This is a genomic window from Afipia sp. GW822-FHT03D08 (assembly GCF_058801645.1).
This window is the reverse complement of sequence record NZ_JBXANK010000003.1, coordinates 1-226,527: the sequence shown is the minus strand read 5'-3', so window position 1 is coordinate 226,527 and position 226,527 is coordinate 1. Positions and strand designations below refer to the sequence as shown.

Annotated in this window: 212 protein-coding genes, 4 tRNA genes, 2 pseudogenes and 1 riboswitch (1 of these 219 only partly in view); of the genes and pseudogenes, 85 read left to right on the top strand and 133 right to left on the bottom strand. The window is 62.3% G+C overall.

The window, feature by feature from the left end; translation table 11 throughout:
- Both rcdA and AC1RM7_RS20240 read right to left on the bottom strand, forming a co-directional pair.
- Positions 1-388: the 5' portion of a protease adaptor protein RcdA gene (rcdA, locus tag AC1RM7_RS20245; RefSeq protein ID WP_006022811.1), read on the bottom strand. Its footprint begins 122 nt before the window's first position; only the first 388 of its 510 coding nucleotides appear in the window; its start codon is at positions 386-388; its stop codon lies beyond the left edge, outside the window.
- Positions 389-743: 355 nt separating this feature from the next.
- A complete protein-coding gene (locus AC1RM7_RS20240; protein WP_024919658.1) occupies positions 744-935 on the bottom strand; it encodes a DUF1192 domain-containing protein in 192 nt (63 codons plus the stop codon).
- A gap of 73 nt (positions 936-1,008) precedes the next feature.
- On the opposite strand from AC1RM7_RS20240, the gene AC1RM7_RS20235 reads away from it, so the two are divergent.
- Together AC1RM7_RS20235 and AC1RM7_RS20230 are read left to right on the top strand one after the other, a co-directional pair.
- Positions 1,009-2,007, top strand: a complete 999-nt coding sequence (locus tag AC1RM7_RS20235) for an NAD(P)H-quinone oxidoreductase (protein WP_006022813.1) — start codon at positions 1,009-1,011, stop codon at positions 2,005-2,007.
- A gap of 142 nt (positions 2,008-2,149) precedes the next feature.
- The gene (locus AC1RM7_RS20230; protein ID WP_161638783.1) at positions 2,150-5,134 is read left to right on the top strand and encodes a sensor domain-containing phosphodiesterase; all 2,985 of its coding nucleotides are present in this window, start codon (positions 2,150-2,152) and stop codon (positions 5,132-5,134) included.
- 14 nt (positions 5,135-5,148) lie between these two features.
- On the opposite strand, the gene AC1RM7_RS20225 is transcribed toward AC1RM7_RS20230, so the two are convergent.
- On the bottom strand, positions 5,149-5,799 hold the full coding sequence (locus AC1RM7_RS20225) for a YqgE/AlgH family protein (protein ID WP_024577327.1): 651 nt from the start codon (positions 5,797-5,799) through the stop codon (positions 5,149-5,151).
- A 160-nt stretch (positions 5,800-5,959) separates the two neighbouring features.
- Here AC1RM7_RS20225 and AC1RM7_RS20220 point away from each other — a divergent pair, with 160 nt between their 5' ends.
- Positions 5,960-6,826 (top strand): protein-disulfide reductase DsbD domain-containing protein, encoded by an 867-nt coding sequence (locus AC1RM7_RS20220; RefSeq protein ID WP_024919660.1) that lies wholly within the window; start codon positions 5,960-5,962, stop codon positions 6,824-6,826.
- A 116-nt stretch (positions 6,827-6,942) separates the two neighbouring features.
- Entirely contained in the window at positions 6,943-7,428 is a 486-nt protein-coding gene (locus AC1RM7_RS20215) for a peroxiredoxin (protein ID WP_006022817.1), read from the top strand.
- Between the two features lie 170 nt (positions 7,429-7,598).
- Here AC1RM7_RS20215 and rnhA read toward each other — a convergent pair whose 3' ends face one another.
- The 3 genes from rnhA to ispH form a co-directional block, all read right to left on the bottom strand.
- Positions 7,599-8,048, bottom strand: coding sequence for a ribonuclease HI (gene rnhA, locus AC1RM7_RS20210; protein WP_006022818.1), 450 nt, complete (start codon positions 8,046-8,048; stop codon positions 7,599-7,601).
- A complete protein-coding gene (locus AC1RM7_RS20205; RefSeq protein ID WP_024919661.1) occupies positions 8,045-9,025 on the bottom strand; it encodes a homoserine kinase in 981 nt (326 codons plus the stop codon). The genes rnhA and AC1RM7_RS20205 overlap by 4 nt, the downstream gene beginning before the upstream one ends.
- A 170-nt stretch (positions 9,026-9,195) precedes the next feature.
- Entirely contained in the window at positions 9,196-10,167 is a 972-nt protein-coding gene (gene ispH, locus AC1RM7_RS20200) for a 4-hydroxy-3-methylbut-2-enyl diphosphate reductase (RefSeq protein WP_006022820.1), read from the bottom strand.
- A 197-nt stretch (positions 10,168-10,364) separates the two neighbouring features.
- On the opposite strand from ispH, the gene AC1RM7_RS20195 reads away from it, so the two are divergent.
- The 3 genes from AC1RM7_RS20195 to AC1RM7_RS20185 all read left to right on the top strand — a co-directional run bounded on the left by AC1RM7_RS20195 (position 10,365) and on the right by AC1RM7_RS20185 (position 13,013).
- Positions 10,365-11,066 (top strand): DUF1013 domain-containing protein, encoded by a 702-nt coding sequence (locus tag AC1RM7_RS20195; RefSeq protein WP_006022821.1) that lies wholly within the window; start codon positions 10,365-10,367, stop codon positions 11,064-11,066.
- Positions 11,067-11,188: 122 nt separating this feature from the next.
- Positions 11,189-11,452, top strand: a complete 264-nt coding sequence (locus AC1RM7_RS20190) for a hypothetical protein (protein WP_024919662.1) — start codon at positions 11,189-11,191, stop codon at positions 11,450-11,452.
- 601 nt (positions 11,453-12,053) lie between these two features.
- A complete protein-coding gene (locus AC1RM7_RS20185) occupies positions 12,054-13,013 on the top strand; it encodes a radical SAM protein (RefSeq protein ID WP_024919663.1) in 960 nt (319 codons plus the stop codon).
- A gap of 35 nt (positions 13,014-13,048) precedes the next feature.
- Here the strand turns inward: AC1RM7_RS20185 and AC1RM7_RS20180 are convergent, their stop codons facing one another.
- The 8 genes from AC1RM7_RS20180 to AC1RM7_RS20145 all read right to left on the bottom strand — a co-directional run bounded on the left by AC1RM7_RS20180 (position 13,049) and on the right by AC1RM7_RS20145 (position 20,664).
- Positions 13,049-13,717 carry a DsbA family protein gene (locus AC1RM7_RS20180; protein ID WP_024919664.1) on the bottom strand — a complete coding sequence of 223 codons (669 nt, stop codon included), beginning with the start codon at positions 13,715-13,717 and terminating at the stop codon, positions 13,049-13,051.
- A 26-nt stretch (positions 13,718-13,743) separates the two neighbouring features.
- Positions 13,744-13,956, bottom strand: coding sequence for an alkylphosphonate utilization protein (locus AC1RM7_RS20175; RefSeq protein WP_024919665.1), 213 nt, complete (start codon positions 13,954-13,956; stop codon positions 13,744-13,746).
- Positions 13,957-14,046: 90 nt separating this feature from the next.
- On the bottom strand, positions 14,047-14,313 hold the full coding sequence (locus tag AC1RM7_RS20170; protein WP_006022826.1) for a hypothetical protein: 267 nt from the start codon (positions 14,311-14,313) through the stop codon (positions 14,047-14,049).
- Between the two features lie 115 nt (positions 14,314-14,428).
- Positions 14,429-14,635, bottom strand: a complete 207-nt coding sequence (locus AC1RM7_RS20165) for a DUF6494 family protein (protein ID WP_006022827.1) — start codon at positions 14,633-14,635, stop codon at positions 14,429-14,431.
- Between the two features lie 12 nt (positions 14,636-14,647).
- Entirely contained in the window at positions 14,648-16,558 is a 1,911-nt protein-coding gene (locus AC1RM7_RS20160; protein WP_024919666.1) for a propionyl-CoA synthetase, read from the bottom strand.
- Positions 16,559-16,685: 127 nt separating this feature from the next.
- The gene (locus tag AC1RM7_RS20155; protein ID WP_024919667.1) at positions 16,686-17,375 is read right to left on the bottom strand and encodes a DUF1850 domain-containing protein; all 690 of its coding nucleotides are present in this window, start codon (positions 17,373-17,375) and stop codon (positions 16,686-16,688) included.
- A gap of 22 nt (positions 17,376-17,397) precedes the next feature.
- Positions 17,398-19,512 carry a TRAP transporter permease gene (locus AC1RM7_RS20150; RefSeq protein ID WP_006022830.1) on the bottom strand — a complete coding sequence of 705 codons (2,115 nt, stop codon included), beginning with the start codon at positions 19,510-19,512 and terminating at the stop codon, positions 17,398-17,400.
- A gap of 204 nt (positions 19,513-19,716) precedes the next feature.
- Positions 19,717-20,664 carry a TAXI family TRAP transporter solute-binding subunit gene (locus AC1RM7_RS20145; protein WP_006022831.1) on the bottom strand — a complete coding sequence of 316 codons (948 nt, stop codon included), beginning with the start codon at positions 20,662-20,664 and terminating at the stop codon, positions 19,717-19,719.
- A gap of 319 nt (positions 20,665-20,983) precedes the next feature.
- Between AC1RM7_RS20145 and AC1RM7_RS20140 the strand changes: the two genes are divergently transcribed.
- The 3 genes from AC1RM7_RS20140 to AC1RM7_RS20130 all read left to right on the top strand — a co-directional run bounded on the left by AC1RM7_RS20140 (position 20,984) and on the right by AC1RM7_RS20130 (position 24,463).
- Positions 20,984-21,985 carry a Bug family tripartite tricarboxylate transporter substrate binding protein gene (locus AC1RM7_RS20140; protein ID WP_024919668.1) on the top strand — a complete coding sequence of 334 codons (1,002 nt, stop codon included), beginning with the start codon at positions 20,984-20,986 and terminating at the stop codon, positions 21,983-21,985.
- 243 nt (positions 21,986-22,228) lie between these two features.
- Positions 22,229-22,663: a hypothetical protein gene (locus AC1RM7_RS20135; RefSeq protein ID WP_006022833.1), complete on the top strand. Its 435-nt coding sequence runs from the start codon at positions 22,229-22,231 to the stop codon at positions 22,661-22,663.
- A gap of 99 nt (positions 22,664-22,762) precedes the next feature.
- Positions 22,763-24,463, top strand: coding sequence for an MFS transporter (locus AC1RM7_RS20130; protein ID WP_024919669.1), 1,701 nt, complete (start codon positions 22,763-22,765; stop codon positions 24,461-24,463).
- Positions 24,464-24,598: 135 nt separating this feature from the next.
- On the opposite strand, the gene AC1RM7_RS20125 is transcribed toward AC1RM7_RS20130, so the two are convergent.
- A complete protein-coding gene (locus AC1RM7_RS20125) occupies positions 24,599-24,820 on the bottom strand; it encodes a hypothetical protein (RefSeq protein ID WP_081758561.1) in 222 nt (73 codons plus the stop codon).
- A 263-nt stretch (positions 24,821-25,083) separates the two neighbouring features.
- On the opposite strand from AC1RM7_RS20125, the gene AC1RM7_RS20120 reads away from it, so the two are divergent.
- From AC1RM7_RS20120 to AC1RM7_RS20110, 3 genes are all read left to right on the top strand, one after another.
- Entirely contained in the window at positions 25,084-25,872 is a 789-nt protein-coding gene (locus tag AC1RM7_RS20120; protein ID WP_006022836.1) for a thioesterase family protein, read from the top strand.
- A gap of 17 nt (positions 25,873-25,889) precedes the next feature.
- Positions 25,890-27,014, top strand: coding sequence for a hypothetical protein (locus AC1RM7_RS20115; RefSeq protein ID WP_024919671.1), 1,125 nt, complete (start codon positions 25,890-25,892; stop codon positions 27,012-27,014).
- A 265-nt stretch (positions 27,015-27,279) separates the two neighbouring features.
- On the top strand, positions 27,280-28,362 hold the full coding sequence (locus AC1RM7_RS20110) for a DUF2336 domain-containing protein (protein ID WP_024919672.1): 1,083 nt from the start codon (positions 27,280-27,282) through the stop codon (positions 28,360-28,362).
- Between the two features lie 27 nt (positions 28,363-28,389).
- Here AC1RM7_RS20110 and AC1RM7_RS20105 read toward each other — a convergent pair whose 3' ends face one another.
- Positions 28,390-29,211 carry an MBL fold metallo-hydrolase gene (locus tag AC1RM7_RS20105; RefSeq protein ID WP_024919673.1) on the bottom strand — a complete coding sequence of 274 codons (822 nt, stop codon included), beginning with the start codon at positions 29,209-29,211 and terminating at the stop codon, positions 28,390-28,392.
- A 192-nt stretch (positions 29,212-29,403) separates the two neighbouring features.
- Here AC1RM7_RS20105 and AC1RM7_RS20100 point away from each other — a divergent pair, with 192 nt between their 5' ends.
- Positions 29,404-30,684 carry an acyl-CoA dehydrogenase family protein gene (locus AC1RM7_RS20100; RefSeq protein ID WP_024919674.1) on the top strand — a complete coding sequence of 427 codons (1,281 nt, stop codon included), beginning with the start codon at positions 29,404-29,406 and terminating at the stop codon, positions 30,682-30,684.
- A 137-nt stretch (positions 30,685-30,821) separates the two neighbouring features.
- Here AC1RM7_RS20100 and AC1RM7_RS20095 read toward each other — a convergent pair whose 3' ends face one another.
- Entirely contained in the window at positions 30,822-31,787 is a 966-nt protein-coding gene (locus tag AC1RM7_RS20095; RefSeq protein WP_006022841.1) for a Bug family tripartite tricarboxylate transporter substrate binding protein, read from the bottom strand.
- A gap of 272 nt (positions 31,788-32,059) precedes the next feature.
- Between AC1RM7_RS20095 and AC1RM7_RS20090 the strand changes: the two genes are divergently transcribed.
- The 3 genes from AC1RM7_RS20090 (at position 32,060) to AC1RM7_RS20080 (ending at position 34,317) form a co-directional block, all read left to right on the top strand.
- The gene (locus AC1RM7_RS20090; protein ID WP_024919675.1) at positions 32,060-32,413 is read left to right on the top strand and encodes a hypothetical protein; all 354 of its coding nucleotides are present in this window, start codon (positions 32,060-32,062) and stop codon (positions 32,411-32,413) included.
- Between the two features lie 17 nt (positions 32,414-32,430).
- A complete protein-coding gene (amaB, locus tag AC1RM7_RS20085) occupies positions 32,431-33,948 on the top strand; it encodes an L-piperidine-6-carboxylate dehydrogenase (protein WP_024919676.1) in 1,518 nt (505 codons plus the stop codon).
- A 102-nt stretch (positions 33,949-34,050) separates the two neighbouring features.
- Positions 34,051-34,317 (top strand): hypothetical protein, encoded by a 267-nt coding sequence (locus AC1RM7_RS20080; protein WP_024919677.1) that lies wholly within the window; start codon positions 34,051-34,053, stop codon positions 34,315-34,317.
- Positions 34,318-34,383: 66 nt separating this feature from the next.
- Here the strand turns inward: AC1RM7_RS20080 and AC1RM7_RS20075 are convergent.
- From AC1RM7_RS20075 to AC1RM7_RS20010, 14 genes are all read right to left on the bottom strand, one after another.
- Positions 34,384-34,459 (bottom strand) — tRNA-Phe (locus tag AC1RM7_RS20075).
- Between the two features lie 175 nt (positions 34,460-34,634).
- Positions 34,635-34,829, bottom strand: a complete 195-nt coding sequence (yacG, locus tag AC1RM7_RS20070) for a DNA gyrase inhibitor YacG (protein WP_024919678.1) — start codon at positions 34,827-34,829, stop codon at positions 34,635-34,637.
- Positions 34,819-35,442 carry a Maf-like protein gene (locus AC1RM7_RS20065; RefSeq protein ID WP_006022857.1) on the bottom strand — a complete coding sequence of 208 codons (624 nt, stop codon included), beginning with the start codon at positions 35,440-35,442 and terminating at the stop codon, positions 34,819-34,821. Before AC1RM7_RS20065 ends, yacG begins: the two co-directional genes overlap by 11 nt.
- A 109-nt stretch (positions 35,443-35,551) precedes the next feature.
- Positions 35,552-36,007, bottom strand: a complete 456-nt coding sequence (locus tag AC1RM7_RS20060) for an arsenate-mycothiol transferase ArsC (RefSeq protein WP_024919679.1) — start codon at positions 36,005-36,007, stop codon at positions 35,552-35,554.
- Between the two features lie 44 nt (positions 36,008-36,051).
- Positions 36,052-36,558 carry a UPF0262 family protein gene (locus tag AC1RM7_RS20055; RefSeq protein ID WP_006022859.1) on the bottom strand — a complete coding sequence of 169 codons (507 nt, stop codon included), beginning with the start codon at positions 36,556-36,558 and terminating at the stop codon, positions 36,052-36,054.
- Positions 36,555-37,850: a histidinol dehydrogenase gene (gene hisD / locus AC1RM7_RS20050; protein WP_024919680.1), complete on the bottom strand. Its 1,296-nt coding sequence runs from the start codon at positions 37,848-37,850 to the stop codon at positions 36,555-36,557. The genes AC1RM7_RS20055 and hisD overlap by 4 nt, the downstream gene beginning before the upstream one ends.
- Positions 37,851-38,149: 299 nt before the next feature.
- Positions 38,150-38,617: a DUF2948 family protein gene (locus AC1RM7_RS20045; protein WP_024919681.1), complete on the bottom strand. Its 468-nt coding sequence runs from the start codon at positions 38,615-38,617 to the stop codon at positions 38,150-38,152.
- Positions 38,618-38,635: 18 nt separating this feature from the next.
- Positions 38,636-39,925, bottom strand: a complete 1,290-nt coding sequence (gene murA, locus AC1RM7_RS20040; protein WP_024919682.1) for a UDP-N-acetylglucosamine 1-carboxyvinyltransferase — start codon at positions 39,923-39,925, stop codon at positions 38,636-38,638.
- A gap of 172 nt (positions 39,926-40,097) precedes the next feature.
- Positions 40,098-40,763, bottom strand: coding sequence for a Rossmann-fold NAD(P)-binding domain-containing protein (locus tag AC1RM7_RS20035; protein WP_024919683.1), 666 nt, complete (start codon positions 40,761-40,763; stop codon positions 40,098-40,100).
- 188 nt (positions 40,764-40,951) lie between these two features.
- Entirely contained in the window at positions 40,952-41,437 is a 486-nt protein-coding gene (locus tag AC1RM7_RS20030) for a hypothetical protein (protein WP_006022864.1), read from the bottom strand.
- Positions 41,438-41,555: 118 nt separating this feature from the next.
- Entirely contained in the window at positions 41,556-42,485 is a 930-nt protein-coding gene (locus tag AC1RM7_RS20025; protein ID WP_024919684.1) for an alpha/beta fold hydrolase, read from the bottom strand.
- 81 nt (positions 42,486-42,566) lie between these two features.
- Positions 42,567-42,869, bottom strand: coding sequence for a UBP-type zinc finger domain-containing protein (locus AC1RM7_RS20020; RefSeq protein WP_024919685.1), 303 nt, complete (start codon positions 42,867-42,869; stop codon positions 42,567-42,569).
- 41 nt (positions 42,870-42,910) lie between these two features.
- Complete coding sequence (locus AC1RM7_RS20015) at positions 42,911-44,623, bottom strand: FAD-dependent oxidoreductase (protein ID WP_024919686.1); 1,713 nt, start codon at positions 44,621-44,623, stop codon at positions 42,911-42,913.
- A 114-nt stretch (positions 44,624-44,737) separates the two neighbouring features.
- On the bottom strand, positions 44,738-44,941 hold the full coding sequence (locus AC1RM7_RS20010) for a hypothetical protein (RefSeq protein ID WP_024919687.1): 204 nt from the start codon (positions 44,939-44,941) through the stop codon (positions 44,738-44,740).
- A 95-nt stretch (positions 44,942-45,036) separates the two neighbouring features.
- On the opposite strand from AC1RM7_RS20010, the gene AC1RM7_RS20005 reads away from it, so the two are divergent.
- The 6 genes from AC1RM7_RS20005 to hemA all read left to right on the top strand — a co-directional run bounded on the left by AC1RM7_RS20005 (position 45,037) and on the right by hemA (position 51,882).
- Positions 45,037-45,486 carry a hypothetical protein gene (locus AC1RM7_RS20005; RefSeq protein ID WP_024919688.1) on the top strand — a complete coding sequence of 150 codons (450 nt, stop codon included), beginning with the start codon at positions 45,037-45,039 and terminating at the stop codon, positions 45,484-45,486.
- Between the two features lie 139 nt (positions 45,487-45,625).
- Positions 45,626-45,700, top strand: a tRNA-Thr gene (locus AC1RM7_RS20000).
- Between the two features lie 136 nt (positions 45,701-45,836).
- Positions 45,837-47,984, top strand: coding sequence for a methyl-accepting chemotaxis protein (locus AC1RM7_RS19995; protein ID WP_006022871.1), 2,148 nt, complete (start codon positions 45,837-45,839; stop codon positions 47,982-47,984).
- Between the two features lie 191 nt (positions 47,985-48,175).
- Entirely contained in the window at positions 48,176-49,255 is a 1,080-nt protein-coding gene (gene bioB, locus AC1RM7_RS19990; protein ID WP_081758575.1) for a biotin synthase BioB, read from the top strand.
- Positions 49,256-49,399: 144 nt separating this feature from the next.
- Positions 49,400-50,464 carry an MBL fold metallo-hydrolase gene (locus AC1RM7_RS19985; RefSeq protein WP_024919689.1) on the top strand — a complete coding sequence of 355 codons (1,065 nt, stop codon included), beginning with the start codon at positions 49,400-49,402 and terminating at the stop codon, positions 50,462-50,464.
- A gap of 191 nt (positions 50,465-50,655) precedes the next feature.
- On the top strand, positions 50,656-51,882 hold the full coding sequence (hemA, locus tag AC1RM7_RS19980; protein ID WP_024919690.1) for a 5-aminolevulinate synthase: 1,227 nt from the start codon (positions 50,656-50,658) through the stop codon (positions 51,880-51,882).
- A gap of 13 nt (positions 51,883-51,895) precedes the next feature.
- On the opposite strand, the gene AC1RM7_RS19975 is transcribed toward hemA, so the two are convergent.
- Positions 51,896-52,555, bottom strand: coding sequence for a response regulator transcription factor (locus AC1RM7_RS19975; protein ID WP_024919691.1), 660 nt, complete (start codon positions 52,553-52,555; stop codon positions 51,896-51,898).
- A gap of 226 nt (positions 52,556-52,781) precedes the next feature.
- Here AC1RM7_RS19975 and AC1RM7_RS19970 point away from each other — a divergent pair, with 226 nt between their 5' ends.
- A complete protein-coding gene (locus AC1RM7_RS19970; RefSeq protein WP_006022876.1) occupies positions 52,782-56,288 on the top strand; it encodes a PAS domain-containing hybrid sensor histidine kinase/response regulator in 3,507 nt (1,168 codons plus the stop codon).
- A 6-nt stretch (positions 56,289-56,294) separates the two neighbouring features.
- Here AC1RM7_RS19970 and AC1RM7_RS19965 read toward each other — a convergent pair whose 3' ends face one another.
- The gene (locus AC1RM7_RS19965) at positions 56,295-56,942 is read right to left on the bottom strand and encodes an HAD-IA family hydrolase (RefSeq protein ID WP_024919692.1); all 648 of its coding nucleotides are present in this window, start codon (positions 56,940-56,942) and stop codon (positions 56,295-56,297) included.
- Between the two features lie 48 nt (positions 56,943-56,990).
- Positions 56,991-57,665 (bottom strand): response regulator, encoded by a 675-nt coding sequence (locus tag AC1RM7_RS19960; RefSeq protein ID WP_024919693.1) that lies wholly within the window; start codon positions 57,663-57,665, stop codon positions 56,991-56,993.
- A gap of 292 nt (positions 57,666-57,957) precedes the next feature.
- Between AC1RM7_RS19960 and AC1RM7_RS19955 the strand changes: the two genes are divergently transcribed.
- Positions 57,958-59,625 (top strand): MFS transporter, encoded by a 1,668-nt coding sequence (locus tag AC1RM7_RS19955; RefSeq protein ID WP_006022879.1) that lies wholly within the window; start codon positions 57,958-57,960, stop codon positions 59,623-59,625.
- 105 nt (positions 59,626-59,730) lie between these two features.
- Here AC1RM7_RS19955 and AC1RM7_RS19950 read toward each other — a convergent pair whose 3' ends face one another.
- Both AC1RM7_RS19950 and AC1RM7_RS19945 read right to left on the bottom strand, forming a co-directional pair.
- Positions 59,731-60,234 (bottom strand): hypothetical protein, encoded by a 504-nt coding sequence (locus tag AC1RM7_RS19950; protein ID WP_006022880.1) that lies wholly within the window; start codon positions 60,232-60,234, stop codon positions 59,731-59,733.
- Between the two features lie 43 nt (positions 60,235-60,277).
- The gene (locus AC1RM7_RS19945; protein ID WP_006022881.1) at positions 60,278-60,901 is read right to left on the bottom strand and encodes a 2-hydroxychromene-2-carboxylate isomerase; all 624 of its coding nucleotides are present in this window, start codon (positions 60,899-60,901) and stop codon (positions 60,278-60,280) included.
- A 280-nt stretch (positions 60,902-61,181) separates the two neighbouring features.
- On the opposite strand from AC1RM7_RS19945, the gene AC1RM7_RS19940 reads away from it, so the two are divergent.
- The 5 genes from AC1RM7_RS19940 (at position 61,182) to AC1RM7_RS19920 (ending at position 63,812) form a co-directional block, all read left to right on the top strand.
- Positions 61,182-61,565: an AtpZ/AtpI family protein gene (locus tag AC1RM7_RS19940; RefSeq protein WP_006022882.1), complete on the top strand. Its 384-nt coding sequence runs from the start codon at positions 61,182-61,184 to the stop codon at positions 61,563-61,565.
- 93 nt (positions 61,566-61,658) lie between these two features.
- On the top strand, positions 61,659-62,408 hold the full coding sequence (locus tag AC1RM7_RS19935; protein WP_006022883.1) for a F0F1 ATP synthase subunit A: 750 nt from the start codon (positions 61,659-61,661) through the stop codon (positions 62,406-62,408).
- A 63-nt stretch (positions 62,409-62,471) separates the two neighbouring features.
- The gene (locus AC1RM7_RS19930; RefSeq protein ID WP_006022884.1) at positions 62,472-62,699 is read left to right on the top strand and encodes a F0F1 ATP synthase subunit C; all 228 of its coding nucleotides are present in this window, start codon (positions 62,472-62,474) and stop codon (positions 62,697-62,699) included.
- Between the two features lie 67 nt (positions 62,700-62,766).
- A complete protein-coding gene (locus AC1RM7_RS19925) occupies positions 62,767-63,324 on the top strand; it encodes a F0F1 ATP synthase subunit B family protein (RefSeq protein WP_006022885.1) in 558 nt (185 codons plus the stop codon).
- A gap of 5 nt (positions 63,325-63,329) precedes the next feature.
- Entirely contained in the window at positions 63,330-63,812 is a 483-nt protein-coding gene (locus AC1RM7_RS19920; protein WP_024919694.1) for a F0F1 ATP synthase subunit B family protein, read from the top strand.
- A 75-nt stretch (positions 63,813-63,887) separates the two neighbouring features.
- Here AC1RM7_RS19920 and AC1RM7_RS19915 read toward each other — a convergent pair whose 3' ends face one another.
- From AC1RM7_RS19915 to coxB, 13 genes are all read right to left on the bottom strand, one after another.
- Positions 63,888-64,559 (bottom strand): hypothetical protein, encoded by a 672-nt coding sequence (locus AC1RM7_RS19915; RefSeq protein WP_024919695.1) that lies wholly within the window; start codon positions 64,557-64,559, stop codon positions 63,888-63,890.
- Between the two features lie 113 nt (positions 64,560-64,672).
- Entirely contained in the window at positions 64,673-65,260 is a 588-nt protein-coding gene (locus AC1RM7_RS19910) for a GNAT family N-acetyltransferase (RefSeq protein ID WP_024919696.1), read from the bottom strand.
- Positions 65,261-65,349: 89 nt separating this feature from the next.
- On the bottom strand, positions 65,350-65,745 hold the full coding sequence (locus AC1RM7_RS19905; RefSeq protein WP_051472488.1) for a YbaN family protein: 396 nt from the start codon (positions 65,743-65,745) through the stop codon (positions 65,350-65,352).
- A gap of 23 nt (positions 65,746-65,768) precedes the next feature.
- On the bottom strand, positions 65,769-67,058 hold the full coding sequence (locus AC1RM7_RS19900; protein WP_024919698.1) for a M16 family metallopeptidase: 1,290 nt from the start codon (positions 67,056-67,058) through the stop codon (positions 65,769-65,771).
- Positions 67,055-68,473 (bottom strand): threonine synthase, encoded by a 1,419-nt coding sequence (gene thrC, locus AC1RM7_RS19895; RefSeq protein ID WP_024919699.1) that lies wholly within the window; start codon positions 68,471-68,473, stop codon positions 67,055-67,057. The genes AC1RM7_RS19900 and thrC overlap by 4 nt, the downstream gene beginning before the upstream one ends.
- Positions 68,474-68,604: 131 nt before the next feature.
- On the bottom strand, positions 68,605-69,369 hold the full coding sequence (locus AC1RM7_RS19890) for an SURF1 family protein (RefSeq protein ID WP_024919700.1): 765 nt from the start codon (positions 69,367-69,369) through the stop codon (positions 68,605-68,607).
- Positions 69,366-69,758 (bottom strand): DUF983 domain-containing protein, encoded by a 393-nt coding sequence (locus tag AC1RM7_RS19885; RefSeq protein WP_024919701.1) that lies wholly within the window; start codon positions 69,756-69,758, stop codon positions 69,366-69,368. Before AC1RM7_RS19885 ends, AC1RM7_RS19890 begins: the two co-directional genes overlap by 4 nt.
- Before the next feature lie 112 nt (positions 69,759-69,870).
- Positions 69,871-70,767, bottom strand: coding sequence for a cytochrome c oxidase subunit 3 (locus AC1RM7_RS19880; RefSeq protein ID WP_006022894.1), 897 nt, complete (start codon positions 70,765-70,767; stop codon positions 69,871-69,873).
- 56 nt (positions 70,768-70,823) lie between these two features.
- Positions 70,824-71,432, bottom strand: a complete 609-nt coding sequence (locus AC1RM7_RS19875; RefSeq protein WP_024919702.1) for a cytochrome c oxidase assembly protein — start codon at positions 71,430-71,432, stop codon at positions 70,824-70,826.
- A 16-nt stretch (positions 71,433-71,448) separates the two neighbouring features.
- Positions 71,449-71,634, bottom strand: a complete 186-nt coding sequence (locus AC1RM7_RS19870; RefSeq protein ID WP_006022896.1) for a cytochrome c oxidase system small membrane protein — start codon at positions 71,632-71,634, stop codon at positions 71,449-71,451.
- Positions 71,631-72,572, bottom strand: a complete 942-nt coding sequence (locus AC1RM7_RS19865; protein WP_024919703.1) for a heme o synthase — start codon at positions 72,570-72,572, stop codon at positions 71,631-71,633. Before AC1RM7_RS19865 ends, AC1RM7_RS19870 begins: the two co-directional genes overlap by 4 nt.
- Before the next feature lie 70 nt (positions 72,573-72,642).
- Positions 72,643-74,259 carry a cytochrome c oxidase subunit I gene (gene ctaD / locus AC1RM7_RS19860; RefSeq protein ID WP_006022898.1) on the bottom strand — a complete coding sequence of 539 codons (1,617 nt, stop codon included), beginning with the start codon at positions 74,257-74,259 and terminating at the stop codon, positions 72,643-72,645.
- A gap of 84 nt (positions 74,260-74,343) precedes the next feature.
- Positions 74,344-75,192 carry a cytochrome c oxidase subunit II gene (gene coxB / locus AC1RM7_RS19855; RefSeq protein WP_024919704.1) on the bottom strand — a complete coding sequence of 283 codons (849 nt, stop codon included), beginning with the start codon at positions 75,190-75,192 and terminating at the stop codon, positions 74,344-74,346.
- Positions 75,193-75,696: 504 nt separating this feature from the next.
- Here coxB and AC1RM7_RS19850 point away from each other — a divergent pair.
- The 3 genes from AC1RM7_RS19850 to lepB all read left to right on the top strand — a co-directional run bounded on the left by AC1RM7_RS19850 (position 75,697) and on the right by lepB (position 78,550).
- Complete coding sequence (locus AC1RM7_RS19850) at positions 75,697-76,194, top strand: invasion associated locus B family protein (RefSeq protein WP_051055054.1); 498 nt, start codon at positions 75,697-75,699, stop codon at positions 76,192-76,194.
- Positions 76,195-76,292: 98 nt separating this feature from the next.
- On the top strand, positions 76,293-77,732 hold the full coding sequence (gene tldD / locus AC1RM7_RS19845; RefSeq protein ID WP_006022901.1) for a metalloprotease TldD: 1,440 nt from the start codon (positions 76,293-76,295) through the stop codon (positions 77,730-77,732).
- A 38-nt stretch (positions 77,733-77,770) separates the two neighbouring features.
- The gene (gene lepB / locus AC1RM7_RS19840) at positions 77,771-78,550 is read left to right on the top strand and encodes a signal peptidase I (protein WP_024919705.1); all 780 of its coding nucleotides are present in this window, start codon (positions 77,771-77,773) and stop codon (positions 78,548-78,550) included.
- Between the two features lie 59 nt (positions 78,551-78,609).
- Here lepB and AC1RM7_RS19835 read toward each other — a convergent pair whose 3' ends face one another.
- The 4 genes from AC1RM7_RS19835 to AC1RM7_RS19820 all read right to left on the bottom strand — a co-directional run bounded on the left by AC1RM7_RS19835 (position 78,610) and on the right by AC1RM7_RS19820 (position 81,728).
- Positions 78,610-78,966, bottom strand: coding sequence for a hypothetical protein (locus tag AC1RM7_RS19835; protein WP_051472489.1), 357 nt, complete (start codon positions 78,964-78,966; stop codon positions 78,610-78,612).
- 72 nt (positions 78,967-79,038) lie between these two features.
- Positions 79,039-79,611, bottom strand: coding sequence for a PAN domain-containing protein (locus AC1RM7_RS19830; RefSeq protein WP_024919707.1), 573 nt, complete (start codon positions 79,609-79,611; stop codon positions 79,039-79,041).
- Between the two features lie 131 nt (positions 79,612-79,742).
- Entirely contained in the window at positions 79,743-81,113 is a 1,371-nt protein-coding gene (locus AC1RM7_RS19825; RefSeq protein WP_006022905.1) for a glutamate--cysteine ligase, read from the bottom strand.
- A gap of 99 nt (positions 81,114-81,212) precedes the next feature.
- Positions 81,213-81,728: a MarR family winged helix-turn-helix transcriptional regulator gene (locus AC1RM7_RS19820; RefSeq protein WP_006022907.1), complete on the bottom strand. Its 516-nt coding sequence runs from the start codon at positions 81,726-81,728 to the stop codon at positions 81,213-81,215.
- Positions 81,729-81,868: 140 nt separating this feature from the next.
- Here AC1RM7_RS19820 and gstA point away from each other — a divergent pair, with 140 nt between their 5' ends.
- Complete coding sequence (gene gstA / locus AC1RM7_RS19815) at positions 81,869-82,483, top strand: glutathione transferase GstA (protein ID WP_024919708.1); 615 nt, start codon at positions 81,869-81,871, stop codon at positions 82,481-82,483.
- Positions 82,484-82,604: 121 nt separating this feature from the next.
- On the opposite strand, the gene AC1RM7_RS19810 is transcribed toward gstA, so the two are convergent.
- The 3 genes from AC1RM7_RS19810 to AC1RM7_RS19800 all read right to left on the bottom strand — a co-directional run bounded on the left by AC1RM7_RS19810 (position 82,605) and on the right by AC1RM7_RS19800 (position 87,913).
- Positions 82,605-84,818 carry a 3-hydroxyacyl-CoA dehydrogenase NAD-binding domain-containing protein gene (locus AC1RM7_RS19810; protein WP_024919709.1) on the bottom strand — a complete coding sequence of 738 codons (2,214 nt, stop codon included), beginning with the start codon at positions 84,816-84,818 and terminating at the stop codon, positions 82,605-82,607.
- Between the two features lie 11 nt (positions 84,819-84,829).
- Positions 84,830-86,038, bottom strand: a complete 1,209-nt coding sequence (locus AC1RM7_RS19805) for an acetyl-CoA C-acetyltransferase (protein ID WP_006022910.1) — start codon at positions 86,036-86,038, stop codon at positions 84,830-84,832.
- Between the two features lie 81 nt (positions 86,039-86,119).
- Positions 86,120-87,913, bottom strand: coding sequence for an acyl-CoA dehydrogenase C-terminal domain-containing protein (locus AC1RM7_RS19800; RefSeq protein ID WP_024919710.1), 1,794 nt, complete (start codon positions 87,911-87,913; stop codon positions 86,120-86,122).
- A gap of 241 nt (positions 87,914-88,154) precedes the next feature.
- Between AC1RM7_RS19800 and AC1RM7_RS19795 the strand changes: the two genes are divergently transcribed.
- From AC1RM7_RS19795 to AC1RM7_RS19780, 4 genes are all read left to right on the top strand, one after another.
- Positions 88,155-88,730 carry a TetR/AcrR family transcriptional regulator gene (locus AC1RM7_RS19795; protein ID WP_492837468.1) on the top strand — a complete coding sequence of 192 codons (576 nt, stop codon included), beginning with the start codon at positions 88,155-88,157 and terminating at the stop codon, positions 88,728-88,730.
- Positions 88,731-88,925: 195 nt separating this feature from the next.
- A complete protein-coding gene (locus AC1RM7_RS19790) occupies positions 88,926-92,222 on the top strand; it encodes a tetratricopeptide repeat protein (protein WP_024919712.1) in 3,297 nt (1,098 codons plus the stop codon).
- Between the two features lie 215 nt (positions 92,223-92,437).
- Positions 92,438-93,364 carry a sulfite exporter TauE/SafE family protein gene (locus tag AC1RM7_RS19785; RefSeq protein WP_006022914.1) on the top strand — a complete coding sequence of 309 codons (927 nt, stop codon included), beginning with the start codon at positions 92,438-92,440 and terminating at the stop codon, positions 93,362-93,364.
- Complete coding sequence (locus AC1RM7_RS19780) at positions 93,361-94,143, top strand: TIGR02186 family protein (RefSeq protein WP_024919713.1); 783 nt, start codon at positions 93,361-93,363, stop codon at positions 94,141-94,143. Before AC1RM7_RS19785 ends, AC1RM7_RS19780 begins: the two co-directional genes overlap by 4 nt.
- Here AC1RM7_RS19780 and AC1RM7_RS19775 read toward each other — a convergent pair.
- From AC1RM7_RS19775 to AC1RM7_RS19755, 5 genes and pseudogenes are all read right to left on the bottom strand, one after another.
- Positions 94,140-95,474 (bottom strand): NRAMP family divalent metal transporter, encoded by a 1,335-nt coding sequence (locus tag AC1RM7_RS19775; RefSeq protein WP_024919714.1) that lies wholly within the window; start codon positions 95,472-95,474, stop codon positions 94,140-94,142. The two genes, AC1RM7_RS19780 and AC1RM7_RS19775, sit on opposite strands and share 4 nt — an antisense overlap.
- Before the next feature lie 95 nt (positions 95,475-95,569).
- Positions 95,570-95,698 (bottom strand): annotated as a pseudogene (locus AC1RM7_RS19770) (EamA/RhaT family transporter); the annotation flags it as partial.
- Between the two features lie 33 nt (positions 95,699-95,731).
- On the bottom strand, positions 95,732-96,424 hold the full coding sequence (gene pdeM, locus AC1RM7_RS19765) for a ligase-associated DNA damage response endonuclease PdeM (RefSeq protein ID WP_024919715.1): 693 nt from the start codon (positions 96,422-96,424) through the stop codon (positions 95,732-95,734).
- Positions 96,425-96,430: 6 nt separating this feature from the next.
- Positions 96,431-98,992, bottom strand: coding sequence for a ligase-associated DNA damage response DEXH box helicase (locus AC1RM7_RS19760; RefSeq protein WP_024927746.1), 2,562 nt, complete (start codon positions 98,990-98,992; stop codon positions 96,431-96,433).
- Positions 98,993-99,069: 77 nt separating this feature from the next.
- Positions 99,070-100,287 (bottom strand): ABC transporter substrate-binding protein, encoded by a 1,218-nt coding sequence (locus AC1RM7_RS19755; RefSeq protein WP_024920330.1) that lies wholly within the window; start codon positions 100,285-100,287, stop codon positions 99,070-99,072.
- A gap of 298 nt (positions 100,288-100,585) precedes the next feature.
- Between AC1RM7_RS19755 and AC1RM7_RS19750 the strand changes: the two genes are divergently transcribed.
- Positions 100,586-102,016: an outer membrane protein gene (locus tag AC1RM7_RS19750; RefSeq protein ID WP_024920329.1), complete on the top strand. Its 1,431-nt coding sequence runs from the start codon at positions 100,586-100,588 to the stop codon at positions 102,014-102,016.
- 9 nt (positions 102,017-102,025) lie between these two features.
- Here AC1RM7_RS19750 and AC1RM7_RS19745 read toward each other — a convergent pair whose 3' ends face one another.
- Positions 102,026-102,952 carry a class I SAM-dependent DNA methyltransferase gene (locus tag AC1RM7_RS19745; protein WP_024920328.1) on the bottom strand — a complete coding sequence of 309 codons (927 nt, stop codon included), beginning with the start codon at positions 102,950-102,952 and terminating at the stop codon, positions 102,026-102,028.
- Positions 102,953-103,197: 245 nt separating this feature from the next.
- On the opposite strand from AC1RM7_RS19745, the gene AC1RM7_RS19740 reads away from it, so the two are divergent.
- From AC1RM7_RS19740 to AC1RM7_RS19725, 4 genes are all read left to right on the top strand, one after another.
- The gene (locus AC1RM7_RS19740) at positions 103,198-104,229 is read left to right on the top strand and encodes a ligase-associated DNA damage response exonuclease (RefSeq protein ID WP_024920327.1); all 1,032 of its coding nucleotides are present in this window, start codon (positions 103,198-103,200) and stop codon (positions 104,227-104,229) included.
- Positions 104,226-105,902, top strand: coding sequence for a cisplatin damage response ATP-dependent DNA ligase (locus AC1RM7_RS19735; RefSeq protein WP_024920326.1), 1,677 nt, complete (start codon positions 104,226-104,228; stop codon positions 105,900-105,902). Before AC1RM7_RS19740 ends, AC1RM7_RS19735 begins: the two co-directional genes overlap by 4 nt.
- A gap of 66 nt (positions 105,903-105,968) precedes the next feature.
- Complete coding sequence (locus tag AC1RM7_RS19730; protein WP_024920325.1) at positions 105,969-106,274, top strand: DUF6460 domain-containing protein; 306 nt, start codon at positions 105,969-105,971, stop codon at positions 106,272-106,274.
- Between the two features lie 57 nt (positions 106,275-106,331).
- Positions 106,332-107,621 (top strand): MATE family efflux transporter, encoded by a 1,290-nt coding sequence (locus AC1RM7_RS19725; protein ID WP_024920324.1) that lies wholly within the window; start codon positions 106,332-106,334, stop codon positions 107,619-107,621.
- Here the strand turns inward: AC1RM7_RS19725 and AC1RM7_RS19720 are convergent.
- Both AC1RM7_RS19720 and AC1RM7_RS19715 read right to left on the bottom strand, forming a co-directional pair.
- Complete coding sequence (locus AC1RM7_RS19720) at positions 107,596-108,690, bottom strand: quinone-dependent dihydroorotate dehydrogenase (protein WP_006022926.1); 1,095 nt, start codon at positions 108,688-108,690, stop codon at positions 107,596-107,598. The two genes, AC1RM7_RS19725 and AC1RM7_RS19720, sit on opposite strands and share 26 nt — an antisense overlap.
- Complete coding sequence (locus tag AC1RM7_RS19715) at positions 108,687-109,031, bottom strand: DUF952 domain-containing protein (RefSeq protein WP_024920323.1); 345 nt, start codon at positions 109,029-109,031, stop codon at positions 108,687-108,689. The genes AC1RM7_RS19720 and AC1RM7_RS19715 overlap by 4 nt, the downstream gene beginning before the upstream one ends.
- A 218-nt stretch (positions 109,032-109,249) precedes the next feature.
- Between AC1RM7_RS19715 and AC1RM7_RS19710 the strand changes: the two genes are divergently transcribed.
- Entirely contained in the window at positions 109,250-109,876 is a 627-nt protein-coding gene (locus AC1RM7_RS19710) for a S24 family peptidase (protein ID WP_006022928.1), read from the top strand.
- 9 nt (positions 109,877-109,885) lie between these two features.
- Here the strand turns inward: AC1RM7_RS19710 and ybaK are convergent, their stop codons facing one another.
- Genes ybaK through AC1RM7_RS19690 form a run of 4 tightly spaced genes read right to left on the bottom strand, consistent with a single transcriptional unit; the run spans position 109,886 to position 113,646 of the window.
- Entirely contained in the window at positions 109,886-110,359 is a 474-nt protein-coding gene (gene ybaK / locus AC1RM7_RS19705; RefSeq protein WP_024920322.1) for a Cys-tRNA(Pro) deacylase, read from the bottom strand.
- A 20-nt stretch (positions 110,360-110,379) separates the two neighbouring features.
- Positions 110,380-112,020, bottom strand: coding sequence for a lysine--tRNA ligase (locus AC1RM7_RS19700; protein ID WP_024920321.1), 1,641 nt, complete (start codon positions 112,018-112,020; stop codon positions 110,380-110,382).
- A gap of 20 nt (positions 112,021-112,040) precedes the next feature.
- Positions 112,041-112,691, bottom strand: a complete 651-nt coding sequence (locus AC1RM7_RS19695; protein ID WP_024920320.1) for a Pr6Pr family membrane protein — start codon at positions 112,689-112,691, stop codon at positions 112,041-112,043.
- Between the two features lie 16 nt (positions 112,692-112,707).
- Positions 112,708-113,646: a transporter substrate-binding domain-containing protein gene (locus AC1RM7_RS19690; RefSeq protein ID WP_024920319.1), complete on the bottom strand. Its 939-nt coding sequence runs from the start codon at positions 113,644-113,646 to the stop codon at positions 112,708-112,710.
- A gap of 82 nt (positions 113,647-113,728) precedes the next feature.
- Between AC1RM7_RS19690 and AC1RM7_RS19685 the strand changes: the two genes are divergently transcribed.
- Positions 113,729-115,756, top strand: coding sequence for a glycosyltransferase family 2 protein (locus AC1RM7_RS19685; protein WP_024920318.1), 2,028 nt, complete (start codon positions 113,729-113,731; stop codon positions 115,754-115,756).
- Between the two features lie 6 nt (positions 115,757-115,762).
- Here the strand turns inward: AC1RM7_RS19685 and AC1RM7_RS19680 are convergent, their stop codons facing one another.
- On the bottom strand, positions 115,763-116,353 hold the full coding sequence (locus AC1RM7_RS19680; protein ID WP_006022961.1) for an SCO family protein: 591 nt from the start codon (positions 116,351-116,353) through the stop codon (positions 115,763-115,765).
- 160 nt (positions 116,354-116,513) lie between these two features.
- On the bottom strand, positions 116,514-116,975 hold the full coding sequence (locus AC1RM7_RS19675; protein WP_006022962.1) for a Clp protease/crotonase-like domain-containing protein: 462 nt from the start codon (positions 116,973-116,975) through the stop codon (positions 116,514-116,516).
- Between the two features lie 272 nt (positions 116,976-117,247).
- On the opposite strand from AC1RM7_RS19675, the gene AC1RM7_RS19670 reads away from it, so the two are divergent.
- Positions 117,248-118,906, top strand: a complete 1,659-nt coding sequence (locus tag AC1RM7_RS19670) for an FAD-binding dehydrogenase (RefSeq protein WP_024920317.1) — start codon at positions 117,248-117,250, stop codon at positions 118,904-118,906.
- Positions 118,907-119,002: 96 nt separating this feature from the next.
- On the opposite strand, the gene AC1RM7_RS19665 is transcribed toward AC1RM7_RS19670, so the two are convergent.
- The 4 genes from AC1RM7_RS19665 to AC1RM7_RS19650 form a co-directional block, all read right to left on the bottom strand.
- Positions 119,003-119,365: a PRC-barrel domain-containing protein gene (locus AC1RM7_RS19665; protein WP_024920316.1), complete on the bottom strand. Its 363-nt coding sequence runs from the start codon at positions 119,363-119,365 to the stop codon at positions 119,003-119,005.
- 208 nt (positions 119,366-119,573) lie between these two features.
- The gene (locus AC1RM7_RS19660; RefSeq protein ID WP_024920315.1) at positions 119,574-120,590 is read right to left on the bottom strand and encodes a 2-dehydropantoate 2-reductase; all 1,017 of its coding nucleotides are present in this window, start codon (positions 120,588-120,590) and stop codon (positions 119,574-119,576) included.
- 38 nt (positions 120,591-120,628) lie between these two features.
- Complete coding sequence (locus AC1RM7_RS19655; protein ID WP_024920314.1) at positions 120,629-121,807, bottom strand: NADH:flavin oxidoreductase/NADH oxidase; 1,179 nt, start codon at positions 121,805-121,807, stop codon at positions 120,629-120,631.
- A 39-nt stretch (positions 121,808-121,846) separates the two neighbouring features.
- A tRNA-Gly gene (locus AC1RM7_RS19650) sits at positions 121,847-121,920 on the bottom strand.
- A 135-nt stretch (positions 121,921-122,055) separates the two neighbouring features.
- Between AC1RM7_RS19650 and AC1RM7_RS19645 the strand changes: the two genes are divergently transcribed.
- The 5 genes from AC1RM7_RS19645 to AC1RM7_RS19625 all read left to right on the top strand — a co-directional run bounded on the left by AC1RM7_RS19645 (position 122,056) and on the right by AC1RM7_RS19625 (position 125,775).
- Positions 122,056-122,646, top strand: a complete 591-nt coding sequence (locus tag AC1RM7_RS19645) for a methylated-DNA--[protein]-cysteine S-methyltransferase (RefSeq protein WP_492838056.1) — start codon at positions 122,056-122,058, stop codon at positions 122,644-122,646.
- Between the two features lie 9 nt (positions 122,647-122,655).
- Positions 122,656-123,504 (top strand): helix-turn-helix transcriptional regulator, encoded by an 849-nt coding sequence (locus tag AC1RM7_RS19640; RefSeq protein WP_024920312.1) that lies wholly within the window; start codon positions 122,656-122,658, stop codon positions 123,502-123,504.
- A 22-nt stretch (positions 123,505-123,526) separates the two neighbouring features.
- Positions 123,527-123,886, top strand: coding sequence for a VOC family protein (locus AC1RM7_RS19635; protein ID WP_024920311.1), 360 nt, complete (start codon positions 123,527-123,529; stop codon positions 123,884-123,886).
- Positions 123,887-123,910: 24 nt separating this feature from the next.
- Positions 123,911-124,306 carry an SRPBCC family protein gene (locus tag AC1RM7_RS19630; RefSeq protein ID WP_024920310.1) on the top strand — a complete coding sequence of 132 codons (396 nt, stop codon included), beginning with the start codon at positions 123,911-123,913 and terminating at the stop codon, positions 124,304-124,306.
- 260 nt (positions 124,307-124,566) lie between these two features.
- The gene (locus tag AC1RM7_RS19625) at positions 124,567-125,775 is read left to right on the top strand and encodes an EAL domain-containing response regulator (protein ID WP_024920309.1); all 1,209 of its coding nucleotides are present in this window, start codon (positions 124,567-124,569) and stop codon (positions 125,773-125,775) included.
- Positions 125,776-125,781: 6 nt separating this feature from the next.
- On the opposite strand, the gene AC1RM7_RS19620 is transcribed toward AC1RM7_RS19625, so the two are convergent.
- From AC1RM7_RS19620 to AC1RM7_RS19610, 3 genes are all read right to left on the bottom strand, one after another.
- Positions 125,782-127,215 (bottom strand): MATE family efflux transporter, encoded by a 1,434-nt coding sequence (locus tag AC1RM7_RS19620; RefSeq protein WP_024920308.1) that lies wholly within the window; start codon positions 127,213-127,215, stop codon positions 125,782-125,784.
- Positions 127,216-127,344: 129 nt separating this feature from the next.
- A complete protein-coding gene (locus AC1RM7_RS19615) occupies positions 127,345-129,135 on the bottom strand; it encodes an acyl-CoA dehydrogenase family protein (protein ID WP_024920307.1) in 1,791 nt (596 codons plus the stop codon).
- Positions 129,136-129,282: 147 nt separating this feature from the next.
- Positions 129,283-130,431 carry a 2'-deoxycytidine 5'-triphosphate deaminase gene (locus tag AC1RM7_RS19610; RefSeq protein WP_492837480.1) on the bottom strand — a complete coding sequence of 383 codons (1,149 nt, stop codon included), beginning with the start codon at positions 130,429-130,431 and terminating at the stop codon, positions 129,283-129,285.
- Between the two features lie 56 nt (positions 130,432-130,487).
- Positions 130,488-130,567: riboswitch (SAM riboswitch) on the top strand.
- Positions 130,568-130,638: 71 nt separating this feature from the next.
- Between AC1RM7_RS19610 and AC1RM7_RS19605 the strand changes: the two genes are divergently transcribed.
- Complete coding sequence (locus AC1RM7_RS19605) at positions 130,639-131,871, top strand: O-succinylhomoserine sulfhydrylase (protein WP_024920305.1); 1,233 nt, start codon at positions 130,639-130,641, stop codon at positions 131,869-131,871.
- Between the two features lie 23 nt (positions 131,872-131,894).
- Positions 131,895-132,734 carry a PhzF family phenazine biosynthesis protein gene (locus tag AC1RM7_RS19600; protein WP_492837482.1) on the top strand — a complete coding sequence of 280 codons (840 nt, stop codon included), beginning with the start codon at positions 131,895-131,897 and terminating at the stop codon, positions 132,732-132,734.
- A gap of 3 nt (positions 132,735-132,737) precedes the next feature.
- Here the strand turns inward: AC1RM7_RS19600 and AC1RM7_RS19595 are convergent, their stop codons facing one another.
- Genes AC1RM7_RS19595 through AC1RM7_RS19585 form a run of 3 tightly spaced genes read right to left on the bottom strand, consistent with a single transcriptional unit; the run spans position 132,738 to position 135,639 of the window.
- Positions 132,738-133,595 (bottom strand): SGNH/GDSL hydrolase family protein, encoded by an 858-nt coding sequence (locus tag AC1RM7_RS19595; RefSeq protein WP_051055056.1) that lies wholly within the window; start codon positions 133,593-133,595, stop codon positions 132,738-132,740.
- 44 nt (positions 133,596-133,639) lie between these two features.
- A complete protein-coding gene (locus tag AC1RM7_RS19590; protein WP_024920302.1) occupies positions 133,640-134,410 on the bottom strand; it encodes an SGNH/GDSL hydrolase family protein in 771 nt (256 codons plus the stop codon).
- Positions 134,407-135,639, bottom strand: a complete 1,233-nt coding sequence (locus AC1RM7_RS19585) for an OpgC domain-containing protein (protein ID WP_006022979.1) — start codon at positions 135,637-135,639, stop codon at positions 134,407-134,409. Before AC1RM7_RS19585 ends, AC1RM7_RS19590 begins: the two co-directional genes overlap by 4 nt.
- Positions 135,640-135,893: 254 nt before the next feature.
- Here AC1RM7_RS19585 and apaG point away from each other — a divergent pair, with 254 nt between their 5' ends.
- On the top strand, positions 135,894-136,286 hold the full coding sequence (gene apaG, locus AC1RM7_RS19580; protein ID WP_024920301.1) for a Co2+/Mg2+ efflux protein ApaG: 393 nt from the start codon (positions 135,894-135,896) through the stop codon (positions 136,284-136,286).
- Positions 136,287-136,332: 46 nt separating this feature from the next.
- Here apaG and AC1RM7_RS19575 read toward each other — a convergent pair whose 3' ends face one another.
- From AC1RM7_RS19575 to AC1RM7_RS19565, 3 genes are all read right to left on the bottom strand, one after another.
- Positions 136,333-137,334 (bottom strand): Hsp33 family molecular chaperone, encoded by a 1,002-nt coding sequence (locus AC1RM7_RS19575; RefSeq protein ID WP_024920300.1) that lies wholly within the window; start codon positions 137,332-137,334, stop codon positions 136,333-136,335.
- Positions 137,335-137,578: 244 nt separating this feature from the next.
- Positions 137,579-138,505 carry an ornithine carbamoyltransferase gene (gene argF / locus AC1RM7_RS19570; RefSeq protein WP_006022982.1) on the bottom strand — a complete coding sequence of 309 codons (927 nt, stop codon included), beginning with the start codon at positions 138,503-138,505 and terminating at the stop codon, positions 137,579-137,581.
- Entirely contained in the window at positions 138,505-139,725 is a 1,221-nt protein-coding gene (locus tag AC1RM7_RS19565; protein WP_006022983.1) for an aspartate aminotransferase family protein, read from the bottom strand. The genes argF and AC1RM7_RS19565 overlap by 1 nt, the downstream gene beginning before the upstream one ends.
- On the opposite strand from AC1RM7_RS19565, the gene AC1RM7_RS19560 reads away from it, so the two are divergent.
- A complete protein-coding gene (locus AC1RM7_RS19560; RefSeq protein WP_160166471.1) occupies positions 139,702-139,962 on the top strand; it encodes a hypothetical protein in 261 nt (86 codons plus the stop codon). The two genes, AC1RM7_RS19565 and AC1RM7_RS19560, sit on opposite strands and share 24 nt — an antisense overlap.
- A gap of 321 nt (positions 139,963-140,283) precedes the next feature.
- Complete coding sequence (locus AC1RM7_RS19555; protein ID WP_006022984.1) at positions 140,284-140,793, top strand: GcrA family cell cycle regulator; 510 nt, start codon at positions 140,284-140,286, stop codon at positions 140,791-140,793.
- Positions 140,794-140,929: 136 nt separating this feature from the next.
- On the opposite strand, the gene AC1RM7_RS19550 is transcribed toward AC1RM7_RS19555, so the two are convergent.
- The 5 genes from AC1RM7_RS19550 to AC1RM7_RS19530 all read right to left on the bottom strand — a co-directional run bounded on the left by AC1RM7_RS19550 (position 140,930) and on the right by AC1RM7_RS19530 (position 145,748).
- Positions 140,930-142,240: an ATP-binding protein gene (locus tag AC1RM7_RS19550; RefSeq protein WP_024920299.1), complete on the bottom strand. Its 1,311-nt coding sequence runs from the start codon at positions 142,238-142,240 to the stop codon at positions 140,930-140,932.
- Positions 142,241-142,285: 45 nt separating this feature from the next.
- Entirely contained in the window at positions 142,286-143,347 is a 1,062-nt protein-coding gene (locus AC1RM7_RS19545; RefSeq protein ID WP_024920298.1) for a putative bifunctional lysylphosphatidylglycerol flippase/synthetase, read from the bottom strand.
- A gap of 173 nt (positions 143,348-143,520) precedes the next feature.
- Entirely contained in the window at positions 143,521-144,048 is a 528-nt protein-coding gene (locus AC1RM7_RS19540; protein ID WP_034459533.1) for a DinB family protein, read from the bottom strand.
- 6 nt (positions 144,049-144,054) lie between these two features.
- Positions 144,055-144,351, bottom strand: a complete 297-nt coding sequence (locus AC1RM7_RS19535; RefSeq protein WP_024920296.1) for a hypothetical protein — start codon at positions 144,349-144,351, stop codon at positions 144,055-144,057.
- Positions 144,352-144,353: 2 nt separating this feature from the next.
- Entirely contained in the window at positions 144,354-145,748 is a 1,395-nt protein-coding gene (locus AC1RM7_RS19530; protein WP_024920295.1) for an OmpA family protein, read from the bottom strand.
- Between the two features lie 206 nt (positions 145,749-145,954).
- Here AC1RM7_RS19530 and AC1RM7_RS19525 point away from each other — a divergent pair, with 206 nt between their 5' ends.
- The 3 genes from AC1RM7_RS19525 (at position 145,955) to AC1RM7_RS19515 (ending at position 148,326) form a co-directional block, all read left to right on the top strand.
- Positions 145,955-147,013 (top strand): polysaccharide deacetylase family protein, encoded by a 1,059-nt coding sequence (locus tag AC1RM7_RS19525; protein WP_024920294.1) that lies wholly within the window; start codon positions 145,955-145,957, stop codon positions 147,011-147,013.
- Between the two features lie 93 nt (positions 147,014-147,106).
- Positions 147,107-147,910: an SDR family NAD(P)-dependent oxidoreductase gene (locus AC1RM7_RS19520; RefSeq protein ID WP_024920293.1), complete on the top strand. Its 804-nt coding sequence runs from the start codon at positions 147,107-147,109 to the stop codon at positions 147,908-147,910.
- 11 nt (positions 147,911-147,921) lie between these two features.
- Complete coding sequence (locus AC1RM7_RS19515; RefSeq protein ID WP_024920292.1) at positions 147,922-148,326, top strand: GFA family protein; 405 nt, start codon at positions 147,922-147,924, stop codon at positions 148,324-148,326.
- A gap of 92 nt (positions 148,327-148,418) precedes the next feature.
- Here the strand turns inward: AC1RM7_RS19515 and boxA are convergent, their stop codons facing one another.
- The 5 genes from boxA to AC1RM7_RS19490 all read right to left on the bottom strand — a co-directional run bounded on the left by boxA (position 148,419) and on the right by AC1RM7_RS19490 (position 155,632).
- Positions 148,419-149,627 (bottom strand): benzoyl-CoA 2,3-epoxidase subunit BoxA, encoded by a 1,209-nt coding sequence (boxA, locus tag AC1RM7_RS19510; RefSeq protein ID WP_024920291.1) that lies wholly within the window; start codon positions 149,625-149,627, stop codon positions 148,419-148,421.
- 162 nt (positions 149,628-149,789) lie between these two features.
- Positions 149,790-151,235, bottom strand: coding sequence for a benzoyl-CoA 2,3-epoxidase subunit BoxB (gene boxB, locus AC1RM7_RS19505; protein WP_024920290.1), 1,446 nt, complete (start codon positions 151,233-151,235; stop codon positions 149,790-149,792).
- Between the two features lie 118 nt (positions 151,236-151,353).
- On the bottom strand, positions 151,354-153,042 hold the full coding sequence (gene boxC / locus AC1RM7_RS19500) for a 2,3-epoxybenzoyl-CoA dihydrolase (RefSeq protein WP_024920289.1): 1,689 nt from the start codon (positions 153,040-153,042) through the stop codon (positions 151,354-151,356).
- A 104-nt stretch (positions 153,043-153,146) separates the two neighbouring features.
- Positions 153,147-153,968 (bottom strand): alpha/beta fold hydrolase, encoded by an 822-nt coding sequence (locus AC1RM7_RS19495; RefSeq protein ID WP_024920288.1) that lies wholly within the window; start codon positions 153,966-153,968, stop codon positions 153,147-153,149.
- A 113-nt stretch (positions 153,969-154,081) separates the two neighbouring features.
- A complete protein-coding gene (locus AC1RM7_RS19490; RefSeq protein ID WP_024920287.1) occupies positions 154,082-155,632 on the bottom strand; it encodes a benzoate-CoA ligase family protein in 1,551 nt (516 codons plus the stop codon).
- A gap of 160 nt (positions 155,633-155,792) precedes the next feature.
- Here AC1RM7_RS19490 and AC1RM7_RS19485 point away from each other — a divergent pair, with 160 nt between their 5' ends.
- Positions 155,793-156,698: a helix-turn-helix transcriptional regulator gene (locus tag AC1RM7_RS19485; protein WP_024920286.1), complete on the top strand. Its 906-nt coding sequence runs from the start codon at positions 155,793-155,795 to the stop codon at positions 156,696-156,698.
- Entirely contained in the window at positions 156,695-157,219 is a 525-nt protein-coding gene (locus AC1RM7_RS19480) for a hypothetical protein (RefSeq protein WP_024920285.1), read from the top strand. The genes AC1RM7_RS19485 and AC1RM7_RS19480 overlap by 4 nt, the downstream gene beginning before the upstream one ends.
- Positions 157,220-157,308: 89 nt before the next feature.
- Here the strand turns inward: AC1RM7_RS19480 and AC1RM7_RS19475 are convergent, their stop codons facing one another.
- From AC1RM7_RS19475 to AC1RM7_RS19450, 6 genes are all read right to left on the bottom strand, one after another.
- Positions 157,309-158,019, bottom strand: coding sequence for an ABC transporter ATP-binding protein (locus tag AC1RM7_RS19475; RefSeq protein WP_492837491.1), 711 nt, complete (start codon positions 158,017-158,019; stop codon positions 157,309-157,311).
- The gene (locus AC1RM7_RS19470) at positions 158,016-158,780 is read right to left on the bottom strand and encodes an ABC transporter ATP-binding protein (protein WP_024920283.1); all 765 of its coding nucleotides are present in this window, start codon (positions 158,778-158,780) and stop codon (positions 158,016-158,018) included. Before AC1RM7_RS19470 ends, AC1RM7_RS19475 begins: the two co-directional genes overlap by 4 nt.
- Complete coding sequence (locus AC1RM7_RS19465; protein WP_024920282.1) at positions 158,773-159,864, bottom strand: branched-chain amino acid ABC transporter permease; 1,092 nt, start codon at positions 159,862-159,864, stop codon at positions 158,773-158,775. Before AC1RM7_RS19465 ends, AC1RM7_RS19470 begins: the two co-directional genes overlap by 8 nt.
- Position 159,865: 1 nt before the next feature.
- Positions 159,866-160,738, bottom strand: coding sequence for a branched-chain amino acid ABC transporter permease (locus AC1RM7_RS19460; protein WP_024920281.1), 873 nt, complete (start codon positions 160,736-160,738; stop codon positions 159,866-159,868).
- Between the two features lie 184 nt (positions 160,739-160,922).
- Complete coding sequence (locus tag AC1RM7_RS19455; RefSeq protein WP_006023004.1) at positions 160,923-162,122, bottom strand: ABC transporter substrate-binding protein; 1,200 nt, start codon at positions 162,120-162,122, stop codon at positions 160,923-160,925.
- 85 nt (positions 162,123-162,207) lie between these two features.
- Complete coding sequence (locus tag AC1RM7_RS19450; protein WP_034459541.1) at positions 162,208-164,067, bottom strand: feruloyl-CoA synthase; 1,860 nt, start codon at positions 164,065-164,067, stop codon at positions 162,208-162,210.
- Positions 164,068-164,451: 384 nt separating this feature from the next.
- Here AC1RM7_RS19450 and AC1RM7_RS19445 point away from each other — a divergent pair, with 384 nt between their 5' ends.
- The 3 genes from AC1RM7_RS19445 to atzF are packed head-to-tail and all read left to right on the top strand — an operon-like array spanning position 164,452 to position 168,574.
- A complete protein-coding gene (locus tag AC1RM7_RS19445; protein ID WP_024920279.1) occupies positions 164,452-165,150 on the top strand; it encodes a cysteine hydrolase family protein in 699 nt (232 codons plus the stop codon).
- 9 nt (positions 165,151-165,159) lie between these two features.
- Positions 165,160-166,740, top strand: coding sequence for a hypothetical protein (locus AC1RM7_RS19440; RefSeq protein ID WP_024920278.1), 1,581 nt, complete (start codon positions 165,160-165,162; stop codon positions 166,738-166,740).
- Between the two features lie 31 nt (positions 166,741-166,771).
- A complete protein-coding gene (atzF, locus tag AC1RM7_RS19435) occupies positions 166,772-168,574 on the top strand; it encodes an allophanate hydrolase (RefSeq protein ID WP_024920277.1) in 1,803 nt (600 codons plus the stop codon).
- 117 nt (positions 168,575-168,691) lie between these two features.
- Here the strand turns inward: atzF and AC1RM7_RS19430 are convergent, their stop codons facing one another.
- Positions 168,692-169,372, bottom strand: a complete 681-nt coding sequence (locus AC1RM7_RS19430) for a Fe2+-dependent dioxygenase (protein WP_006023010.1) — start codon at positions 169,370-169,372, stop codon at positions 168,692-168,694.
- 140 nt (positions 169,373-169,512) lie between these two features.
- Positions 169,513-171,900, bottom strand: coding sequence for a TonB-dependent receptor (locus AC1RM7_RS19425; RefSeq protein WP_024920276.1), 2,388 nt, complete (start codon positions 171,898-171,900; stop codon positions 169,513-169,515).
- A gap of 247 nt (positions 171,901-172,147) precedes the next feature.
- Between AC1RM7_RS19425 and AC1RM7_RS19420 the strand changes: the two genes are divergently transcribed.
- The 12 genes from AC1RM7_RS19420 to AC1RM7_RS19365 all read left to right on the top strand — a co-directional run bounded on the left by AC1RM7_RS19420 (position 172,148) and on the right by AC1RM7_RS19365 (position 183,944).
- Positions 172,148-173,320: a PepSY-associated TM helix domain-containing protein gene (locus AC1RM7_RS19420; protein ID WP_024920275.1), complete on the top strand. Its 1,173-nt coding sequence runs from the start codon at positions 172,148-172,150 to the stop codon at positions 173,318-173,320.
- 180 nt (positions 173,321-173,500) lie between these two features.
- Positions 173,501-175,612 (top strand): TonB-dependent receptor, encoded by a 2,112-nt coding sequence (locus AC1RM7_RS19415; RefSeq protein ID WP_024920274.1) that lies wholly within the window; start codon positions 173,501-173,503, stop codon positions 175,610-175,612.
- Positions 175,613-175,866: 254 nt separating this feature from the next.
- A complete protein-coding gene (gene exbB / locus AC1RM7_RS19410; protein WP_024920273.1) occupies positions 175,867-176,790 on the top strand; it encodes a tonB-system energizer ExbB in 924 nt (307 codons plus the stop codon).
- Between the two features lie 4 nt (positions 176,791-176,794).
- Positions 176,795-177,226, top strand: coding sequence for a TonB system transport protein ExbD (exbD, locus tag AC1RM7_RS19405; protein ID WP_006023015.1), 432 nt, complete (start codon positions 176,795-176,797; stop codon positions 177,224-177,226).
- A 20-nt stretch (positions 177,227-177,246) separates the two neighbouring features.
- Positions 177,247-177,999 carry an energy transducer TonB family protein gene (locus AC1RM7_RS19400; protein ID WP_006023016.1) on the top strand — a complete coding sequence of 251 codons (753 nt, stop codon included), beginning with the start codon at positions 177,247-177,249 and terminating at the stop codon, positions 177,997-177,999.
- Between the two features lie 161 nt (positions 178,000-178,160).
- Entirely contained in the window at positions 178,161-178,856 is a 696-nt protein-coding gene (locus AC1RM7_RS19395) for a cytochrome c biogenesis CcdA family protein (RefSeq protein ID WP_024920272.1), read from the top strand.
- A gap of 15 nt (positions 178,857-178,871) precedes the next feature.
- Positions 178,872-179,429 carry a thioredoxin family protein gene (locus AC1RM7_RS19390; protein ID WP_006023018.1) on the top strand — a complete coding sequence of 186 codons (558 nt, stop codon included), beginning with the start codon at positions 178,872-178,874 and terminating at the stop codon, positions 179,427-179,429.
- 113 nt (positions 179,430-179,542) lie between these two features.
- Positions 179,543-180,946, top strand: a complete 1,404-nt coding sequence (locus AC1RM7_RS19385) for a cytochrome ubiquinol oxidase subunit I (RefSeq protein WP_006023019.1) — start codon at positions 179,543-179,545, stop codon at positions 180,944-180,946.
- 5 nt (positions 180,947-180,951) lie between these two features.
- On the top strand, positions 180,952-181,965 hold the full coding sequence (gene cydB, locus AC1RM7_RS19380) for a cytochrome d ubiquinol oxidase subunit II (protein ID WP_024920271.1): 1,014 nt from the start codon (positions 180,952-180,954) through the stop codon (positions 181,963-181,965).
- 7 nt (positions 181,966-181,972) lie between these two features.
- Entirely contained in the window at positions 181,973-182,104 is a 132-nt protein-coding gene (locus AC1RM7_RS19375) for a hypothetical protein (RefSeq protein WP_006023021.1), read from the top strand.
- A gap of 141 nt (positions 182,105-182,245) precedes the next feature.
- Positions 182,246-182,839: a L,D-transpeptidase gene (locus tag AC1RM7_RS19370; protein WP_006023022.1), complete on the top strand. Its 594-nt coding sequence runs from the start codon at positions 182,246-182,248 to the stop codon at positions 182,837-182,839.
- A 55-nt stretch (positions 182,840-182,894) separates the two neighbouring features.
- Positions 182,895-183,944 carry an amino acid ABC transporter substrate-binding protein gene (locus AC1RM7_RS19365; protein WP_006023023.1) on the top strand — a complete coding sequence of 350 codons (1,050 nt, stop codon included), beginning with the start codon at positions 182,895-182,897 and terminating at the stop codon, positions 183,942-183,944.
- A gap of 68 nt (positions 183,945-184,012) precedes the next feature.
- Here the strand turns inward: AC1RM7_RS19365 and AC1RM7_RS19360 are convergent, their stop codons facing one another.
- On the bottom strand, positions 184,013-185,152 hold the full coding sequence (locus AC1RM7_RS19360) for an acyl-CoA dehydrogenase family protein (RefSeq protein WP_024920270.1): 1,140 nt from the start codon (positions 185,150-185,152) through the stop codon (positions 184,013-184,015).
- 127 nt (positions 185,153-185,279) lie between these two features.
- Positions 185,280-186,464 carry an acyl-CoA dehydrogenase family protein gene (locus AC1RM7_RS19355; RefSeq protein ID WP_024920269.1) on the bottom strand — a complete coding sequence of 395 codons (1,185 nt, stop codon included), beginning with the start codon at positions 186,462-186,464 and terminating at the stop codon, positions 185,280-185,282.
- Positions 186,465-186,660: 196 nt separating this feature from the next.
- Here AC1RM7_RS19355 and AC1RM7_RS19350 point away from each other — a divergent pair, with 196 nt between their 5' ends.
- Positions 186,661-187,209 (top strand): carboxymuconolactone decarboxylase family protein, encoded by a 549-nt coding sequence (locus tag AC1RM7_RS19350; RefSeq protein ID WP_024920268.1) that lies wholly within the window; start codon positions 186,661-186,663, stop codon positions 187,207-187,209.
- Between the two features lie 57 nt (positions 187,210-187,266).
- Positions 187,267-187,785 (top strand): VOC family protein, encoded by a 519-nt coding sequence (locus tag AC1RM7_RS19345; protein ID WP_024920267.1) that lies wholly within the window; start codon positions 187,267-187,269, stop codon positions 187,783-187,785.
- Here AC1RM7_RS19345 and AC1RM7_RS19340 read toward each other — a convergent pair whose 3' ends face one another.
- The 5 genes from AC1RM7_RS19340 to AC1RM7_RS19320 form a co-directional block, all read right to left on the bottom strand.
- The gene (locus tag AC1RM7_RS19340) at positions 187,786-189,048 is read right to left on the bottom strand and encodes an MFS transporter (RefSeq protein WP_024920266.1); all 1,263 of its coding nucleotides are present in this window, start codon (positions 189,046-189,048) and stop codon (positions 187,786-187,788) included.
- Positions 189,045-189,179, bottom strand: coding sequence for a hypothetical protein (locus AC1RM7_RS19335; RefSeq protein WP_492943915.1), 135 nt, complete (start codon positions 189,177-189,179; stop codon positions 189,045-189,047). Before AC1RM7_RS19335 ends, AC1RM7_RS19340 begins: the two co-directional genes overlap by 4 nt.
- Before the next feature lie 13 nt (positions 189,180-189,192).
- Entirely contained in the window at positions 189,193-189,549 is a 357-nt protein-coding gene (locus AC1RM7_RS19330) for a nuclear transport factor 2 family protein (protein WP_024920265.1), read from the bottom strand.
- Between the two features lie 143 nt (positions 189,550-189,692).
- Positions 189,693-190,844 carry a hypothetical protein gene (locus AC1RM7_RS19325; protein ID WP_024920264.1) on the bottom strand — a complete coding sequence of 384 codons (1,152 nt, stop codon included), beginning with the start codon at positions 190,842-190,844 and terminating at the stop codon, positions 189,693-189,695.
- 278 nt (positions 190,845-191,122) lie between these two features.
- Positions 191,123-191,776 carry a glutathione S-transferase family protein gene (locus AC1RM7_RS19320; RefSeq protein ID WP_006023031.1) on the bottom strand — a complete coding sequence of 218 codons (654 nt, stop codon included), beginning with the start codon at positions 191,774-191,776 and terminating at the stop codon, positions 191,123-191,125.
- A gap of 187 nt (positions 191,777-191,963) precedes the next feature.
- Here AC1RM7_RS19320 and AC1RM7_RS19315 point away from each other — a divergent pair, with 187 nt between their 5' ends.
- Complete coding sequence (locus AC1RM7_RS19315) at positions 191,964-193,187, top strand: polyhydroxyalkanoate depolymerase (RefSeq protein WP_024920263.1); 1,224 nt, start codon at positions 191,964-191,966, stop codon at positions 193,185-193,187.
- A gap of 27 nt (positions 193,188-193,214) precedes the next feature.
- On the opposite strand, the gene AC1RM7_RS19310 is transcribed toward AC1RM7_RS19315, so the two are convergent.
- The 4 genes from AC1RM7_RS19310 to AC1RM7_RS19295 form a co-directional block, all read right to left on the bottom strand.
- Positions 193,215-194,384 (bottom strand): mandelate racemase/muconate lactonizing enzyme family protein, encoded by a 1,170-nt coding sequence (locus tag AC1RM7_RS19310; protein ID WP_024920262.1) that lies wholly within the window; start codon positions 194,382-194,384, stop codon positions 193,215-193,217.
- A gap of 311 nt (positions 194,385-194,695) precedes the next feature.
- Positions 194,696-195,115 (bottom strand): DUF1496 domain-containing protein, encoded by a 420-nt coding sequence (locus tag AC1RM7_RS19305; protein WP_024920261.1) that lies wholly within the window; start codon positions 195,113-195,115, stop codon positions 194,696-194,698.
- A 137-nt stretch (positions 195,116-195,252) separates the two neighbouring features.
- Positions 195,253-196,452: an ABC transporter substrate-binding protein gene (locus AC1RM7_RS19300; RefSeq protein WP_006023036.1), complete on the bottom strand. Its 1,200-nt coding sequence runs from the start codon at positions 196,450-196,452 to the stop codon at positions 195,253-195,255.
- 140 nt (positions 196,453-196,592) lie between these two features.
- Entirely contained in the window at positions 196,593-196,859 is a 267-nt protein-coding gene (locus AC1RM7_RS19295; protein ID WP_006023037.1) for a DUF7662 domain-containing protein, read from the bottom strand.
- A 76-nt stretch (positions 196,860-196,935) separates the two neighbouring features.
- On the opposite strand from AC1RM7_RS19295, the gene AC1RM7_RS19290 reads away from it, so the two are divergent.
- Positions 196,936-197,811, top strand: coding sequence for an SDR family oxidoreductase (locus tag AC1RM7_RS19290; RefSeq protein ID WP_024920260.1), 876 nt, complete (start codon positions 196,936-196,938; stop codon positions 197,809-197,811).
- A gap of 175 nt (positions 197,812-197,986) precedes the next feature.
- Here the strand turns inward: AC1RM7_RS19290 and AC1RM7_RS19285 are convergent, their stop codons facing one another.
- On the bottom strand, positions 197,987-200,317 hold the full coding sequence (locus AC1RM7_RS19285) for a xanthine dehydrogenase family protein molybdopterin-binding subunit (RefSeq protein ID WP_024920259.1): 2,331 nt from the start codon (positions 200,315-200,317) through the stop codon (positions 197,987-197,989).
- Positions 200,318-200,524: 207 nt separating this feature from the next.
- Here AC1RM7_RS19285 and AC1RM7_RS19280 point away from each other — a divergent pair, with 207 nt between their 5' ends.
- The gene (locus tag AC1RM7_RS19280) at positions 200,525-202,645 is read left to right on the top strand and encodes a molybdopterin-containing oxidoreductase family protein (RefSeq protein ID WP_024920258.1); all 2,121 of its coding nucleotides are present in this window, start codon (positions 200,525-200,527) and stop codon (positions 202,643-202,645) included.
- Positions 202,646-202,657: 12 nt separating this feature from the next.
- Here AC1RM7_RS19280 and AC1RM7_RS19275 read toward each other — a convergent pair whose 3' ends face one another.
- From AC1RM7_RS19275 to AC1RM7_RS19260, 4 genes are all read right to left on the bottom strand, one after another.
- Positions 202,658-203,431: a sulfite exporter TauE/SafE family protein gene (locus AC1RM7_RS19275; protein WP_024920257.1), complete on the bottom strand. Its 774-nt coding sequence runs from the start codon at positions 203,429-203,431 to the stop codon at positions 202,658-202,660.
- A gap of 144 nt (positions 203,432-203,575) precedes the next feature.
- Positions 203,576-205,096 carry an acyl-CoA synthetase gene (locus tag AC1RM7_RS19270; protein WP_024920256.1) on the bottom strand — a complete coding sequence of 507 codons (1,521 nt, stop codon included), beginning with the start codon at positions 205,094-205,096 and terminating at the stop codon, positions 203,576-203,578.
- 65 nt (positions 205,097-205,161) lie between these two features.
- Entirely contained in the window at positions 205,162-206,352 is a 1,191-nt protein-coding gene (locus AC1RM7_RS19265) for an ABC transporter substrate-binding protein (RefSeq protein ID WP_024920255.1), read from the bottom strand.
- A gap of 71 nt (positions 206,353-206,423) precedes the next feature.
- On the bottom strand, positions 206,424-207,398 hold the full coding sequence (locus AC1RM7_RS19260; RefSeq protein WP_024920254.1) for an NAD(P)H-dependent flavin oxidoreductase: 975 nt from the start codon (positions 207,396-207,398) through the stop codon (positions 206,424-206,426).
- Positions 207,399-207,492: 94 nt separating this feature from the next.
- Between AC1RM7_RS19260 and AC1RM7_RS19255 the strand changes: the two genes are divergently transcribed.
- Complete coding sequence (locus AC1RM7_RS19255) at positions 207,493-208,392, top strand: LysR family transcriptional regulator (RefSeq protein ID WP_024920253.1); 900 nt, start codon at positions 207,493-207,495, stop codon at positions 208,390-208,392.
- 30 nt (positions 208,393-208,422) lie between these two features.
- On the opposite strand, the gene AC1RM7_RS19250 is transcribed toward AC1RM7_RS19255, so the two are convergent.
- The 7 genes from AC1RM7_RS19250 to AC1RM7_RS19220 all read right to left on the bottom strand — a co-directional run bounded on the left by AC1RM7_RS19250 (position 208,423) and on the right by AC1RM7_RS19220 (position 214,221).
- Positions 208,423-209,220 carry an ABC transporter ATP-binding protein gene (locus AC1RM7_RS19250; protein ID WP_006023046.1) on the bottom strand — a complete coding sequence of 266 codons (798 nt, stop codon included), beginning with the start codon at positions 209,218-209,220 and terminating at the stop codon, positions 208,423-208,425.
- Positions 209,220-210,062, bottom strand: a complete 843-nt coding sequence (locus tag AC1RM7_RS19245) for an alpha/beta fold hydrolase (protein ID WP_024920252.1) — start codon at positions 210,060-210,062, stop codon at positions 209,220-209,222. Before AC1RM7_RS19245 ends, AC1RM7_RS19250 begins: the two co-directional genes overlap by 1 nt.
- A 46-nt stretch (positions 210,063-210,108) precedes the next feature.
- Positions 210,109-210,888 carry an ABC transporter permease gene (locus AC1RM7_RS19240; RefSeq protein WP_024920251.1) on the bottom strand — a complete coding sequence of 260 codons (780 nt, stop codon included), beginning with the start codon at positions 210,886-210,888 and terminating at the stop codon, positions 210,109-210,111.
- Between the two features lie 2 nt (positions 210,889-210,890).
- Positions 210,891-211,283, bottom strand: coding sequence for a pyrimidine utilization protein C (gene rutC, locus AC1RM7_RS19235; protein WP_006023049.1), 393 nt, complete (start codon positions 211,281-211,283; stop codon positions 210,891-210,893).
- Between the two features lie 53 nt (positions 211,284-211,336).
- The gene (locus tag AC1RM7_RS19230; protein ID WP_006023050.1) at positions 211,337-212,044 is read right to left on the bottom strand and encodes an isochorismatase family protein; all 708 of its coding nucleotides are present in this window, start codon (positions 212,042-212,044) and stop codon (positions 211,337-211,339) included.
- Between the two features lie 20 nt (positions 212,045-212,064).
- The gene (locus tag AC1RM7_RS19225; protein WP_024920250.1) at positions 212,065-213,111 is read right to left on the bottom strand and encodes an ABC transporter substrate-binding protein; all 1,047 of its coding nucleotides are present in this window, start codon (positions 213,109-213,111) and stop codon (positions 212,065-212,067) included.
- Positions 213,112-213,309: 198 nt separating this feature from the next.
- Entirely contained in the window at positions 213,310-214,221 is a 912-nt protein-coding gene (locus AC1RM7_RS19220; protein WP_006023052.1) for a LysR family transcriptional regulator, read from the bottom strand.
- A gap of 159 nt (positions 214,222-214,380) precedes the next feature.
- On the opposite strand from AC1RM7_RS19220, the gene AC1RM7_RS19215 reads away from it, so the two are divergent.
- Positions 214,381-215,511, top strand: coding sequence for a zinc-binding dehydrogenase (locus tag AC1RM7_RS19215; RefSeq protein ID WP_034459549.1), 1,131 nt, complete (start codon positions 214,381-214,383; stop codon positions 215,509-215,511).
- Positions 215,512-215,619: 108 nt separating this feature from the next.
- Here AC1RM7_RS19215 and AC1RM7_RS19210 read toward each other — a convergent pair whose 3' ends face one another.
- A complete protein-coding gene (locus tag AC1RM7_RS19210; protein WP_006023054.1) occupies positions 215,620-216,348 on the bottom strand; it encodes an outer membrane protein in 729 nt (242 codons plus the stop codon).
- A 235-nt stretch (positions 216,349-216,583) separates the two neighbouring features.
- Positions 216,584-216,970: a hypothetical protein gene (locus AC1RM7_RS19205; RefSeq protein ID WP_492943914.1), complete on the bottom strand. Its 387-nt coding sequence runs from the start codon at positions 216,968-216,970 to the stop codon at positions 216,584-216,586.
- A 91-nt stretch (positions 216,971-217,061) separates the two neighbouring features.
- Here AC1RM7_RS19205 and AC1RM7_RS19200 point away from each other — a divergent pair, with 91 nt between their 5' ends.
- Entirely contained in the window at positions 217,062-218,084 is a 1,023-nt protein-coding gene (locus AC1RM7_RS19200; RefSeq protein ID WP_024920248.1) for a YheT family hydrolase, read from the top strand.
- Between the two features lie 41 nt (positions 218,085-218,125).
- Here AC1RM7_RS19200 and AC1RM7_RS19195 read toward each other — a convergent pair whose 3' ends face one another.
- Positions 218,126-219,157, bottom strand: a complete 1,032-nt coding sequence (locus AC1RM7_RS19195; RefSeq protein WP_024920247.1) for a sensor domain-containing diguanylate cyclase — start codon at positions 219,155-219,157, stop codon at positions 218,126-218,128.
- A gap of 533 nt (positions 219,158-219,690) precedes the next feature.
- On the opposite strand from AC1RM7_RS19195, the pseudogene AC1RM7_RS19190 reads away from it, so the two are divergent.
- Positions 219,691-219,915: pseudogene (locus tag AC1RM7_RS19190) on the top strand (recombinase family protein); the annotation flags it as partial.
- Between the two features lie 4 nt (positions 219,916-219,919).
- Here AC1RM7_RS19190 and AC1RM7_RS19185 read toward each other — a convergent pair.
- The 6 genes from AC1RM7_RS19185 to AC1RM7_RS19160 all read right to left on the bottom strand — a co-directional run.
- Positions 219,920-220,009, bottom strand: a tRNA-Ser gene (locus AC1RM7_RS19185).
- An 89-nt stretch (positions 220,010-220,098) separates the two neighbouring features.
- On the bottom strand, positions 220,099-221,595 hold the full coding sequence (locus AC1RM7_RS19180) for an alpha,alpha-trehalose-phosphate synthase (UDP-forming) (RefSeq protein ID WP_024920236.1): 1,497 nt from the start codon (positions 221,593-221,595) through the stop codon (positions 220,099-220,101).
- A 268-nt stretch (positions 221,596-221,863) separates the two neighbouring features.
- Entirely contained in the window at positions 221,864-223,702 is a 1,839-nt protein-coding gene (locus AC1RM7_RS19175) for a glycoside hydrolase family 15 protein (protein WP_024920235.1), read from the bottom strand.
- Entirely contained in the window at positions 223,699-224,463 is a 765-nt protein-coding gene (otsB, locus tag AC1RM7_RS19170) for a trehalose-phosphatase (protein ID WP_244434402.1), read from the bottom strand. Before otsB ends, AC1RM7_RS19175 begins: the two co-directional genes overlap by 4 nt.
- 47 nt (positions 224,464-224,510) lie before the next feature.
- Entirely contained in the window at positions 224,511-226,013 is a 1,503-nt protein-coding gene (locus AC1RM7_RS19165; RefSeq protein WP_492837510.1) for an MFS transporter, read from the bottom strand.
- Positions 226,014-226,316: 303 nt separating this feature from the next.
- Positions 226,317-226,527: hypothetical protein (locus tag AC1RM7_RS19160; RefSeq protein ID WP_492943913.1), on the bottom strand; the 211-nt coding region annotated here is incomplete at its 5' end.

The following is a 226,527-nucleotide window of genomic DNA, read 5'->3' as shown; positions in this document are numbered from 1 at the left end:
GCGCCATCGAGCGCGTGACGAGTTCCTGCAGGCGTGCCGGCAGCTTGGAAACGATATCTTCCGGACCGGGATCGGCAGCGGTCAGCTTGACCTTGGTCTTCTCCCGATTGGCCTGGTGCAGCGTCATCTCGCCTTCCTTGACTGCGCGATGCAGCAACAGCCAGGACGCCAACTGCATGAGCCGCGTGGTCAGGCGCATACTTTCGGTGGCGTAGCTCAGGCTCACGGAGCGCTCGAGCGCCTTCGCCTCGGTACGGCCCGGTCCGTCCAGATAGGCCGCGGTCTCCTCGACGAGATCCATGCCTTCCCTGAACAAGGTCCCGAAGGCTGGTGAATTTGTGATCCGCTCGCTCAAGAGAACGAGATCGGCTTCGCCCTGGTCGGACATGGTTAACGCCTCACGCTGCTGGTTCGCTGATTTTTTTATGATGAACAAATCATTGCGCGCCCGGGACGGAGAGTCCAGCCACGCTGCGTAACAATGAGGAGATATGGTTTCCAGCGGGATGCCGGGCGCAGGAAAAGGGCCCCGGCCAAAGTATAGAAAGCCCGGCAAAAAAAGAGCCGCCGTTTCCGGCGGCTTTTGAAAGTTGATAACAGGGAGGCGTCAAACAGAGTGACAGGAGCCACTCGGTGTCCAAACAAGGACAATTGCAGTCATAATCCCGAAAGCTTAATACGTCGTAAATGAACGGTTCTTTTTACGGTTCCTTTGCAATTGTCCCGGAACTGCGTTCACGAATTCACGACTTGAAGAAGGCGTTGGCGGCGTCGCGGCTGGCGCGTTTCTTCGCGGCATCGGCTTTCAGCCGCTCGATTTCGGCGGTGAGTGCCGCGATGCGATCTTCGATGTCCTCGAACGACAACAGCGACAGATCCTGCCCCAGGTCGTGGGTGACTTTCTTCCTCGGCTCGTCGTCGTCATCGCTGGCCATGCTTCCCTCCTCACGTTCACCCGATTATAGCTGACATCTTTCCTTCCCCGCCCATCCGCCGCAAGGACACATCATGGACAAGCTGCCCGCACAAATGACCGCCATCGCGATTTCCAAACCCGGCGGACCCGAGGTGCTCGTGCCTGAACAGCGGCCGGTGCCGAAGCCGGGACCGAATGAAATTCTCATCAAGGTTGAAGCGGCGGGCGTCAATCGTCCCGACGTGTTGCAGCGCATGGGACTGTATCCCGTGCCTCCCGGCGCGAGCGATCTTCCGGGCCTCGAAGTCGCAGGCGAAGTGGTCGCGCTCGGCGAGGGCGTCACCAAGCGCAAGATCGGCGACAAGGTGATGTCGCTGGTCGCAGGCGGCGGTTACGCCGAATACTGCCTCACCCATGAGAGCCACGCGATGTCGGTGCCGAAAGGGTTTTCGATGACCGAGGCCGGCGCAGTCGCCGAGACGCTGATGACGGTCTGGCACAATGTGTTCGAGCGCGGCGGATTGAAGCCGGGCGAAACGCTGCTGATCCACGGCGGCTCATCCGGCATCGGCACCATGGCAATCCAGATGGCGAAGGCGCACGGCGCGAAAGTGTTCGTCACCGTCGGCGGACAGGACAAGGTCGATGCGTGCCTCAAGCTCGGCGCGGATGCCGCGATCAACTACAAGACCGAGGATTTCGTCGCCAGGACGAAGGCGCTGACCGACGGCGTCGGCGTCGACGTCATCCTCGACATGGTCGGCGGCGATTACATCGACCGCAACTATGAAGCCGCGGCCGTCGAAGGCCGGATTGTCCAGATCGCATTCCTCGGCGGCTCGAAGGCGACGCCGAACTTCGCCAAGCTGATGATGAAGCGGCTGCACCATACGGGCTCGACGCTGCGCCCGCGCACTGTCGCGGACAAGGCGGCGATGGTCAGTGCAATTGAGGCCAAGGCGATGCCCTGGCTCGCCAGCGGCCGCGTCAAACCCCTGATGGACAGCACATTCCCGCTGAAAGAGGCCTCAAAAGCCCATGCGCGGATGGAATCCAGCCAACATATTGGCAAAATTGTGCTGACGGTTTAAGGCCGGGGAACCCATCGAAACCCTTTGATTTGCTTCATATTCGTGGCATTTATCGCGTTCCTACCGGCGGGTCTCGTGAGCCCGCTGGTCCCCACGCGGAGAGCTGACTTTGCGCTCGATCAGAGGCTTCGCGCTGCTGCAAGTGTTCCACAATCGAAGTTCGCTTCGGGCCGCAGCGCTCTCATTTTTGCTGAGCTTGATCCTGTTCGCCGCCGTTCAGCCGGCGCATGCGCTCGACGCGATCAGCGTCCGCAGCGACGCGCCGGCGATCGACCTGACCGGCGTGCTTGAATTCCAGCGCAGCGACACCGACCGTATCCAGGTTTCCACCGCGCCCGGCACCGACGGCATCGTCCGCCGCATCGAGGTGCGTGCGCGCGAAGGCGGCCAGAACTGGATTGTGTTCGCACTGACCAACAACACCGACGATCAGCTCGATCGTCTGATCGTCGTGCCGCACTACCGTATCGTGTCGTCGGGATTGCTCTGGCCCGATCTCGGCCTGTCGCGCATCGCCTCGATCACGCCGTCGACCGGCGACCGCCCCGAGCGTCAGGAGAACCCGACCGCGGACGTCTTCCGCATCACCCTCGACCCCGGCGCGGTCATCACCTTCGTCGCCGAACTGCGCACCGACAAGATTCCGCAGCTCTATCTGTGGGAGCCGGAAGCCTACAAGGACAAGGTCAACTCGTTCACCCTCTATCAGGGCATCGTCATCGGCATCTCGGGCCTGCTGGCGCTGGTGCTGACCATCCTGTTCGTGGTCAAGGGCAGCATCATGTTCCCCGCCGCGGCGGCGCTGGCTTGGGCGGTTCTCGTTTACATCGGCGTCGACTTCGGGTTCTGGGGCAAGGTGTTCGACATGTCGGCCGGCGCGGAGCGCGTGTGGCGCGCGTCCGGCGAGGCCATGCTGGCGGCGACGCTGCTGGTGTTCCTGTTCGCCTATCTCAACCTCTCGCGATGGCATGTGCGCTATTCGCACATCACCATGGGCTGGCTGCTGTTCCTCGGCGCACTGGTCGCGCTCGCACTGTTCGATCCCGCCGTCGCATCCGGCATTGCGCGCATCTCGCTGGCGCTGATCGCGGTGTTTGGCTTTGCGCTGATCGTCTATCTCTCGACCCACGGCTTCGACCGCGCGGTGCTGCTGATTCCAACCTGGTTCCTGCTGATGGTCTGGGTCGCCGCCGCCGGCATGACCATCGCCGGCGCGGTCACCAACGACATTGTCGGACCCGCGCTGCTCGGCGGTCTTGTGCTGATCGTGATGCTGATCGGCTTCACGGTGATGCAGCATGCCTTCGCAGGCGGCGGCGCGACCAGCGGCGTCGTCTCCGACGTGGAGCGCCGCGCGCTGGCACTGACCGGCTCCGGCGACCTGATCTGGGACTGGGACGTGTCGGCGGACAAGGTCTTCACCAGCCCCGAAACCGAAGTGCTGCTCGGTCTCAAACGTGGCACGCTGGAAGGCCCAGCCGCCAAATGGCTCGAGGTGCTGCATCCGCTCGATCAGGATCGCTTCCGTGCCGCACTGGACAGCGTGCTTGATCAGCGCCGCGGCCGTCTGGTGCAGGACTTCCGGCTGCGCACGCCCGACGGACACTTCATGTGGTTCGCGCTCAAGGCGCGCCCGGTGGTCGGCTCGGACGGCGAAGTTTCGCGCGTGGTCGGCACGCTGACCGACGTCACCGACATCAAGAATTCGGAAGAACGGCTGCTTCACGATTCGGTGCACGACAATCTCACCGGCCTGCCGAACCGGCAGCTCTTCATCGATCGCCTCGGCGCGGTGTCGATGTTCGCCAAGACCACGCCGAACCTGCGCCCCACCGTGATGGTGATCGATCTCGACCGCTTCAAGCAGGTCAACGATTCCGTCGGCATCGCGGTCGGCGACTCGATCCTGCTGACATTGGCGCGGCGTCTCACGCGCATTCTCAAGCCGCAGGATACGCTGGCGCGTCTGGCCGGTGACCAGTTCGGCCTGATCCTGACCTCGGAGCACGAGCCCACGCGGATCACCGCGTTTGCCGAAACCATCCGCAAGACGATCCGGGCCCCGATCGCATTCGACGGCCGCGAGATTTTCCTTACCGCATCGATCGGCCTCGCGCTGAGCGATCCGCAGGTCCCGCTGACCGAGGAGATCATCAAGGACGCCGAGCTGGCGATGTATCATTCCAAGCGCATCGGCGGCGACCGCATCGACGTCTACAAGCCCGCCATGCGCGCCCGCAAGACCGACCGTCTCGCGCTGGAATCCGAACTGCGCCGCGCCATCGAGCGCCAGGAAATCACCATTCTCTATCAGCCCATCGTGCGGCTGGAAGACCGCAGCATCGCGGGCTTCGAGGCGCTGGCGCGCTGGGATCATCCCAAACTCGGCCGGATGTCGCCGTCGGAGTTCATTTCGATCGCGGAAGAAATCGGCCTGATCGTCGAGCTCGGTCTGTTCGTGATGGACACGACGGCGAAGCAGCTTGCCATCTGGCAGCGCACCGTGCGCTCGCGCCAGCCGATCTTCGCCAGCGTCAATGTCTCGTCTCGGCAACTGCTCCGTCACGATCTGATCCATGACGTGCGCGGCGTGATGTCACGCTCCGCCGTGGCGCGCGGCTCGCTCAAGCTGGAATTGACCGAGTCGCTGGTGATGGAAAATCCCGAGCACGCCGCGCAGATGCTGCACCGGATCAAGGAACTCGGCGTCGGCCTGTCGCTGGACGACTTCGGCACCGGTCACTCGTCGCTGGCCTATCTGCAACGCTTCCCGTTCGACACCATCAAGATCGACCAGTCGTTCGTGCGCACCTCCAGCCGCGGCGCGCGGCCGGTGCTGCTCAAGTCGATCATTGCGCTGGCGCACGATCTCGACATGGAAGTCGTGGCCGAGGGTGCGGAAACGGACTCGGATGCGGTGGAGCTGTTCCAGCTCGGCTGCGAATACGCGCAGGGCTTTGCCTTCGGCGAGCCGATGGACGCCGACGCCAGCCTCCGCCTGCTGACCGGCGAAAAGGTTCAGCAGCCACGCAACCGCCGGCAAAGCATCCGCAACATCACGACGCCGACACCGCCACCCGCGGCAACGACAGCGCCTGCTGCCATGCCCGGACCCGAAACGGCGTAAAAGGGTTTTTGCGCTTAGGCGTGTCCGGCTTCGTTCGACAACATCGCCAGATCGATGCCGATCTTTTCGAGCGCGCGCTGATACTTGTCCTCGGCGTCGGGCCCGAAAATCAGATCGGGATCGGCGGGACAATGCAGCCAGCCGTTGTGCTGGATCTCGTTCTCTAACTGGCCGGGCGCCCAGCCGGCATAGCCCAGCGCCAGAATGGCATGCTTGGGTCCGGCGCCGGCCGCGATGGCTTTCAGGATGTCGAGGGTGGCCGTGAGGCAGATTCCGTCGTCGATCGGCAGCGTCGCATCCTTGATGAAGAAGTCGCTCGAATGAAGCACGAAGCCGCGGCCGGTATCGACCGGCCCGCCTTTCAGCACCTTCATCTCCTCGGCGCTGCCGGGCAGCTTGATCTGATCGGCCTTGTTGATGATGTCGAGCTGCACCAGCAGTTGCGGGAAGTCGATGCTGCCGGCCGGGCGGTTGACGATGATGCCCATGGCGCCTTCAGATGAATGGGCGCACAGGTAGATGACCGAGCGGGCAAAGCGCTCATCGTCCATTACTGGCATGGCGATCAGCAACTGACCGTCGAGATAGCCGGCGCCCGACATCTCACCTTCGGCCAGGATCTGGCCACCGGCAGTCTTTTCGGTCTTCTTGCGCGTGGCCTTCATCGCAACGACTCTCGTACTGTTCAACCATCCTGATATTGGGTGCCAGTTCTGTCAATCAAGCGGCGCAGCGCGGTTGCAGCATGCTGCATTTGGTCGCGAAAAAGACCGGATCACAGGCAATTCAATGGTTCACAGGGATACCACCCTGTAAGGACGTCCGATGACACTCTTGGTTCCCGTTCGTACAGTCTCTAGCATTGCCTTCGCCGCAATTGCCTGCCTCGCTCCGGTGCACGCGCGCGCCGATGACGCCTCACCCTGGATCAAGGACACCTACTCGGCGGTCCGGCTGATTGCCGGTTCGCGCAGCGGCAACGTGCTGCTCGGCGGCATCGGCTTCCAGCTGCAACCGGGATGGAAAACCTACTGGCGCACGCCGGGAGATTCCGGCGTGCCGCCGCGGATCGATTTTTCGAAGTCCGACAACATCGACTCCGTCAAAATTCTCTGGCCGGTACCGATGAAATTCCCCGACGGCGCCGGAGGAATCTCATTCGGCTATCATAACCAGTTGCTGCTGCCGCTGCGGATCATTGCAAAGAGTCCTGACAAGCCGGTGACGCTGCGTGCGTCGATCAGCTACGCGGTGTGCGAAAAAATCTGCATCCCGGTCGAGGCAAATGCCGAGCTTGCATTTGTCAGCGTCGCCAGCACCGAAGACAGCGCCATCGCCGCGGCGCTCGAAACCGTCCCGAAGCCAGCCAAGATCGGCGACGCGACGCCGATCGCGATCCGCGGCGTCCGGCGCGACGGCAAGCTGGTGCTGGTCGACGTGGCTCTGGACGAGAAGAATGCAACCCATAAGGACAAAGAGGTCCAGCTCTTTGCCGAAGGCCCGACCCCGGACTGGGCGTTGCCGGTCCCCAAGCTCATCCAGCGCGAGGCGGACGGCGTCCTGCGCTTCGCCTTCGAACTCGACGGGCTTCCTCCGGGCGCGACTGCCGACGGCGCGATCCTGAAGCTCACGGTCGCCGGACCTGGCGGCGCCTATGAGGTGAACGCCGCCGTGCCGCCCAAGACGGATTGAGATCGCACCGCAGCAAGCCGCCGGCCGGCAAATTGCGCGTCTCCCATTCGCAAAACCGGTTCACACCTTTGCGGAAACCGCGCTATGACACTGCACCGATTTCACGGAGAGCACCGATGACCATTAAAGTTGGCGACAAGCTGCCCGAGTCCAAGTTTCGCGTCATGACTGCTGAAGGTCCGCAGGTCAAAACCACCGATGACATTTTCAAGGGCAAGAAGGTCGCACTGTTCGCCGTCCCCGGCGCCTACACCGGCACCTGCCACAAGATGCACATGCCAAGCATTTTCCTGAACGCCTATGCCCTGAAGGCCAAGGGCGTCGACACCATCGCCGTCGTGTCGGTCAACGACGCCTTCGTCATGAGCGCCTGGAAGCGCGACACCGACCAGCGCGACGAGGCGACTTTTCTTGCGGACGGCAACGCCGACTTCACCAAGGCGATCGGAATGGAGCTCGACGCTTCCGGCAACGGACTCGGCATCCGCTCCAAGCGCTATTCGATGCTGGTGGAAGACGGCACGGTGAAGATTTTCAATCTCGAGACCAACCCCGGCAAGGTGGAAGTATCCGGCGGCGACACCCTGCTGTCGCAGCTTTGAGACAAGCGTCTTTCCGCGAGAGCCGAAACACACGAGATGTCGTCCCCGCGAAGCGGGGACCCATGCGCCCTAAGCGGGCTATCAGGATCCTGTCTTCGATAACCTTCGGTGGTTATGGGTCCCCGCTTTCGCGGGGACGACGCCGGGAAAAATTACACTTCCCTTGACCCTCAACGATTTTCCGCCAGCCCGTCGCGCGCGAGCTGATCGGCACGCTCGTTCTCGGCGTGACCGGCATGGCCCTTGATCCAGTGCCAGCGAACCGTGTGAGCCTTCAGCGCCGCATCGAGCCGCTGCCACAGATCTGCATTCTTGACCGGCTTCTTGTCCGCGGTCTTCCAGCCGTTGCGCTTCCAGTTGTGAATCCACTGCGTGATGCCCTGACGGACATACTGGCTGTCGGTGGTGAGATCGACCAGCGCCGGCTTCTTCAGCGCTTCAAGCGCCGAGATCGCCGCCATCAACTCCATGCGGTTGTTGGTGGATGGATTTTCGCCGCCCTTCAATTCCTTTTCGACATCGCCAAAACGGAGGATCGCGCCCCAGCCGCCCGGCCCCGGATTCCCGGAGCATGCGCCGTCGGTGAAGATCGTGACATGCGGAAGTTTTGCGTCGCTCACGCCACCATCCCGGACTGCTCGACGCCGTAGTCGCGCATGCTCTTCACGCTCTGGTGGAAGCGCAGCTTGCGGACATATTCCAGCGGGTCCTTCGGCCTGACCAGCGCGCCGGGCGGCACGTTGAGCCAGTCCACCAGCCGCGTCAGCAGGAAGCGCATCGCGGCGCCCCGCGCCAGCAGCGGCAGCGCGTCCTGCTCTTCGGCGGAGAGCTTGCGCTCGCGGGCATAGGCATTGAGGAACGCCCGCGCCTTGGTGACGTTGAACGAGTGATCGGGCTCGAAACACCACGCATTCACGCAAATCGCAACATCGTAGGCGAGCATGTCGTTGCAGGCAAAGTAGAAGTCGATCAGTCCCGACAGCTTGTCGCCGAGGAAAAACACGTTGTCGGGAAACAGATCGGCGTGGATCACGCCGCGCGGCAACGCACTCGGCCACGCGCTTTCAAGAAAATCCAGTTCGGCGCGCAGAAAATCGCGCAGCCCGCTTTGCACGCTGTCGGCGCGTTCGGCCGCCTGATCGAACAGCGGACGCCAGCCGGACACCGACAGGGAATTGCCGCGCGACATTTTGAAATCCGCGCCGGCCAGATGCATCTTCGCCAGCGCCGCACCCACACCCGCGCAATGCGTTGCATTCGGCCTGCGTGGCCACACGCCTTCCAGAAAGGTGATGATCGCAGCCGGGCGACCGGCGAGCATGCCCAGCGCTTCACCCTGCTGATTCACGACAGGCTGCGGGCAAGTGATGTTGTGGGACGCAAGATGGCCCATCAGCCCGAGAAAGAACGGCAGATCGCCCTTGGCGACCCGCTTCTCGTACAGCGTCAGAATGAAAGAGCCGCCACTGGTGTGCAGAAGATAGTTGGAATTCTCCACGCCCTCGGCGATGCCCTTGTAGGAGAGCAGGTCGCCTATTCCGTAAGGGACGAGAAAATCCGCAAGCTCTTCGGCGGTGACGTCGGTGTAAACCGCCATCTAGTGTCCCGATTCCGAAGTTCGCATGTGTTTGCAGTACCCCTTAATGCGAACTTCGGAATCAAAGGGACACTAGGATGATCATGATTCCGGTGCGGCTTTGGATTTGAAGTTCCTAAACGGACTCGCGGCCAATTGATAGGAACTTCAAATCCGCCACACCGAGAGGTTTACTCCGCCGCGTCGTTCCGCAGCGGGCGCGGCAGCGGGAAGAATTCGTTCTCCATCGCCGCCGACACGGTTTCCACCTTCAGATGATAGTGGGCCGCGAACGCATCCATGATTTCCTCGACGATCACTTCCGGCGCCGAGGCGCCTGCGGTGATGCCGAGGGTCTTGATGCCTTCGAATTTCGACCAGTCGAGTTCGGACGCGCGCTGCACCAGCACGGAGACCTTGCAGCCTTCGCGCTCGGCGACTTCGCGCAGCCGCTGCGAGTTCGAGGAATTCGGCGAGCCGACCACGATCATGGCTTCGACCTGCGGCGCGACCTTCTTCACCGCGAGCTGGCGGTTGGTGGTGGCGTAGCAGATGTCTTCCTTGTGCGGTCCGTCGATGTCCGGGAATCGTTCCTTGAGCACGGCAACGATTTCCGCGGTGTCGTCGATCGACAGCGTCGTCTGCGTCACGAAGGCGAGCTTGGAAGCATCCTTCGGCTGGAAGGTGCGCGCCGCGTCCATGGTCTCGATCAGGACGACCGCGCCCTTCGGCAACTGGCCCAGCGTGCCGACCACTTCCGGATGACCGGCATGGCCGATCAGGATGATTTCACGGCCGCGCTTGAAATGGATGGCCGCCTCGCGATGAACCTTGGTCACCAGCGGGCAGGTCGCATCAAGGGTGAAGAAATTGCGCTTGTCGGCCTCGTTCGGAATGGCCTTCGGCACACCATGGGCGGAAAACACCACCGGGGCATTGGTCTGCGGAATCTCGTCCAGTTCCGCGACAAAAATCGCGCCCTTTTCGCGCAGGCTTTCCACCACATAGCGGTTATGCACGATTTCGTGACGGACATAGACCGGCGCGCCATAGAGCTTCAGCGCGCGTTCCACCGTATCGATGGCCCGGACCACCCCGGCGCAAAAGCCTCGGGGGGAACAAAGCACGACTGAAAGCTGCGGTTTTTGAGCGTCAGGGGTCATTTTAAGCCGGAATCAAGGGTTTTCGGAACCAATAAAGGGGACTTGGGGCTGCCTTCCCCGTTCTGTCAAGGGCGATCAAAACCATTGAATGGTCCGCCCTCGGCAGACTATATAGGGACGAATTCCCGTCATCACCGATGACCAGACGGCTTTACCCCCCAAAAAATCTGGCGGGCGAAGCGTAAAGGAGATTTGCCATGAGCAATGCACCGCTGATGCCGAAGGCGACTGCCGTGTGGCTGGTTGATAACACCGCGCTGACGTTCGACCAGGTGGCCGAGTTCACCAAGATGCATCCGCTCGAAATCCGCGCTATCGCCGACGGCGACGCGGCGCAGGGCATCAAGGGCATGGACCCGATTTCGACCGGCCAGCTCTCCCGCGAGGAGATCGAGCGCGGCGAAGCCGACCCGGACTATCGGCTGAAACTCGGCGAGTCCAAGGTGATCCTGCCTGAGGCCAAGAAGAAGAAGGGCCCGCGCTACACGCCGGTCTCGCGCCGCCACGAACGGCCGAGCGCGATCCTGTGGCTGGTGCGCAATCATCCCGAACTCAAAGACAGCCAGATCATGCGCCTCGTCGGCACCACCAAGACGACGATCGCCAGCGTTCGCGACCGCACCCACTGGAACGCCTCGACTCTGACGCCGATGGACCCTGTGACCCTCGGCCTGTGCTCGCAGATCGAACTCGATTTCGAGGTGCAGCGCGCGGCCAAGGAAAAGCCCGCAGCCACGCAGTACGGCGGCGCGACCCTGCTGCCGGCCTCCGAAACCACCCGCAAGGACGCCGAGCACGAGGCTGCCACCACCACCGAGAAGCAGCGCGACGACATGAATGTCGACGCCGTGTTCGCCAAGCTGAAGACCATCGGCGGCAAGAAGGCCGAAGACGAATAAGTTTTTCGGGATCATGCCTCTATTAAATGGGCATGATCTTTCCGAAAACCGGCTTCCACTTTTCGGGATCATGCCCCAGACGGGGCATGTCCTAACCGCCGGATGAGTGGTATAGGAGTGTGATGCGCAACCGTGTCACGCTCCTTTTTCTTGTCGCGGCCCTGACCGCCCTCGTCTCCGCTATCAGCGGCGCACCGGCGCGCGCCGAGAAGGTTGTCGATCCCAGCACGGTTGCGCCGGAGTTTCGCGAGGCTGCCGAAAAGCGCCGTGCCGAGCAGGTCAAACTGATCGAATGCAACAACGCCGCGAAGATCGCGAAAATTCAGAAGCGCGAACTGCCGCAATTTGTCGCCGAGTGCTTCGACAAGCCCGCTGACAAGCCGTAACCGGCTCGCACCCCACGAGCACATTCGTCGTCCCCGCGAGCAATTTCGCGAAAGCGGGGACCCAGACTCTTCGTTCCATCGATGCCGACGAGAGCGTCGTTGCGGCATCGCGTCGAATCCGAAAATTCAGGACTATGGATCCCCGCCTTCGCGGGCATGACATCGAATGTTTCGCCGCATTCAATCTTCAGATGCCAACAACTTTACATGCCGACACGATCTCGCGGCGCGATTCAACGCGTCCGAGATGTGACGTGCTCCGCGCAAATGCGCGAAGGCGATGGAGCCTCGGGAGGCGCCGGGGTGCTTGCGAGACACCCGTAAGGCGAACCTTGCGATCGGCCCGCCTGCGCGGTCTTGCGAGGACCGCGCGCGCCAAATGACTTTGGCGCTGCGCCTCCCGGCGCTCCACCGTCGTCAGTTCGCGAGCCGTTCCGAATGGCGATCAATCAGCCGGAACAGTGATAGGATTATATTCCGTATATCGTGATATAGTCAAGCCGGGGCCACCTGCGTCTTTGACTATCGTCATCCGCCTTCAGCAGGTAGGTTTCGATATTCAGACAAGACCCGTTTTTCGCGCCGCACGGCAAGGCATTTGATGCAATACGATATCGAGGCCGACTGGCATTTGCTGTACACCTGCAACTACCGTTGCGGTTACTGCTTTTTTTCATCTGACGTGCTCGGCCAGAAATTACAGACTTACGCATCGCCGCAGCAATGGCAGTCGGCTTTCGATGCCACGGGTTATACCTGGCTGCTGCACCTCACCGGGGGTGAACCGAGCATCTATCCTTCGTTCACCGACTTATGCGAAGCGCTGACCAAACGGCATTTCATTTCGCTCAATTCCAATCTCAGCCGGCCATTTCAATCTTTCGCAGAGCGTATCGATCCGGCCCGCGTCAGCTTCATCAATTCGGGATTTCATTTCGAGGAGCGCGAGCACAGGTCCGACAATTCCGCCTTTTTCCGGAACGTGGAGTTGCTTCGATCAAGAGGCTTCCCGGTTCTGGTGTCGATCGTCGCCAGCCCAAGCACACTCGCGCGCTTTCAGGAAGCGAGCGACCTTCTCGCGCAGATCGGGATTGTCCCCATCCCCAAAGTGATGCGAGGAGCCTACAACGGTCAGGTTTTCCCCGAAGCATACACAGAGCCCGATCGGGAAAGGTTTCGCAGGTTCGCGGCACTGGCGCGCGACTTTTATGAGCCCTCGCTGGCGAACGCAGCGGAGCGGCCGAGTATCGACATGTTCAGGGATGACGATCTGCTTTATGGCGAGCCATCGTTCGCCGGGCAGTCCTGCGAAGCGGGACGCCGGTTCGTGAAACTGGAACCGACGGGAGAGGTCATCCGCTGCGGCGGGCCGACGGTCTATGGAAATGTTCTCGCCGGCACATTCAAACGCGCGCGCGGGCCGAAACCCTGCAACACGCAGGCTTGCGTCTATTTCTGCCAGAAATATGCAAAACCGGCTGCGCCGCGCCCACGCAGCTTCGCTCCCGAATTTCTCACCCGGTTTTCGGATTTTATCGGCGCGACCGGAAAACCAAATTAAGTTCGGCTTTGTAAAGCTGCTTCAGGAGCAAATCCCTACTTCCCCGCTCCGTCCTTCGCAGCCTTGCGCGCGTCCGCGATCGCGAGCTTGAACTGCTCCGCGGTCAGGCCGCCGGGGATGCGGAACGTCCCGACAATGAAGACGGGCGTGCCGCGGAAGCCGAACGCCTGGGCCTGCTCGCTGTTGCGCTTGAGCAGCGCATCGATCGAAGCCTTGTTGGTTGCGAGATCAGCCTTGGCCTTCGCCACATCGACGCCGGCCTGTGTCAGCGTTTCGTCGATGGCGGCTTCGGTCAGGCGGCCGACCTTGACGATCAGCGCGCGGTGCGCGGCCTCATACTTGTTCTGATACTTCGCAGCGAGCACCAGACGCGCGGCATATCCCGACGGATCGCCGAGAATCGGCCAGTCCTTCAGCACCAGCCGCACATTCTTGTCGTCGCTGATCACCTGATCGAGCACCGGCGAAATCTTCTTGCAGTAGGGGCACTGGTAATCGAAATACTCGACGATGGTGATGTCGCCCTTCGGATTTCCGAGCACCGGATTGTCGGCATCGCGCAGCACCGCATCCTTGCTCAGCACATCGGAGGCAGCGCCCTGCTCCTGCGCCGGCGCGGTTTGCGCGGACTCGAAGGCCAGGAACGTCAACACGAGCATTGCGGCGGCGAGGCCGGGAATATATCGCTTTGCGAAACTCTTCATGTTCAACTTTCAAAACGCGCGCAGGATCACGCCTTCTTGAGGAATTCCGTGCGCAGCACGAGGCCCTTGATCCTGTCGGTGCGGCCTTCGATCTCGCCGTCATTGTCGGTGAGATGAATGTTCTTCACCACGGTGCCGCGCTTGACGCCGCTGGATGAGCCTTTCACCTTCAGATCCTTGATGACGACGACAGTGTCGCCCTCTTTCAGTTCGTTGCCGTTGCTGTCCCTGACCGCCATGACTTTTCCCTGGTGAAGCGCGGCATCATGCGGCGCGGCTGGTGTCCCATATCCGGCGTTTGCTTCTCAGAACTGGATCGCCGTGCAGCCTTAGCGCGGATTGTTGAGCATGTCTTCCGCGAGATTGCGATGGGAACGCTCGATCCGCGAATTGCCCGACGCGCGGCTGCTCTGGACGTCGCGGTTCTTGCGGCAGGCCACATAGGCCGGCGATCCCGGCTCCCCTTCTGCCCGGCAGAGCGCGTCATCATCCACGGTGGCCTGTGGCGCGGTATTGCGCTCGAACTGGGCGCAACCTCCCAGCAGAAACGCGGCGGCGGCGAAAGCGAGTAGATAAGCTGGTTTTGTTGCGGGCATCCGCGATCCTGTTGTTGCCGGCGCAGCCGGATTTGGCCGCGACCTTCGGTCCGGAATGCGCGGTTTACAAGCCCACAATGGCGCCCTCGCGGCAGAACGGCACATCAGACCGGAATTATCCGAGTTCGATGTCGCCATCGACCGTAAAGGAGAGCGCGACCCCGCCCACCGTAAGCACCATTTTGGCGGGCAGCTTTTCATCGCCCTTCAGGCGGCCGGCGGCGACCGCATCGCGGACCGCCTTTTCGATCTCACGCTGCGAGGTGACGCCGACCTGCTTGAGAAACTTACGCACACTGGTGTTGAAGACGTCTTCGTTCATTGTCGTCTCCTGTTACGTTCGGCCCTGCAGCGCCGACTTGATTTCGTCCAGCACCGCCGGGTCTTCGATGGTCGCGGGCATGGTCCACGGTTCGTGATCGGCGATCTTCTTGATGGTGCCGCGCAGGATTTTTCCCGAGCGGGTTTTCGGCAGCCGCGCCACAGTGATCGCGAGTTTGAATGCTGCGACGGGACCGATCTTCTCACGCACCAGCGCAACGATTTCCTTCTCGATCTCGGCGACGGGGCGCGTCACACCGGCCTTGAGCACGAGGAAGCCGCACGGCACCTCGCCCTTCACCGAGTCCTTGATTCCAAGCACGGCGCATTCGGCGACATCGGGATGCGAGGCCAGCACCTCTTCCATGCCGCCGGTGGAGAGACGATGTCCCGCGACATTGATGATGTCGTCGGTGCGGCCCATCACGAAGATATAGCCGTCCTCGTCCTTGTATCCGGCGTCGGAGGTTTTGTAGTAGCCGGGGAATTCCGTGAAATAGGCTTCCTTGCAGCGCTCGTCCTGCTGCCACAGCGTCGGCAGGTTGCCGGGCGGCAGCGGCAGCTTGATCACGATCGAGCCCATGGTGTTCGGCGGCAGCGGCTTCGCGGCCTCGTCCACGACATCGACCTGATAGCCCGGCATCGGCACCGTCGGCGAACCATGCTTCACCGGCAGCGTGCCGAGGCCGACGGGATTGCCGGCGATGCACCAGCCGGTTTCCGTCTGCCACCAGTGATCGATCACCGGCACCTTCAACTGCTGCTCGGCCCACTCGACCGTCGGCGGATCGGCGCGCTCGCCGGCCAGAAACAGCGTGCGGAATTTCGACAGGTCATATTTGCGGATGAAATCGCCGTTCGGATCGTCCTTCTTGATGGCGCGGAATGCCGTCGGTGCGGTAAAGAACGCAACCGCATTTTGCTGCGAGATCACGCGCCAGAATGCGCCGGCATCCGGCGTGCCGACAGGCTTTCCCTCGTACATGATCGAGGTCGCGCCATGAAACAGCGGTGCGTAGATGATGTAGCTGTGTCCGACCACCCAGCCGATGTCGGAGCCGCACCACCAGACCTCGCCCGGCTTCACGCCGTAGAGATTGAACATCGACCATTTCAGCGCGACCAGATGGCCGCCATTGTCGCGCACAACGCCTTTCGGCTTTCCGGTCGTGCCCGATGTGTAGAGAATGTACAGCGGATCGGTCGCCAGCACCGAGACACAGGGAGCGGCCTTCTTCGCCTTGATCGCAGCCTCGCGCAGTTCGTTCCAGTCATGATCGCGGCCGGGGATCAGATCGCAGGTTTGCTGCGGACGTTGCAGGATGATGCAGGCCTGCGGCTTCACGCTTGAGAGGCTAATCGCCTCATCGAGCAGCGGCTTGTATTTGACGATGCGGCCCGGCTCGAGGCCGCAGCTTGCGGAGAGAATGAGCTTCGGCTCGGCATCCTCGATGCGGGTGGCGAGTTCTTTCGCCGCGAACCCGCCGAACACCACGGAGTGAATCGCGCCGATGCGCGCGCAGGCCAGCATCGCCACCATCGCCTGCGGCACCATCGGCATGTAGAGAATGACGCGGTCGCCCTTGACGACGCCGAAATCCTGCATCACGGCGGCGAGCGTCTGCACTTCATGCAGCAGCTCCGCGTAGGTGAATTTGGTGACGGTGTCGGTCAGCGGCGAGTCGTGAATCAGCGCAAGCTGATTGGCGCGCCCGCCCGCGACATGACGATCCAGCGCGTTGTAGCAGGTGTTGACCACGCCGCCCGCGAACCAGCGGCCGTAAAGCCCCATCGAAGGATCGAAGACCTTTTTCGCCGGCTCGATCCAGTCGATCTCGCGCGCTGCCTCGGCCCAGAAGCCTTCCGGATCGCGCAGCGAACGCGCATGAACTTCAGCGTAGCGGCTGTTGGATATGGCACTCATTTACGATCACTCCTGGACGCCAAATTGTAGCGGACTTTTCTTGTTGTCGGCACCAGCATTGTCAGCCTGATGCCACAAGTTCAAGCGGCAACGGCTGCGACATTGTGCTGAGGGCCTTGCAGAAAACCTACTTCCTGGCGGGCTCCTTCAGCGGCATCTGCGCGCCGAGGCGCTCGATCTCGCTAAACAGGCTTTTCCGGTTGGCCCGCGCGGCCTGATAGTCCGGCTTGAGCTTGAGCGCGGCATCGAAATCCGACAGCGCGCGGCGGCGGTCGCCCTTGGCGCGCCAGGCCATGCCGCGGCTGTTGAGCGCCTCGGCAAACGCCGGATCGGCCTTCAGCGCCGCATCGTAGTCGGCGATGGCGCGCTCAAACTCGCCCTTGATGTTGAAATCGTCGCCGCGCGCGAGAAGCGTCTTTGCATCCAGCGCGTTCGTGACCTGATCCGGCTTGCACACGCTCATGGTCGTAACGGCAGTGCCGATCGGACGGCCGAGAATGGCGGACAGATCCTGACAAGCCCCGTCGCGGCATACCCGCCACTCGCCCGCCAGTCCGGAATTTCCCAGCGCGACTTCAGGCAGGATCGGAAGCTGCGGCTTCCAGCGAAACCAGCCATCGGCCAGCCGCGCCTCGGGCGGCGGCTCCATGCCCGCACCCGAGCCCTTGACGCGGGCCTCGACGATTTCGAGTCCCTGCGGCGTGACGCGCCAGTCCTCCTGCCAGTCGATCTTTTCGACCGAATGGGTCCACGACAGTGTGAACGCCGCAACCGCCAGCGACTTCACGACGCCCGCGGTGGCAAGACACAGACTCACATCATCACCTCAGAGGTGGTTCTCAAGCAGCTATCGGGGCCGGCACAGGCTTCTTGCGCCACTGCCAGATCACCGCGCCGATCGCGATCGCAAAGCCGACCCAGTCACTGTACTGGAATTCACCCAGCAGACACAGAGCCGCGATGAACGACACCACGCGCTCGGCCACCGTCATCCGCGTGAACAGGAAGCCGATGGCGACCATCCCGAACAGACCGATGGCGACAACCGCCTTGACGAAGGCATAGGCCACCGCGCCGTAGAAACCGAGCTGCGCCTGCATCGGATCGCCGTTCTGCAACATCAGCGCGGGCGAATAGACCGCAATGAACGGGATCACGTAGCCGGCGAGCGCGATGCGCATCGCTTCCCAGCCGATCTTGTCGGGATTCTCTTTCGCAATCGGCGCAGCAGCCAGCGCCGCAAGCGCAACCGGCGGCGAGAGATCCGCCATGATGCCGTAGTAGAACGCGAACATGTGGCTGATGATCAGCGGCACGCCAAGCTTGGCGAGCGCAGGCGCCGCCAATGCTGCGACGATGATGTAGGTCGGGATCGTCGGAATGCCGGTGCCGAGCAGGATCGACAGCAGCATGGTCATGATCAGCGCGAGGAACAGGCTTTTCTCGCCGAGACCGATCACCCAGCTTCCGAAGATGGTACCGACGCCGGTCTGGGTCATCATGCCGATGATAGTGCCGACGATGGCGCAGGCCATGCCGACCGTGAGCGCCGACTTGGCGCTGTCCGCCAGCGAGTCCCGGCAGGCTGCGAGCGTCGCACGGCCGCCCTGCGTGAGTGCGGCGATGAGAACAAGCACGCCGACGATGCCCGCGACATAACGGATATCGACCGAGCTGCCGTTCCGGAACAGCGATCCCGCGACCAATGCAAGGCCGATCCAGAAGACATAGCGCAGCGCGATGTTGGAAAAGCCGAGCACAATGCTGGCGCCAAGGATCAGCGCCACCGTCAGCGCGAGGCCCATGCTGCCTGCGTACAGCGGCGTGAAGCCCTCGAACAGCATGAACACCAGAGCAGCCAGCGGCAACACCAGGAACCAGCCATTGGTCAGCGCCTTGATCGCGCTCGGGATCTCGTCCTTCTTCATGCCGGTGAGGCCGTACTTGCCGGCCTCGAGATGCACCATCCAGAACGCCGAGGCGAAGTAGAGAATCGCCGGAATGACGGCGGCCTTCACGATCACCGAGTAGTCGACGCCCAGCGTTTCCGCCATGATGAAGGCGACCGCGCCCATCACCGGCGGCATGATCTGGCCGCCCATCGATGCGGTGGCTTCGACGCCCGCCGCGAACGCGCGGCGATAGCCGAACTTGATCATCAGCGGAATTGTGAACTGGCCGACGGTGACCACGTTGGCGACACCGGAGCCGGAGATCGTGCCCATCATGCCGGAGGCGACGACGGCCACCTTCGCCGGGCCGCCGCGCGTGCCGCCGAACATGCCAAGCGACACGTCGGTGAACAGCTTGATCATTCCGGCGCGCTCGAGGAACGAGCCGAACAGGATGAAGAGGAAGATGTAGGTCGCCGACACATAGATCGGCACGCCGTAGAAGCCTTCGGTGCCGTAGGACAGATGAGTGACGACCTGGTCGAAATCGTAGCCGCGGTGATTGAGCGGCGCGGGCAGATACTGCCCGAAGAACCAGTAGAGCAGACACGCGCCGCACATCAGCGGCAGCGCCAGACCCATCATGCGCCGCACGCCCTCGAAGATCAGGACAGCGAGCACGGTGCCGACCACGAGATCGAGCCGGGTCGGATCGCCGTCGCGCTGGATCAGTTCGGCGTAGAACAGATACTGATAGAGGCCGCAGAAAAATCCGACGCCGCCGATGATCCATCCCACGGCGCGCTGGAAATTCGTCCTGGCGGTGAAGTTGGCGATCAGACCGAATGTCAGCAGCAGCAGGAAGCCGACATGGATTCCGCGCACCGCCTGGCTGGGCAGGAAATTCCACGCCGCGATGATGAGCTGGAACACCGCGAACGCAATTCCGATCACGTAGGCCAGATGGCCCCACATCCCCGGACCGAAGCCTTCGGGAAATCCATGCTCGAAATTGTCGAGTTCGACTTTGACTTTTTCTTCGGTGCCGTGCTCGTGCAACATCTTGAATCCCCGCGCCTTACAGCGTCTCGGCCCATATATCCCAACTCGTCATTGCGAGCGAAGCGAAGCAATCCATTCGAGGTAAAAGCTGGATTGCTTCGTCGCTCACGCTCCTCGCAATGACGAAAACACGGATTGCCGGGTCAAGCCCGGCAATGACATCTTTTGAATAACCGCGAGCAACAGTCGTTGCCGGACCAGACCCTACTTGATCAGGCCCTTTTCCTTGTAATAGCGGATCGCGCCCGGATGCAGCGGCGCCGGGCTGCCAGTCGCCGCGGTCTCCAGCTTGATGTCCTTGCCGGCGACATGCGAGTTCGCCAGTTCCGGCAGCGACTCGAAGATCAGCTTGGTCATCTGGTAGGCGAGATCGTCTGACACGGCCGAGCTGGTGACGAGATAGTTCACCACGGCTGCCGTCGGCACGTCTTCCTTCTGGCCGGTATAGGTTCCGGCCGGAATGACGACGGAGACGAACGGAGGCCCGATCTTGTCGACAACGGCCTTCGGCACCGAAACCACGTTGATTTCGGTCGAGCTCGACAGATCTTTCAGCGATGCGACGCCAAGGCCCGCCGACTGCAGCGTGGCGTTGAGCTGACGATTCTTCATCAGGTCGACGGATTCAGCGAACGGCAGATACTCGACCTTGCCGAGATCCTTGTAGCTCAGGTCCGCCGCCTTCAGGATAGCGCGCGCGTTGAGTTCCGTGCCGGATTTCGGCGCGCCGACCGACAGCGTCTTGCCCTTGAGGTCGGCGAGCGTCTTGATGCCGCTGTCAGCGGTCGCGACAATCTGGATGTAGTTCGGATAGATCGCGCCGATGGTGCGCAGCTTCTCCAGCTTCTTCTTGAAGCCGGCCTCCTCGTCACCGTCGACCGCCGCCTTCAGCGAGTCGCCGAGGGTGAACGCGAGTTCGCCGCGGCCCTGCTCGATCAGGTTGAGATTCTCGACCGACGCCTTGGTGGCCTGCACCTGCGTCTTCACGCCGGAAATCTTGTCGCCATAGATTTTTCCGATGGCGACGCCGAGCGGATAATAAACGCCGGAGGTGCCGCCGGTCAGAATGTTGATGAATTGCTGGGCATGAGCGGCAGGAGCGGACAGCGCGGTTACTGAAAGAACAGCGGCCGCAAGAACAGTCTTTTTCATTCCATCTTCCTTTTTGAATTTCGCGGGAAAGTGGACGGATGAGCGGTCGCGGTCAACCCGCTGAAGAGCGGAAGTGGCGCGTTCTGCCTCGCAGTTAGACGTAGGTATGAGGAACCGGCTGGGTGGCCGTTCGTGCGCCTGAACAACCGTCACATAAATTTGCTGCATTGCGAAAAATCGCAACGCTCGCAGACTCCTCTCCAACCGTCGCACAATAGGCAACGCGCCGAGCTTGCTCTAGAACCTTGTGCGTTGGCCGGCCAGCGGCGATCAAAGAACAAGACCCGCGCAGCGGGTTAAATCGGGAGACTTTATTGATATGACGAAACGACCTGCTTCCGCGCACCTCACCCGCCGCACGGTTCTTGCCGGCGCCGCAGCGCTGGGCGCGACACCGTTCCTGAGCCGCGCCTCGAAGGCCGCCGCCTGGCCGGACCGCCCGGTCAAGTTCGTCGTGCCGTTCGCCGCCGGCGGCACCACCGACATTCTGGGACGTCTCGTTGCGCAGAAGCTTTCGGAAGACTACGGCCAGCAGTTCATCGTCGAGAACAAGCCAGGCGCGGGCGGCAACATTGCAGCCGATTTCGTCGCGAAGGCCGAGCCCGATGGCTACACCTTCATTGTCGGCACGCCCGGCACCCACGCGATCAACAAGTATGTTCAGAAGAACATGCCCTACGATCCGATCAAGGACATCCAGCCGGTCACCATCATCGCCCGCGTTCCGAATCTGATGTCGGTCAATCCGGAGGTGCCTGCGAAAACGGTCGCGGAATTCATCGCGCTTGCGAAATCGAAGCCGGGGCAGTTGTTCTACGGCACCCCCGGTCTTGGCAGCACAGCGCATCTTGCCACCGAACTGTTCAAGTCGATGACCGGCATCGACATCGTGCATGTCCCTTATAAGGGCAGCGCACCGGCGCTCACCGATCTGGTGGCCGGCCGCGTCCATGTCATGATCGACAACCTGCCGGCGGTTCTGCCCTTCGCAGAAAACAACAATGTGCGCGCGCTGGCCATCAGCACCGCGGAACGCTGGCCGCTGCTCCCCAACATCCCCTCGATCGGCGAAACCGTGAAGGGCTATGACGCGGCCGCCTGGTTCACCGTGGCCGCCCCGGCGAAGGTGTCGAAGGACGTCGTGATGAAGCTCAACGCGAGCATCATCAAGTACATCAAGTCGCCCGACGGCATCGACCGTATCCGCAAGCTCGGCGGCGAACCGATCGGCAACACGCCCGAGGAAATGCAGGCGTTCGTCATCGCGGAGACAGAGAAGTGGGGCAAGGTCGCCGAGTTCGCGAAGATCAAACCTGAGTAATCGCTATGCACTGACGCCGTGGCAGGTTTTGATCCGCTGCGGCGTCGGGGAACATTCCCGCCGGCAACACCAGTGATCCGGTTCTGACATTCGTTTCACATCTTTCGCAGACACATTTACGAATGTCAGAACCAAAGGATCACTGGAATCATCATTTGCTAGTGTCCTTTCGTATCCGACGTTTGCACGGAAGGCGCCGCAAAATGAGGCAAACGTCGGATACGGGACACTAGCGTCGAGTTCATGCCGCAACCGAACCAAGCAGAAGCTGTCAGGCGTCCCCGGCTCATCTGGCCGGTGTTAAGCGGCGTTGCCCTTGCCGCACTGCTCGCCGCGGCCGCGTTTCTGATGTCCTATAAAGTCGAGCAGCCGCCCGATAACGCCAAGGTCATCGCCGACGATCTGCGGATGACTTACGCCAGCACGCCATGCGTGGTGTTCAACACGCTGGACCGGGAACTGATCGCCAACCGCGCCGAGATCAGCGACTCATCGAAACCGCTGCAGCTCTACTCCTATGCGAGCGAGAAGACCTTTGCCGATGTCAGGGCCGACGCGAAGTGGAAGCGCGACAAGGCCTGCGATTATGTGACCGGGTTCGACCAGATCGTCACCCGCTGGATGCGTCTTGTCGGCCACCGCTCCCGCTGGACGGCCGACGGCCAGTGGCGCTGGTAGCAAATCCCTGTTCAAGCCGCTTTCATTGGACCACATTCCGGCTTCATATCGCGTGGCTGCCGGTCCATTAATGATCCAGCTCTTTCGGGGATTTCTGTTTTGAATACGACGACCGACAAGCCCGCCAAACGATCCCTGCTGTCGGCCGACGGTATTGCAGCCCCCCTGCGCCACGCGGTGTTCCGGCGGATCTGGCTGGCCAGCCTGCTGACCAATCTCGGCCTGATGATCAACGGCGTCGGCGCCGCCTGGTCCATGACCCAGATGACGTCGTCCGCCAGCATGGTGGCGCTGGTCCAGACCGCGCTGATGCTGCCGATCATGCTGCTGTCGCTGGCGGCGGGCGCCATCGCCGACATGTACGACCGCCGCATCGTCGGCCTCACCGCGCTGTCGCTCGGGTTGCTGGGCGGCGTGACGCTGGCCGGGCTCGCCTATCTCAACGCGATCACGCCCCACAGTCTGCTGCTGTTCTGTTTCCTGATCGGCAGCAGCATGGCGCTGTTCGGCCCGGCGTGGCAGGCCTCGGTCAGTGAGCAGGTGCCCGCCGAAACGCTGCCCTCGGCGGTCGCGCTGAACGGCATCAGCTACAACATCGCGCGCAGTTTCGGCCCGGCGCTGGGCGGCATCATCGTCGCGGCGGCGGGCGCGGTGGCCGCGTTCATCTGCAACGTGCTGCTTTATGTTCCACTCATCGTGGTGCTCTACTTCTGGCAGCGCACGCTGGAACCATCGCGATTGCCGCCGGAGCGGCTGCGCCGCGCGGTCGTGTCGGGCGTGCGCTATATCATTCACTCTCCGCCGATCCGTATCGTGCTCTACCGGACACTTGTGACCGGCATCGCGGGCGGTTCAGTGCTGGCACTGCTGCCGCTGGTGGCACGCGACATCCTGCACGGCAGCGCCCAGACCTACGGCATCATGCTGGGCTGTTTCGGCATGGGCGGCGTGCTCGGCGCCCTCAACATATCGAGTGTGCGCGCGCATCTGAGCGGTGAATACGCGGTTCGCCTGTGCGCGCTGACCATGGGCCTTGCGATCGGGGTCCTCGCGCTCAGCCGGTGGCCAGCGCTGACCGGCGCGGCGCTGGTTGTAGCCGGCGCGTCATGGATGATTGCGGTCACGCTGTTCAACATCGGCGTGCAGCTTTCGACACCGCGCTGGGTCGCGGGCCGCGCGCTGGCCGCGTATCAGGCTGCGATCGCGGGCGGCGTCGCGATCGGTAGCTGGCTGTGGGGATATGTCGCCAACGGCGTCGGCGTGGACAAGGCGCTCATGATTGCCGGTGCGGTGATGTTCGTCTCGCCGATCCTTGCGATCTGGCTGCGCATGCCGTCGACCGAAGGCGCCAACAACGACGCGGTGGATGCGCTGGCCGAGCCGGAGGTGAATTTGTCGATCACACCGCGCAGCGGACCGATCGTCATCGAGGTCGAGTATCGCGTGGCCACCGAACGGGCACGTGAATTCTACGACGTCATGCTGAAAGTCCAGGCGACCCGCCAGCGCAACGGGGCCTACGACTGGTCCATTTCCCGCGACATCGCCGATCCCGAGCTATGGACCGAGCGATACCACTGCCCGACCTGGCTCGACTATCTGCGCCAGCGCAACCGCTCGACCCAGTCCGAGCGCGATCTGCATCTGCGCGCGATCGAATTTCACACCGGGCCGGAGCCGATCAAGGTTCATCGCATGCTGGAACGGCCGCTGGGATCGGTGCGGTGGAAGGACGAGACGCCGGATCGCACCCGTACGAACGATGTGCCGATCGAGACGCCAGCCAGCAGCGGCGTGTGAGCGCGGCTGCTCCGAGATCGCCGCGCCGGCAGGGACTTGAACAACGTCATTGCGGGCGAAGCGAAGCAACCAGCTTTCAGAAGCAAGGATTGGATTGCGTCGTCGCTTCGCTGCTCGCAATGACGAGCAGAAACATCAGTCCTTCGAGGAGGACGACTTGCTCTCGTGCCAGCGGTTGGCGCGCTCGAACATGCGCCAGTGAATGACTTCGGTCTCTGCGAATTTTTCCGGGCTGAGCCACGGCTTGAGCGCCTTGAGTGTCTTCTCCCACTCGGCGCGGTCCGGCTTCGGTACGTCGCCGAACAACTTCGACAACTCGTTCGAAACAAAACCCTTCGGCGAAACAATTTTGTTCATGATCGTCGCCCCGCACACGAACGCTACAGTCACGCAAGCGTCACATCTGAAACCATCTCCTATCGCGAAGCGAGAATGATTCGAAAGAGTCGCTCAAACGCCTGTTGATAACTTGATTCGGTCAGCTTTACTGACCGATTGAGTCTGCGGTGAGTCCAAGCAACATTGCGCGAGAAGTTCTGCTGCGCGATTCGCAAGATTGAGCGATCATGGCAGCCATGCCCGCGGCTCGCGGCGCGATTTTGAGGAGCAGGCGCAGCACGATGATCGATTTCACCGCACTGATGGACACCATAACGGTCAGCGGCGAGACCTGTTCAGTCACGGCGACAGAGGACTGGCTTCAGGGCCGCACCATCTATGGCGGTCTGTCCGCGGCCTTCTGCCTTGAGAGCGTGGCGCGCCAGTTCGGGGAACTGCCGCCGTTGCGCTCTGCACAATTCGGGTTCGTCGGCCCGGCAACCGGCACGGTCACGATCAAGCCGGCCGTTCTGCGCAAGGGCAAGTCGACGATCTTCGTCGGCGTCGATCTGTTCGGCGAAGCCGGCCTCGCAACGCGGGCCACGCTTTGCTACGCCACCGCCCGTCCGTCGGCCGCGGCATACAGCAGCCTGGCAGCGCCTGCGGTGCCGGAACCGGACACGTGTCCGCCGTTCTTCCGCAAGATTCCCGGATTGAACTTCATCCAGCACTTCGAGGGACGTTTCGCGGGAGGCAGCCCTCCGTTCAGCCAGAGCCAGCAGCCGAACTTTTCGATCTGGCTGCGGCATCAGGATGAAGCGAAACCGGCGTCGATCGCGGCTCTGGTCGCGCTCACCGATGCGCCGCCGCCCGCGGCGCTGGTGCTGTTCGAGCGGCCAGGACCGATGAGCACCATGACCTGGACCATCGATCTGCTGACCGACAGGCCGGAGACCAGAGACGGCTGGTGGTTGCTCCAGACCAAGGCCGAAAACGTAGTCGGCGGATATTCCAGTCAATCCACGACCCTGTGGAATGCGGATCGACAGCCGGTGCTGGTCAGCCGGCAGAACGTCGCGGTGTTTATGTGAGACCTCTCCGGCGGACGATGTCATGGATTTCCATCGCCCTGCTCGCGGCGACGCTGTCGTCCGGTTCCGTCGCACAGACGCCGCAGGCGATGGCGGAGTACCGCCGCAAGCTTGCCGAATACAACGCCGTGCGCCAGCCGTTCGATGAAAAGGCGTCCGCCTACTGGACATCGATCAGCGACAAGCGGCGAGCGCGGAACGCCAAGCGGCGCAGCGGCGAGACCATCGTCGCCGAGGACTATGTGCTCACCCAGCCGCCGGTCTATAGCGGGCCGCCAAAGCCAATCGATCCCTCGGCACCGGCCAGGCCGCCGTCGGAGCGCAAGCCGCTTCCCGTCGTCGCGGATTTCCTGAGCAACGCGCAGGAGCATTTCCAGTTCGCGCCCCGCAAGCCCGCCTCCGAGATCGAATACAAGCGCGCCTACGCGCAGGTGGCGTCGAGCTTCGGCCTGACCAAAGATCAGGCTGTGCGGATCTACAGCTTCGAGTCCGGCGGCAACGGTAAGTACGACGTGCAGGCCGGACTGGAGAGCCCTCGCCCGGGCGCCCGCGCGATCTCCACCGCACTCGGCTACAACCAGTTGCTCACAACCAACACCATCGACCTGCTCGCAGAACATGGCGGCCTGATCCTTAAATCGCTCGGGGAAAAGATCCGCCAGGCATCGGGCCCGCAGAAGGCCGCGCTTGAGCGCAAGGCTGCGATCGTCCAGCAGATGATCGCCTTCTGCAAAACCGTGCCCAATGAATGGAGCGCCCACGAAAAACTCGGCGTCACGCCGCGCGGCATCGCGGTCCATGCGCTCAATCTCGATGTCGATGTCGGGCCGCTGTTGCAGACGCTGAAACTGATGGACTCGGTCAATTTCGCCAGGCGCAAGGGCTACACCGCGCCGCTCACCGCCGCCGAACTCGAGATGATGAACCTGACCGGCGACGGCAACGGGTTCGACATGGTGTCGATGCCGCAGGCGATGCGCACTATCGTCCCGACGTCGAATTTCTTCCAGCGCAACGGCTATGAGCGCAATCCGGTGGCGATCCGCAACAACACCGTCGCCAAGCTGCTGGCGGCGACGGATGCGCGGATGGACAACCAGGTCAACCTTCAGGGCGCCAAGGATCTGGCCGCGGCGTTCTGACCATCGATTGCACGGTTTCCAATCACCTGACTCTTGAAACCGCGTACGAATGCGTACCCCAAATGGGGTACGTGAATCGGAAATAGCATTTCAAGATCATCGCGTTGGTCGAGCGCGCATTAATCGAAAAGTACCATTTTGCCGGTAACGTGGTCCGCATCATTTAAGTGCATATACGCTTCGGCATTCACGGACCGATTTCAAAGTCAGTCACTGTTTTTTAAGATTCACCGTCCGCGCAATGCCGGCCAAGAGATTGCCGGTCATGCAAAGCCCCGCGTCATCCTTGTTTGATGAACTCGACGCCGCATTGCAAAGCGGATCGTCGGAAAAGCGCATCGCTATCCTTCGGCGCGTCACCGACCTTTTTCTCTACGACGCAAATCGCCTTAATGAGGACCAGATCCGCGTATTCGACGATGTACTCGGGCATCTGATCCTGAAGGTCGAAACCAGAGCGCTGGCGCAACTCAGCACACGCCTTGCTCCGGTCGACAACTCTCCGCGCGAGATCACCCTGAAGCTGGCGCATCATGATGAAATTGCGGTCGCCGGTCCCATTCTCACAAACTCCACGCGCCTGACCACGCATGACCTTGTTGAAATCGCGAAAACGAAAAGTCAGGGCCACCTGTTCGCGATTTCGGAACGCGCCAATGTCGAGCCTGCAATTACCGATATCCTGCTCGATCGCGGCAACCGGGCAGTCAGGCACAGCGTCGTTAACAACGCAGGCGCACAAATATCAGAGCATGGCTTTGCGACGCTGCTGAAAGCAGCGGAAACCGATGACGCGCTGGCCGAGAAAACCGGCCTGCGTCTCGATTTGCCGTTGCAGCTCCTGCGCGAACTCCTGCTGCGGGCCACCGAAACCGTTCGCGCGCGGCTGATGGCCAAAATGCCGCCCGAGCTTCAGGACGAGGTCGACCGCACGCTCAAGGAAGTCGCCGAAAAGGTCGCGCGTGACTCCAACAAGATTCATAACTTCGATACTGCTCTGCGCCTGACGAAACTTCTGAAAGAGCGCGGCGAACTGACCGACGGCAAGCTGCGGGCATTTGCAGCGGACCGTCAATACGAAGAGGTTGTGGCTGGCCTTTCAGTTCTGTGCGCGGCGTCCATCGAAATCATCAAACCCCTCATGGAAAGCCCGCGCGACGAGGGACTTCTGATTGCGTGCAAGGGAGCGGGTCTCAGCTGGCAAACGACCCACGCGGTTCTGGCGTGCAAATATCCGCCCGAATCCATGCCGCTAAACCTGACGGATAAACTGGAAACCGAATTTGCAAAATTGACCAGACCGAATGCGGAACGACTGCTTCGATTCTGGCAGATCAGGCAATCCTGAAAGCACCTTCCGGATATCGAAGACCTGTTACACGCCATCCAGAATGATGACCGTCGGCTTCTTCGGCAGCGTGTCGCGCGAGACAGACAGCGAGCGCTCCGGCCGGATGTCCATTTCGAACTGCCCGTTCATCCGCGAGATGAAATCGCTCAGCGGCGTCGAGAAGCGATGCATCGGCAACACGATGGAGGATCGCAGACGCCGCGTGATCTCCGACATGCCGTCGAGCGATAGGGTGTAGGTGCCGTCAATCGGTACCATCACGATGTCGAGGCGGCCGATCGCGGCATAATGCGTCTCGTCGAGCGGATGATGCAGATGGCCGAGATGGCCGATGCACAGGCCTGCCACCTCGAAAATGAAAATCGAGTTGCCGTCCTTCTGCATCACCGTGTCAGGTCCGGAACGCCAGCCGCCGCGAATGTCGGTCGGCACATTGCGGATCAGGGTGTCTCCGACGATCAGTGCGTGACGGGCCGGACCTTCGCCGTCGTTCCAGCCGCGCAGCACATGGGCGATGCGCGGATCGGGATTGAGGGTGTAGTGCGTCGAATGCGCCCGGTTCATCGTCACCACATTGGGTGACTTTCCCGCAGTGTAGGCGCCGCTGAAATCGGTGGCGATGGTGACGTTGCCCGGCGTCTCGATGATGTAGGTCGAGTGACCGGCGTAGGTGATCGTCACCTCACCCTTCTCCGCCGCGACGGTGGACAGGCTCGCGAACATGACACGGGGAATGGACTTCGCGATCGCGAGACACTCGCTCGGCGGCGTCTTGACCTGCGCGACGCCGGTATCGATCGGCAGGACGATGCCAATCAACGCGAGGATCAGGCGCAATCGAACCATCGAAAGACTCCCGGCAAGGCTCAGGATTTCGCCGATCTTTTCAGGAAGCTGCGGCAATCGCAATACGTTGCGATGCGGCACATCCGCCGTGCGATGAGTGACGCTCGCCGCGCAACGCTGCTCGTCCCTATCAAGGAGCGCGTTCGTGCTTTATGAACTTCAGCAAGGAAACACCCATGGGAGAAACTTTGTATGAAACAGGCTCACGTCTACGTCCCGCGAACCACCAACTACAGCCTCAACCCGGGCGATGAACTGAACGATCTGCGCATGTCGGATCAGGTCCGGCCGCTGTTTGAACACGTCAAGAAGTTCATCCGCGAGACCGTCGATCCGATGCTGGTCGAATACACCCGGCACGGCGAGGGCAAGACCGACCGCTGGAGCTTCACACCCGGACAGATCGAGGTGCTGGAAAAAGCGAAGGCGAAGGCCAAGCAGGAAGGCCTCTGGAACTTCTTCCTGCCGGACAGCGAAACCGGCGAAGGCCTGAAGAATCTCGATTACGCCTATATCGCGGTCGAGCTCGCGAAAAATCCGCTGGCGTCCGAAACCATGAACTGCTCCGCGCCGGACACCGGCAACATGGAAGTGCTGGAACGGGTCGGCACCAAGGAGCAGAAGGAAAAGTGGCTGAAGCCGCTCCTGAACGGCGAAATCCGTTCGGCCTATGCCATGACCGAACCGGGCGTTGCATCCTCCGACGCCAAGAACATCACGACCACCGCAAAGCTCGAGGGCAACGAGTGGGTGATCAACGGCGAGAAGTATTACATCTCCGGCCTCGGCGATCCGCGCTGCAAGATCATGATCGCGATGGTGCAGACCAATCCCGATGCACCGCGGGGCAAGCAGCAATCCCAGATTCTGGTGCCGGTCGACACACCCGGCGTTGAAATCATCGGGCCGATGCATGTGTTCGGCGCCGACCACGCACCGCGCGGGCATATGCATATGCGGTTCAACAACGTCCGCGTGCCGAAAGAGAATATCCTGCTCGGCGAAGGCCGCGGCTTCGAAATCTCACAGGTCCGTCTCGGACCGGGCCGAATCCATCACTGCATGCGCACGATCGGCAAGGCTGAAAAGGCGCTCGACCTGATGGTGTCGCGCGGCCTGACGCGGGAAGCCTTCGGCAAGCCGATCGCGCATCTCGGCGGCAACATGCAGATCATCGCGCAGGCGCGCTGCGAGATCGAGGCGATGCGGCTGATGGTGCTGAAGGCCGCCAAGGCGATGGACGTGCTCGGCAACAAGGAGGCCCGCGTCTGGGTCAGCATGGTCAAGGCCATGGTGCCCGAGCGCACCTGCAAGATTATCGACCAAGCGATCCAGATCCACGGCGCGACCGGCATTTCGGAATGGACGCCGCTCGCCGACATGTACGCCGACGTTCGGCATCTGCGATTCGCCGACGGCCCCGATGAAGTGCACTGGATGGTTGTCGGCCGCCACGAACTGAGCATGGCGTAAGCCGGGATCGGAGCGCGGTAATTTACCGTTATCGCGCTCCGCGCTTGCGGCGTTTGCGCAGAAGCGCAAATGCCGTTCTTCCGATCGGCGGACAGGACCGCTCAATCCCGGTCGGGACGGGACCAAGCGTCGATCAATCAGCTGATCTTCGAAGCCAGATCGATCCAGACCGGCGATTCCCGTGCATACAGCGCACGGGTGGCCGCAAGGTCCATCGCGCCTTCATCGATGCCAAACATCTTGAACATCTCGAGAGCCTTCTCGCTCTTTCCGCCCTGAACGAGAATCTGGGACAGGCGCTCAATGACCTCTTGCGGCGTTCCCTTGGGAACGGCGCAGCACTGATACGTCGTGAGATCGAACAGCGGAGCGGTCGCCCCCTGCTCCTTGAATGTCTTGACGTCGGGAAGAACAGTCAGCCGCTTGCGCGGCACCGCGATCGCAACTCCCGCGCCGCTCTGAAGAACTGATTGGGCGCCGATATAACTTCCGATGCCGCCGTCGATGACCTGCCCGACGATATCGGTAAACATCGGAGCTTCGCCGCGATAGTGAACCGGCTCGATTTTAAGATCGTACTGCTTGTTGAGTTCGATGATCGTCAGGTGTCCCGGAGATCCGACGCCGAACGTGCCAAGGCTGACGCGGGGCGCGGACTTCGCATACTGAACAAACTCACCGAGTGTTTTGACCCCGAGCTTGCTGCTCGCGAACATTGGAAGACCACCGGTCGGCATTGCGGCCACCAGTTCGAAATCGCGGTCCGTATCGTAGGCAAGGTCCTTGATCAGAACCCGGTTCACCGTCATCGCGCCGGAGGTATTGAAGAGCAGCGTGTATCCATCCGCCGCGGAGCGCTTGACCTCCGTTGCAGCCAGCGCGCCCAAGGCTCCGGTTTTATTTTCGACAACGACCGACGCGCCGGTCTGCTTGCCGATGAATTCGCCGTAGGTTCTCGCGAAAATGTCGGTCTGTCCTCCCGGAGCAAACCCGACAACGATCCGGATGGCCCGCTCAGGCCATTGAGGCGCCGCATACGCAGCAGCCGGCAGCAGAACGGAGGCTGCGCCAGCGCGCAGGATTTGACGGCGATTGAACTGCAAGACGCATCTCCGTGAAAACGCATTATCGTTAAGTTCTTTAATAGAACTACATGGTGCTGCACAACAACCGCTGCGGCTACAAACGCCTGATGCAATATGTCGCATGCATCGAGGCCATTCGTCACGAGCGAGTATTGAAAAGGAATGGTTGCAGGCTATCCGCTGCGGCGGCGGGATGACGGCTTATTGTGTTGATGATCCGGAACGGAAGCGGGATGCTCCTCACGGAAGTCACCTGAGCAGCGGTCGCACATGTCCCGACGGAGGTCCGCATGCGAACATTCCTGACGCAGGCAATCGCGATTATGCTGTCCCTTGCGCCGGTCCATGCAGCGCCGCCCGATAATGCGGACCCGACACTGGCGCCCTGGTTCAAGGGTTTGAGACAGCCGGGAACGGGTGCGGAATGTTGCTCGGTGGCCGATTGCCGCGCCGCCGAGGTGCGGCGAGATAGCCAGGGCTATGAGGTCAAGGTCGACCACAAGTGGCATGTCTCGTCGACGTTCTGGCTCCGGGTGCCGGCGGAGAGAATTCTTGACGAACGCAACAACCCGACCGGGGGCGCGGTGCTCTGCTACACCCCCGAGGCAGGCATCCTCTGCTTCGTTCCGCCGCCCGAGAGCTGAGATTCCCCGGAGCACGCATGACTCTTGCAAACGATGTCGATCTGCTTCTTCAGGATTTCGGCGTTTCGCGCCATCTCTATAGCCACGGTTCGCGCGCAGTGCGCTCGCCGCTCACCGGCGAGACGATTGCCCGCGTGCAGGATGCAACCGTCAGCAGCGCGACCGAAGCGATCGCCCGGTCGCAACATGCATTCCTCGAATGGCGAACCATTCCTGCGCCGCAACGCGGCGAGCTCGTTCGTATTCTCGGCAATGAACTGCGCAGCGCCAAGACCGCATTGGGCCGCCTCGTCACCATCGAGGCCGGAAAGATCCTGTCGGAGGGACAAGGGGAAGTTCAGGAGATGATCGACATCTGCGACTTCGCCGTCGGTCTCTCCCGCCAGCTCTACGGCCTCACGATCGCAAGCGAGCGGCCCAACCACCGCATGATGGAGCAGTGGCATCCGCTTGGCCCCGTGGGAATCATCGCGTCGTTCAATTTCCCGGTTGCGGTCTGGTCGTGGAACGCGGCCCTCGCCCTTGTCTGCGGCAATCCGGTGATCTGGAAGCCATCGGAAAAGACGCCGCTGACGGCGCTCGCCGTGCAGGCGCTGTTCGAGCGCGCAGCGGCAAAACTCGACGGCATACCGGCCGGGCTTTCGGCGGTGCTGATCGGCGGGCGCGATGCCGGCGAACTGCTGGTCGATGATCCGCGCGTCCCGCTGGTCTCGGCAACCGGCTCCACTGCCATGGGACGCATGGTCGGCCCGCGCCTCGCCGCGCGGTTTGCCCGGAGCATTCTGGAACTTGGCGGCAACAACGCCTCGATCGTGTGCCCGTCGGCAGATCTTGACCTCGCCGTTCGCGCCATCGCCTTCGCCGCCATCGGCACCGCCGGCCAGCGCTGCACATCACTGCGCAGACTGTTCGTTCATTACAGTATTTATGATGCTTTTGTCGGGAGGCTGAAGCAGGTCTATGCATCAGTCCGGATCGGCAATCCTCTCGCGAAAGATGACGTGCTCGTCGGTCCGCTGATCGATGAGATGGCTTTTCAGAAAATGCAGGAAACGCTGGCGGAGGCGCGGACATTCGGCGGGACAGTTTTCGGCGGCGCGCGCGTGGAAGAGAAACAGGACCCCGCCGCGTATTATGTCACGCCCGCGCTCGTTGAAATGCCGGCGCAGACCGGGCCGGTGCTGCGCGAGACATTCGCGCCAATTCTCTACGTCATGAAATATTCGGAGTTCGACGAGGCGCTGGCGCTGCACAACGACGTGCCGCAAGGGCTGTCGTCCTCGATCTTCTCAACCAACATGCATGAAGTGGAAAAATTTCTCTCGGCGAGAGGCTCCGACTGCGGCATCGCCAATGTCAACATCGGCCCGTCCGGCGCGGAGATCGGCGGCGCATTCGGCGGCGAGAAGGAAACCGGCGGCGGACGCGAGGCCGGCTCGGATTCATGGAAGGCCTATATGCGCCGGGTCACCAGCACCATCAATTTCGGCCACGACCTTCCGCTCGCACAGGGCGTGAGGTTCGATATCGATTGATCTATCCATTCGACACATACGGGCAAAGTGAAGCCGCATGGCGAACGACAGACATCTGCTCGCACGGTCTGTTCTGGTACGCCTCATCGAAACGGGGTGACTATGAAGAAGCCTTTCACCGCTGCAGCTCTGGGGGCATCCAATTTCCTGACATCCTCTTCGGCGTTCGCCGTGTCCTGCACCCAGCAGGGAGAATCTTGCAAAGTCTGGGCCGGCGGCCCGGGCGCCCAGACCGCCACCTATGCTGCGAAATGCACGCGCGAAGTATCCGCATGCATCAGCCGCTGCAAGAAGGGCACCAAAGTCTTCATCGGAGTTTACGGCGGTTCAGGCGGCGGACAGCAGTATCCGATCGACGAGTGCAAGTAACGCACGGATGCGCTCAATAGCGCATTATCTGCGTGATGATCGGGAAACGCCGTGCGTGGGGAGAAATGGTGCCCAGGGGCGGGATCGAACCACCGACACTGCGATTTTCAGTCGCATGCTCTACCAACTGAGCTACCTGGGCGCCGCCTCGAACGCTGCCAAAACAGCTTGGAGGGAGAGCGCCGGTTTATAGTGAGACGCGGCGGCGCTGTCCAGCCACCGGGCGAATTTTGCGAGGACCGCCGCGCCGCCCGGCGGCGGCTCAAAATCCTACCGAATTCAAGGACTTCGGCGCGGCCGGAAAATGCCCGAAAGACCTATTTCGGCTCGTCCATATCGTCGTCCTCGTCGCTCTCGCGCGCCGGGATGGCATAGGACCCCGACAGCCAGCGATTCAGGTCGACATCGCGGCAGCGTTCCGAACAGAACGGCCTGGACGCCTCGACCTGCGGCTTGCCGCAGATCGGGCATGGCTTCGCGCGGGGCGCGGATTTCGCGCCATCAACTGGCATTCAGCCAGCCGAAGCGGACCGGAAAACCTTCCCCGCCCAGCAGCGTGGTCGCTTCATAAAGCGGCAGCCCGACCACGTTGGAGTAAGAGCCGACCATTTTCACCACGAACGAACCTGCGATGCCCTGCACCGCATAGCCGCCGGCTTTGCCGCGCCATTCGCCGGAGCCGATATAGGCCTGAATATCGTCCTCGCTCAGCCGCTTGAACCGCACCCGCGTTTCCACCAGCCGCTGACGGAATGTCTCCTTCGGCGTCACCAGGCAGATCGCGGTGTAGACGCGATGATTGCGGCCCGAGAGCAGGCGCAGGCACTGCGAGGCTTCGTCCACCAGTTCCGCCTTCGGCAGAATGCGGCGTCCGACCGCGACCACGGTGTCGGCAGCAAGAATGAAGGACCCGCGAAGATCATCATCGAGCTGCACGGACTTGAGCGCCGCGTCGGCTTTGGCGCGGGCCAGACGATTGGCGCAGGCGCGCGGCAGCTCGCCGCGCTTTGGCGTCTCATCGACATCCGCAGGGCGCAGCGCGTCGGGCTCGATACCGGCCTGATTGAGCAGGCTGAGGCGCCGCGGCGAGCCGGAGGCGAGGACAAATTTGGGACGGCCTAACATGCGAGATTTGTCGTTCGGTCAGGGGTCAATGGGCGCGGAAACTATCCGAAGGGCGTGGCCCCGACAACAGCGCGGCGGCGTGCCCGGGTCCGATTTCTGACGATTTTTCCTACTCGTTCTTGATGGCTGCCGGCGCGAAACGCTCGCGAATACGCTTCTGCAAACTGTCCCGGACATGCCGGTAGGCATCGAGCTGCAACTCGCGGCGGCCTTCGATGCCGACCGGATCGGGCGTCGGCCAGTATTCGACTTCGGTGGCCGAGGTCGCGGTCAACTGAAGCGCCTTGTGATGCGCCTCCGGCGACAGTGTCACGATCAGATCGAAGTTCAGGCCTTCCCAGTCCTCCAGATCGGCGACCGTCCACGGCTTGTGATTGGAAATGTCGAGCCCGATCTCCTTCATCACCGCGACCGCGAATGGATCGAGATCGGCCTTGCTGACGCCGGCGGATTGCACGTAGAGCCCGCGCGGAATGAGGTGGCGCAGCAGACAGGCCGCCGTCGGAGAGCGGACACTGTTCTGCCCGCACATGAACAGAACCGCTTGCGGAGAACGCGCCGCCATTCGTCAGGCTCGTCCGGAAATTTTGCGCATGACACTTTTCGGGGTCATGTACTGCCCTCGCCCTTCCAGTGCAGCACAGAAATCAGTGTGAACAGCCGGCGCGCGGTTTCGAAGTCGACGCGCACCTTGCCTTCAAGGCGCTCCATCAAGGTCCGCGAGCCTTCGTCATGGATGCCCTTGCGGCCCATGTCGATGGCTTCGATCTTGTCGGGCGTCGCGGTGCGGATCGCCTGATAGTAGCTGTCGCAGATCATGAAGTAGTCCTTCACGATCCGGCGGAACGGCGTCAGCGACAGCAGATGCACGACGCAGGGCGTGCCGTCCTCGCGCTTGATGTCGAACATCAGGCGATTGCCGGTAATTCCGATATGCAGCGTGAACGGACCGGTGTGACCGCCTTCCGGCGCGAACAGGTTCTGCTCAATGAGATCGTAGATCGCGATCGCGCGCTCGTGCTCGATGTCCGGCCCCGATCGCCCGATCGATTCTTCATCGAGCGTCACCGCGACGACGCGGTTGTCCCGGTCCTCATCTGTCGGGGGCCTCGTCATGACAGATTAAGCCGCAATCCGACCGACCGCGCATGGGCGTCCAGCCCCTCGGCCTTGCCGAGCGTCATCGCCGCCGGTCCGAGGGCGCGAAGCTGGTCGGGTCCGCACTTCAGGATCGAGGTCCGCTTCATGAAATCGAGCACGCCGAGGCCCGAGGAAAAACGCGCCGAGCGCGCCGTCGGCAACACGTGATTGGAGCCACCGACATAGTCGCCGATCGCCTCCGGCGTATGCGCTCCAAGGAAGATCGCGCCGGCATTGCGGATGCGCGCGCTCAAACCTTCGGGATCGGCGGTGATGATTTCCAGATGTTCGGCGGCAATGGCATCGGCGAGCGCGACCGACTCGTCCAGTGACTTCACCAGAATGATCGCGCCGAAATCGTTCCACGACGCGCGCGCGATGTCAGCGCGCGGCAGCGTGGTCAACTGTGCTTCGACGGCACGCGCGACATCGTTCGCCAGCGTCTCGTCATCGGTGATCAGGATCGATTGCGCGTTGGCGTCGTGCTCGGCCTGCGCGAGCAGATCAGCCGCGATCCAGTCGGGATTCGCGGTGCGGTCGGCGATCACCAGCACTTCGGACGGTCCGGCGATCATGTCGATACCGACCTTGCCGAACACCAGACGCTTGGCGGCAGCAACGTAGGCGTTGCCGGGACCGACGATCTTCGCCACCGGCTTGATGGTCGCCGTGCCATAGGCCAGCGCCGCAACGGCCTGCGCGCCGCCGACGCGGTAGATCTCCGACACGCCGCCGAGCTGCGCCGCCGCCAGCACCAGCGGGTTGAGCTTGCCGTCCGGAGACGGCACCACCATCACCACGCGCTCCACCCCGGCGACCTTGGCCGGCACCGCGTTCATCAACACGGATGACGGATAGGCCGCAGTGCCGCCCGGCACATACAGGCCGACCGCCTCAATGGCGCTCCAGCGCCAGCCGAGTTCAACACCAGCGGCGTCCGTGAAACGCTCGTCCTTTGGCAACTGCCGCCTGTGAAAAACCTCGATGCGGTCACGCGCGAACTTCAGGGCGTCGAGCGTCGCGGTATCGCAAGCCTTCACTGCGGCTTCGATCTCCGCCGCCGTAATGCGCAAACCACCCGCGGTGATGTCCAGCCGGTCGAACTTCTTCGTCGCCGCGATCAGCGCCGCATCGCCATGCTTCGCCACATCGTCGACGATGGCGCGCGCGGACGCGTCGATATCGGCGGAAACCTCCCGCTTCATGTCGAGAAAGGCGTTGAAGCGCTTGCTGAAGTCGGCGCTGTGGCTGGTGAGGCGGATCGGCATTCCAGGGTCCGGCAGGGGATCAATTAAAGGCGTGGTCATTGGCGCGATGCTAGTGTCCTGAATCCGAAGTTCGCCTCATTTTGCGGCACGCTCCATAGCGAACTTCGGATTCAAAAGGGCACTAGAAATTAGTGTTCTAGTGTGGCTTCGGTTCGCAAGTCCGCTAAATGGACGTGCTGACAAATGTTGCGGACTTGCGAACCGCCACACTCGTCACCGTCAACCCATAACATTCCCGGAATGAAACCGCGAGCGGGACCGCCCGGGTTGGTTGCTAAATGTCTGCGTGCGCTGGCAGATTAGGTGGCTGCGGCCTGATCGACCGGATCGGTGTCCAGATTGTCCGGGCCCAGATCGGCCAGTTCGCATTCGAGGCACTCGACTTCGAGCCGAAGCACCCCGCCGGTGGCGAACAGCAGCAGCACCTGGCCGCCCGGTTTCTTGCCGGGATGGAATTCCAGCCCGAGCAGGGTCAGTGGCAGTTCCGGGGCCGTCATGTCGATCTCGCGCGACTGGCACGACAGCACGCGGTCAAAACGCAGCGCCGAAATCAGGCGGCGCGGAACGCAATCGCCGGCGAGGATATCCTCACAGTCCATCCGCCGCATGGCGACGACCAGACGCTTCTCGCTCTGCCGCCAGAGGATGTCGCCCGCAACCACCGCCGCATCCTGAATATGGGCGGAGATGACCGCGAGATCGTCTTCATCCAGCGCGGCCAGCTTGCGCCGGGATGTATTTTGCTGAGCCGTTTTGTTCTGAGACATGGCCCCCGCCGTGAAAAGCTAACCGCTGATCCGTTCGATGGTCGCGCCGCAGGCCGAGAGTTTTTCCTCGAGCCGCTCGAAACCACGATCGAGATGATACACACGATTGACGGTGGTTTCGCCTTCCGCCGCGAGCGCCGCAATCACCAGCGACACCGAGGCGCGCAAATCCGTCGCCATCACCGGTGCGCCCTTCAGTTTGGCGATGCCGTCGATGATCGCGGTCTCGCCGTCGAGGGAAATACGCGCACCGAACCGCGCCAGTTCCTGAACATGCATGAAACGGTTTTCAAAAATTGTTTCGGTGATGTGCGACGAGCCCTTGGCGCAGGCCATCAGCGCCATGAGCTGCGCCTGAAGATCGGTCGGGAAGCCGGGGAACGGCGCGGTCGTGACCTTGACCGGGCTGATACCCGCGCCATTGCGCGCAACGCGGATGCCTTCATTGTTCGGCGTGATGGTGGCACCGGCTTCGGTCAGCACATCCAGTGCCGATTGCAGCAGTTCAGGCCGCGCACCCGCGAGTTGCACATCGCCGCCGGTCATCGCCACCGCCATGGCATAGGTGCCGGTCTCGATCCGGTCCGGCAACACGGTGTGACGCGCGCCATGCAATTTCTTGACGCCCTCGATCACGATGCGCGTCGTGCCGGCGCCGGAAATCTTTGCACCCATCTTGTTGAGACAGTCGGCGACATCGACGATCTCGGGCTCGCACGCAGCATTGGTGATGACCGTCGTGCCTTTGGCGAGCGTCGCGGCCATCAGCGCCACGTGGGTGCCGCTGACGGTGACCTTGGGGAAATCGATCTCCGCGCCGACAAGTCCGCCGGGCGCTTTTGCGATCACGTAGCCGCCGTCGATCTGCAATTCCGCGCCGAGCTTCTCCAGCGCCATGATCAGCAAATCGACAGGGCGCGTGCCGATGGCGCAGCCACCGGGCAGAGAGACCTTGGCTTCCTTCATGCGCGCGAGCAGCGGCGCGATCACCCAGAAGCTGGCGCGCATCTTCGAGACCAGCTCATAGGGCGCCGTGGTGTCGATGATGTTGGCCGCGGAAATATGCAGGGTCTGGCCCTGATACTCATGGTCCCCCGGACGCTTGCCCTTCGACATGATGTCGAGGCCATGATTGCCGAGAATGCGCTGAAGCTGTGCAACGTCGGCCAGGCGCGGCACGTTGTCGAGAATCAGGGTCTCGTCGGTCAGCAGGCTTGCGATCATCAGCGGCAGAGCCGCGTTCTTCGCGCCGGAAATCGGAATGGTGCCGTTGAGTTTGTTGCCGCCGACAATGCGAATGCGATCCATGCCAAACCTGCCCTGTTGCGGATAAAATGGCTTTTAGCGTGTTTCGGAGGGGGTGGAAACCGCGCGCCGGACGCCCAAGAACCCGGCAGGCCAGCTTAATACCTGAAAAATCGCTCGAATTGTGTCGGTCCGGGCACGGATCGGGAGCTTTCCGGCCGTCCGGCCCGAACGATCAGGCCCCGGCCTTGTGGATGTCGTCCATTTCGAGGATCGGCCTCGGATAACCGCGTTTGGCCACGTTCAGCATGGCGCGGCCGACCTCCTCGGTGGTGGTGACATATTTCGGCGCGACCTGATGCAGGAAACTCAGCAGCGGTCCGGTCATGACATAGAGCACCTGGACCCAGGCCGTTTTCGACCGCACGCCGTGCAGGGGCTGGATCGCACCGGGCCGGAACATGTACGCCACCCTGAACGGCAGCTTGAGCAGATCGTTCTCGGTCTTGCCTTTGACCCGCGCCCACATCACGCGGCCCTGCTCGGTGCTGTCCGTGCCTGCGCCGGTGACATAGACGAAGGTCATGTCCGGATTGAGCCGCGCCAGCGGGCGCGCCGCCGCCAGCGTGATGTCGTAGGTCAGATGGCGATAGCGCTCGGCGTCCATACCGATCGAAGACACGCCAAGGCAGAAAAAGCAGGCGTCATAGCCCGTGATGTCTTTCTCGATGGTGGAGAAGTCGAGAAAATCCTTGTGCACGATCTCGCGCAGCTTCGGGTGCTGCTGACCGGTGGCGCTGCGGCCAACGGTCAACACTTCCGTCACATCAGGATCGCGCAGGCACTCGATCAGAACGCCCTGCCCAACCATGCCGGTCGCGCCGAAGACGATGACTTTCATCGGCGCTCCCATTCCCCTCGTAGAGTGGATTTGACATTCGCACCCTCTCGGTCGCGAGTCCGCAAAGCGAATGTCAAATCCAAACTCCACTAGAAACTTATATTTCCTAGTGGTCCTTTGATTCTAACATTCGCAAGAATACCTGCTGAAACGGGATGCGAATGTTAGAATCGGACCATTAGCGTGGGTCACGCCGCCTTGAAACGCCTGATGCCGAGGATGATCAAGCCGATGAAAAACAGCAGCACGATTCCTTGCGTGATCGCAAAAGGCGGCTCGGCACCGGTCGGCGCATAGACGTTCAGCAACGCGACCTTCTGGAACGACTGCGCGATCAGCACAAAAACGTTGAACCAGAGCGCGAGCATCGCGGTGACCACATAGACTGTGCGCCAGATCCCGGCGAGGCCTTTTGCGTAGAGCGCGTACACCGCGATCGCCAGCAGCGCGAGCGAGATGAGCGCGACGATGTGCGACGGGAGCAGCTTGGTGAAAGGAAACAGAAAGCCGGTCGCGCTGGTGAGTATCGTCAGGACGAGAAACCAGAGCGTCCAGCCGGGCAGCCTGTTCGATGCAAGCATCCCACCCGCCACCACGAAGCCCAGGCCGATGGCGATCATGCTGATGATGAGATGAAGGACGGTGAAACCCGCTAACGACATGCCTAAAATCATGATGCGCCCCTGGTTAGAATAAATCCAAGGCTACATGATACGCATGGCAGCGCAACAGAAGTTCCGTTTCCGGACGGCCCGCTCACGCAAATTTTTGCAGGATTTGCCGGTTGCGCGATTAGCGGTTGAGAAAATCCACCAGCGTCGGAATCACCTGGCCCGGCGCTTCTTCCATCAGCCAATGACCGGAGCCTTTGATAATAACACCTTCGACATTGGTCGCGACGAGCTTGCCCTGTTCGATCAGGAAGACACCTCCCGCCTTCTCGCCGGAGAGAACGAGCATCGGCATCGGCAGCTTGGTCTTTGCAAAATCCGAAAAGTCGTCGGCGTCTTTCTCGAAGGCGCGGAAGACCTCCATTCCCGCCTTCATGTGGCCCGGCTGTGCATAGGCCTTGGCGTAGATTTTACGATCCTTCTGCGAAATGGATTTTGCGGGATCGGCGGCGAAGTCATTCCAGAAATGTTCGAGATAGATCCGCTCGCGGCCCTGAACCAGCGCCAGCGGCGTTTTGCCGTAGAAATGGAAGTGCCAGAGATCGCGCAGCAGCCAGACGCTCTTCCAGTCGCCGACGCCGGGCAGGAAGGCATCCATCAGCACGATACGATCGACCTCGGCCGGATACTGCGCCGCATACGCATAGGCGACCATCAGTCCGATGTCGTGGCCGACGATCTTCACCTTGGTAAATCCGAGGCTCTTCACCAGCGCGTGAATGTCCTGCGCCATTTGCTTCTTGGTGTAGCCGCCCTCGGGCGCATCGGATTTGCCGAACCCGCGCAGATCGGGCGCAATCACGGTGTGCTTGTTGACGAGTCCGGGAAACAGCGGCCGCCACATGTGGCTGGTCTCGGCATAGCCATGCAGCAGCACGACCGGATCGCCCTTGCCGGCAATCAGATAATTCAGTTTGACGCCGTTGACGTCGGCGGTGCGGTTTTGCGGTGCCGACTGCGCGGACGCGTAGCCGACTGACACGAGAAAGATGGATGCAGCCATTGCCGCGGCGCAGGCCGCGCCGCGAATGGCCAGCCGGAAATACAGCATGCTAAAAAACTCCTTTTGAGGATCGGCACGATTCTGACAAGGCAGGGGCGCTCGGAAGCTCAGACAATCGGCAGACGCATTTCAATAATAACGCGGGATCGGACCGTTATGCGGGGTCTTGCGGTCCGACAGGTCGAACAAGACTTCATCGACATAGCACCAGCCCCATCCTTCCGGCGGATCATACCCTTCGATGACAGGATGCTGGGTGGCACGGAAATGTTTGGTGGCGTGCCGGTTCGGCGAATCGTCGCAGCAGCCGACATGGCCGCAGGTCCGGCAAATTCGTAAGTGCAGCCAGACGCTGCCGGTCTTCAGGCATTCCTCGCAGCCCAGCGCGCTCGGCGTGACGACCTTGATCTCCGCGATGTGCTTGCAGGGCATGTCATGGTCTCTTGGTCAGAGAATTGTCCGGCCCTCGCAGGCTAACGAGGCTGCGCGAGTTTGTCGCCAAGAAAACCATGCAGCGCGGCCACGACCTGCGCGCCTTCACCAATCGCGCCGCCCATCCGCTTGACCGAGCCCGAACGGACATCGCCGACGGCGAAGACACCCGGCACCGAGGTCTCCAGCCCCGAGACCGGTTTGCCTTCCTCGCACTGCGAACCGGTCACCACAAAACCGGTCCGATCAAGCTCAACGCCGCAGCCTTTCAGCCATGCGGTCGCGGGATCCGCACCGACGAACAAAAATACATTGCGGATGTCGCCCGCGGTCTCGATGCCGGTGCGGCGATTGCGCCAGTGCACGCGCTCGAGCCCGCCTTCCGCGCCCTCCAGCCTGACGATCTCGGTGTGGATCATCAGTTCGATGTTCGGCGTCGCCATGATGCGGTCGATCAGGTAGCGCGACATGCTGTCGGCGAGACCGCCGCTGCGGATCATCATCCGCACCTTGCTGGCATGACCTGACAGAAACACCGCGGCCTGCCCTGCGGAATTGCCGCCGCCGACCAGAATGATTTCCTGCTGCGCACAGAGCTTTCCTTCGATCGGCGACGCCCAGTACCAGACACCGCGCCCTTCGAACTTGTCGAGATTCTCGATGGCCGGACGCCGGTAGCGTGCTCCACTGGCGACGACAATGGATTTTGCCTTCAGGAAATGCCCGCATTCGGTTGTCAATCCGAATGCGCCGCCGCTTTTCGAGCAGTCGAGCGATTTGGCCTCGACCGGAATCATCAGATCGGCACCAAACTTCTGCGCCTGATTGTAGGCGCGTCCTGCAAGTGCCTGACCCGAGATGCCGGTCGGGAAACCGAGATAGTTCTCGATGCGGGCGCTGGCTCCGGCCTGTCCGCCGAAATGCCGTGCATCGAGCACCGCCACCGACAATCCTTCTGACGCCGCGTAGACCGCTGTCGCAAGTCCGGCGGGGCCGCCGCCAACGACGGCGACATCATAGAGCTTGTCCTTGATCGGACCGCCGATCATTCCCATCGCATAGGCGAGATCGGTTTCGCTGGGATTGCGCAGCACCGTGCCGTCCGGAGCGACCACGAGCGGCAGATCAGCGGGCGATGGCGAATAGCGCGCGATCAAATCTGCCGCGTCCGTATCGGTGGCGGGATCGAGCACGTGATGCGGAATGCCGTTGCGCGACAAAAAGCCTTGCAGCCGCACCACGCCGACCAGAGACGGCGAACCGATCAGCACCGGGCCGCCGACGCCGGCTTGAATCAGGGCAACACGGCGGAGGATCAGCGCGCGCATGATGCGCTCGCCAAGATCGGCTTCGGCCACAAGCAGCGCACGCAGACTCTGGGATGGAATCAGCAGCGTTTCGACATCGCCTTCGGCGGTGCCGTCCACCAGCGCATGACGGCCGGACAACTGCCCGACCTCGGCAAGAAACTGGCCGGGGCCCTGCTCGATCACAGGCGTGACGTGGCCCAGGCCGTCGCGCTGGGTAATGGAGACGTGGCCCGACAGAATGACGAACATGCCGGGACCGACCTTGCCGGACTCGAACAGCAGTTCGCCGTTCTTGTACTGACGCACCTCGCCAAACCGGCGCATGCGGTCGATCTCCGTCTCCGTCAATGTCGGAAACGTCTGCTCGAACCGGGGAAATGCCGCACGTGCAGCGTCCGACTGCGGGGCGCCCGGCCCATTTGCTGCTGCCTGGTCCGTCGCCATCTCACGCATCCTTATGCTCGAACAGATCAGCGATATCCCTCGTTGGAGATCGCGTTCATCAAGCTAGATCGTGTCTGTCCGCCAAACAATCAAGCGATGGTTGAAGGCGGCCGGTCATTGGTCGTCATCATGCCGGTGCGAAATTGCGCCCGATGCATCGTCCCGCGCCCTGGCATCGTCATCCGGCGTGACGATCGCCATTCCGGCGCGGCCGCGGGCCTGCAACTTCCGGCGTTTCAAATTGTCGCGGAGCGCCGACTTTAGCCGCTCATGGCGGGCCGATTTGGCGGTGCGCTCATTTTTGACGTCGTCCGTCATGACAGGCCTGCTTGCAGCTTTCCTTGACCGGGTGTCCCCGGTGTGACGAACTATTTTATATCGAATACGGCAGGTAATGTGACGGGGAGAATGTGATGACGGCTGACGCACCGGGACTTGCGCCTTGCGCGCAGGAAACGCTCACGGGCTGGCATCGCTTCGTTGAGACCAAGAGCGAGGACGTGCTGCGGCCGCTGCTCGCCGAAACCACCGTGTTCCGCTCGCCGTTCGTGCACCTGCCGATTCCGGGGCGTCCCGCCAGCCTGCTGATCCTCGGCGCGGTCGTGCAGATTTTCGAGAATTTCCGCTATCACCGCACCTTCGTGGCCGGATCGCACGATGTGGCGCTGGAATTCAGCGCCGCTATTGGCGATCTGCAATTAAAAGGCATCGATCTGGTGAAATTCGATTCCGCCGGGAAAATCATCGAGTTCGAGGTGATGATCCGTCCCTTCAAGGCCCTGGAGGCATTGAGCACCCGGATGAGCGCCCGGATCGCCCCTGAACTGGCAAAATACAAGCCCGCCAGGGCTGTTTCAACCTGAGTTCCGGCGCTTGGGACAAGAACGGGCCGCTCCGTGCTTGCACCGCCAGTTGCCTTATGGCAAAGGAACGCGCGCCTTTGAGGCTTTTTAGCTGATTCACGTACCCGGTACGGTTCTGGCTCTTTCTTGTCTGGCGTTCGCTGCCGTAGCTCAGTGGTAGAGCACTCCATTGGTAATGGAGAGGTCGACAGTTCAATCCTGTCTGGCAGCACCAGCCCTCTTAAAAGCCTCGCATTGCAGCTCTGCATGAAATTTTTGGCAGAAAACGCCCCTGTTCCCGAAATTTTTAACCAGGCATCACGATACTCCGCCCGCACGTGCTTTCACGGGGAATCGGGGGATTCGGGGTTATGGCTTTGCGGTTCAAGGTCGGAAAAAATCTGTTTCGTTTCAAACTGCCGAACGTGAAGGTTGGCGTCCGGGGAAGTCTCTTCCTGGCCTTCGCGGTCATCGCCGGCATGGCGATCGCAATCAGCGCGGGAGCGAGCCTGCTGCTTGGCCAACTCGGCGGCATGATGAACGAACTGAGCAGTCAGAACATTCCTCGTCTGACAGCAAGTCTCCAGTTGTCCGGGTTGAGCCAGAGTCTCGCCGCCCGCGGTCCCGCGATGCTGGCTTCTGACGATGAAAGCACCCTTCAATCCCGCACCCAGGGCCTGAAAGAGGTCCAGGCCGCGGCGCTGGCCAAACTTCAGGAGATCAAGACTCTCAAGGCCGATCCGGGCGTGGTGTCCGCGCTGGAAGAAAACGTCAAAATGCTCGACGACACCATCAACAGCCTGCGCGCGGCCGCAAAGGAGCGGCTGGATCTCGCCGCCGAGCACAACAAGAAGTTCGAGGCCGCCCGCGCCGCCCATAGCGCCGTCGTCACCATCATCAGCAGTGCGGCCGAAGATGCAAAAGCCGCCGTCAATTCGGCTTTGGTGAATCCGAATGCAGAGCCGAAGGAAGCCATCAAGGCCATGCGCGGCGTCGATATGCTGGCCAGCCTGCTGGCAGATATCAATTTCGCCGCGAGCAACATCAGCGCCGCTGCAAACGCCAACAACGCCGAGACGCTCAGCGATCAGGAATATGCATTCTCGGTCACGTACGACAGCATCGAGATTTCCCTCAAGGCGCTTGGTCATACCGGCGACGGCGACAAGCTGAAGGACGCCGTCACGCAGATGATGGCGTTCGGCAATAAGAAGAGCGGCCTTTTCAAGCTGCGCCAGAAGGAACTGGATTCCGCCGATTACGGCCGGCTGATTCTGGAAGAGACCGGCAAGCTGAACCGCGGCCTCGAAATGAGCATCAAGCGGCTGGTCGATGACGTGCAGGTCGCGACGGACGCCGCTGCCGCCAAGGCAAACAACACGATCACGCTGGGAACGGCGACCATGCTCGCGCTCGGCGTGCTGACGCTGATCGGATCGGCGCTGTTCGTCTGGCTCTATGTCGGCCGCAACATCCTTGGCCGCATCGGCAACCTGCAGGACGTGATGCGCCGCCTGTCCGAGGGCGATCTCAATGCCGAGGTCAAGCGCGGCCGCCAGCAGGACGAAATCGCCGTGATGGCCGACTCGCTCGAAGTGTTCCGCGACAGCATGATCCGCTCGCGCACGCTGAGCAGCGAACAGGACCAGGACCGTATCGCCAAGGCCGAACGTGCATCGCGCATCGAAAAGCAGATCGTGAGTTTCGAAGACAAGGTCCGCGCCGCGCTCGACAGCCTGATGACCTCCGCCAATGTCATGCAGGCGACGGCGGAGAGCATGTCGACATCTGCCGAGCATTCCAGCGCGCTGGTGAACACCGTTGCGTCGGCGGCTGAAGAAACCTCGGTCAACGTGCAGACGGTTTCCGCCGGCACCGAGGAACTGTCATCGTCGATCCAGGAGATCAGCCGCCAGGTCACGAATTCGACCAAGATCGCCGCCAACGCGGTGACCGAGGCCGGCAAGACCGACACGACCATGCAGGGTCTCGCCGACAACGCCAACCGCATCAGCAGCGTCGTCGACCTGATTCAGGAGATCGCATCGCAGACCAACCTGCTCGCGCTCAACGCCACCATCGAGGCCGCGCGTGCCGGCGAAGCCGGGCGCGGTTTCGCGGTCGTGGCGTCTGAAGTGAAAAGCCTCGCCGAGCAAACCGCAAAGGCGACCGACGAAATCCGCACCCAGATCGCCAGCATGCAGAACGTCACGGCATCGGCGGTCGGCGCCATCCGCAACATCGGCTCGACCATCGGCGAGATCAACGAGGTCACCACGGCGATCGCCGCGGCCGTCGAGGAGCAGGGTGCGGCGACCCGCGAGATCGCACGCAACATCCAGCACGCCGCGAGCGGCACCCAGGAAGTATCGAGCAACATCGTCGGCGTGAGCCGCGCCTCGAGCGAGGCCGGAACCGCAGCCGGCGAGGTGCTGAATGCATCGAACGAACTTCGCCGCGAAGCCGATACGCTGCGCGCCGAGGTCGATGCCTTCCTGCTCAACATCCGGGCGGCGTAATTGCGTTTATGCGCTATGCCGTGAGGCATAGCTGCTTTCACCCGGCGGCCGGGCCCAGATTGACTCTTCTGGGCCCCCATGATCCTTGGTAATCTCTCTGGACATGAAGGACGCCGGTCGCCTCAGGGCATCCCGTGCTGTCCGCCAGAACGAGACTTTGGGTTACGCACGCAAGGGGTTAGCGCATGAGCATGGTGCCGGGTTCGGATGTGAAAGGCGGAGTTTCGGTCGGGCGCGATGCGCTGATCGAGCCGCGCAACGACTGGACCCGCGCCGAAGCGCAGGCGCTGTACGATCTCCCCTTCGCGGATCTGATCTTCCAGGCGCAGAGCATTCACCGCCGCAACTTCGATCCCAATCACGTCGAGACCGCGAGCCTGCTCAGCATCAAGACCGGCGGCTGCCCCGAGGACTGCGGCTACTGCTCGCAGAGCGCGAAATACGACACCGGCCTCAAGGCATCGAAGCTGATGGATCACGACGATGTCGTGGCCACCGCGAAGCGCGCCAAGGAAGCCGGCGCGGAACGCTTCTGCATGGCGGCGGCGTGGCGCAATCCGAAAGACAAGGATCTCGACAAGGTCTGCGACATGGTCAGCGCCGTGAAGGATCTCGGCATGGAAACCTGCGTCACGCTCGGCATGCTGACCGACGCACAGGCCAAGCGGCTGCACGATGCCGGCCTCGACTTCTACAACCACAACGTCGACACCTCGCCGGAGTTCTACGGCAAGATCATCACCACCCGCACGATGCAGGATCGCATCGACACGCTGGCCTCCGCGCGCGAAGCCGGCCTCAAGGTCTGCTGCGGCGGCATCATCGGCATGGGCGAGCAGGTCGATGACCGTCTCGGCATGCTGGCTCTGCTGGCGAATCTTCCCGAACACCCGGAGAGCGTTCCGATCAACATGTGGAACGAGGTCAAGGGCGTGCCGGTCAACGACACCGCCGAGCGTCCCGATCCGATCGCGCTGGTGCGCATGATCGCAGTCGCGCGCATCATGATGCCGCGCAGCGTCGTTCGCCTGTCGGCCGGCCGTCAGTACATGACCGACGAATTGCAGGCGCTGTGCTTCGTCGCCGGCGCGAATTCGATCTTCATCGGCGATGTGCTGCTGACCACGAAGAACCCGCAGACCGTGCGCGACGCCGATCTGCTCGATCGCCTAGGCATCAAGTCGAAGCTCGACGACGCCAAGCCGCACAACCATACGCATGTGGACGCGAAGCCAGCCGCGGCCACGGTGTCCGGCGCGGCCGCGTCCTGACCCTGTTTGAAACGCCAAAGCATGGCTGCCTGCATGGCAACCATGCCGGCACGCCTCGTAAAACGTGAGTTTTGGCTGGTCAGGACACTAGCGCAGCACCGATTGCCGCGTTAAGCCGGACCTGAAAAACACGATTGCGAGACGATGCACACCAGGACCGCCACCTTGCCCGCAGCCGCCGATGGCCTGCGCTACCCCTTCGAAACCCCGCCGAAACCCGACGAGGCAATCGAGGTTGCGCCCGGTTTGATGTGGGTCCGGCTGACTCTGCCGTTCCGTCTCAACCATGTGAACATCTATCTGCTCGCTGACGGCGACGGCTGGGCAATGGTCGACACCGGCATCGGCAACGAAGCCACCATCGCCGCATGGACGGCGCTGTTCGAAGGTCCGCTCAAGGGTTTCAAGATCACCAAGCTGATCGTCACCCACGCGCATCCCGATCACGTCGGTCTCGCGGGATGGATCGTCGAGCGTTTCAATTGTCCGCTCCACATGTCGCAGGTGGAATACCTGCAAGCCGCGTATCATCAGCATCGCGGTTCGCCGGAGCGCAAATTGGCGCAGCGGCTGTTCTTCCGGCGCCACGGTATGAACGAAGAGATCACCGAAGCGCTGCTGGGGCGGGGCATGGACTACCTCGCGCGGGTGTCGATACTTCCGGCCTCCTACAGCCGCCTGTCGAAGAACGACGAGATCACGATCGGGGCGCGAAAGTTCAGGGTCATCACCGGCGGCGGTCATGCGCTCGATCAGGTGATGCTGTATTGCGCGGCCGACAATATCTTCCTGTCGGCGGATCAGGTGCTGAGCAAGATCTCGCCGAATGTCAGCGTGTGGGCCGTTGAGCCCGATGCGAATTCACTCGGCGAATATCTCACATCGCTTGCAGAACTCAGCGGCCTGCTGCCGGACGATGTGCTGGTGCTGCCGGGACATGGTGTGCCGTTTTACGGCGTGAAGACCCGCATCAAGCAGCTGGCCGATCATCACGAAGAGCGCTGCCAGTTGATCGCCGACGCCTGCCGCACATCGCCGAAGACCTCGGCTGAACTCGTGCCGGTGGTGTTTCACAAGCATGTGCTCGACGCCCATCAGACCGGCTTTGCCGCCGGCGAACTGATCGCGCATGTCAATCACATGCTCGCCCACGGCCGGCTGAAATCCAGTGTCGGCGCGGACGGCGTGCTGCGCTTCACCGCGGCCTGATCTCGGTACCGCACGCTGACTGGCGGGATTGATCTCGATCAACTCCGCGCCAGCCGCATGGAAGAACCGCAAAAACAGCCTCGACACTAAACCTGGAAAAGCTCTAAAAAGACCCTGCGCGCGACAGAAGACCCCTCGGTAAATCCCTGGGCCGGCTGCCGTAATCCGGGTCCCCATCCAGGGTTTTTGTGATGGATTACAACAAGTTCTTCGACGATGCCCTCGGCCGCCTCCATAACGAGCGGCGTTACCGCGTTTTCGCGGATCTGGAACGCATCGCCGGCCGTTACCCGCACGCGGTGTGGCACTCGCCCAAGGGCCAGCGCAACGTCGTGATGTGGTGCTCGAATGACTATCTCGGCATGGGTCAGCATCCCAAGGTGGTGGGCGCGATGGTCGAGACCGCCACCCGCACCGGGACTGGCGCAGGCGGCACGCGCAACATCGCCGGCAACAACCATTCGCTGATCCAGCTTGAGCAGGAGCTCGCCGATCTGCATGGCAAGGAAGCGGCGCTGGTCTTCACCTCGGGCTACGTTTCCAACCAGACCGGCATCGCGACGCTCGCGAAGCTGATTCCGAACTGCCTGATCCTCTCGGACGCGCTGAACCATAATTCGATGATCGAGGGCATTCGCCAGTCGGGCACCGAATACCTCGTGTTCCGCCATAACGATGCTGCGCATCTCGAAGAGTTGCTGCGCGCGCATCCAGGCCGCCCGACGCTGATCGTGTGCGAAAGCCTCTACTCGATGGACGGCGACGTCGCGCCGCTGGCGAAGATCTGCGATCTCGCCGAGCGCTATGGCGCGATGACCTATGTCGACGAGGTTCATGCGGTCGGCATGTATGGTCCGCGCGGCGGCGGTATCGCCGAGCGCGATGGCGTGATGCACCGGATCGATATTCTCGAAGGCACGCTGGCCAAGGCGTTCGGCTGCCTCGGCGGTTACATCGCCGGCAGCGCCAAGGTGGTCGATGCGGTCCGCTCCTATGCGCCGGGCTTCATTTTCACCACAGCGCTTCCGCCCGCGATCTGCGCGGCCGCGACCGCTGCGATCAGGCACCTGAAATCATCGAGCTGGGAGCGTGAGCGCCATCAGGACCGCGCTGCGCGGGTGAAAGCCATTCTCACCGCGGCCGGTCTGCCGGTGATGTCGAGCGATACCCACATCGTGCCGCTGTTCGTGGGCGATCCGGAACGCTGCAAGAAGGCCTGCGATCTCCTGCTCGAAGAGCACGGCATCTACATTCAGCCGATCAACTATCCCACAGTGCCCAAGGGCACGGAGCGTCTTCGCATCACGCCGTCGCCGTATCACGATGATGCGCTGATCGATGGCCTCGCGGAAGCGCTGGTTCAGGTCTGGGAGCAGCTCGAACTGCCGCTGTACGCCAAGCCCATGGCAGCTGAATAACTCAGCTGCTGAATCAAACGGCTCTGACGAATTGCCGTGCCATTGCCGGTGCCGGTGCATTCGATAATACGATCCGCATCAGGTCGGCGGCATTGCGTGCACCCAGCTTGTCCATGATGCGCGCGCGGTGAACCTCGATGGTGCGCGGGCTGATGCCGAGCCGCCGTCCCGCCTCCTTGTTCGATGCGCCGTGGGCGACCTGCCCCAGCACATCCCGCTCGCGCCGGGTGAGAAGCTCGATCCCCGGAAAATCGGCGAGACCGTCAATGTGCCCGGTGGCCGACCGGCGATAAAACAGAGCGGCCTCGCGAACGCGCTCGATCATGGCGCCGGCGGAAAACGGTTTCTCAAGAAAATCCAGCGCACCGAGCTTCATGGCTTCCACCGCCATCGCGACATCGGATTGGCCGGAGATCACAAAGACCGGCGGCGCAAAATGGATGTCGGAAAGCTGCCTCAGCACCGCGAGACCGGAGCGGCCGGGAAGCTGAAGATCGAGGATGACGCAACACGGCGTGGACGATTGGAGCCATCCAAGAAACGACTCCCCGTCTGCAAAAGCCTCCGGGGCGAAGCCCTCGATTTTCAGCAACAGCGATAGCGCGTCGCGGACTGAAGCGTCGTCGTCAACGACGGCGATTGGAGCATCCCAAATAGGTAGCATCTGGCCCATGATCCGCCCCTGAGTGCGTTACATTGGTAATACAACCATTACGTGTAGTACCTGATTCGACCACCCGCGCCAATATTTTTGTTCGTTCAGCGGACATCATCTCACTCCGGATGCGTGCGACAGCGGACCGGGTTAAGGTCGCACCGGGCGTTGGCCAAGGCGCGGTCCCGAAAAGCGGGAACCGGTTTTCGGAGAGGATCGTGCCCTGACGACAGGGATCAACTCGATGCTGCATGACTGGGGCGTGATCGCAGCCGCTTTCGGCTACATCGGCCTGCTGTTCGTCGTCGCGAGCTACGGCGAGCGGCTGACGCAGGTTCAGCGCGGCCGCCTCGGCACGATCATCTATCCGCTGTCGCTGGCGATCTACTGCACGTCCTGGACATTCTTCGGCTCGGTTGGACTCGCGACCCGCACCAGCGTCGAATTTCTCGCGATCTATGTCGGCCCGATCCTGATGATCGCGTTCTGCACGCCGCTCCTGATGCGCGTCATCCAGCTCGCGAAGTCGCAGAACATCACCTCGATCGCGGACTTCATCGCCGCGCGCTACGGCAAGAGCCAGGCTGTGGCCGCCACCGCCGCCGGCATCGCCATCATCGGCTCGGTTCCCTACATCGCGCTGCAATTGAAGGCTGTCGCGTCGTCACTGGAAACGATCCTCAATCAGGATCAGGACGTTTCCAGCATTCCCTATATCGGCGACATCGCCTTCATCGTCACGGTTACGCTCGCCGCCTTCGCCGTGCTGTTCGGCACGCGTCAGACCGACGCCACCGAACACCAGCACGGCCTGATGCTGGCGGTTGCGACAGAATCGCTGGTCAAGCTGGTGGCCTTCATCGCAGCAGGCGTGTTCGTGACCTTCGTCATGTTCGGGCCGGCCGATCTGTGGGAGCGCGCCATGAAGACGCCGGAGGCGGTGCGTGCCATCGAGACCGCGCCGTCGATCGGCAACTTCGCCGCCATGACGCTGCTGTCGTTTCTGGCGATCATGCTGCTGCCGCGGCAATTTCACGTCAGCGTCGTCGAGAACTCCACCGAGGCCGAGGTTCGCCGCGCACGCTGGCTGTTTCCGCTCTATCTGATCGCCATCAACCTGTTCGTGATCCCGATCGCCATTGCCGGCCTTGTCACCTTCCCGTTCGGCGCATCGGACAGCGACATGTACGTGCTGGCGCTGCCGATTCAGGCAGGCGTCACATGGCTCAGCGTGATCGTGTTTATCGGCGGCCTGTCCGCGGCTACCGCGATGGTGATCGTGGAATGCGTGGCGCTCGCGATCATGGTGTCGAACGACATCGTGGTGCCGCTGGTGTTGAAACGGCGGCCTGCCGCGCAGGCGGGGAAGGCGAACTTCGGCGGTTTTCTGCTCAAGGTGCGCCGCGTCGCGATCTTCGCCATCATGGCGATGGCGTATCTCTACTACCACGCGCTCGGCAACGCGCAGCTCGCCGCCATCGGCCTGCTCTCGTTCGCAGCCGTCGCCCAGCTGGCGCCGGCGTTTTTCGGCGGACTGTTCTGGCGCCGCGCCACAGCGCGCGGCGCGATGGGCGGCATGATGATCGGCTTTGCGGTGTGGGCCTATACGCTGTTCCTGCCAAGCTTCGCCGACGTCGATCCGCGCGGCGTGATCTGGCTGAATGAAGGCCTGTTCGGCATCGCGGCGCTGCGTCCCCGCGCGTTGCTCGGCACCGAGATGGCCCCGCTGATCCATGGCGTGTTCTGGAGCCTGTCGCTCAACCTTCTGACCTATATCGTGCTGTCGCTGCTACGCCAGCCGACATCGATCGAGCGGGTGCAGGCCGATCTGTTCGTGCCGAACGAACTGGCGCCGATCGCGCCGAATTTCAGGCGCTGGCGCACGACGGTGACGGTGCAGGATCTGCTCACCACGGTCGCCCAGTATCTCGGCCCGGAACGCGCGCAGCAGTCGTTCGAAACCTTCGCCGTCAGCCACCACGTCAACATCGATCGTGCGGCGCCTGCGGATTTCCGCCTGCTGCGCCATGCCGAACACCTGATCGCGTCATCGATCGGCGCGGCGTCGTCGCGGCTTGTGCTGTCACTCCTGCTGCGCAAGCGCGCGGTGTCCGCCAAGGCCGCGCTGAAACTGCTCGACGACGCGCACACCGCCCTGCATTTCAATCGCGAGATGTTGCAGACCGCGCTCAACCACGTCCGCCAGGGCATCGCGGTGTTCAATCCGGAATTGCAGCTCATCACGTCGAACCAGCAGTTCGGCGAGATTCTCGACCTGCCTGCGCAGTATTCTCAAATCGGCATTCCGCTGGCCGAGATTCTGGAATTCATCGGCAGCAACGGACAGGACGCAAATGCCGATCCCGCCATGCTGCAACGACGGCTCGCCGCCTACACCACCGAGGGCGAGCCCTATCTGGAGCGGCTGACCGATCGCAACATGGTTGTGGAGGTTCGCGCCAACCGGATGCCGGGCGGCGCGCTGGTGATCACCTTCTCCGACATCACGCCGAGCTTTGAAGCAGCGGAAGCGCTGGAGCGCGCCAACGCGACGCTGGAAAAACGCGTCCGCGAACGCACCGAGGAACTGACACGGCTCAACAGCGAACTGGCGCGGGCCAAGAGCACCGCCGAGGAAGCCAATATTTCCAAGACGCGCTTCCTTGCCGCGGCCAGCCACGACATTCTCCAGCCGCTCAATGCGGCGCGACTGTATGTCACCAGCCTTGTCGAACGGCAGGACGGCGGCGAGGACGCCCGCCTTGTCGGCAACATCGACGACTCGCTGGAAGCTATCGAGGAAATTTTGGGTGCGCTGCTCGACATCTCGCGGCTCGACTCCGGCGCCATGACGCCGTCGATCTCCAGCTTCCGCATGAGCGATCTGATGCGATCACTGGAAGTGGAGTTCACACCGATCGCGAAGGCACGAAAGCTGAAGCTTACTTTCATGCCCTGCTCGCTGGCGGTTTCCTCCGACCGCGTGCTGCTGCGGCGGCTGCTGCAAAACCTGATCTCGAACGCCATCAAGTACACGCCCAAGGGCCGGGTTCTGGTCGGATGCCGCCGGCGGGGCAAATCGCTCGAGATCGGAATCTACGATACCGGCCTCGGCATTCCGGTTCAGAAGCGCGCCGAGATCTTCAAGGAGTTTCACCGCCTCGATCAGGGCGCCCGGATCGCGCGCGGATTGGGGCTCGGCCTGTCGATTGTCGAGCGGCTGGCGCGGGTTCTGAATCACCGGATCGTGGTGGACTCGAACCGCAGTGGCGGGTCGCGGTTCTCCGTCACGATGCCGATTGCGAAGACCGCCACCCATACGGCGACCATGTCCGGCACCAGTATCTCGTCCAAGGCGCCGATGAGCGGCACCCTCATCGTTTGTATCGAGAACGACCGCGCCATCCTCGACGGCATGAAAACGCTGCTGACAGGCTGGGATGCCAAGGTGATCGCCGCGGTCGATCCGGTCACCGCAGCGGAGGCCATTGCCGCGACCAATGAGCGCGTGACCGGATTGCTGGTCGATTATCATCTCGATCGCGGCAACGGCATCGCGGCGATCCGCGACATCCGCCAGCGATTCGGCGATGGAATTCCAGCCATTCTGATTACCGCGGACCGCAGCCCGCACGTGCGCGACGCCGCGCGCGAGGATGGAATCGTCGTGCTCAACAAGCCGGTCAAGCCGGCAGCGCTTCGCGCGCTGCTCGCGCAATGGCGCGCACAGCAGATGGTCGCTGCCGAATAAACCGGCTCACGCCCGCACGAGATCGCTAAGCGCGAGGCCGGTTGCGGCTTCAAGGTCCCGGATCGCCTGCGGAGCGTCGATCACCTTGATGGTGGTCATGCCCATTTCCCGCGCCGGCTTCAGGTTGACGCCGAGATCGTCGAGATAGACGCACTTCTTCGGATCGACGTCCAGCGCCGCGACCATCATTTGATAGATACGCGGATCGGGTTTGCGCAGGCCGATCTTCGCCGACTCGATGACATGATCGAACAGCGCCATGGTTTCCGCGACATAGAGCGCACGGCCGCCCGAGCTGCCCATGGCGTTCGCAGGAAGATTGTTGGTGATGCAGCCGGTCTTGAAATGCTGCTTCACCCGGCGGAGCGCCTCGACCATTTCCGGACGCGGATCGCCCGACAGCAGCGGCACGACATCGCGTCCCCGCACCTCGGCGCCGAGCGCGAGCGATTCGGCGGCAAACAGTTCATCGAAGGTTGCAAGATCCACCTCGGCGCGCTCGAATTTCGCCCACGCATTCTCGAAGTGGTTCGCGGCGTTTGTCCGCCGGATAATATCGACGGGAAGCCCGCGTTCCTTTTCATACCGCGCAAAAGCCTCGAACGGCGACGTGGTCAGCACCCCGCCAAAATCCCAAATCACTGCTTCAATCATGATCTACCGCTTTTGCCGGAGTCGTTTCGCGCGCGGGCACCTGCGGCACTATTTCGCCGGGTCGGCCTGTTTCCACTCTCCGCCCGCGATTTTGGCGGCGGCGATCACGGCCTGGGTCCGGCTTTCGACGCCGAGCTTTTGCAGAATGGCGGACACATGCGCCTTGATGGTGGCTTCCGACACCCCAAGCTCGTAGGCGATCTGCTTGTTGAGCAGGCCTTCCGACAGCATCATCAGCACCCGCACCTGCTGCGGCGTCAGCGTCACCAGCCGGTCGCGCAATTTGGTCATGTCAGGATCAGCCGCGGCGGAGAGATCGACATCGGCCGGAATCCAGACGTCGCCGTTCATCACCTTGCCGATCGCCTCGCGCAAGGTCTCGACGCCAAAGCGCTTGGGTATGAAGCCGGACGCGCCGAAGTCCATCGACCGGCGGATGGTACTGGCGTCGTCGCTGGCCGACACAATGACGACCGGGATCGCCGGGAATTGTGCGCGCAGATAAATCAGCCCGGAGAAACCGCTGATTCCCGGCATCGACAGATCGAGCAGGATCAGATCGACGTCGGATTCGCGATCGAGCAGCGCCGTTAACTCCTCAAACGACCCCGCCTCATCGACCCGCGCCGACGCGACGACGGTCGCGACGGCTTGTCGCAGGGCGTCGCGAAAGAGCGGATGATCGTCGGCGACAACGAGATGTGTGCTGGTAACGATGGTCATTTATCCCGCATGCAATAGCTGATTATGCCCGACAACGATATTGGATTCCGAGTGTTTACCGTGCCGTTCAGTCATGCAACCCGGGAACAAAAACAACAAGCTCACGGTCTCCGATCGCAACGATTGTGCACTGCACGGTGTCCCCTCCCGCCAATTTGGCTGGCCGAAAGTCTTATAGGGCTGAGTTTCACGCCGATGTTACCTTGATTGCGAACTTCTCGCACTTTTTCAGCCGGCGAAAGAGCGGCGCGCAGAAGCGAATTTTTCAGCAACACGTTTGGGGAGCTTTGAAATGGCCACAATGACTACGACCTCGCCACGAGCGGGCGGCATGACGAAGGACGAACGTTTCGTCATCTTCGCATCGTCGCTCGGCACCGTCTTCGAGTGGTACGACTTCTATCTTTACGGATCGCTCGCCGCGATCATCGGTGCGCAGTTCTTCAGCGCCTATCCGCCGGCGACCCGTGACATCTTCGCACTGCTGGCTTTCGCCGCCGGCTTCCTGGTGCGCCCGTTCGGCGCCATTGTGTTCGGCCGGATCGGCGATCTCGTCGGCCGCAAGTACACCTTCCTCGTCACGATCCTCATCATGGGTCTGTCGACCTTCATCGTCGGCCTGCTCCCGAACGCTGCCACCATCGGCATCGCGGCTCCGATCATCCTGATCATTCTGCGCCTGCTGCAGGGCCTCGCGCTCGGCGGCGAGTACGGCGGTGCTGCGACTTACGTCGCGGAGCATTCGCCTCCCGGCAAGCGCGGCTACTACACCTCGTTCATTCAGACGACCGCGACACTCGGCCTGTTCCTGTCGCTGCTGGTCATTCTCTTCACCCGCACCATTCTCGGTGAAGCCGAATTCGCGGCATGGGGCTGGCGCATTCCGTTCCTGCTCTCGGTCGTTCTGCTCGGCGTCTCCGTCATCATCCGGCTCAAGCTGAATGAATCGCCGGTGTTCCAGAAGATGAAGGATGAAGGCAAGGGCTCGAAAGCACCTTTGACCGAAGCCTTCGGCAACTGGAGCAACGCCAAGCTCGTGCTGATCGCGCTGCTCGGCGGCGTGATGGGCCAGGGCGTGGTCTGGTACACGGGCCAGTTCTACGCACTGTTCTTCCTGCAATCGATCCTGAAGGTCGACGGCTACACCGCGAACCTCCTGATCGCGTGGTCGCTGCTGCTAGGTACCGGCTTCTTCATCGTGTTCGGCGCACTGTCGGACAAGATCGGCCGCAAGCCCATCATCCTCGCAGGCTGCCTGATCGCGGCGCTGACCTTCTTCCCGATCTTCCGCATGATCTCCAGCAACGCCAACCCGGCGCTGGAAAAGGCCATCGAGACGGTGAAGGTCTCGGTCGTTGCCGATCCGAAGGCCTGCGGCGACTTGTTCAACCCGGTCGGCACCCGCGTGTTCACCGCGCCTTGCGACCTTGCCCGTGACTTCCTGGCGAAGTCCTCGGTCAAGTATGACACCGTCGCCGGCGCGCCTGGCTCGCCTGTGCTGATCAAGATCAACGGAACCGACGTGCCTTACACCACGCCGGCAGCATCGAACGCTGGCGCGACCGCTGCCCTCCAGGCAGCCGGTTATCCGAAGCCCGGCGCTGCCAATACGACGATCGTGAAGATGTCGAACCCGTTCGATATCTTCAAACCGCAGGTGGCCGCGATCATCGGACTGCTGTTCGTCCTCGTGATCTACGTCACCATGGTGTACGGCCCGATCGCCGCGATGCTGGTCGAACTGTTCCCGACCAAGATCCGCTACACCTCGATGTCGCTGCCCTACCATATCGGCAACGGCTGGTTCGGCGGTCTGTTGCCCGCGACGTCTTTCGCGATCGTGGCATCGACCGGCGATATCTACGCAGGTCTCTGGTATCCGGTGATCTTCGCCTTGATCACCGTGGTGATCGGCTTCTTCTTCCTGCCGGAAACCAAGGACGTCGATATCAGCAAGTAACGATTGAAGGTCAGGCGGCTGCTCCGCCTGACCTTTCAAACACAACGGCCGCGGAGCAATCCGCGGCCTTTTTTTTGCGACATTGGATTTCAGGATTCTGGAATTTCAGATTTTCTCTGACAGTTTCTTCTGCATGCGGTTCGCCATATCGATCAACCGCTCCCAGACCCGCTCGATCAGCGCCATCAGCTTTTCGTGCTCCGGCGGCAATTGCAGTTCGATCTTTCCGTCGGGCGATGCCTTGCCGTCGGGCGCAGCCTGTGCGCTCTTCTTCGAATCTTCCTTGGCCAGCGGCGCGTCGGTCTTCCCGGTGACCGTGTCGCGCTGGGCCAGTTGGTCGCGCAGCTTCTTGTTGTCGGCCTGAAGCCGGCCGATCTCGGTATCGAGTGCGGCACGCTCGTCCGGCACCAGCCGGCAGGTCCAGCCGCTCTTGTTGGTGCAGATCGACACCACGCCGTTGCGGGTATCGAGCCGCAGGAATCCGTCTGTCACAGGCGACAGCGTGAACCGTCCGTTCTCGGTCTCGGGCGCGGCCTGGGCGCGCGCCTCGGGAGCGAGCATCACCGTCACCGCCAATGCCATTACGGCAAACCTGACATCTGGACGCATGGGCTCCCTCATCGCGACACACCCGCAGTCTGTCGTTTCGTCCTCAGACGTCTGAAGTGTAGGCCTTGCGACCGGATTTCAACGCATCGGCCAGCAATTCGATCCTGTCCTGGCCCCAGAAAACCTCGCCATCGAGCACCCAGCAGGGCGATCCAAACACGCCCGCCGCAATCGCATCCTGACGGTTCTGCTCATAGGCCGCACTGATCTCGTCGGAGGCCGCCTGCGCGACAAGCTTCTCGCCCGGCAACCCTGATTCATCGGCCAGCTTCGTCACGGTCGCGGGGTCCGCGAGATTGAGTTCCTGCTCCCAGAGGCCGGCGAAGGCGCGGCGCATAAACGGCTCGGGGTTTAGTCCGGCAACCGTTGCAGCCACAGCGACACCATCGGCCAGCCGCGGATCGCCCGGAAAAAACTGCGGCTTGAGGTTGAACTTGAGGCCGCGCTTGTCGCGCCAGCGCTGCAATTCCATCATGCGATAGCGCTGCCGCGCCGGATGACGCTTCGCCAGCGGCAAGCCTCCCGTTTCGGAGAACACGTTGATCAGCAGAACCGGCTTGTAGTCGACCTTCAATTGGTGCGCGGCCGCGAGGTCCTGAAACAGCGCATGCCCGATGTAAGCCCATGGCGACTGGATGGAAAAATAGTAGTCAATCTGGCGCGCCATCGGCCCTCCCGGCTGCATGATTTCGGCAAGCTCCGGTCATATCACAACAAGTAAAACCATGCCGACAAACACACGATTGCGCATTTCATTTATCGCAGTGCGGCGAGTGCGCGCAGCGATCTGATTTTTTCTCCGATTTCATAAGTTATTTCAAAGCGATACATGTCAATCAGGCAATCTTGACTTGACCGTATGCCGTCAGTATGGTCCGCGCGGTTTCCGTGGGTGGCGGGGCGTTTTTCTCTGAAATCGCGCGACGGGGCATGGGGTGTCGACAGCAATGGCGAACGGCACGCACAGCAACGGTCGCGGCGAAGGGGAACGAAACAAACCGCCTGCCGACGAAGCTGCGCTCTCCGCAAGGCTCGACCGTCTGAAACATCGGCTTTCCGAAGTCCGGAATAACCGCAAAAACCAGACAGATCAGTCAGGAAGTGGGGCAGCCTCCGCCAACGCGTCCGCGATGGCACGGGGTTTTCGCCTCTCCTCCGAATTGATTGCAGGCGTCCTTGTCGGAGCGGTCATCGGCTGGGGCATCGATCGTCTTTTTTCGACGTCCCCTTGGGGTCTGATCGTGTTTTTTCTGCTTGGCTTCACCGCCGGCGTGATCAACGTGATGCGGGCAGCCGGCGTCGCAAACAGCGATGCGTCGGATCGCTCCTGACAGGATCCACCGGGATCGCTCTTGGAATTTCAAGCCAGCTTGCTGGCGGGTATGACTGTCCGGCACGCCGGCAAAGATGAAAGACGAACGTGGATGGCCGATCCAATCCATCAATTTGAGATCCACAAGATCTTCACCCTAGGCCACATCGGTGGTCAGGAGATCGCTTTCACCAATTCGTCCGCCTACATGTTCGGCGCGGTCGCAGTCGTTTCGCTACTGATGATCGGCGGCAGCGCCGCGCGCGCCCTCGTTCCGGGCCGCTTCCAGTCCGTTGCCGAACTATCCTACGAATTCGTCGGCAACACTCTGAGAGAGAGCGTCGGCGACGAAGGCATGAAGTTCTTCCCGTTCGTGTTCTCGCTGTTCATGTTCATCCTGACTGCGAACATGATCGGCATCATTCCCTACACCTTCACCGTCACCAGCCATCTCATCGTGACCGTGGCGCTGGCGCTGATGGTGTTCCTGACCGTACTGCTCTACGGGCTGTACAAGAACGGCTTGAAGTTCTTCAAGCTCTTCGTCCCGTCAGGCATTCCGCTTTATATCCTGCCGCTCATCATGGTGATCGAGGTGATCTCGTTCCTGTCGCGGCCGGTGTCCCACTCCGTGCGTCTGTTCGCGAACATGCTGGCAGGTCACATCACCCTCAAGGTGTTTGCGGGATTCGTAACGTCGCTGAGCGCGCTCGGCGCTGTGGGCATCTTCGGTTCGATATTGCCGCTGGCGATGACGACCGCGCTCACCGGCCTCGAAATTCTCGTGGCTTTCCTGCAGGCCTACGTCTTCACCATCCTGACCTGCATCTACCTCAACGACGCACTTCATCCCGGACACTGAATTCAGACACTGGCCGGATTTCACTTATCCACTGACACCAACATCCCAAGAAGGAGTTTCACTATGGATCCAGTTGCAGCAAAGTACATCGGCGCCGGCATCGCTTGTCTCGGCATGGGCGGCGCAGGCATCGGCGTCGGCATGATCTTCAGCCAGTTCCTCAACGGCGCGCTTCGCAACCCGTCGGCTTCGCAGGGCCAGTTCGCTAACCTGATCTTCGGCTTCGCCGTGACGGAAGCGCTCGGCATCTTCTCGCTGCTGATCGCGCTGCTGCTGCTGTTCGCCGTCTAAGTCAGACCGGATGATGCGTTTGCCGCGGACTCGCTCGAGCCGCGGCTGACGCCAACAGGAGACGCTCATGGCGACGGGTCAGGGCACTGCAAAGGGCACGACCGCCCACACCGAAGCAGACGGTCATGGCAAGGCGGGCTTTCCGCCTTTCCAGAAGGAGACGTTTGCCTCGCAGCTGGTGTCGTTCGCGATCGCCTTTGCGCTGCTTTACTTCATCGTGTCGAAGTTCGCGCTTCCGCGCGTCGGCGGCATCATCGCGAACCGCGAAGGCGTGATCGAAAACGATCTCGCTGAGGCGCAGAAGCTGAAGGACGAGTCCGATCAGGCTCTGAAGGCTTATGAAACCGAACTCGCCGATGCGCGGGCGCGGGCTCAGGCCATTGGATCCGAGACTCGCGACAAGCTGAACGCGCAAGCCGAAAGCGACCGCAAGGCGCTTGAAGCAGCCCTCGCGGCCAAGCTGGCCGATGCCGAAAAGACCATTGCCTCAACGCGCGCAACCGCGATGGGCAACGTCCGCTCGATCGCATCGGATGCGGCGACAGCCATTGTTCAGCGTCTCACCGGCGTTGCGCCCGACAGCAAGACTGTCGACAGCGCCGTCGATGCGTCCTTGAAGGGATAACGACGATGTTCCAAGCAGAATTCTGGGTCGCCGTCGCCTTCGTCATCCTGATGGGTGTGTTCGGCTATTTCGGCGTTCACCGCACCATCCTGCAGGCGCTCGATCGTCGCCGCGACCGTATCCAGAAAGAACTCGACGACGCCCGCCGCCTCAAGGAAGAGGCCGTGAAGCTGGTCGCCGAGTATCGCGCCCGCCGCGCCAGCGCCGAGCGTGAAGCGCAGGATATCGTCGCCAGCGCCAAGGCCGATGCCGAGCGCATCGCGGCCGAAGCCAAGGCGAAGATGGAAGATTTCGTCGCCCGCCGCACCAAGACTGCGGAAAACAAGATCGCCCAGGCCGAAAGCCAGGCCATCGCGGATGTCCGCGCAGCCGCTGCAGAAGCCGCCGTGTCCGCCGCATCCTCGATCATGACGCAGTCGGTCAAGGGTCAGGTCGCCAGCGACCTGATCGCCAAGGGCATCCAGGACGTTCGCAGCAAGCTGAACTGACGCTTCACATTCTCTGACAAAAAAGCCGGCCTCGTTGATGCGAGGCCGGTTTTTTTCGATCGAAACCCGCGCGCGCTATTTCTTGCGTTTGCGCGCCGCAGGCTCTGGCTTCAGCGCCGCCGGATCGAAGCCGACATAGAAAATATACTTGTCGTTCGCAGCTTCCGTCGGCGCAGGATAGGTGACGTCCTCGGCGACAATGCTGAACTCGGTGTTGTCGCCCTCGAGCGCAACCGCGGTGCGGAACGCCTTGGTGACGATCACCTTCTCCGGTGCGCCCTCCTGCACGACGGCGACGCGCATCGGCACATCGACGGTCGGCGGCGCGCCCGCAGGACCGGTGATAATCCGGCCGATCACGCCGATCCGCGCGGTGACCTGCCCGCCCTGCAAATTACAGTCGCGCGCGGTGCGTGTGATCGTGCCCTGGTAGCGCAGATCGCTGCCCGAGGCCGGCTTGCCGGGCAGCCCGACCGAGAGCGTCGACGCTCCGAAGCGGATCGCGACGCTCGGACAGGTCAGTTCGCTGTTCTGGGTCGACTGCGTGGATGGGGTGGATGACGTGCTGGCTTCCTGCGTGTTGGACCCGAACAACTGGTTGAACCTGCTGCCGATCGACGAGCCGGTGGACGAACTGCCGGACGAGCCGCCGAACATGCTGCCGCCGCCGCAACCCGACAGCGCGGCCCCTGCCGCCACAGCCAGCGCAGCCATTGCCGCGCGCTTCAAACGCCTGCCATCAGCCATCATTGCTTCCAGTCGGCCCCAAGGATTGTAGGAAAAAGGAAAGGATCAGGCGGACTTATAGCAGGCCAAAGACGGCGAACCAAAGGCGCAACACCACGCTCAGGCAGGGCTGGTTAACCGCGGAAGTCCTCATCCAGCAGGCCATACAGGTAATGGTCCTGCCAGACGCCGTTGATGCACAGATAGCGCCGCGCCAGGCCCTCGCGGGCGAAGCCGCACTTCTCCAGCACCCGGATCGAGGACTGGTTGGTGGGGATGCAGGCGGCTTCGATGCGGTGCAGATTAAGCTCGCCGAACAGGGTCGGCAGCAACACCCGCAAAGCCCCGGTCATGTAACCCTTGCCGGCATACGGCTGGCCCACCCAGTAGCCAAGCGTGCCAGCCTGCACGATCCCGCGCCGCACATTGGCGAGGGTCACGCCGCCCACCAGCACGCCGTCGTGCTCGCGAAACACCAGGAACGGATAGGCCCTGTCCTCGGCAATATCTTCGGTATAGCGGCGCAGGCGGCGGCGGAAGCCTGAACGCGTCAGGTCGTCGGACGGCCAGATCGGTTCCCACGGCGTCAGGAACAGCCGGCTCATTTCGCGCAATTCGCTCCACTGCACGTAATCCGGCATCTGCGGGGCGCGCAGCAGCAGCCCGTGTCCGCGCGGGGCGAGCGCCGGAGCCGTTGTCGTGGGCAAGCGAAACAGGGCCATCCCGAAACCCCTCCCGTAAGCGGATGCACACATGCATCCACATACCTTTTCTAGCACAGTTTTCCGGCCCGTCCGCCCCGGTTGCGATCCTATGACGGCCTCGAAAACACATAGGCAAGGCCGGTCAGCATCAACCCCGAGACGGCGAGGGTGAGCGGCAGGCTGGGATTGGCGGCAAACCAGAACAGGGTGAAGCCCACGATCATTCCGGCAAGCGCCGCCATCTTCGCCTTGCGCGGAATGGCGCCGCGCGAACGCCACGCGCGCAAGGTTGGCCCGAAACGCTCGTGCTCCAGAAGCCAGGCCTCGAACCGGGGCGAGGACCGCGCGAAACATGCGGCTGCCACGATCAGGAAAGGCGTTGTCGGCAGCACCGGCAAAAAAGCGCCGATCACGCCAAGCGCAACGAAGACGAATCCAAGACCGAGGAAGAGAACGCGCACAAGACGAGTGAAGCGCGGAGCCCTTACAGGATCGCTGCTCACCTCGTCACATGCGGGATCTTGCGTCAGTGCAGCAGCGCCCTGGCCTTCGGCCGCGCCAGGCCCTCGGCCAGACTGACCGCAGTGTCGAGGCCGCGGCCCCCACCCAGCGCCACCACTGCCGGACGGCTGCGGCTCAGCAATCCGCGCGCGGCATCGCGGGTGGTTTCGACGGTGACCGCATCGATGCGCGCCACCAGTTCATCCACCGTCAGCGGTCGTCCATAGGCCAGCATATGCCGCGCCATCTGCTCGGCGCGGGCGCTGCAGCTTTCCATCCCCATCAAAAGGCCGGCCTTCATCTGCGCCTTGGAGCGAGCGATTTCCTTTTCGGTCAAGGTCTCGACCGCGTTGTTCATCTCATCAACGATGACTTCCACCATCTCGGGCGCATCGGCGGGATCGGTGCCGGTATAGAGCCCGAAAAATCCGGTGTCGGAATAGGCTGCGTGGAAAGTGTAGATCGAATAGCAAAGCCCGCGCTTCTCGCGAACTTCCTGGAACAGCCGCGACGACATGCCGCCGCCGAGAATATTGGTGAACACCTGCAAGCTGAACAGCGACAGATCCGACTGCGGCAGCCCTTCAAGCGCCAGCGTCAGATGCGCCTGCTCGAGATCGCGGTGAATGACGCGCGAACCGCCCTTGCCGAACATCGCAGGCGACGGCTTCGGCGCCGGCGTAGCCTCGAAACTCGCGAAACGCTGTTCGACTTCGGCGACGACGCTCTTGTGATCGACTGCTCCCGCGGCAGCGACCACCATGTCGGGACCGTGATAGTGCGTCGACAAATAGTTTTGCAGATTGTCGCGGCTGAAGCCGGCAAGGGTCTGCGGCGTGCCGAGCAGTGAGCGGCCCATGGGCTGATCCGGATAGCTCAACTCGCTGAGGTGCTCGAAGACCAAATCGTCCGGCGTGTCCTGCGCTGCGCCGATTTCCTGTTCGATCACGCTCTTCTCGCGCTCCAGTTCCTCGGCATCGAACGACGGATTGGCAAGAATGTCCGACAGCACGTCGAGCGCCAGCGGCACATCGGCCTTCAGCACCCGCGCATAATACGCGGTCGTCTCGTTGCTGGTCGCGGCATTGAGATCGCCGCCGACCGCTTCGATTTCCTCGGCGATCTGCTGCGACGTCCGCCGCGTCGTGCCCTTGAAAGCCATATGCTCGAGCAGATGCGACATGCCGTGTTCGTCGGGCTTTTCGTCGCGGCCGCCGACACCGGTCCACACGCCGAGCGCCGCGGTTTCGAGATGCGCCATGGTGTCGGTGACCACGGTCAAACCCGAAGACAGCTTTGTGATGTTGACGCTCATCCAGCGACTCCCTGCTTGGCCGCGCGGCTCACCGAAAGAATGAACCGTTCGACCTCGGTCTGATCGTTCTTCATGACCTTGATGTGTTCGGACTTTGTCATCAGGCCGTCGAGCCATGCCGGAAGCGGCGGCCGTACTCCGCACGCCGCCTCGACAGCGTCGGGGAACTTGGCGGCATGCGCAGTGGAGAGCACGATGTTCGGCACGGTCGAGACCGGCTTGTCCTGATCGGCGACCGCAAGCGCCACGGCGGTGTGCGGATCAACCAGTTCGCCCGCTTCCTTCCAGGCAGCGCGAATCGCGGCGCTGGTTTCCGTTTCGTCGGCGCGGCCTGCATCGAAGTCCTCGCGAACCTGCTTCAACACCGCATCGCTCAGCACAAAGCGTCCCGACTGCGCCAGTGACCCCATCAGCGCTCGGATCACCGCGCTGTCACGGCCGGTGGCCTCGAACAACAAGCGCTCGAAGTTGGATGAGATCTGAATGTCCATCGACGGTGATGTGGTGGCGTGGACCTGCTTCACCTCGTAGATGCCGGTCTTGAGCGTGCGCGCCAGAATGTCGTTGACGTTGGCGGCGATGCGCAGACGGCGGACCGGAAGGCCCATCCGCTTGGCGACATAGCCCGCGAAGATGTCGCCGAAATTTCCGGTCGGCACGGTGAAATCGACTTCGCGCGCAGGCGCGCCCAGCGCAACCGCCGACGTGAAGTAATAAACCACCTGCGCGACGATGCGCGCCCAGTTGATCGAATTCACGCCCGACAGCGAGACGGAATCGCGGAACTTGTGATGATTGAACAGGCCCTTCACGATGCCCTGACAGTCGTCGAAGGTGCCTTCGATCGCCAGCGCGTGGACGTTCCCCGCGCCGCTCGTGGTCATCATGCGCCGCTGCACGTCGGAAATGCGCCCGTTCGGAAACAGCACAATGAGATCGGCATTGTCGCGGCCGGCAAAGGCATCGACCGCGGCGCCGCCGGTGTCGCCGGATGTCGCAACCACGATGGTCGTGCGCTGGCCGCGCTTCGCCAGCACGTGATCCATCAGCCGCGACAGCAACTGCATCGCCACGTCCTTGAAGGCGAGCGTCGGACCGTGAAACAGCTCAAGCACAAAGCGATCCGGCGCGATCTGATTGAGCGGCACCACCGCCGGGTGACGGAAGGTCGCGTAAGCTTCGATCGCCATGCGGCCGAGATCGGCTTCGGAGATTTCATCCGCAACGAAGGGACGGATCACCTCGACCGCGACCTCCCAGTACGGGCGGCCGAAAAATCCGGCGATGGTCTCGGGGCTGAGCTGCGGCCAGACCTCCGGCACATAGAGGCCGCCGTCACGGGCAAGCCCGGTCAGCATCACATCGCAAAAGCCCAGCCGGGGGGCTTCGCCCCGTGTCGAAATATAGCTCGTCAAGCGACCCTCCAAAGGCTCAAGCCTGAAGCAAGCCTTTGATAAAATTGGATTATTAACTTCGCCTCGGGCGAAATCGAAACGCACCATATCGGCTGCGATCCGGCTTCACAAGGAAAGCCACCTGCGATGATTTAGCTCCGGCGCTGGCCTACGACCCAGAATCCGAAGGCAGCGGCAACCACCAGCGCCAGGCCAAACCATGTGAAGGCGTATTGCAGATGATCGTCCTTGAGATGGACGTGCAGCGGACCCGGTTTCGGGACGCCCGACGCCGGCGCTGGTGATTCCAGATCGATATAGAACGGCGCGACCTCGCCCCAGCCGAACGCTTTTGCCATGGTGCGATGGTCGCGCACGAACCACAGCCGCTTGGCCACATCATCCGCCGGTGTCAGCGTGCCGGCTGTTTCCGGAAAACGCAGATAGCCGGTCAATGTCACCGGCGCTCCGGTGACGAGCGGCTTCACCGCGCGATCCTGCTGTGCGCGGTCCTGCATCGTGTTCTGCACAAAGCCCGCATTGATGACGACGCTGCGGCCATCCGCCAGACGCGCGGGCACAAAGGCCCAGGTGCCCGGCCCGTTGATATCGTCACGTACGGCGGAGCCGGAACTGTAGACCATGACGTCCGGCTTGGACTCGAAGCTCGCGCTGAACCTGACGCGGCGGAATTCGTCACGCGCCGGTGTCAGCGCCGGCCACTCCACGACCGCCGGCAACGCACCCGGCACACCGGCGAGCCGCTCGGTCAACGCCGAAATCAGCGCGCGCTTTTCGTCCTTGCGGCGAAGCTGCCAGACGCCGAGGCTCGCGAGCACCGACACCATGATGAGCGCGATCAAGGCGAGACCAAAAATGCCTCGTCGGCGAGGCGCCGCTGTCTGCGTCTGGTTCATTTCGGCTCGCGTCCGATCAACTGACCTTCCGCGGCCTTGTGATGATACTGCAAGGCGATCAGCAACGCCTTCATCGACCGTAACGGCAGCAGGGTCGTCGCGAGAATCAGCGGCGCCCACAGCGCGGCATGCACCCAAAACGGCGGCTGATACTTCATCTCCACAACCAGCGCGGCACCGACCACAATGAAGCCCGCGATCATGATGATGAACACAGCCGGGCCGTCACCCGCATCGATGAAGGCGTAGTCGAGACCGCAGACATCGCAGGACGGGCGCAGCGTGAGAAACCCTGCATAGAGCCTGCCCTCGCCGCAGCGCGGACACCTGCAGGCAAGACCGCGGAGCGCGGCCTGTGACAAACTGGCAGAGGCAGGACTATCGGTCATGGCGTGCTTTCATTCGCCTTCGCTACGCCCGCAACCGCTCGGCCGCAAGACATAACCGATCACGAAAAAGGGCGGCCCGAAGGCCGCCCTGAATGATGAACCGGTTGCGCAATCAGTGCGCGCCGTGCGCCATGGTCGATGCGCCGTGTCCCCAGACGTAGATGCAGATGAACAGGAACAGCCAGACCACGTCGACGAAGTGCCAGTACCAGGCCGCAAACTCGAAACCGAGATGCTGCTTTGGCGTGAAATGACCCGCGTATGCGCGGAACAAACACACCAGCAGGAAGATGGTGCCGACCAGCACGTGGAAGCCATGGAAGCCCGTGGCCATGAAGAAGGTCGCGCCATAGACGTTCCCGGCGAAGCTGAACGCAGCGTGGCTGTATTCAAACGCCTGCACGCAGGTGAACAGCGCGCCGAGCAGCACGGTCAGGATCAGGCCCCACTTCAGGCCCTTGCGGTCGCCTTCGAGCAGCGCGTGATGCGCCCAAGTGACGGTCGTGCCCGAGGTCAGCAGGATCAGGGTGTTGAGCAGCGGCAGATGCCACGGATCGAAGGTCTCGATGCCCTTCGGCGGCCAGACGCCCGGCACCTTGCAATCCGCCGGAGACACACCGGCGCCGCATCCGAAGAGGGCGTCGCGGACATAGTGCACCGAGTCAGCCGGGAACAATGCGGCGTTGAAGTAGGCCCAGAACCACGCCACGAAGAACATGACTTCGGAGGCGATGAACAGGATCATGCCGTAGCGGTGATGCAACTGCACGACGCGGGTATGGTCGCCCTTGTTCTGGGCTTCACGGATCACGTCACCCCACCAGCTCGCCATGGTGTAGAGCACGCCGATGGTGCCGACACCGAACACGATCGGCGCGCCTGCGAACATCTTGTGCATCCATGCGACGGCGCCGACAGCCATGATGAAGGCCGAGATCGAGCCGACGACCGGCCACGGGCTCGGATCGACGAGATGATAGTCGTGGTGTTTGGCTTGGCCCGTTGCCATGTGGTCTCTCCGTGATGCCGGTCTTATCCGGCGCGTGTCGCGTTATAGCCGAAAACTCAAAGATTGCCCTTGCGCTTGTCCGTCTCCGTTGCCGCGAGCGGCTTCGGTGCCGGATCTTTCACAGGGTAGAACGTATAGGACAGCGTGATGGTGTTGAGATCGTCGTATTCGCGATCGGCGGCGAGCGCCGGATCGACATAGAACACAACCGCCATCTCGCGCTTCTCGCCGGGACCGAACGTCTGCTCGGTGAAGCAGAAGCAATTGATCTTCTGGAAGAACGCACCGACGGTCAGAGGCGCGACATTGTACGCGGCGACGCCGGTGGTCGCGCGCGCGGCCTGATTCGTGACGGTGTAGTAGACGGTGACGACTTCACCGATCTTGACGGTGATTTCGTTCTGCTCCGGCTGGAATTTCCACGGCAGACCGCCGCTGACATTGGAGTCGAAGCGAACCGCGATGCGGCGCTCCAGCGATTTTTCCGGCGCAGAAGTCGCAACCTGCGTAGTGCCGTTGAAGCCGGTGGCGCGGCAGAACCAGTCGTAGAACGGTACCGCCGCGTAGGACGCGCCGACCATGAATGCAACGACGAAGCCGCAGATCGATGCGACCATGACATCGCGGCTGATGCGAGGCTTCTTGCTGGTGGGTTGCTGCGTCATTTCGCCCGCATCCCCGTCAGATCGGCCGATGAAGGACGGCAGGGCCCTTCACCAGGGTGACCGCAAAAAACAGGATCACCAGAATACCCAGCGCAACCGCAATGGCGATCGACCGCTCGCGCTGGCGCTTCTTCTGCTCCGGCGTGAGGACGATACCCTGCTGCGGCTTCTTGTTGCTGTCCATGACGATGCCCGCGCTCATGACCAGATCATCCGCGCGGCTGCGGACACCAGAACTTCAGCCAGCAACACGGCGAACAATCCGAAGAGATACAGGATCGAAAACTTGAACAGCCCGCGCGTGGCGCGGAGCCCCGCGCTGCCGGTGCGATGACGGTACACGCTCACGGCATACCAGAGCATACCTGCGCCGAGCACCAGCGACGTCACGCCGTACACCGCGCTGAAATAACCCAGCGGCCAGGGCGACGCTGCGACCGCAACCAGCAGGATGGTGTACAGCAGGATTTGCAGCCGCGTTGCATCGGGACCGGCGACATTCGGCAGCATCGGGATGTTGGCGCGCTGATAATCGTCGGTGCGGAACAGCGCCAGCGCCCAGAAGTGCGGCGGCGTCCACAGGAAGATGATCAGGAACAGCAGGATCGGCTCAGGCGACAGCGAACCCGTCGCGGCGGCCCAGGCCACCACCGGCGGCAGCGCGCCAGCGGCGCCGCCGATCACGATGTTCTGTGCGGTCCAGCGCTTCAGCCACATCGTGTAGATGACGACGTAGAAGAAAATCGTGAAAGCCAGCAGCGCTCCGGCCAGCCAGTTCACCAGAATGCCGAGCGTCATCACCGAGAAGAATGCCAGCGTCAGGCCAAACGCCAGCGCCTCACCAGGCAGGATGCGCCCGCGCGGAATTGGACGGTTGGCAGTGCGCGACATCAGGGCGTCGATGTCGTGTTCGTAACACATGTTCAGCGCACCCGCCGCACCACCGCCGACGGCGATGCAAAGGATCGACGTGATCGCGAGCACAGGATGGAAATGACCGGGCGCGATGACGAGGCCGACCAGCGCAGTGAACACCACCAGTGACATCACGCGCGGCTTCAGCAGCGCGATGTAATCAGCGACGCCCGCCTCGGAGATACGAGGCGACAGACCGATCGCGTGATGGTCGACAATCGACAAGATCTAACTCACTTCCTGATCGTTTCATCCGCCGTGACCACGCGGCCGCGGCGGATGTCTCTTTGCCGCGTTACTGAACGCGCGGCAGAACCTCGAACTGGTGGAACGGCGGCGGCGACGACAGCGTCCATTCCAGCGTCGTTGCACCTGCACCCCACGGATTGTCGGCAGCCTGCTCCTTGCGGACGAAGGCCTGGATCACGCCGTAGATGAAGATCAGCACGCCGAAGGCCGAGATGTACGAGCCGATCGACGACACCAGATTCCAGCCCGCGAACGCGTCTGGATAGTCAATGTAGCGGCGCGGCATGCCGGACAGGCCAAGGAAATGCTGCGGGAAGAAGATCAGGTTCACGCCGATAAAAGTTACCCAGAAGTGCAGCTTGGCGATGGTCTCCGAGTACATGTAACCGAACATCTTCGGGAACCAGTAGTACCAGCCCGCGAAGATCGCGAACACGGCGCCCAGCGACAGAACGTAGTGGAAGTGCGCGACGACGTAGTAGGTGTCCTGAAGGACGCGATCGACGCCGGCGTTAGCCAGTACCACGCCGGTCACGCCGCCCAGCGTGAACAGGAAGATGAAGCCCATCGCCCACAGCATCGGAGCGCGGAATTCAATCGAGCCGCCCCACATGGTGGCGATCCACGAGAAGATCTTCACGCCGGTCGGCACCGCGATGACCATCGTGGCCGCGACGAAATAGGCCTGCGTCGCCGACGACATGCCCACCGTGTACATGTGATGCGCCCAGACCACGAAGCCGATGCCGCCGATGGCGACCATCGCGTAGGCCATGCCGAGATAGCCGAACACAGGCTTGCGCGAGAAGGTCGAGACAATCTGCGAGATCATGCCGAAGCCCGGCAGAATCAGGATGTACACTTCGGGGTGGCCGAAGAACCAGAACAGATGCTGGAACAGCACCGGATCGCCGCCGCCCTCAGCCGAGAAGAAGGTGGTGCCGAAGTTGCGGTCGGTCAGCAGCATGGTGATGGCGCCGGCGAGAACCGGCAGCGACAGCAGCAGCAGGAACACGGTGACCAGGATCGACCACACGAACAGGGGCATCTTGTGCAGGGTCATGCCCGGCGCGCGCATGTTGAAGATCGTGGTGATGAAGTTGATGGCGCCGAGGATCGACGAGGCGCCTGCGATGTGGAGCGAGAGAATCGCGAAGTCCACCGCCGGGCCCGGATGACCCGAGGTCGAGAGCGGAGCGTACATCGTCCAGCCCGCACCGACGCCGTTGGCGCCTGGCTCGCCCTCGACGAAGGTCGAGATCAGGAGCAGCGCGAACGAGGCCGGCAGCAACCAGAACGAAACGTTGTTCATGCGCGGGAAGGCCATGTCCGGCGCGCCGATCATCAGCGGCACGAACCAGTTGCCGAACCCGCCGATCATCGCCGGCATCACCATGAAGAAGATCATGATCAGGCCGTGCGAGGTGACGAACACGTTGTAGGTGTGGGCTTCGTGGAAAAGCTGGACGCCGGGATACATCAGTTCGATGCGGATCGCGACCGACATCGCGCCGCCGATGACGCCCGCCACGATCGCGAAGATAAGGTACATCGTGCCGATGTCCTTATGGTTCGTCGAATAGACGTAACGCCGCCACCCGGTCGGGTGATCGTGCGCATGGTCGTCATGAGCGTGATCATGTGTTGCAGCGGAGGTGGCCATTTTCAAATCCTTTAAGCCTTGCAGTCCCGTCAGCCTTGCGGTGTGAGCGCCGTGCGCCCGGCCCGCCCTTGTCCGTCAATGCGCTTACTGCGCAGCAGCCCCGATCGACGCGTACGAATTCGCGGGGTTGGTTGCGTACTTCTTCTTCGCCGCTTCGACCCAGGTGGTGAATTCCTGATCGTTCACGACCTTGATCGCGATCGGCATATAGGCGTGGTCCTTGCCGCACAGTTCGGAGCACTGACCGTAATACATGCCTTCCTTGGTCGCCTTGAACCAGGTCTCGTTGAGACGGCCGGGGACTGCGTCGATCTTGATGCCGAACGCCGGGATTGCAAAGGAATGGATCACGTCGGCGCCCGTGGTCTGGACACGGATCACCTTGTTCACCGGCACGACAACCTCGTTGTCCACGGCCAGCAGACGCGGCGCCTTGTCAGCGACCATCAGCGAATCGAATTCGAACTTGCCGTTATCCGGGTAGGCGTAGGTCCAGTACCACTGCTTGCCGGTGGCCTTGATCGTCAGATCGGCCTTCGGAATGTCGAGCTGCTGGAACAGCAGGCGGAACGACGGCACGGCGATACCCACCAGGATCAGGACCGGCACAATGGTCCAGACCACTTCGATCAGCGTGTTGTGCGTGGTCTTGGAGGGTACGGGGTTGGCCCTGGCGTTGAACTTCACCGCCACGATGCCCAGCAGGATCGCGACGAAAATCGTGATCGCGGTGATGATCCAGAGCAGGAAGTTGTGGAACCAGGTGATGTTGTCCATCACCGGCGAGGCGGATGGCTGGAGCGTATATTCCCACGGCGACGGCTGACCCAGTGTCCCGCCTGCTGCGAAAGCTGCCCCGGCCGCGGCAAGCACGGTGGCAGCCACCGCAAAACCCAGTACTCGGCGGCCATTTTGGCCCTTCGACATCTTCATGCCGCTCTCGCTCCTGCTCTCGTCACCCCAGCGATCCCACCGGGCGGCGAGATCTGCCTTAAGCCTGTTTATCAGCCGCGGTCATGATTTCGGCCGAAGGCCAAAGGTTAGAACGCGTCGAATTTCCCGCTTCTCAAACCATAATTCCATGACTACCGCAATGCACGTAATAAGGTGCGCGCACAGCCTGAATCCCATTGGCAAATGGGCCAAAACCGGCGGTCCGGTGGCTGGAGAATGCTTGACACTTGGATTGTCCGTTGTACCCACGGGCAGATATGCGGCGAAAGCCCGATTCGCGGCTGCGAGGTGGTGCATCCCGGCGATAGGCCTTGCCCTCAACAGGCTTGCCCTCAAGACGCCGTCATTGCGCTGTCAATCCAGCTATCAGGCGGGCCAAACTGCGGGAAACCGCCGGAATCGTCGGGAATTGCCGAGATCATTGCCAAGGAATCGAGCCTGATGGGCGTGCGAAACCAACCTTTCTCAATCCGCAGCCGTGCGATGGCGCCGATCTGGCTTGCGATCGTCGCAGGGATGTCCGTTTTGGCCGCCCCGGCCGCCGCTCAGGCGCAGGGAGCCGTGAAATCGGTCCACGGCGACTGGCAAATCCGCTGCGACACCCCCGCCGGTGCGCAGGCCGAACAATGTGCCCTGATTCAAAGCGTTGTGGCCGAGGACCGCTCCAACGCGGGCCTCACGGTCATTATTCTCAAGACCGCCGACCAGAAGAGCAAGCTGATGCGGGTGGTCGCGCCGCTGGGCGTGCTGCTGCCGTCCGGCCTCGGCCTCAAGCTCGACGACAAGGACGTGGGACGGGCCGGCTTCGTACGCTGCCTGCCCAACGGCTGCGTCGCCGAGGTCGTGATGGAAGATACGCTGCTCAACCAGCTCAAGACCGCCAAGACCGCGACCTTCATTATTTTCGAGACGCCGGAAGAAGGCATAGGCTTCCCGCTCAGCCTGAAGGGCCTCGGCGAGGGCTATGACAAGCTGCCATAGGCAGCCGCCCATAGTCCGGGCCCCTCGCCCTCCGGCATGATCGTCCCTATCTTGAAGGCCTGATCCTCGCTGCAATCCCGCGATCCCGGAGTTCCTTCATGAGCCATCCGTCCGACGCCGTACCCGTGACTACGTCCCTGATCGATCGCGCGGGGCTCGACCGCGATGCCGTCCGCAAGGAAATCGTACGCGGCCTCGCGGGCGCCGATGACGGCGAGTTATTTCTTGAGTACCGCCAGTCCGAAGGGCTCGGTTTCGACAACGGCCGTCTGAAGCAGGCGACCTATGATACGGCCCAGGGTTTTGGCCTGCGCGCGGTCAAGGACGATGCTGTCGGCTACGCCCATTCCTCAGATGTCTCGCTGCCGGCGCTGATCCGCGCCGCCGACACCGTGAATGCCGTGCGAGGCGGATATTCGGGAACATTCGCCGCCGCGCCTGGCCATACCAACACGCGTCTTTATGGCGATGAAAATCCGCTCGACGGCCAGAGCTTCGAGACCAAGGTCAAGCTGCTCGCCGAGATTGACGCCTATGTCCGCGACAAGGACCCGCGCGTGCGGCAGGTTTCCGTGTCGCTCGGCGCGACCTGGCAGGTGGTTGAAATCGTGCGTCCCGATGGCGAGAGCTACCGCGACATCCGGCCGCTGGTGCGCGTGAACATTTCAGTGGTCGCAGGCAATGGCGATCGGCAGGAAAGCGGCAGTGCCGGGTATGGCGGCCGCGAAGGCTATGCGCGCTTCATCGAAACCAAGGCATGGCGCGCGGCCGCCGACGGCGCAATCCGCCAGGCGCTGGTCAATCTGGAATCAGTCCCCGCGCCTGCGGGCGAAATGGACGTGGTGCTCGGTCCCGGCTGGCCCGGCGTGATGCTGCATGAGGCTGTCGGCCACGGGCTCGAAGGCGATTTCAACCGCAAGCAGACCTCCGCATTCTCCGGATTGATGGGCCAGCAGGTCGCGGCCAAGGGCGTCACCGTGGTTGATGACGGCACCATTTCGTCGAAGCGCGGCTCGCTCTCCATTGATGATGAAGGCACGCCGACCAACCGCACAGTGCTGATCGAAGACGGCATTCTTGTCGGCTACATGCAGGACCGGCAGAACGCGCGGCTGATGAACATGAAGCCGACCGGCAACGGGCGCCGTGAAAGTTATGCGCACGTTCCGATGCCGCGCATGACAAACACCTACATGCTCGCCGGCGGCCGCGATCCGGCGGAAATTCTCGCATCTGTGAAGAACGGAATTTTCGCCGCGAATTTCGGCGGCGGTCAGGTCGACATCGTCTCGGGCAAATACGTGTTCCAGTGCACCGAGGCTTACAAGATCGAGAACGGCAAGCTCGGCGCGCCGCTGAAGGGCGCCATGCTGATCGGCAATGGTCCAACGGATCTGCATCGCATCTCGATGGTCGGCAACGATCTCAAGCTCGATGACGGCATCGGCACCTGCGGCAAGCAGGGCCAGGGCGTGCCGGTCGGCGTCGGACAGCCGACGCTGCGCATGGACCGCATCACGGTCGGCGGCACAGGCTAGCGCGCGACCTCGAAAACCATCGGCATACGGAGACGATCATGTCCGACCAGCAAGACACCGCCGCGGCCGCGCAAAAGCCGTCCCGCTCGTGGACGCGCTCGCTGGCCGAGATCGTTGCAGCATTTCTGGTCGTGATGGCCGCCAAGGGCGCGCTGGCCGAGCCGTTCTATGTGCCGTCGGGCTCGATGGAGCCGACGCTGCTGATCGGCGACGCACTGCTCGCGTCGAAGTATCCCTACGGTTACAGCGCGGCATCGCTGCCGGTGAACGTGGCGCTGCCCGCGACGGGACGGGTGTTCGGCGCCCTGCCCGATCGCGGCGACGTTGTCGTGTTTCGCTGGCCCGGCGATACATCGCAGGTCTGGGTCAAGCGCGTGGTCGGATTGCCCGGCGATCGCGTGCAGATGCGCGACGGCCGGCTGTGGATCAACGGCGAGCCGGTCGCGATGCGGCCGGACGGCCGCGGTCAGGCTGAAGATGAAAACGGCCGGGTCACACCTGCCGCACGTTTTGCTGAAACATTGCCGGGCGGGCGCGAGCACACCCTGTTCAAGCTGAAAGAGCACGGCTTCCTCGACAACACCCGCGAGGTCACGGTGCCGCCGGACCACCTGTTTGTCATGGGTGACAACCGCGACAATTCTTCCGACAGCCGCGTGTCCGTCGCCGATGGCGGCGTCGGATTGCTGCCGGTCGAAAATCTGGTCGGGCGCGTCGATGCCATCGTCGGCTCGTGGGACCTCGGCATGAAAAGCCAGCCGGTCTGGACGTGGCTGTCCGGGCTTCGGCTCGCACGATCGTTCACGTCGGTGCATTGAACCGGACCCGCAGCGATGACGTTCAAGGCATTCGAGGGTTTGCCCGAACGCTGACCTTGTCAGCGCAGTTCGTAGGTCTTGCCGTCCATCGAGATTCGCTCGGCGCGCATTTCATTCATCTCGATTTTCGACGGATATCCGTAAGCCGACACCTTCTTGCCGACCGCGACAAGATCCGCCTTCACGCCGCGCTCGATCATTTGCGAGACAGGCGCCAGCGTCACCGTCCAGATCTTGTCAGCGCCCTTTACAGAAATCGTCGCCTGCGGATCCTCAAACGTGCTGACCAGGATCGGCCCCTCCACGGTGACCGGATGGCCGGCGTCATAACTCTCCCACCCGCGCTGCGCGAACGCGGCTGCGCTCGTGAGCACGACGATCGAAAGAATGGCGGGTGCGGCGCGGACAGGCATCATCGGGACGCTCCTGGCGTGGTTCGGTCCCAGCCTTAACGCCCAAATCGGAGTATTGTTTGGCTGTGGAACCGGCTATCGCACCACACCGGAAATGAACCCCGGCTTGCGGCGCGGCGGTTTGACGTGGTCTTTCAGGAAACAGCGCGCTGATTTCCCGATATAGCCGGGCCGCGCATAGGTCCATGCGCGGCATTTCTGATCCTCATCGCACACCGTCTTGCAGGTCTCGCCTTTCGGATCGACGTCCACGTCGACACTGCGATAATCACCGCCGAGACGGTCGGTCTCGACCTCAAGCGCGCTGTTGCGCGGCTCCACAACGCCTGCGCCCCGCACGCCGGAGACACAACAATTGCTCGGCACCCGTGTCGGCACGGCATTCTTGAGCCAGCAGATCGCGCTTTCGTCACTCACCGTCGGATAGTTGAAGCTCCATGCGCGGCAGCGGCGATCACGCTCGCATTGAAGGGCGCACAGGGCTGGATCGCCCGACGGGATCGGTGTCCGCAAATAATCGTTGCCGGGACGGTCGAAGCTTGCCTGCGCACGCGCTGGCTGAGCATTGACAAGACACGACAGCGCCAGCGCGGCTACCAATGCAACGCAAAAGCTGATGCATGATCTGAAATTGCAGATTGGAAGCATGCCATCGCTTTCAGCGGAGAACAGGCGTGATGACTTTGGTGACGCCTATTCAATCGCCGCGCGGATGTATGGCAGATGAACGGCAGATAAATGCCGGAACAACATTCGCGTGATGACGGTAACTCGCTGAGTTAAAACGCGTATTCGCTATAGACCGGATCGACGGAATGCCGCCAGGCGCCGTTGAACTTCTCAAGCAGTTCCTCGGCCGGCGTATGCCCCGTATCCATGATGTGATCCAGCGGCTCCAGATACCGCGTCTCGTCGCGGCCGAGATGGTCGATCTTGCCGCGCCGGGCGAGACCCTTGTGCGCCAGAGCCATGCAATCCTTGGCGACCTCGAACAGATAGCGGTTGCCGATTTTCGCCTTGAAGCCGAGCCGCGGTACGTCGTCGCGCAGCGCCTGCCGCTCATGCGCATTCCAGCGCTTGGCGATGTCCCACGCCGCTTCGAGGCTGTCGTTGTCATAGAGCAGCCCGACCCAGAATGCCGGCAGTGACGGCAGTTGCTGCCATGGCACGCCATCGGAGCCGCGCATTTCGAGATAACGCTTCAGGCGCACCTCGGGGAAAATCGTCGAGAGATGATTGGCCCAGTCCGACAAGGTCGGCTTCTCGCCCGGCATCATCTTGTTCTTGCCGTCGAAGAAATCGCGGAACGACGAACCGGACACGTCGATGTAGTCGTCGCCGCGCTTGACGAAGTACATCGGCACGTCGAGCGCATAATCGACCCAGCGCTCGAAACCCATACCGTCCTCGAACGCCCATGGAATCATGCCGGCGCGGGCGTTATCGGTGTCGCGCCAGATTTCGGAACGGAACGACAGAAAGCCGTTCGGCTTGCCCTCGGTGAACGGCGAGTTCGCGAACAGCGCGGTGGCGACGGGCTGCAACGCCACCGACACGCGCAGCTTCTTGACCATGTCAGCTTCGGAACAGAAATCGAGATTGGTCTGCACCGTGCAGGTCCGGTACATCATGTCGAGGCCGTACTGACCGACTTTCGGCATGTAGTTGGTCATGATCCGGTAGCGGCCCTTCGGCATCACCGGCATTTCCTTGCGCGACCATGACGGCGTCATGCCCAGCCCAAGAAATCCGATTCCGAGCGGTGTCGCGACTTCGCGGACCTGCGCCAGATGCGCCATCAGTTCGGAAGACGTCTGGTGCACGTTTTCAACCGGGGCGCCGGAGAGTTCAAACTGTCCGCCGGGCTCCAGCGAGATCGCCCCGCCACCGGTGACATCATGCAGCCCGATGATTTTCCCGTTCTCCGTGATCGGCTCCCAGCCGAGCAGGAGTTGCATTCCCTCAAGCAGAGCGCCGATGCCGCGCGTGCCTTCATAAGGCACGGGCCTGTGGCCCTCCAGCGTGAACGGCGTCTTCTCGTGTTCGGTACCGATGCGGAATTCGGACTTCGGCTTTACGCCAGCCTCCAGCCACGCGACCAGTTCATCCCGCGAATCCAGCGGTGTCATATCGATCTGATCACGCGCCATGGGACATCCAGGTAAGGGGCTTCGGTTTGACAGTCAGTGCACGATGCAGGCGGATGCCACGGACGCGGGCATCCGTAACCGCGAGAGGTAAAGAAAGGATCATCGCGCCGACGTGTTTTCTTTGGCTGATTCTTTGACGGCTTCTCTGGTGACAGTGACAGCCTGCGGCGCACCCGCACAACATCCGAGGCGATCGAGCAACCCGCTCAGCTTGACGGCATCGGCGTCGGAGAGTTTCGAGCCGATATGCCGCTCGATCGCGGCGGAATATGAATTCCACATCTTCTTCTGCAATTCGCGTCCGGCATCCGTGATCTCGACGAACAGGCCGCGCTTGTCCATCTTGCATTCGCGCCGCGCGGCAAGACCTTCCTCGACCAGACGATCGATCAGCCGCGACGTCGAATACTGCGGCAGCAGCATCTGCTTCTCGAGTTCGACCGGACGCAGTTCACCGCTTGGCGCGCGCGACAGCTCGAGCAGCGCGTCGTACCAGGCGAGCGGCGGAAAGCCGGCCTTCTTGAGATCCTGCTCGACCGCGCCGAGCACCTTGCCCTGAACCCGCATCAGACGGATCCAGACCTCTGTCGCTTCGGTGGATGGTTTGCGCTTCATGGTGTCGTCCGTGCCTTGGGGCTTTTCCGATCCTACCCCAATAAATGCAGTTGCATCAATCTTGACATACCTGCATTTAGGAGACGGTCATAGGCCTTGCCAATGCCCCAATGTTCAAATTTTAAAAAGGGATACCTCCCATGAAACTGTATTATTCGCCCGGCGCCTGCTCGCTGTCCCCCCATATCGCCCTGAAAGAGGCCGGTCTCCCGTTCGACCTGGTCAGGGTCGACTTGAAGGCGAAGAAACTCGAGGACGGTAGCGACTACACCCAGATCAATCCCAAGGGCCAGGTCCCGGCGCTCGGGCTGGAAAGCGGCGATCTGCTGACGGAGGGCGCCGTGATCGTCCAGATGATCGCCGACAAGGCGCCGCACAAGAACCTCGCGCCCGCCCACGGCTCAAGCGAGCGTTACAAGCTGCAGGAATGGCTGAATTTCATCGCCAGCGAACTGCACAAGAACTTCAGCCCCCTGTTCCAGCCGGCCCTGTCCGACGACACCAAGGCGTTCTTCCAGGACCGCCTGATGGGCAAGTTCAAGTACATCGATCAGGCGCTGACGGGCCGGGATTACGTGATGGGCCAGCACTTCACCGTGCCGGACGCCTATCTCTTCACGATGCTCGCCTGGGCGGATCGCGTGGGCCTGGATATTTCCGGCCTTCCGAATCTGGTTGGCTACAAGGCGCGTGTTGCAGCGCGGCCGAAAGTGCAGGAAGCCCTCACCGCCGAAGGGCTGCTGAAAGCCTCTTGAATGCGATCACATTGTTGAGACCAAAAAGGCGGGATCTATGATCCCGCCTTTCGCTTTGCGTCGCGCCATCAGCGGCAAAGATGCTCTCCCTCTCCCCGCTTGCGGGGAGAGGTGAAGTCCATTACGCCGCGGCCTTCTTCGGTGCGAAGCGGCCGTAGAACGTCTCGCCCTTGGCCGCCATGTCTTCCAGAAGCTTCGGCGGTGTGAAGCGCGAGCCGTACTTCTTCTCGAGCTTGTGGCACAGTTCGACGAAGTTCTTGGTGCCCATGAAGTCGATGTAGGACAGCGTGCCGCCGGTGAACGGGGCGAAGCCGAATCCGAGAATCGAGCCGACATCGGCCTCGCGCGGATCGGTGATGACGTGATCCTCGACGGTCCGTGCGGCCTCCACCGCCTGCACCACGAGGAAACGCTGCTTCAACTCCTCGACATCCAGCGTATCCGGATCGAGATGCTTTGATTGCAGCGAGGTCAATTCCGGCCACAGCTTCTTCTGACCCTTGCCCTTCTCGGGATAGTCGTAGAAGCCCTTGCCATTCTTGCGGCCGAAGCGTCCGCGCTTCTCCACCATCTCGACCAGCAGCGCCTTCTGCTCCGGATCGACGGACTGCGGACCCATGTCGGCCTCGGTGGCCTTGAGGATCTTCAGCGACAGATCGATGGCAACCTCGTCGTTGAGCGAGAGCGGGCCGACCGGCATGCCGGCCATCTTGCCGACATTCTCGATCATCGCAGGCGGCACGCCTTCCTTGAACATCTCGTAGCCTTCGGAGATGTAGCGCAGCACGCAACGGTTGGCGAAGAAGCCGCGCGAGTCATTGACCACGATCGGCGTCTTGTTGATCTGCCTCACGTAGTCCAGCGCGGTGGCGAGCGCCAGATCGCCGGTATTCTTGCCGACGATGATCTCCACCAGCATCATCTTCTCGACCGGCGAGAAAAAGTGGATGCCGATGAACTTCGACTGGTCCTTCCATTCCTCGGCGAGCGAGTTGATCGGCAGTGTCGAGGTGTTGGACGCGAAGATCGCCCCCTCGCGCAGCAGCGGCTGGGCCTTGGCGTAAGTCTCGGCCTTGACCTTGCGGTCCTCGAACACGGCCTCGATCACCAGATCGCAGTCCTTGATCGCGTTATAGTCCGGCGTAGCAGTGATGCGGGCGAGGATGGCATCGGCCTTGTCCTGCTTCATGCGGCCCTTGGCGATCTGGCCGTCGAGCATGGTCTTGGCGTGACCCTTGCCCTTGTCGGCGCTGTCCTGATCGCGGTCGATCAGCACCACGTCGATGCCGGCCTGCGCCGACACGAAGCCGACGCTGGCGCCCATGAAACCGGCGCCGATGACGGCGAGCTTCTTGACCTTGGTCGGCGGAACGTTGGCGGGACGGCGCGCTCCCTTGTTCAGTTCCTGCATCGAAACGAACAGCGAGCGGATCATCGCCGCAGCTTCCTTCGAACGCAGGATCTTGGAGAAGTAACGCGACTCGACGCGCAGCGCCGCATCCATCGGCAACTGCAAGCCTTCATAGACGCACTGCATGATCGCGCGCGCGGCAGGATAGTTGTCGTAGGTCTCGCGGCGCAGGATCGCATTCGCCGGCGGGAAGAACTGCATGCCGGCCTTGGAATAGACAGCACCGCCGGGCAGCTTGAAGCCCTTCTCGTCCCACGGCGCGACGGCCTTGCCGCCGGCCTTGATCCAGTCCTTCGCGGTCTTGATCAGATCCGTTGCAGGCACCACCGCGCCGACGATGCCGAGCGCCGTGGCCTTCTTCAGATCGATGGCGTCGCCCTTGAGTAACATCTGCACCGCTTCCATCGGCTGGATCATGCGCGGGAGCCGCTGCGTGCCGCCGCCGCCAGGAAACAGACCGACCTTGATCTCGGGCAGGCCGAGACGGGTCTTCGGATTGTCCGACGCAACACGGTAGTGACAGGCCAGCGCCAGTTCGAATGCGCCGCCGAAGGCGAGCCCGTTGATCGCCGCTACCCACGGCTTGCCCGAGGTCTCGATCTTGCGCAGGTTCTGCGAAAGCCTGGAGACCTCGTCGAACACGTACTTGTTGGCGGCTTCTTCACCCTTGGTCTTGAGCATCTCCGCGTGATTGCGGTTCATGCCTTCCAGCATGGTCAGGTCGGCGCCGCCGGAGAACGCTTCCTTGCCGGAGGTGATGACGACACCCTTGATCGCTGCGTCCTTGGTGGTCGCATCGATGATCGCGGCGAGCTCGATGCCGGTGGTTTCGTCCAGCACGTTCATCGACTTGCCGGGAATATCCCACGTCACCAGCGCAATGCCGTCGGCGTCGGTCTCAACCTTGAAATTCTTGTAGGTCATGTGATTGATCCTCAAACGCGCTCGATGATGGTCGCGGTGCCCATGCCGCCGCCGATGCACAGCGTGACAAGAGCGGTGGATTTGTTGGTGCGCTCAAGCTCGTCGAGCACGGTGCCGAGGATCATCGCGCCGGTCGCGCCGAGCGGATGGCCCATGGCGATCGCGCCGCCGTTGACATTGATCTTCTCATTGTCGATGTCGAAGGCCTGGATGTAGCGCAGCACCACCGAGGCGAACGCCTCGTTGAGTTCGAACAGATCGATGTCCGACAGCTTCATGCCGGAACGCTCCAGCACCTTCTTGGTGACATCGACCGGACCGGTCAGCATCATCGCAGGTTCAGAGCCGATATTGGCGAACGCACGAATCTTGGCGCGCGGCTTCAGGCCGCGCTTCTTGCCGGCTTCGGCGCTGCCGAGCAGCACAGCGGCGGCGCCATCAACAATGCCCGACGAATTGCCGGCGTGGTGCACGTAGTTCACGCCCTCGATTTCCGGATGCGACTGCACGGCGACGGCATCGAAGCCGCCCATGGTGCCCATCACGGCGAACGATGGCTGCAACTGTGCGAGCGACTGCATCGTCGTCCCCGGACGCATATGCTCGTCCTTGTCGAGAATGGTGATGCCGTTGATGTCCTTCACCGGAACCACGGAGTTCTTGAAGCGTCCTTCGCTCCACGCCTTCGCTGCGCGATCCTGGCTTTGCACGGCGTAGGCATCGACGTCATCGCGGGAGAAGCCGTACTTGGTGGCGATCAGATCCGCCGCCACGCCCTGCGGCATGAAGTAGCTCGGCACCGCCATGGAGGGGTCCACCGGCCACGCCGTGCCCGACGACAGAATGCCGACGCGGCTCATGGATTCCGCGCCGCCGCCGATGGTGAGTTCGTGCTGCCCCGACATGACCTGTGCGGCAGCGAAGTTGACGGCGTCGAGACCGGAGGCACAGAAGCGGCTGATCTGGATCCCCGGAACCGCCTCGCCGAGACCGGCGCCCAGCGCTGCGAAGCGCGCGATGTCGCCGCCGGCCTCGCCGACCGGGTCGACCACGCCAAGGATCACGTCATCGACCGTATCTTCCTGGAGATTGTTTCGTTCCTTGAGGGCCTTCAGCGGCGCGGTCGCCAGCGCCAGCGCTGTGACTTCGTGCAGCGAGCCGTCGGACTTGCCTTTGCCGCGCGGCGTGCGGACGTGATCGTAGATAAATGCCTCAGGCATGACGCCCTCCCTGGAATCCCGGTGATTGATGAATTTGCACAGGACCTCGCGCCGGAGCCCGGCGCGAGGAAACTTGAAAGCTCAGAACGCCTCGACAGACAACTCCATCATGGAGTCCGCGCCGCTCCGGATGCGCGAGAGACGCAGCGCGGTTTCAGGCAGCATCCGCTCCATGAAGAACCTGCCTGTCACCAGCTTGGACTTCAGGTAGGGCTGCTCGCCGGATTCCGCCAGCTTGTCCTGCGCGACTTTCGCCATGCGCGCCCACATGTAGCCGATCGCGACCAGACCGAAGAGATGCATGTAGTCGGTGGACGCCGCACCGGCATTGTCCGGCTTGGCCATCGCGTTCTGCATCAGCCACATGGTCGCCTGCTGAAGATCCTTCACCGCCGCGCTGAGCGGCGCGATGTAGGGCTTCATCGCTTCATTGGCGGCGTTCTCCTTGGAGAAGGCCGCGACTTCGTTGAAGAACGTGGTGATCGCACGTCCGCCGGCGCGGCCGAGCTTGCGGCCGACCAGATCCAGCGCCTGGATGCCATTGGCGCCTTCGTACAGCATCGTGATGCGCGCATCGCGCACGAACTGTTCGACGCCGGTCTCGACGATGAAGCCGTGACCGCCGAACATCTGCTGGGCGGCGACCGCGTTGGCAAAGCCCTGATCGGTCAGCACGCCTTTGATGACCGGCGTCAGAAGGCCCATGTGGTCGTCGGCGGCCTCGCGCTCCTTCGGATCGTCGGAGCGATGCGCCACGTCGCTTTTCAGCGATGTCCACACCACAAGCGCGCGGGCGCCCTCGTTGAACGCGCGGATCGACATCAGCGTGCGCCGCACGTCGGGGTGAACGATGATCGGATCGGCAGGTTTGTCGGGAGCTTTCACGCCGCTGATGGAGCGGCCCTGCAGGCGGTCTTTCGCGTAGGCGGCTGCGTTCTGGTAAGCGACTTCGGACTGCGACAGGCCCTGAACGCCGACGCCGAGGCGCGCTTCGTTCATCATCACGAACATCGCCTCCATGCCCTTGTTCTCAAGGCCAACCAGCGTTCCCACCGCGTTGTCGAAATTCAGCACGCAGGTCGAATTGCCGTGAATGCCCATCTTGTGTTCGATCGAGCCGCACGACACACCGTTCGGCTCGCCGCTGAGTGAGCCGTCGGCGTTGAGCTTCATTTTCGGGACGACGAACAGCGAGACGCCCTTGATGCCGGCCGGCGCGCCTTCGATGCGCGCGAGGACGAGGTGAACGATGTTCTCCGTGAGATCCTGCTCACCACCGGAGATGAAAATCTTGGTGCCGGTGATCTTGTAGGTGCCGTCGGCCTGCTTGACCGCCTTGGTGCGCATCAGACCGAGGTCGGTGCCGCATTGCGGCTCGGTGAGGTTCATGGTGCCGGTCCATTTGCCGGTGACCATGTTCGGCACAAAGGTTTTCTTCTGCTCCGGCGTGCCGTGCACGAGAAGCGCCGCCATCGCGCCCTGGGTCAGGCCGCCGTACATGCCGAAGGCCATGTTGGCCGACGACATGAATTCGCTGACGGTTTCCGACAGCGACGCCGGCAGGCCCTGCCCGCCGTATTCCTGCGGAGCCGCCAGACCGATCCAGCCGCCATCGGCGAATTGCTTGAACGCTTCCTTGAATCCCTTGGGCGTCGTGACACGGCCATCGTCGTGGCGCGTGCAGCCTTCGAGGTCGCCGCTATGGTTCAGCGGATGAAGCACCTGCTCGGCGAACTTGGCGGCCTCGTCAAAAATCGCGGCGCGGACATCCGCCGTCGCGTCGCTGAAGCCTGGAAGGTTGTTGTATTTGTCGATCTGAAAGACGTCGTTGAGAAGGAAGGTCACGTCTTCGACGGGTGCTTTATAGATCGTCATGGAATGTCTCTGGGCTCACAATTGGACGTGGATGCGCGAATTGTTGGCGATGCGTCGCTTGAGCAAATGGACTGCCGTCGATGACCTCACTATGACATGGATGCGCGATACGCGCCGTCATCAGCAGGCGCGAGAGTATCGGGCACCATTCATACCGACGCCAGTTCCGGTGTCACATTTCTCCGTACACATCTGTACGGAGCCTAGCGTGGGGCGCCGTTTTGTGTCAATACACTTGTGCATGGTGGAAACTGCCGAATCTTCACTCTCGAAAGACCGCCTCACCCGCGAGCAATGGATTGCCCACGGGCTGCGGACTCTTGCCTGCCAAGGCGCCGCGGCCCTGAAAACCGGCATGCTGGCCGAGGGACTGCAGGTTTCAAGGGGCAGCTTCTACTGGCATTTCGAGAGCATTGCCGATTTTCGCACCCAGCTTCTGGCGACCTGGCAAGAACGCGCGACGGATGGCGTGGTCCGCGAGATCGATTCGTCGATCACGGGACCTGCCCGGCTGACTTATTTGATGAAATTGGCCTTCAAGGAAGACAGAAGCCTCGATCGCGCCTTCCGCTCATGGGCTGCCACGGATGCCGATGCCGCCAAGGTCGTCTCAACGGTCGATGCCAAGCGTGTCGCCTATATCGCCAAGCTTCTTCGCGAATCCGGCGTTGACGCCAAGGCGTCGATGCCCCGCGCGGAGTTCATTTACTGGGCCTATATCGGGCAGTCGTCGGTCATGAATTCCGCTCACGGAACGATCACCGAAGCGGATCTCGGCGATCTCAGCGGCCTGTTCACCCGGCCGTCCTCGAACTGACGCCTCCGGCCCATAAAGTCATAAGGCCGAATTAATAATCCGGCCGCTGCCGTTTCATTAACCCGGTATTTACCGTAACGCGAAAAAGTCGGGGCTGGAAACAGACGTCTCGCGTCGAAATTTGATTGTCTCTTCAATGGGACGCGGGGGTCTGAAGCGCACTGGCAGGAGCCAGCGCCAAGACCGGACCAAGGCATGACAGCGCGCGTATCGTGGAGTGTTGACGGAATCGAGCCATCGGTCCGCGAAAGGGCCGAAGCTTCCGCGCGCCGTGCCGGTATGTCCTTGGGCGATTGGCTGAATTCGGCAATTGGCACGCCCGCAGCCGCACCCCGCGAAGCCCAGGACGTCGCCGAAATTCACAAGCGGCTGGACTCCATCAGCCGCCAGGTCGAGCACATGTCGCGTGCTCCGGGTGCCCCGAAAAACGATCCTGCCGTGGCCCGGCAATTGAACGACGCCATTTCGCGGCTGGACGCGCGGCTGTCGCAGATCTCGGCCGGCACTCCGTCCTCTCATCCGCCCTATCAGGCTGCTCCGGCCGCCCGCACTGCCCCTGTCATGGCGCCCGCGATGTCGCCCAGTTTGTCTCCGATGGATTTCTCCATCGCGGAAATCGTTGCGCGGCAGGGCGAACTCGACGGTGCGCCTCGTGCCATGCCGCATTCGTCCACGCGGATGCCGCCGCCGTCGTTCGTGAACCATGCACCACCGATCCAGCCGCAGGCCGACTTCTCCGGCCTCGAACGGCAGTTGTCCCAGATCACCAGCCAGATCGAAATGCTGCGCCGGCCCGATGGCATCGAGCAGTCGATCGCCTCGTTCCGCAGCGAGCTGAGTGAGATCCGGCAGGCGATCACCGAGGCGATGCCGCGCCGCGCGATCGAATCCCTCGAAGGCGAAATCCGCTCGCTCGGACGGCGCATCGACGAGACGCGCTCCAGCGGCATCGACAGCACGGCGCTGTCCGGCATCGAACGCGCGCTGTCCGACATCTACAGCGAACTGCGCGCACTCAAGCCCGCCGAACAGCTCGCCGGCTTTGACGACGCAATCCGCAATCTTGGCGGCAAGATCGACACCATCGTGCGGTCCAGCCACGATCCGGCAACGGTTCGGCAGCTTGAAGACGCCATCGCCGCGCTCAAGGTGATCGTCTCGAATGTCGCATCGAATGACGCGCTGAACGAACTCGCCGGTCATGTCCAGACACTGTCGGTCAAGGTCGATCAGCTCGCACGAGCCGGCGGCAGCAACGACATTCTGTCGGCGCTCGAACAGCGTATCGCCGTGCTGACCACGGCGCTTGAGCAGCGCGACCGTCCGCCCGCGGGCGACACCGTCTATTTTGACAATGCCGTCCGCACGATTTCGGACCGGCTCGACAACCTTCAGGTCGGCAACGACAGCGCCGCTTCGCTCAGCCATGTCGAGCAGCGCGTCCATCATCTGCTCGAACGGCTTGAAGCCTCCGAGACCCGCGGCGGCAATCTCGCACGGGTCGAGGAAGGCCTGTCCGACATTCTCCGTCATCTTGAAAATCAGCGCACCAGCAGCGCAGCCGCCGATCCAGGCCTGCGCATGGCGCCGCCGATGGACAGCGAGCTTGTCGATACCATCAAGCGCGAACTGACCGACATCCGTTTCAGCCAGTCGGAAACCAACCGGAATACGCAGGACTCGCTCGAAGCGGTTCACAATACGCTCGGCCACGTCGTCGATCGGCTGGCTCAGATCGAGGGCGACCTGCGCAATGCCCGAATAGCTCCCACACCGCGCGAGATGCCGCGCGAACAGGCGATGCCCGAACCCCGCGCGCGCGAGGCCTATGCGCCGGAGCCGCCGCGTCCGGCAACATCCTTCGCGCCGGTGCCGCGTCCCGAAATGCCAAATCCAGCTGCGGCGCAGGCTCCCATCGCACGCCCGCAAGTGGCGCAATCTGCCGCGCAGGCACTCGACATCGCGCAGCCTTCCCGCGTGGAAGCGCCTTCCGCCGCACCCGCATCGGTGCGCCCGCCGCCGAGCCCGCGCAGCCCGATCGATCCCAGCCTGCCGCCGGATCATCCGCTTGAGCCGGGAACCCGCATGCAGCCGTCGCGCGGCGGATCCAGTCCGTCCGAGCGCATTGCCGCGTCGGAAGTCGTTCTGAGCGAGATTTCCGCGAGCAAGCAGGAGCCCGTCAGCTCGACCAACTTCATTCAGGCCGCACGCCGCGCCGCGCAGGCCGCCGCTGCTGCACCCCCCGCGGCAACGGGGCAGAAACCAAACCGCGTGACCGCGCTCAACGATGCTGCCCGCAACGCCGCCAAGGCTGCGGCGATCGGAGATTCCGGCATCTCCTCGAAGATCCGCGCGCTCCTGGTGGGCGCGAGCGTGGTCGTGATCGTGCTCGGCACCGTCAAGATGGGTATGAACCTGCTGAGCGGACACGACAGTTCGAACTCGTCGCTCCCCGCCGAATCCAGCGTGACGCCGCCGGCACCACCGGCTGCGCCGGAAGACGGACCGCGCTCCGATGCTTCGCCTGCGATCACGCCGTCGATGACGTCGCCGACGCTGCTCACGCGCCAGTCGCCGATGAGCGGCCCACAGATCATTTCCGTCCCCCAGATGCCGGCGATCCCCGCTGCGGCACCGGCTGAACCTGTCGCCGTGCCTGCTGCCGCTCCTGCTGCGCCCGATGTCACCGGCTCGATCGCCACGCCGCGTGAACGGGTTTCCGTGACAGTCCCGCCCGCGCCGAAGACCAATCCAAAGATCAAGCTGACCCCGGTCGCGGACAAGTTGCCCGAGACGATCGGCAGCGCCGCGCTGCGTAACGCGGCCAACAGGGGCGAGCCGGGTGCAGCCTTTGAAATCGGCGTGCGCTACGCCGAAGGCCGCGGTGTTGCATCGGACTATGCCACGGCCGCGAAATGGTATGAGCGCGCCTCGGAGGGCGGCATCGTCCCGGCGACATTCCGCCTTGGCACGCTGTACGAGAAGGGTCTCGGTCTCAAGAAAGACGTCGAGACCGCGCGCAACCTCTACCTGCAGGCCGCCGAGAAGGGCAGCGCCAAGGCCATGCACAATCTCGCGGTGCTCGACGCTGACGGCGGCGGTGCCGGACCGAACTACAAGAGCGCGTCGCAATGGTTCCGCAAGGCGGCCGAACGCGGCGTCGCGGACAGCCAGTTCAATCTCGGAATTCTCTACGCCCGCGGCATCGGCGTGGAACAGAATCTCGCTGAATCCTTCAAGTGGTTCAGCCTGGCCGCGGCCCAGGGCGATGCGGATTCCGGCCGCAAGCGGGATGACATCGCCAAGCGCCTCGATGCCCAGTCGCTTGCCGCAGCGAAGCTCGCGACACAGACTTTCGTTCCCGAAGCACAGCCAGACGAGGCCACCGCCGTTGGCGCGCCTGCCGGCGGATGGGACGTTGCCGCGCCTGCAACCCCAGCGGCGAAGCCGGCCGCCAAGACGGCCGCTAAGAGCGCGAGCCGCGTCCAGTAAATCCCCGAAGCCGCGGCGCCGGGGCCCCGCGCTCGCGTTAACATTAACGCGGCGCAATCCCGAAACCACACTGCGCATTTTTCGGACCGCTTGCCGGATTCTTTAGCGCGCCCGCAAACGATTTCGGCTAAGCAGGGGCGCGGCGCATAACCCGCGTCGCGGCATATCCACTGCTGCGAGGGCCCGGCCCCGCGCCAAAATTCAAGCGAACGCGCGTGCAACTTTTCCTCCCCATCGCCGACATTCCGATCAATGTGTTTCTCATCCTGGCGATGGGTGCGGCGGTGGGATTCGTGTCCGGCATGTTCGGCATTGGCGGCGGATTTCTGATGACCCCGCTGCTGATCTTCGTCGGGATCTCGCCCGCAGTCGCCGTTGCCTCGGTATCCAGCCACATGGCGGCGTCGTCTTTCTCCGGCGCATTATCCTACTGGCGCAAGCGCGCGATCGACCCGGCGCTGTCAATGGTTTTGCTCTGCGGCGGCGTCACTGGCACCGCGCTGGGCGTCTGGATTTTCGCGCTGCTGCGATCGGTCGGTCAGCTCGACCTCATCATCGCGCTGTCTTACGTGGTGCTGCTGACCGCCGTCGGCACCCTGATGTTCCTCGAAGGCCTGCGCGCCATCTTGCGTGCAAGGCGCGGCAACACGGCCATCACCCGGCGGGCCCGCGCCCAGGGATGGATACTCGGCCTGCCGCTGAAGATGCGCTTCAAGCGCTCCAAGATCTATCTCTCCGTGATCCCGGTGGTTGCCATCGGGCTGCTGGTCGGTTTTCTCGGCGCCATCATGGGCATCGGCGGCAGCTTCCTGCTGATTCCGATCATGATCTATGTCCTGCGGGTGCCCACCGCGACCGTGATCGGCACCTCGATGGCGCTGACACTGGTGACGATGGTGGTCGCAACCATCCTGCATGCCGTAACCAATCATCTGGTCGATGCGGTGCTGGCACTGGTGCTGATGGTGGGCGGCGTGATCGGCGCACAGTTCGGCGCGCGGGCCGGCCAGCGAATCCGCGGTGAACATCTGCGCCTCTTGCTCGGGCTTCTGATCCTGTCGGTCGGGGTCCGCTTTGCGGTTGAACTGGTGATCCGGCCGAATGAACTCTACTCCATTCGCGATCTGGGGATTGGCGGATGAGACATCGCGCACTCCCCTTCTTCGCAGCGCTATTGCTCGCCCTCGCCGCGAGCATGACTGCGGGCGCGGAGAACCTGATCGTCTCGGTCTCCAACCACCGCATCACGGTGACGCCGAATTATTCCGGCGAAGAACTCGTGCTGTTCGGATCGATCGAACGCGACAGCAAATCCAAGCCGCCCGGCACAGCCTACGACATCGTGGTGACGGTGAGCGGACCGCGCGCCGACATGGTCACGCGGCGCAAGGAACGCAAGCTCGGCATCTGGATCAATGTCGATTCACGCGAGTTCATTCAGGTCCCGGCCTATCTCGGGATCTTCGCCAACCGCCCGATCGACAACATCGCCGCGCCGGATGTGCAGCGCCGGCAGCAGATCGGCATGGCCAGTTTCCCGCTGCCGCAGCGCATGGGGCCGGATGTCGCCAACACGGTCGCGAGCGACCCGTTCCGAACCGCCTTCGTCCGGCTGCGTACCGACCACGGGCTTTACCGCGAACAGACCAATGCGGTGACATTCCTTACGCCGACGCTGTTTCGGACCGGAATTCCGCTGCCCGCGGAGGTGCCGACCGGAACCTACACGGTCGACATCAAGCTGTTCGCCGACGGCGCGGTTCTCGCCAAAACGGAAACCGCGTTTGAAATCGTCAAGGTCGGCTTCGAACAGTTCGTCGCCAATTCAGCCCGCTATCATGGGCTGCTCTATGGTCTCGCGACCGCGATGATGGCGATCATGACCGGATGGCTGGCGTCTGTGGTCTTCCGCAGGGACTAGAAGAAGAAACCTGCGATCATCGCGACTACGCAGACCGCCATTGCTGCCGTCGACAGCCACCCCAGCCAGAACAGCGGACCGGTGATCGCAAACTTGCTCATCACATCGCGGCGGCGCGCCATGACCATCAACAGAACCATGACGGGCACCGCGAGCACGCCGTTGATCACAGCGCTCCAGTACAATGCCGAGATCGGATTGATCGGCGTAAAATTAAGACCGATGCCGATACCGGCCGACAATGCCAGCACCGAATAAAACGCCCTCGCTTCACGCGGCTTGCGGGCAAGACCGACCGGCCATCTGCGGCCCTCGCCGATCGCGTAAGCTGCGGACCCCGCGAGCACCGGAACGGCCAGCAAGCCGGTACCGATAATGCCGAGCGCGAAAATGAACTCGGCAAAAGCGCCGGCAATAGGCTTGAGTGCTTCCGCCGCCTGCGCGGACGTTTCGATGTCGGTTTTACCCGCCGCATTCAGTGTCGCCGCTGCCGTGATGATGATCGAGACCGCAATCAGATTCGAGAAAGCCATTCCCACAATGGTGTCAGCGCGGATGCGATGAAACTCCTTCTCGGCGCCGTAATGTTTCTCTGCCAGCGGCTGCTTCTTCGCATCGATACGCTGATCCTCCGCTTCCTGAGAGGCTTGCCAGAAAAACAGATAGGGAGAGATGGTCGTGCCGAGGATGGCGACCAGCGTGGTCAGGAAGGCCGAAGTCCATTGCACATGCGGAATGGCGATTCCGCGCAAGGCATCGCCCCACGAGACTTTCGTCACCGCAAGCGCGGCGACGTAAGCGAACAGGCTGAGAGTCAGCCATTTCAACACGGAGCTGTAACGTTTGTAGTCGAGAAAAATCTGGGCAACCGTCGAGGCAACACCGAACACCAGCACGTAGAGAAAGCCCGGACCACCGATCAATAGCTTGAGCGCATCGCCCATGGCTGCCAGATCCGCTGCGATGTTGATCGTGTTGGCGATGAAGAGCAGCGCCACGATGATGTTGAGCACCCAACCCGGATAATGCCGGCAGACATTGCCGGCGATGCCAAGGCCTGTGACGCGACCAACACGGGCAGAGATTTCCTGAATCGCCACCATCAGCGGGAATGTCAGCAGCATGGTCCAGCCGATGCCGTAACCGAGCTGCGCGCCCGCCTGGCTATAAGTCCCGATGCCGGACGGATCGTCATCCGAGGCACCGGTGACGAGGCCGGGGCCAAGGGTCTTCAGAAAACCGCGCAGGCTGAACGGCTCAGGCTTGCTATCGTGCTGAACCACCCTTCCCGGATGATCTGTCTTGCGATGATCGATCTTGTGGTTTGCCATGCCCATATCCAGCCGCGGCAGATAACGGCCGCCATGCGGCCGGGTTCCACGATGTCTGTCGTGTCGGCGGCCCGAAGTCCAGGGGTTAGATCAAATCATGCCGTGGCTGATGGGACCACTGATCGGGTAACGAGGTAGATGCCAAGCGCGACCGGAACGATGCCGAGCAGGTCCCATGCCGCGACGTGTTCAGGGATCGAGCCAAGCAACACGAGACAGGCAAAAGCACCCAGCAGCAGCAGCCAGCAGCTTAGATCTTAGTAACAGCGCGACGCCGCGATGCTGTGCACCTTCCGGTCACCCAGCACATGTGCGGTGAAAGCCAGCGTCTGAAAGATCGCCGCAAAGGCGACATCGCGAATGCTCAGGCCTCCGGTATAGGCGCCGAATGCCGGCATCACCGCACGTTCGCCGTCGCTGGCAAAACAGCGCCGTTCGACCGAGCGTCCACGCGTCGATACCCGCGCCTTGGGATGAAGATGGCCTGCGATCTCGCCAACCGCGCCGGTCGGCTCATGACGAAACATGATCGGGCCGAACGCGACTTCATCCGCGACCGTCCCGCCGAGATCGCGCGGCAAGGCCGGATCGTGATTTCCCGAAATCCAGATCCAGTCGCGCCGCACCTGCAAGGCGGACAGAGCATCGCGGTCGTCCGGTAACAGCCGCTCATGCGCGTCGCGGTCGTGGAAGCTGTCGCCGAGCGCGATCACCGTGCGCGGATCATGCCGCGCGATCACGGAGCCGAGCCGCGCCAGCGTCGCCGCCGTATCGAACGGCGGCAGCAGCACGCCGCGCTGCGCGAAGCTGGACCCTTTTTCCAGATGCAGATCGGAGACAACCAGAAGGCGCTCGTCTTCCCAGAACAGCGCGCCGGCGAGGTCAGCTAAAAAGGTAATGCCGGCGACGGTGACGGCCTGGATTCGATCTGTCGCCTGCGCCCCTTGCATCTCTTGTCAATCCTGATCGGGCGGCATCGCCTCTTTCACGAGTTCCTCGGCGGCCTCCGCCAGCAACTCGTCCGATGCTTCGCCATAAACCGCTTCGCGGCCGATTTCCAGCATCACCGGCACCGCCAGCGGCGAAACCCGATCGAGTTCCTTGTGCGTGATTCGGCCCTTAATGCGGATCAGCATATCGCTCAGGCGGCGAATATCCAAAAGGCCGGTTGCGGCATCAGACCGCGCGGCGCGCAGCAGCACATGATCGGGCTGGTGCTTGCGCAGGACGTCGTAGACGAGGTCGGTCGAGAACAGCACCTGCCGCCGCGATTTCTCCTCGCCGGTGAAGCGGCGTGCGATCAATCCTGAAATCACCGCGCAGGTGCGGAACGTGCGCTTCATCAGCGCGGATTCTGCGAGCCACGCCTCGAGATCGTCGCCGAGCATGTCGGCATCGAACAACGCGTCGAGGTTGAGACGGCCATTGCGGACCATCGCCGACAGATCGCCGAGTGACCATACGGCGAGTGCATATTCGTTAGCGACAAAGCCGAGCGGCTTGGCACGCGCGCGTTCCAGCCGCCGCGTCAGCAGCATGCCGAGCGTCTGATGGGCAAGCCGCCCTTCGAACGGATAGCAGACGAGATAGTGCTTGTCGGCGCGCGGAAAGGTTTCGACGATCAGTTCGCGCGATCCCGGCACACGGGAGAACGCGGCCTGCAGCGACAGCCACTCGCGCACCTGATCGGGCAGGCCCTTCCACGCGCGCTGATCGGCCAGCAGCAAACGCACGCGTTCGGCGAGATAGGTCGAGAGCGGAAACTTGCCGCCCATATAGGAAGGTACCTTGGGATTGGCGTCGTTGCTGCGCGAGACGTAAACCTCGTCTTCCATCAGCGCTTCGTAACGCACGACCTCGCCCCCGAAGACGAAGGTGTCGCCCGGCACGAGTCCCTCGATGAAATATTCCTCGATCTGGCCCAGCATCCGCCCGCCGCGCGCGATGGCTCCTGTCGAGCCGCCCCCCTTGTTGCTGCCACGCAGCAGCTTCACCTTCAGCATCGGCTCTTCGACAATGGTGCCGACATTGAGACGGTAGCTCTGGCGCACACGCGGATTGGTGACCCGCCACCTGCCGGCCTTGTCCTGCTTGATACGGGCAAAACGCTCGTAGCTTTTCAGCGCGTAGCCGCCGGTGGCGACGAAATCGATCACATCGTCGAAATCCTTGCGCGGCAGATCCATATACGGCGCGGCACTCCGTACCTCGGCGTAAAGTTCATCGGCGAGAAACGGCTCGCCGCAGGCGCAGCCAAGCACATGCTGCGCCAGCACGTCGAGCGAACCGGTGCGCTGCGGCGGCGTGTCCTGCGCATTCTCCGCGACCGCATCGATGGCGGCGCGGCACTCCAGCACCTCGAACCGGTTCGCCGGGACCATGACGGCGCGCGACGGCTCATCGAGACGATGATTGGCGCGGCCGATCCGCTGCATCAGCCGCGACGCGCCTTTCGGCGCGCCGACATTGATGACGAGATCGATGTCGCCCCAGTCGATGCCGAGATCGAGCGACGAGGTACAGACCACGCCGCGCAGCTTGCCCGCCGCCATCGCGTCCTCGACCTTGCGGCGCTGTGCCACATCGAGCGAACCGTGATGGAGCGCAATCGCCAGACCGTCGTCGTTGATGCGCCAGAGATCCTGAAACAGCATTTCCGCCTGTGCGCGGGTGTTGACGAACATCAACGAGGTCTTGTTAGACTTGACCAGATCGTAAATCTCGCCGAGCGCATGACGCGCCATGTGGCCGGCCCACGGCAGCCGCTCCTTGGTATCGAGCATCTCGACGATCGGCGCAGCGCCAGCATCCGCGATGACAAGATCGGCCATGGTCTGCACGCCGCCGGTCTGCGGCACCAGATAGCGCCGCAGATCGTCAGGCTCCGCGACCGTCGCCGACAGGCCCACGGCCGTCGCCTGCGGCGCAAGCCGCCACAGCCGCGCGAGACCGAGCGACAGCAGATCGCCGCGCTTTGATGTCACCAGCGCGTGGAGTTCGTCGAGCACGATCCGCTTCAGCGATGAGAACAGATACGGCGCATCGTCGGACGACAGCAGTAGCGCGAGCTGCTCGGGCGTGGTCAGCAGAATATCCGGCGGATATTTACGCTGTCGCTGCCGCCGCGACACCGGCGTGTCGCCGGTGCGGGTTTCCACACGGACCGGCAGTTTCATATCGGCGATAGGACGTTCTAGATTGCGGGCGATGTCCACCGCCAGCGCTTTGAGCGGAGAAATATAGAGTGTGTGCAGACCACCGCTGCGCACCACGCTGCGGCCGGTCGATATCGTCTTCGCGGATTTCGGCTGAGGCGTGCCCAGTTCCACCAGCGTCGGCAGAAATCCTGCCAGCGTCTTGCCCGCACCCGTCGGTGCGATGAGCAGAGCTGACCGGTTGTCCCGCGCCTTTGCCAGGAGATCGAGCTGATGCACGCGCGGCGACCAACCCCGCGCCGCGAACCAGCGCTGGAAAATCTCGGGCAGCAAATCAGGCGATGCCGGGGTTTTGGTTTTCACGCCCTAGAAGTAAGACGTCGCGCGGTCACGGTCGAGGGCAGCGGCGGAAATTCCACCCTGCCCTCGCACGTCTTAGGTTATTGGCTGACCGGCTGTGTATCCAGATCCCAGTCCTTGCCGTTGAAAGTTCCGATGAACAGCGTCTTGATCGGCGAATAATCATCCGGAGACGTTGAGTAGGTGATGCCGGGCAGGAAGATCGGTGCCTTGTAACCCGCCAGCGATGTGGCCTGCTTCAGAACATTGGCATGGGTGAGTTCGTCACCGCACTTTTCGAGAATGCGCGCCATGGTCACCGCCTGCGAATAACCCTGAAACGCGATCGTGTTGTCCTGATCGACATTCGGCAGATATTTTGTCCGCAGTTCCTGAAATCCTTTCACATCGGGATCATCCGCCCATTTCGGGCTGCCGACTTCCTTGGTGTAACTCGCGGCCACGATGCCAATGGCATTATCCGCGCCGGCCGCATTCAAAATCGACCGGCCACTCGATGTGCTGACCAGAAGATGAAGCGGCTTCCAGCCAAGCTCGGCGACCTTGCGGATCGACTGCGACGTCGCCTTGCCGGTGGAGATATTGTAGAAAACATCCGCTCCGGATTTCGACAGATTGATCATCTGTGAATCGATGGTCGGATCGGTGAGATCATAGGATGCCTCCGCGACGACCTTCACCTTGCCGCCGGCTTCCGTCAAAATCTCCTTGAACGAATTCATATAGTCGCGGCCGAACTCGTCGTTCTGGTAGAGGATGGCGACCTTGGCGTCCGGCTTCTTCTGCAAGAGGTAGCGCGCAAGGATTCGGCCCTCGGTCGGATAAAGCGGCAGACCCGGCGTGGTCCATTTGAAATTCTTCGGATCGTTCCAGCGTCCGGCTCCGGTGTTGAGCAGGAGCTGCGGGATGTTCTTGCCGTTGAGATATTTCTGCACAGCCGTCTGCGGGCCGGTGCCGAGCGAGCCAAACAACGCGAGCACTTCCTCCTGCTCGACCAGACGCCGCGTCGCCTCCACGGTCTTCGGCGCGCTGTACGAGTCATCCAGCGTCAGGAACGTGATCTTGCGCCCATTGATGCCGCCCTTTTCGTTCAGCATCTGGAAATACGCCGCCTGGGTGCGGCCGATCACGCCATAGAGCGAGCCCGGTCCCGAATGCGGCACGGTCTGGCCGAGTTTGATTTCGGTGTCGCTCGCGCCCGGATCGTATTTCTTCTGGGCCTGCGCGCTGGACGCTCCCATCAGGACGGCAGCGGCGAGCGCCCCGCCGACCGCGAACGATTTCATCGTCGTTTTCATTTTCTTGTTGTCTCCCTGAATTGGTCCAATGACATTCTGTTTTTCCGGCGATTCATCCCGGGTCGGACGCAGATCACGGCATCCTGCCGTGCTCAGGAGCACTGTCTTGCGTTTTGACGTCACACCGATCGTTTTGCACGCCCGCCGGGTTATTTTGCTTGCCTGCGCCGTAACCGCCTCTAGCTCCAGCAAAATTTCGTGAAGACGCGCTGCGACAATTTGGCCCTGTGTGGCCGGGAAGGTACAGCGGAATACCTCGCCACCCGCTAAACAGCACCGGGCTTTGAATTGGAATAGCATGCAGAAGTTTTTGATCGCGGCCGCGCTTGTCGCAATGACGGTAAGCGCCCGAGCTGCGGACCTTCCTGCCAAGCTTGTGTTCAGGAAAGCGCCTGTCGCATCGACGACCTATGACTGGACCGGTTTGTATGCGGGCGTGAATGTCGGCGTTGCTGTTGGCGGCGAAGGCCGCTCCGGCCTCAATGTGCTCGGCTTCGGCGGCTCGTTCGAAACCTTCAACCTCGCGTCCCTGGGAGTCGTTGGCGGCGGCCAGGCCGGATACAACTATCAGTTCGGCAACTGGGTGATCGGCGCGGAAGCCGACATTCAGGGCATCGGGACGGAAAATCACGCCAACTGCATCCTGACCTGCAGCGTGCCGAGCAGCGCCGCACTCAGGCAGGACATGACCTGGTTCGGCACCGTGCGCGGCCGCGTCGGCTATGCCTCCGGCCCGATCCTCAATTACTTCACCGGCGGTTTCGCTTATGGCGGCGTCAAGGTCAGCGACACTGAACGCCTCATCGGCATCAACGCGGGCACTTTCGCAGTTGAGCAGACGAGGGCCGGGTTTGCTCTGGGCAGCGGCATCGAGGCGGCGCTCGGCGGCAACTGGACCGCGAAGATCGAATATCTCTATGTCGATCTCGGATCGATCAACCAGGCCTTCGTGCTTGGTGGAACGCCCCATGTGATTGGCACCGAAGTGCGCGAGAGCATTTTCCGTGCAGGCGTGAATTACCGCATTGGCGGCAACGGCAGCCTGTTTGCGCAGACGCCTGCCGCGAACTGGACCGGCTTCTACGCCGGTGGCAACGGCGGTTCAGGCATCGCGCGCGATGCCACGACCCATACCGTCCTGTCCGGCGTCACAGCCAGCAACAATTTCGACCTTGCGCCGCGCGGCTACAATGGCGGCCTGCAGGCCGGCTACAACTGGCAGCGCGGCAATGTCGTGTACGGTCTTGAGAGCGACATCCAGTATTCGACTCAGGAGACCGATCGAAGCTGCCTGTTCACCTGCACGGCAGCCACGTCAGCCGTCTATCGTCAGAAGCTTGACTGGTTCGGCACTGTTCGCGCGCGCATCGGATACGGCGTCGGCCCGACGCTGTTCTACGCCACCGGCGGTCTCGCCTATGGCGAGGTCAAGACCCGCGTCACCGAAAACATCACCACGCTTGGAATCAACGGCACCGCAAGTTTCAAGGATGTGCGCGCCGGCTGGGCGCTGGGCGCCGGCGTCGAAACGCCGCTCGAACTGTTCGACTGGTTCAAGCCCGGTCAGTGGACCGTAAAGACCGAGTATCTCTACATCGATCTCGGCAGCGCATCGAACAGCTATAATCTCAACGGCGTTCAGCACAACCTGACGACAGAAGAGACCAATCACATCTTCCGCACCGGCGTGAATTACCACTTCGATGCGCCGGTGACCGCGAAGTACTGATCGCAGCGGTCAGGCCTTGCTTGCGGTGACGACCAGTCCCGGTACGGGCTCGTTCGCTTCGATGCGGGTGGATACCGCGGTGATCTCACAGAGCGTCAATCCGGCATCGGCAATTGCCTTACGCAGATAGGCCTCGCCGTGGGCGTAGCGCAGCCCGGGACCGAGAATTACACCTTTGCCAGCGTGCGTCTCCACCGTGAACGCCAGCAAACCCTGCGGCGTCAGAACACGCGCCGTCTCGACCAGCAACGCATCCAGTTCCGGTACGTAAACGAAGGCGTCCGCCGCGATGACCAGGTTTGCGCTCGCGTCACTCTCGGCCTGCAAGCCTTGCAGCATGTCCATGACATCCAGACGTGCATAGAGGCCCGTGTCACGCGCGCGCTCGATCATGCCGGACGACAGATCGACGCCGATAAATTCATCGGCGAGTGAGCCGAACTCGCGCGCGACAAGGCCGGTCCCGCAGCCAAGATCAATCGCGCGCTTGAAATGCGCCGGCAGCTTTGCCGCATGACGCGCCGCCAGCACCGCCTTCAGCAACACCGCCGGCCCGCGGTAATCCAGATCGTTCACCAGCGTCTTGTCGAACCGCGGCGCATACTGATCGAACAGCGCACGCACATACCCCGGCGGCATGGCGGAGAGATCTTCGACGCCAAGACGCATCAGCCGCAGCTTCGCGCCGTGGCGATCATCCGGGTCGGCATCCCGGGCACGGAGATAGGCGTTCACCGCGTCGTCGCGCTGGCCCATCTGCTCGCGCAGATCGCCGAGCGCGAACCACGCCGAAGCAAAGCCGGGTTCGAGTTCCGCTGCCTGCATCATCAGATCGGCTGCGGCGGCAAGATCGCCGCGCAATTGCAGGTCGCGTCCGAAATCATAGCGCCGGTCGGCGATCAGGTTTCCTGACGAGAGGAACAAGGACGCAGGCATGGACTTGATCTGAACCCCAAAACAGAAGCCGCTCACGACTTACCAGACTCCAATGCAGCTTCCGAGCGACTATATAACCTAGTGGAGTGGATTTGACATTCGCTCCCTGCTCCCGCGAGTCCGCAAGCGAATGTCAAATCCAAAACTCCACTAGAAACCTATATTTGCTAGTGGTCCCTTGATTCTAACATTCGCAAGGGTGCCTGCCGAGACGCGATGCGAATGTTAGAATCGGACCACTACACATGCGCCCGCAAGACATCCTGATGCCCGTCGCCGCCGGCCTTTGCTGCAAGCCGGGCGGCTTTCATATCGACCCGGTACGGCCGGTGGAGCGGGCGCTGATTACCCATGGCCACTCCGATCATGCCCGCCCTGGCCATGGTGCGGTGCTGGCGACGCAGGAAACCCTCGACATCATGAGGCTCCGTTACGGCGACAATTTCGCCGGCAGCACGCAGGCGATTTCCTACGATGAGACCATCAAGCTGGGCGGGGTCAGCGTCACATTCCATCCCGCCGGGCATGTGCTGGGCTCGGCGCAGATCGCCGTCAGCAGCGGCAAGACCAAAATCGTCGCCTCTGGCGACTACAAGGACACGCCTGATCCGACCTGCGTACCGTTCGAGGTGGTGCCGTGCGACGTCTTCATCACCGAGGCCACCTTCGGACTGCCGGTTTTCCGCCACGCCAACGTCGAAGGCGAGATTGCCAAACTGTTGGCATCGGTCGTGCTGTTTCCGGAGCGCGCCCATCTGGTCGGCGCGTATTCACTCGGCAAGGCACAGCGCGTCATCGCGATGATCCGCGCGGCAGGCTACACCGCACCGATCTACATGCACGGGGCGATGGAGAAAATCACGCGCTACTACGAGAGCCGCGGCATCGATCTCGGCGAGCTCCGGCTCGCGAAAGGCGTGAAGAAGGCTGACCTTGCCGGGACCATTACACTCGCGCCGCCTTCGGCGATCACCGACATCTGGACGCGGCGGTTTCCCGATCCGGTCGCGGCGTTTGCATCGGGCTGGATGCGGGTGCGCGCCCGCGCGCGGCAAAAGGGCATCGAACTGCCGCTGGTGATTTCCGATCACGCCGACTGGGACGGATTGTGTGCGACCATCGACGCGACCGGCGCAGGCGAGGTCTGGGTGACGCATGGCCAGGAAGACGCACTGGTTCACTGGTGTCAGTCGAAGGGCCTCAAAGCGCGGCCGCTCGATCTGGTCGGCTACGGTGACGAGGACGAAGGCGCTGCGCCGGAAGAGGCGACGTCATGAACCGGTTTGCGCATCTGCTCGACCGCCTTGCGTATGAGCCCGGCCGCAACAACAAGCTGCGGCTGATCACAAACTACTTTCGCGAGGTGCCGGACCCAGACCGCGGCTGGGCGCTGGCGGCGCTGACCGGCGCGCTGTCGTTTCGTCACGCCAAGGCGGGATTGATCCGCGACCTGATTGCCGCGCGCACCGATCCGACACTGTTTGCGCTATCGTATGACTATGTCGGCGACCTGTCGGAAACGGTGGCGCTGATGTGGCCCGCCGACAAGCGCGCTACCAACTCTCCGCCGCCACCGACGCTGACGGAAGTCGTGACCACCTTTAACACCCTCGGCAAGACCGAAATCCCTGCACAGCTCGTGCGTTGGCTCGACGAACTGGATGAGACCGGCCGCTGGGCGCTGCTGAAACTGGTCACCGGCGGCCTGCGCATCGGCGTCTCCGCACGGTTGGCAAAAACCGCTGCCGCTGCGCTCGGCGACAAGGACGCTCACGATGTCGAACTGATCTGGCCCGGACTCGTGCCGCCCTATCTCGATCTGTTCGCGTGGCTGGAAGGCCGCGCCGACAAGCCGGTCAACCGCGATCCCGCGCCGTTCCGCCCGGTGATGCTGGCGCATGCCATCGAGGATACGGATTTCGCCAATCTCGCACCGGACGACTTCACCGCTGAATGGAAGTGGGACGGCATCCGCGTGCAGGCTGTGAGCGGGAGGGACGAGCGCGGCAACATCCTCACCCGTCTCTATTCGCGCACCGGCGAAGACATCACCAAGAGCTTTCCCGATCTGGTGCCATCCCTAAGATTTCCCGGCGCGCTCGACGGAGAACTGCTGGTGCTGCGCGACGGACGCGTACAGACGTTCAACGTCTTGCAGCAGCGCCTGAACCGCAAATCAGTGACGCCGAAGCTGATGAAGGACTATCCGATTCATCTGCGCGCCTACGATCTGCTGAGTGACGGCGACAACGACCTGCGCATGCTGACCTTCACTGAGCGGCGCTCGAAACTCGAAGCCTTTGTGGCGCAACTCAATGATCCGCGTATCGACCTGTCACCTCAGGTGCCGTTCAAGACCTGGGACGATCTCGCCGCCGCGCGGGCCGATCCGGCCAGCGCCGGAGCCGGGGAAGATTCGGAGGCCGTCGAAGGTGTGATGCTCAAACGCCGCGACGCGCCGTATCTGCCGGGCCGGCCGAAAGGCCAGTGGTGGAAATGGAAACGCGATCCGCACATCATCGACGCCGTGCTGATGTATGCGCAGCGCGGCCACGGCAAGCGCTCGTCGTATTATTCCGATTACACCTTCGGCGTCTGGACGAGCATCGACGGCGCCGATCAGCTCGTGCCGGTCGGCAAGGCTTATTTTGGCTTCACCGACGAGGAGTTGATTCAAATCGACCGCTTCGTCCGCCGCCACACCACCGAGAAATTCGGCCCGGTGCGCCATGTGGTGCACGAGCCCGATCAGGGACTGGTGTTCGAGGTGGCTTTCGAGGGACTGGCGCGCTCGGCGCGGCACAAGTCCGGCGTCGCCATGCGCTTCCCACGGATCAGCCGGCTGCGGTGGGACAAGCCGCCACGCGATGCCGACCGGCTGGAGACACTTGAACGGATGTTAATCTCCGAGAGCGAGATTTCCTCTCCGGCGACCGCCAGCGGCCATTGACGCAACCGAGACAGTTCCCCATGTGGCGTGCTATTGTGCGATGGCGCACCCACCGAGGAGACGACAATGCCGGACGACGTGAGAGAAATCCCAGCCAGGAACGACGACAGCCTGTCGCGTTTTCTCGGCGGCTCGCCATTGGCGGTGCTGCTGCGGCTGGTGTTGCTGTCGCTGCTGGTCGGCGTCGTGCTCGCCGCGATCGGCTTCGATCCGTGGAACATCATCTACAGCATCCGCCGGCTGATCGACTGGATCTGGAATCTGGGCTTCGATTTCATCAACGGCGTGTGGCGTTACTTCCTGCTCGGCGCGGTGATCGTGATCCCGGTCTGGCTGATCTCGCGGCTGTTCAGCACCCAGCGGCCGCGCTGATTGAGAGACGCGGCCAAAGTCACAACCGCACAGGTTTTCAGCATCGCCGGTCCGGCGATGCTGGCCAACCTCACGACGCCGCTGCTCGGTGTCGTCGCGACGGCCTGTATCGGCAGACTGGGTGACCCCGCCCTGCTCGGCGGCGTCGCCATCGCATCGGTGGTTTTCGATTGCCTGTTCTGGCTGTTCGGTTTCCTGCGCATGGGCACCGTCGCATTCACCGCGCAGGCTCTCGGCGCGCGGGATCATGTTGAAATCCGCGCAACCCTGTTTCGCGCGATTATCGTCGCGGCGGCAATCGGCCTGCTGCTGATTGCCGTGAGCAAACCTCTCGGGACTGTCATCCTGTCATTGATGGGAGGCAGCGAGCCTGTGACGGCGGCGGCGCGCGAATACTTCGCGATCCGCCTGTGGTCCGCGCCGATGGCGCTCGGCAACTATGTTCTGCTTGGCTGGTTCGTCGGTCAAGCGCGCGCGAAAACCGCGCTTGCCCTGCAAATCCTGATCAATGTCGCCAACATCGCAATGACAGCGTGGCTCGTCCTGGTGCTGAACAAGGGCATCGCTGGTGCGGCGATAGCGGCGGTGCTGGCGGAAACCACCGGATTTATTGTCGGCGCGGCCTTGGCTTGGCGTCTGCTCGGCGGTGTATTCGATATCAGCACGGAGCGGCTGTTCGATCGCGAGCGGCTCCTGCACATGTTCGCGGTCAACCGGGACATTCTGATTCGCACCGCGGCCCTGATCGCCGCGTTTCTTTTCTTTACGTCGCAAGGCGCACGCGCCGGCGACACCGTGCTTGCCGCCAATGCCGTCCTCAACAATTTCCTTCTGATCAGCGCCTTCTTTCTCGACGGCATCGCCAATGCCGCCGAACAGATTTGCGGGCGCACCTACGGCAAGCGCGACCGCGAGGGCTTCCTGACCGCAACCAGACTTATCATGCTGTGGGGATCGGTGTTCGCACTCGCCGTGAGTACCGCTTACTTCTTTTTCGGATCGGGTCTGATCGCGGTGATGACGCCAAACCTCGATATTCAACGCGTGGCGAACAATTATCTCGTCTTTGTCATTCTTGCGCCGCTCGTCGGCTTTTTCGCATTCGCCTATGACGGCATTTTCATCGGCGCGACCTGGGCGCGCGACATGCGCAATCTCATGCTGCTGTCGCTGTTGATCTTCCTCACGGCTTGGGCGCTTCTGCGGCCGTTCGGCAATGCGGGCCTGTGGAGCGCGCTCCTGATTCATTATGTCGCGCGCGGCGGCTTGCAGGCGCTGCGTTATCCCGCGCTGTTCAGGGCTTCATTCGGCAACGGAAAGCTTAGTCCGGCCACGGCTCCGCGGTAATCGTCGCAGCATCCGCGCCGACGATTTCGGAGAGACTGTCGCGGCTGGTCCGCCGCAGCGTGGATACGAGGTCGGCCTTGATGTCTTCGACCAGTCCGAGGCCCTTGTAGATCAGCGACGAATAGAGCTGGATCAGAGTGGCGCCGGCGCGGATCTTCATCAGCGCAGCCCCGCCAGAATCGATTCCGCCGACGCCGATCAGCGGAAACGCGCCTTCGGCGCGTACGTATGTTTCCGCAACCATGCGCGTGGATAACCTCAAGAGCGGCCGCCCGGACAATCCGCCCTGCTCCTTCGCGCGGGCCTGTTCGCGCAATGAGGCGGGCCGCGCCAGCGTAGTGTTCGCGACGATCATGCCGTCGACCCGGCGCGAGCGGGCAATGTGCACAACATCGTCGAGTTCCTGCAACGTCAGATCCGGCGCGATCTTCAGAAGCAGCGGCGAATCGCCGGCATTCTTGCGCACGCGCTCGCGCGCATCGACCACCCGCGCCAAAAGATCGTCCAGCGCCGCCGCCTGCTGCAGATTGCGCAGGCCAGGCGTGTTGGGCGACGACACGTTGACCGTGAAGTAGCTCGCCACCGGCGCGAACAGCTCAATCAGCCGGACGTAGTCCGCCGTGCGATCCATCGAGTCCTTGTTGGCGCCGACATTGACGCCGACGATGCCGCCGAGACGCGACCGGGCGGCGAGCCGCCGAAGCACGGCTTCCGCCCCGTCATTGTTGAAACCCATCCTATTGATGACGCCGGAGTCCTGTTCGAGGCGAAACAGCCGCGGGCGCGGATTTCCGTCCTGCGGTTTCGGTGTCACCGATCCGATCTCGACAAAGCCGAAACCCAGCCGCAGCAACGCGTCCGGTGCTTCGGCATTTTTGTCGAAACCCGCGGCCATGCCGACAGGATTCGGGAAGTTCAGGCCGAAGGCACGCACCGCAAGCTTGGGATCGCTGGGGCGCGGCTTGGCCGGCGGCAACAGCCGCAGCCCGCCGATCGCCAGCCGATGGGCGTCTTCCGGATCGAGCCGGCGCAGCAGCGGCAACGTGAGAGCATCGAAAGCACGGATCACGACGCAAGCTCCGGAATATCGTGCGAACCGTCGGAGCGCGCACGGAGGTCGAGGACTTCTGTCACGGCGCCGGTGTCGAGTTCGCCGTAGAGATGCGGAAACAACTCGCCGCCGCGCGAGCGTTCCCATTTCAACGCCGGGCCCAGCGCCTCGGCATCGACCGCAATCAGAAACAGCCCCGTCTGCCCTGCGAAATGCTTGGCGACGGTCCCCGCCACCTGGGACGCGGTGGAAAAATGGATAAAGCCGTCGCGCTTGTCGTCGGCACTGCCGCGAAAGGCGCCCTGCCGCTCGGCCTCGCGCCAAGCCGACGCGGGGCAAATCTTGTAGATCGTGGACACGGCGGGCGGACTCTCGTGAGTTATTGAATTCATTTGAGATTTTTCGGAGCTCTGCCGAGCGCCCCGCAGACCGTATCGGCGCGCTCCGGCCACTTCAAGGGCAGCGTTCATCTGATCGCTATGCATTGCAGAGACGCCCGTTTCGAGGTAATAATTCCTAGTTCCTGATAAAATTCACTGCCCGGTCCGGTCGGCTGGGCCAGACATCCGGCCATCCCATGTTGACCCACGATCAAATCTGGAATGCGCTCGATCGCCTCGCCGAACGCGCGGGTTTATCGGCATCCGCATTGGCCAAACGTGCGGGCCTCGATCCCACCACCTTCAACAAATCGAAGCGGATCACGCCGGACGGACGCGAACGCTGGCCATCGACTGAATCGGTGGCGAAAGCGCTGGCCGCGACCGGCACCACCGTCGACACGTTCGTGCAGTTCATCGAGGACACCGCACGCTCGGTGCAGGCGGTGCCGCTGCTCGGCTTCGCCGAAGCCGGCACCGGCGGCTATTTCGACGACGGCGGCTTTCCGGTCGGCAAGGGTTGGGACGAAGTCGGGCTTCCTTCGGTCAACGACGAGCATGCCTACGCGCTGGAAATTTCCGGCGACTCGATGAAGCCCGCCTATCGCGACGGCGATGTCATCATCGTCTCACCCGGCTCACCGATCCGGCGCGGCGACCGTGTCGTGGTGAAGACCAAGGACGGCGAGGTCATGGTCAAGGAACTGAAACGCCGGACCGCGAAAGTCATCGAACTTCAATCGCTCAATCCGGCGCACAAGGACCGCGTCATCGACGCCAAGAATGTCGAATGGATCGCGCGCATCGTCTGGGCGAGCCAGTAAAACTCCGCCTCAAGCCACCAGCGGCGCAACAATCGCGCCCAGCACTTTTGCCGCGTCGCGCGGATTGAGCCGCACCTGTAATCCGCGCTGCCCGCCATTGATGTAGACAAGATCCTGCGCCATCGCCTGCTCCTCGATAGCGGCGCGCGGCGGCCTCGATTGTCCGAAAGGGCTGATGCCGCCGACCTTGTAGCCCGACAGGCGTTCCGCATCGGCCGGCTTCATCATCTGCGCAGATTTTCCGCCGAACCCAGCGGCGAGCTTTTTCATCGACACTTCACGATCGGACGGAACGATGACGCAGACCGGCTTGCCGTCGACCAGCGCCATCAGCGACTTGAGCACGCGCGATGGATCTTCGCCGAGCGCCTCGGCGGCCTGCAATCCGATCCGGTCTGCGTCGCCATCGTAATCATAGGTGTGAACGGTGAAGGCGACGCCGGCCTGTTCAAGCATCTTGGTCGCGCGCGTCACCTTCGACATGCGTGGCTCCGAGGCGGCGGCTAGGCCGCCGCTCGCTTCAGCGCAGCATCGATCATCGCGATCGCGTTCGCCACGCCATAGACCGCGACGAACGACCCGAAGCGCGGGCCCTTCTCCTGGCCGAGCAGCACCTGATAGAGCATGTTGAACCAGTCGAGCGACACGCCCGGGCGGCCGTCCTTGCCGGCCTTCTTGTGATCCAGGAACGGTTCGCGGCGGCCGATTTCATAGACCACGTTCTGGATATCTTCAGCGGAAGCATCGGCATCCAGTTGCGCCAGCGCATTACGCAGGTCGGTCAGGGCCGCCCGCTCGCTCTCGGTCGGCTGGCGGAAGGTCTTCGTCGGCGCCACGAAGTCGCGATAATAGTTGATGGCGTAGCCGACCATGTCGTCGAGCTTCGGATGCGTCTTCGGCGTCACGCCCGGGCGATAGCGGCCGATGAAGCCCCACAGCGTTTCGGCGTTCTCCGCGTTCGATGACGACACCAGCGTCAGCAGCAACTGGAAGGTCACCGGCATATCGGCCAGCGGCGGATTGCCCGCGTGGATGTGCCAGACCGGATTGCTGAGGCGCTGCTTGCCGTCCTGACGCGGATAGCCGTCAATGAACTGCTGATAGTCATCGACATTGCGCGGGATCACGTCGAAATACAGCCGCTTCGCAGCCTTCGGCTCGCGATACATGAACAGCGACAGCGATTCCGGCGAGGCGTAGCGCAGCCACTCGTCGATGGTCAGGCCATTGCCCTTCGACTTGGAAATCTTCTGGCCCTTGTCGTCGAGAAACAGTTCGTAGTTGAAGCCTTCCGGCGGCGTGCCGCCGAGCGCCGAGCAGATCTTGCCCGACAGCTTCACCGAATCGATCAGGTCCTTACCCGCCATCTCATAATCGACGCCGAGCGCAACCCAGCGCATCGCCCAATCCGGCTTCCATTGCAATTTGCAATGCCCGCCGGTAACCGGAACGGTGACGCGCTCCCTGGTGTCCGGATCGTCATACGAAATCGTACCGGCCTTCGCATCGTGTTCAACGATCGGCACCTGCAGCACGACCCCGGTGCGCGGCGAAATCGGCAGGAACGGCGAGTACGTGGCGGCGCGCTCCTCGCGCAGCGACGGCAGCATGATCGCCATCACCTTGTCGATGTTCTCCAGCATCTTCAGCAGCGTCGCGTCGAAGCGGCCCGACTTGTAGTACTGCGTGGATGAGGCGAATTCGTAGTCGAACCCGAAGGTGTCGAGGAACGCGCGCAGCCGCGCGTTGTTGTGCTCGCCGAAACTCGGATGCGTACCGAACGGATCGCGCACCTGCGTCAGCGGCTTGCCGAGATCCTGCTCCAGCATCTCCTTGTTCGGCACATTGTCCGGCACCTTGCGCAGGCCGTCCATGTCGTCGGAGAATGCCAGCAGCCGCGTCTTGATCTTGTCCTCGGTCAGCACACGAAACGCATGGCGCACCATGGTGGTGCGCGCCACCTCGCCGAAGGTGCCGATATGCGGCAGCCCGGAGGGACCGTAGCCGGTCTCGAACAGCACCTCGTCCTTGGGTTTTTTCTTCAGCCGCGCGACAATCTGCTTCGCCTGTTCGAACGGCCAGGCGTTGGATTGTTCGGCAAGCGCCCGCAGGTCGCTCGCGGATGAAGGCATTTCAGTCGACATCAAGAATCTCCGCGCAAAAATCAAACCGGCTGCCGGCGCGCGAGCCACCAGCCGGTCATCACCAGACACATGCCAATCGCAGCGCAGACGATCAGCAATCCGGCTGTATTAGCCGCAACACCTGCATAACCCAAGGTCTTGGCGTCGATAAAGGGGTACGGATAGAAGCCGGACACCTTTCCGCGCACCAGGACGAAGCCAAGATAGAACAGCGGATAGATCAGCCACAGCAGCGGATCGTACCAGCGCAGCCCCGCCTTGCGCACACAGGTCAGCCAGAACAGCAGGTAGGCGATCGGCATGGCGTAATGCAGCATCGCGTCTGCAATCCACTGCGCGCCCACCGGCGACCAGAGCTGCCGCAGCAGCACGGCATAAACCAATCCAACCATGGCGATGTAAACCGCCACCGCGGAGCGCACGAACGGATGCACCAGCCATTCCTCCGGGCCGCTCTTGATCGCAAATGTGGTCAGCACCAGGGCCGCCAGAATGTTCGACTGGATCGTGAAGTAGGAGAAAAAGCGGATGGTGGCCTCAAGCGGCGAAAGCGCCATCACGCCGGCGGTTCGCATCAAGAGCCAATACTGCAGCAGGAGCGTCGCCCATCCCAGCAGCGCAAGAAGCGCCGCGGCGGTTCGCTTGAGTTTCGCCGTTCGCGTCAAAGTCATTGCCGCATCCGAGACGTTAGAACGGACTGACCGAGAAATAGCGCAGCCATAAATCGGTGTAGCGGCCCTTTTCCCAGAGCCGGAACATCGCCCAGTTCAGCGCCTGCCGCAGCACGTCGTTGCCGCGCTTGACCCCGATTCCGACGCCCTCGCCGAAATACCGGCTCTCCGTGAAGGGGCCCCCGCTGAAAGCGCAGCAGTCGCCGGAATCGGTTCCGTTGATCCAGAACGCCAGCGAAATCGCGTCGCCGAAAATGAAATCGACTTCACCCCGGCGCAGCGCCAGACGAAGCGCGTCGTCATTCGGAAAGCTGACGATCTGCGCGTCGGTGAACAGCGTCTTCAGATAGGCCTCATGGGACGAGCCCGCGATCGCTCCGACCTTCTTGCCCTCGAGATATTCCGGCCGGACCTCCGCCATCACAGCGTCCTTGCGCGACACGAAGCGCGCGGGCGAGCGGTAGTAGGGATCGCTGAAATCGAGCTTGGCGCGAAGCTGCGGCGTCACAGCCAGCGACGCGATGATCGCATCGCCGCGGTTACCGTTGATCGCGTCCACCAGCGTCTCGAACCGGCGCATCTGGATGGTGCATGCCACCTTGATTTCATCGCAGATCAGCCGGGCCAGATCGACATTGAATCCGGCCGGGTTGCCGTCCGGTCCCGTGAAGTTGAAGGGCGGATAGTCCGTCTCTGTCAGGAACCGGATGACAGTCAGACGCGACAGGTCGGGCCGATCCGGCCGGCGCCGCGGATCCCAGAATCCCGGCACAGCCTGAGGCGCTGCGGGCTGCGGAATGACCGCAGGGGAAGGCGACTGGGAGGTTGCTGGAACGCCTTGCGCGAGTGCTGGCGGCACGAGCCACGTCAGGGCAGCCCAGACGGCCAACCCGGCGGCTGCATGGACAGCGCCGCGCAATTGGACATTGAAGGAAGATACCATCTGTGGTTGCATTGACCCGGGGTTCCGCGTGTCGGGTCTTATAGACCATTCACAGGCGGATTCGAGTGCGTTTGTGGCGTGGGGTAGCGGTCTGATGGCCGTGGCTGGGCGGGCAAGCGAGGTTGACGGGGCCGGGCCGCAACGTTTCGCGAGCCTGACGGCGTCCGCCCGGAATCTCACGTCATACATCGCCGGACTGCTGGGGCCTCCACCCTCACAGAACGACAACCGGCCGGGGATACGCGAGCCCGGTCCAGCGGTGGAGCTCGATTGCCTGCGCCACCTGTTCGCCCCTTCGCTGATCGCCGCGGCCGAGCGGCGCAGCAACGAGATCGGGGTTGGCGCTGAACGGGTTCTGATCCAGTGGGGTGTCATCAGCGAAGACGCATATCTCGACCAGCTTGCCATCCATACCGGACTGCAAATCGAAACCCTCGACGACCTCAGCCTTGCTGACTGTCTCCTGCCCGATGACGGCCTTCACCTCTGCGCGCGGCACGGCATCCTTCCCATCCGGCAGCGGGGGGAACTGGCGTATGTGTCCGCACCACACGGATACACCGCACGGCGCATCATCCGGCTGATCACGGAGTATCCATCTCTTCTCCCGCGCGTTCGGCTCGCATCGACTGCACGGTTCAACGCATTTCTCGAAAATCAATCCGGCAATATCCTGGCCCGCACCGCAGCGGAAAACCTCCTCACGCGTTTTCCCCCGCTGTCAGCCGCACCGGTTCCAGCTTCGAGCAGCCGCCTGTTTCGTTTCGGCCGCCATCTTCTGCGGCTTGCGGCTCCCGTTGCGCTGCTAACGCTGGCACCCATGCTGGTGATCGACACCTTCGGTCTGATCCTCGCCATATGGTTTTTGCTGTTTACGAGTCTGCGGCTTGCGGGGTGTCTTTCGCCGCCCAAACGGCGGCGTCAGCGCCCCCGGCTGCCTGACAGTCAGTTGCCCATCTACACCGTGATCGCAGCGCTGTATCGCGAGGCCTCATCCGTCGCGCCGCTGATGCAGTACATCGGTGCGCTGGACTATCCTCCCGAAAAACTCGACATCAAGCTCGTCATCGAGACCGACGATCTCGGAACCCGCGCGGCGATCGCCAGGCTCGGACCTATGCCGCATGTGCAGGTCATCATCGCACCCGACGTGGGACCCCGCACAAAACCCAAGGCCCTCAACTGCGCGCTGAACTTCGCACGCGGCACCTTCATCACGGTCTTTGATGCCGAGGACCGGCCCGAACCGGGCCAGCTTCGCGAAGCGCTCGATGTCTTTCGGACCCATGGACCAGAGGTTGCCTGCGCACAGGCAAGTCTTTGCATCGACAACACCGCAGACGGCTGGATACCGCGGATGTTCACCGCCGAATACGCCGGGCAATTCGATGTCTTCCTGCAGGGCTTTTCCAATTTCGAGATGCCGCTGCCGCTCGGCGGCTCGTCCAATCATTTCCGCACCAGCGTGCTGCGCGAGGTCGGCGGCTGGGACCCCTATAACGTGACCGAAGATGCAGATCTCGGCTTCCGGCTCGCGCGTTTCAGGTATCGTTGCGTCATGTTTCCGTCGACGACCTATGAAGAGGCGCCGTCACGGTTCACGGCATGGCTGCGGCAGCGCTCGCGATGGATGAAGGGCTGGATGCAAACCTGGAGCGTTCACATGCGCTCGCCGCGCAAGCTCTGGCGCGATGCCGGCGCCGGCGGCTTCTTCACCCTCAACATTCTCGTAGGTGGAAACGTCCTGACCGCACTTGCGCATCCGTTCCTGCTTGGCGAACTTCTGGTGCGGGGTGTGATGAGCGCGTTTGACGACAGCGTTGTGTCATTCTTTGCCAAACCATTCATCGAACTTTATCTGGCGACGATTGCGGCAGGCTATCTGACCACCATCGTGATCGGAGTGATCGGCCTTGCCAAGCGGAACTTGCTGCGCGAAGCATGGGTGCTCGCTCTCACTCCGGTCTACTGGATTTTCCTGTCCCTCGCAGCCTGGCGCGCGCTCTATCAGTTGCTGACCGAACCCTATCACTGGGAGAAGACCGAGCACGGTCTCGCCCAAACGTCCCGCATGTCTGTAGGGAGGTCTCAACCGGACGGGATGCGCGACCAGAGCGACTAAGGCGGATCAGAGATAGCGCTTGAGATCCGCCGCGGCTTCCTCGGGCTTGCGCTTCAGATCGAACGGACGCACGAAGTTTCCATTTTTGTCCATCAGATAGATCAGCGCTGTGTGATCCATCGTGTAGTCGCCGTCCTTCAGGGGAATCTTCTTGGCGTAAACCCGATAGGCAGAAATCATCCTGGCAATTTCATCCGGGCTGCCGGTCAGTCCCTTGAGATGCGGATCGAAACTCGCAATGTAATCCTTCATCACCGATGATGTGTCGCGTTCGGGGTCGACGGATACAAAATACGCGTTCAGCTTGCCGGCATCGGGGCCCATGGCGCGCAGAACCTCGGACATCTCGAACAGTGCTGTCGGGCAAACATCCGGGCAGTGCGTGAAGCCGAAAAAGACGATGCTTGGGCGGCCGACGAGATTTTTCTCGGTGACCGTTTGTCCTGTCTGATCGGTCAGGCGAAACGGCCCCCCGATCGCAGCCGGCGCAGTGGCGCCGCGCAAGCCACCCAGCAGCCACAACGTGACCAGCAGACCGATCGCAAGGCTGCCGGCAAACGCCGCGATAATCACCAGCGGCCGGGTCGTCCTGTCCATCGCAATAAATTCCTCAATCAGCAGCAGGCCGCGTCAGGCTGGCCACTTTGTTCCGGGTTGGGCATGGGATAGAGCGCACAGCCATAGCGAGCAAGTGTCGCGCAGGCATGCCCGATCACATGACCGGGAGCAACCGTCTGCCTGATCTGGGGTTTTGGCGTTAGCGGACGTGTGCGGAGGCTTGGGCGTCCATATAGCACGGACGATACATGCTCGTCAGTTCGCGGCCACGAAGAAAAATCATCCGTGGCTTCAGGCCGCCGCGCCGTGAAATCCAGCTCCGGATCGACGTCGGGTACATATCGTACAGCATCCGGGTCGCTTCACGGTTCGTCACCGGCCGGCCGCTGGCTCCGAAGTCCCAGGCCGCATGAAATCCGAGGCTGGCGCGCGAGGTCACGCAAATCTTGTCGTGGGACACAGCGCCGAGCACGATGGTGCAGGCCGACGCGCACAGGCCATCGATCACAACGGTCTCACCGGAGCCTTTGAGGCTTTGATACTTGTCGACATAGGTCCCGATCCGGCCGCCGCGGTCTTCAGCAATCCGAACCACAGCGTGACTTGCGCCCACTCCGCCAAGGAGAAGCACCGCCGTCAGAAACCCCGTCACAATCTTCATTGCCGGCCCCGTCGCCCCCTGCCTGTATCGATCGGGGCAACATCAGCGTGTTGCGAGTCTGGAATTTTGTCCAGATCGCACAGCGGTGCGGGGACGGATTCTATTGCAGTGTTGCTGGCTTGCTGCACCTGCACTGGCCGATCCCGAATTGGAACATGGCGTGCGTGGTCCAGTGAACGACCTGAGGCGCGCGCTGCCATTTTTAGCCGCAATTTCCGTTGACCCGGCTTTGCGCGTCGCGCTTCAATCCGGAACCTGGGGAGAAATCAAAAATGGCGAATGATGCGGACGTAATTGTCGTCGGCGCAGGACTGGCGGGCCTCGTGGCCGCGAACGAACTGGCCGATGCCGGCAAGCGCGTGATCGTGGTCGATCAGGAAGGCGAGCAGAATCTCGGCGGGCAGGCGTTCTGGTCGCTCGGCGGGTTATTTCTTGTCGATACACCCGAACAGCGGCGGCTTGGCATCAAGGATTCCCATGACCTCGCTCTGCAGGACTGGATGGGGACTGCGGGATTCGATCGCGATGAGGATCACTGGCCACGAAAATGGGCGGAAGCCTATGTCGCGTTCGCAGCCGGCGAGAAGCGCGGTTGGCTTCAGGCGATGGGCCACCGCATTTTTCCCGTGGTCGGCTGGGCCGAGCGCGGCGGCTATGACGCCATGGGCCACGGTAACTCGGTGCCGCGCTTTCATGTGAGCTGGGGCACCGGTCCTGGTGTGGTGGAACCGTTCGAGCGGCGCGCGCGCGAGCACGCCAAAACCGGCCGCATCATTTTCAAGTTCCGTCATCGCGTCGATGCTCTCGACATGACCGGCGGCGCAGCTACCGGCGTCAGCGGCAGGACGCTCGAGCCGTCGCCGGAACCACGCGGCGTCAGTTCGTCGCGTACCGAGACCGGCGATTTCTCGTTCCGCGCGCAGGCCGTGATCGTCGCCTCCGGCGGCATCGGCGGCAATCATGATCTTGTGCGCGAGAACTGGCCGAAACGTCTCGGCACGCCGCCGAAGCATATGGTGAGCGGTGTTCCGGCTCACGTCGACGGCCGCATGATCGGCATTACCGAAGCTGCAGGCGCACGCCTCATCAACCGCGACCGCATGTGGCACTACGTTGAAGGCGTTCACAACTGGAACCCGATCTGGCCAGGTCATGGCATTCGCATTCTGCCTGGACCGTCGTCGATGTGGTTCGATGCAACCGGCAAGCGTCTGCCCTCGCCGCTGTATCCCGGTTACGATACGCTCGGCCAACTCGAATACATTATGAAGACAGGCCACGAGTATTCGTGGTTCATTCTGACGCAAGCCATCATCAAGAAAGAGTTCGCGCTGTCAGGCTCGGAGCAAAATCCGGATCTCACCGGCAAGAGCTGGCGCATGACCCTTCGCCGCGCCTTCAACAAGGGCGCACCCGACCCCGTCGAAGCCTTCAAGGCGAAAGGCGCCGACTTCATCGTCCGTGACAATCTCGATGACCTTGTTGCGGCCATGAACAAGCTTGGAACCGCAAACCTTCTCGACATAACGTCGATCCGTCAGCAGATCGAAGCGCGCGACCGCGAGATCGACAATCCTTACGTCAAGGACACCCAGGTCATGGGCATCCATAATGCGCGGCGCTATCTCGGCGACAAATTGATCCGGACCGCCAAACCGCACAAAATCCTCGACCCGGCTTTCGGGCCGCTGATCGCGGTGAAACTCAACATCCTGACGCGCAAGACGCTCGGCGGCTTCGAGACCGATCTCGACTCACGCGTGTTCGGCCATGACGGCCAGATCATCCAGGGACTGTACGCCGTGGGCGAAGCCGCGGGCTTCGGCGGCGGCGGCGTACACGGCTATCGCGCGCTTGAAGGCACATTCCTCGGCGGCTGCCTTTTCTCTGGACGCAATGCCGGGCGCGCGGCAGCCAAGGCAATCGTGTAGTCAGCCCGGCAACAGGCCGAAATCACGCCAGCCTGACGCTCCCTGAAACCACGGGCGTTTCAGGGGGCTGTTGAGCAATCGCTTTCGCAGCGCGTGTCAGAAGCCGATCCAGTAAGCGTCGACTTCGCGGACACGGTTGCCCCAGTCGAATTCCTTGTCGGTTCCGAAGGACGGCGCTTTCGCCAGTTCCTCTTCGGTCATCAAGGTCAGAAGTTCGTAGCCTTCGATTGCGGGGTTGTACTTCATGCTTGCCCACGGAAGCGGGCGATAGTCTTCGCCGACACCGAGAAAGCCGCCGAAGCAGAGGACCGCGTAGGCGACGTTGCCGCTGATCTTGTCGATCATCAATCGTTTGATGCTTCCTATTTTTCTGCCGTCGGCATTGAAGACGCGCGTTCCTTCGACCCTGTCGCTGGCAACAAGACGATGTGATTTCAGATTGATTGTGTCCGCATGCATGAGAGCCTCCAGCCGTGGAAGCCTGTCTCGCAGATTGGTCCGCCATGATTGCGCGGCTTATGCCGCGACCACGACCTCACCGCTCTTCCGAGCAAGGCCTGTAAACCGGGCTCGCGGGCAAGACAGTTGCGGGCTAACCCGGCGCTTGCATCAACCCAGATAACGTAACTCTGTCGCCGCCGCCCCGCCAGCCCGTCCGGCTGGAAAATCAGCCCTGACCCACAGCCCGGATCTGCTCCGGGGTCAGGCCCGGTGAGCCCTTGCCCGCTTCCTCGGCGTTTCTGATCAGTGCGACAATTCGCGCAGACAGCGGCGCCTTCAGACCATGGCGCTCGGCAAGCGCGACAATCAGGCCCTGCAGGTGATCTATCTCCGTGCGGCGCCCGCGCTGCAGGTCTTCCCACATCGACGAGCGCGCCTTCGGGTCGATCTTCACCATCGATGCCGCGATCCGCGTAAACAGCGCATCGGGCAGTTTCAGAATGAACGGCGTGAAAGACGCCGGCAGCGGCGTTGTCGACAACGGAGCGATGCCTTCGGCCTTAATCACCGCCAGTGCCTCACGTATCTGGTCGGCGAACAGCGTCCGCCAGGAGCGCTGCGCAAGCTGATCGCGAAGCGGAAGACCAGACAGCGCATTGAGTGCGTTGTTCAGATTGATCAACAGCTTGCCCCATTGCACGCCCTCGATGTCATCCACACTGCGGAAAACAAGTTCCGGCCGTGACAGCAATTTTGCGATATCCGGATCGTCCTTCTCCAGCAGGATGTCTCCGGAGGTGGCGCGATGAAAATGACCATCGCCCAGGGACAGAACATTGAACGGCACCATCCCCGCCAGCACATCGTGATCCGGCAGTGCATCGCGCAGCACCGATACGTTGCCGGTGCCGTTCTGAAGGCTGACGATCACGGCATTCTTCGCGGCATGTCGCGCGATCAGATCCGCGATCTCCGCGGTGTCGTCGCTCTTGACCGTGACAAGTATGATATCCGCGCCCGCAAAAATCGCTGCGGGATCGTCGGACAGTTTGATCTCGGCCGGCGTCAGGCGATGCTCGATACCTTCAAAGCTCGTGACCTTCAGCCCGTGCCGGTTGATATCCTCAATCAGGCGCGGACGCGCCAAAAGCGAGACCGGGTGCCCGCCGGCGCGCAGCATCCCCCCGACGAAGCAGCCGATGCTGCCGGCGCCCGCGACACTGATGGATTTCGATGACGTCATGGCCGCCCCGCCCGATGGATCATGGGGCAGAGCGTCGCCTAAACCTTGCGAAATGGCAACGCGGGACCGTCGAGCTTGCGCAGACCCGGCTCGCGCCGCTCCAGCCACCAGCCGTACTGCTTGGGCCAGGACGCAAAGGTGCCGTCTCCGATCTCGCCCCTGGTTTCGCTCAAAGCCAGTTCGGCATGCAGCGGCCAGTTCGGATCGAACAGCGCCTCGCGGCCAACTGCAATGAGATCGGTCTTGTCTTCCGCGAGGATGTCTTCGGCCTGATGCGGATGCAGGATGAGGCCGACGGCCATGGTGGTGGCCTTGGTCTCGCGGCGAATCTGCTCGGCGAACGGCACCTGAAAGCCATAGCCGCGCGGAATTCGCGCCGCGGTCGCCGATCCCATCAATCCGCCGGACGAGCAATCGATCACATCCGCGCCCCGCGCCTTGGCTTCGTTCACGAACGCAACCGAGTCGGAGATATCGATACCGCCATCGATCCCGTCGACTGACGAAATGCGCACGAACAGCGGCCGGTCCGAGGGCCAAACCGCGCGCACGGTCTCGATAATTTCCAGCGGATATTTCATGCGTCCCGCGCGGTCGCCGCCATAGGCATCCTTGCGCCGATTGGACAACGGCGACAAGAACTCGTGCAGCAGGTAGCCGTGGGCGCAGTGAATTTCGAGCACATCGAAATTCGCCTCGACCGCCCGCAGCGTCGCGAGACGCCAGTCCTCACGCAACGCCTTCAGGTCCGGTTCGGTCAGTTCGTGCGGCATCAGCCAGCCATCATCCATCGGGATAGCGCTCGGCGCCACGATGGTCCATGGCGTATCGCCGCGCGCGTGATCCTCAGGCGTCAGCGCCGCGTTGCCATACCAAGGCCGCTGCATGCTGCCCTTTCGGCCGGCGTGAGCGAGTTGAATCGCAGGCACCGAACCATTGGCGCGAAGAAACGCAGCGATCCGCTTGAGCGGCGCAATCTGTCCGTCATGCCAGAGGCCAAGGTCGCCATGGGTAATGCGGCCTTCCGCGTTGACCGCGGTTGCCTCCGTCATCACGATCCCGGCGCCGCCCTGCGCAAACTTGCCGAGATGAACCAGATGCCAGTCGTCAGCCATGCCGTCGGTTGCCGAGTATTGGCACATCGGCGAAATCACGATCCTGTTTTTCGCAGTGACGTTGCGGAGAGAAATCGGCGTGAACAAGCGGGGCTGTGGCATCAGACCTCTGTGGATTGTTTGCTTTATCCGGGAAAAGGCTGGAGCGGGCGAAGGGAATCGAACCCTCGTATGCAGCTTGGGAAGCTGCCGTTCTACCATTGAACTACGCCCGCGCGGTTCCAACCTTAGCCACACCCGGCGGCAGGCCGCAAGATGGCTGGCATCGCAGGATCCGGGTGGCGAACGGGACCGAAAAGCGCAAGATTCTCCAAGTTTCGGGATGCGGCTATGAAACACTGGAACGCGACATGACGGCTGGTTTTGCATTGTTCGACACGGCGATCGGGCGCTGCGGCGTCGCCTGGGGCGACCGTGGTCTTTTGGGCGTGCAACTCCCCGAAGCCGACGATGCCAGAACCCGTGCACGCCTGCTTCAGAAAGCACCTGGCGCACAGGAAATGGCGCCACCGGCGGATGTGCAGCGCGCCTGCGATGCCATGGTGGAGCTACTCAGCGGCGAAGCGACGGACCTGTCCTTCATCGCCCTCGATACGGATCGCCTGCCCGCCTTCAACCGGAGCGTCTACGACATCGCGCAAACCATCGCCCCCGGCGAAACGCTGACCTATGGCGAGATCGCCACGCGCCTCGGCGACAAGCTGCTGTCGCGCGCGGTGGGCAAGGCGCTCGGAGAAAATCCGCTCCCCATCGTGATCCCTTGCCACCGCGTGCTGGCGGCGGGCGGCAAGACCGGCGGGTTTTCCGCCAATGGAGGCGTCACTACCAAGTTCCGCATACTTGCCATCGAACGCGCCCGGATTTCGACCCGCGACGCCGAGGATGCGCCGATGCTGTTCGACCCCGGCCTGTCGATTGCCCCGCAACGACGCCGGGGCTAACGTCCCGCTATGAGGATCACCCTGTTTGAGAGTACGGCGCTGTCCGTGTTCGATTACCGGTGCACCATGGGGCCGGACGATAAGCCGTTCCTCGAACAGCATGCGCGCCATTCGCTCTCCTACGTCCGCAAGGGCAGCTTCGGCTATGACACCCGTGGACGTTCCCACGAACTGGTCGCCGGGGCGGTGATGCTGGGTCATGCCAGCGACGAATATACCTGCTCGCATCCTCATCACGTTTGCGGCGATGAATGCCTGTCGTTCCAGCTCTCGCCTGCACTCGCAGATGACATGGGCGTCCGGACAGATGCCTTGCAGATCGGCTGCGTGCCGCCGACACCAGAACTCATGGTCTATGGAGAACTCGCGCAGGCGACCGGACGCGGCGACAACGACATCGGGATCGATGAAGCCGCGATTCTGTTTGTGAACCGTTTTGTCGAAGCAACGTCCGGAAAGACCCAGAAGGCATCGCGGGCCACCGCACGCGACCGCCGCCGCGCTGTCGAGAGCGCACTGTGGATCGATGCCCACGCCGACCGGGCCGTGGATCTGGAGACGGCTGCAAAGGCTGCCGGCGTCAGTTCCTTTCATTTCCTGCGGATGTTCTCGAATGTGCTCGGGGTGACGCCGCATCAGTATCTGGTACGCGCGCGGCTGCGCCATGCAGCAAGGCTGCTGGCCGACGATGCGCGATCGATCACATCGATCGCCTTCGATGTCGGATTCGGCGACCTCTCGAACTTTGTGCGCACCTTCCATCGGGCCGCTGGCGTTTCGCCGCGGCGGTTCCGCGATGCGGCGCGCGGCGACCGCAAGATTTTCCAAGAACGGCTCAAGGCCGCTGCCGTAGGGTGATCTCCATCACAGGGAGATCATCATGTACGACCATATCGGACTGAAAGTCAGAAAACTCGACGCCAGCATCAAATTCTACACCGCCGCGCTCGCGCCGCTCGGCCATATTCTCTGCTCGCGCGATGAGAGCGGCGCCGGATTTGGACCGAAGGATGCGCCGGCACTCTGGCTGCATCTGTCGAGAGACCCCGAAGGGTCTGGCGCACATGTCGCATTCCGTGCCGCGAGCCACGACGCCATCAAGGCGTTTCACACCGCAGGACTGAAGGCCGGCGGCCGCGACAATGGCGGCGCAGGTCCGCGCGCGGACTACAGCCCCACCTACTACGCCGCATTTCTGATCGACCCCGACGGCAACAATGTCGAGGCCGTGTGCACGTGATCCCCGACCGGCACGGAGGAAAACATGGCATCGATCCAGAAAGAGTTTGCGATTGCATTATCCGCGCATGATGTCTGGGACGCAGTGCGCGACTTCGGAGCAGTCCATACCCGGCTCGCGCCCGGCTTTGTCACCGACGCCGTCATGGATGGCGACTCCCGGCTCGTGACATTTTCAAACGGCACGAGCGCACGCGAGATTCTTGTCGATTGCGACGACGCGAAACGGCGTCTTGTCTACGCCATCGTCAGCGAAAGGATCAGGCAACACAGCGCCTCGGTGCAGATTTACGAAGATGGCGACAGGTGCAGCAAATTTGTCTGGACCGTGGACGTGCTGCCGAACGAAATCGCGCCATACATCAGTGGACAAATGGATATGTCGATCGCAGCGATGAAGAAACGGCTCGAAGACGGCTAGTTATCCGGCCGGATGTGTCGCCAACGATGACACCAGGCGCTCGTCATGATCATCATGCTGCATTCTCTGAGTGCAGCATGATCAAATTCGCATCGACAACATTAGATGCAACCGGATTTTCGGAAAATGCCGCACAGATTTGAATCTTTCTCGCGCCTTTAACCTTACCGAATTATACGAGTGGATGATTCAACAATTCCACATTTGCGACCACTCCATGACGCTAAGACTTCCGTCTCTGGGGACACGGGAGGTGACGCATGAGGGGTTTCAAGCCCGCGGAATTGGACACGGTCGCGACATTCGGCCAGCGCAAGGTCACACCGCGCGTTTGCATCGTCGACGCGAAGAGACACATCCGCACGTTTCTTGCGGAGGCTCTTGAAGAGCTGGGCTTCGTTGCATCCGAGTGCGCGAACGCCGACGAGTTGCCCTTGCTGCTGGACCTGCACGCGCCCGATCTCATTCTGCTCGGAATACCGAATGATGGCGTTCAGGCCGGGCATATCCTGAAAATCATCGTCGACAGGAAATTCGACGGCCAGGTTCTGCTGATCGGCCCAAAGGAGTCGATCGTCGTGAGCGCGCTGCGCCAACTCGGGGAAGAGCTTCAGATTGCGATGCTGCCGCCGCTTGCCACACCGTTCAGCGCGGATGGTCTGCGGGCCAGTGTGGTCACGCTGCTTCCGCAACAAGCCCCACCGAGTCCGCCTGTCGATGTTGCGGAAGCGCTGAAGGCCGGCTGGCTGGAATTGTGGTACCAGCAGAAAATCGACGTGCATACGCTCGCGCCCCGCGGCGCGGAGGCGCTGATCCGCATGCGTCACCCATCATGGGGCGTGGTGCCTCCGGCATCCTTTATCCCTGACGCTCGAGACCCGCAGTTCAAGGGGCTGTCAGAATTTGTCGTCAGCCGCGCGCTGGAGGACTGGCATTATTTCGTGGATCAGCACGGCCCTGTCGACATCTCCATCAATCTGCCGATCAGCTTTCTCGAAGACCCGGCGTTGGTCAGCCATCTCTGCCGCCAGATTCCGAACCATCCGGCGTTCGGAGGCTTGATCGTGGAGGTCAAAGGCTTCGAGATCATCCGGAATCTCGATCTGGCGATCGATGTCGCCAAGCGCCTGCGGTTTCACAACATCGCAATCTCGATCGATGATCTCGGGACCGATTGGCCGCTGCTCACGGAGCTGAAGAGTTTTCCGTTCGTCGAAATCAAGGTCGATCGGGAATTCGTCACCGGCTCGGCGGATAACCGCCTCAAGCAGACCGTCTGCCGCCGTATTCTCGAACTTGCGGACCGGCACGGCGCGCGCACCGTCGCCAAGGGGGTGGAGACCCGGTCCGATCTGGTCGCGATCCACGAGATGGGATTCGACCTGGCCCAGGGCTATCTGTTCGGCAAACCCGCCAACGCGAAGAAGTTCGCCCGCGCCTCGCTCGCACGTCCGACCGTGCTCGCGTGACGGCTCTCATTCAGCCTTGATAGCCGCCCCTCTCGCTGCCCAGTTCGTGAAACGAACTGCGGCGGCGGCGAGGATACCCAGCAGAATCATGGACGCGGCCGCCAGCCAGAAGAAATTCGTGCTGACTGCCCCATGTGATGTCAGCCACCAGCCGCCCGCCATGACGAATGCAAGCCGCGCGGTCTGTGCAAGCACCGGCCCGATCACGCGCGCGGCGCCCTGTGAAGAGAAATAAAGCGAAATCGCAAGGCCCACGAAAGCGAGAAACGGCCCGACGATCGACAGATACTCATGGCTCGCAGCCCGCACGGCGGCATTGTCAGTGAAAATGTTCACCCAAATGTCCGGGTTGAGAGCGAAAAACCCGCCAAAGAAGCCGACGGCCACAAACGACACACCGCCGGCCGTCCAGGCAATCCGCCGCGCCCGGGCGATGCGGCCGGCTCCGATCGCCATGCCGATCATCGGCACCGAGGCGATCCCCACAGCGAACGCCAGCGACGTCAGCATGAATTCCAGCCGTGCGCCGATGCCGTAACCCGCGAGAACCTCGGTCCCGAAATTCGCCAGCAGGTGCGTGAAGATCGTCACCGTCAGCACGATCTGCAGGGGCGAGAAACAGGAAATCGCTCCGACCTGCAGGATGTCGTAGAACATCGTGCGCTGAAACCGGAAGCCGCTGAAATTCAGTTTCACGCGGCTACGGCCTGACAGCAGATACCACGCCATGATGCCGACACCGATCGAAAACGCCATCAGCGTGCCGGCCGCAACGCCGCGCATGCCGAACTGCGGCACCGGCCCCAGGCCAAGACCAAGCACGCCGCCGAACAGAACCTGAAAGAACGCCGAGTTGAGAATGATCGCCGACGGCAGCTTCATGTTGCCGGTTCCGCGCAGCAGCGCCGCCAGCGTATTCATGATCCATGGCAGCACGGCGCCGCCGAAGAAAATCTGCGAGTAACCGATGGCCTCGCTCAGAACACGGCCCCTGCCGCCGAGCGCGGCAAACAGATACGGCCCGAAGATCAGCATCCCGATCATGAAGGTCAGGCCGAAACAAATGCCGATCATCAGCGCGTGCACGGCAAGCGCGGATGCCCGCTCGGCATTGTTGGCGCCCAGCGCGCGTGCAATGGCGGATGCAACGCCGCCGCCCATCGCGCCGCCGGACATGGTCATCATCAGAATGACAAACGGGAACACCAGCGCCATCGCTGCCAGGGGTTCGACGCCCAAGCGGCCGATATAGGATGTCTCAGCGATCGCGACGCAGGTTCCGGCGGTCAGCGCGACCACATTGGGAGCGGCCAGTTTCAACAGCGTCGAGAGGATTGGCCCATCGAGCAGCGGGTTTTTAACGGGACCTTTGACAGCAGGCAGCGGCGGTTTTTCGTCCGTCTGCACGACAGGAATTTCAGCGGCCCCAAGTTCGGACATATCGTCTCCCGAGCGGAAATCTTTTTGTTTTGAGAGAGCGCCGCCCTGTCAAAAAATCCATAGCATCAAATTTGCAGGGCACAACGCGCGCTTCGCGCATGGCGCCTACACACCCTGAAAACCAGCGAACTAAGCCGCATTGATGATCTGTGCGGCATCGGCCATCGCCAATGGCCGATCACCGAGCAGCCGGTCTGCGATTGCCTCATCGCGTCCGTTCGAGAGAACGGCAAACGGGTCCTGCGCCGTCAGGCGGTGATCGACAACGAGACGCGACAGCAACAGCCGGCGGGCGTCGCCGCGCATGGCGTGAATCCGGCTGCCCTCCCAGGCGAACGTGACAGCGCTGGCGACATGATAAAGCGTGCTGGTGGCGCGGCGCGCTTCGGCTTCGTTCTCCGAACGCCCGGCCACGTCGCGGGCAAAGCCGATCGCCTTGTCCGTCAGGTGATGAAGCCGGTCGCGCCAGACTTTCGGAATGCCGGGCGCATCGTCGATCCGCGCATGCAGATCGGCTCCCAGCGCAGCTTCTGCTCCGTGACGACCGACCGCACGCTTCAGCGTATCGAGCGCAACGATGTTACCGGTTCCTTCCCAGACCGAACCGAGATGCGCGTCGCGCAATAGCCGCGGCGTCGCGAACTCTTCGATGTAACCGATGCCGCCGCGCATCTCCATTGCCTCGCCACAAACCTTTCGGGCATCGCGCGTGGCGCGATACTTCAGCGTCGGCGTCAGCACGCGCAGCAATGCCGCGGCGTCCTGACTGCCGGCTTCGGCGCGATCCAATGCATCGGCCGTGACGAAGCTCATCGATACCGCCTGCTCGGTCGCGAGCATGATCTTCATCAACTGCCGGCGCGCCAGCGGCATATCGATAATGCGGCGGCCAAACACCACGCGGTTGTTGGCAACTGTATTCGCATCATGGTGCGCGCGCCGCATCAATGCCGCCGACTTGACGCCGTTGGACAGCCGCGACCAGTTGACCATCTCGGCCATCTGCACGAAGCCGCGATCGAGACGGCCGACAGCGTAAGCAATCGCACCTTCAAGCTTGATCTCACCCGACGCCATCGAGCGGGTGCCGAGTTTGTCCTTGAGGCGGACGATGCGGTAGTGGTTGGGCGAACCATCGTCGAGTTCACGCGGCATGAGAAACAGGCCGACGCCCTGGGTGCCGCCGACCGCGCCTTCCGGCCGCGCCAGCAGCATCACCATCTTTGCATCGGCGTTCGAGCAGAACCATTTTTCGCCGTAGAGCCGCCAGTGACCGCCGTCCTGCACCGCTCTGGTGGTCAGCTTGCCGACGTCCGAACCGCCCTCCTTCTCGGTCATGAACTGGCCGCCCTGGGTCAGCTTTGACATGTCGGTTTGCGTGAGGCCGTCGAGATACTTTGCTTTCAGCGCGTCGTCGCCGAACCGCGACAACAGACGCGCCGCGCCGTCTGTGACATTGATCGGACAGCCAAGCCCGAACTCGGCCTGATTGAACAGAAACGTGAAGGCGTGCTTGGCGACGGCCGGATAGGTGTCGGCCCAGCCGAGAATGCCTTTGCGATGCGACATCGCATGAATGCCGAACTCGCCATAGGCTGCGCGCTCGAGCTCGCGATAGGCCGGATGATACTCGATCCATTGCCGGTCGTTGCCGAAGCGATCGCGCTGATGCAGCACCGGGCCATGCTTGTCGGCGAGACGCGCGCATTCATCGAGATGACCACCAGCGAGCGAGCCAAGCCGGTCCAGATGGGGCTCGATGTGCTGAAACAGCGCGCCGGGAAGATGGATGCGCAGCAGATCGGCGAGGATCGGATCGGCGCGATAGAAATTCATGCCCGAGGTGTCGGGCGCGATCAGACCGAACCCGGATGTCGAAGCTGATGTCTGAGCGGGCGGAGTTTTTGCGGCTGCAACCATGGCGTTTTCATCCCTGCCGGGATCGCTCCCGTTGTTTTCAGGAATGATCCGGTATTTGGATGCCCGCGGCAAGCTGGCCGGAAGCCAATGGCGGCATGGGTGAAATGTGCCGCGAGGGGACGTAATTCGCAGAGCGGAACCCGGCCGCTAGGTCCGGAAATGCTTCGAGAGCTTCAGGCCCTGCCCCTGATAATTCGATGCGATGCGCTGGCCATACAGCGCATCGGGGCGCGACAGCATCTTCTCGTACACAAGGCGGCCGACGATCTGGCCGTGCTCGAGAATGAAAGGCACTTCGCGCGAACGCACTTCGAGCACCGCGCGCGAGCCCTGCCCGCCTGCGCCTGCATAACCGAAGCCGGGATCGAAGAAGCCTGCATAGTGGACGCGGAATTCGCCGACCAGCGGATCGAACGGCACCATCTCGGCGGCGAAATCCGGCGGCACCTGCACCGCTTCCTTCGAGGCAAGAATATAGAACTCGCCGGGATCGAGGATCAGGCTGCGATCCGGCCGCGCGCGGATCGGCTCCCAGAACTCACCCACGGTGTATCCGGCACGGCGATCGACATCGACCACGCCGGTATGGCGTTTGGCGCGATAGCCGACAAAACCATCCGAGCCTTCACCGGACAGATCAACGCTTAAGGCCACACCGCCGGCGAGATCGGCTTCGTCGCTGTCGACCAGACGCTCGGCTTCATGCAGCGCCTCCAGTTCATCGCCATCGAGCAGCGGATGGCCCGTGCGGAAACGAATCTGCGACAGCCGCGATCCTTCGCGCAGCAAGACCGGGAAGGTTTTGGGACTGATCTCCGCATAGAGCGGGCCATGATAGCCGGGCGCGATCATGTCGAAGCGCCGCGTGCCGTCGGCGATCACGCGGGTGAAAACATCAAGGCGGCCGGTGGAGCTTTTTGGATTTGCCGCAGCCTGAATCGCCGGCGGCAGCGCCAGGCTTTCCAGCAGCGGCACGATATAGACGCAGTTGGTTTCCAGCACCGCGCCATCGGACAGATCGATCTCGTGCAGCTTGAGTTCATCGATACGCTGCGCCACCGTCATGTCCGGTCCCGGCAGGAAGCTGGCGCGGACGCGGTAGGCAATCGCACCGAGACGCAGGTCGAGACTGGCGGGCTGGATCTGGCTTTCAACGAACGGATATTCCGGCAGGATCAGGCCTGCATCGGCCATCGCCGCGATCATGCGGTCAGGCAGAATTCCTGTCGCGTCGGGGGCAAGTGTGAAGGCCACGGGGCAATCCTCGGCTATCGGCTGATCCAGCAAAACAAGCATTTTATCGGTTATCCGATGGGGTGCTTGACGGAAAGAGCATGCGGGATTAAGCCTAGGACTTATCCCGTGGTCATTTGAGCCGGCCGGCTTGCAGCCACGTTAAATAACTCGCTAAACAGGCCGGGGACAGTGTGATCCCGGCTTGTGGAAAGATTTTCCAGGCCGGTTTTTTTGTGTCCATCGCGAGGTGGCCACGATGGAGTGCACATGTCCGAGACCAAAACACCCGCGGCCAATGCTTCCCCAAGCAAGCCGCCATCCCCGACCCGCAATTATCGCCCGGAAACCCGCCTCGTGCATTCAGGCACGCTGCGCTCGCAGTACGGCGAAACCTCCGAAGCGTTGTTCCTGACGCAGGGTTTCATCTACGACACTGCCGAACAGTGCGAAGCGCGCTTCACCGGCGCGGACCCCGGCTTCCTGTATTCGCGGTTTTCGAATCCGACCGTATCGATGTTCGAGCAGCGCATGATCGAACTCGAAGGCGCCGAGGCCGCGCGCGCCACCGCGACCGGCATGGCGGCGGTCACCACCGCGATCCTTGCTCCGCTCAAAGCCGGCGATCATGTGGTCGCAGCGAAAGCGCTGTTCGGTTCGTGCCGTTATGTCGTGGAAGATCTGCTGCCGCGCTACGGCATCGAATCCACGCTGGTGGATGGTCACGATCTTGACCAGTGGCAGAAGGCGATGCGCCCGAACACCAAATCGTGCTTCCTCGAAAGCCCGACCAACCCGACCCTCGATGTGGTCGACATCGGCGCTGTCGCCGAGATCGCGCATCGCGGCGGCGCGCGGCTGATCGTGGACAACGTGTTCGCCACACCGATCTGGCAAAGCCCGCTGACGCTCGGCGCCGACGTCGTGGTCTATTCTGCGACCAAGCACATCGACGGCCAGGGCCGCTGTCTCGGCGGCATCATCCTGTCGTCGGAGGCTTTCATTCAGGAGCACATCCACACGTTCCTGCGCCAGACCGGACCTGCGATGTCACCATTCAACGCATGGGTGCTGCTGAAAGGCCTTGAGACGCTGAGCATTCGCGTGAAGGCGCAAACCGAAAGCGCCGCGGCGATCGCCGATGCGTTGGCCAAACATCCGAAAATCTCGCGGCTGATCTATCCGGGCCGGGCCGATCATCCGCAGGCAGCCATCGTGAAGAAACAGATGCGCGCGGGTTCGACCCTGATCGGTTTCGAGGTGAAGGGCGGCAAGGCCGCAGCGTTCCGCACGTTGAACGCGCTGAAGCTGGCGCGGATTTCCAATAACCTCGGCGATTCCAAAAGCATCGTCACCCATCCGGCGACCACGACGCATCAGCGGCTGACGCCGGAGGCGCGCGCTGAACTTGGCATCAGTGAAGGCTTCATCCGCTTCTCGGCGGGACTGGAGCACAAGGACGACCTGATCGAGGATCTGAACGCGGCGCTGGAGAAAGCCTAAGACAGAAGCGCGCTGGATATTCCATGAGTACATTTTCGTTCCAGCAGGTCGATGTTTTCACCGGCAAGCGGCTCAAGGGTAATCCGCTTGCCGTGGTCATTGGCGCCGACGGACTTTCCGACGACGCCATGGCTTCGCTCGCGAACTGGACGAATCTGAGCGAAACCACCTTTCTCCTGAAGCCTACGACGGCAGAGGCCGATTATCGCCTGCGGATTTTTACGCCCTCAGGCGAGCTGCCGTTCGCAGGCCATCCAACGCTCGGCAGTTGTCACGTCTGGTTGAGCCTCAGGAATACTGCCGGGCAGACGCATGTCGTTCAGGAATGCGGTGCGGGCCTCATCAAAATCAGGCGCGACGGGAACAGGCTGGCATTTGCCGCCCCTCCGCTGCGCCGGACCGGCGATGTCGAAAGCGACATTCTCGATCAGATCGCGCGCGGCCTGCAAATTCGCCGGGACGCCATCAAGGCGGCGCAGTGGATCGACAACGGCCCCGGCTGGGTGGCGGTGATGCTGACATCACGCACGGAAATCCTGTCGCTGAAACCGGACTATCCGGTGCTTGGGAACCTGAAGCTCGGCGTGGTCGCGCCATGGGACCCTTTGCGCGACGGCAAGGACGCCTTCTTCGAGGTTCGCGCATTCATATCCAACCGCGCGACCGAAGACCCCGTCACGGGCAGCCTGAATGCCGGTCTCGCGCAATGGCTGATGTCCGCAGGACTTGCGCCCGCTGCATACGTCGCAAGCCAGGGCACCGTGCTTGGACGAGAGGGCCGCGTTTACGCCGCGCGTGATGGTCACGACATCTGGATCGGCGGCGAGACGCAGACGTGCATCGAAGGCAGGCTGACGATCTAAGCCTTACATCGGCCGGAAGGTCATCACGTTGGCCGGAATGTTGACGCCGGCCTTCACCTGTCCGACCGACTTGATGATGGTGTCGCCGAGCAACTGGGCGAAGCACGCGTAGCCCCAGTCGTTCATGTGCAGGCCGTCGCCGATCACGAACTTGTCGAACGGCATTTTTTCGTCCTCGTGCCATTGCCGCATGACATCGAAGCGCGGAAACACCGAGATGTTCTTGAGCTTGGCGACATCGCCGAGCAGTTTGACCATCCGGCTCGCGTTCTCGGTTTTCTCGGCAACCGCCGGAACGTATTGCGGATCAATCAGCACGACATCGATCCCCCTGGCCTGAAGGCGCGCGATGCCGTCCTCCACCAGCGCAGCCGTCGCCGCGATGTCGCTGGCATTGCCCTTGACCACAGCGTTGGTGCCGAGCTGCCAGATCACGAGATCAGGGTCCGCATCGAGAACGGCGACATCGAACCGCTTCATCATTTCGGGCGCATCCTGCCCGCCCATACCGCGATTGATGACACTGATGTCGGCGGTCGGAAACTTGCGGCGCAACTGATCCGCAAGACGGCTGGGATAATTGTAGGCCGCTGACGTGCCGAAACCGACCGTGGTCGATGAGCCGAAAGCCACGATGGTCACCGGCTCGCCCGCAGCGATCCGCCGCGCAACGCGCGGCAGCGAACCCGGAACGTCCTTCAATCCCTTGGCGGGCAGACACGGCACGCGGGTGAGAATATCCCCGGCACCCTTGGCCACAGTCTTCGCCGCTTCGATAGCTTTTGTTCCGAGACCCTTCTGCTGGGGCGCGTCGGGCACCTGGGCTCGTACAGGGGAGACGGCGGGTAATCCCCACGTCATAGCGCCCGCCATGGCGGCAATCGCCAAACGACCATAAAAATTCATCAACGTTGAATCCTGAGCTCAGCCGGATTGATGCGCGACGCTTCCACGACCATCGCGGCCAGCGACCGGCCGATACAGTCATGCACACGCTTCGCCATTCCATATCCGTGGGCTGAACCGAAAAGATCAAAATCGCCGGCATCGCTCCAGTGACGCATGATCGAAAACCGGTCGAATATCGGCACTTCATGCTGCTGTGCGACGACCCGTATCGTGTCGATATAGGGACCAACCGACAGCATCGTCTCCATACGTGGGTTGTATTGGAGATTCATCAAGAGCACATCGGGGCCTGCTTTCTGCAGTGCCTCAACCCCGCTATCCAACGCGGCGCGGAAATCGTCAGGATCAACCGCGCGTATCGCATCGACCGTGCCGGTCTGCCAGATCACCAGATCCGGCTTCTGATCCGCCGGCAGCTTGTCGATCATCTGGCTAAAACCCTGCGCGGCTTCCGCGGCTGTTTTCTTGGGCCGCAGGTCGGTCCTGACATTGACAGTGACGCCAGCCAATGCTTCGCGCAAAGCGGACTCCAAACGTGCCGGATAAGACATGTTCGCACCGTCAGAGCCAGGTAGCGCTGAAGAGCCGCTGCCGACCACAAGGATATCCAGACGCTTCTTGGTCTTGATCGCGTTTGCGACCTTCGGAAGTGGGCTTTCCGTCGTCAGGAGATATGCGGGCACAGTACAGCCGGGACCGTCCTCGGCGCGCGCCGGAGCAGCCACCAGGACAGACGCGAACAGACCTGCAACCAGTAACGCTCTCATGACCCGCCTCCGGCGAGGTCGGCATCGGCATCAGCGCTTTTTGCGCGTTTGTCGCCCTTGCCTATTTCGCTCTTGTACCACGAAAATAGCCATGCGGCCGCTGACATGATGACAATCCCGGCGACGCTGACGAAGAAATGCATCCATGCTCCGCCGGACACTTCGGCCAGAACAAAATGACCCGCGAATGCGAGGAAGACGCCGAGACAAAATATCTCCAGAGAATGCTGACCACACCGGATCACCGGGCGAAGCCACGGCGATCTCAGACCCGGCCAATCCTTCGGAAGCACGCGGACCGTAATCGCCGCCAGCGCCAGAAAATGCACAAAGCGGAGAACATCGAGATCGGTCTTGTTGATCGGATACATCCAGCTTTCCAGCCAGCGCGGCATGAAAATGTTGAGCTGCGGAACGTGCCAGGTCAGCGTGACGCAGAACGCAAACACAAGATAGCCAATGCAGAGCCAGAGCGTAATGCGCGAGGACAGAATGCGCGCCATTCGCTTTGCGCCACCGAGCGCGCACCAAGCCCCGAATACGAACAGCAACTGCCAGGCGAACGGATTGAAAGCCCAGAAGCCGTTTGGATAAGCGGGAAGATACCAGTCGAATTGCCAGGTCAGGGCATAGAGCAGGACCGAGAGTGACAGCGCCAGATCGGCCTTGCGCTGCATCAGCCAGATGATCCCCGGCAGGAAAATCATGAGCACGATGTAAAGCGGCAGCACGTCCATATTGACGGGCCGGAATTTCAGCAACAACGCCTGAACGATCGTGACGTCGGGCTGCTTGAGGAAATCCAGAATGCCCATTTCTTCCGCGTAGAGCGGGTTCTCGAACCGCGTCGCGATGTAAGAGATTTCTGCGAGATAGATTGTAAACAGGAAAACGTGCGCCACGTAGATTTGCCAGACGCGCTTGAAGATGCGCGCACTCGCCACCACGAAGCCGCGATCAAGCATCGCGCGGCTGTATACGAATGCCGCAGTGTAGCCCGAGATAAAAATGAAGATCTCGGTGGCGTCACTGAAGCCGTAGTTGCGGATGGTGAACCAGGTCAGAATGTTCGGCGGAAGATGGTCGATGAAGATCAGCCACAGCGCCATACCTCGAAAGAGATCGAGGCGCAGCTCGCGTTCGCCCGCGGCAACCGGAAGCGCGACGGCCTTTGCAGCAGGCGCTTTCGCAACAGCCTGATCGGTCATCTCGGTGGTCACGAGCGTCATCCGGTCAAGTCCGTTTCATCCGGTTCCATTCGAAGTGGCAGGCGCTTGTCATGATCCTACGGAAGATCAAACCGGCCCGCAAATTGCAAGCATTCCATTGGACCGGCGCCCGGAAGAATGCTGGATGGCAACGTTGTTGAAACAAAGATCGGTACGATGTCGTATCCTGAACAGGCCGCCGCAAGCATCAATTATTGGTGCCTACGCAAGGGATGAGAGGTCTGCTATTCTGTAACCCATTGTGGACGGACACCATGTATCGCGCCGTGACCCGCCAGATTGAAGTCATCGTCGAGCCGAGCTTCCTGCCCGAACGCTCGTCGGCTGAAGACGGCCGTTTTTTCTGGGCTTACACGATCGCCATCGTCAATTCGGGGAGCGAAACCGTCCAGCTCAAGAGGCGTCACTGGATCATTACCGATGGCGTCGGCCGCAGCCAGGAAGTCAACGGCGAGGGTGTGGTCGGAGAACAGCCGGTACTCGAGCCGGGTGAACGGTTCGAGTACACCAGCGGGGTGCCGCTTCAGACACCCTCCGGATTCATGACCGGCAGCTATCAGATGGTAACCGAAAACGGCGAGCCGTTCGATATCGACATCCCTGCGTTCTCGCTCGACAGTCCGAGCTACAAGCGGACGCTGAACTAGAGCATCCATAAGCCAAAGGCGGGCAGCCGCGAGACCGGCCCAGCCTCTAGTCAGCCGCCCCCTGATTGGACACCGGCTCGACGCCTGCTTCATCCGGCGTGAACTCATATACCGAACTGCAGAACTCGCAGGTCACGACCACCTTGCCGTTTTCGACCATGTCGGCGCGATCCTGCGGGGTGAAACTTTTCAGCATTCCGGCCACAGCATCGCGCGAGCATGAGCACTGCGCGCGCACTGCCTGCGTCGGAAACACCCGGACTCCGCGCTCGTGAAACAGCCGGAACAACAAACGCTCGCCCGACAGATCGGGATCGATCAGCTCGACATCCTCGATGGTACCGAACAACGACCGGCTCTCGGCCCACGCATCGTCTTCCGGCAGGTCATGTTTGACCGCGCCCTCGGGGGCATCGCCGGGATGCAGGTCGGGCTGACGCGCGCGCTCGGGCGCCTTGGGCAGGAACTGCATCAGCATGCCGCCGCCGCGCCACCGGTGTTTCGGACCGTCACCACTGCGGAATTCCTCACCGACCGCGAGCCGCACCCGCGTCGGAATCTGCTCCGAACGGAGGAAATATTCATGCGCGGCGTCTTCCAGATTGCCGCCTTCCAGCGCAACGAGGCCCTGATAGCGGCTCATCTCGGCACCCTGATCGATGGTCATGGCAAGATGCCCGTGGCCGAGCAGCGCCGCGGAGTCCTGGCCGGACTTCAGCCTGCTTGCATCGAAGCGCGCATAGGCACGCAGCCGGTTCGGCGCCTGAAAATCAACGACGATCATCGACACAGGACCATCGGTCTTGGTCTGCAAAATAAAGCGGCCATCGAACTTGAGCGTCGAAGCGAGCAGTGTTGTGAGCACGATGGCTTCGCCAAGCAGCTTGCCGACCGGAGCCGGATAGTCGTGCTTGGTCAAAATCTCGTCGAGCGTCGGGCCCATCTTCGCCAACCGGCCGCGCACATCCAGCGCGCTGACTTCAAAGGGCAGCACAGCATCATCCACCGGCGTTGCGGAGGGAGCACGGATTTGGCTTTCGAGAGTCATGTCGGACGCATTCTTTTCAAGGAAACGAATTGCCGCAGCGAAAAGCAAAAACCATGACGGTCTGATTTCCGGCCCCAGGGCAATGATGGATCAAGCGAAGTGTCCGCACAATATAGGGTGCCTTGTTCCGCAAAAAAGGGAGTGGATCGGGAACACAAGCCAGCGGAGAAACCGCCGGAACGCCGCGAACAAGGGCTATTTCGCGCGGAGCACGACCCTTCGACAATCCGTTTTGTGATCAGGCCTAGCCGATCGCGTGCAGGCACCAGGCCAGAATGCCCTTTTGCGCGTGCAGACGATTTTCCGCCTCGTCGAACACCACCGACTGCGGGCCATCGATCACTTCATCGGTGACTTCCTCGCCGCGATGTGCCGGCAGGCAGTGCATGAAGATGGCGCCGGGGTTGGCCAGCGACATCAGCTTCTCATTGACCTGATAGGGCCTCAGCACGTTATGGCGATGCTCGCCTTCCTTGTCGCCCATCGAGACCCAGGTGTCGGTGACCACGCAATCGGCGCCGCGCACCATTTCCTCGGGCTTGGTGCCGAGCACGACCGGCGCGTCTGCCGCCTTGATCCAGTCCTTCAGCAGCTTGTTGGGCGCCAGCTCCGGCGGCGTCGCAACACGAAGGTTGAATCCAAACCGCTCCGCGGCATGCGCCCACGACGCCAGCACGTTGTTGTCGTCGCCGGTCCACGCCACCGTGCGTCCCTTGATCGGGCCGAGATGCTCCTCGAAGGTCATCACGTCGGCCATCACCTGACAGGGATGCGACCGCCGGGTCAGACCGTTGATCACGGGCACGGTTGCGTGCGCCGCGAGTTCGGCCAGCGCCTCGTGGTTGAGAATGCGGATCATGATCGCATCGACGAAGCGTGACAGCACGCGCGCGGTATCGGCGATGGTTTCACCGCGGCCCAACTGCATCTCAGCGCCGGTCAGCATGATGGCTTCGCCGCCGAGCTGGCGCATGCCGACATCGAACGACACACGGGTACGCGTCGACGGCTTGTCGAAGATCATCGCAAGCGTCTTGCCGTCCAGCGGCCTGTCGGAAATGTCCCCGGCCTTGCGCTTCTTCTTCATCGCCATGCTGGCGTCGAGGATTGTCCGCAAGTCCCTGGTCGGCACGTCGAACAGGTCGAGGAAATGTCGGGGAGACTTGCTCATCACACCGCCTCGCGCCGCGCGGGCGTTCGCGTCAGCTTGGCGCAAGCACGCTCGACACGTGACACCGCATCCTCGATCTCAGCCTCGGTGACGATCAGCGGCGGCAGCAATCGCACGACGTTCTCGCCGGCGCCGACGGTGAGCAGCTTTTCGCTGCGAAGCGCTGCGACGAGATCACCGGCAGGCACAACCGCTTTCAGGCCGATCAGCAGGCCATCGCCGCGGACTTCATCGACAACGTCGGGATAGCGGTCGATGATCGACGCCAGTTTCTGCTTCAGCAACAGCGACGAACGCTGCACATTCTCAAAAAACTTCGGCGCCAGCATCACATCGAGCACGGCGTTGGCTGCGGCCACTGCAAGCAGGTTGCCGCCGAACGTCGAGCCGTGGGTGCCCGGGGTCATGCCCGCAGCGGCGGCCGCCGTGGCCAGACACGCACCGATCGGAAAGCCGCCGCCAAGCGCCTTTGCCAGCGCCATGATATCAGGCTCAACGCCGGTCTTCTCGTAAGCGAAGAGGCTGCCCGTACGACCCATGCCGGTCTGTACTTCGTCGAATACCAGAACGAGCTTGTTGTCGTCGCAAAGCTGCCGCAGCGCGCGGAAGAAAGAAGGGTCGGCCGCGCGCACGCCGCCTTCGCCCTGCCATGGCTCGATGATGACACCCGCCGTCTCGGGACCGATTGCCTTCTTCACGGCCTCAAGATCGCCGAGCGGCACCTGATCGAAACCTTCGACCCGCGGCCCGAAACCTTCGAGATATTTCTGCTGCCCGCCGGCCGCGAGCGTCGCAAGCGTGCGGCCGTGAAATGCGCCTTCAAACGTGATCAGCCGATACCGCTCCGGATGGCCGTTCACCGCCTGAAACTTGCGCGCCATCTTGATGCACGCTTCCATCGCCTCCGCGCCGGAATTGCAGAAGAACGCCACGTCGGCAAAGCTCGCGTCGCAAAGCCGCGTCGCCAGCCGCTCACCTTCCGGAATCGTGAAAAGGTTCGAGACGTGCCACAGCTTCGCGGCCTGTTCCTGCACGGCAGCGACCAGGTGCGGATGCGCATGACCGAGCGCATTCACCGCCACACCACTGGTGAAGTCGAGATAGCGGTCGCCATTGGTCGCGATCAGCCATGGCCCCTCGCCGCGCTCGAAAGCGACGTCGGCGCGGGCAAAAACCGGCAACATGTGAGAGTCGAGATGCGGTTTGACACTTTGGCTCATGGCGACCTGATCGATGGTGAGGGGTCAGCAGCGGCGCGACCGCATCAGCGCTCGTCGCTCAGTTGCCTGCCCCGGAAACGAAACGTGCCGCCCGAAAAAGGCGGCACGTGGTGGTTATTCTATTGGTGGACCCTGTTGTGTCAATCCACGCGGGCCCTTCTGCAGGCCGCAGCGGAAGCCCGTTTGCTGCTTCAACTGAAGCATATTCCGGCGTTTTTGCACCTGTTCCAGCGTTGAAACTGCCTGCGCGGTCAAGAAAGCCGCGATTTGCAGCATCGCATAAAGATCGAATTTATTTGATTTTTGGCCGGAACATGTGGACGCGGCATGCCCGACTCTTGCGCGCGAGTCACGCCATATTGTAGCATCCCTGACGTTGGGTACGACATCTCGTGCGGCGGTTCTGATCCTCGATTGTCTTCGGTACGGCGTAAACGCCCGGTCGCTTTTCATGCAACCGGCGAGGGCTAAGGGATTCTGCCGACAGGGATTTTGGACGGTTTGCAATCGCGACGCCGCGTCGAAAATGGCCGGCGCGATATCAAAAGGAAGAGTGCGATGACGGTAATAAGCTGGACCGACGATCGCGTTGAACAGTTGAAAAAGCTTTGGGAAGCCGGGCTTTCGGCAAGCCAGATCGCTGCCGAGCTCGGAAACATCACCCGCAATGCCGTGATCGGCAAGGTGCACCGGCTGGGTCTCTCCGGCCGGGCCAAGAGCCCGTCTTCCGCGGCGCCCCGGCAGCGCAAGGTGCGTCCGGCGCAGCATATGATGAGGATCAGCCGTCCGGTGTCGCGCGGTAACACCGCGCTGGCCCACGCCTTTGAGGTCGAAGCCGAGCCGGATCCGATCGCCTATGACAACGTGGTGCCGATGAGCCAGCGCCTCAGCCTGCTGGAGCTCAACGAGAACACTTGCCACTGGCCTGTCGGCGATCCGGGCAGCCCGGATTTCTTCTTTTGCGGCGGCAAGTCGCTGACCAGCCTGCCATACTGCGCGCATCACTCACGCGTTGCCTATCAGCCGGCCTCCGATCGCCGCCGCACCTCGCGGCCGAGCACGAAGTAAGCCGAAATCCTTTCATAAATAGCGAAAAAGCCTCATCGATCCGATGAGGCTTTTTTGTTGCGAAGTGGCGACGAACCTTGCCGCAAAAGGCGGCTTTATGATCGTGCGGCGAAAATGCGACGGACTGAAATCGCCCTTACTCTTTCGCTGCAATCTTGTCGCCCGCAGGAGTCTTCGTCGTCGGAAAGCATGCGGTGAAGGTCGCGCCGTGACCTGGAACGCTCTCGATCAGGAGCCGCCCGCGATGACGGTTGAGGATGTGCTTGACCAGCGAGAGGCCCAGTCCGGTGCCGCCCTGCGCACGGCTGTCGCCGACATCGACGCGATAGAACCGCTCGGTCAGGCGCGGCAAATGCTCCGGCGCGATACCAGGACCAAAGTCGCGCACCGCGAGGCGAATTTCGCCGGCATCATTTGGCGCAGGTTCGGTCAGTGACACCACGACGCGTCCGCCGGATGCGCCGTACTTGAGGCCGTTCTCGATCAGGTTTTCCAGCAGGCGCAGCAATTCCTCGTTGTCGCCGGCGACGACAACCGGCTCATGAGGAAGTTCGACATCGATGGCAACCTGACGCTCGCTCGCCAGCGGCTCCAGCCCATCGACCACCTGACGCACCAGCGGCACCACGTCGACCAGCTTTTCGGGCCGCACATGCGCGCTGAGCTCGACCCGCGACAGAGACAAGAGATCGTCGATCAGCCGCGCCATGCGCGTCGCCTGCGCGTGCATGATGCCGAGAAACCGTTCGCGCGCCTTGGCATCCTCGCGCGCCGGCCCCTGCAACGTATCGATGAATCCCGACAGCGCTGCGAGCGGGGTGCGCAATTCGTGGCTCGCATTGGCGACGAAGTCGGCGCGCATTTCCTCGACCCGGCGCAGCGGCGTCTGATCCTGGAATGTCATCAGAATGCAATATTCACTGCCGCCGAATGCCGTCGGCAACAGCAGCGGCGTCACGATCAATTCCATCCAGCGGTCGATCGGAACGCGATCCACATAGCTGGCGCGCTGCGGCTGACGGGTGGCGATGGCTTCGCGCAGCGCCGCGATGATCTCGGGAGAGCGCAGCGCGAACAGCGCCAGTTCGTTCTTGCGCAGAGCCGGCGCCAGTTGCGCTGCGGCGGTGTTGAAATGCAGCACGCGCCCGGCGCGGTCTAGCAGCACGGCTGCATCGGGCATCCCGCCGACCAGCGCCTGCACCACCGGCGTTTCCGCGGGCCGCGCGCCGATCAAGTCTTCGTTCGCCGGAACGGATTGATGCAGATGCCATGGCACAAGTGCCGCACCCCCGATCACCACAAACACCAGTCCGGCCTGCGGCAGCGTCAGGCCGCCGAACATCACCGAAGCCGCGAGGCCAAGCGCCGTCGCGATCAGAATGATCGCCGACCGCCGCAGCCGATCCGACCACGGAGCAAAACCGGAATTTGGAGACGTCATCGTCATGCGCCGTACCTGTTTCGCTCTCGTACGAGCTGACGCCAGCCCGCCCTAGGAGACCGGTGACCGCGATCCCTGAGGCGGCCCCTTGGCCGACGGAGACTTCGCCGCGTCGTCGAGCCGTTTCAGGGCCGCTGAGACTCGCTTCGCCCGAAGACCGACAATAAGCTCTCGAAGCGAGAGCAAGATGACAGAAATAATGAACGGGACGAGATAATAAAGCACCCGGAACAGCAGCATGCCGGCCAGAAGCTCTTCCCGGTCGAACTGAAACAGGCCCACCAGCATCGCGGCATCGAATACACCGAGGCCGCCCGGCGAATGGCTGGCGAAACCGAGCAGCGTCGCCGAGACGAAGATCACCGCGACCACGATGAACCCGACATGAGGTTCATCCGGCACCAGAATGTACATCGCCAGCGCACAGAACCCGAGATCGACGATCCCGATCACGATCTGCAGCAGCGTCAACGGCCCGCCGGGAAGAAAGACGCTCCAGCTTCCGCGGCCGACTTCGCGCGGCTTCATCCAGACCCAGATGACATACGCACACAGGGCAAGCAGGATACCGATGGCCGCGACGCGGTTGAGCCAGACCGGCAGCTTGTCGATGGAGGCGGCTGCTTCCGGATGATAGGCGACGCCAAGTCCGAGCACGGCGGCGTTGCCGAGCCAGAACGTCAGCCCGGCGAGAAAGCAAACCTTGGCGACATCGACCGCCGACAGACCCCACGCCGAATAGACCCGATATCGCACCACGCCGCCGGTAAAGACGCTGGCCCCGACATTGTGGCCGATCGAATAGCTGGTGAATCCGGCAAAGGCGGCAACCCGGTAAGGCACCGCATTGCGTCCGATGGCGCGCAGCGCGAACAGGTCGTAGAACGTCAGCGTGAAGTAACCGGCCGCGACGCAGAGGCCGGCGAGCACGATGGTGCGGATTTCGGTGCCGCGCAGCGCTTCGTAGAGGTCGTCGATATCGAGCCCCTCGAGCATGTGATAGAGGATGTAGCAAGCGGTCGCGATGATCGCGATGCTGATCGCAACACCAATCTTGTGCAGGATTTGCTTCTCGCGCATGTACGCGATGGCCCCGCGCAGTGTCTCCAGCATCCAGACCTCAAAATTCGATCAAGCGCACTATCCCTCGTGCTGTCCTAGCAGACCGGCGCGGCGACCGCGAGAGCCGGTATCGCCAATTTGAGCCCATTTGCGAGCCATAAGTCACGTTAAGAATACTGAGACACTACCGCCATCCATTGCACCGCAACGGTGTCGCCACCATGTCAGCGCGATGACGCCGATTTGATCTGCTCGCGCTGAAAAAACAGCAGGTCCAGTTCGGGACCCGGCTGTCCAAGCCCTGTCAAAAGCGCATGAGTCTGGCCGCGATGATGGGTCTGGTGGTTGAACCAGTGCGCCAGCGCGGGAGCCAGTTCCTGCACGAAATGCTCGGGGCTCGAGACGCGCCGATAGGAAATCGTTCCCGCAACGCGCGCGTCATCCAGACCGTCCACATAGGCCACGATCCGGGCATCTTCCGCCGCCCGGGCTGCACGAAGCGCATCGAACGTGTCGAACAGGATCGCGTCGAGCCGGTCCGGCGCGTCGCCTTCGCCGGTGAACCGCTTCATCCAGATGCGATCCGTTGCCAGCAGATGATTCAGCGTGCCGTGGACCGACTTGAAGAAGGCGCCGCGATCGGCCCGGTAGTCGGCGTCGCCGAGACGACCGGCGGCCTCATAGAGCCGCGCATTGGCCCACGCATTGTAATGGCCGAACATCCGGAAATGCCGTGTCAGGCCGCCTGCCATCTTGCTTCAGCCTGCGGCGGTGTGCCGCGCGACCACAAGACTGCGGAGCCACGAGCCGACCGCGCAACCGAGAACATAAGCGGCGAACATGACGAGACCGAGGTCGAGCCAGTATCCGGCCCGGCCCGGCGCCAGATGAAACACCGACCCCAGGATGAGCGCCGCGATCAGCACCGCGACCTTGCGCAGCGTCATCGTAGACCAGCCGCGCCCGCGATGGACCACCGCGATCCATCCCATTGCAAGGCCGACCACGGCTGACGCCAGCACCCAACCCCAGTTAAACATCGCAAGGTAGATCATGCTCATTTCACCACGAAATCGATGCGCCGGTTCTTGGCCTTGCCGTCGTCGGTATCGTTGGCGGCAACCGGCTGCGAACTGCCGTAGCCCACGGCCTTCAACCGGTCCGGCGGCAGTCCAGCCTTGATCAGATACTCCGACACCGCCTGCGCGCGCTTTTCGGACAGCGCCATATTGGAGGTGTTGTCGCCGTCGCTGTCGGTGTGGCCGGCCACCTCGATGTTGGCGGTCGGACAGCGCAGGGCGGTTTCGATGAGTTTGTCGAGCAGCCCCATGGAATCCTTGTCGATGGTGGCGCGGCCGGACTCGAACCTGATCTTCGCCTTGCCCAGCAGTTCGAAAAACAGTTGCTGGCAAACCGTCGGATCAACAGCGCTGGCCACCGGCTTGACCGAGACATCCGCCTTTACGCTCCAGCCCTGCGGCAACTCACCGCCGATGCCGCCGCGAATCTGATCCGCCGCGACAGCATAGAGCGCATCGCCCGACAGCTTCACCTCACGATCCGAGATCGTCAGCGAGCCGGTCGAAACCCGCGACAGCGCGCCAAGCGCGGCCACCGCCGCGTTCTGGAATCCCTGCGGCGCACCGGCGCTCGCCTTCAGATTATCAACCAGCTTTTCGGCGAAGAACTTGCGGCCGACCGCCGCGACAATGGCGGCATGAACGTTGTTGTCGGGCACATACCCTTCGAGCGTGACGGTATTTGCGACCGGGTCCTTGTTGGCGCGGAAGATATAAGGCGGCGCCTTGATGGCGTTCTCCTTCACCGAATAGCCTTCGGGCAGATTTTTCAGCGCCGCCAGGATCGCCTCGCGGTTGCCGATTTCGCGCGCCATGCCGGTCAGGCTGACGGCGGTGTCGCTGAGGGTGATCTTGCCGTCCTTGAGCTTGCCGATCTGTTCGACCAGCAGCAATGCCGCGGCGTCGAACCGCGGCGGCGCGCCCCGCGCCAGATCCATCCGGTCCGATACCTCGGTACCGGCGGCCGCGGCGCGCGCGGCGTCCGCCAGCCGTGCCTTGCTCGCGGGCAACGGCGCATTCCCACCGAGCGTGATCCTGACCACATCGCGCTCGATCGACCATTCGAACGGCTTGGCTTCGCGGATCAGGCGGGTGTCGTCGTCGAGCAGCCGCACCCCGGCAACGGCCTCGACCTGCGAGGCCGCGCTGCGACGCCCCTCTTCCGAGAACGCGTCCGCCGACAGCGAGACATCGCGGCCGGACACGGAAATGCGGGTCTTGTCGAGGATGGTGTCCTTGAGCGCAGCGGTCGCCCGCGCCGCGATATCGGTCTCAAGAGGCGAGGTATTCGTCCAGATCGCGCCGATCCAAAGGAACCCCAAGGGAATCAACCCCGGCCACCATTTTCTTGCCCAACTGGATATTCGGTTCATCCCGGACCTTCACCTGACGGAATGGAGACAAAACAAACCCTCGGCAGGGTGTCAAACAGGAAATGACCGCCGAACCGGGCTGGATGCAGAAGGCCCGTTCCGGGCCTGCCCAAGGCTGTTTTGAGCACCCGCATAACCGTTTGTTCAACGGTTTCTGCCAAATCTTGGGGCCGGATTCCTGAAATCATCGGCCCGAGCCCGCCGCCATGAAGCAGCTTCGCCACAACGTCATTCGCGCCGGCCTCGACGCGCTGTATTTCACCGGCGCGCACCATGTGCTGCGGCCGATCCTGGCGGGCGTCGGCACCATCTTCATGCTGCATCATGTTCGCCCGGCGCGCGACAACATGTTCCAGCCCAACCGGCATCTGGAAATCACGCCCGACTTCCTGCGCGAGGTTCTGGCCCATGTCCGCGCGCTCGATGTCGATATCGTGTCGATGGATGAAGCGCATCGCCGGATGGTTGAGCGTGATTTCGCGCGCCGCTTCGCCTGCTTCACTTTCGACGACGGCTATCGCAACAACCGCGACCATGCGCTCCCCGTGATGCGCGACCACAACGCGCCGTTCACGGTCTATGTCGCCAGCGATTTCGCCGAAGGCACCGGCAGATTGTGGTGGGAAGCGCTGGAGCGCGTCGTCGCCAAAGCCGAGACGATCGAGATCGTTCGCGGCGGTGGGGTGCTGCGGCTCGATGCGCATGACGCCGCCGCCAAGCAGGACGCCTTCAACCAGACCCACGACTGGCTGCGCTCGCTCGGAAGCGACGCCGAGGTGCAGAGCGAGGTCAGCGCGCTGTGCGCGCGGCACGGCGTGGACGATTCAGCCATCGCGCGCGAGCTGTGCATGTCCTGGGATGAACTGAAGACATTTTCCGCCGATCCGCTGGTCGGCATCGGCGCGCACACCGTCAGTCATTGCAATCTTGCCCGCGAAACCGAAGCCGGCGCAGCACGCGAGATGCGGGAGAGCCGCGCGCGAATCGAGGACCATCTGCAAAAGTCCGCGCGGCATTTCGCCTATCCTTATGGAGACAAGGCCGCGGCGGCCGCGCGCGAGTTCGCGATGGCGAAGGAGCTTGGCTTCGCAACCGCCGTGACCACGCGTCCCGGCATGATCTTCGCCGAGAACGCCGGACACCTCACGGCCCTGCCGCGCATTTCGCTGAACGGCAACTACCAGACCACGCGCTTCCTGTCGGTGCTGACATCCGGCGCCGCGACCGCGATGTGGAACGGCTTCCGCCGCGTGGACGCCGCGTAGAACGCGTTTCAAACAGAATATCGCATTTCCGCCATTCCTTGACTTGTTCCTTGCTGCTGGCGCTATATCGCCGCCAAAGCAACAGGAGGCACCATGTTCAAGGATATGTTTTCGCTCAATGGCCGTGTCGCCCTCGTCACCGGCGGTTCGCGCGGCATCGGCAAGATGATCGCGGGCGGCTTTCTCGCCTATGGCGCGTCGAAGGTCTACATCACCGCGCGCAAGGCCGGACCGTGCGAGGAAACCGCAAAGGAACTGACCGCAGCCTATGATGGCGAGTGCATCGCGCTTCCCATCGACATGTCGACGGTCGAAGGCTGCAACAAGCTCGCCGAAGAAATCATGAAGCGCGAGCCGAAGCTCGACGTTCTCGTGAACAATGCGGGCGCGGCCTGGGCCGCTCCGTTCGATGAATTCCCGGAGAACGGCTGGGACAAGGTGATGAACCTCAACGTCAAGTCGCTGTTCTTCCTCACCAAAGCGCTGGCGAAGCCGCTGCGCGCGGCAGCGACCAAGGACAAGCCCGGCAAGGTCATCAACATCGCATCGATCGACGGCCTGTCGGTCAATCCGCTCGAAACCTATTCCTATCAGGCGAGCAAGGCGGCGGTGATCCATCTGACGCGCCGCATGGCCGCAAAGCTGATCCATGACAACATCAATGTCACGGCGATCTGCCCCGGCGCGTTCGAGTCCGACATGAACACCGCGGCGCGCGATCATGGCGACAGCGTTGCCAAGGCGATTCCGTCTAAGCGCATCGGCCGGCCGGAAGACATGGCCGGCATCGCGATCTATCTGGCCTCGCGCGCCGGCGATTACGTGGTCGGCAATTCGATCGCGGTGGATGGCGGCATCGTTTACGCCAATCTCAGCCTGCCGGTTGCGGGGGAGTAACAGCAACGACCATGGCGCGAACAGCAGCATGCGTGTGCGGCCAGCTCTCGGTCACGACCGAGGGCGAACCATCCGGTGTCTATGCCTGCAGTTGCACAAAATGCCAGCGCAGCAGCGGCAGCGCGTTCAGCTATGCCGCTGTGTTTCCGCGCGCCGCGGTGACGATTTCAGGCAAGCACAACGCCTATCGCGGCGGAAGCGATTCCGGGCGCTGGAACGAGGGACATTTCTGTCCTGATTGCGGCACCAATGTCTTCAGCTATGTCGAAGCAGAGCCGAACGACATTATTGTCGCCGCGGGATGTTTTGCCGATGCATCGCTCAAAGCGCCCCAAATTCTGTTCTGGGCATCACAGCGGCATCACTGGCTGAAACTGCCGGACAGCACAGTGCTGCTCGATAAGCAGCCGGACTGAGAAACCCGTCATTGCGAGCGAGGCGAAGCAATCCATCGTGCTCATAAAGCTGGATTGCTTCGTCGCGAACGCTCCTCGCAATGACGAGGCTCTCAATACGTCTCGACGTGATAACGCCCGCTCTCGCGCATCTTCGGTTTCAGCGCCGACCAATCGATCGAGGCCGCGCGGCAGGCATCGGCGAAGGCTTCATCGACGCCGCTCTCCATGCCTTTCAATCCGCAGATGTAGACATGGGTCTTGTCGTCACGCAGCAGCGCGGCGATCTGGGCCATCTCGCTGCGAATACGATCCTGCACATAGACGCGCGGCTGATCCGGCACGCGTGAATAGCAGAAGTATTTGCCGAGCAGCTTTTCCGGCACTTTCTGCAACGGCCCGAAGTACGGCAGTTCTTCCGGACGCCGCGCGCCGAAGAACAGCAGCAACCGTCCCGGTGCATCCGGCATGGCGCGGCGACGGCGCTCGGTAAAGCCGCGGAACGGCGCCGAACCCGTGCCGGTGCAGATCATGATGATGTTTGCGGCAGGATCGTCGGGCATCAGGAAGGTGGCGCCGAACGGACCCGTGACTTCGAGCTTCGCGCCGCGCGGCAGATCACACAGATAGTTCGAGCAGACGCCGTTGTCCTCGCGCTTCACTGTGAGCGCGAGATTGTTGGTGTTCGGCTTCTCGCCACCGCGGGGGCTTGCCACCGAATAGAGCCGCGCGACATGCGGCTTGCCGTTCTCGTCGGTGCCGGGCGCGACGATGCCGATGCTCTGGCCTTCCAGCACCGGGAACGGCTGATCGCCGAAATCCAGGATGATGTGACGCACATCGGAATCGGCATTGGCATCGGTGAGACGGAAATTTCCGGTGACCGTCGCCGTCGCCGGCTTGCCGCGGTTGTAGAGATTGACCGTCGGCTTGCTGGCGGAATGCGGTGCGACCGGCTTGCCGCCGAGGCCCTTGCGGGCTTCTTCCAGCAGCCGTGAGACTTCATCCTCCAGCGCCTCGACCGCGCCGCCTTCGCCAGAAGCCGCTGCTGCGACCTCTTCCTGCTTCGGCAATTCCTCCCACGAGAATTGCTCCTCAAGGGAATAGGCCCTCGTCACCACGCGCCAGTTGTCGATCGAGCCGGTGGGACACGGCGAAATACAGTCCATGCAGTGATTGCAGATGCTCGCATCGACAACATAGTTGTTGCCGTCATGCGTCACCGCATCGACCGGACATGTCTCTTCGCAGGTGTTGCAGCGAATGCAGATTTCCGGGTCGATGAGATGTTGCTTGATGAGGTCGGTGACTGGAGTATTCATGGTTGATCTTCGACTTTCTTCCCCTCTCCCCTTGTGGGAGAGGGTGGCGAAGTTGAGCGGAGCGAAACTGAGCCGGGTGAGGGGTTACGATGTTAAAAGAACCCCTCACCCGCCCTCGCTTTGCTCGGGCCCCCTCTCCCACAAGGGGAGAGGGGAAGAGTCTCACGCCGCGATCTTCACGTATTCGAAGTCGCCGGGCTTGTTGTCGATGCCCACCTTGGGCGGTGCGATCCAGTTCGCGAACTTGCCGGGCTCGGACACCGGCTCCATCAGCGAGGAAATGAAATCGCCGTCCGCAGCCGAGGGCAGATAGTCGTCGCGAACCTTCGCCCACTCGGCATCGGAAACAATGATGCCCTTCGGCGTCGCCTGCACATTGGCGAATTCACCGATCTGGCGGTGGAACGCGGTGTGCGGCAATTCAAGGCGGAAATTCACGCCCGCCTTCTCGATCACCTTGTTCCAGCGCTCGACACCCTTGGCGCAGTCTTCGGTGTAATCGTCGCGCAGGCGCATGTTGAGTGCGGTGAGCGCGGGCTCGTCCACCAGCGTGATCTTGCCGTCGACCATTTTGAGCACCTTGTAAATGTCATTGGTCAGGCGATGATCGTCGTCGATCTTGGTTTCCTGGAAGCGGCCCTTGAGGCCCGCATTGTAGAAGTTCGCGGCGTTGGTCGAGACCTCCGATCCGAACAAATCGAGCGACAGCGAATAATGCAGGTTCATTTTTTTCTGCATGGTCGGCAGATCGATGACGCCGAGCGCGCGGACCCGCTCGATCTCATTCGGGTCTTCGATACCGGCAGCCTTCATCGCATCACAGGTGCGCTGAAGCACACGGCTGACGCCGGTCTCCCCGACGAACATGTGATGGGCTTCTTCAGTCAGCATGAAGCGGCAGGTGCGCGACAGCGGATCGAAACCGGACTGCGCCAAGCTTTCGAGTTGCATCTTGCCGTCGCGGTCGGTGAAGAACGTGAACATGAAGAACGACAGCCAGTCGGGCGTTGCTTCATTGAATGCGCCGAGCATGCGCGGCGCGTCTTCGTCCCCCGAACGGCGGCGCAGCAGATCGTCGGCTTCCTCGCGGCCGTCGCGGCCGAAATACTTCTGCAGCAGATAGACCATCGCCCAGAGATGGCGGCCTTCTTCCACGTTGACCTGAAACAGGTTGCGCATGTCGTAAAGCGACGGCGCGGTTTTACCCAGATGGCGCTGCTGTTCGACGGAAGCCGGCTCGGTGTCGCCCTGGATCACGACGAGACGGCGCAGCATCGCGCGATACTCGCCGGGCACTTCCTGCCAGGCCTTCTCGCCCTTGTGCTGACCGAAATTCACCAGGCGCTGCTCGTCCTGCGGCGCAAGCAGGACGCCCCAGCGATATTCCGGCATGCGGACGTAATCGAACTTGGCCCAGCCCTTCGGGTCCACACTGATCGCGGTGCGCAGATAGACCAGCGATTCCTGGAAGCCATCCGGGCCCATGTCGTTCCACCAGTCCAGATAGCCCGGATGCCAGCCCTCCAGCGCTTTCAGCACCTGACGGTCTTCGGCGAGATTGACGTTGTTCGGGATCTTGGTGGTGTAGTCGACGTTCATGATGTTCATGGCGTGCTCTCCGTCAGGTTGCTTTGTCATTGCGAGGAGCGAAGCGACGAAGCAATCCAGCTTCTTTATGTGGCCCTGGATTGCTTCGCTTCGCTCGCAATGACGGCATTTAATTTTCTCAAACCCTCGTCATGTCGAACTGCGCGCGCTCGCCGGTGCCGTAGCGTTGCAGTGCGCCGTTTTCCCCCACCGCATTCGGCCGCTGGAAGATCCAGTTCTGCCACGCAGTGAGCCGCGAAAAGATTTTCGATTCCATGGTCTCGGGCCCGACGAAGCGCAGGTTCGCTTCCATGCCGGTGAGACTGTCAGGCGAGAACGACGTGCGCTCTTCAAGGAACACGCGCACTTCATCGTCCCAGTCGATGTCATCGAGGGCGAAGGTGACAAGGCCAAGTTCTTCCGCCGTCTCGGCATCGAGCGCTTCGCCGACCTTCGCCTTCGCCGTCTCGACATCCGACGGATCGGCCTGGAAGCGCGATTCCAGCCGCGTGAGCCCGTGGCTCATGGGATAGGGACCGAAGTTCGCAGGCGAGAGAATGATCTCCGCAGGCGCGCGATTGTCGCCCTGCTTCTCGCCGATCAGCATGTAGGAGCGGTCGGAGGCGAACACGAGTTCCGCCAGCGTGCCGACGAAGCAGGAGCCTGGCTCGACCAGCGTCACCAGTGTGCGCGAGGTGACATCGATGCGCTTGAGCACGCGTTTCCAGTAATGACGGATCTCGTTGACCAGCCAGTTGGCCCTGTTGGCTTCGAGGAACGCATCATAGGCCAGCACACGAGAGCGTTCGCCGACCGACTTGAACACCAGCATCGCGATTTCAAGCTCGTTGATCCGCAGATGCAGGATGGCGTCGTCGAGCTCGCGCGCAACCTGCAGCGGCCAGAAATCCGCGCCCTGCGCCGTCATGCCCGCGACATCGGCGGGCGGATCGTTCTCCGGCGCCTTGATGGTGATGGTGGCGATGCGTCCCGCGCGATTGAGATCGACGCTGACGAAACCGTAGCGGATGCCATCTTCGGTGAAGCTGCGCTTCAGCGGCGTCAGCGCGATGCCCTGCCCTTCGCCGTTGCGTTTGGATTTGTCGGCAAATTCCTTCGCGCGCTCCGCGACCTTGGCTTCCAGCTTTGAGTTGGAGACGATCTCGTCCACCAGCCGCCACTGCACGGCGCGCTTGCCCTTGATGCCTTCCTCGATGGTGCAGAAGAAGTCGGCGTGATCGCGCCGGACCTTGCGCTTGTCGACAACGCGGGTGAGCCCGCCGGTGCCCGGCAGCACCGCAAGCAGCGGCACTTCGGGAAGCGCGACGGCAGCCGAACCGTCGTCCGCCATGATGATGTGGTCGGCCGCGAGCGCAAGTTCATAGCCTCCGCCGGCGGCGGTGCCGTTCACCACGCAGATGAAGCGCTGGCCGGAATTCTCCGACGAATCCTCGATGCCGTTACGGGTCTCGTTGGTGAACTTGCAGAAGTTCACCTTGTGCGCGTGGGTTGAACCCGCGAGCATGCGGATGTTGGCGCCGGCGCAGAACACGCGGTTCTTGCCCGAGCGCAGCAGCACCACCTTCACTTCCGGGTGCTCGAAGCGCAGCCGCTGCACGGCGTCGGCGAGTTCAATGTCGACGCCGAGGTCGTAGGAATTCAGCTTGAGCAGGTAGCCCTCGAACAGGCCGCCGTTCTCGTCGACATCCATGGTCAGGGTGGCGACATCGCCCGCCACATCGAGTTTCCAGTGCCGGTACTTCGACGGCTCGGTCTGGAAATCGATGAAGGTCGCGCTATTGGCGAGTTTTCGGTCTTCCGCGGCCATGTCTATCTCTCGATCCGGATGAAATCTGAATTATAATGCACAATAATGCAGGTTAAGGGACGCGTCCAGCTTTATATTGCACTCAACATGCACTTTTTTGCATGTCAGGCAGCCTGGCCCACGGCGCCCTCGCCATGCAGGGACAGCAGCCGGCTGGCGAAATCCGCCGCGGCCCGGAGGGTGGGTTCGGGAGTCTCGCGATGGGGCGAATGGCCCGCGCCGGGAATGATCGTCACGTCCACCGGGCAGTAGCACTCGGCCTGCGCAATCTCGATGTGGCGCAGCGTGCCGTACTGATCGTCGGAGCCTTGGATGATCTCCACCGGCACGCGCACATAGGCGAGCGATTCCGAAATGTCCCATTCGCGGAATTTCGGATCGAGCCAGACATCGGCCCAGCCGTTGAACGCGTTATCGACATCCTTGTGCCAGCGCGCGAGCTTCGGCTTGAGATCGCCGGTGTCGTAGTTCTGTTTGGTCTTCTTGATCGAAACCAGACCGAACTCCTCGACCATGAAATGCGGCGCGATCAGGATCACGCCGCGCACGCGATGATCCTGAATGCCGCCGGCATAGATCGTCGCGATCGACGCGCCATCGGAATGGCCGAGCAGCAGCCCGCGCCGGAAGCCGATGGCGTCCAGCACCTTCGGCAACACGTCGAGCGCCTCGATCTCCATGAAGTTCAGCGGACGTGGCAGTTTTGCCGGCGACGAGTTGCCGTAACCGGCGCGCGAATAGACGAACACGCCCGCGCCGGTCGCAGCCTGCAGCTTTTCGGGAAAGTCGCCCCACAGCCCGACCGAGCCGAGGCCTTCATGCAGCATCACGATGGTCGGCGCCTTGTCCGGCGCCGGGCCGATCATGCGATACTCGAGATGCGCGTCGCCGATGGTGAGTGTGCCGGAGGGCTGGAGAGTGGTCATTGGTTTTCCTTATCGTTCCACTTCAGTTCGTCATTGCGAGGAGCACTTGCGACGAAGCAATCCAGTTTTCTTTTGTTAAGAGTGGATTGCTTCGCTTCGCTCGCAATGACGGGCTAGGGCTTCGCGCCAGCCCGCAGCTTGAAGCGCTGGATCTTTCCGGTCGCGGTTTTCGGCAACGACTCCACCACCTCGATCCAGCGCGGATACTTCCACGGGCCGATCTTCTGCTTGACGTGCTCTTTCAGTGCGCCGTTGAGATCGCTGACCGACGCGCCCTGCTTCAGCACCACGAACGCCTTCGGCTTCAGCAGGCCTTCGGAATCCTCGGCAGGCACCACAGCGGCTTCCGCCACCGACGGATGCGTGATGAGTGCGCTCTCGACCTCGAACGGCGAGACCCAGATACCCGAGACCTTGAACATGTCGTCGGAACGGCCGCAGTAGGTGTAACGTCCGTCCGCGTCGCGGGTGTACTTGTCGCCGGTGCGGGTCCAGCCGCCTTCAAACGTCTGCCGGCTCTTGCTGCGCTGGTTCCAGTAGCCTTCACCGGCCGACGGCGCGTTGACGATCAGTTCGCCGACCTCGCCATCCGCAACATCCGCGCCCGCATCGTTCACAAGACGCACCGCATAGCCCGGCACCGGCTTGCCCGAGGTGCCGTACTTGATGTCGCCCGGCGCATTGGACAGGAAGATGTGCAGCAGTTCGGTAGAGCCGACACCATCGAGAATGTCGACACCGAAGCGATCCTTCCAGCTCTGGCCAACCAGTTCGGGCAGCGCTTCGCCCGCCGAGGTGCACACACGCAGACGTTTGGTGCGCGGCTCGCTCTTGAAGGCCTCGTCGTTGAGCATGGCCGCGAACAGCGTCGGCACGCCGAAGAAGATGCTGGGATCGTGCTTGCGGATCAGTTCGAACATCACCTGCGGCGTCGGACGTTCCGGATTGAGGATCGTGGTCGCACCCACCGACATCGGAAATGTCAGCGCATTGCCGAGACCGTAGGCGAAGAACAGCTTGGCCGCCGACAGGCCGACATCGTCCTCGCGGATGCCGAGCACTTTCTTGGCGTAGGTCTCCGCAGTGGCCTCCAGATTGGAGTGCAGATGACGCACGCCTTTCGGCATGCCGGTCGAGCCTGACGAATAGAGCCAGAAGGCGGGCTCATCCGGATGGGTCGCGGCGGTGGCGAACTGATCGCTTTCCTTCGCGAGTTCATCCTTGAGCAGCAGATGCCCGTTCGCGTTCGCACCCGACACCACGACATGCTGCAAATCCGGCATGCGGCCGAGCACATCCTTCACCACCGGCAGCAACGCTTCCGAAATGAACAGCACGCGCGCGCGGCAATCCGCCAGCACGTAGGCATACTGTTCGGACGTCAGCAGGGTGTTGAGCGGCACCGGCACGATGCCCGCGCGGATGCTGCCCAGGAACACGACCGGGAAGTCGATGGTGTCGAGCATCATCATCGCGACGCGCTCTTCCCGCCGCACGCCGAGCCGCTTCAGGAGATTGGCGAGCCGGCGCGTCTGCGCCTGCAACTGGCTATAGGTGATCTCGGACACCGGGTCCTTGAACACGACCTTGGCCCCGCGCCCTGCGTCGACGTTGCGGTCGAGCAGGTAGGTCACGGCATTGTATCCGCCGCCTGAATCGCTCATGACTTCGACGCTGGGCCGGTGCCCAGTCCACCCTTCACCCGCACGACGCTCTCCCTTGGATCAGTTTTTAGAATTATAATTCATATAAAGTCACCGCCTGAGCTTGCTGTCAACCTTTTCCGGCATTATGTTTCAGGTGCGCCCACGAGTCGAAACCGAGATGACCCCGCAAGTAGAGCCGGAAAGCCAATTCCTTGAGCAGCTTGGACAGCGCGTCCGCACCATGCGCGCGCTGCGCGGCATGTCGCGGAAGACGCTGGCCAAGGTGTCGGGGATTTCCGAGCGCTACATCGCCCAGCTCGAAAGCGGCAAGGGCAACGTCTCCATCGTGCTGCTGCGCCGGGTCTCCGCGGCGATGGGCGCGCATGTCGAGGACCTGATCCCGACCGCGGACACAACGCCCGACTGGCTGGTGATCCGCGATCTGATGCGAACGGCGACGCCGCAGCAGATCGCGCAGGCCAAGGAAGCCCTCTCCGGCAACGGCGCGGCGCGCGGCAACACCTTCGCCGGCATCGCGCTGATCGGATTGCGCGGCGCGGGTAAATCGACGCTCGGCAAAATGCTGGCGAAGAAAATCGGCTGGACCTTTGTCGAACTGAACAAGGAGATCGAGAAGCAGAACGGCCTCTCGGTCGCCGAGATCATTGCGCTCTACGGCCAGGAAGGTTTCCGCCGCATGGAGCAGGCGGCGCTGGCGCAACTGCTCGCACGCAAGGAACTGATCGTGCTGGCGACCGGGGGCGGCATTGTCTCCGAGCCGGTCACGTTCGATCTGGTGCTGTCGTCGTTCTATACGATCTGGCTGAAGGCCAAGCCGGAAGAGCATATGGGGCGCGTGCGCAAGCAGGGCGATCTGCGGCCGATGGCGGACGATCGCTCCGCGATGCAGGAGCTGCGCACCATCCTGCTCAGCCGCGAGCCGCTCTATGCGCGCGCGTCGGCGCAGGTCGACACCGCAGGCCTCGATGTCGAGGAGGCGGCAAAGCGCCTCGCCGACACCGTCGCGCCGCTGCTGGCCAAGGAACCGCTGACCTTCGCGCCGCGCGCCGTCGCCGCGCAATGAGCGGCGTTCTCGGCCTCGCATCACCTGTGACCGTCGCAACGGCGGCGGCACAAACACTGGCGGATCTACTCGGCGCCCGCGGACTCGACGCGGCGAACATGGTTGCGATCCGCAACACGCTGCACATCGACGATATGTCGAGCGACTTCCGCACCCTTACTGACGTCATTGACGCCAACGCGCTGCCGATGCTCGACCGCATGCAGGATGGCCCGCGCATTCCGCACGGCTCGCTCGTGCTGTCGTTCGCTGCGCTAGATGATGGTCGCGCGCGGCTGACGGGCTTTCGCCGCTTCCTGATGCGGCGCGAGGGCATCGTGCCGACGGACATCGTCTATGATTACGACGCCGCGCATTTGCTGCACGCGTTCATCGCGCGCGCCAGTACGCCGGTGTTCTACGATGCATTCGATGAAGATGGCCTCGGCGATCTGATCGGAAAACTTGTTGTGCAATGGCCGCAGCCGCTGGAGCGGGATATTGTCGCGGCGAGCGATGCGGGGCTGGTGACAGTCACTTAGCTTCGTCATTGCGAGCGAAGCGAAGCAATCCACTCTTGACTTTCGAAAGATGGATTGCTTCGTCGCAAGCGCTCCTCGCAATGACCGTCCTAAACCCCCAGATGCTGCTCCAGCAGATCCTGCTTCTCCGCCAGCGCCGCGGGCGTGCCGTCGAACACCACCGTCCCCTTCGACAGCATCACCATGCGGTCGGCGATCCGCGACAGCGCGCGGAAATCCTTGTCGACCACGACCGTCGCAACGCCTTCGCTGCGGATGACCCCAAGCGTGTTCCAGATATCCTTCGCCACCAGCGGCGCGAGGCCTTCGGTCGCCTCATCGATCAGGATCAGATCGGGGTTGGTCATCAGTGCGCGCCCGATGGTCAGCATCTGCTGCTCGCCGCCGGACAGTTGATGCCCGCCGTTGGTACGGCGCGCATGAAGACGCGGAAACAGATCGTAGATCCGCTCCAGCGTCCATACCTTGCGACCATCAATGCCGGGGCGCGCGGCCATCACGAGATTTTCCACCACCGACAGCGAGCCGAACACGCCGCGCCCCTCCGGCACCAGCGCCACACCCGCGCGCGCGATTGTCTCGGGCGCGGCCCGCATGATGTCGCGGCCGTTGAGCGTGATCTGCCCGCGCCGGTCCGCGACGAGACCCATCAGCGAACGCAGCAGCGTGGTCTTGCCCATGCCGTTGCGGCCGAGCAGCGCCACCTGTTCGCCGCGCGCAATCGACAATCCGATGCCGTGCAGCACCTTGCCCGCGCCGTAAAACGCTTCGAGTTTCTGGACATCGAGCAACGCGCTCATGCGGCGTCCTCCTCAACGCCGAGATAGGCAAGCCGCACCGCCGGATCGGTGCGGACATCCTGCGGCAGGCCGCTGGCGATCACATGGCCGTCGGCCATCACCGTCAGGCGATCCGCCAGTTCGAACACCGCATCCATGTCATGCTCGACCACCAGCACCGCGCGGCCTTTCTTGAGCGACGCAATCAGATCGACCACCTTGCGCGCTTCCGACTGCCCCATGCCCGCGAGCGGCTCATCGAGCAGGATGATGCGCGGCTGCGTCGCCAGAACCATGGCGATTTCAAGCTGCCGCTGCTCGCCGTGGCTGAGATGGGTCGCCGTCATCTGCGCGCGCGATGCAAGCCCCGCCTGCTCCAGCGCCTCGCGGGTGCGGCGGTTGACGTCCGCATCCGAAAACACATTGCCGAACATTTTCAGCGGCGAGGCGGCATGGGCCTGCGCCGCCAGCCGCACATTCTCCTGCGCGGTGAACTGCGGGAAGATCGTGGTTTTCTGATACGAGCGACCCAGACCCGCGCGGGCACGGCGATCCGGCGCAAGTCGCGTAATGTCATCCTGACCCAGCATGATCTCGCCGGCGCTGACGGACAGATCGCCGGACAACAGATTGATCAGCGTCGATTTGCCCGCACCGTTCGGCCCAATCACCGCGTGGATCTCGCCGGTGTGAACATCAACCGAGACATCGGACACGGCGGTGAGACCGCCGAAATGTTTCTTCAGGCCGACGGCCCGCAGCGCAACGTCGGGACTAGCCATGACGCCCTCCCACCACATCGTCATTGCGAGCGGAGCGAAGCAATCCAGAAGCGTCCGGTAAAGAGCTGGATTGCTTCGTCGCGATGCTCCTCGCAATGACGGTTGATGACTCCACCCCAGATTGCGCATCTGAAGCAGGAAGGATCATCTTCAATAGATCGCGGACGCCATTGGGCAGCATCAGCACGATCAGAATGACGATCAGTCCTTCGGCGAGTTTCCAGTGCTCGGTGGTCGCCTTGAGAACTTCCTCAAGCCCGATCAGCACCAGCGCGCCGGCCAGCGGACCCGCCACCGAACGCTGGCCGCCGATCAGCACCATCACCAGCACCGTGGCCGACAGATGCCAGCCCAGCATCTGCGGCGCGACAAAGCCGAACTGTGCGGCGGCGAAATATCCGGCGATGCCTGCAATCGCGCCCGAGATCACGAACGCGGTCAGCCGCACGCGAAACACCGGAAAGCCGAGCGCGCGGGCACGGCGCTCGTTGTCGCGGGCCGCCGCCAGAGCATGACCAAACGGCGAGCGCACGATCATGGTCAGGAGCGCAATCACCGCCACCAGCACGGCAAGGACGACGAAGTAGTAGGTCAGCGGCTTTTCGAGATCGAGCAGCGTGAGATTGCCCAGCATGATCGACGGCTTGTTGTAGATGAAGGCGCCGTCCGAGCCGCCCGCGAATTTGCTGTCATGAAACAGAAAGAACAGCATTTCGCCGAACGCCAGCGTCACCATGATGAAGTAGATGCCGCGCGTGCGCAGCGCCAGCGAGCCGATCACAGCGGCGGCGGCCGCGGATGCGGCCACCGCAAGCGGCAGCGTCCACCACAGCGAGGCCGGATCGTATTTCGGCGAGGCCAGCGCCAGCACATAGCCCGCAATGCCGAAGAACGCCGCATGACACAGGCTCACCAGCCCGCCATAGCCAACCACGAGGTTGAGCGACATCGCCAGGATGCCCATGATCAGCGCCTTGCTGACGAACTGCACGTAATAGGTCGGTGCGACGAACGGCAGCGCAATCGCCAGCGCCAGAAGCACGCCGGGCACCAGCCATACGCGCGGATCGCGATGCGTGCCCATGCTAGACTTCCCGCCGCCCGAGAATGCCGTTCGGACGCCAGAGCAGCACCGCCGCCATCAGCACATAGATCAGCACGCTCGAGACACTGGGAAAGAACACTTTTCCGAACGTGTCGGTCAGGCCGATCAGCAGCGCGCCGATCGCGGCGCCGCCAATCGAGCCGATGCCGCCGAGCACCACGACAACGAATGAGAGAATGAGCATGCTGTCGCCCATGCCGGGATAGACCGTCGAGATGGGTGCGACAATGATGCCGCCGAGTGCCGCCAGCGCGATGCCGACCGCGAACACGTAACGGTTCACGGTGTCGAAGCTGATGCCGAGCGTGCGCGTCATCTCGCGGTTCTCCGCGCCGGCGCGCACGATCATGCCGATCCTGGTGCGTGTGATGACGAAATAGATGATCGCGGCCGCGACGAGACAGAATGCGCAGATCGCGAGGCGATAGACCGGATAGGAGAGATTGTCGGTGAGCTGGATCGCGCCGCGCAGTCCTTCCGGCGGCAGCACCGAATGGACATCCTTGCCGAACAGCAGTTGCCTGATTTCATCGATGACAAGGATCAGGCCGAACGAGAGCAGCACCTGCGCCAGATGATCGCGGCCGTAGAGCCTGCGGATGAAAACATTTTCCAGCAGCAGTCCGACAACGAAGGCGATGCCCACACCCGCCCCGACGGCGACCCAGAAGCTGCCGGTATAGGCTGCGATCCAGTACGCCAGATAGGCGCCCAGCATGTAGAACGCGCCGTGGGCGAGGTTGATGACGCCGAGAATGCCGAACACCAGCGTCAGTCCGCTGGCGACCAGAAACAGGACCATCCCGTACTGAATGGCATTCAGAAGCTGAACGCCGAGGGTTACGAGGTCCATCTGTTAAATCCCGGCATAATCGTCATCGGGGCATGTAGCCTTCAACAATAACGGGTTGTCATTGCCGGGCTTGACCCGGCAATCCATCCCTGAAACTTTTTTCTTTAGATGGATGGCCGGGTCAAGCCCGGCCATGACACATCGTGTGCGGATCGCCTTTCGGTGATCCGCATCGAAGATCACATCACGCCAACTTGCAGCCGCGGGCCGGATCGTCGACGGCGGCCTGCGCGATCGACACCAGTTCGTTGCGGCCGTTGCGCACCTCTCGCAGATAGATATTCTGGATCGGGTTGTGCGCCTTGTTGAACGAGAGCGGACCGCGCGGTGAATCGATCTTCGCCGCTCCCATCGCCGCGATCATCTTGTCCTGCGCCTTGGCATCGCCGCCGACGGCGTTAAGGCCGATATCGAACAGCGCCGCCGCGTCATAGCCCTGCACGGCATAGATGTCGCCGTCGAGGCCGGTCTTGGCCTTGAACGCCTTCAGGAACGCGAGGTTGGCCGGGTTGTCGAGATTGTCGGCATAATGCAGCGTTGTCTTGATCCCGTTGGCAGCCTCGCCCTGCGCTGGAATGGTGCCGTCGGTGAGGAAGCCCGCACCATACAGCGGAATGGTCTTGTTCAGGCCCGCCGCTGCGTAGTCCTTGACGAACTTCACCGCGCCGCCGCCCGCGAAGAACGAGAACACCGCGTCGGGTTTCAAGGTGGCGATGCGGGTGATGAGCGCCTGGAATTCGACTTCCGGGAACGGCAGCGTCAGGTCCTCGACGATCTTGCCGCCGGACTTGGTGAAGTTCTCCGAGAACGCGCTGATCATTTCCGCGCCGGCCGTATAACGCCAAGTGATGGTGACGACATTCTTGATGCCGGCATCGAACATCACCTTTCCGGCGGGATAGGTCGACTGCCAGTTCGAGAACGAGGTACGGAACACGTTGGGCGCACACAGCGCGCCGGTGGCGTCATTCGCGCCCGCATTCGGAATGATGAGCATCGTCTTGGTGTCGCGCGCCACTTTCACCATCGCCATGGCGACGCCGGAATGTACGGTGCCGACCACAACATCGACCTTCTCGCGCCCGACCAGCCGGTTCATGTTGTCGGTCGCGGCTTCCGGCTTGGATTCGTCGTCCACCTTGATGAACTGCACTTCGCGGCCGCCAAGCTTGAGGCCCTTCTGCTGATAGTAAAGCTCGAAGCCGTTATCGATGAACTGGCCGAGCTTTGCGAATGTGCCGGTATAGGGCAGCATCAGGCCGACCTTCAGCGGCGCGTTCTGCGCGATCGCGGGACTGAACAGGCGCGGCGTCACGGCGAGCGTCGCGGCTCCCGCCGCGCCGGACAGCAGCGTCCTGCGGCTTACCTTCATGATTTTCGACATTGGCGTCTCCCTCTCGTTCGTTTTTATGGTTGAATCCGATTGCAGCACGCATGACCCGCCGGTTTCAAGATCGGCCTTGTGCCCATCAGGCCGGACATCCGATCCAGTCGCCGCATCCATCGTCGTCGAGCCGTTTGAGATCCGCGGCGCGGCGCGACAACACCGCGCGCTGGTTGATGTAGCCCTTGTCGGTGATTTCGCCGCCATCGACCGACGGCAGATCCGCCAGCAGCAACGCGCGCGTCGCAAAGCTCGACGAGCCGCCGCCCTTCCCCTTCAGGCGTGCGAGCCCCTGCGCCACCGCCTCGCGCACGGCGGGCGAACGCAGCACTTCGGCAACATCAGAGTCCGGCAGTTTCGTCAGCGCGCGGCAGGCCGGGATGTTCGGAAACACCAGGAAGCGAACTTCATCCTGATTATGACCGGCCACCACGATGTCCTGCGCCAGCGGCGCCAGCGCGGCGATGCCCGCAATGCGCAGCGCACCGACGCTGACCCAGGTGCCGGAGGTGAGCTTGAAGTCCTCGGCGACACGGCCATCGAAAAACAATCCGAGCTCGGGTCGCGCGGCATCCGCGAAAACCATCGCATCGCCCATCATGTAAAAACCGTCGGCATCGAACGCTTTCGCGGTCTGCTCCGGCGCTTTCCAGTAGCCCGGCGTCACGTTCGGGCCGCGCACCCGCGCCTCGAGCTTCTCGCCTGACGGCACCAGCTTGATTTCCGTACCCGGGATCGGGACACCGATATTGCCGGAGCGCTGCGCCTGAAAGTGGCAATCGGTGGCCAGCGGCGCGGTCTCGGTCGAACCCCATGCCGACACCATCGGCACCGCGTGGCCGACGGTCGCGACCGACAGCGCCTCCAGCGCATCCCACAGATTCTGCGGCAACGCCGCCGCCGCATAGAAGAGCAGCTTTACCTGCGAGAAGAAGCGCTGGCGCAGCTCGTCGTCTTCGCGCAATGCCGCGATCAGCATGTCGTAGCCGCGCGGCACGTTGAAGTACACCGTCGGTATCACGTCGCGCAGATTGGCCAGCGACAATGCGAACAGGCCGGGCGCCGGCTTACCGCTGTCGATGTACAGCGTGCCGCCGTTGCGCAGCACGCAGTTAAAATTGTGATTGGCGCCGAAGGTATGGCTCCACGGCAGCCAGTCGAGCGTGGTGAGACCGGGTTCGCCGAGAAACGGCCAGGTCTGAGCTTTCGCAGCCTGATTGGATGTCAGCATACGCTGGGTGTTGATCACCGCCTTCGGCGTTCCGGTCGAACCCGAGGTGAACAGAAACTTTGCGATGGTGTCATGGCTGACGGCGGCGAAGGCGCGCGCGACATCCGGCGTTTCCGCAGCGGCGGTCAGAGATGAAAACGCGATCGCGTTGTCGAACCCGCCCGGATCGCCCGCGACCACGATCGCCGTATGCAGCGGCGCGATGGCGCTGAGCGCAGGCGCATACATCTTCGCGCTGGAGACATAAATCGCGCCGGGATCGAGCAGCGCGATCATGCTCTTCAGCTTGTCGAAGTCCTTCGACACCAGCGAATAGGCTGGCGATACCGACGCCGCAGGCACGCCGACATGCATCGCCGCCAGCATGAACACGGCATGGTCCACCGAATTATCGGAGAGGATCGCAAGCGGACGTTCCGCGCTCATGCCCTGCGCGAGAATCCAGGCGCCTGCGGCGCGCACACGCCGCAGCGTTTCGCGATAGGTCAGCCTGGTCCACGGCGCATCGGCACTGCCGCGCTCCGCAAGAAATACGGTGTCCGGCGTCTCACGCGCCCACTGCTCGAGCCAGTCGCCGACACAGCGCGCGAACGGCTGCAACGGCGTCACCGATTTCAGCCAGATGCTGCCATCGGCCTTGCGCTCGGCCACGATATTGGGATTGGCGAACAGCGCCTGCGCACTGGCCTGACGATGGGCGGCCGCCGCCATCATGACTGGGCCCGGAGCGCGCCAGCCGGCATCTCTTCCGCCGCAGGTACTGCGAACGCAGGCATTGGCTTCCCTCCCTCGGGGACTGCATGCTTTAGAATAATAATGCAGCTCTTCCTGCCGCTCTTCGGCGGCTGATGCAATATAATGCAGATAGTTTAGAACGTGTCAATCGGCGTCCGTGCTCTGCGGGTGCGGCAGCATGCCGCCTAAAAATTGGTCTCAGGGCCGATTCGAGGCGCGACTTCTGGCAAAGGCCGGCCCCTCGCCGCTGATACCAAACCATTGTTTTGCATTGGCAATCTCTCGCGCATGCGCTTCCGCCGTGTGTTGTACACAATGGCACACCGCTTGCTTCGTTAACGCTGATTAACGAAGGCGATGCGAATGCCACCGACCAAAAATTTGCTCGCAGCCGAACCGGCGCCCGTCGAACTGGCGTGGGCGAAGACCGCGCTCGTGATCATCGATATGCAGCGGGATTTTCTCGAGCCCGGCGGCTTCGGCGAGACGCTCGGCAACGATGTCTCGCAGCTCACCCGCGCGGTAAAACCCTGCGGCGACGTACTGGCGGCGTTTCGCGGAGCGGGCCTTCTGGTGATTCACACGCGCGAAGGGCATCTGCCCGATCTGTCCGATGCGCCGCCCGCCAAGATCGAGCGCGGCGCGCCGTCGTTGCGGATCGGCGATCCCGGCCCGATGGGCCGCATTCTCATTCGCGGCGAGGCAGGCCACGACATCGTGCCGCCGCTCTATCCGCTCAAGGGCGAGATCGTGATCGACAAGCCGGGCAAGGGCGCGTTTTACGCCACCGAGCTTGGTGAAATTCTCAAGCAGCACGGCATCGAAAATCTTCTGGTCTGCGGCGTCACCACCGAAGTCTGCGTCAACACCACCGTGCGCGAAGCCAACGACCGCGGCTATCGCTGCGTGGTGCTGGCGGATTGCTGCGCCTCCTACTTCCCGGAATTTCACGAGATGGGCCTGCGCATGATCAAGGCGCAAGGCGGAATCTTCGGCTGGGTCAGCTCGTCTTCCGAGGTTTTGAAAGCACTGAATTCCGAACCATCGAAAATGATTGCATAGGGGCGCGCGATGAGCACATCCGACACGGCGACTTCCGGCAGACCGATCCTGTGGGCGCCCGGCGACTGGAACGCCTTCTTCGGCTTCGGCACCAACATCCTTGTCAACATGCTGACGCTGACCGCCTTGTTGCGCTTCGTGCTCAAGATGCCGGACTCGCTGGTGTTCGGCCGCATCCTGCCCGCGCTCGGGCTGATGATGTGTCTCTCCACGGTGTATTACGCCTGGCTGGCCTATCGCCTCGCGCAAAAGACCGGACGCGACGATGTCTGCGCGCTGCCCTCCGGCGTTAGCGTGCCGCACATGTTCATCGTCACCTTCGTCATCATGCTGCCGATCCTGCTCAAGACCAACGATCCGATCAAGGCATGGGAAGCGGGCCTCACCTGGGTCTTCATCCAGAGCTTCATCCTGATGCTCGGCGGCTTCATCGCGCCATGGATCCAGCGCATCACGCCGCGCGCGGCATTGCTCGGTACGCTGGCCGGCGTCTCCGTCGCCTTCATCTCGATGCGCCCGGCCTTCGAGATGTTCATGACGCCGGCGATTGGCCTGACATGCTTTGCCGTGATCCTCGCAAGCTGGTTCGGCGGCGTGAAATATCCAAAGAACATTCCGGCTGGCCTTGTCGCGATTTTTGTCGGCACCGTGATCGCGTGGGGGTCAAACATCTTCGGCCTCAACATCGGCGGCATGAGTCTGGCGAAACTCGGCGCGGCCTTCAGCAATATCGGCTTCTCGCTGCCGGTCCCCGCCGTCGGCCATGTGTTCTCCGGCTTCGAATTCATCGGCATTATTCTGGTCACCGCGATTCCGTTCGGCGTCTATGACCTCGTCGAGGCGATGGACAATGTGGAAAGTGCCGAAGCCGCCGGCGACCACTATCCGACCACGCGCGTGCTGACCGCCGACGGCGTCGTCAGCCTGATCGGCGCGCTGATGGGGAATCCCTTTATCAATGCAGTCTATATCGGCCATCCCGGCTGGAAGGCGATGGGCGGGCGCATCGGCTATTCCGCCGCCACCGGCCTGATGGTGATCGTGCTGGCGTGGCTGGGTGTGATCTCGCTGCTGCTCAATCTCGTGCCCGTGGTCGCGATCCTGCCGATCCTGCTTTACATCGGCATGCTGGTGGGCGCGCAGGCGTTTCAGGCTACGCCTGCTTCTCACGCACCGGCCATCGTGCTGGCACTGACCCCGCATCTCGCCGCATGGGGCAAGACCCTTGTGGACGGCGCGCTCACGGCGGCTGGCACCAGCGCCGCCGCTGTCGGCATGGAGAAGTTAGGTGCCACCGGCGTGCTCTATCACGGCCTCGAAATTCTCGGCGAAGGCTCGATTCTTTCGGGCCTCGTGCTGGCCGCGATGGCGGTGTTCGTGATCGAGCGCGATTTCATCAAGGCTTCCGCCTTTGCAGCCGCAGGCGCGGTGCTGACTTTCTTCGGTTTCATGCACGGCCCGGCGGTGGGCATCGCCGTGACGCCGGGCGTGGCGCTGGCCTATGCTCTGGTGGCTGCGGGCTTTTTCGCTTACGCCCGTTCTGGCGCGGCTGCGCCAATGCCGAAAACTGCCGCCGTACCCGCTGAATGAAATTCCCAGGAACAACGACAGGAAGCGACTTGTGACCGAGACTGTTGCCGAGATCGTCGCCGCGCATCGCGCGGGGACGACATCACCTGCGAAGACTGTTGCGCGCAGCTTCCAGCGCATTCGCGATCATGGTGATCCCGCGGTTTTCATCAATCTGCGCAACGAGGCCGAAGCCATCGCTGAGGCAGAAGCACTTGCGGCGAAAGGCGACACTTCCTTGCCGCTGTACGGCGTGCCGGTCGCGGTGAAGGACAATATCGATGTCGCGGGTCTTCCGACCACCGCCGCATGTCCGGCGTTTTCATACACGCCAACGCAGGACGCCAACACCGTGGCGCGGCTGCGCGCGGCCGGCGCCATCGTCATCGGCAAGACCAATCTCGATCAGTTCGCGACAGGCCTTGTCGGCGTGCGCTCGCCTTACGGCATTCCGAAGAATCCCGTGAACGGCGATCTCGTGCCGGGCGGATCGAGCTCGGGCTCGGCGGTCGCCGTCTCGGCAGGGCTCGTCCCGCTGTCGCTCGGCACCGACACCGCGGGCTCCGGCCGTGTGCCCGCGATGCTCAACAACATCGTCGGCCTCAAGCCGTCGCTCGGGTTGATGTCGACCTCCGGCGTGCTGCCGGCCTGCCGCACGCTGGACTGCGTCTCGATCTTTTCGCTCAATGTCGATGACGCCATGATCGCGCTCAATGTCATGGCCGGATACGACGCTGCCGATCCCTATTCGCGCGATCGCTTCGTCGGGCCGGTGACGGACTTTCCGCCCGGCATCAGGATCGGCATTCCGCGCAAGGGCCAGTTAAAATTCTTCGGCGACACTGTCTCGGAGAAAAGTTACGACGCCGCCGTGGCGCGGCTGATCGCGCTCGGCGCGGTGCCGGTCGAATTCGACCTCGCGCCGTTCTATGAGACTGCGCAACTGCTCTATGAAGGTCCGTGGGTGGCGGAGCGCTATCTGGTGATCCGCGACCTGCTCGCGAAAGATCCGGATGCCGTGCATCCTGTGACACGCGAGATCACGCTGAAGGGCGAGAAGATCACCGCCGCCGACACGTTTGCTGCGCTCTACAGGCTGGAAGCGATGCGGCAGATCAGCCGCACCACGTTCGAGAGCATCGACGCGATGGTGCTGCCGACCGCGCCGACCGCCTATACGGTCGAGCAGGTGTTGGCCAATCCGATCGAACTCAACAGCCGCAACGGCACCTACACCAATTTCGTCAACCTGCTCGACATGTGCGGCCTCGCCGTGCCTGCCGCGATGCGTGCGGACGGCATTCCGTTCGGTATCACCCTGCTCGCACCCGCCGGACACGATGCGCAGCTCGCCAGCATCGGGCGCGTGTTCCACGCCGACACAAAACTCAAAACTGGTGCGAAGGGTGTCGCTCAACCGCCGCTCGCGCCTGTGTCGAAAGAACCCGGCACCGACGAGGTGGCGATTGTCGCGGTCGGCGCGCATCTGTCGGGCATGGCGCTCAATCATGAACTGCTGTCGCTGGGCGGGCGGCTGATCGAGGCGACATCGACCGCGCCCGACTACAAACTCTACGCGCTGAAAGGCACCGTGCCGCCGAAACCCGGCATGCTGCGCGTCGAACCCGGCGCAGGGGCAGCCATTGCCGTCGAGGTCTGGGCACTGCCGACAAAGGCGTTCGGCGCATTCGTCGCGGCAATCCCCTCGCCGCTGTCGATCGGCACCGTGCGTCTCGCCGACGGCTCTGGTGTAAAGGGCTTTCTGGTCGAAGCCGCGGCGACCGAAGGCGCGCGCGACATCACCTCGTTCGGCGGCTGGCGTGCGTTCGTCGCGGCACAGGCGAAGTCGGCGTAGGGATTTTTCTTTTATGATTTATGAAACTCTCTCCGCTCATTCCCGCGAAAGCGGGAATCCAGTTCTTCGAGAACTGGGTCCCCGCCTCCGCGGGGACGAACGGGATTACCTTACGCCCTATACCTCAGCCCACTGCCGAAGCATGTTGTGATAGAAGCCCGTCAGCGAGACAATCGACGGATGATCCGGCACGTCCTGGTTCAGCCGGATGATCGCCATGTCGAGATCGAACAGCATCGCGCGATGGCTGACATCGCGGATCATGCTCTGAGTCCAGAAGAACGATGCAATGCGCGAGCCGCGCGTGATGGGCGTCACATGATGGACGCTGGTTGCGGGATAGATGATGGCGTCGCCGGCGGGCAGCTTGACGCTGTGGCTGCCGTAAGTGTCTTCGACGACCAGCTCGCCGCCGTCATAGTCCTCGGGCGATGAAATGAACAATGTCGTCGAGACGTCGGTGCGGATGCGGATCGGCTGCTGCGGATGGGTACGGATCGCATTGTCGATATGCGATCCGAACGTCATGCCGGCGTCGTAGCGGTTGAACAGCGGCGGGAATATCTGCATCGGCAGCACCGCCGACATGAACAGCGGATTGCGCGACAGTGCACCGCGCACCATGTCGCCCAGCTCGCGCGCCTCTGCGGACTCTTCAGGTAGCTGCAGGTTGAACTTGACCTTGCCAGACTGATGTCCGGCGGTGACGTTGCCATCGACCCACGCGGCTTTGGTCATGACCTCCTTGCAGCGCGCGACCTGCTGGGGCGTCAGCACATTGGGGATGTGCAGCATCATGGCGTCGGCTCCTTCATTGACGCGACTTCGTTAGCGCCGAAACAGGTTTCGTCCAAGCCCCTTGGCAGAAACCTGCCGCCCGCAAACGAACGGCCGCCCAAACGGGGCGGCCGCATAGCAGGGCATAACGGCTTCACCGTTTACTTGACGACCGGCGTTGCCGCCGGCGGCGGCTCGAACCGGTAGCGATAGGTCAGAGAGGCAGAGCGTCCTGAAGCCGGCACCACGTTGCCGCCGGAATACTGCGAATAGTACAGCTTGTCGGTGATGTTGTAGACGTTGAGCTGCAATGTCGAATTCGGCGTGACTTTGTACGCCACCATCGCATCGAACTTCCAGTAGTCCGGAACATAGCTCACGTTGGTCTGACTTGCGTAAGCCATAGACTGGTAAGTCGTGCCGCCACCGACGGTCCAGTCCGGTGTGATCGCATAGGTCGACCAGACGGTCAGGTTGTGGTGCGGCGTATTCGGGAGTTCGCGACCGAGGATGCTGAGGTCGCGGGTGTCCAGAATCTTTGACTGAAGATAACTGTAACCGGCGAACAAACTCCACTGGTCCGACAGCTTGCCGACCACGCCAAGTTCGACACCGTCAACGCGGGCGATGCCGTCCAGAACCGAGACAGTCGTATTGACCGGATCGACAATGCGGAGATTGGTTTTCTCGATCCGGAAGATCGAGCCAGTCACACCCAGTTCCTTGGTCACGTCGATCTTGGTACCAACCTCGATCGTTTTGGTCTGTTCCGGCGCGAGACTTGCCACGCTTGCATTGGTCAGCGTGCCGAGCTCCGCCGACGGATTGTAGGCATTGCCGTAGGCAATGTAGACGCTCGAATTCTGGGTCGGATGTCCCACGGCGCCGACGCGGTAGCTCACCAGATTATCGACCCGCGCGAGATGCTGGTTGGCAATCAGCGCCTGATTGTAATCATCATAGGTCGTGCTGAAGCGGTCGTAGCGAATGGAGCCTAAAACCTCAAAGTACTTATTAAACTTCACCTGATCGCTGACGAAGACAGCCTGATTGTTTGCGGACGTATTGATCGGCAAATATGTCTTGATCGCACCGCCGGTCGGAGAACCGATCGGATAAGGGCTCATCATGTTTTCCCGGCAAGCGGCGTTGGCCGGATCGCACAGATCAACGCGCCCTTGATACCGGGTCTCGTTGGTGAACTCCATGCCCGCAGCGAGGGTATGCCGGACCCCCCATGTCTCGAACTTCGCCGTGAGATCCGTCTGATTGACCAGATAAGTATTATTGGTCTGCCGCTCGCGGCGTTCGCGCCCGATCGTCATGTTGTTCGGATCGGCATTGAACGGGAAGTTTGGAGGCCCCCAAACGCCGGTGCCGACAACGTTCGCACCGAAGCCGAAGTTACGCAGCGCGGTGGGGCGCGAAAAGCGCTCGTTATCGATGTATCGGGTCGCGTTGGACAGCTTCACCTGATCGGTGATCTCGCGATCGACCTTGATCGTGGCGATATGGGTTTCAACCTGCGTGATATCACGCAACGCGCCGTCCCTGACACCGAACCATGTTGAACGCGGGGTCGGCATCGGCGGTGTCGCCTGCCCATTGCCGTAATAACCCGGGTTCGTCAGAACTCCGGTTGCTGCGCTGTAGGCCGGTGTCGGCAAGAAAGTGAAGCCGTAGTCCGGCCTGCCCTCTTCACCCTGATAGATATAGCTCAGCGTCACCTTGGTCTTGTCGTCGACATTCGCCGAAATCGACGGCGCGACACCCCAGCGCCGGGTGTAAACATCGTCGCGCGTGGGGGTGTTCACATCCTGATAAAGCGCCGCGATACGGCCGGAGACTTCGCCCTTGGTGCCGGCGGCATCGACTTCCGCACGCACGCCGGGACCCGTTGTGCCGGTGACCGTTCCTTCGATGTAGGGAACAGGAGCGAACGTCGGCAGCTTGCTCGCGACGTTGATGGCGCCGCCGGTCGCGCCGCGGCCGAACGCGAACGCCGACGGTCCCTTGTACACTTCGACGGCATTGCCCGAGAACAGATCGCGCGTGTACCAGCCCGGATCGCGCATGCCGTCACGGAAAAGATCGCCGCGCGCAGCAAAGCCGCGGATAATCGGACTGTCGCCCTGCTGGCCGCCTTCGCCCGCAGCGAACGTAATGCCAGGAACGGTGCGCAGCGCATCTTCCATCGTGGTCTGGCGCTGCTCCTGCATCACCTGTTGCGGCACCACGTTGATGGTTTGCGGCGTGTCGCGCAGCGGGGTCGGGATGCGCGAGAGTTGCGACTGGGTCGCCTGATAACCGCCGCCGCCATTGCCTGTGGTTTCCACGTCGATGGTCGGGAGCGCTTCCTGCGCCATTGCGTTGGTCGCCAGCATCACCGATGCGAGGCCAAACATCGCGGGTCCGGGTTTGCGCACCGAAGCGCGGATGAAGGGTGACGACGAGGACGATGCGGCTTCGGTCAGCGGCGCGGCAGCGGCGAGATCCTGCTTCCGGTTCTTTCCCGGCTTGATGATTTTATTGAATCTGTTCCGACGCATCGCTTGCCCCACCACTCGAATTTCCGCGCGTTCATCCGAACGGCGATTTCCAGCCAGCTTTTGAAAAATGCAGGCGTGCAGGGCAAGGCTTTGAAATTAGAACGTCTGCAAACTGACGCTTCAGACACGTTCGCCGATTGCAACATGACGCGCAGCGGGACTAGAACAAGCGCAGAAGTGCACCATCGCACTTGCAGTTACGTATTTTTAGAATCTCTCCAAACTCACTGAATTAGAAACAGTCTAAATGCCGACAGCAACTTCGACACACCAGCGCGGATCCCTGAAGCGGCTCTGGCGCAACATTCATCTGTGGCTCGGCATTGGCCTGTTCGTTCTGCTGGTGCCTGTCGCGCTGTCCGGCGCGCTGCTCGTCTATCACGACGACATCGGCGAGTTCATGAGCACGCCAAGCGGAGCGGTGGCGCCGTCGAAGCCAACTGATCTGACACTCGCCGTCGCAAATGCGCGAAAGGCTGCAGGCGACGGCTTCACGCCGATGTCGATCAGCTTTCCCGAAGACAACCGGGTGCCGCTGACGATCGCGCTCCGCGGGCCCGCGGCAAAGGGCGAGCGTCCGGTGCGGCTGACGGCGACGATCGACCGTCACGATGCGCACGTGCTCAGCATTGTGAACTTTCGCGACACGTTCTTCGGCTTCCTGCACGTGTTTCACGAGAACCTGACGATCCCGGATTATGGCCGCAGCATTGTCGGATGGGTCGGCGTCGCGATGCTGACGCTCGCGCTCACCGGCCTTTACCTGTGGTGGCCGCGGCACGGCCAATGGTCGCGCGCTTTCGTGTGGCGGCGCAGCCCGTCGACATCCTCGAACCTGCATTACATGACCGGCTTCTGGATCTGCTTCCCGCTGGCGCTGATCTCGTTGACCGGAATTTATCTGGCGTGGCCGCAACAGGGACGCGACCTGCTGTCGTCGGTTGCGCCAATGACGCCGCAACAGCAGCGCGGCGGCGGACCGGGAGGCCAGGTGATGGCCAATACCGCGCGTTCGCCATCGGAGATTTACGCGGCCGCGTCTGCACGGCCGAACTCGGCCGTCGACGCGATCTTCTATCCGAATCCGCAAACCGGCGCGTGGCGCGTCAGGCTCCGCGAGGACGGCAGAGCCGAACCGGTGACGATCATGATCAACGATCGCAGTGGCGAGGTGAGTGTCGTCCAGCCGCTGTCGGGCGACCGGACCGCGTCCTGGATTCGCTGGCTGCATGAAGGCAGCCATTCGGGCGAAGTCTGGCGTTTCGTCGTGTTCCTGAGCGGCATCATGCCGGCGGTGCTCGGCATCACCGGCATTCTGGTCTGGCTGCGGCAGCGCCGTCAGCGCGCGCTGATGAAGCGCACCAATGCCGTTGCGGGAGCGAAACCCGTGCCCGTCGGCGACGCTGCACCGGCCGAATAGCCCATCAACCCGGACGGACTGACTTCCCGCAGCCGGAGGATTTCATCGGCGCTGCGGGAGTCCGTCTGCCCTTTTCCATTCCGCGTCCCACGCCTGTTGAGAATCAATCGCAAATCTCTTGTTGCGAATAATTCGCACTTGCATTATCAACTTCCCGCGAGCAGCGTTAAGTGGGGTGAAATGCGTTTGAAATCATTGGTTTCCGCGGCGGGCATGGCCTGCGTATCGGTCACAGCCGCCGATATCAGCCAAGGTCAGGCCCAAGAGGTGCTGCCGGAAATCGCAGTGTCCGCACCGGCCCCCGCCGGCAACACGTCTGACGACGGCCTCCAGCGCGGCCCGGTCAATGTCATCGACAACACCTATCAGTCGACCACCGCGATCACCGGCCGCGAAATCCAGCGCAGCAACGCCGCCTCGCTCGCCGATCTTCTCTCCGGCCTGCCGGGGGTTTCGGCATCGACCTTTGCGCCGGGCGCCAGCCGCCCGAACATCCGCGGTCTCGACGACTATCGCGTGCGCGTGCAGGAAAACGGCATCGGCACCCAGGACGCATCCGACTTCAGTCAGGATCACGTCGTGCCGGTCGATCCGCTCGCCGCCGACAAGGTCGAGGTGATCCGCGGACCGGCGACCCTGCGCTACGGATCACAGGCGATCGGCGGCGTGGTGAGCGCCACCAACAACCGCATTCCGGAGAAGCTGGTTGAGAATGGCTTCAGCGCGCGCTTCAAGGGCGGCGCGTCATCTGTAGACAACGGTCTGGACGGCGCGGTCAGTCTCGATGCCAGCGGCAGCAATGTCGCGGTCCATGCCGATGCTTACGGCCGGCGCGCCGGCGATTACCGGATTCCCGGCGGCGTGCAGGCGAACACGCGGCTGAACACCGAGGGACAATCGGTCGGCGGCTCCTACATTTTCGATGGCGGCTATATCGGCACCGCGATCCAGCACATCACCAGTCTCTACCACATCCCCGGCGCGATCGACTCGCAGCAGAATTCGCGCATCGACATGGAACAGACCAAATGGACCAGCAAGGGCGAGTGGCGCGCGCCGACTGACGGCATCGATGCGTTTCGTTTCACCTTCGGCGCCAGCAACTACAAGCACAACGAACTCGGCCTCGACGCCAACGGCGTCGACACCTTGAAAAACATCATCAGGAACCGCGAACTGGAAGGCCGCTTCGAGTTCGACCATGCGGCGGTCGCGACCGGCATCGGCGCACTGACCGGAACATGGGGCGCGCAGTTCGGCCATCGCGAACTCGGCACCGACGGCAGTCTCGGCGGCCTGCTGGCGCAGACGAACACCAACACCGCCGCGGTGTTCGCGTTCGAACAGATTCAACTCACCGACACGCTGCGCATGCAGGGCGCGGGCCGCATCGAGAACCATATCGTCAAGGGGCTGGCGCCGACCTTCCCGGCGGACTTTCTGCCGCCGCCCAATACGTTTTCGGAGGAGCCTGCGCGGCGCACCTTCACGCCGAAAAGCACCAGCGTCGGCCTGCTGAAGAACCTGCCATGGGACATGGTGGCGACGCTGAATGCCCAATACGTTCAGCGTGCGCCTGCGGCGCCCGAGTTGTTCTCGCGCGGATCTGATGGCGCATCGGGCACGTTCGTGATCGGAAATCCCAATCTGAAGATCGAGACCGCGCAGACCGCCGAGATCGGCCTCAAGCGCGCCAAGGGTCAATTGCGGTTCGAGACCAGCGTCTACTACACCTTCTACAAGGACTTCATCTTCAAGCAGGTCACCGGAAATTTCTGCACCGACACCTTTGCCACCTGCGGCGCCACCGGCCCACTGACGCAGGTCGCCTACGGTCAGCGCGATGCGACCTTCCGAGGCGCCGAAATCGCTGCCCAGCTTGACGTCACACCGCTCGGCGACGGCATGTTCGGCGTCGACGGGCAGTACGACATCGTGCGGGCGACTTTCGCCGACGGAACCAACGTGCCGCGTATCGCACCGATGCGCGCTGGCGGCGGCGTGTGGTGGCGCAACGCCGAATGGTACACACGGGTCGGGCTGCTGCACGCCTTCGCGCAAAACGACGTGGGGCTCAACGAGACGCCCACCGACGGGTACAATCTGCTCAAGGCAGAGGTGAGCTACACGCATACGTTCAACAGGACCGACAGCGGGCCGCGCGAACTCACCATTGGCCTGGCCGGCGACAACCTGCTTAACGAGCAGATTCGGAACCATATTTCGTTCAAGAAAGCCGAGGTCTTACAGCCCGGCCTCGGCGTGCGGCTGTTCACGAATGTGAGATTCTGAAGGCCCGATCGATCTGGAATCGTTCCAGTTTCGGCAGAATCTAGGTCCCCAGTGGCGACAAGGACATCGCGGTGCTTTATTCTGAAAGTACACCCTGCCTCTCGGCGAACGGCTATGGCCGCAGTGCCTCACTGCGGATTTATCGGCGAGAGCTTCGGACCAAAACTGCAAGACGGCGAAAACTGCGAAACAGCTATCAATCCGACGTTCCCCCGATGTCGGCTGCAAACGCGATTTGAAGAAGCGGAGAGCATATGACCAACCCCAAGAAGGCTGCCGGATCACTGGTCTTGCTTGCCGCTGCAACGTCTCTGATGATCGCGCAGGCTTTCGCGCAAACTCCCGTTTCGCCAACACCGCCCGCACAGGCCCCGGCTGCGCAAGCACCTGTGGCGCAAACGCCCGCACCCGCTGCGGCCGCGATCGCGGCGCCTGCCCAGGCTCCCGCCGTCCAGACCCCGGTCGTGGGACAGACCGCGAAAAATCCCACGCTGCCGCACAACCTGTCCCCGTGGGGCATGTTCATGGGCGCGGACATTGTCGTCAAACTCGTGATGATCGGTCTTGCTATCGCATCGCTCATCACCTGGACGATCTGCGTGGCGAAGCTGCTCGAACTCCGCCACGAGACCCGGCGCGCGAAAAAACGCATCAAGGTTCTCGGCAATGACATCTCCCTCATGGAAGCCGAGCGTGACGCCCGCAACGGCAAGGACGCTGTGTCCCTGTTGGTGCAATCAGCCGCGGCGGAAGCAGCACTGTCGGACACCGTCAACGACGAGGGATTCAAGGACCGTGTCGAACTGCGGCTCAGCCGCGTCGAGGCGGCGATGTCGCGGCGGATTTCGCGCGGCACCGGTGTGCTCGCCACCATCGGCGCAACCGCACCGTTCGTCGGCCTGTTCGGTACGGTGTGGGGCATCATGAATTCGTTCATCGGCATTTCCGAAGCACACACCACCAATCTTGCCGTGGTCGCGCCCGGCATCGCCGAAGCGCTGCTTGCGACCGCGATGGGCCTGATCGCCGCGATCCCCGCGGTTGTGATCTACAACCATCTCGTCCGCATGATCACCGCCTATCGCGCGCTGCTCGGCGATGCGACCGCGCAGGTGATGTTGCTCATCAGCCGCGATCAGGGCCGCCGGTCCCTGCGCATCGCGCGCGCGGCGGAGTAAAATCATGGGCGCTCGTCTGGGTGGAAAAGTCGCCGGTGCAGATGACGATCTGACCGAATCGCATGAAATCAACGTCACGCCGTTCATCGACGTGATGCTGGTCCTTCTCATCATCTTCATGGTGGCCGCACCGCTGGCGACCGTCGACCTCGGCGTCGAACTGCCGGCCTCGACGGCGACGCCGCCGCCGCGGCCCGACAAGCCGGTCTTCATCACCGTGAAGCCCGATTTGTCGGTTGCGGTCGGCGAGGACATCGTTCCGCGCACCACGCTGATCGGGGCGCTCGACGCTGCCACCAGCGGCAAGAAAGCCGATCCGGTTTATCTGCGCGCCGACAAAAGCGTGCCGTACGGCGAGCTGATGGACGTGATGAACCTGCTGCGCAACGCGGGCTATCTCAAGGTCGCGCTCGTCGGGCTCGACGCAAGAAACTAACGGCAGAGAGCCGCGCTGCAATGAACACACTCGTCCTGCACGGACCACCCGACATATCCGACGTCCGCCGCTGGGGTCTCGCGGCGGCGCTGGTGGTGGCGACGCATGCAGCGCTGATCGCGGGGTTTGTTCTGTACACGCCGTCGATGCCGGATGCGATCGGCACAGCGTCCGAGCCGATCATGCTCGATCTGGAATCCGCGCCGCAAACGCCCGATCCCGTACAACAGGACATCGCACCCGGTCCGCAGATGCAGGAGGCCGAACCTCCCGCCCCCGAACCCGAAAAGCAGCCGGACGTTGTCGAGGAACAGATCGCACCGACGCCGCTGCAGGAGAAGGCGGAGATCGTCGCCCCTCCGGAGAAGCCAAAGCCCAAACCCGAACCGGTGAAGCAGAAGCCGAAGCCCGTCGTCGAGAAGCCGAAGAAGCCGACCGAGAATCCCGCGCCGCAGACCACAGCGACGCCGCGCGCCGCGCAGGCCGCGCGCGCGAGTTACAACGGCATCCTCTCGGCGCATCTCCAGCGCTACAAGCAGTATCCGTCGGCCGCCAAAGCCGCCGGCGAGCAGGGCGTCGCGATGCTGAGCTTCACCGTCAGCCGGACCGGCAGCGTGCTGAGCGCGCGGCTGGCCAGATCGTCCGGCTCGGCGGCGCTGGATGCCGAGACCATGGCGATGATCCGCCGCGCCCAGCCGCTGCCGTCGTTCCCGCCGGAAATCAGGGAAAGCTCGCTGAGCTTCACCCTCCCGATGCGGTTTTCCGTGCACTGAGGCATCCTCCGTGGCGTGATTGCCTCGATCGCTGATGTCACGAACACGTGACGCCGGCCGCCGGTAACGTCCCCGGCCGCCTCCCCGAAGACTCCCCCGAACCCATCTTTTGTGGCCGCGCCACTCATGCGCGGCGGCTTCGACTTTCGGCGGATCTCATCGTGCTCAATCTTCTTCTCGCGGCGCTTGCCGGCGTCATCACCATCGCGGCCCCCTGCACATTGCCGGTGCTGCCAATCCTTCTTGGCGCTTCGGTCGGACAGACAAGCCCGCTCCGCCCGGCATTCATCGCCGCCGGTTTCGTGGTCGCATTCTCCATCGTTGCGCTGGCGCTCTCTGCGCTGACGCGCCTGTTCGATTTCGATCCGAGCGTCCTGCGTGACGGCGCAGCCGTGCTGCTTGCAATCTTCGGACTGCTGATGATCTGGCCCGCGCCATTCGAGTGGCTCTCGATCCGGTTTGCCGGACTGACGCAGCAGAGCGCCACGCCGCGCGATCGTCAGGGACTGCTCGGCGGCTTCATCCTCGGCACCACGCTGGGACTGGTGTGGACGCCGTGCGCCGGACCTGTGCTCGGGTCGATCCTCACCGTCGTCGCGACCTCCAAGGACACCGCATGGGCCTCGCTGCTGCTGGTGACCTATGCCATCGGTGCTGCGATCCCGATGCTCGTTATCGCCTACGGCGGACAGGCCGTGACCGCACGCGTGCGCAGCCTCGCGCGGATCGCGCCGCGCCTGCAGCAGGGTTTCGGGGTGATCGTGATCGCGTTCGCCGCCGCGACCTACTTTCAGTACGACACGCTCGCCGTGGCGTGGCTGACCCAGCTTTATCCAAACGGCCAGACCGGCCTGTAACTCAAGGAGAGAACCATGCGACATTTCACCAGAATGCTTTCGGTGGCCGCACTCGCGCTGATGGCCTCGACATTGCCCGGCCGTAGCGATGAAGCCGCAGCGACCAGTGGCGCTGTTCAAGTCGCGGAAGCCACAACGACTGCGCCCGAATTCACCGGCCTCGGCAACTGGTTCAACTCGCAACCGCTGACGCTCGCGAGCCTGCGCGGCAAGGTCGTGCTGGTGAATTTCTGGACCTACGGCTGCGTCAACTGCGTCAACACCCTGCCGCACGTCACGCAGCTCTATTCCAAGTACAAGGACAAGGGCTTCGTCATCGTCGGCATCCACACGCCGGAATTTCCGTTCGAGCATTCGTCGAACAACGTCCAGGCCGCACTGAAACGGCACGGCATCACCTATCCGGTCGCACAGGACAACAAGTCCGCGACATGGAATGCCTACCGCAATCAATACTGGCCGGCACAGTACATCGTCGATCAGTCCGGCCGGATCGTCTACAGCCACGCCGGTGAAGGCGCCTACGACGAGATCGATCGCACCGTCGGCAAGCTGCTGAACGCCAGCAGCTAAATGCCGCAGGCGCGATTGCGCCTGAGCCATGCAACTTTGTGCACCGCGGCGGTTATCAACATCGCGGTGCACATGCTATAGAACTTCCGGATTGAGCATACCGGAGGTCCGCGATGTTCGAGGGTTTCGACGCCATCACTCTGGCGCGCTTGCAGTTTTCGTTCACGATGAGCTTTCACATCGTGTTTCCGGCCTTCTCCATCGGCCTTGCAAGCTATCTCGCCGTCCTTGAAGCGCTGTGGCTATGGACCGGCCGCGAAGTCTTCATCAACCTTTTCAATTACTGGCTGAAAATTTTCGCCGTCGCCTTCGGCATGGGCGTCGTCTCGGGCATCGTGATGTCCTACCAGTTCGGCACCAACTGGTCGGTGTTCGCGGACAAGACTGGCCCGATCATCGGCCCGCTGATGGCCTACGAGGTACTGACCGCGTTCTTCCTGGAAGCAGGCTTTCTGGGCGTCATGCTGTTCGGGCTCAAGCGGGTCGGCCACAGGCTGCATTTCTTCGCGACCATGATGGTGGCCATCGGCACGCTGATCTCCGCGTTCTGGATCCTGTCGGCCAACTCGTGGATGCAGACGCCGACCGGTTTTGCGATGAACTCGCAGGGACAGTTCGTCGCCGCCGACTGGTGGAAGGTGATCTTCAATCCGTCCTTCCCCTATCGCCTCGTCCATATGGTGCTGGCGGCATATCTCACCACCGCCTTCGTGGTCGGCGGCGTCGGCGCCTATCATCTTTTGAAGAATACGCGGCTCGAGGGAGCCCGTGTGATGTTCTCGATGGCGATGTGGATGGCTGCACTGGTGGCCCCGATCCAGATTCTCGCCGGCGACCAGCACGGCCTCAACACGCTCGAGCATCAGCCGGTGAAGGTGATGGCGATGGAAGGACACTTCCAGAGCCATCCGAACGGCGCGCCGCTGATCCTGTTCGGGATTCCCGATCAGGACGAAGCGAAGGTGAAATATGCAATCGAAATCCCGAAGGCCTCGTCGCTGATCCTCAAGCATTCGCTCGATGCGCCGCTGAAAGGCCTCGACACCGTGCCGCGTGAGAACTGGCCGAAGGTCGGACTGGTGTTCTGGTCGTTCCGCACCATGGTCGGAATCGGATTTCTGATGCTGGGCGTCGGTCTGTTCAGTCTCTACGCGCGCTGGCGCGGCATCCTTTACGAGTCGCGCTGGCTGCATCGCTACGCGCTCGCCATGGGCCCGGCGGGATTCATTGCTGTCCTGGCCGGCTGGGTGACGACAGAAGCCGGGCGACAGCCGTTCACGGTTTACGGCCTGCTCCGTACGGTGGACTCGGCATCGCCGCTGGATGCACCTGCGGTTGCGACCTCGCTGCTCGCCTTCATTGTGGTTTACTTCATCGTGTTCGGCATGGGTGTGTTCTACATTCTGCGACTGATGCATGAGCCGCCGCATCATGGCGAAGAAGGTCCCCGCGCGGACACGCCCGCCCGCGCCGCGGGCATCACGCCCGCACAGGCCGCTCACGCAGGACAGGGGTGAACGCCATGGCCGGATTCACATTCGACATCGCAACACTCTGGGCCTTCATCATCGCCTTTGCCGTCTTCATGTACATCGTGATGGATGGCTTCGATCTCGGCCTCGGCATGCTGTTTCCTTTCTTCCCGAAAACGGAAGACCGCAACGTCATCATGAATACGGTCGCTCCGGTGTGGGATGGCAACGAGACGTGGCTGGTGCTCGGCGGCGGCGGCCTGATGGCGGCATTTCCGCTGGCCTACGCGATCCTGATGCCGGCGCTGTATACGCCGATCATCGCCATGCTGATCGGGCTGATATTCCGCGGCGTCGCCTTTGAATTCCGCTGGCGCACCAAGAGCGAGCGTAACCGCTGGGACATCGCCTTTGCCGGCGGCTCGCTGGTCGCGGCGATGGCGCAGGGCATCGCGCTCGGTGCGATCCTGCAAGGCATTCATGTCGAAGGGCGTCATTACGCAGGCGGCTGGTGGGATTGGCTGACGCCTTTCAGCATTCTCACGGGCTGTGCTGTCGTCGCCGGCTATGGCCTTCTCGGCGCAACCTGGCTTGTCATGAAGACCACTGGCGAACTGCGTGAGCATGCCTATCGGCTGAGCTGGTACCTGTTGGTCGCCACCCTGATTGCCATCATCGTCGTCAGCCTCGCGACGCCGTTCCTTCAGGCAGACTACTGGAGGCGCTGGTTTCAGTGGCCGAACATCCTCTTCACCGCGCCGATTCCGATTGCGGTGGCGGCGATCACGCTGTTGTTGCTGAAGAGTCTCGCGAGCAAGCAGGACTACCGGCCGTTCATTCTCTCGCTGGTCCTGTTCGGCATCACCTATGCCGGTCTCGGCGTCAGCATGTATCCATATATCGTGCCGCAGAGCATCACGATCTGGCAGGCGGCGGCGCCGGCCAACAGCCTCAACTTCATGATTTTCGGCGTCGCGATCCTGGTGCCGACTATCCTCGCCTACACCGCATGGGCCTACTGGGTGTTCCGCGGCAAGGTGCACGCCGACAGCGGCTATCATTGAGGTGAGTATGACCTCGCCGCCCGAACAGCCTCGCCCCCTGGCGCAGCGTCTGCTGTGGTTCGCGGCGCTGTGGCTGCTGGGGACCGGCACCGTTGCCGCTTTCGCCTACGTCCTGCGGCTCTGGATCGCGCCGCACTGATCGCGGACGATCGCCGATTTTCAGATATATTTTAAGGATTTACGACGCATGGTCGCCCGCCTTCGAGCGCGTGTCACTTGCCAGCGGAGCACGGCTAAGGTTTGATGCGCGCGGGGCACGAATTAACGCGGGATTCTCGACATGAACATCATCCGCTCTCTCGCTCTGGCAGCGGTCGCCGCCAGCCTGTTGTTCGCGGCGCCTCACGCCTTCGCGCAGGGCCGCGAGATGAACATCGGCGATCAGCCGGGATACATTCCCGATGACGAAGAAGTCTCGCCGGAATTCAAGCGTACAGCGGTTTTCTTCCGTACAACGGAAGCACCGGGCACCATCATCATCAGCACCTCCGAGCGCTTCCTCTATCTGGTGCAGGGCAATGGCCGCGCGCTTCGCTACGGCATCGGCGTCGGCCGCGAAGGATTCCAGTGGCAGGGATTGCAGAAGATCTCCCGCAAACAGGAATGGCCGGACTGGACGCCGCCGCCGGAAATGATCGCCCGTCAGCCTTACCTGCCGCGCTTCATGGCAGGCGGACCGGGCAACCCGATGGGCGCGCGTGCGCTTTATCTCGGCGCCACGGTTTATCGCATTCACGGCACCAACCAGCCGCAGACCATCGGCAGCGCCGTGTCGTCGGGATGCTTCCGCCTGGTCAATGCCGACGTGACCGACCTCTACGACCGCATCCCCGTTGGCACCAAGGTCATCATCCGCCAGCGGCCCGAAATCTGATCCCCCGATCACGCTCTTTCCTTTTCGCACGCATACTTGGAAGCGAGATTCATACATGTCCCTTTTTCCGCGCACCTTTGCCTCCGGTCTCACGCTCGGAGTTGTCATCGCGGTTGCCGTCGCCGCCGCCGCGATCGCGTACGAGCGATACGATACGCGGACATTGAAGCGGACCGTGAAACGCGACGCCGTGCTCTGCGGCGTCAACACCGGACTGCCGGGCTTTTCGATCCCCGATGATAAAGGCAACTGGTCCGGCTTCGACGTCGACATCTGCCGCGCCGTCGCCGCCGCGATCTTCAACGATCCGAACAAGGTGAAGTTCATCCCCCTCGACGCGAGCGAGCGTTTCAAGGAATTGCGCAATCGCAAGGTCGACATCCTGTCGCGCAACTCCACCTGGAGCATGTCGCGCGAAACCGAGTACGGCCTGAACTTCGCAGCCGTCGCCTATTACGACGGTGAAGGCTTCATGGTGCGCCAGTCGCGCAACATCACCTCCGGCCTCGAACTTGACGGCAGCAAGGTCTGCGTCCAGGCCGGCACCACGACCCAGCTCAATCTCGCGGACTATTTCCGCGCCAACAACATCAAGTATCAGGAACTGAATTTCCCGACCCTGGACGATGTCCTCAAGGCCTATGATTCCGGCCAGTGCGACGTGCTCACCACCGACGTGTCGCAGCTCTATGCGCTGCGGCTGCGGCTGACCAAGCCGGCCGAACACGCCATCCTGCCGGACGTGATCTCCAAGGAACCGCTGGCGCCGGTGGTGCGGCAGCGCGACGACGAGTGGCTGCTGATCGTGAAGTGGACGATCTACGCCATGCTGAACGCCGAAGAGCTCGGCGTCACGTCCAAGAACATCGACGATGCACTGAAGTCAAAGAAGCCCGACATCATGCGCCTGCTCGGCACCGAAGGCGCCTACGGTGAGGAAATGGATCTGACGAAGGATTGGGCCGCGCGCATCATCCGCCACGTCGGCAACTATGGCGAGGTCTACGACCGCAACGTCGGCGAGGGATCGAAGCTCAAGATTCCGCGCGGCCTCAACCAGCTCTGGAACGCCGGCGGCATCCAGTACGCGCCGCCGATCCGGTAACGCGCACTCTCCTTGATCAAGGTTGTGATGGCCGGGTTTGTCCCGGCCATTTTCTTTGAGCGGCCCGCTCAGTAACCCTTCATCCGCGCCAGTTGCTCGGCATGATAGGCACTGTCGCCGAAAAGCTCCTGACATACTCGTGCACGCTTCATGAAGAAGCCGATGTCGAAGGCGTCCGTCATACCGACGCCGCCATGCATCTGCACGGCCTCCTGAACGGCCAGGGTCGCGGTCGTCCCGGCTTTCGCCTTGGCGACGGCCACCGCGGCACCCGCAGCGTCGAAATCGCCGTCCAGCGTCTGCAACGCCTTCATCACGGCGGCCTTGGTGATTTCGATCTCGGTGTAGAGATGCGCGGCACGATGCTGCAGCGCCTGGAATTCACCGATCAGCTTGCCGAACTGCTTGCGCTCCTTGAGGTACGTCACGGTGCGCGTGAAGGCTTCCTCGCTGAGGCCAACCATTTCCGACGCCACGGCGGCGCGGCCAACATTGAGAATGCCTTCGAGCAGCACGCCGCCCTGATCGACTTCACCGAGAACGCCGTCCGCCGTCACCTCGGCATCGTTGAACACAATGCGCGCGGCGTTGTGCGCATCGACCATCGCGGTGCGCTCGATCTCGATGCCTTTGCTCCTGGGATTGACCAGAAACAACGTCAATCCCTCGCGGTCGCCGCTCTCGCCCGCGGTGCGGGCCGCGACGATCAGCAAATCGGAGGCGTGGCCGTCAACCACGAAGGCTTTCGCGCCCTTGAGCCTGAAGCCATTGCCGGAGCGCACGGCCTTCATCGCCGTCTTGGAAGGACGATGCTTGGCGCCCTCGTCCACTGCGAGCGAGGCAATCAGTTCGCCCTTGGCAATCTTCGTCAGGTATTCCGACTTCTGCGCACCGTTGCCGCCGCGCGTCAACGCTGCCGCAGCGACGACACCGGTCGACAGAAACGGCGACGGCATCAGCGTATGGCCGATTTCTTCCATCACCACGCCGGCCTCGACATAGCCAAGCCCGCTGCCGCCGAATTCTTCCGGCACCAGCAGACCCGAGAAACCCATCTCCGCGAATGTCTTCCACAACTCGCGCGAGAAACCGGTTTCGTCCCTTGTGTCGCGCAGCTTGCGCAGATGCGCCACCGGCGCCTTGTCGCTGATGAGACCGCGCGCGCTGTCACGCAGCATTGACTGTTCTTCGTTGAGGACGAGAGCCATAGATGTTCCAATCGATACAGATAAACCTGAGTTGATGCAGACTGTCATTGCGAGGAGCGAAGCGACGAAGCAATCCCGCTTTGCTCAAGGATGGATTGCTTCGCTTGGCTCGCAATGACGAAGTGTTTTAGGCGCCGGGCAGATCGAGAATGCGCTTGGCGACGATGCCGAGCATCACCTCGCTGGTGCCGCCCTCGATCGAGTTCGCCTTGGTGCGCAGCCAGGTCCGCGCCGTCAATCCCTCGCGAGAGCGTTCGCTTTCCCATTCCAGCGCATCGACGCCGCCGGCCGACATCAGGATTTCGTACCTGCGCTTGTTCAACTCGGTGCCGTAATACTTCAGCGCCGATGAGTAGGCCGGATGGCCCTGCCCTGCTTTCGCAAGATCGACCGCGCGCTCGGCGGCGCAGGCCATCGCGGCCTCGTCGATATCGAACGCCGCGATCTGACTGCGCAGCATGGGATCGTCCAGTTGGCCGCGCTCATCGACGCCGATGGAATTCGCCGCCACCTGACCCAGGGGCCGGGCGCCGCGGCGCTCGCCCACTTCACTGATCATGGAGCGCTCATGCTGGAGCAGATATTTCGCGACGTCCCAGCCGCGATTGACGGTGCCGACCACATGCGAACGCGGCACGCGGACGTTGTCGAAGAAGGTTTCGCAGAACGGCGACTTGCCCGAGATCAGAAGGATCGGCTTGGTCGAGACGCCCTTCGAGGTCATGTCGAACAGGATGAAGCTGATGCCGTCATGCTTCTTGGCGCTGAAGTCGGTCCGCACCAGGCAGAAGATCCAGTCGGCGAAATTCGCCATCGAGGTCCAGATCTTCTGGCCGTTGATGATGTAGTCGTCGCCGTCGACGTCGGCGCGTGTCTGCAACGAAGCCAGATCCGAACCCGCGTTCGGCTCAGAGTAACCCTGGCACCAGCGGATCAGACCCGCGGCGATCTTCGGCAGATGCTCGCGCTTCTGCGCATCGGTGCCGTATTTCAGCAGCGCAGGTCCAAGCATCCAGATGCCGAAGCTCGACAGCGGAAGCCGCGCGCCGATCGCCGACATTTCCTGACGCAGGATTTTCGTTTCCTCCGCATTGAGACCGCCGCCGCCATACTCCTTGGGCCAGTCCGGCACGGTCCAGCCCTTGTCGCGCATCCGCTCGAACCAGAGGCGCTGCGGCTCCGATGAGAACGTGGTGTTGCGGCCGCCCCAGAACACGTCGGCTTCTCCCGTCACCGGCTTGCGCATCTCGGGCGGACAATTCGCTTCCAGCCACGCCCGCGTTTCGCTGCGGAATTTTTCCATATCGGCCATTCGATCGTTCCTCGGGCTGATGGGCCGCGGCGCAATGGGCGCGGCTTTGTTTATTTTCCGGGCCGGACTGTACTGTCCGCTTGGCGGATTTCAATATCTCGCTGGCGCGAAAGCCTCACTCGGTACGATATGGTAGCCATGCACGACAGCCCAGCCCATACCTGCGCACTGCCGCGTTTAAAACAGAGGAGCCGCCATGCGCCTGAAAACGCTTTCGCCTAGCGAAATGAGCGACGATCAGAAAAGCATCTTTGAAGAATCGGTTTCAGGCAAACGCGGCACAGTCACGCCGCCTCTGCGCGCATGGATTTACGCGCCTGAAGTCGCGCGGCATGCCAGCCGGCTCGGCGCGTTCCTGCGTTACGACACCACACTCGGGCCGCGTCTGTCCGAGTTGGCCATCCTCGTGACCGCACGGCAGTGGAACGCGCAGTACGAATGGTATGCGCACAAAAAGATGGCGCTCGCGGCGGGACTCGATCCGAACATCATCGCCGCCATCAATCATCGTCACGTTCCGGATTTCAACGACCGGAAGGCACAGCTCGTCTACGAATTCAGCGAATCGCTGCACGAAAATCACAACGTGCCAAAGTTGCTTTACACGGAAGCCGTCGAAATGCTCGGCGAAGCCGGCGTGGTCGAACTGGTCGGCCTGCTCGGCTACTACGCGCTGGTGTCGATGACGCTCAACACCTTTGAGGTCGAATTGCCCGAGGGCGAGACCTCCGATCTTGTACCATGAGGAAGGCACTCATACATCGATGAGAGCAGCGCATCGATACAATCGGAGAGACCTGGTATGTCCGGAGAAACCAAGGCGGCATCGACGTCTTTCAAACCGATTGCGGCAGGCACGCGGATCGGCCATGTGCACCTGAAGGTCGCGGACCTCGACCGCGCGCTGGGTTTTTACCAGGACGTGCTCGGGTTCGAACTGATGCAGCGCTACGGCGATCAGGCCGCGTTCATTTCCGCGGGCGGCTATCACCATCACATCGGCCTCAATACATGGCACAGCAAGGGCGGAAGCCCGCCGCCGGAAGGCACCACTGGATTGTTTCACACCGCGATCCTCTATCCGACACGCGCGGCGCTGGCCGATGCGCTGCACCGGGTGCTGTCCGCCGGCATTGCGCTGGACGGCGCGAGCGATCACGGCGTCAGCGAGGCGCTTTATCTGCGTGATCCCGACGAGAACGGCGTCGAGCTTTATCGCGACCGGCCCGAGGCCGAGTGGCCACGGCACCCGGACGGAACGCTGGCGATGTTCACGCACCGCCTCGACGTCGAGGCGTTGCTGCGCGAGCGCGAGGGCTGATCAAATCGCCTTCGGCGTTTTTGCACGAACCAGCACGATCGCCGCGGCGATCAGTTGCAGCGCCGCACAGGCATAGAACGGCACGGTGTAACTGCCGAACGCATCACGGAGCAGCCCTATCATTCCCGGACCGAACGCATAGGTGAACTGACAGATCGCCGTCACCAGGCTGACCAGCACGCCGAAAGCGACTGCGCTGAACTCCCGCTGTACGATGATCGACGGCAGCGTGATCATGTTGCCGACCGAGAAGCCGAACACCGCGCTGGCCGTGAACAGCGCAGCTTCGTTCCGGGTGTTGATCATCACGATCAGGGCGAGCGCCTGACTGACCGCCGAGACCGCCGCAGCCTTGCGCTGATCCATGCGATCGACAACAAGACCGAACAGGACCCGCCCGATCACCGCCATCGCGGTCATCAGCGCCACGGCGATGCTGGCGCGTTCGCGGCCCATGATCGGATCGAGAAACGAAATCTGATGCACGATGAAGCCGACCTGCGCGACCAGCAGCAGCGAAAACGGCACCGTGATGGTCCAGAACGAGAGGCTGCCGAAGGCAGCATGTCGTATCTCCGCGATCGAGCGCACGGCCGGCGCGGGCTCGGCGGCAAACACATCTGCCGGCGGCATCGCGCGTTTCGGCAGCCGGCCCACCCAGATCAGTATGGCGGGGATCGCCAGCGCCATGATCACCAGCGCTGCGCCGATCGACGTTGCAGGGAAGCCGAATTTGCCGATGGCGCCGACCAGTAGCGGCACGCCAATCACACCGCCGCAGCTCGCGCCGTTCAAGGCGAGGCTGATCGCCATGCCGCGCTTCTTGTCGAACCACAGCCCCAATGTGTTGTTGATCGCAGCAAGGCTGGTCCCCGCCCAGCCGAACGCGATCAGCGCATAGGCAACGTATAATTGCCAAGGCGATGTGATCTGCCCGACCATCACTGTGCCTGCCGCGATGGTCACAATGCCGCCGATGAGAAGACGGCGCGGTCCGAGCGTGCGGATCGCCTCGCTGACGAACACGACCAGAACCGCGCTGAACAGATAGTAACAGGTGGTCGCCGTCGAAATCAGTGAAGCCGGCCATCCATGAAGGCGTTGCAGTTCGGCAAGGTAGACGCCCTGACCATAAAAACCGGCAGCCCAGGCGAATGTCGCGACAAGGAAGCAGACCCCGACGACCGGCCAGCCCTCATAGCGGATCGATGACTCGTCGACGATCTTCCCGTCGGCGGCGGGACCCGCGTGAGGTGCATTCATAGTCCGGCGTTCCCTGAAGGAGCTTGGCGCTCTTCTTTTCTGCCGATTCCGGCAGCAATGACGTCATCTGTCAGGATGCGGATCACGGCGTCAAGCGAGACATCGTCATCGCCCGCATGACAGCCGGTCATGTCACGCGTGGGCTTACGCCTTCGCCGCGTTGTAGAAGAACCGCTCGCGGAAAATCCTGTCGCCGCGCCATTCCTGCATGGCGATTTCATCGACGTGCAGAGTTTTGCCGTCGAGACCAACAAGATCGAAGTTCCAGTGGATCATGACGTGATCGCCCTCCACCACCGACACCAGCGCCGTGGAGTGGACCTCTTTCATTTGCGCAAGGATGCCGCGCTCATGCGCCACCAGCCCGTCGCGGCCGACCCGCGGCGGCGCGGTGTTCTCCTGCATGCTGGCATCTTCGGTGTAATAGTGCTCGATGGCGCCGGCGTGATCGCCGCTCTCGACCACTGCAATGAATTCGTCAACGCGCGCACGTGTCGGCATCTGTGTTCCCCGGTTTATCAGCCGGAAACACTTAAGCACGCAATGTACAGAACGCTACGGGACGACGCTCCGTGTTTGTTGCAGTTTCGTGTGCATCACACGCACAGGCCTGGCGTTGGCGAGTGACGCGTTCAGCCAACGGCCTACTTGTATAGATAACCGACCGGCTGGCCTTCGGTGCGGAGAGGACGGACATCCCTGCCCGTGATGATTTGACCGGCCAGACCATCAATCTCGTCACGCTGCGTCGGCGTCCAACTGCGAAGACTGTCCATCCCCTTGAGAAGGCCAAGTCGCAGGACTTGCGTATTTTCGCCGACACCGACGAGAGAGATCGTGTTCTTGCTCGCAGTCACCACATCGCCGGCCGCAAGCTCGAGAGTCTTGCCCGCACTGTCCTTGAATTCGGCCGTGCCGCGAATGACGCGATAGATCACAACCTCGCCCTTCGTGAGAGAGGCTGCGTCCGCTGTTGCGGACGTACTCTTGGGCAGGAGCGAGTGGCCGCGCGGATCGGTTGCGACGATGTGGCCGGTGACAAGATGACCGCTCGGAATCTCGATTCCGATATCGCGCACATAAACAGGCATGGCCGACTTGATGAGACTGTCGGATGAGCCAGCCGCCAGCGGTTTGAACAGCGCATCCAGCGCCAGCGGGTCCTGAAGCCAGAAGCCGGCATCGGCCGGGCGATCATGCAGCGGATGGCTCCAGGCCACACGCGGCGTTTCATCTTCATTGATCTGATCCGGGCCCACGATGGTTGGATTGGGAAATGTCGTGGGATCGGTAATGAAGGCTTCAAGAAATTTTCCGGAGTAGCCCATCGAAATCGGATCGGGGGCCACGGTCTGCGGCGTCTTCAGATTCTCCTCCGTCGACAACCCCGACCATGTGTAAAAGAGCTGACGATGCACGATCGCACTTTGCAGCATCACCGCGCCGGGGCCGACGTTGTAAAAACGCCCATCGTAATCGAAGGTGAACATGCCCGACGTGACCAGCACGAGCTGGAAGCCGCCCGGCGGAAGATGAAGATGGAAATCGGTGGGGCCTGTATCCGGGAGATAGATCGGCAGGTTTGTCGCGACTTCATGGAGTAGGAAGGCTTCGTTGTTCGCATGGAAGCCTTCGTCCGCGCGGCTGTAGAGCGCCTGCGGGCGATACGTCGCCTCGTATGTCGTATCCTTGTGGCGATCGATGGCGACGAAGCTCTGGGTGTTCAGACGAATGGGGGCACCGTTCGGGCGCGTGAGACCAGACGGTTTTGAACCGACCGCAGCATGTACATTCATAGCATCCTCCAATCCGGGCGACCGGCGCCGGCGCAGTTGCTTCTGCAATGCATCATGCGAATTCCACGCCAGCACCCGCATCGTGAGCGGTCACGGTGTGCGGAAGTTTTGCGCAATCAAGGATGTGGCTGAGTCCGTGCGGGATTCAGCCCGGCGACGATGTAAGGCTTGGCCGTCGCGCAGCGCGCCGCCTCTGGCATCCCAGAAAAGCGCTCGTTCAGGCAGGCACGCGCGGCCGCAACCGGCCCAGCGATCAGGCAGTTGCGCGGGGCCTTTGCCTAATATTCCACCTCGAGCTCTTCGATTTCCGCCGGCTCCTGCCGCGCAGCCTCAATCCACTCCTGCATTTCAGGAAGGGCGATCACCCGTTTTGCGTAAGCAGCCAGCGACGGGCTGATCTGCACATCGTAGGTCAGGAAGCGCGTGACAACCGGTGCATACATGGCGTCCGCCATCGACCGATGTCCGAACAGGAACGGGCCGCCGGATTTTTCCAGACAGTCGCTCCAGATCGCGCAGACCCGATCGATGTCCGCCTGCGCCCGCGACCAGATCTTGAAGCCGGGAAAGTGCCCCTTGATGTTGACCGGCAGCGACGAGCGCAGCGCCGTGAAGCCCGAATGGATCTCGCCGCAGATCGACCGGCAATGCGCCCGCGGAATGCGTTCCGACGGCAGTAAACCCGCTTCCGGCATGAGATCGTTGAGATATTCACCGATCGCCAGCGTGTCCCAGACCACCGCCCCCTCATGACGCAGGCACGGCACCAGAATCGACGACGACAGCAAAAGGATTTCCGCCCGGGCCGACGGATCGTCCGCCGCCGTGATGATCTCGTCGAACTCGAGCCCCGAGAACTTGGTCAGCAGCCAGCCTCGCAGCGACCATGAGGAGTAGTTCTTGCTGCTGATGGTCAACGTGGCCTTGGCCATGGTCGCTCTCCTAACGCCTGCACATCAAAGAGGCGGATCGCACTTTTCCGCCCGGTCATGCCCGCGCCTGCCTGTTGTTTAAGCGCTTGCTCCTTTTACACACAGCAAACGACATGCCAGTCCGAATGGCCGATTGACGGGGCTCTGGCGTCAAGTTTGCATGGCACAAAGCAAGGGAATGTGCCGGATGTCTCCAATGATGTACCAGACCTATCAGAACACCATGGACATGACGGCCCCGTGGCGAACTGGGGCCTCAACAGCGCTGTCCTATCTGAAAATGCTCCCCGAGGGTTTTTCGGACAAGGTGTTCGGCCGCCTCGCCGCCACGCTCGAACTGATGTCGCGCAGCTCGCTGACCTACAAGCGGCCGGAATACGACATCAAGCCGGTGGCGGTCGGCAACCGGGAATGGCCGGTGATCGAGGAAGTCCCGTTCGCGACGCCGTTCGGCTCGCTGCTGCATTTCAGGAAGGACGGCGCGCCGGACCAGCCGAAGGTTCTGCTGGTCGCGCCGATGTCGGGTCATTTCGCGACGCTGCTGCGCGGCACGGTGCAGACGCTGTTGCAGGATCACGATGTCTACATCACCGACTGGCACAATCCGCGCGACATCCCGCTCGATCAGGGCAAGTTCGGCCTCGACGAATATACCGAGCATCTCATCACCTTCATGGATCAGCTCGGCCCGAAGTCTCACATGGTGGCGGTGTGCCAGCCGTCGGTGTCGGCGCTGGCGGCCTGTGCCATCATGTCGGAGGACAATCATCGCGCGCGCCCGGCGAGCCTCACCTTGATGGCAGGACCGATCGATACGCGCATTGCGCCAACCAAGGTCAACGAATTCGCAACCTCGAAGCCGCTGAAGTGGTTCGAGGACAATCTGATCAACTACGTGCCGATGCAGTGCAAGGGCGCCTTCCGCAAGGTCTATCCCGGCTTCATTCAGGTCACCGCCTTCGTGTCGATGAATCTCGAACGGCACGTCAAGTCGCACAAGGATTTGCTGGAGCATCTGGCGAAGGGCGAAGTCGAGAAGGCCGACACCATCAAGACTTTCTACGACGAGTATTTCGCGGTGATGGATCTGCCGGCGGATTTCTACATCGACACCATCCGCGATGTCTTTCAGGAACACCTGCTGCCGCAGGGTAAGCTCACCTACAAGGGACGCGCGGTGAACCCGGCCTCCATCAAGAAGATGGGCCTGATGACGGTGGAAGGCGAGAAGGACGACATCTGCTCGATCGGGCAGACGCTGGCGGCGCAGGATCTCTGCACCGGTGTGCGCGCCTACCGCAAGGTGCATCACATGCAGGCCGGCGTCGGCCACTACGGCGTCTTCAGCGGCCGCAAGTGGAATACCGAAATCTATCCGCTGCTGCGGGATTTCATCCACGTCAATGCGTGACGGCTTCGCCGGAGGGACGGGCCCACGCTACTCCGCCAGCGCTTTCATCTCCCTGTAGAGATCGGATTTGCCCTCGAAGCCGATGCCCGGCAGGTCGGGCATGGTGATATGGCCGTTCTCGACCCGCACCCCATCCGGGAAGCCGCCGTAAGGCTGAAACAGATCCGGATAACTCTCGTTGCCGCCAAGGCCGAGACCTGCTGCGATGTTCAATGACATCTGATGCCCGCCATGCGGGATGCAGCGCGACGGCGACCAGCCATGGGTCTTCAGCACATCGAGCGTGCGCAGGTATTCGCAGAGCCCGTACGACAAGGCGCAATCGAACTGCAGCCAGTCGCGATCCGGCCGCATGCCGCCGTAGCGAATAAGATTGCGCGCGTCCTGATGGCTGAACAGATTTTCGCCCGTGGCCATCGGGCCGGGATAGAATTCGGCGAGCGCCGCCTGCAGCTGGAAGTCCAGCGGATCGCCCACTTCTTCGTACCAGAACAGCGGATACTCGCGCAGCATCTTGGCGTAGGCGATGCCGGTCTCCAGATCGAAGCGGCCGTTGGCATCCACCGCAAGCTGCGCCTGATTGCCGATCTCTTTCAGCACCGCCTCGATGCGCTCCTGATCTTCCGCGATCGATGCACCGCCGATCTTCATCTTCACGACATTGTAGCCGCGATCGAGATAGCCGCGCATCTCGTCGCGTAGCGCCGACAGATCCTTGCCCGGATAGTAGTAGCCACCCGCCGCATAGACGAACACGCGCGGATCGGCCTTGCGATTGTGGCGCTCCGCCAGCAGGCGAAACAGCGGCTTGCCGGCGATCTTCGCCACTGCATCCCAGATCGCCATGTCGATGGTGCCGACCGCGACCGAACGCTCGCCGTGGCCGCCGGGCTTCTCGTTGGACATCAGCGTCGCCCACGCCTTGTCGGGATCGATGTTGCCGCCCGACGAATCCAGCAGCGTCTTGGGATCGGCCTCAAGCAGCCGCGGCGCGAAACGTTCGCGGATCAGCCCGCCCTGCCCGTAACGTCCGTTGGAATTGAAGCCGTAGCCGACCACACGCTTGCCGTCGCGAACCGCATCGGTGACGACAGCGACGAGGCTGGTCGTCATCTTCGTAAAGTCGATATAGGCGTTGCGGATCGGGGACGAGATCGGCTTGGTGATTTCGCGGACATCGACGATACGGACGGACATGGACAGCTAACTCCGGTCTTTTGCCTTCGCTCTCTTGCGCGCGATGTCTACGCCAGAAGGCGGAAAGTTCAAGCGAAACACCGATTTTTTTGCCACAGCCGGGTTCTTTTCCGCGGTTCCGCCCGCCTGGTTGAGAACGTGCCGAAAGCCCGAGATGCCATGCCGGAACGCAGGACGCATCCTATTGCTTCTGCGGCAACGCTTTCGGGAAATTCGGCAAGTCCGATGGCTGCAACGCCACGTGCACCGGCAACCGCGACGAGACAGGCGGCGGCACCTGGGCCAATGCGATCTACAAGGTCAACTGATCTCTACTCGCAGAACCGCTTTCCGTCCGTATAAAAGCAGAACGGCGAACTATCCGTCGGCGGCGAAATTTCCCGGGCGATGTTCCGGCGATTCAAGATTGTGCGCCGCTGATATTTAGAGAGACGCGGCGCCGGCGCCGTGCAGCGGCTGCTGAGTTGTTCGTCCGTGACATTGATCCAAACAGCTTTGGCGCCGTCGACGGTGCAGGTCTGCATCATGGCCTTCTGCACACAGACGTTCGCACCCTCGCTGTATTTCCTGTTGTTGTAGAGACACAACAGCGCGGCAGGCTTCGGATCGGCGGACGCCCTTTGCTCGACCGTATTCTTTTGTTCAGTCGATGGCTTTTGCTCCGGCGGCGTTTGCGCCGCCGCAGGCACACCGAACAGGACAAGAAGGCAGACCGAGAGGGCGCGGATCATTCTCTCTCTTTAGCGCAGGGCGGCCCGGCAAAGAAGGCGACCGCCGCGAAAATGCATAAAGAAAACAGCTTCAAATATCGCCAATTGAAGGATCGTATCCGGTCCGGCAATAAGCCGGACCGGATATCGTGGTCGTCTTACTTGGTCAGCGGACAGCCGCTTTCCTTCGCGGTCGGGAACGCCTTGTCGCCCGGCACCACCGCCAGTTCCTTGTAGTAGTCCCAGGGCTTCTTCGACTCGGACGGCTTCTTGACCTCGAACAGGTAGAGGTCGTGAACCATACGGCCGTTTTCGAGCACCTTGCCGCCCTGCGCGAAGTCGTCATCGACCGGCAGTTCCTTCAGCTTCTTGGCCACCGCTTCGGTGTCCTTGGTGCCAGCCGCCTTGACGGCCTTCAGGTACTGCAAGGTCGCAGAGTAGGTGCCGGCCTGAATCATGTTCGGCATCCGGCCGGTGCGCTTGAAGAACTTCTCACCGAAATTGCGCGAGCGCGCGTCGCGATCCCAGTAATAGCCTTCCGTCAACACCAGGCCCTGCGCGGCTTCCAGACCGAGGCCGTGGACTTCTGCCGCCGTGAGCAGCAGTCCGGCGAGTTTCTGGCCGCCCTTGACGATACCGAATTCCGCCGCCTGCTTGATCGAGTTCGTGGTGTCGAGACCGGCATTGGCGAGCCCGATGATCTTCGCTTTCGAGCTTTGCGCCTGCAGCAGGAACGAGGAGAAGTCGGCGGTGTTCAGGGGAATGCGAACCGCGCCCACGACCTTGCCGCCCTGCTGGGTGACGAAGTCGCCGGTGTCCTTTTCCAGCGCATGGCCGAACGCATAGTCCGCGGTCATGAAGAACCATGTGTCGCCGCCGGCCTTCACCAGCGCTCCGCCGGTGCCGTAAGCGAGCGCGCGGGTGTCATACGCCCAGTGGAAACCGTAAGGCTGACAGGCATCGCCGCTCAGACGCGAGGTCGCAGCGCCGACCACGATGTCGATCTTCTTCATCTGCTTGGAGAGATCATGCACCGCGAGCGCAACCGACGACGTGGTCAGCTCGGTGATCATGTCGACGTTCTCGACTTCATACCAGCGGCGCGCGATGCTGACGCCGAGGTCCGGCTTGTTCTGGTGATCGGCGGAGACGACTTCAATCTTCTGGCCAAGCACCGAGCCGCCGAACTCCTCGACCGCCATCTTGGCTGCTTCAAAGGACCACTTGCCGCCGTAGTCGGCATAGACGCCGGACTGATCGTTGAGAATGCCGATCTTGACGCCCTGCTGCGCGAAGGCCGGCAGTGCCGTTGTGAGGCTGAACGCCGCGACCGCTGCGGCCCAAAACTTCGATGTCATATTGCGCTCCCAGTTATTCTTGTTTGAGAGGCCTTTATAGCGGGATCGGGTTTGCGCGGGGCATTGAACTTTCGCATCGGCTCTGTGCGGGACATGCAAAAGATTTTGCGGCGCACAAGGAATATTCGCAGCCCGCGGATTCAGCCCCTGAACCGGCCGGCGGAAAGCTTGCGAAAACGCACGCCCTTTCCATCCGCGAGCCGGGTTGCCTCATAGCCTCCGTCGCGGATCGCGTCCCGTTGCGGGCGCGCGTTTTCGGGGTTGCGCTCCTTCTCCCACCATGACGCCCGCTGCGACGCGCGCGGCAGCGCGAACCCCAGCAGATCTTCGATCTCCTCAAAGCTCAGCACGAGTTCAGTCTTGGTCTGCTGCGAGAGATACTCGCGGAGCGGGTCGTAATCGCCCAACTGCGGGCTCCGTCATTGAAAAGCGGTGTCTGAGCCGATAGGTACGTCGCATCGCCTCTCTTGAACAGGGCTTTTCGTGAATCTGTTTATCTTCGGCCTCGGCTTCAGCGGCAGAACCATCGCCGAACGCCGCCTCGCGCGTGGCGACACCGTAACCGGCACGGTGCGGTCACACGACAAGGCGCAGGCCCTGTCCGCCGCAGGCATTCCCGCGCGGGTGTTTGGACCGGACGGCCGCGACGGCGCCATCGATGCCGATCTAGCGGGGAGCGAAGCGCTGCTGATTTCCGTTCCGCCGGGCACCGGCGGCGATCCCGTGCTTGCCGCTTACGCCAGACAAATCGCCACCGCGCCGAACCTGCGCTGGATCGGCTATCTCTCAACCATCGGCGTTTACGGGGACCACGGCGGAGCATGGGTCGATGAACAAACGCCCGCGACGCCGACCAATGCGCGCTCGATTGAGCGCGCCGCCGCCGAACAGGCGTGGCTTGCCTTTGGCGCCGCGAACAACATTGCCGTACAGATTTTCCGGCTCGCGGGCATCTACGGTCCCGGCCAGAGCCAGCTTGTGCAACTGGCGCGGGGAACCGCACGCCGGATCGTCAAGCCCGGACAGGTGTTCAACCGCATTCACGTCGAGGACATCGCGCGCGCGGTCGATGCGTCGCTCGACCGGCCGCGGCCGGGCGCGATCTACAACGTCACCGACAACGAGCCCGCGCCGCCGCAGGATGTGGTCACCTTCGCCGCTTCGCTCTGCGGAGTCGCGCCGCCGCGCGAGATCAGCCTCGATGACGCCGGCCTGACCGAGATGGGCCGCTCGTTCTATGCCGAGAGCAAACGCGTGCGAAACGATCTGCTGCGCAACGAACTGGGCGTCACGCTCGCCTATCCGACCTACCGCGAAGGATTGACCGCCTTGCGCGCGGCCGGTGAAGGGCCGGGCTAGAGCAGCTTTGGTAAAAATGTCGGCGCATCCGCGGTGCTCTCCCTCTCCCCCGTGGGGAGAGGGTTGGGGTGAGGGGATCTAAATCCATCGAGAGATTCTACGCCCTCACCCGACTTCGCTGACGCGAAGTCGACCTCTCCCCACAGGAGAGGTGGGCTGAACGATAACCCCTACCTCACGCTGCCTTCGTGGCTTTGGCCTGCTGGATCGCATTCCAGATTTTCACCGGTGTCAGCGGCGTCTGCAGCGACGTGATGCCAAGGTCGCTGAGCGCGTCCATCACGCCATTGACGATGCAGGGCGGACCGCCGATGGCGCCGGATTCGCCGCAGCCTTTGGCGCCGAGCGGATTGGTCTTGCACGGCGCGGAATCATCGAGCGTGACGTCGATATGCGGCATGTCGCTGGCGCGCGGGATACAATAGTCCTGATAGCTCGCCGTGAGCAACTGGCCCGAGGAATCGTACACCACGCCTTCATAGAGCGCCTGTCCGATGCCCTGCGCGACACCGCCGTGAACCTGACCGGTGACCAGCATCGGATTGATGGCGACGCCGACGTCATCCACCGTGGTGTAGCGCACCACGCGGGTCACGCCGGTCTCCGGATCGATCTCGACTTCGCAGATATGCGTGCCGTTCGGCCAGGTCGGACCGTCCACCTCGCCCTTGCTTTCGACACTGAGGCGCGAGTCCTTCTCGTCCTTGGCGAGATCGAACAGACTGACACGCCGGTCGGTGCCGACCACCGTCAGCACGCCATCACCGTACTCGATGTCGCCGACAGACGCTTCGAGCACATGAGAGGCTTTTTCGCGCGCCTTCTGGATCAGATCCCCAGCCGACACGACTGTGGCGGTGCCGCCGACGAACAGCGAACGCGAACCGACGCTGCCGCCGCCCGTTGCCTTGTCAGTGTCGCCCTGGATAACATCGATGCGGTCGAGCGGAATGCCGAGCGCGCCCGCCACCATCTGTGAGTAACTGGTCTGAAGTCCCTGCCCCATCGCCTGGGTGCCCGACTGCAGCACGATGCGACCCTCGGCGGTCGCCGACAACGTGACCTTTTCGGTGTGCACACGGCCGCCGGTCCATTCGATGTAGCTGGTGAGACCACGTCCGTAGAGCAGGCCCTTTTTCTTCGCGGCTTTCTTGCGCGCGTTGAACCCATCCCAGTCCGCGAGCTTCGAGGCGCGCTCCATCATGTGCGCGAAAGCACCGCTGTCGTAGACTTCGCCGACCGCGTTCTTGTAGGGCAGTTGCGACGGCTTGATGTAATTCACCTTGCGGATCTGGCGCGGGTCCATGCCGATCTGCCGGGCGGCGGCATCCATTAATCGCTCGACGATGAACACCGCTTCCGGCCGTCCGGCGCCGCGATACGGGCCCGTCGGCGCGGTGTGAGTGAGCACCGCCTTGATGTCGAAGTGAACCAGCGGCAGATCATAAACGCCGGTGGCGACGAACGGTCCGAGCACCAGCGGAATAATCACGCCCGCGCCGGTGAGATAGGCACCGGTGCCGCCGAGCGAGCGCACACGGAACGCCAGCACGCGGCCCTTTTCATCGAGCGCGAATTCGCCGGTCGATGTGAGATCGCGGCCATGCGATCCGCCGATGAAGTCGTCGATGCGGTCGCCGCGCCAGCGCACCGTGCGCTTCAGTTTCGTGGCCGCATAAGCGACGATGCCGTCTTCGGGATAGAGATTGACCTTGTGGCCGAAGCCGCCGCCGATATCGCCGACCATCACATGAACGCTGTCTTTCGGACGCTTGAGCACAACGTCTGAAAGAATGTCGCGCGTCGCGGTCGGCGTCTGGCTCTGGACATGCAGCGTGAGACGGCCGGTCTTCTTGTCGACCTCCGCCATGGTGCTGCGCGGCTCCAGCGCGGACGGCACCAGCCGCTGGCTGGTGATGTCGAGCGAGACAACGTGTTTGGCCTTCGCGAAGGCGGCTTCCGTTGCAGCCGCATCGCCGTAGCTCATGGCGGCGGCGATATTGTCCGGCGCATCCGGCCAGACCACAGGCGCACCTGGCGCCAGCGCATCGGCCGGACTGACAACTGCCGGCAAGATATCGTAATCGACGACGATCGCCTCGGCGGCCGTCTGCGCATCGGCACGTGATGGGGCAAGTACAGCCGCGACCGGCTCGCCGGCAAAGCGGACAACATCGTGCGCCAGCAAACGCCGCGGCGGCGCGGCCATCGGAGAACCGTCGGGCCGCTTGAAGATCGGCAGGGTCGGGATGGTGCCGATATCGTCCGCGACCAGATCGGCTCCGGTATAGACGGCGGCAACGCCCGGCATGGCCAGTGCTGCGCTGGTGTCGATCGCGGTAATCCTGGCGTGGGCGTGCGGCGAGCGCAGCACGTAAAGCCACAACGCGCCGTCCTGCGCCTTGTCGTCGATGAAATGTCCTTGCCCTGTGAGAAGCCGCTGATCTTCGAGGCGCTTGACGGATTGGCCCGCACCGAAGCGCAGGTTGGAGGGCAGAATGTTCATCGGTGTTCCTTCAAACCAGACTGGACGCGAGCGAAGCCGCCGGACAGGCGGCACCCGGTCCCGATGCGGGTTCCGCTTAGCACAATCCGGCATGGGGAGTTGAGTCCGTGGAATGGTTTTCCGCCATGCGCCGGAAGTGGGGCTTTCATGGTCCAGCAGGACAGCCCTGACCTTGCATGTCGGCCCGCGCAGATTAAGGTCGCTGCAATGAATGAAATGCTCCGCCCCAAATCCGTGCCGCCAGGATCTGTGCCTCGACGGGTCGCGGCGACCGCCTGCCCACACGATTGCCCCTCGACCTGCGCCCTTGAAGTCGACGTGCTCGACGAGCGCACCATCGGCCGGGTGCGCGGCGCGCGGGACAACGGCTACACGGCGGGGGTGATCTGCGCCAAGGTCGCCCGCTACGCCGAGCGGATTCATCATCCTGACCGCCTGACGAACCCGCTGGTCCGCACCGGCGCAAAGGGCTCCGGCACCTTCGCGCCGATTTCATGGGACGATGCGCTGGATCTGGTCGCCGGCAAATTCCTGGAGGCCGAAGCACGGTACGGCTCCGAGGCGGTCTGGCCCTACCAGTACGCAGGCACCATGGGCCTTGTGATGCGCGACGGCATCCATCGTCTGCGCCATGCCAAGAAGTACTCCGGCTTCCATTCCACCATCTGCGTCAATCCGGCCTGGACCGGATTCGTCGCCGGCACCGGCAAGCTCGCAGGCCCGGACCCGCGCGAGATCGCGAAGTCCGACTGCGTCGTGATCTGGGGCACCAACGCGGTGAGCACCCAGGTCAATGTCATGACCCACGCGACGCGGGCGCGGAAGGAACGCGGCGCGAAAATTGTTGCGGTCGACGTCTACATGAACGGCACCATGGAGCAGGCTGATCTCGCGGTGCTGGTGCGGCCGGGTACCGACGGCGCGCTGGCCTGCGCGGTGATGCATTGCCTGTTCCGCGACGGCAAGGCGGATCGCGATTTTCTTGCGCAGCATACCGATGCGCCGCATGAGCTCGAACAGCATCTGCAAGGCCGGGGCCCGGAATGGGCCTCGAAAATCACCGGCTGCCCGGTCGAAACCATCGAGGAATTCGCGGCGCTGGTGGGCAATACGCCGCGCACCTATTTCAGGCTCGGCTACGGTTTCTCCCGCTCACGCAACGGCGCGCCGAACATGCATGCCGCAAGCTGTATCGCAGCCGTGACCGGGGCGTGGCGCCATGAGGGCGGCGGCGCATTCCACAACAACGGCGCGATCTATCACTGGGACCGTTCGCTGATCGAGGGACTCGATGTGGTCGATCCGTCGATCCGCATGCTCGACCAGTCGCGCATCGGCGCGATCCTGTGCGGCGACGCCGACGCGCTGTTCAATGGGCCGCCGGTGACGGCGATGCTGATCCAGAACACCAACCCGGTGTCGGTCGCGCCGGACCAGACCCGCGTCAAGCAGGGCTTCGCGCGCGACGACCTGTTCGTCTGCGTGCACGAACAGTTCATGACCGAGACCGCAAAGGTCGCCGACCTCGTGCTGCCGGCAACGATGTTCATGGAGCACGACGACGTCTATCAGGGCGGCGGACATCAATACATTATCGCGGGCCCGAAACTGATCGAGCCGCCGGGCGAGTGCCGCTCCAACCACGATGTGATCGTGAGCCTCGCCAAACGTCTCGGCGCCGAGCATCGCGGCTTCGACATGACGCCGCGCGAGATCATCGACTGGACGCTGCAAAAATCCGGCTGGGGCACGCTGGAAAACCTCGAGCGCGAGCGCTGGATCGATTGTCAGCCGGATTTCGAGACCGCGCATTACACCAAGGGCTTTGCGTGGCCTGACGGAAAATTCCGTTTCAAGCCGGACTGGCCAACGGTGCCGTTCCGCAGTCCGGGGCTTTCGGGCCCGGTGGACGATCTCCCTCAATTGCCGGATCACTGGACGGTGATCGAGGAAGCCGACGAGCATCACAGGTTTCGTCTTGCCACGTCACCGGCGCGCAACTTCCTCAACACCACCTTCAACGAAACGCCGACCTCGCTCAGCCGCGAGCAGCGGCCCACGGTGATGATCCATCCCGACGATGCGGCGGCGCTGTCGATCGCCGACGGCGACAAGGTGATCCTCGGCAACGAGCGCGGCGAAGTCCGGCTTCACGCCAAATCCTTCGATGGCATGCGGCGCGGCGTGCTGATCGCCGAATCGATCTGGCCGAACCATGCCTATGAAGACGGCCGCGGCATCAACACGCTGACGGGCGCCGATCCGATCGCGCCCTATGGCGGCGCGGCGTTCCATGACAACCGCGTCTGGATCAGGCGCGCGGCGTAGGCAGGCTCGTCGTTACATCCAGCTTCGGATCAGCATGTAGATCGCGACGCAGGAAATCACCGCCACAAAAACATCGTTGAGCAGTGTCCGCCTGCTCGCCAGCACATGTGCCGACTTCACGCCGATATATCCGCCGGCCAGACCGCCGACGATAAAGACCGCGGTCAGCGGCCAGTTCACCAGACCGGAGAACGCGTAGCTCGTTGCTGTGGTGAGACCGAAGGCCAGCACGGCCACCAGCGAGGAACTCACCGCGTACACCAGCGGCATGTCGGTCGCGAACACCAGCGCCGGCACGATCAGAAAGCCCCCGCCGATGCCAAAGAACCCGGAGAGCAAGCCGGTGGCAAGCCCCACGCCGGCAAGCGCCGGCGCATTGGCCCGGTTCAACTGGACAGACTTGTTGCCGTCGTGATCGCGGCGACGCCGCATCAAGACAGCAACCACGAGCATCAGAAGCGCGAACATCGTCAGCAGACGCGGCCCATCGACCATCTTGCCGACCAGTGAACCGAGAAACGCTCCAATCACACCTGCGCCGGCGAGCACCGATGCGCACCCCCACTTTACCGTGCCGGTGCGTGCGTGGATCAGAAGGCCGAACGCTGCGCTCGCCGCAACGGCGAGCGAGCTGGTGCCTATCGCCACATGCGCATTCGGCACGCCGACCAGATACACCATCAGGGGCACGGCAAGAATCGACCCGCCGCCGCCGATCACACCGAGCGAAAAGCCGACAAGCGAGCCCGATGCCGCTCCGAGCAAGCCCTGCGCCAAGGAGATCATACCGGTCGCCCCCCGCCGGCGGTTCGTCCCGCCGGGCTGTTTCATTCGGGGCAGCATGACACGATTTCAGCGCAGAGCCATCGGCAACGGACGAATTCCGCAACTTTCAACAGGCCGAAAGGGGACCCGATACGCGACTGCCCGCTACGCGGACGGGCGATTTTCCCAATAGGGATCGCGCAGCTTGCGCTTGAAGATCTTGCCGCTGGCTTCGCGCGGCAGGGCTTCAAGGAAGTTGATGTCTTTCGGCACCTTGAAGTTCGCCAGCCGCTTCCGCAGATAATCCTGCACGTCCTTCGGCGTCAGCGCGGCGCCGGTATCGGGTTCGATGCAGGCGCACAGCCGTTCGCCGAATTCGTCGTCCGGAATGCCGAACACGGCGCAGTCGCGCACGCCCTCCATCCCGATCAGCGTGTTCTCGATCTCCGCCGGATAGATGTTAACCCCGCCCGAGATCACCATGTCGCGCTTGCGGTCGCAGAGAAACAGATAGCCGTCTTCATCCAGATAGCCGACATCACCGACACTGATCAGCCCCTCACGGCCGGCTTCCTCGCGCGCACCGGCTTTGCGGTGATAATCGAAATCCGGGATCGCGGTCTGCCGCATGAAGATCTCGCCGATCTCATTGACACCGCAGGGCTCGCCGTTCGGACCGAAGATCTTGACGATGCCGCCTTCGATCGCGCGCCCGACGGTGCCGGGCTTCGCCAGCGCTTCCTGTGCCGAGTGCCAGATCGGAATCCCGGTCTCGGTCGAGCCGAAGTACTCATGAACCACCGGCCCCCACCATGCGATCATCGCCTGTTTGACCGGAACGGGACAGGGTGCCGCGCCATGCACCACGAACCGCAGCGACGACAGATCGTACCGCGCCTTCACTTCATCCGGCAGCCGCAGCAGCCGCACGAACATGGTCGGCACCATGTGCATGTGAGTGACCTTATGCCGCTCGATAAGCTGCAGCAGATCTTCTGGATCGAAACGCGGCTCCAGAACGATGGTGCAGTCGTGGCGGAATGCCAGCATGCCGTAGGAACTGGGGGCCGAATGATACATCGGCCCGTTCATCAGAACGACCTGATCTTCATTCGGCTTCAGGCCGTAGGTGATGGCGCTGACCCGCTCGGCCGCGGCCATCTGTTCCGGCAGCATGGGCAGACGCCGCACGCCCTTCGGCCGGCCTGTGGTGCCGGACGTATAGAACATCGGCGTTGCGCGGCCCGGCGCTTCCCGGGAGGGCGCAAATCCGTCGCGCCAGACGTCCCAATCCACCCGGCCCTCGGGCACGCGCGCCAGTTCAGGCAACACACCGAACGCATCGGCAATCTCCGGCGGCGTTTTCACGACCAGCAGCGGCAAGCGCTTCGGCAGACCGTCCTTGATCTGCGGCAACAGGTCCGCGTGGCACACGAGGCTGTGCGCGCCGCTGTCGGCCAGAATGTAGGCGACCTCTTCCGCCTTCAGGTGCCAGTTGATCGGCACCACCGGCGAACCCAGCATCGCGGCAGCCGCCGACGCTTCGAAAAGCGCGAAATCATTCCGCAGCATCAGCCCGACAGGCGCACCGTCACGCAGGCCGAGCGCCTTGAAGCCGGTGGCGGCCCGCGCGATGCGCTCTTGGATTTCAGGAGTGCTGATCTGACGGTCGCCGCTGATAATCATGGTGTCGTTCCGGCTGAATAAAGAGAACAGGCGCGCCGCGGCATCGCAGCGCGCCCTCGTTACGTTTACTGATCGTCGAGAACCTTGCCGAATCCAACCCAGCTCTTGCCGTCGAAACGGCGCAGCAACAGTTGCTGGAACGGCAGATAATCGTCGGGCCCGGTGTTCACAGTGATGCCCGGCAACAGAAGCGGCAGCTCGACGTTCTTGAGCGACGCCGCCTGGCGCTTGATGTTCTCGGCACTGAAATCGTCCTTGCAGGCCTTGAGCACGGCGACCATCAACTGGGCGTAATGGTATCCCGCCGAATAGTTGGAGTTGTTGAGATCCGCATTCGGCATGTACTGCTTCATGAACGCGAAGAACTCTTTCACGCCGGGATCGTTCGCCCATTGCACATCGTTGACGTCCTTCTGGTTGCTGGACGAGATCATGCCGACGGCATTCTCCAGTCCGGCCGGCGCGAGGAACGAAATCGAGGCCGCCGATGTCGGCAGGAACGTCATGTCCGGCTTCCAGCCGAGTTCGGCAATGCCCTTGATCAATTGCGACGTGAACTTGCCGAGCACCACGCCGAACAGGACGTCGGCGCCGGATGCCTTCAAGGTGGCAAGCTGCGAGTTGATGGTGGGCGCAGTCACCTCGTAGCTCGCCTCGGCCACGATCATGGTCGCGGCCTTGTCACCGAGCGCGCGCTTGAAGCCGCTGACATAGTCGCGGCCGAAGTCGTCGTTCTGCGCGAGAATGGCGATCTTCGCATTCGGTTTCGTCGCCAGGATATGCTTGGCGTAGATCACGCCCTCGGAGGCATAGGCCGCCATGCCCGGCATGGTGTAAGGGAAGCCCTTCGGATCGGCCCACTTGGTCGCGCCGCTGAGAACGAACAACTGCGGAATTTTCTTGCCGTTGAGATAACGATGCACCGCATTGTTGGTCGCGGTGCCGAGCGAGGCGAACATGACCTGCACCTCGTCCTGCTCGACCAGCTTGCGCGTGTGTTCGACCGTCTTCGGCGGCGAGTAGGCGTCATCCATGCTGATGAACTTGATCTTGCGGCCGTTGATGCCGCCTTCGGAATTGATCTTCTCGAAGTACGCTTCCTGCACCCGGCCGATCATACCGAAGCCCGACAGCGGGCCGCTGTAAGGCAAGGTCTGCCCGATGCGGATTTCACCCTTGGTATCCGCATGTGCCTGCGTGATTCCGCACGCGGCAAGCGTCAGCATGGCCGTCGCAAGACGTGATAAGGCCTTCATGGTGTCTCCTCCCTGATTTGTTTGTTTTTCTTGTGGTGGGCCGCGCTTATGCGCGCGTGCCCCATTTTCCGTCAGGCGCTTGCGCGCATCAGGAAATCTCCTCGCGCTTCGGCGAATTCAGTCTTCAGCCGCTCGACCAGTTCCGCGACCGGCGGAATGTCGGTGATCTGGCCGATGCCCTGTCCCGAGCCCCAGATGTCACGCCAGGCCTTGACCTTCATGTTCCCGCCGGAGCCGAAGTTCATCTTGGTCTTGTCGGCAACCGGCAGATTGTCTGGATCGAGGCCGGCAGCAGCGATCGACGGGCCGAGGTAATTTCCATGAACGCCGGTGAACAGGTTGGTGTAGACCGTGTCGTGCGCGGCGTAGTCGGTCAGCGCCTTCTTGTAGGCGGGATCGGCGTTGGCCTCGACGGTCGCGATGAAGCGCGTGCCCATGTAGGCCATGTCCGCGCCGAGCGCGAGCGCCGACGCGATACCCCAGCCGTCGGAGATCGCGCCGGAGAGCAGGATGGTGCCCTTGAACCACTGCTTCACTTCCCGCACCAGCGCGAACGGTGACAGCGTTCCGGCATGCCCGCCCGCGCCTGCGCAGACCAGGATGAGGCCATCGACGCCCTGCTCCGCGGCTTTGCGCGCGTGCTTGACATTGATGACATCGTGAAACACCACGCCGCCATAGGAATGCGCGGCATCGACGATTTCGGACGGCGGACGCAGCGAAGTGATGATGACCGGAACCTTGTGCTTCACACAGGTTTCCATGTCCTTCATCAGACGGTCGTTGGAGGCGTGGCAGATCTGGTTGACCGCGTAAGGCGCGACCTTCTTGTGCGGGTTCAGCGCCTGATATTCGCCGAGTTCGTCCTCGATCTGGGTCAGCCATTCGCCCAGCTTCTCGACCGGCCGCGCATTCAGCGCCGGGAACGAGCCGACGATGCCGGCCTTGCACTGCGCGATCACCAGTTCAGGACCAGACACGATAAAGAGCGGCGAGCCGAGAACGGGCAGTTCAAGCGTACCATTGAGCGAGGCGGGAAGCGGCATCGGATTTGTCCTCTTTGAATGTGAGCAACGATAACATCTTGACCGGCGCCCCCAATGTCCAATATTGAACAGTTGCAGCTTCAGGATTGAACAGATGGACTGGGATCTTTGCCGGACCTTCATCGCCGTTGCCGAATCCGGCAGCTATCTCGGCGCGGCCCGGCGGCTGCGCTCGAGCCATCCCACGGTCGGCCGCGAGATCGCGGCCCTCGAAGCGCAGCTCGGGACCAAACTGTTCGTCCGCTCCAATGACGGGCTGGCGCTGACAGCGCAGGGCCGCCGCTTCCGTGAGCACACCGCGGCGATGGAAGCCGCTGCACTGCGGGCGGAAGCGGCGGTCTCGGCCACCGGCGCAAAAGCACGCGGCCTCGTCAAGTTCTCGATCGGCCCGACGCTGGCGGCCTACTGGCTGATGCCGCACATGGCGTCCTTCATCGAGACCCACCCCGACGTTCAGATCGAATTCGTCACCCACCCGTTCCCCGTCAGCGTCCGCAAGCGCGAGGCCGATATCGTGCTGCGCATTTATCAAAGCGGCGACGAGAACCTGGTCGGCCGCAAGATCGCGCGGCTGGGCGTCGGCTTCTATGCCTCGCGCGACTACGCCGCGCGCCATTCCCTGCCCCAGCATCGCGACGACTGGAAGCGTCACAATATCGTCGGCTTCGCGGACCGTGCCTCAAACGCCGAACTCGGACGCTGGAGCGATCATGTCGCGCGGGAAGCGACCGTGGTGATGCGCTGCTCATCGCAGGCCGACATGCTGGCGGCGGTCCGCGCCGGCGTCGGGATTTGTGCGATGTCCTGCATCGTCGCCGATGCCCACGACGACCTGATCCGCGTCGCGCCGGACAAGCTGGCCGGCATTTCCGACATCTGGCTGCTGGCGCATCCGGACCTGATCGATCTGCCGGCTGTTCGTGCAGTGATTGATTTCGTCACCCAGCGTTCGCGGGCGGATCGTGTGCGGCTCAGCGGCGCGGCAAAGGCATGAGGCGGCCTGAGCCGTGAAACCCTGCTCGGCTTACACCTCGCGCCTGATCTCGAGCTCCGACCAGATCCGGTTGAAGTACTCGTTGTAGAGCGGGTTGGTGCGAATGGTCACCGGGTCGCGTTCGGCGGCAGACAATTCGATGGTGTGCAGGCTGCGCACCGTCGCGGGCCGGTTGGTCATCACAACGATGCGGTCGGCCATGGTGATCGCTTCACCAATGTCATGCGTCACCAGAATCACGCTCTTGCCGCGCTCGCGGATAATCCGCTGCACCTCGCCTTGCAGCAGCAGCCGGGTCTGAAAATCCAGCGCTGAAAACGGCTCGTCCAGCAGGATCACGTCGGGATCGAACGCCAGCGTTCGCATGAAGGCCACGCGTTGGCGCATGCCACCGGACAACGTCGCGGGCTTGGCTTTCTCGAAACCGCCGAGGCCATAGGATGTGATCAGCCGATGCGCGATTTCCTCGGCCTCGGCGCGCGCCACACCGCGCACTTCCAGACCCAGCGTCACATTGTCCAGCACGCTGCGCCAGGGCAGCAGCATGTCCTTTTGCAGCATGTAGCCGACGTGGCCCTTGGCGCCCGCCACCTGCACGCCGTTGACCGACACGCTGCCCATGGTCGGCGAAATCAGCCCCGCGATAATGTTGAACAGGGTGGTCTTGCCGCAGCCCGACGGTCCGACGATGGCGAGCACCTCGCGCTTGCGCAGACCGAAGGAGATGTTGCCCAGCGCGCGAACCGGATTCGCGCTCTCGGCGTTGAAGACCATACCCACCTCATGGGCGGTCAGGACGTCTCCGGTGGCAGCGGCTGCATCAGCCATCAGGCGATCTCCGGATAGGTCAATTCTGGCGCCTGCCATTTGCGCCCGGCAATTACCGCGTCGAGATACGACAGCACGACGGCGTTGAATTGATCCGGCAGCACCACCGAGACGGCGTGGCCGCCGGTCTCGAAATAGAAGGTGTCGGCCTTGGGCATCACCTTCGCCATCCGCTCCGAATAGAACAGCGGGGTCAGATGATCGTCCTTGGAACAGGTGATCAGGCAGGGGCACGTGATCTTCCGCAGTTCCTCGCCCGGCGAGTACGAACAGATCGCCTCGATGCGGCTCAGCATGATGTCGGTCGGCGCCAGCGCCGCGGCTGCCGCGGGCTCCTCCGCTTCAAGGCGCGCGATGTTTGCGCTCACCCACCACGGCGGATTGAGAAACAGCGGCGTGGTCTTGACGTAATGCAGCGGACCGCTTGTCTGCAGAACGCGCTTGCGGACCTCGAAGCACCGCCTGAAGTAAGCGTCGGAGGTTGCCCATCCCGCGTACAGAACCGCGCTCTTGATACGCGACGGAAAGCGCAGCGCCATGTCGTGCGCCATCGCCGCGCCGGTCGAATGGCCGACGATATGCGCGGCTTCGATTTTCAGTTCGTCCATCAGCGCGACCATGTCGTCGGTCATTTGCGGGACTGAATAAGTGATGCGGTCCTGACGCGAGCCGCCGGTCCCGCGATGATCGTGCAGCACGACCTGATGTTTCGCGGCGATGGCCTCGATGTTCGGCTTGAAATAGCTTCCTGCGCCGCCGATGCCGGCGACCAGCAGGACGGGCTCGCCCTTGCCGATCACCTCGTAAGCGATCTCGGTTCCGTTCACCTGAGCTACCGGCATCAAACTCTCCGTTGTTCTTGCACGTGTCTTGTCGTTGGGAGCGGCATCAGTAGCTGAGCCACCGTTCGAGCAGCGTGACGCTGTAGTCGAGCACCAGCGCGAGCAGCATCAGCGCGAACAGGCCCACCCAGACCGCGTTGAGGTCGTAGAGCGTCCCGGCGTAATAGACGAGATAGCCGAGCCCCTGCTTGGCGGCGATGTATTCGCCGACCACCGCGCCGATCAGGGCGAATCCGACATTCAGCCGCAGGCCCGAGATGATCCAGGGCATGGTGGCCGGCGCCACGATCTTCCGAAAGGTCTGCCACCGGGTCGCACCGAGCGACCGCATCAGGCGGATCAGATCCTGATCGACCTCCTGCGCACCGCTATAGGCGGTCATCAGCGACACGATGAATGTGATAATCGCGGCGATGGCGATCTTGGATTCAATCCCGATGCCGAACCAGACGATGATCAGCGGCGCCAGCGCGATCTTGGGCAGGCCGTTGGCTGCCACGATGAACGGCCGCAGCATGAGTGCCAACCGCGGAGTCAGCCACAGTCCGAGACCCGCGACACTGCCGAAAAAGCAACCGATCACGAATCCAATCAGGGATTCGAGACCGGTGACGAGGGTGGACTGCACCAGCGTTCCGTCCGCCAGAAGCGTGACGAACTTCTTCGCGATGCCGCTCGGCTGGCCATAGAGATAGACCGGCAGCCATTCGGCCCGGATGGCGATCTCCCACAAACCAAGGAAGCCGACCGTCAGCGTGATCTGTCCGAGCAGGATCAGCAGCCACGGCGAAATGAGAAGGCCGCGCTGTTGTGCCTGTTCCGCCATGCTCAGCGGGCCTTGGGCAGATGCGCGATGGACGCGATTTCCACGAGGAATTCGGGTTTGACGAGATCCGCGCGAATGCAATAGCGCGCCGGGAATTCGCTCGGAAAGAACTCCTTATAGACCGCGTTCATGGCGGCGTAATCGCCGAGGTCCTTGAGGAAGATCGAATTCATGGTGACGTCGGCCATCGTGCCGCCGGCGGCCTCGACGATGCTCTTGATCGACTCCAGGACCGCACGGGTCTGCGCCGTTGCGTCGCCGACACCCACGGTCTTGCCGCTGCCATCCATGGCCAGCACGCCGGAGACATAGAGGATGTTGTCCGCAACCACACCCGGCGAATAAGGCGCCATCGGCGGCGGCGAGCCGGCGGGAATAACTGGCTTACGGGGCATATCGGGCTCCTTGGGTTCCTGGCGAATCGTTATGACTGATGGGACCGAAAACGTCAGCGGTTGGTCAAGCTTCGCAGCTCGCTGACCGTGGTGGTCCAGCCGAAAAAAGTTTCGACGTTGTAGACCGTGGCCTCCTGCAGGGAGACCGGACCGGCCTGGAGCGTTGCGTCCTTCACCATGACCGGGAAGTACTCCAGGAAGTACGCATCGCGGATGGTGGATTCCACGCAGACGTTTGTGGCGACGCCCACAACCACCAGATTCCGAATCCGCCGCGCCCGCAGCATGCCGTCGAGCTGGGTGCCGGAGAAACCGCTGTAACGCGGCTTCGGCAGAACGATCTCGCCGGGCAGCGGCTTGATCTTTTCAACCAGCTCGTAGTCCCAGGTCCCGCGCGTGATGAGCTTGCCGTCGAGTTCCGGCCGCGCACGCATCGTTTTCAGCGCGTTCGACTTCCACCAGTTCGGAGAGTCCGGTGTGCCGGCCTCCTGTTTTTCCGCATCCCAGCCGTTCTGGAAAAAGACAATCGTAAAGCCGAGCTTGCGTGAGATTTCGATGGTCTCCGCCACGGCAGCGATCACCGGCTTGGCGCCTGTCACATCGAACCCGGCAAGGTCGAGATAGCCGCCTGGCGACGCGTAGGCGTTCTGCATGTCGACAACGATGAGCGCGGTCTCATCCGGCGAGAGAGGGAATTCGTCCGGCTTGGCGCCGAGCACAAGGCTGTTGTCGTGACGCGGCAACGTCTGAGGCAGAGTCATGGTCATGTTCGCTTTTGAGGTCAGCTTTTCAGGCCAAAGTCGGACGCCGCCTTGGTGGCGAACGTCGTGTCGACCATGTCTTCGTAGGGCAGCGTCTTCTTGAGCGTGCCCGCGCCGCTTTCGTGCTTCATGATCGCATCCCAGTCTTCCTTGGTGATGACCGGGTTGCGTGGCACCACGTTTTTGGTGGTCATGAAGTTCTTCGCGCCGAGCTTCACGACTTCCGGCGCAACGGTCGGAAATTCCTGCCGGCTGACTTCCTCGAAAGCGTTCGGGTCGGAGTGCAGCAGCTTCATCGCTTCCGCGAGCGCATTGGTGAACTTCTGAACCGTTTCGCCGTTGCTCTTGAGATACGGCTCGGTGACGAAGACGGACGAGAAGGCGATCGGCCCGAGAATGTCAGCGAATGAGTAGACCACCTCCAGCCCGAACTGGGTGACGCCGATACTGGCGTCCCAGTCGAATGCGATCGCCAGATCGGCGCGGCCGTCCTTGACGGCGGCGGCCTGTGCACCGGGCGGCAGTTCGAGGAAATTCACGCCTGCTTCCTTCGGATCGAACCCGCCGACGCTGCGCATCAGATAAGTCGGTGTGGAGATTGTGTTGGACGGGAAGCGCAGGGTCGCAATGGTCTTGCCCTTCAGATCAGCCAGCGAATTGATCTTGAGGCCGGGCTTCGCGATCGCGAAGAGTGAAATACCGCCCGCGACCTTGGCGATGCATTTCATCTTGCCGCCTTCGAGGGTCGAATTGACCGACATGCCGGTGCCGGTCAGCGCGAACTGCGCCCGGTTGGCGAGCAGCACGGAAACAGGCACCGCAATACCGCCCGCGGTGGAAAGCTCAACGTCCAGGCCCTGTTTTGCGAACATCTCTTTGCGCATCGCGACATAGAGCGGGGTATAGAGGGCGATATGGATGGCCTCGGACACGACCACCTTGGTCCGGCCCTGCGCGATGCCCGGCATCGGAAATGCCGCAGCCATGCCGAGCGCACCGGTTCCTATCAGCAAGCTCCGGCGGGTCGGCGTCGCAAGCGATGTCGCTTCAGGTTTAGGCGAAGTCATGTTCCATGGTCTCCTTGTGGGATGGCCGCGCCGGCAACCGCGACGGGAAGATGAAGCCTCTCCGGAGATGGATTTTCCAGTTCATCTCGACAGAACCGTATCTTCTGCTCCGAAAGCTCGCTTATGCAGGCTAGGGAGCATTTATCGTTGTTAAAAGTCGAGAATCTGTCATGCGATCCTGCAAAAAAGGCAACACCCCTATTTGCGGGTTTTCGCCTTTGACGCCCTGATTGTCGTGGTCAGCAGTTTGAGAAATTCCTGCGCCGCGCGAGAGAGCGGCCTGTCCCGGTGCACGCTGATGCTCGATCGCGCGGATGCGAGTTCAGTGTCCGCCACAGGGATCGCGCGAAGCTGACCTGATCCGAGCTGCGTAATCACCGCCATCGCCGGCTTGAACGCAATGAACTGGCCGGTCACGGCCATCGTATTGGTCAGTTCCAGCGAATTCGTCGTGACCAGCACCCGTGGATTCAGCTTGTGTTTTGCGACGGTCCGCTCAAACGACTGCCGGATACCGAAGCTGTGATCGGGGAGCGCCAGAGGCTCCTTGCAGATTTCGTCCAGACTGAGGCTCTTGCGATTTGCATACTTGTGATCACGCGCGACCAGACAGGAAACCGGTTCCGGAAACTCCGCGATGGTTTCGATCTCGGCGCGCGGTGACGCATTGAAGGTGATGCCGATGTCGGCCTCGTCTTCCAGCAAGGCCTCGGTGATCCGATCGGTCGATGCGGTTTGAACCTTGAACGCAACAGCCGGATAACGGCGCTGGAAGTCGGCAAGGATATTGGGCAGCAAGCCGGTGACGAAACCTTCGATCACCCAGAGACTGACGTCGCCACGGCGCAGGCCGCGAAGATCATCGATCCCGGCACGTGCCCGGTCGAGGTCGCGGAAGATGCGATGACTTTGCCGGGCCAGAACTTCGCCAGCTGCGGTGAGCCGCACACCGCTTTTGGAACGTTCGAAAAGCACCGCATCGAGCTCATGCTCGAGCTGCGCGATCTGCCTGCTGACCGCTGACGGCGCGACATGAAGCCGGTCCGCTGCCTTGCGGATCGAACCAAGCTTTGCAACTGCGTTGAAGTATTTCAGCGTCAGAAAACGCATCGCGCCCCCGCAAGACGCGGCCGGAAAGCGCTCATGGGGCTGCGGCCGCCAAACATTTTATATTTGAATCCCCTCATTGCCTGCGGGCTTCAATCCAGCGCAAAGTGCAGCCGTAACTGAAGCTTTTCAACAAGAACGTAATTGTCACGGGAGATCAACATGGGTTTCGAGGGACTTGAGCTTCGCTCCTTGATCAAGAAGAGCGGTGAACTCGAACTGTCGCTGGTCAAGGTCAAGATTCCGGAGCCGGCGGCCGACGAAGTCATCGTCCGGGTCGAAGGCTCGCCGATCAACCCTTCCGACCTTGGCCTCCTTGTCGGTACCGCGGACATGTCGACCGCCAAATCATCCGGTACCGGTGACAGTGTCGTCGTGACTGCATCCGTCCCCGAACCGCTGATGAAAGCCATGGCGGGGCGGCTCGATGAATCGATGCCTGTCGGCAACGAAGGCGCAGGTGTCGTCGTCGCGGCTGGAAGCTCCAGCAGGGCGCAGGCGATGATGGGCAAGATGGTCGCAATGATCGGCGGCGCGATGTATGCGCAATACCGCTGCATCAAGGCCGCCGACTGCATGGTGCTTCCCGACGGAACGACCGCAGCGGAAGGCGCGTCGAGTTTCGTCAATCCGCTGACGGCGCTCGGCATGACCGAGACCATGCGGCGGGAAGGACACAAGGCGCTCGTGCATACCGCTGCGGCGTCAAATCTCGGCCAGATGCTCAACAAGATTTGCCTCGCGGACGGTATCGGCCTTGTCAACATCGTGCGCAGCGCCGAACAGGAAGAGATGCTCCGCAAGCTCGGCGCGACCCACATCTGCAATTCCGCCGCCGCGACCTTCATGGACGATCTGACCCAGGCGCTGGTGGAAACCGGCGCGACGCTCGCATTCGATGCGATCGGCGGCGGCAAGCTGGCGGGGCAGATCCTGAGCTGCATGGAAGTTGCCGCCAACAAGACCGCGAAGGTTTACAGCCGCTACGGATCGACCGTGCACAAGCAGGTCTATATTTACGGCGGCCTCGACATGCGCCCGACCGAGATCAACCGGAATTTCGGAATGACCTGGGGCATCGGCGGCTGGCTGCTGTTTCCGTTCCTGCAAAAAATCGGACCCGCCGAAGCGCAGAAGCTGCGCGAACGCGTTGCCGCCGAACTCAAGACAACATTTGCCAGTCACTACACGCAAGTCGTGTCGCTTCAGGAAGCGCTGCAGCTCTCGAATATTGCAGCTTATGCGAAGCGGGCGACGGGCGAGAAGTTTCTCATCAATCCGAACAAGGCCTGATCGCTCCGGCCTCCAGGCAGCGGATGCGTTCGATACCTTTCGACGTCCAACAAAAAAGGCCCCGGGAAACCGGGGCCTTAAGTTGTCTGGAGAAATTATTGGTATCTCTTAGTACTTCGCGACGACCGGGCCACCCCAGTTGAAGCGGTAGTTCAAGCCAACCTTCACAGTGTGAATGTCGTCCGTGTAGGAGAGGGCGCGAGCACCAGCGTTGGTGTAGGCAACGTTGGTGGTGTCGAAGTTGTAGTACTGGTACTCAACCTTCGCCGACCAGGCCGGAGCGAACATGTATTCGAGACCGCCGCCGACGGTGTAGCCGGTCGATTTGCGATCGGTCACAGCCGGCAGGAAGCCAGCGGTCGCTGCGAGGCCGTTGTCGTCACGGAATGCGACACCGCCCTTGGCGTAGATCAGGCCCGGACCCCAGGTGTAGCCGAGGCGGCCGGTGACCGAAGCGAGCCAGTCGGAACGGTCACGGAAAGAGTTCACGCCGCTGGTGAAAGTACGATCGCTGTTCGAGAGGCCGGAAATCTGGCCTTCAATACCAACCAGCCAGTTCGGAGCGAACTGGTAGTCAGCGCCGATCTGACCGCCGCCGAGGAAGGCTGCGTCGCGGTTGCTGCCGACGAGGGTCGGGTCGGTGGTGGTGAAGCCGTTGTCGCCACCGAAAGCAGCGCCGATGTGCACACCAGCGTAGAAGCCGGTCCAGTTGTAGATCGGCGCAGGCGCGTAAACCGGCGCCTTGGTGTAGGTGCGCGGACCCATGTCAGCGGCGAATGACGCAGTTGAAGCAAGCAAAGCAGCCGAAAAAGCTGCCAGTGCGAAACGATGACCCATCTCTCTTCTCCCCATGTTGAGTTGGGCGAACCCTATTGGCCCCCCAGTTAATGAGAAATGTACAGAGGGCCGGATCGGTTCCGGCACAGGGAGCCCGCCGTTGCTTTGTCTTTCGACGTGACAAAAAAGACACGGCGGGGGCCGATTCCGAAAGGGACGGTTAAGCATAACGGGGGAGCACGGCGCGTCCTGAGGAGTTTCCGGGACGATCATCCAGCCCGCAACCCAGCCGCCTTCAGCATCCCCGGCAGATGCTCTTAAGCCGGCGAGACAGCATTTCGTCCTCCGCCTTCATTTCCTGTAACGAATCCACCGGCTTTGGTTTCGCCTCAGCTTCCGCCCTTTTGGCGGCGAGCGCCCTGGCCTGACGGTCGTAGCAGGCTTCCCGGTCCGGCTTCGAATCGATGAAGCGGCATTGCTCCACCTTTGCGAAGCCCGGGGAAATTCCGGCCAGCACAAACACAGTGATTGAGATCTGGAAAAGTTTCATCGGGTGCTCGCCATGGCCGATACCGAATTCTTTATGACGCAATAAACGGTGCGAAGTCCACGTTTGTCCGACAATAGACGTCCGCAGAACGTCAGAACAGCATTCAGGCTGTGGGCCAAATCCGCGGATCACCGGACAGGACGATATTGCGGATGGTTCAGACGCGGGCGATAACTTGCGGACTATAAGCCGTGACAGCACGCACCGCATCCGGGGGCATCACATGACGCTCAGTTCGATGACACGCGAGGCTTCAACGCAACCCGATTTTCCAGGATTTAAAGCGGGCACCCCCTGGTGGGGCGGCTACCTTCAGACCATCGCCGGCGCACTCCCCACGGTAAGTCCGCGTGACCTCGACCGGTATCCAAGCGAGCAACTGTTCGCACCCGTTCTGGACGGCACCGGGGACACCCTGGTTGCAATGCTCCATCGTCCGGAGCGCCCGAGCATCGACCGATGCGTCGTCCTGCTGATTCATGGCGTGAGCGGCAGCGAAGACAGCAGCTACATTCTACGCTCGGCGGCTTACTTCCTGAATCTCGGCTATCCCGTCCTGCGCGCCAACCTGCGGGGCGCCGGTCCGTCCCGTCCGCTCTGCAAGCTTCAGTACAATGCCGGCACGTCCGATGATCTCGTCCATCTGGTGTCCATGGTGCCGGCCGATCTGCGATCCAACGGAATCGCAGCGATGGGCTTTTCCCTCGGCGCGAATGTGCTGCTGAAATTTCTGGGCGAGCGCGGCTCATCAGCGCCTCTCAGAGCGGCCATTGCCGTCTCCTCCCCTCTCGATCTGGCGGCCGTGTCGCGCCGGTTCATGCGGTGGGACAACGCGCTGTTTCAGTTCGCGATCCTTTCCCAATTGAGGACGGAAAGCGTCAAGCCCGCTGCGGAGCTTTCAAAGCAGGAGCGCAATGCGGCTCTCGCGGCGCGCACCATCTGGGACTTCGATCAGACTTTCACCGCACCCCGTAACAGATTTAGCGGTGCGGAGGACTATTACACACGCTCATCGTGCGCTTCATTTCTGGAGCACATCGCTGTCCCTACGCTCGTGATTTACGCGGCTAACGATCCGATCGTCCCAAGCGAGGCCTATCTTCAATACAAGTGGGACAGGAATCCAAAACTGGTTCGGCTGCTATCGCAATCCGGGGGTCATTGCGGATTTCGGGGGGCCGATTCTCATGCGCGCTGGAATGATGTTTGCGCCGCCCGGTTCTTGAAGAGCATCGAGCAAACTTGATCGGGACGTGTCGCACGCCTAGCCGCAGACGACCTCGGTGTTCATCCGACGCGGCTGCGTGAGGGGGTGAAGAAGCCCGCCGACGATCCGCAACATAAAGTTTCCGAGTCACATTCGGTGATAATGCGATTTCGTCCCGTCCGCTTGGCCTTGAGCAAGGCTGTATCCGCTCTGTGGAGCAGGCCGAGAATGTCCTCGCCCGTCGCCGCCGCTTCGGCAGCACCGATGCTGACGGTGACCGACAAATTTGCCGTGGTGATCTCAAGGCTTTCCACCATACCACGCAGTCGTTCGGCGACTTCGACGCATCCGGCCAGGTCGGTGCTGGGCAGGAATATGCCGAACTCTTCTCCACCTAGGCGACCGACGATGTCGGTGGCGCGTAACCCGGCTTTAAAGGTGTCCACCAAGGCCTTGAGCACCTGATCGCCGACGTCGTGGCCGTACTGATCGTTGATCGCCTTGAAGTGGTCGGCATCGATCATGAGACAACTGCTCGGCGTCTTGCCCCGGCGACCCAGCAGGAGCTCGCGCTCGCACATGTTAAGGAATGTCTTGCGCCTTAGTGCGCCTGTCAGGCCATCGATCGAGGCCAGGAGCCGTAGTTCCAATTGCTCGTTGACGAGAGCGGCCAGGTCTTTCAACAGCCCCAGTTCCTGAGGGCTAATGTCCCGCGGCGACGTGTCGATGGCGCAAACCGCGCCGAGCGGCACCCCGTCTGAGGAAACCACCGGATAGCCGGCATAAAATCTGATATGGGGATCGCCGAGGACCAGCGGATTGCCGTTGAAACGTAAATCCTGCGTCGTATCGGTCACGACCATGGCGCCGTTTGCCAAGATCGTGTGGGCACAAAAGGAAGAGCTTCGGGGAGTCTCTGTGGCTGCCAGCCCTATTCGCGACTTGAACCACTGCCTGTGGTCATCGACCAGTGACACCGCAGCCATCGGAACCCGCAGGGCCGCCGCGACGATCCGGGTGATTCGGTCAAAGGTTTCCTCTGGTGCGGTATCGAGAATATCGTATCGGCGGAGGGCCTGCAGACGCAGGTCCTCATTCGTATCGCTGGACAAGTGCACCTCCCCTGAATCTGACGGGACGGTAATCTGCACAGCTTAACGAATGATAGTTCGTCCAAGCAGTTCTGGTCGTCCTGACGGAAGTGGCGACGCCAAACCGTTATAAGATATGTCCGAAATTCATTTGCCGAACGCCAAAAGCCGCCAGTCCGCGCTGCCTGGCGCGTTCGGCGATGCTACGAAACATGGTATCGAGAGAGTTATCCTCATCGGTCTCATTGCCAATACCTGCATCGAATCCACCGGCCGGTACGCAATGGAACTGGTTATCACGTCACGTTGATGACTGACGCACGGCGGCCTTTTCGCAGGAAATGATGGACGCCGCACAAGCTCAACGGGCCAACCTATGCCCACAAGATCCTTACCACCGCTGAATTGCTTCGGCGTCGCGGGCCTAATCGCCACCGGCTCGTGAGGCGACGCGCATCAACACCGCTTTGGAGATAAAACCCGGCGCGTCGGGAGAGGTCCAGACTTCTCTTCAGCCCACAGTGGCTCACACATTCTTTTGGCGGCGCCTGTAGCATTATTGCGGAGAGCAATTCGATAATGATGGAAGTATCGGCTGCATTCTGCTGAAGAACGTAAGGCGCGTGTTGGCCGGGGAGTATAGCCGCGAACTCTCGGTCAAAGTGTTTGCTGGATAATGCCGTTTGATTGAACACGGGTTTCGCCAGGGTGGCCCGGTTGGTTATGGTCTCAGGCGAATGCTCGTTGACGAGAGCAAAGCGCCAAAAGGCGAACTCTCGGAGCTGGCGGAGAGAGCGGGATTCGAACCCGCGATACGGTTTCCCGTATACACACTTTCCAGGCGTGCGCCTTCAACCACTCGGCCACCTCTCCACGCGCCTGTCATGAAGGGGCCCGCGCCGTTTTGCAAGAGAGCGCGGGCGCTGACCGGAAATATTCCGTAAATATTTGAAGTTCTGAGGCTAATTGACCATAGGCCGGGGCTGAAAACGCGTGGATTCGCGGATACAGCCATCTCCCATAGGCGGCGCGCCGGCGACCCGCAACGGACGAACGACCGACGGCAATATGCTCGGCCCCGCCCCTACATGCGCGTTTTCCAGCGCCTCGATGAAGTCGGAGAACCAGCGATGGATGGTGCCGGCACGCAGCTTGGTCATCATCGCCTCCCACCGCATCCGGCGCTCGGATGCCGGCATCGACAACGCCACGGCAATGGTCCGCGCCATGCCGTCGATGTCGTGCGGATTGACCAGCAGCGCGGTGTCGAGTTCATTCGCGGCGCCGGCGAATTTTGACAGAACGAGCACGCCGGGGTCGATCGGATTCTGGGCCGCGACATATTCCTTGGCGACGAGATTCATGCCGTCGTGCAGCGGCGTCACGACACCGACCTGCGCGGCACGATAGAAACCCGCAAGCACGGTCTGGCTGAAACCCTTGTTGAGATAGCGGATCGGCGTCCAGTCCACCTCGCCATGGCGCCCGTTGACGTCCGTCACCTGCTTCGACAACTCGTCCTGCAAATTGCTGTAAGCCTGGATGCCGCCGCGCGACGGGGTCGCGATCTGCAGCAATGAGACCGACCGCTTCAGCGAGGGCTGGATTTCAAACAGGCGATCGAACGCGCTGATGCGATTGACCAAGCCCTTGGAGTAATCGACGCGGTCAACACCGATCGCGAGCCGTTCGCCGTGAAGGCTCTTGCGCAGCCGCGACACATCCGGATGCGACGCCGCGCGCTGGGCCTGCGCTGCGAAACCGTCAACATCGATGCCGATCGGAAATACCGCGAGGCGTGAGGTCCCGAACCGCGACGTGACGATGCCGTCCTCGACATCGAGGCCGATCTCCGCGCGCAGATAGGCGGTGAAATTTTCGCAATCGTCCTCGGTCTGAAAGCCGATCAGATCGTAGGCGAGCATCGCCTCGACCAGATCGCGGTGATGCGGAACGCCCGCAAAGACGCGGCGCGCCGGCCACGGCGTATGGAGAAAAAACCCTAGCGGACTGCGGACGCCAAGCTCGCGCATCTCCGCGCCCAGCGTGAGGAAATGATAGTCCTGAATCCAGAACGCGGCCGTCGGCTTGTTGAAGCGCATCAGCGCGCGCGCCATGAAGGCGTTCACTTCTCGATAGGACTGATAGTCATCGTGCGAGACACGGATCAGATCGTTGCGGGAATGAAGCGCGGGCCATAACGCGGAATTCGCGAAACCTTCGTAATATCCGCCGTAATGCGCAGCAGGAAGATCGAGCAGCGCCAGCGCGCCTGCGCCAAGCGATTCGATTTCAGCGAAAGAATCCTTGGATAGATTATCACGAACGCGGCCGGACGAACCGACCCAGATTGCACCTGATTTTTCCACCACAGGCAGCAACGCTGCTGCCAGTCCACCGGTCATTGGCTCATTTGCTTTTGCGCGTGCGACCCGATTGGAGACGACGACGAGATCCACAGGGTGCCCTCCCTAGTTCTGCAAACGCAAAAACAACGCTTGTTCATCAATATGGTTCCTCGCCATCCTTCAGACTGATTGACGTCGAATTTGTTGGCGAGAAATGGAACCGAGTTCCATTGCGTGAAGCGTGGCCGATTAAAAACGATTTGCCTAGTCTTGACACATTCGGAATCGCGCGACGCGTATCCATGCAAAATACCGTCGCGTATTTCATATCTCCTCGCGATGAAAACGAATCTGATTCAGCTTTCCAACAGCAGCAACACTAACTGCGCCAGTAGCGATCTTCCCAGTTCCGCGACAGTTTCATGCCAGTGAGAATCAATCCCGCCATCGAATAGGTCTGCGGGAAATTTCCAAACAGCGCGCCGGTTTTCGGATCGATATCTTCTGACAACAACCCGTAGCGATTGCGATGCGACAGCGCATCGGCAAATGCCTCGCGCGCCTCCTCGCGTCGTCCCTGCTGCCACCATGCATCGATCAGCCAGAAACGGCAGATCAGAAACGCCGTCGCCGGCAATCCGAAATCGTCTTCTGCCGCGTAGCGCATCATGTGCTTCTCGCGCAGAAGCTCACGCTCCATCGCCGCGACCGTCTTGATGAAACGCGGATCGTCGACCTCACACACACCGAGATCCGGCAAGAGCAAGACGCTGGCGTCGAGATCGTCCGACCCGAAGGCTGCGGTGAACGCTTCCCGTTTCGGATTCCACGCCTTGTCGAGCAGTTCCTTGTGAATCGGATCGGCAACCGAATTCCAGTACGCCGCGCGATCATGCAGACCGAGACGTGTGGCGATGGAGGCGAGCCGGTTGACGCCCGCCCAGCACATCGCCGCCGAATGGGTGTGAACGCGCTGACGGCCGCGGTATTCCCAGATGCCGGCGTCCGGCTGCAGCGCGACGCTTGCGGCCTTCTCTCCGAGATCCTCGAGCAGACGAAACAGCTTCTCGCCACCCGGCGTCGGCAGACGGCGGTCGAAGAACAACGGCAAGGCGGCGAGGATCACGCTGCCATAGGTGTCGTGCTGGCTCTGTTCGACGGCTGCGTTGCCGATGCGCACCGGACCGTCACCGCGGTACCCTTTGAGATCGGTCGCGATCCATTCGTCGAGCGGCAGGTTCGGCACCACGCTGTAAACCGGCTTCAGCGGCCCGTCCGCGTTGGCCGCGATCGACAACGTGAAGCCGATGAAGTCCTCCATCGTCTGGGTCGCGCCGACACGGTTAAGCGCCTTCACCACGAAATAGGCATCGCGCAGCCAGCAGAACCGGTAGTCCCAGGTGCGGCCCGAACCGGGCGCTTCCGGGATCGACGTGGTGTGCGCAGCGATGATTCCGCCGGTCTCCTCGAAGTTCGACAGCTTCAGCGTGATCGCAGCACGAATGATCGCTTCCTGATAGTCGTAGGAAATATAGAGGCGCCGCACCCAGTGCAGCCAGTAAGCCCTCGTCTGCTCGGCGAAGGAGGTCGCGGTCGCCGCAAGATCACCGGGATACGGCTCGTCGTGGCCGAACACCATATGCACCGGCCGCGTCAGCACAAACGGCGTTTCATGCTCAATCATCGCGATCGGCGCATCGGTGGTGACGCGAACCGTGGATTCTTCCTCGACATAACGGATGTGATTGCTGCCGAGTGAACTTCGCTTCAGCGGCTTGCCGTAGGAATGCGTGGGACGGACACGGATGGTGATGCGCGGCAATCCGGCAATCGGCTCGATGATCCGGAACAACTGCGGCGGCCGGAACATGCGGCCGTACTGCCGGAAGCGCGGCGCGAAATCCGTGATGCGGACCGCGTTGCCTTTGGCATCTGTCAGAATGGTCTCAACCAGGGCGGTATTGCGGACGTAGTCGGACTTGTAATCCACCATGCCGTCCAGCACGACGTCGCTGAAACCTTTCTCCTCGTCGCCTGCAACCAGGCGCGAGAACACCGGATCGGCATCGAAGCGCGGGAAACACCACCACACCAGCCGCGACGTCGGATCGACCAGCGCGGCGGTCTTGCAGTTGCCGATCACCGCCAGATCGAGGCCATGGTCGATCTTCGCGCCTGCTTCAATCTGGGACTTCGTCATTGCCTTGGGAATATTCATTGCACCGCCATCGCCTCGTCATCAAGCAAGTGTGTCAACCATGCGCGGACGTCCTTCGGGGCCCTGAACTGCCCGTCGACCCCGTGAGCGCGGCGGCCTACCGAAAATGATACGCCGCGGAACGCCGGCATGATGGCGAACACGGATTCGTCGGTGACATCATCACCAATGAAGATGGGATTGCGGCCGGAGAACGGCGCATGGCTCATCAGTTCGCGGACACCGGTCGCCTTGGTGAAACCCGCGGGCTTGATCTCGCACACGAACTTTCCCGGCAAGACCTCGATCGGCGCCTGCGGAAGATCGGCCCGGATTGCGGATACGGCTTCGTAGATCGTTCGCTCGAACTGCGGCGCCAGCCGGTAATGCAATGCGATCGAGTAACCCTTGTCCTCGTACAAAATGCCGGGACTGAGATGCGAGATCGCAATGAACCGGCGCTTCAGATCGTTGTCCATCGGCGGCGCATGCGACGCCACCGCCTCGTTCTCGACCGACAGCCGCATTTCGGCGCCGTGACCGCCGACTGCGGGAAACTGCAGCGGCGCGAAGATGACATCGATATCGGTCAGCGAGCGGCCGCTGACCAAGGCCAGCGCACCATCCAGCCGATCATGCAGCGCCTGAAGCGTGCTTGCCAGATTTGGCGGAACGACGACATCACGCGGCGTCGGCGCCAGCTCCAGCAAGGTGCCGTCGATGTCGAGTAACAGGGCCGTCTGGTCGAGGTCCGGCACAATTCCCGCCGGAGCAGACAACATGTCGCCCGCGCCCGTTGCCGGGATTTTTTCAATCACGCGATGATCCATCAGTTGTTCTGCGCAGCGAGCGGCCGCGCAACCTCCTCAAGTGATTTGCGCTCGGCATCGATGCAGTAGCGCCACGCGATGAGCGCAGCGGCAACCATCAGAACCGATCCGAGCAGGTAACCGGCGAACACGCTGCTGCGCGAACCGGTATCGATCAGAACTCCAAACAGCGCCGGCCCCGCGACGCCTCCGATGCCGGTGCCGATCGCATAGAACAGCGCGATGGCCAGAGCGCGGACCTCGAGCGGAAAGGTTTCGCTCACGGTCAGATACGCGGCGCTGGCCGCCGGCGACGCAAAGAAGAAGATCACCATCCAGGCGATCGTCTGGGTTTGCGCAGTGAGCACGCCGATCGAGAACAGGTAGCCCGACACGGCAAGCAGAATACCCGACACGCTGTAGGTCAGCGCGATCATGGTGCGCCGTCCCACCGTATCGAACAACGATCCGAGCAACAGCGGCCCGAGAAAGTTTCCGGCGGCGAACGGCAGAATGTACCAGCCGATGTTCGCGGCGGGGATAGCGAAGAAATCTGTCAAAACCAAAGCATAGGTGAAGAAAATCGCGTTGTAGAAGAACGCCTGGGCCACCATCAGGGACAGTCCGACCAGCGAGCGGCTACGATAGGTATGGAACAGGGTGCCGGCAACTTCGCGCAGCGGTGTATGTGTCCGCATCGTCAGCCTGATTTTCGGCAACGGATGATCGGGTTTGCCGCCGCCGGGCACCGCACGTTCCATATCCGCGACGATTTTCAGGGCACGCTCAGGCTGACCGTGAATCATCAGCCAGCGCGGGCTTTCGGGAATCCATAACCGCATCACGAATACGACCAGACCAAGGCCCGCGCCGGTCAGAAATGCCAGCCGCCAGCCCAGTTCAGGATCGATCACGGCGGGATCAAGCAGCACAATCGCACTCACCGCGCCGATGGCTGCGCCGATCCAGAAGCTGCCGTTGACGATCAGATCGGTACGGCCGCGATAGCGCGCAGGCACCAGTTCCTGTATCGTTGAATTGATCGCTGTGTACTCGCCACCGATCCCCGCGCCGGTGATGAACCGAAACAGCGCGAAGCTCGCAAGATTCCACGAGAAGGCTGTTGCCGCTGTCGCCGTGAGATAAACCGCCAGCGTGACGAAGAACAGTTTCTTGCGCCCGATGCGATCGGTCAGCCAGCCGAAGCCGATGGCGCCGAGCGCTGCGCCCGCAAGATAGGCGCTGGTCGCAATACCGATGTCGGTGTTGTTGAAATTCAGAACCGGGCTGCTTTTCAATGCACCCGAAAATGCCCCGGCAAGAGTGACCTCGAGCCCGTCGAGAATCCATGTGATGCCGAGCGCCGCGATCACCCGGGTATGAAAGCCGCCCCATGGCAGCGAATCCAGCCGCGCGGGAATATCGGTCTCAACGGCACCCTTTGCGAGCGCGGCGGAAACGGGAGCGCTTCCTTGCTGCGAGACTTGTGCCGGGGACATCTGGATGTTTGTCAAAACTGACATCCCGCCGTCCTTTTCACCGGTTTCACTCTCGACCTTTCGATTGGACGCCGTAACCGGCGATGGCAGGCGGCAGCCGCCGCGGGATGGCTCTGGAACCCTGGAATCCCGCCTCCCCGAAACGGCAACAATTTCAACGGCAAGGCCTGGAACCGCCCGTCCATGCCTGACCGCCGGACGGCGGGTACACCCGCCGCCGCTATCCAGACAACACCGACATGGGAAGGAGGTTCCAATTGGAACCGCCGGCCGATCACGCGACAGGGCCGTTCATCATTCCGGGCGCTTCGCGAATAATCTCACCAGTCATTCCAGGGTGAGGCGCCTGGTGCAGGCCTGCAATCCATGATTGCGGAATTCTGTGTCGTGACCGTGGACTCCGGGATGGTGCGAAAGCGGGACCCATAACCACCGCACGCCGTGGCAATGCAGGGACACGATCAAGCAGAGCGATACAGCTGTTGTTTCTGTCATTCCGGGGCGCGCCTCTTCGCGCGAACCCGGAATCCATTTCTCC

What these genes read in the sequence shown, in the direction of transcription:
- AC1RM7_RS20240 (WP_024919658.1), bottom strand. Translation starts at nt 935, where the DNA reads ATGGCCAGCGATGACGACGACGAGCCGAGGAAGAAAGTCACCCACGAC.
- AC1RM7_RS20235 (WP_006022813.1), top strand. Translation starts at nt 1,009, where the DNA reads ATGGACAAGCTGCCCGCACAAATGACCGCCATCGCGATTTCCAAACCC.
- AC1RM7_RS20225 (WP_024577327.1), bottom strand. Translation starts at nt 5,799, where the DNA reads ATGAAGGCCACGCGCAAGAAGACCGAAAAGACTGCCGGTGGCCAGATC.
- AC1RM7_RS20220 (WP_024919660.1), top strand. Translation starts at nt 5,960, where the DNA reads ATGACACTCTTGGTTCCCGTTCGTACAGTCTCTAGCATTGCCTTCGCC.
- AC1RM7_RS20215 (WP_006022817.1), top strand. Translation starts at nt 6,943, where the DNA reads ATGACCATTAAAGTTGGCGACAAGCTGCCCGAGTCCAAGTTTCGCGTC.
- AC1RM7_RS20205 (WP_024919661.1), bottom strand. Translation starts at nt 9,025, where the DNA reads ATGGCGGTTTACACCGACGTCACCGCCGAAGAGCTTGCGGATTTTCTC.
- ispH (WP_006022820.1), bottom strand. Translation starts at nt 10,167, where the DNA reads ATGACCCCTGACGCTCAAAAACCGCAGCTTTCAGTCGTGCTTTGTTCC.
- AC1RM7_RS20195 (WP_006022821.1), top strand. Translation starts at nt 10,365, where the DNA reads ATGAGCAATGCACCGCTGATGCCGAAGGCGACTGCCGTGTGGCTGGTT.
- AC1RM7_RS20190 (WP_024919662.1), top strand. Translation starts at nt 11,189, where the DNA reads ATGCGCAACCGTGTCACGCTCCTTTTTCTTGTCGCGGCCCTGACCGCC.
- AC1RM7_RS20185 (WP_024919663.1), top strand. Translation starts at nt 12,054, where the DNA reads ATGCAATACGATATCGAGGCCGACTGGCATTTGCTGTACACCTGCAAC.
- AC1RM7_RS20180 (WP_024919664.1), bottom strand. Translation starts at nt 13,717, where the DNA reads ATGAAGAGTTTCGCAAAGCGATATATTCCCGGCCTCGCCGCCGCAATG.
- AC1RM7_RS20175 (WP_024919665.1), bottom strand. Translation starts at nt 13,956, where the DNA reads ATGGCGGTCAGGGACAGCAACGGCAACGAACTGAAAGAGGGCGACACT.
- AC1RM7_RS20170 (WP_006022826.1), bottom strand. Translation starts at nt 14,313, where the DNA reads ATGCCCGCAACAAAACCAGCTTATCTACTCGCTTTCGCCGCCGCCGCG.
- AC1RM7_RS20165 (WP_006022827.1), bottom strand. Translation starts at nt 14,635, where the DNA reads ATGAACGAAGACGTCTTCAACACCAGTGTGCGTAAGTTTCTCAAGCAG.
- AC1RM7_RS20160 (WP_024919666.1), bottom strand. Translation starts at nt 16,558, where the DNA reads ATGAGTGCCATATCCAACAGCCGCTACGCTGAAGTTCATGCGCGTTCG.
- AC1RM7_RS20150 (WP_006022830.1), bottom strand. Translation starts at nt 19,512, where the DNA reads ATGTTGCACGAGCACGGCACCGAAGAAAAAGTCAAAGTCGAACTCGAC.
- AC1RM7_RS20145 (WP_006022831.1), bottom strand. Translation starts at nt 20,664, where the DNA reads ATGAAAAAGACTGTTCTTGCGGCCGCTGTTCTTTCAGTAACCGCGCTG.
- AC1RM7_RS20140 (WP_024919668.1), top strand. Translation starts at nt 20,984, where the DNA reads ATGACGAAACGACCTGCTTCCGCGCACCTCACCCGCCGCACGGTTCTT.
- AC1RM7_RS20135 (WP_006022833.1), top strand. Translation starts at nt 22,229, where the DNA reads ATGCCGCAACCGAACCAAGCAGAAGCTGTCAGGCGTCCCCGGCTCATC.
- AC1RM7_RS20125 (WP_081758561.1), bottom strand. Translation starts at nt 24,820, where the DNA reads ATGAACAAAATTGTTTCGCCGAAGGGTTTTGTTTCGAACGAGTTGTCG.
- AC1RM7_RS20120 (WP_006022836.1), top strand. Translation starts at nt 25,084, where the DNA reads ATGATCGATTTCACCGCACTGATGGACACCATAACGGTCAGCGGCGAG.
- AC1RM7_RS20115 (WP_024919671.1), top strand. Translation starts at nt 25,890, where the DNA reads ATGTCATGGATTTCCATCGCCCTGCTCGCGGCGACGCTGTCGTCCGGT.
- AC1RM7_RS20110 (WP_024919672.1), top strand. Translation starts at nt 27,280, where the DNA reads ATGCAAAGCCCCGCGTCATCCTTGTTTGATGAACTCGACGCCGCATTG.
- AC1RM7_RS20105 (WP_024919673.1), bottom strand. Translation starts at nt 29,211, where the DNA reads ATGGTTCGATTGCGCCTGATCCTCGCGTTGATTGGCATCGTCCTGCCG.
- AC1RM7_RS20100 (WP_024919674.1), top strand. Translation starts at nt 29,404, where the DNA reads ATGAAACAGGCTCACGTCTACGTCCCGCGAACCACCAACTACAGCCTC.
- AC1RM7_RS20090 (WP_024919675.1), top strand. Translation starts at nt 32,060, where the DNA reads ATGCGAACATTCCTGACGCAGGCAATCGCGATTATGCTGTCCCTTGCG.
- amaB (WP_024919676.1), top strand. Translation starts at nt 32,431, where the DNA reads ATGACTCTTGCAAACGATGTCGATCTGCTTCTTCAGGATTTCGGCGTT.
- AC1RM7_RS20080 (WP_024919677.1), top strand. Translation starts at nt 34,051, where the DNA reads ATGAAGAAGCCTTTCACCGCTGCAGCTCTGGGGGCATCCAATTTCCTG.
- yacG (WP_024919678.1), bottom strand. Translation starts at nt 34,829, where the DNA reads ATGCCAGTTGATGGCGCGAAATCCGCGCCCCGCGCGAAGCCATGCCCG.
- AC1RM7_RS20065 (WP_006022857.1), bottom strand. Translation starts at nt 35,442, where the DNA reads ATGTTAGGCCGTCCCAAATTTGTCCTCGCCTCCGGCTCGCCGCGGCGC.
- AC1RM7_RS20060 (WP_024919679.1), bottom strand. Translation starts at nt 36,007, where the DNA reads ATGGCGGCGCGTTCTCCGCAAGCGGTTCTGTTCATGTGCGGGCAGAAC.
- AC1RM7_RS20055 (WP_006022859.1), bottom strand. Translation starts at nt 36,558, where the DNA reads ATGACGAGGCCCCCGACAGATGAGGACCGGGACAACCGCGTCGTCGCG.
- hisD (WP_024919680.1), bottom strand. Translation starts at nt 37,850, where the DNA reads ATGCCGATCCGCCTCACCAGCCACAGCGCCGACTTCAGCAAGCGCTTC.
- AC1RM7_RS20045 (WP_024919681.1), bottom strand. Translation starts at nt 38,617, where the DNA reads ATGTCTCAGAACAAAACGGCTCAGCAAAATACATCCCGGCGCAAGCTG.
- murA (WP_024919682.1), bottom strand. Translation starts at nt 39,925, where the DNA reads ATGGATCGCATTCGCATTGTCGGCGGCAACAAACTCAACGGCACCATT.
- AC1RM7_RS20035 (WP_024919683.1), bottom strand. Translation starts at nt 40,763, where the DNA reads ATGAAAGTCATCGTCTTCGGCGCGACCGGCATGGTTGGGCAGGGCGTT.
- AC1RM7_RS20030 (WP_006022864.1), bottom strand. Translation starts at nt 41,437, where the DNA reads ATGATTTTAGGCATGTCGTTAGCGGGTTTCACCGTCCTTCATCTCATC.
- AC1RM7_RS20025 (WP_024919684.1), bottom strand. Translation starts at nt 42,485, where the DNA reads ATGCTGTATTTCCGGCTGGCCATTCGCGGCGCGGCCTGCGCCGCGGCA.
- AC1RM7_RS20020 (WP_024919685.1), bottom strand. Translation starts at nt 42,869, where the DNA reads ATGCCCTGCAAGCACATCGCGGAGATCAAGGTCGTCACGCCGAGCGCG.
- AC1RM7_RS20015 (WP_024919686.1), bottom strand. Translation starts at nt 44,623, where the DNA reads ATGGCGACGGACCAGGCAGCAGCAAATGGGCCGGGCGCCCCGCAGTCG.
- AC1RM7_RS20010 (WP_024919687.1), bottom strand. Translation starts at nt 44,941, where the DNA reads ATGACGGACGACGTCAAAAATGAGCGCACCGCCAAATCGGCCCGCCAT.
- AC1RM7_RS20005 (WP_024919688.1), top strand. Translation starts at nt 45,037, where the DNA reads ATGACGGCTGACGCACCGGGACTTGCGCCTTGCGCGCAGGAAACGCTC.
- AC1RM7_RS19995 (WP_006022871.1), top strand. Translation starts at nt 45,837, where the DNA reads ATGGCTTTGCGGTTCAAGGTCGGAAAAAATCTGTTTCGTTTCAAACTG.
- bioB (WP_081758575.1), top strand. Translation starts at nt 48,176, where the DNA reads ATGGTGCCGGGTTCGGATGTGAAAGGCGGAGTTTCGGTCGGGCGCGAT.
- AC1RM7_RS19985 (WP_024919689.1), top strand. Translation starts at nt 49,400, where the DNA reads ATGCACACCAGGACCGCCACCTTGCCCGCAGCCGCCGATGGCCTGCGC.
- hemA (WP_024919690.1), top strand. Translation starts at nt 50,656, where the DNA reads ATGGATTACAACAAGTTCTTCGACGATGCCCTCGGCCGCCTCCATAAC.
- AC1RM7_RS19975 (WP_024919691.1), bottom strand. Translation starts at nt 52,555, where the DNA reads ATGGGCCAGATGCTACCTATTTGGGATGCTCCAATCGCCGTCGTTGAC.
- AC1RM7_RS19970 (WP_006022876.1), top strand. Translation starts at nt 52,782, where the DNA reads ATGCTGCATGACTGGGGCGTGATCGCAGCCGCTTTCGGCTACATCGGC.
- AC1RM7_RS19965 (WP_024919692.1), bottom strand. Translation starts at nt 56,942, where the DNA reads ATGATTGAAGCAGTGATTTGGGATTTTGGCGGGGTGCTGACCACGTCG.
- AC1RM7_RS19960 (WP_024919693.1), bottom strand. Translation starts at nt 57,665, where the DNA reads ATGACCATCGTTACCAGCACACATCTCGTTGTCGCCGACGATCATCCG.
- AC1RM7_RS19955 (WP_006022879.1), top strand. Translation starts at nt 57,958, where the DNA reads ATGGCCACAATGACTACGACCTCGCCACGAGCGGGCGGCATGACGAAG.
- AC1RM7_RS19950 (WP_006022880.1), bottom strand. Translation starts at nt 60,234, where the DNA reads ATGCGTCCAGATGTCAGGTTTGCCGTAATGGCATTGGCGGTGACGGTG.
- AC1RM7_RS19945 (WP_006022881.1), bottom strand. Translation starts at nt 60,901, where the DNA reads ATGGCGCGCCAGATTGACTACTATTTTTCCATCCAGTCGCCATGGGCT.
- AC1RM7_RS19940 (WP_006022882.1), top strand. Translation starts at nt 61,182, where the DNA reads ATGGCGAACGGCACGCACAGCAACGGTCGCGGCGAAGGGGAACGAAAC.
- AC1RM7_RS19935 (WP_006022883.1), top strand. Translation starts at nt 61,659, where the DNA reads ATGGCCGATCCAATCCATCAATTTGAGATCCACAAGATCTTCACCCTA.
- AC1RM7_RS19930 (WP_006022884.1), top strand. Translation starts at nt 62,472, where the DNA reads ATGGATCCAGTTGCAGCAAAGTACATCGGCGCCGGCATCGCTTGTCTC.
- AC1RM7_RS19925 (WP_006022885.1), top strand. Translation starts at nt 62,767, where the DNA reads ATGGCGACGGGTCAGGGCACTGCAAAGGGCACGACCGCCCACACCGAA.
- AC1RM7_RS19920 (WP_024919694.1), top strand. Translation starts at nt 63,330, where the DNA reads ATGTTCCAAGCAGAATTCTGGGTCGCCGTCGCCTTCGTCATCCTGATG.
- AC1RM7_RS19915 (WP_024919695.1), bottom strand. Translation starts at nt 64,559, where the DNA reads ATGGCTGATGGCAGGCGTTTGAAGCGCGCGGCAATGGCTGCGCTGGCT.
- AC1RM7_RS19910 (WP_024919696.1), bottom strand. Translation starts at nt 65,260, where the DNA reads ATGGCCCTGTTTCGCTTGCCCACGACAACGGCTCCGGCGCTCGCCCCG.
- AC1RM7_RS19900 (WP_024919698.1), bottom strand. Translation starts at nt 67,058, where the DNA reads ATGAGCGTCAACATCACAAAGCTGTCTTCGGGTTTGACCGTGGTCACC.
- AC1RM7_RS19890 (WP_024919700.1), bottom strand. Translation starts at nt 69,369, where the DNA reads ATGAACCAGACGCAGACAGCGGCGCCTCGCCGACGAGGCATTTTTGGT.
- AC1RM7_RS19885 (WP_024919701.1), bottom strand. Translation starts at nt 69,758, where the DNA reads ATGACCGATAGTCCTGCCTCTGCCAGTTTGTCACAGGCCGCGCTCCGC.
- AC1RM7_RS19880 (WP_006022894.1), bottom strand. Translation starts at nt 70,767, where the DNA reads ATGGCAACGGGCCAAGCCAAACACCACGACTATCATCTCGTCGATCCG.
- AC1RM7_RS19875 (WP_024919702.1), bottom strand. Translation starts at nt 71,432, where the DNA reads ATGACGCAGCAACCCACCAGCAAGAAGCCTCGCATCAGCCGCGATGTC.
- AC1RM7_RS19870 (WP_006022896.1), bottom strand. Translation starts at nt 71,634, where the DNA reads ATGAGCGCGGGCATCGTCATGGACAGCAACAAGAAGCCGCAGCAGGGT.
- ctaD (WP_006022898.1), bottom strand. Translation starts at nt 74,259, where the DNA reads ATGGCCACCTCCGCTGCAACACATGATCACGCTCATGACGACCATGCG.
- coxB (WP_024919704.1), bottom strand. Translation starts at nt 75,192, where the DNA reads ATGAAGATGTCGAAGGGCCAAAATGGCCGCCGAGTACTGGGTTTTGCG.
- AC1RM7_RS19850 (WP_051055054.1), top strand. Translation starts at nt 75,697, where the DNA reads ATGGCGCCGATCTGGCTTGCGATCGTCGCAGGGATGTCCGTTTTGGCC.
- tldD (WP_006022901.1), top strand. Translation starts at nt 76,293, where the DNA reads ATGAGCCATCCGTCCGACGCCGTACCCGTGACTACGTCCCTGATCGAT.
- lepB (WP_024919705.1), top strand. Translation starts at nt 77,771, where the DNA reads ATGTCCGACCAGCAAGACACCGCCGCGGCCGCGCAAAAGCCGTCCCGC.
- AC1RM7_RS19835 (WP_051472489.1), bottom strand. Translation starts at nt 78,966, where the DNA reads ATGATGCCTGTCCGCGCCGCACCCGCCATTCTTTCGATCGTCGTGCTC.
- AC1RM7_RS19830 (WP_024919707.1), bottom strand. Translation starts at nt 79,611, where the DNA reads ATGCTTCCAATCTGCAATTTCAGATCATGCATCAGCTTTTGCGTTGCA.
- AC1RM7_RS19825 (WP_006022905.1), bottom strand. Translation starts at nt 81,113, where the DNA reads ATGGCGCGTGATCAGATCGATATGACACCGCTGGATTCGCGGGATGAA.
- AC1RM7_RS19820 (WP_006022907.1), bottom strand. Translation starts at nt 81,728, where the DNA reads ATGAAGCGCAAACCATCCACCGAAGCGACAGAGGTCTGGATCCGTCTG.
- gstA (WP_024919708.1), top strand. Translation starts at nt 81,869, where the DNA reads ATGAAACTGTATTATTCGCCCGGCGCCTGCTCGCTGTCCCCCCATATC.
- AC1RM7_RS19810 (WP_024919709.1), bottom strand. Translation starts at nt 84,818, where the DNA reads ATGACCTACAAGAATTTCAAGGTTGAGACCGACGCCGACGGCATTGCG.
- AC1RM7_RS19805 (WP_006022910.1), bottom strand. Translation starts at nt 86,038, where the DNA reads ATGCCTGAGGCATTTATCTACGATCACGTCCGCACGCCGCGCGGCAAA.
- AC1RM7_RS19800 (WP_024919710.1), bottom strand. Translation starts at nt 87,913, where the DNA reads ATGACGATCTATAAAGCACCCGTCGAAGACGTGACCTTCCTTCTCAAC.
- AC1RM7_RS19795 (WP_492837468.1), top strand. Translation starts at nt 88,155, where the DNA reads ATGGTGGAAACTGCCGAATCTTCACTCTCGAAAGACCGCCTCACCCGC.
- AC1RM7_RS19790 (WP_024919712.1), top strand. Translation starts at nt 88,926, where the DNA reads ATGACAGCGCGCGTATCGTGGAGTGTTGACGGAATCGAGCCATCGGTC.
- AC1RM7_RS19780 (WP_024919713.1), top strand. Translation starts at nt 93,361, where the DNA reads ATGAGACATCGCGCACTCCCCTTCTTCGCAGCGCTATTGCTCGCCCTC.
- AC1RM7_RS19775 (WP_024919714.1), bottom strand. Translation starts at nt 95,474, where the DNA reads ATGGCAAACCACAAGATCGATCATCGCAAGACAGATCATCCGGGAAGG.
- pdeM (WP_024919715.1), bottom strand. Translation starts at nt 96,424, where the DNA reads ATGCAAGGGGCGCAGGCGACAGATCGAATCCAGGCCGTCACCGTCGCC.
- AC1RM7_RS19755 (WP_024920330.1), bottom strand. Translation starts at nt 100,287, where the DNA reads ATGAAAACGACGATGAAATCGTTCGCGGTCGGCGGGGCGCTCGCCGCT.
- AC1RM7_RS19750 (WP_024920329.1), top strand. Translation starts at nt 100,586, where the DNA reads ATGCAGAAGTTTTTGATCGCGGCCGCGCTTGTCGCAATGACGGTAAGC.
- AC1RM7_RS19745 (WP_024920328.1), bottom strand. Translation starts at nt 102,952, where the DNA reads ATGCCTGCGTCCTTGTTCCTCTCGTCAGGAAACCTGATCGCCGACCGG.
- AC1RM7_RS19740 (WP_024920327.1), top strand. Translation starts at nt 103,198, where the DNA reads ATGCGCCCGCAAGACATCCTGATGCCCGTCGCCGCCGGCCTTTGCTGC.
- AC1RM7_RS19735 (WP_024920326.1), top strand. Translation starts at nt 104,226, where the DNA reads ATGAACCGGTTTGCGCATCTGCTCGACCGCCTTGCGTATGAGCCCGGC.
- AC1RM7_RS19730 (WP_024920325.1), top strand. Translation starts at nt 105,969, where the DNA reads ATGCCGGACGACGTGAGAGAAATCCCAGCCAGGAACGACGACAGCCTG.
- AC1RM7_RS19725 (WP_024920324.1), top strand. Translation starts at nt 106,332, where the DNA reads ATGCTGGCCAACCTCACGACGCCGCTGCTCGGTGTCGTCGCGACGGCC.
- AC1RM7_RS19710 (WP_006022928.1), top strand. Translation starts at nt 109,250, where the DNA reads ATGTTGACCCACGATCAAATCTGGAATGCGCTCGATCGCCTCGCCGAA.
- ybaK (WP_024920322.1), bottom strand. Translation starts at nt 110,359, where the DNA reads ATGTCGAAGGTGACGCGCGCGACCAAGATGCTTGAACAGGCCGGCGTC.
- AC1RM7_RS19700 (WP_024920321.1), bottom strand. Translation starts at nt 112,020, where the DNA reads ATGTCGACTGAAATGCCTTCATCCGCGAGCGACCTGCGGGCGCTTGCC.
- AC1RM7_RS19695 (WP_024920320.1), bottom strand. Translation starts at nt 112,691, where the DNA reads ATGACTTTGACGCGAACGGCGAAACTCAAGCGAACCGCCGCGGCGCTT.
- AC1RM7_RS19690 (WP_024920319.1), bottom strand. Translation starts at nt 113,646, where the DNA reads ATGCAACCACAGATGGTATCTTCCTTCAATGTCCAATTGCGCGGCGCT.
- AC1RM7_RS19685 (WP_024920318.1), top strand. Translation starts at nt 113,729, where the DNA reads ATGGCCGTGGCTGGGCGGGCAAGCGAGGTTGACGGGGCCGGGCCGCAA.
- AC1RM7_RS19680 (WP_006022961.1), bottom strand. Translation starts at nt 116,353, where the DNA reads ATGGACAGGACGACCCGGCCGCTGGTGATTATCGCGGCGTTTGCCGGC.
- AC1RM7_RS19675 (WP_006022962.1), bottom strand. Translation starts at nt 116,975, where the DNA reads ATGAAGATTGTGACGGGGTTTCTGACGGCGGTGCTTCTCCTTGGCGGA.
- AC1RM7_RS19670 (WP_024920317.1), top strand. Translation starts at nt 117,248, where the DNA reads ATGGCGAATGATGCGGACGTAATTGTCGTCGGCGCAGGACTGGCGGGC.
- AC1RM7_RS19665 (WP_024920316.1), bottom strand. Translation starts at nt 119,365, where the DNA reads ATGCATGCGGACACAATCAATCTGAAATCACATCGTCTTGTTGCCAGC.
- AC1RM7_RS19660 (WP_024920315.1), bottom strand. Translation starts at nt 120,590, where the DNA reads ATGACGTCATCGAAATCCATCAGTGTCGCGGGCGCCGGCAGCATCGGC.
- AC1RM7_RS19655 (WP_024920314.1), bottom strand. Translation starts at nt 121,807, where the DNA reads ATGCCACAGCCCCGCTTGTTCACGCCGATTTCTCTCCGCAACGTCACT.
- AC1RM7_RS19645 (WP_492838056.1), top strand. Translation starts at nt 122,056, where the DNA reads ATGACGGCTGGTTTTGCATTGTTCGACACGGCGATCGGGCGCTGCGGC.
- AC1RM7_RS19640 (WP_024920312.1), top strand. Translation starts at nt 122,656, where the DNA reads ATGAGGATCACCCTGTTTGAGAGTACGGCGCTGTCCGTGTTCGATTAC.
- AC1RM7_RS19635 (WP_024920311.1), top strand. Translation starts at nt 123,527, where the DNA reads ATGTACGACCATATCGGACTGAAAGTCAGAAAACTCGACGCCAGCATC.
- AC1RM7_RS19630 (WP_024920310.1), top strand. Translation starts at nt 123,911, where the DNA reads ATGGCATCGATCCAGAAAGAGTTTGCGATTGCATTATCCGCGCATGAT.
- AC1RM7_RS19625 (WP_024920309.1), top strand. Translation starts at nt 124,567, where the DNA reads ATGAGGGGTTTCAAGCCCGCGGAATTGGACACGGTCGCGACATTCGGC.
- AC1RM7_RS19620 (WP_024920308.1), bottom strand. Translation starts at nt 127,215, where the DNA reads ATGTCCGAACTTGGGGCCGCTGAAATTCCTGTCGTGCAGACGGACGAA.
- AC1RM7_RS19615 (WP_024920307.1), bottom strand. Translation starts at nt 129,135, where the DNA reads ATGGTTGCAGCCGCAAAAACTCCGCCCGCTCAGACATCAGCTTCGACA.
- AC1RM7_RS19610 (WP_492837480.1), bottom strand. Translation starts at nt 130,431, where the DNA reads ATGCTTGTTTTGCTGGATCAGCCGATAGCCGAGGATTGCCCCGTGGCC.
- AC1RM7_RS19605 (WP_024920305.1), top strand. Translation starts at nt 130,639, where the DNA reads ATGTCCGAGACCAAAACACCCGCGGCCAATGCTTCCCCAAGCAAGCCG.
- AC1RM7_RS19600 (WP_492837482.1), top strand. Translation starts at nt 131,895, where the DNA reads ATGAGTACATTTTCGTTCCAGCAGGTCGATGTTTTCACCGGCAAGCGG.
- AC1RM7_RS19595 (WP_051055056.1), bottom strand. Translation starts at nt 133,595, where the DNA reads ATGACGTGGGGATTACCCGCCGTCTCCCCTGTACGAGCCCAGGTGCCC.
- AC1RM7_RS19590 (WP_024920302.1), bottom strand. Translation starts at nt 134,410, where the DNA reads ATGAGAGCGTTACTGGTTGCAGGTCTGTTCGCGTCTGTCCTGGTGGCT.
- AC1RM7_RS19585 (WP_006022979.1), bottom strand. Translation starts at nt 135,639, where the DNA reads ATGACGCTCGTGACCACCGAGATGACCGATCAGGCTGTTGCGAAAGCG.
- apaG (WP_024920301.1), top strand. Translation starts at nt 135,894, where the DNA reads ATGTATCGCGCCGTGACCCGCCAGATTGAAGTCATCGTCGAGCCGAGC.
- AC1RM7_RS19575 (WP_024920300.1), bottom strand. Translation starts at nt 137,334, where the DNA reads ATGACTCTCGAAAGCCAAATCCGTGCTCCCTCCGCAACGCCGGTGGAT.
- argF (WP_006022982.1), bottom strand. Translation starts at nt 138,505, where the DNA reads ATGAGCAAGTCTCCCCGACATTTCCTCGACCTGTTCGACGTGCCGACC.
- AC1RM7_RS19560 (WP_160166471.1), top strand. Translation starts at nt 139,702, where the DNA reads ATGCGGTTTGACACTTTGGCTCATGGCGACCTGATCGATGGTGAGGGG.
- AC1RM7_RS19565 (WP_006022983.1), bottom strand. Translation starts at nt 139,725, where the DNA reads ATGAGCCAAAGTGTCAAACCGCATCTCGACTCTCACATGTTGCCGGTT.
- AC1RM7_RS19555 (WP_006022984.1), top strand. Translation starts at nt 140,284, where the DNA reads ATGACGGTAATAAGCTGGACCGACGATCGCGTTGAACAGTTGAAAAAG.
- AC1RM7_RS19550 (WP_024920299.1), bottom strand. Translation starts at nt 142,240, where the DNA reads ATGACGATGACGTCTCCAAATTCCGGTTTTGCTCCGTGGTCGGATCGG.
- AC1RM7_RS19545 (WP_024920298.1), bottom strand. Translation starts at nt 143,347, where the DNA reads ATGCTGGAGACACTGCGCGGGGCCATCGCGTACATGCGCGAGAAGCAA.
- AC1RM7_RS19540 (WP_034459533.1), bottom strand. Translation starts at nt 144,048, where the DNA reads ATGGCAGGCGGCCTGACACGGCATTTCCGGATGTTCGGCCATTACAAT.
- AC1RM7_RS19535 (WP_024920296.1), bottom strand. Translation starts at nt 144,351, where the DNA reads ATGATCTACCTTGCGATGTTTAACTGGGGTTGGGTGCTGGCGTCAGCC.
- AC1RM7_RS19530 (WP_024920295.1), bottom strand. Translation starts at nt 145,748, where the DNA reads ATGAACCGAATATCCAGTTGGGCAAGAAAATGGTGGCCGGGGTTGATT.
- AC1RM7_RS19525 (WP_024920294.1), top strand. Translation starts at nt 145,955, where the DNA reads ATGAAGCAGCTTCGCCACAACGTCATTCGCGCCGGCCTCGACGCGCTG.
- AC1RM7_RS19520 (WP_024920293.1), top strand. Translation starts at nt 147,107, where the DNA reads ATGTTCAAGGATATGTTTTCGCTCAATGGCCGTGTCGCCCTCGTCACC.
- AC1RM7_RS19515 (WP_024920292.1), top strand. Translation starts at nt 147,922, where the DNA reads ATGGCGCGAACAGCAGCATGCGTGTGCGGCCAGCTCTCGGTCACGACC.
- boxA (WP_024920291.1), bottom strand. Translation starts at nt 149,627, where the DNA reads ATGAATACTCCAGTCACCGACCTCATCAAGCAACATCTCATCGACCCG.
- boxB (WP_024920290.1), bottom strand. Translation starts at nt 151,235, where the DNA reads ATGAACATCATGAACGTCGACTACACCACCAAGATCCCGAACAACGTC.
- boxC (WP_024920289.1), bottom strand. Translation starts at nt 153,042, where the DNA reads ATGGCCGCGGAAGACCGAAAACTCGCCAATAGCGCGACCTTCATCGAT.
- AC1RM7_RS19495 (WP_024920288.1), bottom strand. Translation starts at nt 153,968, where the DNA reads ATGACCACTCTCCAGCCCTCCGGCACACTCACCATCGGCGACGCGCAT.
- AC1RM7_RS19490 (WP_024920287.1), bottom strand. Translation starts at nt 155,632, where the DNA reads ATGAGCGATTCAGGCGGCGGATACAATGCCGTGACCTACCTGCTCGAC.
- AC1RM7_RS19485 (WP_024920286.1), top strand. Translation starts at nt 155,793, where the DNA reads ATGACCCCGCAAGTAGAGCCGGAAAGCCAATTCCTTGAGCAGCTTGGA.
- AC1RM7_RS19480 (WP_024920285.1), top strand. Translation starts at nt 156,695, where the DNA reads ATGAGCGGCGTTCTCGGCCTCGCATCACCTGTGACCGTCGCAACGGCG.
- AC1RM7_RS19475 (WP_492837491.1), bottom strand. Translation starts at nt 158,019, where the DNA reads ATGAGCGCGTTGCTCGATGTCCAGAAACTCGAAGCGTTTTACGGCGCG.
- AC1RM7_RS19470 (WP_024920283.1), bottom strand. Translation starts at nt 158,780, where the DNA reads ATGGCTAGTCCCGACGTTGCGCTGCGGGCCGTCGGCCTGAAGAAACAT.
- AC1RM7_RS19465 (WP_024920282.1), bottom strand. Translation starts at nt 159,864, where the DNA reads ATGGGCACGCATCGCGATCCGCGCGTATGGCTGGTGCCCGGCGTGCTT.
- AC1RM7_RS19460 (WP_024920281.1), bottom strand. Translation starts at nt 160,738, where the DNA reads ATGGACCTCGTAACCCTCGGCGTTCAGCTTCTGAATGCCATTCAGTAC.
- AC1RM7_RS19455 (WP_006023004.1), bottom strand. Translation starts at nt 162,122, where the DNA reads ATGTCGAAAATCATGAAGGTAAGCCGCAGGACGCTGCTGTCCGGCGCG.
- AC1RM7_RS19450 (WP_034459541.1), bottom strand. Translation starts at nt 164,067, where the DNA reads ATGATGGCGGCGGCCGCCCATCGTCAGGCCAGTGCGCAGGCGCTGTTC.
- AC1RM7_RS19445 (WP_024920279.1), top strand. Translation starts at nt 164,452, where the DNA reads ATGCCACCGACCAAAAATTTGCTCGCAGCCGAACCGGCGCCCGTCGAA.
- AC1RM7_RS19440 (WP_024920278.1), top strand. Translation starts at nt 165,160, where the DNA reads ATGAGCACATCCGACACGGCGACTTCCGGCAGACCGATCCTGTGGGCG.
- AC1RM7_RS19430 (WP_006023010.1), bottom strand. Translation starts at nt 169,372, where the DNA reads ATGATGCTGCACATCCCCAATGTGCTGACGCCCCAGCAGGTCGCGCGC.
- AC1RM7_RS19425 (WP_024920276.1), bottom strand. Translation starts at nt 171,900, where the DNA reads ATGCGTCGGAACAGATTCAATAAAATCATCAAGCCGGGAAAGAACCGG.
- AC1RM7_RS19420 (WP_024920275.1), top strand. Translation starts at nt 172,148, where the DNA reads ATGCCGACAGCAACTTCGACACACCAGCGCGGATCCCTGAAGCGGCTC.
- AC1RM7_RS19415 (WP_024920274.1), top strand. Translation starts at nt 173,501, where the DNA reads ATGCGTTTGAAATCATTGGTTTCCGCGGCGGGCATGGCCTGCGTATCG.
- exbB (WP_024920273.1), top strand. Translation starts at nt 175,867, where the DNA reads ATGACCAACCCCAAGAAGGCTGCCGGATCACTGGTCTTGCTTGCCGCT.
- exbD (WP_006023015.1), top strand. Translation starts at nt 176,795, where the DNA reads ATGGGCGCTCGTCTGGGTGGAAAAGTCGCCGGTGCAGATGACGATCTG.
- AC1RM7_RS19400 (WP_006023016.1), top strand. Translation starts at nt 177,247, where the DNA reads ATGAACACACTCGTCCTGCACGGACCACCCGACATATCCGACGTCCGC.
- AC1RM7_RS19390 (WP_006023018.1), top strand. Translation starts at nt 178,872, where the DNA reads ATGCGACATTTCACCAGAATGCTTTCGGTGGCCGCACTCGCGCTGATG.
- AC1RM7_RS19385 (WP_006023019.1), top strand. Translation starts at nt 179,543, where the DNA reads ATGTTCGAGGGTTTCGACGCCATCACTCTGGCGCGCTTGCAGTTTTCG.
- cydB (WP_024920271.1), top strand. Translation starts at nt 180,952, where the DNA reads ATGGCCGGATTCACATTCGACATCGCAACACTCTGGGCCTTCATCATC.
- AC1RM7_RS19375 (WP_006023021.1), top strand. Translation starts at nt 181,973, where the DNA reads ATGACCTCGCCGCCCGAACAGCCTCGCCCCCTGGCGCAGCGTCTGCTG.
- AC1RM7_RS19370 (WP_006023022.1), top strand. Translation starts at nt 182,246, where the DNA reads ATGAACATCATCCGCTCTCTCGCTCTGGCAGCGGTCGCCGCCAGCCTG.
- AC1RM7_RS19365 (WP_006023023.1), top strand. Translation starts at nt 182,895, where the DNA reads ATGTCCCTTTTTCCGCGCACCTTTGCCTCCGGTCTCACGCTCGGAGTT.
- AC1RM7_RS19360 (WP_024920270.1), bottom strand. Translation starts at nt 185,152, where the DNA reads ATGGCTCTCGTCCTCAACGAAGAACAGTCAATGCTGCGTGACAGCGCG.
- AC1RM7_RS19355 (WP_024920269.1), bottom strand. Translation starts at nt 186,464, where the DNA reads ATGGCCGATATGGAAAAATTCCGCAGCGAAACGCGGGCGTGGCTGGAA.
- AC1RM7_RS19350 (WP_024920268.1), top strand. Translation starts at nt 186,661, where the DNA reads ATGCGCCTGAAAACGCTTTCGCCTAGCGAAATGAGCGACGATCAGAAA.
- AC1RM7_RS19345 (WP_024920267.1), top strand. Translation starts at nt 187,267, where the DNA reads ATGTCCGGAGAAACCAAGGCGGCATCGACGTCTTTCAAACCGATTGCG.
- AC1RM7_RS19340 (WP_024920266.1), bottom strand. Translation starts at nt 189,048, where the DNA reads ATGAATGCACCTCACGCGGGTCCCGCCGCCGACGGGAAGATCGTCGAC.
- AC1RM7_RS19335 (WP_492943915.1), bottom strand. Translation starts at nt 189,179, where the DNA reads ATGACCGGCTGTCATGCGGGCGATGACGATGTCTCGCTTGACGCCGTG.
- AC1RM7_RS19330 (WP_024920265.1), bottom strand. Translation starts at nt 189,549, where the DNA reads ATGCCGACACGTGCGCGCGTTGACGAATTCATTGCAGTGGTCGAGAGC.
- AC1RM7_RS19325 (WP_024920264.1), bottom strand. Translation starts at nt 190,844, where the DNA reads ATGAATGTACATGCTGCGGTCGGTTCAAAACCGTCTGGTCTCACGCGC.
- AC1RM7_RS19320 (WP_006023031.1), bottom strand. Translation starts at nt 191,776, where the DNA reads ATGGCCAAGGCCACGTTGACCATCAGCAGCAAGAACTACTCCTCATGG.
- AC1RM7_RS19315 (WP_024920263.1), top strand. Translation starts at nt 191,964, where the DNA reads ATGTCTCCAATGATGTACCAGACCTATCAGAACACCATGGACATGACG.
- AC1RM7_RS19310 (WP_024920262.1), bottom strand. Translation starts at nt 194,384, where the DNA reads ATGTCCGTCCGTATCGTCGATGTCCGCGAAATCACCAAGCCGATCTCG.
- AC1RM7_RS19305 (WP_024920261.1), bottom strand. Translation starts at nt 195,115, where the DNA reads ATGATCCGCGCCCTCTCGGTCTGCCTTCTTGTCCTGTTCGGTGTGCCT.
- AC1RM7_RS19300 (WP_006023036.1), bottom strand. Translation starts at nt 196,452, where the DNA reads ATGACATCGAAGTTTTGGGCCGCAGCGGTCGCGGCGTTCAGCCTCACA.
- AC1RM7_RS19285 (WP_024920259.1), bottom strand. Translation starts at nt 200,317, where the DNA reads ATGAACATTCTGCCCTCCAACCTGCGCTTCGGTGCGGGCCAATCCGTC.
- AC1RM7_RS19280 (WP_024920258.1), top strand. Translation starts at nt 200,525, where the DNA reads ATGAATGAAATGCTCCGCCCCAAATCCGTGCCGCCAGGATCTGTGCCT.
- AC1RM7_RS19275 (WP_024920257.1), bottom strand. Translation starts at nt 203,431, where the DNA reads ATGATCTCCTTGGCGCAGGGCTTGCTCGGAGCGGCATCGGGCTCGCTT.
- AC1RM7_RS19270 (WP_024920256.1), bottom strand. Translation starts at nt 205,096, where the DNA reads ATGATTATCAGCGGCGACCGTCAGATCAGCACTCCTGAAATCCAAGAG.
- AC1RM7_RS19265 (WP_024920255.1), bottom strand. Translation starts at nt 206,352, where the DNA reads ATGAAGGCCTTATCACGTCTTGCGACGGCCATGCTGACGCTTGCCGCG.
- AC1RM7_RS19260 (WP_024920254.1), bottom strand. Translation starts at nt 207,398, where the DNA reads ATGCCGCTTCCCGCCTCGCTCAATGGTACGCTTGAACTGCCCGTTCTC.
- AC1RM7_RS19255 (WP_024920253.1), top strand. Translation starts at nt 207,493, where the DNA reads ATGGACTGGGATCTTTGCCGGACCTTCATCGCCGTTGCCGAATCCGGC.
- AC1RM7_RS19250 (WP_006023046.1), bottom strand. Translation starts at nt 209,220, where the DNA reads ATGGCTGATGCAGCCGCTGCCACCGGAGACGTCCTGACCGCCCATGAG.
- AC1RM7_RS19245 (WP_024920252.1), bottom strand. Translation starts at nt 210,062, where the DNA reads ATGCCGGTAGCTCAGGTGAACGGAACCGAGATCGCTTACGAGGTGATC.
- AC1RM7_RS19240 (WP_024920251.1), bottom strand. Translation starts at nt 210,888, where the DNA reads ATGGCGGAACAGGCACAACAGCGCGGCCTTCTCATTTCGCCGTGGCTG.
- rutC (WP_006023049.1), bottom strand. Translation starts at nt 211,283, where the DNA reads ATGCCCCGTAAGCCAGTTATTCCCGCCGGCTCGCCGCCGCCGATGGCG.
- AC1RM7_RS19230 (WP_006023050.1), bottom strand. Translation starts at nt 212,044, where the DNA reads ATGACTCTGCCTCAGACGTTGCCGCGTCACGACAACAGCCTTGTGCTC.
- AC1RM7_RS19225 (WP_024920250.1), bottom strand. Translation starts at nt 213,111, where the DNA reads ATGACTTCGCCTAAACCTGAAGCGACATCGCTTGCGACGCCGACCCGC.
- AC1RM7_RS19220 (WP_006023052.1), bottom strand. Translation starts at nt 214,221, where the DNA reads ATGCGTTTTCTGACGCTGAAATACTTCAACGCAGTTGCAAAGCTTGGT.
- AC1RM7_RS19215 (WP_034459549.1), top strand. Translation starts at nt 214,381, where the DNA reads ATGGGTTTCGAGGGACTTGAGCTTCGCTCCTTGATCAAGAAGAGCGGT.
- AC1RM7_RS19210 (WP_006023054.1), bottom strand. Translation starts at nt 216,348, where the DNA reads ATGGGTCATCGTTTCGCACTGGCAGCTTTTTCGGCTGCTTTGCTTGCT.
- AC1RM7_RS19200 (WP_024920248.1), top strand. Translation starts at nt 217,062, where the DNA reads ATGACGCTCAGTTCGATGACACGCGAGGCTTCAACGCAACCCGATTTT.
- AC1RM7_RS19175 (WP_024920235.1), bottom strand. Translation starts at nt 223,702, where the DNA reads ATGAATATTCCCAAGGCAATGACGAAGTCCCAGATTGAAGCAGGCGCG.
- otsB (WP_244434402.1), bottom strand. Translation starts at nt 224,463, where the DNA reads ATGTTGTCTGCTCCGGCGGGAATTGTGCCGGACCTCGACCAGACGGCC.
- AC1RM7_RS19165 (WP_492837510.1), bottom strand. Translation starts at nt 226,013, where the DNA reads ATGTCAGTTTTGACAAACATCCAGATGTCCCCGGCACAAGTCTCGCAG.